This window comes from Chitinophaga lutea (assembly GCF_003813775.1).
Taxonomy (GTDB): domain Bacteria; phylum Bacteroidota; class Bacteroidia; order Chitinophagales; family Chitinophagaceae; genus Chitinophaga; species Chitinophaga lutea.
In genome coordinates this window covers 1,557,127-1,787,812 of record NZ_RPDH01000001.1, presented here as the reverse complement: position 1 = coordinate 1,787,812, position 230,686 = coordinate 1,557,127, and the positions used below count along the sequence as shown (strand labels likewise).

197 protein-coding genes, 2 tRNA genes and 1 riboswitch (2 of these 200 running past the window's edge) are annotated in these 230,686 nt (G+C 51.0%); of the genes, 83 read left to right on the top strand and 116 right to left on the bottom strand.

Going from position 1 to position 230,686, the window contains the following annotated elements; genetic code table 11:
• The 6 genes from EGT74_RS07080 to EGT74_RS07055 all read left to right on the top strand — a co-directional run.
• On the top strand, positions 1-1,292 hold the 3' portion of the coding sequence (locus EGT74_RS07080) for an ArnT family glycosyltransferase (protein ID WP_123845818.1). It extends 382 nt beyond the left edge of the window; only the last 1,292 of its 1,674 coding nucleotides appear in the window; its start codon lies beyond the left edge, outside the window; its stop codon occupies positions 1,290-1,292.
• Positions 1,293-1,636: 344 nt separating this feature from the next.
• Positions 1,637-2,017, top strand: coding sequence for a response regulator transcription factor (locus tag EGT74_RS07075; protein WP_123845817.1), 381 nt, complete (start codon positions 1,637-1,639; stop codon positions 2,015-2,017).
• 18 nt (positions 2,018-2,035) lie between these two features.
• Positions 2,036-3,181: a HEAT repeat domain-containing protein gene (locus EGT74_RS07070; protein WP_123845816.1), complete on the top strand. Its 1,146-nt coding sequence runs from the start codon at positions 2,036-2,038 to the stop codon at positions 3,179-3,181.
• Positions 3,181-4,626, top strand: coding sequence for a glycosyltransferase family 2 protein (locus EGT74_RS07065; RefSeq protein WP_123845815.1), 1,446 nt, complete (start codon positions 3,181-3,183; stop codon positions 4,624-4,626). Before EGT74_RS07070 ends, EGT74_RS07065 begins: the two co-directional genes overlap by 1 nt.
• Before the next feature lie 20 nt (positions 4,627-4,646).
• Complete coding sequence (locus tag EGT74_RS07060; protein ID WP_158618044.1) at positions 4,647-7,190, top strand: tetratricopeptide repeat protein; 2,544 nt, start codon at positions 4,647-4,649, stop codon at positions 7,188-7,190.
• 3 nt (positions 7,191-7,193) lie between these two features.
• Positions 7,194-9,407, top strand: a complete 2,214-nt coding sequence (locus EGT74_RS07055; protein ID WP_123845813.1) for a DUF4838 domain-containing protein — start codon at positions 7,194-7,196, stop codon at positions 9,405-9,407.
• Between the two features lie 3 nt (positions 9,408-9,410).
• Here the strand turns inward: EGT74_RS07055 and thiL are convergent, their stop codons facing one another.
• Together thiL and EGT74_RS07045 are read right to left on the bottom strand one after the other, a co-directional pair.
• Positions 9,411-10,439 carry a thiamine-phosphate kinase gene (gene thiL / locus EGT74_RS07050; RefSeq protein WP_123845812.1) on the bottom strand — a complete coding sequence of 343 codons (1,029 nt, stop codon included), beginning with the start codon at positions 10,437-10,439 and terminating at the stop codon, positions 9,411-9,413.
• A 6-nt stretch (positions 10,440-10,445) separates the two neighbouring features.
• Positions 10,446-11,216, bottom strand: a complete 771-nt coding sequence (locus EGT74_RS07045) for an inositol monophosphatase family protein (RefSeq protein ID WP_123845811.1) — start codon at positions 11,214-11,216, stop codon at positions 10,446-10,448.
• Positions 11,217-11,302: 86 nt separating this feature from the next.
• Between EGT74_RS07045 and EGT74_RS07040 the strand changes: the two genes are divergently transcribed.
• Complete coding sequence (locus tag EGT74_RS07040; RefSeq protein ID WP_123845810.1) at positions 11,303-12,844, top strand: GH3 family domain-containing protein; 1,542 nt, start codon at positions 11,303-11,305, stop codon at positions 12,842-12,844.
• Between the two features lie 15 nt (positions 12,845-12,859).
• Positions 12,860-13,498 carry a LysE family translocator gene (locus EGT74_RS07035; RefSeq protein ID WP_123845809.1) on the top strand — a complete coding sequence of 213 codons (639 nt, stop codon included), beginning with the start codon at positions 12,860-12,862 and terminating at the stop codon, positions 13,496-13,498.
• A gap of 184 nt (positions 13,499-13,682) precedes the next feature.
• Here EGT74_RS07035 and EGT74_RS07030 read toward each other — a convergent pair whose 3' ends face one another.
• The 3 genes from EGT74_RS07030 to EGT74_RS07020 all read right to left on the bottom strand — a co-directional run bounded on the left by EGT74_RS07030 (position 13,683) and on the right by EGT74_RS07020 (position 18,907).
• Positions 13,683-14,720 carry a 2-oxoacid:ferredoxin oxidoreductase subunit beta gene (locus EGT74_RS07030; protein WP_123845808.1) on the bottom strand — a complete coding sequence of 346 codons (1,038 nt, stop codon included), beginning with the start codon at positions 14,718-14,720 and terminating at the stop codon, positions 13,683-13,685.
• 463 nt (positions 14,721-15,183) lie between these two features.
• Positions 15,184-16,944 carry an N-acetylmuramoyl-L-alanine amidase gene (locus EGT74_RS07025; protein WP_123845807.1) on the bottom strand — a complete coding sequence of 587 codons (1,761 nt, stop codon included), beginning with the start codon at positions 16,942-16,944 and terminating at the stop codon, positions 15,184-15,186.
• Positions 16,945-17,110: 166 nt separating this feature from the next.
• The gene (locus EGT74_RS07020) at positions 17,111-18,907 is read right to left on the bottom strand and encodes an acyl-CoA dehydrogenase family protein (RefSeq protein WP_123845806.1); all 1,797 of its coding nucleotides are present in this window, start codon (positions 18,905-18,907) and stop codon (positions 17,111-17,113) included.
• Between the two features lie 88 nt (positions 18,908-18,995).
• On the opposite strand from EGT74_RS07020, the gene EGT74_RS07015 reads away from it, so the two are divergent.
• Both EGT74_RS07015 and EGT74_RS07010 read left to right on the top strand, forming a co-directional pair.
• Positions 18,996-19,799 (top strand): alpha/beta fold hydrolase, encoded by an 804-nt coding sequence (locus EGT74_RS07015; RefSeq protein ID WP_123845805.1) that lies wholly within the window; start codon positions 18,996-18,998, stop codon positions 19,797-19,799.
• Between the two features lie 61 nt (positions 19,800-19,860).
• Positions 19,861-20,952, top strand: coding sequence for a glycosyltransferase (locus EGT74_RS07010; protein WP_158618043.1), 1,092 nt, complete (start codon positions 19,861-19,863; stop codon positions 20,950-20,952).
• 21 nt (positions 20,953-20,973) lie between these two features.
• Here the strand turns inward: EGT74_RS07010 and EGT74_RS07005 are convergent, their stop codons facing one another.
• The gene (locus EGT74_RS07005) at positions 20,974-21,966 is read right to left on the bottom strand and encodes a terpene synthase family protein (RefSeq protein WP_123845803.1); all 993 of its coding nucleotides are present in this window, start codon (positions 21,964-21,966) and stop codon (positions 20,974-20,976) included.
• 217 nt (positions 21,967-22,183) lie between these two features.
• Between EGT74_RS07005 and EGT74_RS07000 the strand changes: the two genes are divergently transcribed.
• From EGT74_RS07000 to EGT74_RS06895, 22 genes are all read left to right on the top strand, one after another.
• On the top strand, positions 22,184-23,326 hold the full coding sequence (locus EGT74_RS07000; RefSeq protein WP_123845802.1) for an ABC transporter permease: 1,143 nt from the start codon (positions 22,184-22,186) through the stop codon (positions 23,324-23,326).
• A gap of 60 nt (positions 23,327-23,386) precedes the next feature.
• Entirely contained in the window at positions 23,387-23,824 is a 438-nt protein-coding gene (locus EGT74_RS06995) for a hypothetical protein (RefSeq protein WP_123845801.1), read from the top strand.
• Between the two features lie 104 nt (positions 23,825-23,928).
• Entirely contained in the window at positions 23,929-24,996 is a 1,068-nt protein-coding gene (locus tag EGT74_RS06990) for a glycosyltransferase (RefSeq protein WP_123845800.1), read from the top strand.
• A gap of 53 nt (positions 24,997-25,049) precedes the next feature.
• Positions 25,050-25,397, top strand: coding sequence for a gliding motility protein GldC (gldC, locus tag EGT74_RS06985; RefSeq protein WP_123845799.1), 348 nt, complete (start codon positions 25,050-25,052; stop codon positions 25,395-25,397).
• A gap of 1 nt (position 25,398) precedes the next feature.
• Positions 25,399-25,851 (top strand): GatB/YqeY domain-containing protein, encoded by a 453-nt coding sequence (locus EGT74_RS06980; RefSeq protein WP_123845798.1) that lies wholly within the window; start codon positions 25,399-25,401, stop codon positions 25,849-25,851.
• Positions 25,852-25,863: 12 nt separating this feature from the next.
• Positions 25,864-26,403, top strand: a complete 540-nt coding sequence (locus EGT74_RS06975) for a CvpA family protein (RefSeq protein ID WP_123845797.1) — start codon at positions 25,864-25,866, stop codon at positions 26,401-26,403.
• Between the two features lie 71 nt (positions 26,404-26,474).
• Positions 26,475-27,260 carry an alpha/beta fold hydrolase gene (locus EGT74_RS06970; RefSeq protein ID WP_123845796.1) on the top strand — a complete coding sequence of 262 codons (786 nt, stop codon included), beginning with the start codon at positions 26,475-26,477 and terminating at the stop codon, positions 27,258-27,260.
• A 110-nt stretch (positions 27,261-27,370) separates the two neighbouring features.
• Entirely contained in the window at positions 27,371-28,033 is a 663-nt protein-coding gene (locus tag EGT74_RS06965; RefSeq protein ID WP_158618042.1) for a CBS domain-containing protein, read from the top strand.
• 44 nt (positions 28,034-28,077) lie between these two features.
• Complete coding sequence (locus tag EGT74_RS06960; RefSeq protein WP_123845794.1) at positions 28,078-29,553, top strand: POTRA domain-containing protein; 1,476 nt, start codon at positions 28,078-28,080, stop codon at positions 29,551-29,553.
• The gene (locus EGT74_RS06955; protein ID WP_123845793.1) at positions 29,554-30,444 is read left to right on the top strand and encodes an NAD kinase; all 891 of its coding nucleotides are present in this window, start codon (positions 29,554-29,556) and stop codon (positions 30,442-30,444) included.
• Positions 30,445-30,635: 191 nt separating this feature from the next.
• Positions 30,636-31,499 carry a type IX secretion system protein PorG gene (porG, locus tag EGT74_RS06950; RefSeq protein ID WP_123845792.1) on the top strand — a complete coding sequence of 288 codons (864 nt, stop codon included), beginning with the start codon at positions 30,636-30,638 and terminating at the stop codon, positions 31,497-31,499.
• Between the two features lie 141 nt (positions 31,500-31,640).
• Positions 31,641-32,402, top strand: a complete 762-nt coding sequence (locus tag EGT74_RS06945; RefSeq protein WP_123845791.1) for an isoprenyl transferase — start codon at positions 31,641-31,643, stop codon at positions 32,400-32,402.
• On the top strand, positions 32,383-35,127 hold the full coding sequence (locus EGT74_RS06940; RefSeq protein WP_123845790.1) for a BamA/OMP85 family outer membrane protein: 2,745 nt from the start codon (positions 32,383-32,385) through the stop codon (positions 35,125-35,127). The genes EGT74_RS06945 and EGT74_RS06940 overlap by 20 nt, the downstream gene beginning before the upstream one ends.
• Positions 35,128-35,196: 69 nt before the next feature.
• The gene (locus EGT74_RS06935; protein ID WP_123845789.1) at positions 35,197-35,712 is read left to right on the top strand and encodes an OmpH family outer membrane protein; all 516 of its coding nucleotides are present in this window, start codon (positions 35,197-35,199) and stop codon (positions 35,710-35,712) included.
• Positions 35,713-35,771: 59 nt separating this feature from the next.
• Positions 35,772-36,317: an OmpH family outer membrane protein gene (locus EGT74_RS06930; RefSeq protein ID WP_123845788.1), complete on the top strand. Its 546-nt coding sequence runs from the start codon at positions 35,772-35,774 to the stop codon at positions 36,315-36,317.
• Positions 36,318-36,913: 596 nt separating this feature from the next.
• A complete protein-coding gene (gene rpmH / locus EGT74_RS06925) occupies positions 36,914-37,069 on the top strand; it encodes a 50S ribosomal protein L34 (protein WP_012788729.1) in 156 nt (51 codons plus the stop codon).
• Positions 37,070-37,085: 16 nt separating this feature from the next.
• Positions 37,086-37,502, top strand: a complete 417-nt coding sequence (locus EGT74_RS06920; RefSeq protein ID WP_317126713.1) for a ribonuclease P protein component — start codon at positions 37,086-37,088, stop codon at positions 37,500-37,502.
• A 26-nt stretch (positions 37,503-37,528) separates the two neighbouring features.
• On the top strand, positions 37,529-37,804 hold the full coding sequence (gene yidD / locus EGT74_RS06915) for a membrane protein insertion efficiency factor YidD (protein ID WP_123845786.1): 276 nt from the start codon (positions 37,529-37,531) through the stop codon (positions 37,802-37,804).
• Positions 37,805-37,836: 32 nt separating this feature from the next.
• Complete coding sequence (locus tag EGT74_RS06910; protein WP_123845785.1) at positions 37,837-39,495, top strand: S41 family peptidase; 1,659 nt, start codon at positions 37,837-37,839, stop codon at positions 39,493-39,495.
• Positions 39,496-39,594: 99 nt separating this feature from the next.
• The gene (locus EGT74_RS06905; protein WP_123845784.1) at positions 39,595-40,389 is read left to right on the top strand and encodes an endonuclease/exonuclease/phosphatase family protein; all 795 of its coding nucleotides are present in this window, start codon (positions 39,595-39,597) and stop codon (positions 40,387-40,389) included.
• Positions 40,390-40,460: 71 nt separating this feature from the next.
• Positions 40,461-41,849 carry a Gfo/Idh/MocA family protein gene (locus tag EGT74_RS06900; protein ID WP_123845783.1) on the top strand — a complete coding sequence of 463 codons (1,389 nt, stop codon included), beginning with the start codon at positions 40,461-40,463 and terminating at the stop codon, positions 41,847-41,849.
• Positions 41,850-41,862: 13 nt separating this feature from the next.
• Entirely contained in the window at positions 41,863-42,645 is a 783-nt protein-coding gene (locus tag EGT74_RS06895) for a 3-keto-disaccharide hydrolase (protein WP_123845782.1), read from the top strand.
• A 72-nt stretch (positions 42,646-42,717) separates the two neighbouring features.
• Here the strand turns inward: EGT74_RS06895 and EGT74_RS06890 are convergent, their stop codons facing one another.
• Complete coding sequence (locus tag EGT74_RS06890) at positions 42,718-43,314, bottom strand: superoxide dismutase (protein WP_123845781.1); 597 nt, start codon at positions 43,312-43,314, stop codon at positions 42,718-42,720.
• Between the two features lie 258 nt (positions 43,315-43,572).
• On the opposite strand from EGT74_RS06890, the gene EGT74_RS06885 reads away from it, so the two are divergent.
• Positions 43,573-44,265: a LuxR C-terminal-related transcriptional regulator gene (locus EGT74_RS06885; protein ID WP_158618041.1), complete on the top strand. Its 693-nt coding sequence runs from the start codon at positions 43,573-43,575 to the stop codon at positions 44,263-44,265.
• A gap of 600 nt (positions 44,266-44,865) precedes the next feature.
• Entirely contained in the window at positions 44,866-45,801 is a 936-nt protein-coding gene (locus EGT74_RS06880; RefSeq protein WP_123845779.1) for an SPFH domain-containing protein, read from the top strand.
• A 115-nt stretch (positions 45,802-45,916) separates the two neighbouring features.
• Here the strand turns inward: EGT74_RS06880 and EGT74_RS06875 are convergent, their stop codons facing one another.
• Complete coding sequence (locus EGT74_RS06875) at positions 45,917-46,357, bottom strand: nucleoside deaminase (RefSeq protein WP_123845778.1); 441 nt, start codon at positions 46,355-46,357, stop codon at positions 45,917-45,919.
• Entirely contained in the window at positions 46,354-48,456 is a 2,103-nt protein-coding gene (ligA, locus tag EGT74_RS06870; protein WP_123845777.1) for an NAD-dependent DNA ligase LigA, read from the bottom strand. Before ligA ends, EGT74_RS06875 begins: the two co-directional genes overlap by 4 nt.
• 105 nt (positions 48,457-48,561) lie before the next feature.
• Here ligA and EGT74_RS06865 point away from each other — a divergent pair, with 105 nt between their 5' ends.
• From EGT74_RS06865 to EGT74_RS06815, 11 genes are all read left to right on the top strand, one after another.
• Complete coding sequence (locus EGT74_RS06865) at positions 48,562-50,199, top strand: amidohydrolase (protein WP_123845776.1); 1,638 nt, start codon at positions 48,562-48,564, stop codon at positions 50,197-50,199.
• 33 nt (positions 50,200-50,232) lie between these two features.
• Positions 50,233-50,937 (top strand): NUDIX hydrolase, encoded by a 705-nt coding sequence (locus EGT74_RS06860; protein WP_123845775.1) that lies wholly within the window; start codon positions 50,233-50,235, stop codon positions 50,935-50,937.
• Between the two features lie 937 nt (positions 50,938-51,874).
• Complete coding sequence (locus EGT74_RS06855; protein ID WP_123845774.1) at positions 51,875-55,219, top strand: methylmalonyl-CoA mutase family protein; 3,345 nt, start codon at positions 51,875-51,877, stop codon at positions 55,217-55,219.
• Between the two features lie 78 nt (positions 55,220-55,297).
• Entirely contained in the window at positions 55,298-57,076 is a 1,779-nt protein-coding gene (locus tag EGT74_RS06850) for a MutS-related protein (protein ID WP_123845773.1), read from the top strand.
• Positions 57,077-57,227: 151 nt separating this feature from the next.
• Positions 57,228-58,304, top strand: coding sequence for a PA0069 family radical SAM protein (locus tag EGT74_RS06845; RefSeq protein ID WP_123845772.1), 1,077 nt, complete (start codon positions 57,228-57,230; stop codon positions 58,302-58,304).
• Positions 58,305-58,829: 525 nt separating this feature from the next.
• Complete coding sequence (locus EGT74_RS06840; protein WP_123845771.1) at positions 58,830-60,713, top strand: transglutaminase-like domain-containing protein; 1,884 nt, start codon at positions 58,830-58,832, stop codon at positions 60,711-60,713.
• A 9-nt stretch (positions 60,714-60,722) separates the two neighbouring features.
• A complete protein-coding gene (locus EGT74_RS06835) occupies positions 60,723-62,951 on the top strand; it encodes a DUF3857 domain-containing protein (protein ID WP_123845770.1) in 2,229 nt (742 codons plus the stop codon).
• 591 nt (positions 62,952-63,542) lie between these two features.
• On the top strand, positions 63,543-64,109 hold the full coding sequence (locus tag EGT74_RS06830; protein ID WP_123845769.1) for a DinB family protein: 567 nt from the start codon (positions 63,543-63,545) through the stop codon (positions 64,107-64,109).
• 169 nt (positions 64,110-64,278) lie between these two features.
• On the top strand, positions 64,279-65,007 hold the full coding sequence (locus EGT74_RS06825; protein WP_123845768.1) for a hypothetical protein: 729 nt from the start codon (positions 64,279-64,281) through the stop codon (positions 65,005-65,007).
• Positions 65,008-65,258: 251 nt separating this feature from the next.
• Positions 65,259-66,329, top strand: coding sequence for an AAA family ATPase (locus EGT74_RS06820; protein WP_123845767.1), 1,071 nt, complete (start codon positions 65,259-65,261; stop codon positions 66,327-66,329).
• A 6-nt stretch (positions 66,330-66,335) separates the two neighbouring features.
• On the top strand, positions 66,336-67,742 hold the full coding sequence (locus EGT74_RS06815; RefSeq protein WP_123845766.1) for an RtcB family protein: 1,407 nt from the start codon (positions 66,336-66,338) through the stop codon (positions 67,740-67,742).
• Between the two features lie 200 nt (positions 67,743-67,942).
• Here EGT74_RS06815 and fcl read toward each other — a convergent pair whose 3' ends face one another.
• From fcl to EGT74_RS06685, 26 genes are all read right to left on the bottom strand, one after another.
• On the bottom strand, positions 67,943-68,860 hold the full coding sequence (gene fcl, locus EGT74_RS06810) for a GDP-L-fucose synthase (RefSeq protein ID WP_123845765.1): 918 nt from the start codon (positions 68,858-68,860) through the stop codon (positions 67,943-67,945).
• Between the two features lie 5 nt (positions 68,861-68,865).
• Entirely contained in the window at positions 68,866-69,978 is a 1,113-nt protein-coding gene (gmd, locus tag EGT74_RS06805) for a GDP-mannose 4,6-dehydratase (RefSeq protein WP_123845764.1), read from the bottom strand.
• A gap of 179 nt (positions 69,979-70,157) precedes the next feature.
• Entirely contained in the window at positions 70,158-71,285 is a 1,128-nt protein-coding gene (locus EGT74_RS06800) for an acyltransferase family protein (RefSeq protein WP_123845763.1), read from the bottom strand.
• A gap of 313 nt (positions 71,286-71,598) precedes the next feature.
• Positions 71,599-73,485 (bottom strand): ABC-F family ATP-binding cassette domain-containing protein, encoded by a 1,887-nt coding sequence (locus EGT74_RS06795; RefSeq protein ID WP_123845762.1) that lies wholly within the window; start codon positions 73,483-73,485, stop codon positions 71,599-71,601.
• A gap of 368 nt (positions 73,486-73,853) precedes the next feature.
• Positions 73,854-75,437 (bottom strand): hypothetical protein, encoded by a 1,584-nt coding sequence (locus EGT74_RS06790; protein ID WP_123845761.1) that lies wholly within the window; start codon positions 75,435-75,437, stop codon positions 73,854-73,856.
• An 89-nt stretch (positions 75,438-75,526) separates the two neighbouring features.
• A complete protein-coding gene (locus EGT74_RS06785; RefSeq protein ID WP_123845760.1) occupies positions 75,527-76,486 on the bottom strand; it encodes an NAD-dependent epimerase/dehydratase family protein in 960 nt (319 codons plus the stop codon).
• On the bottom strand, positions 76,483-77,607 hold the full coding sequence (locus EGT74_RS06780) for a glycosyltransferase (RefSeq protein ID WP_158618040.1): 1,125 nt from the start codon (positions 77,605-77,607) through the stop codon (positions 76,483-76,485). Before EGT74_RS06780 ends, EGT74_RS06785 begins: the two co-directional genes overlap by 4 nt.
• 271 nt (positions 77,608-77,878) lie before the next feature.
• Positions 77,879-78,949, bottom strand: coding sequence for a glycosyltransferase family 4 protein (locus EGT74_RS06775; RefSeq protein WP_123845758.1), 1,071 nt, complete (start codon positions 78,947-78,949; stop codon positions 77,879-77,881).
• A gap of 10 nt (positions 78,950-78,959) precedes the next feature.
• Positions 78,960-80,069, bottom strand: a complete 1,110-nt coding sequence (locus tag EGT74_RS06770) for a hypothetical protein (protein WP_123845757.1) — start codon at positions 80,067-80,069, stop codon at positions 78,960-78,962.
• Between the two features lie 17 nt (positions 80,070-80,086).
• Entirely contained in the window at positions 80,087-81,358 is a 1,272-nt protein-coding gene (locus EGT74_RS06765; RefSeq protein WP_123845756.1) for a glycosyltransferase family protein, read from the bottom strand.
• A 40-nt stretch (positions 81,359-81,398) separates the two neighbouring features.
• Positions 81,399-82,445 (bottom strand): non-hydrolyzing UDP-N-acetylglucosamine 2-epimerase, encoded by a 1,047-nt coding sequence (gene wecB / locus EGT74_RS06760; protein WP_123845755.1) that lies wholly within the window; start codon positions 82,443-82,445, stop codon positions 81,399-81,401.
• 21 nt (positions 82,446-82,466) lie between these two features.
• Positions 82,467-84,344, bottom strand: a complete 1,878-nt coding sequence (gene asnB / locus EGT74_RS06755) for an asparagine synthase (glutamine-hydrolyzing) (RefSeq protein ID WP_123845754.1) — start codon at positions 84,342-84,344, stop codon at positions 82,467-82,469.
• Positions 84,345-84,356: 12 nt separating this feature from the next.
• Positions 84,357-85,817 (bottom strand): lipopolysaccharide biosynthesis protein, encoded by a 1,461-nt coding sequence (locus tag EGT74_RS06750; RefSeq protein WP_123845753.1) that lies wholly within the window; start codon positions 85,815-85,817, stop codon positions 84,357-84,359.
• 1 nt (position 85,818) lies between these two features.
• Complete coding sequence (locus EGT74_RS06745) at positions 85,819-86,892, bottom strand: glycosyltransferase (RefSeq protein ID WP_123845752.1); 1,074 nt, start codon at positions 86,890-86,892, stop codon at positions 85,819-85,821.
• Complete coding sequence (locus EGT74_RS06740) at positions 86,893-88,077, bottom strand: class I SAM-dependent methyltransferase (protein WP_158618039.1); 1,185 nt, start codon at positions 88,075-88,077, stop codon at positions 86,893-86,895. It abuts the gene before it with no gap.
• Between the two features lie 8 nt (positions 88,078-88,085).
• Complete coding sequence (locus tag EGT74_RS06735) at positions 88,086-89,147, bottom strand: ATP-grasp domain-containing protein (RefSeq protein ID WP_123845750.1); 1,062 nt, start codon at positions 89,145-89,147, stop codon at positions 88,086-88,088.
• The gene (locus EGT74_RS06730) at positions 89,144-89,815 is read right to left on the bottom strand and encodes a metallophosphoesterase family protein (protein ID WP_123845749.1); all 672 of its coding nucleotides are present in this window, start codon (positions 89,813-89,815) and stop codon (positions 89,144-89,146) included. The genes EGT74_RS06735 and EGT74_RS06730 overlap by 4 nt, the downstream gene beginning before the upstream one ends.
• Positions 89,812-90,696, bottom strand: coding sequence for an NAD-dependent epimerase/dehydratase family protein (locus EGT74_RS06725; protein WP_123845748.1), 885 nt, complete (start codon positions 90,694-90,696; stop codon positions 89,812-89,814). Before EGT74_RS06725 ends, EGT74_RS06730 begins: the two co-directional genes overlap by 4 nt.
• Before the next feature lie 29 nt (positions 90,697-90,725).
• A complete protein-coding gene (locus EGT74_RS06720; RefSeq protein WP_123845747.1) occupies positions 90,726-91,832 on the bottom strand; it encodes a DegT/DnrJ/EryC1/StrS family aminotransferase in 1,107 nt (368 codons plus the stop codon).
• Positions 91,832-92,785, bottom strand: a complete 954-nt coding sequence (locus EGT74_RS06715) for an NAD-dependent epimerase/dehydratase family protein (protein ID WP_123845746.1) — start codon at positions 92,783-92,785, stop codon at positions 91,832-91,834. The genes EGT74_RS06720 and EGT74_RS06715 overlap by 1 nt, the downstream gene beginning before the upstream one ends.
• A gap of 6 nt (positions 92,786-92,791) precedes the next feature.
• Complete coding sequence (locus tag EGT74_RS06710) at positions 92,792-93,823, bottom strand: Gfo/Idh/MocA family protein (RefSeq protein ID WP_123845745.1); 1,032 nt, start codon at positions 93,821-93,823, stop codon at positions 92,792-92,794.
• A 1-nt stretch (position 93,824) separates the two neighbouring features.
• Complete coding sequence (locus tag EGT74_RS06705; RefSeq protein WP_123845744.1) at positions 93,825-94,397, bottom strand: acyltransferase; 573 nt, start codon at positions 94,395-94,397, stop codon at positions 93,825-93,827.
• A gap of 1 nt (position 94,398) precedes the next feature.
• A complete protein-coding gene (locus EGT74_RS06700; protein ID WP_123845743.1) occupies positions 94,399-95,532 on the bottom strand; it encodes a DegT/DnrJ/EryC1/StrS family aminotransferase in 1,134 nt (377 codons plus the stop codon).
• Positions 95,533-95,534: 2 nt separating this feature from the next.
• Positions 95,535-96,821: a nucleotide sugar dehydrogenase gene (locus EGT74_RS06695; RefSeq protein WP_123845742.1), complete on the bottom strand. Its 1,287-nt coding sequence runs from the start codon at positions 96,819-96,821 to the stop codon at positions 95,535-95,537.
• A gap of 28 nt (positions 96,822-96,849) precedes the next feature.
• Complete coding sequence (locus tag EGT74_RS06690; protein ID WP_123845741.1) at positions 96,850-97,917, bottom strand: GumC domain-containing protein; 1,068 nt, start codon at positions 97,915-97,917, stop codon at positions 96,850-96,852.
• A 23-nt stretch (positions 97,918-97,940) separates the two neighbouring features.
• The gene (locus EGT74_RS06685; RefSeq protein ID WP_123845740.1) at positions 97,941-100,520 is read right to left on the bottom strand and encodes an SLBB domain-containing protein; all 2,580 of its coding nucleotides are present in this window, start codon (positions 100,518-100,520) and stop codon (positions 97,941-97,943) included.
• 171 nt (positions 100,521-100,691) lie between these two features.
• Between EGT74_RS06685 and EGT74_RS27290 the strand changes: the two genes are divergently transcribed.
• Entirely contained in the window at positions 100,692-100,826 is a 135-nt protein-coding gene (locus EGT74_RS27290) for a hypothetical protein (RefSeq protein ID WP_317126705.1), read from the top strand.
• 54 nt (positions 100,827-100,880) lie between these two features.
• Here the strand turns inward: EGT74_RS27290 and EGT74_RS06680 are convergent, their stop codons facing one another.
• The gene (locus EGT74_RS06680) at positions 100,881-102,011 is read right to left on the bottom strand and encodes a nucleotide sugar dehydrogenase (RefSeq protein WP_317126704.1); all 1,131 of its coding nucleotides are present in this window, start codon (positions 102,009-102,011) and stop codon (positions 100,881-100,883) included.
• A 561-nt stretch (positions 102,012-102,572) separates the two neighbouring features.
• On the opposite strand from EGT74_RS06680, the gene EGT74_RS06675 reads away from it, so the two are divergent.
• From EGT74_RS06675 to EGT74_RS06665, 3 genes are all read left to right on the top strand, one after another.
• Positions 102,573-103,073: an RNA polymerase sigma factor gene (locus EGT74_RS06675; protein ID WP_123845739.1), complete on the top strand. Its 501-nt coding sequence runs from the start codon at positions 102,573-102,575 to the stop codon at positions 103,071-103,073.
• 489 nt (positions 103,074-103,562) lie between these two features.
• On the top strand, positions 103,563-104,090 hold the full coding sequence (gene idi, locus EGT74_RS06670; RefSeq protein WP_123846841.1) for an isopentenyl-diphosphate Delta-isomerase: 528 nt from the start codon (positions 103,563-103,565) through the stop codon (positions 104,088-104,090).
• Positions 104,091-104,228: 138 nt separating this feature from the next.
• Positions 104,229-107,390 (top strand): GDSL-type esterase/lipase family protein, encoded by a 3,162-nt coding sequence (locus tag EGT74_RS06665; protein WP_123845738.1) that lies wholly within the window; start codon positions 104,229-104,231, stop codon positions 107,388-107,390.
• Positions 107,391-107,426: 36 nt separating this feature from the next.
• Here EGT74_RS06665 and EGT74_RS06660 read toward each other — a convergent pair whose 3' ends face one another.
• The gene (locus EGT74_RS06660) at positions 107,427-107,939 is read right to left on the bottom strand and encodes a YdeI/OmpD-associated family protein (protein ID WP_123845737.1); all 513 of its coding nucleotides are present in this window, start codon (positions 107,937-107,939) and stop codon (positions 107,427-107,429) included.
• 111 nt (positions 107,940-108,050) lie between these two features.
• Between EGT74_RS06660 and EGT74_RS06655 the strand changes: the two genes are divergently transcribed.
• Positions 108,051-108,380, top strand: a complete 330-nt coding sequence (locus EGT74_RS06655) for an ArsR/SmtB family transcription factor (protein ID WP_123845736.1) — start codon at positions 108,051-108,053, stop codon at positions 108,378-108,380.
• A 28-nt stretch (positions 108,381-108,408) separates the two neighbouring features.
• A complete protein-coding gene (locus EGT74_RS06650; RefSeq protein WP_158618038.1) occupies positions 108,409-108,855 on the top strand; it encodes a nuclear transport factor 2 family protein in 447 nt (148 codons plus the stop codon).
• A gap of 37 nt (positions 108,856-108,892) precedes the next feature.
• Here EGT74_RS06650 and EGT74_RS06645 read toward each other — a convergent pair whose 3' ends face one another.
• From EGT74_RS06645 to EGT74_RS06625, 5 genes are all read right to left on the bottom strand, one after another.
• The gene (locus EGT74_RS06645) at positions 108,893-109,597 is read right to left on the bottom strand and encodes a DUF2846 domain-containing protein (RefSeq protein WP_123845734.1); all 705 of its coding nucleotides are present in this window, start codon (positions 109,595-109,597) and stop codon (positions 108,893-108,895) included.
• A gap of 728 nt (positions 109,598-110,325) precedes the next feature.
• Positions 110,326-111,255 carry a 2-dehydro-3-deoxygalactonokinase gene (locus tag EGT74_RS06640; protein WP_158618037.1) on the bottom strand — a complete coding sequence of 310 codons (930 nt, stop codon included), beginning with the start codon at positions 111,253-111,255 and terminating at the stop codon, positions 110,326-110,328.
• Between the two features lie 271 nt (positions 111,256-111,526).
• Entirely contained in the window at positions 111,527-112,816 is a 1,290-nt protein-coding gene (locus EGT74_RS06635; RefSeq protein WP_123845732.1) for an MFS transporter, read from the bottom strand.
• Between the two features lie 17 nt (positions 112,817-112,833).
• A complete protein-coding gene (gene dgoD, locus EGT74_RS06630; protein WP_123845731.1) occupies positions 112,834-113,982 on the bottom strand; it encodes a galactonate dehydratase in 1,149 nt (382 codons plus the stop codon).
• 16 nt (positions 113,983-113,998) lie between these two features.
• The gene (locus EGT74_RS06625) at positions 113,999-114,622 is read right to left on the bottom strand and encodes a bifunctional 4-hydroxy-2-oxoglutarate aldolase/2-dehydro-3-deoxy-phosphogluconate aldolase (RefSeq protein ID WP_123845730.1); all 624 of its coding nucleotides are present in this window, start codon (positions 114,620-114,622) and stop codon (positions 113,999-114,001) included.
• Between the two features lie 279 nt (positions 114,623-114,901).
• On the opposite strand from EGT74_RS06625, the gene EGT74_RS06620 reads away from it, so the two are divergent.
• Both EGT74_RS06620 and EGT74_RS06615 read left to right on the top strand, forming a co-directional pair.
• Positions 114,902-115,330, top strand: a complete 429-nt coding sequence (locus tag EGT74_RS06620) for a hypothetical protein (protein WP_123845729.1) — start codon at positions 114,902-114,904, stop codon at positions 115,328-115,330.
• Position 115,331: 1 nt separating this feature from the next.
• Positions 115,332-115,652 (top strand): hypothetical protein, encoded by a 321-nt coding sequence (locus EGT74_RS06615; RefSeq protein WP_123845728.1) that lies wholly within the window; start codon positions 115,332-115,334, stop codon positions 115,650-115,652.
• A gap of 136 nt (positions 115,653-115,788) precedes the next feature.
• On the opposite strand, the gene EGT74_RS26860 is transcribed toward EGT74_RS06615, so the two are convergent.
• From EGT74_RS26860 to EGT74_RS06590, 5 genes are all read right to left on the bottom strand, one after another.
• Positions 115,789-115,956: a hypothetical protein gene (locus tag EGT74_RS26860; protein ID WP_158618036.1), complete on the bottom strand. Its 168-nt coding sequence runs from the start codon at positions 115,954-115,956 to the stop codon at positions 115,789-115,791.
• 389 nt (positions 115,957-116,345) lie between these two features.
• Positions 116,346-117,215 (bottom strand): MBL fold metallo-hydrolase, encoded by an 870-nt coding sequence (locus EGT74_RS06605; RefSeq protein WP_123845727.1) that lies wholly within the window; start codon positions 117,213-117,215, stop codon positions 116,346-116,348.
• Positions 117,216-117,722: 507 nt separating this feature from the next.
• Positions 117,723-118,943 (bottom strand): PIN domain-containing protein, encoded by a 1,221-nt coding sequence (locus tag EGT74_RS06600; protein ID WP_123845726.1) that lies wholly within the window; start codon positions 118,941-118,943, stop codon positions 117,723-117,725.
• 178 nt (positions 118,944-119,121) lie between these two features.
• Entirely contained in the window at positions 119,122-119,640 is a 519-nt protein-coding gene (locus EGT74_RS06595; RefSeq protein ID WP_123845725.1) for a hypothetical protein, read from the bottom strand.
• A gap of 66 nt (positions 119,641-119,706) precedes the next feature.
• Positions 119,707-121,191 carry a hypothetical protein gene (locus EGT74_RS06590; RefSeq protein ID WP_123845724.1) on the bottom strand — a complete coding sequence of 495 codons (1,485 nt, stop codon included), beginning with the start codon at positions 121,189-121,191 and terminating at the stop codon, positions 119,707-119,709.
• A gap of 618 nt (positions 121,192-121,809) precedes the next feature.
• Between EGT74_RS06590 and EGT74_RS06585 the strand changes: the two genes are divergently transcribed.
• The gene (locus tag EGT74_RS06585) at positions 121,810-122,784 is read left to right on the top strand and encodes a terpene synthase family protein (protein WP_123845723.1); all 975 of its coding nucleotides are present in this window, start codon (positions 121,810-121,812) and stop codon (positions 122,782-122,784) included.
• Here the strand turns inward: EGT74_RS06585 and EGT74_RS06580 are convergent.
• Positions 122,771-124,423, bottom strand: a complete 1,653-nt coding sequence (locus tag EGT74_RS06580) for an ATP-binding response regulator (protein WP_123845722.1) — start codon at positions 124,421-124,423, stop codon at positions 122,771-122,773. The two genes, EGT74_RS06585 and EGT74_RS06580, sit on opposite strands and share 14 nt — an antisense overlap.
• Before the next feature lie 618 nt (positions 124,424-125,041).
• Positions 125,042-125,458 (bottom strand): hypothetical protein, encoded by a 417-nt coding sequence (locus tag EGT74_RS06575; RefSeq protein ID WP_123845721.1) that lies wholly within the window; start codon positions 125,456-125,458, stop codon positions 125,042-125,044.
• A gap of 185 nt (positions 125,459-125,643) precedes the next feature.
• Here EGT74_RS06575 and EGT74_RS06570 point away from each other — a divergent pair, with 185 nt between their 5' ends.
• Both EGT74_RS06570 and EGT74_RS06565 read left to right on the top strand, forming a co-directional pair.
• Entirely contained in the window at positions 125,644-126,390 is a 747-nt protein-coding gene (locus tag EGT74_RS06570) for a hypothetical protein (protein ID WP_123845720.1), read from the top strand.
• A gap of 91 nt (positions 126,391-126,481) precedes the next feature.
• Positions 126,482-126,781, top strand: a complete 300-nt coding sequence (locus tag EGT74_RS06565; RefSeq protein ID WP_123845719.1) for a hypothetical protein — start codon at positions 126,482-126,484, stop codon at positions 126,779-126,781.
• 44 nt (positions 126,782-126,825) lie between these two features.
• Here the strand turns inward: EGT74_RS06565 and EGT74_RS06560 are convergent, their stop codons facing one another.
• The 33 genes from EGT74_RS06560 to EGT74_RS06400 all read right to left on the bottom strand — a co-directional run bounded on the left by EGT74_RS06560 (position 126,826) and on the right by EGT74_RS06400 (position 154,801).
• Positions 126,826-128,172, bottom strand: coding sequence for a hypothetical protein (locus EGT74_RS06560; RefSeq protein WP_123845718.1), 1,347 nt, complete (start codon positions 128,170-128,172; stop codon positions 126,826-126,828).
• A gap of 201 nt (positions 128,173-128,373) precedes the next feature.
• Positions 128,374-128,448 (bottom strand) — tRNA-Arg (locus EGT74_RS06555).
• Positions 128,449-128,560: 112 nt separating this feature from the next.
• A complete protein-coding gene (locus tag EGT74_RS06550) occupies positions 128,561-129,040 on the bottom strand; it encodes a hypothetical protein (RefSeq protein ID WP_123845717.1) in 480 nt (159 codons plus the stop codon).
• A gap of 10 nt (positions 129,041-129,050) precedes the next feature.
• The gene (locus tag EGT74_RS06545; RefSeq protein WP_123845716.1) at positions 129,051-129,518 is read right to left on the bottom strand and encodes a hypothetical protein; all 468 of its coding nucleotides are present in this window, start codon (positions 129,516-129,518) and stop codon (positions 129,051-129,053) included.
• 69 nt (positions 129,519-129,587) lie between these two features.
• Positions 129,588-130,031, bottom strand: a complete 444-nt coding sequence (locus tag EGT74_RS06540) for a hypothetical protein (RefSeq protein WP_123845715.1) — start codon at positions 130,029-130,031, stop codon at positions 129,588-129,590.
• 150 nt (positions 130,032-130,181) lie between these two features.
• Positions 130,182-130,619 (bottom strand): hypothetical protein, encoded by a 438-nt coding sequence (locus EGT74_RS06535; RefSeq protein ID WP_123845714.1) that lies wholly within the window; start codon positions 130,617-130,619, stop codon positions 130,182-130,184.
• A gap of 28 nt (positions 130,620-130,647) precedes the next feature.
• Positions 130,648-131,016, bottom strand: a complete 369-nt coding sequence (locus EGT74_RS06530) for a hypothetical protein (protein ID WP_123845713.1) — start codon at positions 131,014-131,016, stop codon at positions 130,648-130,650.
• Complete coding sequence (locus EGT74_RS06525) at positions 131,013-131,504, bottom strand: hypothetical protein (RefSeq protein WP_123845712.1); 492 nt, start codon at positions 131,502-131,504, stop codon at positions 131,013-131,015. The genes EGT74_RS06530 and EGT74_RS06525 overlap by 4 nt, the downstream gene beginning before the upstream one ends.
• A 91-nt stretch (positions 131,505-131,595) precedes the next feature.
• Positions 131,596-132,984: a DNA cytosine methyltransferase gene (locus tag EGT74_RS06520; protein ID WP_158618035.1), complete on the bottom strand. Its 1,389-nt coding sequence runs from the start codon at positions 132,982-132,984 to the stop codon at positions 131,596-131,598.
• A complete protein-coding gene (locus EGT74_RS06515) occupies positions 132,956-133,225 on the bottom strand; it encodes a hypothetical protein (RefSeq protein ID WP_123845710.1) in 270 nt (89 codons plus the stop codon). Before EGT74_RS06515 ends, EGT74_RS06520 begins: the two co-directional genes overlap by 29 nt.
• A 50-nt stretch (positions 133,226-133,275) precedes the next feature.
• On the bottom strand, positions 133,276-134,049 hold the full coding sequence (locus EGT74_RS06510; protein ID WP_123845709.1) for a DUF3560 domain-containing protein: 774 nt from the start codon (positions 134,047-134,049) through the stop codon (positions 133,276-133,278).
• Positions 134,050-134,109: 60 nt separating this feature from the next.
• Positions 134,110-134,394 (bottom strand): hypothetical protein, encoded by a 285-nt coding sequence (locus EGT74_RS06505; RefSeq protein ID WP_123845708.1) that lies wholly within the window; start codon positions 134,392-134,394, stop codon positions 134,110-134,112.
• Between the two features lie 59 nt (positions 134,395-134,453).
• Positions 134,454-135,392, bottom strand: coding sequence for an ArdC family protein (locus EGT74_RS06500; protein WP_123845707.1), 939 nt, complete (start codon positions 135,390-135,392; stop codon positions 134,454-134,456).
• 29 nt (positions 135,393-135,421) lie between these two features.
• A complete protein-coding gene (locus EGT74_RS27335; RefSeq protein ID WP_394338023.1) occupies positions 135,422-135,835 on the bottom strand; it encodes a DUF6943 family protein in 414 nt (137 codons plus the stop codon).
• 695 nt (positions 135,836-136,530) lie between these two features.
• Positions 136,531-137,625: a PDDEXK nuclease domain-containing protein gene (locus tag EGT74_RS06490; protein ID WP_123845705.1), complete on the bottom strand. Its 1,095-nt coding sequence runs from the start codon at positions 137,623-137,625 to the stop codon at positions 136,531-136,533.
• Positions 137,626-137,666: 41 nt separating this feature from the next.
• Positions 137,667-138,845: a hypothetical protein gene (locus EGT74_RS06485; RefSeq protein ID WP_123845704.1), complete on the bottom strand. Its 1,179-nt coding sequence runs from the start codon at positions 138,843-138,845 to the stop codon at positions 137,667-137,669.
• Between the two features lie 5 nt (positions 138,846-138,850).
• Positions 138,851-139,696 (bottom strand): conjugative transposon protein TraN, encoded by an 846-nt coding sequence (gene traN, locus EGT74_RS06480; protein WP_123845703.1) that lies wholly within the window; start codon positions 139,694-139,696, stop codon positions 138,851-138,853.
• A 32-nt stretch (positions 139,697-139,728) separates the two neighbouring features.
• Positions 139,729-140,949: a conjugative transposon protein TraM gene (gene traM / locus EGT74_RS06475; RefSeq protein ID WP_158618034.1), complete on the bottom strand. Its 1,221-nt coding sequence runs from the start codon at positions 140,947-140,949 to the stop codon at positions 139,729-139,731.
• Positions 140,950-140,955: 6 nt separating this feature from the next.
• Positions 140,956-141,306: a hypothetical protein gene (locus EGT74_RS06470; RefSeq protein WP_123845701.1), complete on the bottom strand. Its 351-nt coding sequence runs from the start codon at positions 141,304-141,306 to the stop codon at positions 140,956-140,958.
• A gap of 2 nt (positions 141,307-141,308) precedes the next feature.
• Positions 141,309-141,932 (bottom strand): conjugative transposon protein TraK, encoded by a 624-nt coding sequence (gene traK, locus EGT74_RS06465; RefSeq protein ID WP_246008132.1) that lies wholly within the window; start codon positions 141,930-141,932, stop codon positions 141,309-141,311.
• 19 nt (positions 141,933-141,951) lie between these two features.
• Positions 141,952-143,136: a conjugative transposon protein TraJ gene (locus tag EGT74_RS06460; protein WP_123845700.1), complete on the bottom strand. Its 1,185-nt coding sequence runs from the start codon at positions 143,134-143,136 to the stop codon at positions 141,952-141,954.
• Entirely contained in the window at positions 143,123-143,758 is a 636-nt protein-coding gene (locus EGT74_RS06455) for a TerB family tellurite resistance protein (protein WP_123845699.1), read from the bottom strand. Before EGT74_RS06455 ends, EGT74_RS06460 begins: the two co-directional genes overlap by 14 nt.
• A gap of 11 nt (positions 143,759-143,769) precedes the next feature.
• Positions 143,770-144,426 (bottom strand): hypothetical protein, encoded by a 657-nt coding sequence (locus EGT74_RS06450; protein ID WP_123845698.1) that lies wholly within the window; start codon positions 144,424-144,426, stop codon positions 143,770-143,772.
• Between the two features lie 30 nt (positions 144,427-144,456).
• Entirely contained in the window at positions 144,457-145,155 is a 699-nt protein-coding gene (locus tag EGT74_RS06445) for a conjugal transfer protein TraI (RefSeq protein WP_123845697.1), read from the bottom strand.
• Positions 145,156-145,166: 11 nt separating this feature from the next.
• Positions 145,167-147,635: a TraG family conjugative transposon ATPase gene (locus tag EGT74_RS06440; protein ID WP_123845696.1), complete on the bottom strand. Its 2,469-nt coding sequence runs from the start codon at positions 147,633-147,635 to the stop codon at positions 145,167-145,169.
• Entirely contained in the window at positions 147,632-147,958 is a 327-nt protein-coding gene (locus EGT74_RS06435) for a DUF4133 domain-containing protein (RefSeq protein ID WP_123845695.1), read from the bottom strand. Before EGT74_RS06435 ends, EGT74_RS06440 begins: the two co-directional genes overlap by 4 nt.
• 7 nt (positions 147,959-147,965) lie before the next feature.
• Positions 147,966-148,292 (bottom strand): DUF4134 domain-containing protein, encoded by a 327-nt coding sequence (locus EGT74_RS06430; RefSeq protein ID WP_123845694.1) that lies wholly within the window; start codon positions 148,290-148,292, stop codon positions 147,966-147,968.
• A 117-nt stretch (positions 148,293-148,409) separates the two neighbouring features.
• Entirely contained in the window at positions 148,410-148,901 is a 492-nt protein-coding gene (locus tag EGT74_RS06425; protein WP_123845693.1) for a hypothetical protein, read from the bottom strand.
• 115 nt (positions 148,902-149,016) lie between these two features.
• Entirely contained in the window at positions 149,017-149,895 is an 879-nt protein-coding gene (locus EGT74_RS06420; RefSeq protein WP_123845692.1) for an RteC domain-containing protein, read from the bottom strand.
• Positions 149,896-149,952: 57 nt separating this feature from the next.
• Entirely contained in the window at positions 149,953-151,158 is a 1,206-nt protein-coding gene (locus tag EGT74_RS06415) for a hypothetical protein (RefSeq protein WP_123845691.1), read from the bottom strand.
• Between the two features lie 312 nt (positions 151,159-151,470).
• Positions 151,471-153,336 carry a histidine kinase gene (locus EGT74_RS06410; RefSeq protein ID WP_123845690.1) on the bottom strand — a complete coding sequence of 622 codons (1,866 nt, stop codon included), beginning with the start codon at positions 153,334-153,336 and terminating at the stop codon, positions 151,471-151,473.
• Between the two features lie 12 nt (positions 153,337-153,348).
• A complete protein-coding gene (locus tag EGT74_RS06405; RefSeq protein ID WP_123845689.1) occupies positions 153,349-154,086 on the bottom strand; it encodes a LytR/AlgR family response regulator transcription factor in 738 nt (245 codons plus the stop codon).
• Positions 154,087-154,198: 112 nt separating this feature from the next.
• On the bottom strand, positions 154,199-154,801 hold the full coding sequence (locus EGT74_RS06400) for a hypothetical protein (RefSeq protein ID WP_123845688.1): 603 nt from the start codon (positions 154,799-154,801) through the stop codon (positions 154,199-154,201).
• 549 nt (positions 154,802-155,350) lie between these two features.
• Here EGT74_RS06400 and EGT74_RS06395 point away from each other — a divergent pair.
• From EGT74_RS06395 to EGT74_RS06375, 5 genes are all read left to right on the top strand, one after another.
• Complete coding sequence (locus tag EGT74_RS06395) at positions 155,351-155,836, top strand: peroxiredoxin family protein (RefSeq protein WP_158618033.1); 486 nt, start codon at positions 155,351-155,353, stop codon at positions 155,834-155,836.
• A gap of 3 nt (positions 155,837-155,839) precedes the next feature.
• The gene (locus tag EGT74_RS06390; protein ID WP_123845686.1) at positions 155,840-158,518 is read left to right on the top strand and encodes a class III lanthionine synthetase LanKC N-terminal domain-containing protein; all 2,679 of its coding nucleotides are present in this window, start codon (positions 155,840-155,842) and stop codon (positions 158,516-158,518) included.
• A gap of 428 nt (positions 158,519-158,946) precedes the next feature.
• Entirely contained in the window at positions 158,947-159,219 is a 273-nt protein-coding gene (locus tag EGT74_RS06385; RefSeq protein WP_123845685.1) for a hypothetical protein, read from the top strand.
• Positions 159,220-159,284: 65 nt separating this feature from the next.
• On the top strand, positions 159,285-159,575 hold the full coding sequence (locus EGT74_RS06380) for a hypothetical protein (RefSeq protein ID WP_123845684.1): 291 nt from the start codon (positions 159,285-159,287) through the stop codon (positions 159,573-159,575).
• Between the two features lie 149 nt (positions 159,576-159,724).
• Positions 159,725-159,988, top strand: a complete 264-nt coding sequence (locus EGT74_RS06375; protein ID WP_123845683.1) for a hypothetical protein — start codon at positions 159,725-159,727, stop codon at positions 159,986-159,988.
• A 51-nt stretch (positions 159,989-160,039) separates the two neighbouring features.
• Here the strand turns inward: EGT74_RS06375 and EGT74_RS06370 are convergent, their stop codons facing one another.
• The 4 genes from EGT74_RS06370 to EGT74_RS06355 form a co-directional block, all read right to left on the bottom strand.
• Positions 160,040-161,491 (bottom strand): RagB/SusD family nutrient uptake outer membrane protein, encoded by a 1,452-nt coding sequence (locus EGT74_RS06370; RefSeq protein ID WP_158618032.1) that lies wholly within the window; start codon positions 161,489-161,491, stop codon positions 160,040-160,042.
• 14 nt (positions 161,492-161,505) lie between these two features.
• Positions 161,506-164,811, bottom strand: a complete 3,306-nt coding sequence (locus EGT74_RS06365; RefSeq protein ID WP_123845681.1) for a SusC/RagA family TonB-linked outer membrane protein — start codon at positions 164,809-164,811, stop codon at positions 161,506-161,508.
• Positions 164,812-165,174: 363 nt separating this feature from the next.
• Entirely contained in the window at positions 165,175-166,383 is a 1,209-nt protein-coding gene (locus tag EGT74_RS06360) for a FecR family protein (RefSeq protein ID WP_123845680.1), read from the bottom strand.
• 123 nt (positions 166,384-166,506) lie between these two features.
• Entirely contained in the window at positions 166,507-167,112 is a 606-nt protein-coding gene (locus tag EGT74_RS06355; RefSeq protein WP_123845679.1) for an RNA polymerase sigma factor, read from the bottom strand.
• A gap of 494 nt (positions 167,113-167,606) precedes the next feature.
• On the opposite strand from EGT74_RS06355, the gene EGT74_RS06350 reads away from it, so the two are divergent.
• Entirely contained in the window at positions 167,607-168,254 is a 648-nt protein-coding gene (locus EGT74_RS06350; protein ID WP_123845678.1) for a hypothetical protein, read from the top strand.
• 733 nt (positions 168,255-168,987) lie between these two features.
• Positions 168,988-169,275, top strand: coding sequence for a hypothetical protein (locus EGT74_RS06345; RefSeq protein WP_123845677.1), 288 nt, complete (start codon positions 168,988-168,990; stop codon positions 169,273-169,275).
• Positions 169,276-169,371: 96 nt separating this feature from the next.
• Here EGT74_RS06345 and EGT74_RS06340 read toward each other — a convergent pair whose 3' ends face one another.
• The 9 genes from EGT74_RS06340 to EGT74_RS06300 form a co-directional block, all read right to left on the bottom strand.
• Positions 169,372-170,562, bottom strand: coding sequence for a hypothetical protein (locus tag EGT74_RS06340; protein ID WP_123845676.1), 1,191 nt, complete (start codon positions 170,560-170,562; stop codon positions 169,372-169,374).
• Between the two features lie 24 nt (positions 170,563-170,586).
• Positions 170,587-172,587, bottom strand: coding sequence for a conjugal transfer protein MobC (gene mobC, locus EGT74_RS06335; protein ID WP_123845675.1), 2,001 nt, complete (start codon positions 172,585-172,587; stop codon positions 170,587-170,589).
• Between the two features lie 38 nt (positions 172,588-172,625).
• A complete protein-coding gene (locus tag EGT74_RS06330; protein ID WP_123845674.1) occupies positions 172,626-173,774 on the bottom strand; it encodes a relaxase/mobilization nuclease domain-containing protein in 1,149 nt (382 codons plus the stop codon).
• 8 nt (positions 173,775-173,782) lie between these two features.
• Positions 173,783-174,193 (bottom strand): plasmid mobilization protein, encoded by a 411-nt coding sequence (locus EGT74_RS06325; RefSeq protein ID WP_123845673.1) that lies wholly within the window; start codon positions 174,191-174,193, stop codon positions 173,783-173,785.
• Positions 174,194-174,340: 147 nt separating this feature from the next.
• Positions 174,341-174,787, bottom strand: a complete 447-nt coding sequence (locus EGT74_RS06320; protein ID WP_123845672.1) for a hypothetical protein — start codon at positions 174,785-174,787, stop codon at positions 174,341-174,343.
• Between the two features lie 18 nt (positions 174,788-174,805).
• Positions 174,806-175,315, bottom strand: coding sequence for a hypothetical protein (locus EGT74_RS06315; protein WP_123845671.1), 510 nt, complete (start codon positions 175,313-175,315; stop codon positions 174,806-174,808).
• A 32-nt stretch (positions 175,316-175,347) separates the two neighbouring features.
• Positions 175,348-175,593 (bottom strand): hypothetical protein, encoded by a 246-nt coding sequence (locus EGT74_RS06310; protein WP_123845670.1) that lies wholly within the window; start codon positions 175,591-175,593, stop codon positions 175,348-175,350.
• Positions 175,594-175,612: 19 nt separating this feature from the next.
• The gene (locus EGT74_RS06305; protein ID WP_123845669.1) at positions 175,613-175,849 is read right to left on the bottom strand and encodes a hypothetical protein; all 237 of its coding nucleotides are present in this window, start codon (positions 175,847-175,849) and stop codon (positions 175,613-175,615) included.
• Positions 175,850-175,854: 5 nt separating this feature from the next.
• A complete protein-coding gene (locus EGT74_RS06300) occupies positions 175,855-176,205 on the bottom strand; it encodes a helix-turn-helix domain-containing protein (protein ID WP_220392820.1) in 351 nt (116 codons plus the stop codon).
• A gap of 253 nt (positions 176,206-176,458) precedes the next feature.
• Between EGT74_RS06300 and EGT74_RS06295 the strand changes: the two genes are divergently transcribed.
• The 3 genes from EGT74_RS06295 (at position 176,459) to EGT74_RS06285 (ending at position 178,375) form a co-directional block, all read left to right on the top strand.
• Complete coding sequence (locus EGT74_RS06295; RefSeq protein WP_220392819.1) at positions 176,459-176,983, top strand: hypothetical protein; 525 nt, start codon at positions 176,459-176,461, stop codon at positions 176,981-176,983.
• Between the two features lie 298 nt (positions 176,984-177,281).
• On the top strand, positions 177,282-177,599 hold the full coding sequence (locus EGT74_RS06290; RefSeq protein ID WP_123845668.1) for a hypothetical protein: 318 nt from the start codon (positions 177,282-177,284) through the stop codon (positions 177,597-177,599).
• Positions 177,600-177,667: 68 nt separating this feature from the next.
• The gene (locus tag EGT74_RS06285; RefSeq protein ID WP_158618030.1) at positions 177,668-178,375 is read left to right on the top strand and encodes a Crp/Fnr family transcriptional regulator; all 708 of its coding nucleotides are present in this window, start codon (positions 177,668-177,670) and stop codon (positions 178,373-178,375) included.
• 324 nt (positions 178,376-178,699) lie between these two features.
• Here EGT74_RS06285 and EGT74_RS06280 read toward each other — a convergent pair whose 3' ends face one another.
• Positions 178,700-179,473: a hypothetical protein gene (locus tag EGT74_RS06280; protein ID WP_123845666.1), complete on the bottom strand. Its 774-nt coding sequence runs from the start codon at positions 179,471-179,473 to the stop codon at positions 178,700-178,702.
• Between the two features lie 105 nt (positions 179,474-179,578).
• Positions 179,579-181,015 (bottom strand): hypothetical protein, encoded by a 1,437-nt coding sequence (locus tag EGT74_RS06275; protein WP_123845665.1) that lies wholly within the window; start codon positions 181,013-181,015, stop codon positions 179,579-179,581.
• Positions 181,016-181,237: 222 nt separating this feature from the next.
• Here EGT74_RS06275 and EGT74_RS06270 point away from each other — a divergent pair, with 222 nt between their 5' ends.
• Positions 181,238-181,480, top strand: coding sequence for a hypothetical protein (locus EGT74_RS06270; RefSeq protein WP_123845664.1), 243 nt, complete (start codon positions 181,238-181,240; stop codon positions 181,478-181,480).
• Positions 181,481-181,602: 122 nt separating this feature from the next.
• On the opposite strand, the gene EGT74_RS06265 is transcribed toward EGT74_RS06270, so the two are convergent.
• From EGT74_RS06265 to EGT74_RS06255, 3 genes are all read right to left on the bottom strand, one after another.
• Entirely contained in the window at positions 181,603-183,279 is a 1,677-nt protein-coding gene (locus tag EGT74_RS06265; protein WP_123845663.1) for a phage integrase SAM-like domain-containing protein, read from the bottom strand.
• A 343-nt stretch (positions 183,280-183,622) separates the two neighbouring features.
• Positions 183,623-183,694 (bottom strand) — tRNA-Arg (locus tag EGT74_RS06260).
• A 48-nt stretch (positions 183,695-183,742) separates the two neighbouring features.
• A complete protein-coding gene (locus EGT74_RS06255) occupies positions 183,743-184,312 on the bottom strand; it encodes a MarC family protein (protein WP_123845662.1) in 570 nt (189 codons plus the stop codon).
• Positions 184,313-184,397: 85 nt separating this feature from the next.
• Between EGT74_RS06255 and EGT74_RS06250 the strand changes: the two genes are divergently transcribed.
• From EGT74_RS06250 to phnY, 3 genes are all read left to right on the top strand, one after another.
• Complete coding sequence (locus EGT74_RS06250; protein WP_123845661.1) at positions 184,398-184,982, top strand: helix-turn-helix domain-containing protein; 585 nt, start codon at positions 184,398-184,400, stop codon at positions 184,980-184,982.
• Between the two features lie 197 nt (positions 184,983-185,179).
• Entirely contained in the window at positions 185,180-186,424 is a 1,245-nt protein-coding gene (gene phnA / locus EGT74_RS06245) for a phosphonoacetate hydrolase (protein ID WP_123845660.1), read from the top strand.
• An 8-nt stretch (positions 186,425-186,432) separates the two neighbouring features.
• Positions 186,433-187,875 (top strand): phosphonoacetaldehyde dehydrogenase, encoded by a 1,443-nt coding sequence (phnY, locus tag EGT74_RS06240; RefSeq protein WP_123845659.1) that lies wholly within the window; start codon positions 186,433-186,435, stop codon positions 187,873-187,875.
• 74 nt (positions 187,876-187,949) lie between these two features.
• Here phnY and EGT74_RS06235 read toward each other — a convergent pair whose 3' ends face one another.
• Both EGT74_RS06235 and EGT74_RS06230 read right to left on the bottom strand, forming a co-directional pair.
• Positions 187,950-189,062: a 2-aminoethylphosphonate--pyruvate transaminase gene (locus tag EGT74_RS06235; RefSeq protein WP_123845658.1), complete on the bottom strand. Its 1,113-nt coding sequence runs from the start codon at positions 189,060-189,062 to the stop codon at positions 187,950-187,952.
• Between the two features lie 5 nt (positions 189,063-189,067).
• Positions 189,068-190,405: a DUF5690 family protein gene (locus EGT74_RS06230; RefSeq protein ID WP_181954733.1), complete on the bottom strand. Its 1,338-nt coding sequence runs from the start codon at positions 190,403-190,405 to the stop codon at positions 189,068-189,070.
• A gap of 327 nt (positions 190,406-190,732) precedes the next feature.
• Between EGT74_RS06230 and EGT74_RS06225 the strand changes: the two genes are divergently transcribed.
• Together EGT74_RS06225 and EGT74_RS06220 are read left to right on the top strand one after the other, a co-directional pair.
• Positions 190,733-193,861, top strand: coding sequence for a SusC/RagA family TonB-linked outer membrane protein (locus EGT74_RS06225; protein ID WP_158618029.1), 3,129 nt, complete (start codon positions 190,733-190,735; stop codon positions 193,859-193,861).
• 19 nt (positions 193,862-193,880) lie between these two features.
• Positions 193,881-195,389: a SusD/RagB family nutrient-binding outer membrane lipoprotein gene (locus tag EGT74_RS06220; RefSeq protein ID WP_123845656.1), complete on the top strand. Its 1,509-nt coding sequence runs from the start codon at positions 193,881-193,883 to the stop codon at positions 195,387-195,389.
• Positions 195,390-195,477: 88 nt separating this feature from the next.
• Here the strand turns inward: EGT74_RS06220 and cobC are convergent, their stop codons facing one another.
• From cobC to EGT74_RS06200, 4 genes are read right to left on the bottom strand one after another with little or no spacing between them, the layout of a single operon-like run.
• A complete protein-coding gene (gene cobC / locus EGT74_RS06215) occupies positions 195,478-196,035 on the bottom strand; it encodes an alpha-ribazole phosphatase family protein (protein ID WP_123845655.1) in 558 nt (185 codons plus the stop codon).
• Between the two features lie 35 nt (positions 196,036-196,070).
• Positions 196,071-197,006, bottom strand: a complete 936-nt coding sequence (locus tag EGT74_RS06210; protein ID WP_123845654.1) for an ABC transporter substrate-binding protein — start codon at positions 197,004-197,006, stop codon at positions 196,071-196,073.
• Positions 197,007-197,065: 59 nt separating this feature from the next.
• On the bottom strand, positions 197,066-197,665 hold the full coding sequence (locus EGT74_RS06205) for a DUF6580 family putative transport protein (RefSeq protein WP_123845653.1): 600 nt from the start codon (positions 197,663-197,665) through the stop codon (positions 197,066-197,068).
• 17 nt (positions 197,666-197,682) lie between these two features.
• On the bottom strand, positions 197,683-199,596 hold the full coding sequence (locus tag EGT74_RS06200) for a TonB-dependent receptor plug domain-containing protein (RefSeq protein WP_123845652.1): 1,914 nt from the start codon (positions 199,594-199,596) through the stop codon (positions 197,683-197,685).
• 103 nt (positions 199,597-199,699) lie between these two features.
• A riboswitch (cobalamin riboswitch) is annotated at positions 199,700-199,926 on the bottom strand.
• Between the two features lie 39 nt (positions 199,927-199,965).
• On the opposite strand from EGT74_RS06200, the gene EGT74_RS06195 reads away from it, so the two are divergent.
• Together EGT74_RS06195 and EGT74_RS06190 are read left to right on the top strand one after the other, a co-directional pair.
• Positions 199,966-201,303 carry an APC family permease gene (locus EGT74_RS06195; RefSeq protein ID WP_123845651.1) on the top strand — a complete coding sequence of 446 codons (1,338 nt, stop codon included), beginning with the start codon at positions 199,966-199,968 and terminating at the stop codon, positions 201,301-201,303.
• A gap of 63 nt (positions 201,304-201,366) precedes the next feature.
• Positions 201,367-202,536, top strand: coding sequence for a trans-sulfuration enzyme family protein (locus EGT74_RS06190; protein ID WP_123845650.1), 1,170 nt, complete (start codon positions 201,367-201,369; stop codon positions 202,534-202,536).
• A gap of 479 nt (positions 202,537-203,015) precedes the next feature.
• Here the strand turns inward: EGT74_RS06190 and EGT74_RS06185 are convergent, their stop codons facing one another.
• The 5 genes from EGT74_RS06185 to EGT74_RS06165 form a co-directional block, all read right to left on the bottom strand.
• Positions 203,016-203,666 (bottom strand): tetratricopeptide repeat protein, encoded by a 651-nt coding sequence (locus EGT74_RS06185; RefSeq protein ID WP_123845649.1) that lies wholly within the window; start codon positions 203,664-203,666, stop codon positions 203,016-203,018.
• A 102-nt stretch (positions 203,667-203,768) separates the two neighbouring features.
• The gene (locus EGT74_RS06180; protein ID WP_123845648.1) at positions 203,769-204,275 is read right to left on the bottom strand and encodes a hypothetical protein; all 507 of its coding nucleotides are present in this window, start codon (positions 204,273-204,275) and stop codon (positions 203,769-203,771) included.
• A gap of 135 nt (positions 204,276-204,410) precedes the next feature.
• Entirely contained in the window at positions 204,411-205,193 is a 783-nt protein-coding gene (locus tag EGT74_RS06175) for a hypothetical protein (protein WP_123845647.1), read from the bottom strand.
• 160 nt (positions 205,194-205,353) lie between these two features.
• Complete coding sequence (locus EGT74_RS06170) at positions 205,354-205,986, bottom strand: response regulator (RefSeq protein WP_123845646.1); 633 nt, start codon at positions 205,984-205,986, stop codon at positions 205,354-205,356.
• A gap of 60 nt (positions 205,987-206,046) precedes the next feature.
• Entirely contained in the window at positions 206,047-209,103 is a 3,057-nt protein-coding gene (locus EGT74_RS06165; RefSeq protein ID WP_158618028.1) for a sensor histidine kinase, read from the bottom strand.
• Between the two features lie 507 nt (positions 209,104-209,610).
• Between EGT74_RS06165 and EGT74_RS06160 the strand changes: the two genes are divergently transcribed.
• The 5 genes from EGT74_RS06160 to EGT74_RS06140 all read left to right on the top strand — a co-directional run bounded on the left by EGT74_RS06160 (position 209,611) and on the right by EGT74_RS06140 (position 217,756).
• Positions 209,611-210,954 carry a PepSY-associated TM helix domain-containing protein gene (locus tag EGT74_RS06160; protein ID WP_158618027.1) on the top strand — a complete coding sequence of 448 codons (1,344 nt, stop codon included), beginning with the start codon at positions 209,611-209,613 and terminating at the stop codon, positions 210,952-210,954.
• Between the two features lie 58 nt (positions 210,955-211,012).
• Positions 211,013-211,612, top strand: a complete 600-nt coding sequence (locus EGT74_RS06155) for an RNA polymerase sigma factor (protein WP_123845643.1) — start codon at positions 211,013-211,015, stop codon at positions 211,610-211,612.
• Positions 211,613-211,677: 65 nt separating this feature from the next.
• The gene (locus EGT74_RS06150; protein WP_123845642.1) at positions 211,678-212,571 is read left to right on the top strand and encodes a FecR family protein; all 894 of its coding nucleotides are present in this window, start codon (positions 211,678-211,680) and stop codon (positions 212,569-212,571) included.
• 117 nt (positions 212,572-212,688) lie between these two features.
• Positions 212,689-216,201, top strand: coding sequence for a SusC/RagA family TonB-linked outer membrane protein (locus tag EGT74_RS06145; RefSeq protein WP_220392818.1), 3,513 nt, complete (start codon positions 212,689-212,691; stop codon positions 216,199-216,201).
• 19 nt (positions 216,202-216,220) lie between these two features.
• Complete coding sequence (locus tag EGT74_RS06140) at positions 216,221-217,756, top strand: RagB/SusD family nutrient uptake outer membrane protein (protein ID WP_123845641.1); 1,536 nt, start codon at positions 216,221-216,223, stop codon at positions 217,754-217,756.
• A gap of 110 nt (positions 217,757-217,866) precedes the next feature.
• Here EGT74_RS06140 and EGT74_RS06135 read toward each other — a convergent pair whose 3' ends face one another.
• Positions 217,867-218,145 carry a hypothetical protein gene (locus tag EGT74_RS06135; protein WP_123845640.1) on the bottom strand — a complete coding sequence of 93 codons (279 nt, stop codon included), beginning with the start codon at positions 218,143-218,145 and terminating at the stop codon, positions 217,867-217,869.
• 1,390 nt (positions 218,146-219,535) lie between these two features.
• Here EGT74_RS06135 and EGT74_RS06130 point away from each other — a divergent pair.
• The 4 genes from EGT74_RS06130 to EGT74_RS06115 are packed head-to-tail and all read left to right on the top strand — an operon-like array spanning position 219,536 to position 226,094.
• Positions 219,536-222,226 (top strand): DUF1553 domain-containing protein, encoded by a 2,691-nt coding sequence (locus EGT74_RS06130; protein WP_123845639.1) that lies wholly within the window; start codon positions 219,536-219,538, stop codon positions 222,224-222,226.
• A 5-nt stretch (positions 222,227-222,231) separates the two neighbouring features.
• On the top strand, positions 222,232-223,719 hold the full coding sequence (locus tag EGT74_RS06125; protein ID WP_123845638.1) for a DUF1501 domain-containing protein: 1,488 nt from the start codon (positions 222,232-222,234) through the stop codon (positions 223,717-223,719).
• Positions 223,720-223,764: 45 nt separating this feature from the next.
• Positions 223,765-224,676, top strand: a complete 912-nt coding sequence (locus tag EGT74_RS06120) for a sugar phosphate isomerase/epimerase family protein (protein WP_246008130.1) — start codon at positions 223,765-223,767, stop codon at positions 224,674-224,676.
• Complete coding sequence (locus EGT74_RS06115; RefSeq protein WP_123845636.1) at positions 224,673-226,094, top strand: c-type cytochrome domain-containing protein; 1,422 nt, start codon at positions 224,673-224,675, stop codon at positions 226,092-226,094. Before EGT74_RS06120 ends, EGT74_RS06115 begins: the two co-directional genes overlap by 4 nt.
• On the opposite strand, the gene EGT74_RS06110 is transcribed toward EGT74_RS06115, so the two are convergent.
• The 4 genes in view from EGT74_RS06110 to EGT74_RS06095 are tightly spaced (at most 3 nt apart) and all read right to left on the bottom strand, a layout consistent with a single transcriptional unit that may run on beyond the window.
• The gene (locus EGT74_RS06110) at positions 226,089-228,635 is read right to left on the bottom strand and encodes a polynucleotide kinase-phosphatase (protein WP_123845635.1); all 2,547 of its coding nucleotides are present in this window, start codon (positions 228,633-228,635) and stop codon (positions 226,089-226,091) included. The genes EGT74_RS06115 and EGT74_RS06110 overlap by 6 nt on opposite strands.
• Positions 228,622-229,671: a DNA polymerase beta superfamily protein gene (locus EGT74_RS06105; RefSeq protein WP_123845634.1), complete on the bottom strand. Its 1,050-nt coding sequence runs from the start codon at positions 229,669-229,671 to the stop codon at positions 228,622-228,624. Before EGT74_RS06105 ends, EGT74_RS06110 begins: the two co-directional genes overlap by 14 nt.
• On the bottom strand, positions 229,668-230,423 hold the full coding sequence (locus EGT74_RS06100) for a nucleotidyltransferase domain-containing protein (RefSeq protein WP_123845633.1): 756 nt from the start codon (positions 230,421-230,423) through the stop codon (positions 229,668-229,670). The genes EGT74_RS06105 and EGT74_RS06100 overlap by 4 nt, the downstream gene beginning before the upstream one ends.
• A 3-nt stretch (positions 230,424-230,426) precedes the next feature.
• Positions 230,427-230,686 carry the end of a 3' terminal RNA ribose 2'-O-methyltransferase Hen1 gene (locus tag EGT74_RS06095; RefSeq protein ID WP_123845632.1) on the bottom strand. 1,120 nt of this gene lie beyond the right edge of the window, so the window shows 260 of its 1,380 coding nt (coding positions 1,121-1,380); its start codon lies beyond the right edge, outside the window; it ends in the stop codon at positions 230,427-230,429.

Below are 230,686 nucleotides of genomic sequence, written 5' to 3'. Positions count from 1 at the left end.
CGCTGTATTTTTATCTCTACCGCAATTTCCTGGCGTCGCAGAGCTGGAAAAATACCCTGTTGCTCGCGGTCAGCATGGCGCTGATGTTTTACAGCAAATACCACGGCGTGCTGCTGGTGTTTTTTACGGTGCTGTCGAACCTGCACCTGCTGAGGCTGTACCGCTTTTATGTGGCGGTAGTGGTCACCTCCCTGCTGTTCTTCCCGCACCTGTACTGGCAGTACACGCATAACTTCCCTTCCCTGCAATATCACCTGGTGGAACGCAATGCATCGGCCTACGACATCAGTTTTTCGCTCGATTATATTGCCGGCCAGATATTGCTCTTCGGTCCTCTGGTGGGCTGGCTGCTGCTGTATTATGCGTTCCGCGCGCAGGTGCAGAACAGTTTTGAGCGGGCGCTGAAATTCAGCCTCGTGGGCGTGCTGGCTTTTTTCCTGCTCAGCACTTTCAAAGGCCGCGTGGAAGCCAACTGGACCGTGATGATATTCGCCCCGTTGATGGTGCTCGCGCACCAGGGTATTGTACGACAGGGTTTTTCCGCGAAGGTGCTGCAAAAAACCTGGTGGCTATCGTTATTGTTGGTGCTGGTGGTGCGGGTGTACATGGTGTGGGACTTTGCGCCCGGCGTGGAGATCCGCCCAGAAATACATCACAACAAAACCTGGACGGCCGAGCTCGCGCAGCAAGCCGCCGGAAGGCCCGTGGTGTTTGTGAGCAGCTACCAATCCCCTTCCAAATACATGTTCTACGCCGGCGGCGTTTCGTATAGCATCAACAGTGTTTTCGCCCGCAGGAGCCAGTACAACTACTGGCATACCGAAGAATCGCTCTGGGGCAAAAACATCCTGCTGGTGTCGAACCACCGGCCGTACATTCCCGAAGGCGACAGCCTGCAACGTACCCAGGGCCTCCTGTTTTACCGGACCGATTCGCCGTATTACTCCTACCAGCTCATCCAGTTCGAGCCCGTGCATACCCGATTAACCGGACGGGGTGGTGATACGCTTTTTCTGAAACTGGGTGTGAAAAACGGATATGATGCGCCGGTGCAGATAGGGCCTGCCAATATGCCCCCTACGGTGGGGTATATGCTCTGGAACGGAAAAAGCGGCAATGAAACCGTTCGGGGAACGCTTCCGCTGGCCGAAGCGCTGCAGCGAGACAGCGTGGTGATACCGGTGAAGGTACCGGTGGAAAAGGGCGATTATATGCTGAAAATCACATTGCCCGCACCGGCCGGCCTGGAACCCACGCACAACAGTCCGCTCATCAAACTGAAAGCCGAATAGCACAGCGGATAAATTATTGAACGGAAGCGGCCTTGCCAGTATCAATGTGGCAAGGCCGCTTCTTTTTTTGTTGCAACACCTTTCAATGTATAAAAATTTCACATATACATTCCGGTTATAATGACTGCCACTGCAATATTTTGGCATGAATTTAGTAAGTTAGGGGACAGGCTGGCCCGAAAGTACTTTTCTACTCAATAATTTTAACCACATCCTGCAACCGGGTATCAGGGAACGCTGATATCTCCTCTTTGTACCATCCTTTTAAATCCTGCTCTGTTTTGCAGTGAACGAACGCAGAGAAATTTGACCTATTAACATTTCATTAGCCTAAACCACTAAGTATGCCTAGAATACTGGTTATTGAGGATGACGTTCTCATGTGCCGCGCGCTTACATTAATGTTGAGCAAGCAGGGGCACACGATTACGATTGCGCAGAACGGAAAAGACGCGCTTAAATTTTTGCAGGAAACACAATTCGACCTGATTATCACCGACCTGATGCTGCCATTTGCGAGCGGCATGGAACTGATCAGCCGACTGAAGATGAACGAGTTGCAGGGGAATACCCCGGTGATGGTCGTGTCGTCGGTGGCGCATGAAAAAACCATCCAGGATGCCTTCAACCTGGGTGCGGACGATTATCTGAAAAAGCCGGTGACGCCCAGCGAGCTGATTTCGCGGGTGAACAGGCTGCTACTCAAAAAACAGGGGATTCAATAATTCTGCTTATTTCTTTTTATGGTGTCAATCTTTCAGTGGGTGCAAGCCTGGTTGCTGGAGGTAAGGGAAGATTTTGCCTATCTGCCGCTTTTCATCCAGTCTGCCATTATCGTTTCTCTGATCGCCATTGCCGGCACCCTGCTGGCTTACCTGGGGCTGATGCTGTCCAGGGGCTTGAAATATTACAGGGACCGCCGGAATAAACCGGTATCGGTACAGATAGATGCGCTGATACTGGAATATATGATGCAGTGCATTCTCGCAACGGAGCCCCCGGAGTTGCCGGTAGCGGCTTTCCGGCAGTTACCCCTCCACCGGGCCTGGGCCCGGAAGCTGGTGGTGCAGAAAATACTGCACTACCGCCGTAATTTCTCCGGCGTGTCTGCCGCCGCGTTCCGCCAGCTGTACGAAGCGCTGGGGCTGCACGAGCAAGCGCTGCAAAAGCTCCGGAGCGGCCATCCGCCGCTGGTGGTGGAAGCCCTCAGCGAATTGTTCAATATGGAAATCATCGTGGACGAAGCCGTCGTTTTGCCCATGACCACCAGCAGCCACCGCTATGTACGCGAAATGGCCCGCTGTTACCTGGCGAAATGTTCCGCGCAGCATCCGCTCGACTTCTTTTCAAATATCGACACACCATTGCTGCCCTGGGAACAGTTTGAACTGTTCCGGGTGATTTCACAACGGAAGGACCTGCCCGCCCCTTCCTTCGCGCAATGGATCCAACCGGCCTTCCATCCAACTGTTATCTCGTTTTCTCTCAAAATGGCGGCGCACTTTCAACAATACGAAGCAATACCGGCCATCAGCCGCCTGTTGCCGTCGGACGACGTGCAATTGCGCGCCCTTGCCATCAACAGCCTGGGCAAGCTGATGGCCGAAGAAACGGAAGAAGCGCTGGTGGCTATGTACCCCACCCAGCCCCAGTCCTGCAAAAGTGAGATCCTAAAAGCCCTCGGCCGCATCGGCTCGGGCAAACAACTGGGATTCCTGAAACAGGAATTTCTGCACGCGCAGGACTTCGACCTGAAAAAGCAGGCCGCCCGTTCAATCGTCCACCACGATGTACTGGCGCAGCCCATGCTGTGGGACCTGCAGGCCGAAAGCGTGGGCATGCAGCATGTCATTCTCCAGCACAGTCTCAACCCTTCAATCAAATTCTGATGCAGCATACCATCTGGGAGCATATCGTGAGATTTTATGAGCACTCGGTGTTCTTTTACTGCGTATGCCTCTTTGCATTTTATACCTTACTCTCAACGCTCTCGCTGATCGCCATCCGGCGGTACGCCTGGAAAAACAGGATCAGGGAAACCATCACCCTGGTGGAGTCTCCGCTTACACCGGGCATTTCCGTAGTGGCGCCCGCGTATAACGAAGGCGTTACCATCATCTCGAACGTACGTTCCCTGCTTGCCCTGAACTATCCGCGCTTTGAGGTGATCATCGTTAACGACGGCAGTACCGACGATACGCTCGAAAAACTTATCCGCGAGTTCGACCTCTCGGAAATCGACTATGCCTATCATCCGCAGTTGTTTTCGCAACCGGTGAAACGTTTCTTCAAATCCGCCAATCCCGCTTACGCCAAATTGCTGGTGCTCGACAAAGAGAACGGTAAAAGCAAGGCGGACGCGGCCAACGCCGGCATCAACGCTGCGGCTTTCGGTTATATCCTCAATACGGACGTGGACTGTATCCTCAACCGCGATACCCTGCTGAAACTGATACGCCCGTTTATGGACGAAGAAAAAAGAGTGATCGCCACCGGCGCCCCGCTGCGCATGGCCAATTCCTGCGAAACGGATGCCGGCATGCTCACGGCCGTACACCCGCCGGAAGACCTGCTGCCGCGGTTCCAGGAAATGGAATACGTGCGCTCTTTCGTGCTCGGGAAAATGGGCTGGACGTTCATCAACGCCGTACCGAACGTATCCGGCGGGCTGGGATTGTTCGACAAGGAAATCCTCATTAAAACCGGCGGATATGATCCCGCTTCCATGGGCGAGGATATGGACATGGTGATACGCATGTGCAAATACATGTGCGAACAAAAGCAGGAATACGCGGTGCGGTATATTCCCGAAACATTGTGCTGGACGGAAGGCCCGTCGACCCTGAAAGTATTCGGCCGCCAGCGCACGCGCTGGGCCCGTGGCCTCATGCAAATATTCGGCAAACACCGGCACGTGCTCTTCAACCCGAAATACAAAAGGCTGGGGCTCGTGGTGTTCCCGTACAATTTCCTCTTCGAACTGCTGGCGCCGGTGATTGAATTCACCGGGATCCTGTATTATATCTACATCATCGTTTTTAACATCATCAACTGGGATTTTGCGGTGATCCTGCTGTTGTTCATCTACACCTTCTCGGTGCTGATATCGTCTTTGGCGGTGCTGTGGGACCAATTCACCTTCCAGTACTACCGCAGCTGGAAAGACGTGGCGGGCCTTTGCCTGATGGCCTTCCTGGAACCGCTGATCTATCATCCACTGGTGTTGTTCTTTTCGATCAAAGGATATTTCTACCAGCTCACAGGTAAAAAACACGGCTGGGGAAACATGCAGCGAAAAGGATTCAAACAACAGGTAAAACCCGCGTGTAAATAATCATGAAAACGTGTAGTGCGATGAACCACAGAATGATCTACGTCTTTTGTTTAGGGCTGATGCTGACGGCCGCGGATGTGTCCGCGCAGCGGAAAGGGCTGCTGTCGTCCGATCAGCTGCTGACGATGGCGCTGGAAGAAACCAATGAACACCACAATTACGAAAAGGCGATCTCCTTATGCCGCAAGGCGCTGGAGCAGTCGCCTGGATACCCTGATGTAAAACTGCTGCTGGGAAGGCTGTACCTGCTCACCCGCCAGCCCGCGGCGGCAAGGCTGGAATGGCTGGAGGTGCTGAAAAAACAGCCGCCCAACACGGAAGCGCTCGCTTACCTCATTAACCTTGAAAACAGCCTCGGGCGCGGAAAAGAGGCCATCTGTTACATCGATATGGCGCTGGAACAGGATCCGCTGAACAAGGAACTGCTCTTTAAAAAACACGGCCTGCTCACGGAGTTCCATCAAACCAACGCCGCAGACGAGGTGCTGACGATACTGAACAGCCATTACGGCAACGACGCGAAGGTGCGCGCGATGCGGGAAGCGGCGGCACAGGAAAAGGAACGCCTGGCCCGCGCGGCCCTGCAGCCTGAAGAAAAACCGGCGCCCCCGCCGGACCCGAAACTTGTGGTGCTCGACCGGCTGGAAACCGCACTGGTTGCCGCACGCAAAAGAAACAATCATCACGAAACAAGGGCGGTGGCGGAGAAAATACTGGCAGAAGCGCCGGGCAATAGAGATGCCTTCCTCGCCATCATCAACAGTTATCACCAGCAGCAGCAATACGAACCGGCGCTCCGCTGGCTCAACAAAGCGCTCTCGCGTTTCGGCAGCGACGAAGACCTGCTTCGCCGGAAAACCGGTCTGCTGCAGGAGTTGCACCGGTACGACGAAGCGGCCGTTACAGCCCGCCAGCTTTTACAGAAAAACGCGAACAGCCGCAACCTGCAGGCCTTCCGCGACATCCAGCTGCAACGCGCGGCGGCATACGACCGTGCGGGCGATTACGCCGCGGCCGGCGCCCTGATCGATACACTGCTGCAATACGCACCGGCAGATACGATGCTGCTGTTCAAAAAGGCCGGCCTGCTCGAAGCGGGACAGCGGTACGAAGAAGCGGCCGCGATCACAAGGCAACTGCTGCAATCGGCGCCTGCCCATCAACGCTATCAACAGGCTTATGCGGAACAGCTGCTCGCCACCGCGCGGCAACAACTGCGGAACAATGCGCCGGATAAAGCGAAACCGCTGCTCGAAACATCACTGCGCTACGCGCCAGCCAATCCGGAAGCATGGACCAGTCTCATCAACCTCGAAAACAGCACCGGCAACGTAACAAACGCCATTGCGCTGTGCGACAGTGCCCTGGCGGTGTTGGGCCCCAACGACGATATTCGCATGAAAAAATCCGCGCTGCTGCAGGCGGCGAACCGCCTGCCGGAAGCGTACGCGATTTCGGGGGAACTGCTGAAAGCCGCACCAGGCAACCACGAACTGCAACAGATGTATGCCGAACAGCTGGCCGCCCATGGCCGCCAACTGCAGCAGGCGCAGGCGTGGGACAGTGCGCTGATTGCCTACCGTAAGGCGTACGCTTATCAGCCCGGCGATACATTGCTGGTACAGCAGATCGTCAATAGTTTCCTCGCTTTACATCAATACGACAGCGCGATAGCTTATGCCGACAGGGGACTGCAATTACAGCCCGCACATGAAACGCTGCTCATGAAAAAAGCAGCCGCCCTCGAAGCGCAGCAGAATTATAAAGCCGCTGCCGCAACGGTAGCGATGCAACTCGAAGCGCGGCCCGGAGACAAATACCTGCGCGATTATTACAACCGCCTGCGCGGTAAAACCTACCGCAACCAGGCGGGCATCATTCACCTGCAAAGTATCTACGATAACGGTAGCCGGCCCGCCAATGTCACGGCTTTGCAATACCTTCGTTTTCATGAAAAGGGCAGTATCGGCGGCCGGGTGAGTTATGCGGACCGCGCGGCCGGCAGCGGTGTGCAGCTGGAGGCCGAAACGTATTATACCCACAATAAAAAGTACTATTCTTACGGTATTCTCGGCTGGTCGCCGAGCGACGTGTTCCCGAAATTCAGAGCGGGTTATTCGTTGTTCCATAATCTGGGCCGCGAATGGGAAGCAGAGCTGGGTGCGCGTTACCTGAAAACCGACAGCGCGTCGAACTACGCCGCCGTATGGTCTGCCGCCAAAACATGGGGCGCGTACTGGGCCAATCTGAGGGGATATGTGATCACGGAAGACGGCAACTGGTATCATGCATATGTACTGACGAACAGGTTTTACATGAACGAACAGCAGGACTTCATCGCCCTTACCTTGTCGCTCGGCAACACGCCCGACGACAGGAGCCGCAACTACCAGTTCAACCAGCAGGCCACATTCCTGGCGGGAGGCGCGGGCATCGGGTTCCAGAAAACATTTGCTTACCGCACCACCATGGGCGTGTTCGGCAACTGGACGTACCAGCGCCTCACCAACGACCGGCATTACAATCAATTCGATATTTACCTGACGCTGCTGCGCAAATTTTAAATCATGAAACCGCTATTGTCCATCTGCTGCCTGCTTGCGGCATCGTTTCCCGGCCACTGCGGCGACATCACGCTGGTAGCGGGCGGGCGCAGCGATTACCACATCAGTCTCGCGCCTGACGCAGGTGCGCACGGGAAAAAAGCGGCGGCTGTTTTGATGCGGTATGTGGAAGCCGTGTCCGGCGTAAAACTGGCGGTGAAAGAAGAAGCGGCGGCAGGTGAAAAATCATTGCGCGTTACGTACGATAAAAATATGCAGCCGGAGCGTTTCCGGATCAACGTGGAAGGAACATCGCTGGTCATCACGGGTGGGCCAGGAAAAGGCGTCCTTTACGGTGCTTACGCTTTCGTTGAGCAATTGCTCGGCTGCCGCAAATGGGATGGCGGGCCCGCTTATACGCCTTCGAAGAACACGGTCGTTGTGCCGGGGAATGTTCGGGTTAATGAGGCGCCGGCATTCCGCTACCGCGAAGTGTACATGCCGGCGGCCTGCACGGATGCAGAGTACCTCGACTGGCACCGTCTTCACCGGTTCGAAGACCTCTGGGGGCTCTGGGGACATTCCTTCAACAAACTGGTGCCGGCGGGTACTTATTTCAAACAGCATCCTGAATATTTTTCGCTGGTGAACGGTACGCGCAAAGCCACACAGTTGTGTCTGAGTAACGAGGCCGTTTTCGATATCACCGTGGCCGCTTTGAAACAGCGGATGACGGAGCAGCCCGATGCATTATACTGGTCCATCAGCCCTAACGACGACGTGGGCTATTGCGAGTGCGACCGGTGTGCCGCTGTGGATAAACGCGAAGGCGGCCCGCAAGGCTCACTGGTGCAGTTCGTCAATAAAGTGGCGGCACGCTTTCCGGATAAGATATTCACCACGCTGGCCTACACTTACTCTGCGCAACCCACCCTGCATTTACGGCCCGCGCCGAATGTGTATGTGATGTTGAGCAACATCGAAGTATACCGCAGCCGCCCACTTGACCGTGAAAGCTCCGCAGCGGCTTTCCGCAGCCGCCTCAATGGCTGGTACGCTAAAACCCCCAACATTTTTATCTGGGACTATTGCACCCAGTTCACGAACTATCTCACCATCTTCCCGAATATCGCCACGCTGCAGCCCAACATGCAGTTCCTGAAAAAACAGCAGGTGGCAGGTGTGTTCGAACAGGGCAGCGGCTATACGTACAGCGAACTCGCGGAACTGAAAGGGCATCTCGCAGCCCGGCTGCTATGGAGCCCGGATGCAGACGTAGAGCAATTGAAATCGGAATTCCTGACAGGTTACTACGGCCGTGCCGCCGGTCCGATAATAGAATACCTGGCGCTGCTGGATCAGGCCGCCGCGCTGCAACCGAAGCTGGACATTTACGGCAACCCCGTCAACGAATACAACACTTTCCTCTCTCCCATGCACATGGACAAATACAGCCAGCTGCTCGACAAAGCGGAAGCTGCCGTGGAAGGGAACGCCACGCTTCATGAACGCGTGGAGCGCATCCGCCTGACGCAGGAATATGTGTACCTGCAGCAGGCCCGTTTTTACGGCATCGAACAGCATGGCATTTTTGAACGGCAGGGAAACGGGTGGATAGTGAGGCCCGGACTGGCGGACAGGATACGCCGATTCACCGCCAACAGTAAAGCAGCCGGCGTGAAAGAACTGTCTGAAGGCGGCCCGTCGCCGGACGCGTATGCAAAGGAATGGGAGAAAATACTGGCAGACGGCGTGCGGAGCAACAAAGCCCTGCGCGCCACCGTGCACCTTCAGTCGGCACCGGCGCCCGAATATCCCGCGAAAGGGCCGCAGACCTTGACAGACGGCAATCCCGGCTATACGGATTTCAGTTATAACTGGCTCTGTTTTTATGGAGAGCCTTTATCGGCTGTGGTGGATCTGGGAAAGCCCGTTGCATTTACGAACGTTTCGCTGACTTTCCTGGAAGATGCGCGGCACTGGATATTCCGGCCGTCAAAGATGCAGGTATGGGTGTCTGACGACGGCAAAAATTACCGCTCGCTCGGTGTGGTGAATAATGTAATGCCGGAGGAGGATTATACGGTGCAGCGGCTGCAATACCGTTTTGATCACAAAGGCGGCGGAAGCGCCCGGTACCTGAAACTGACGGCGGATAACTGGCCGCAGTTACCGGAGTGGCGCTTCCGTGCTCATAAAAAAGCGATGATCGCCTGTGATGAGGTGTGGGTGGAATAGCGCTTACTTAAAAGCGTTCCAGCCCTGCGCAGTGATGGTATGTTTGTTGCCGCTGCGGGTGATGATATGGGAACCAGCTTCCGGTTCGGTCATATAGCCGATCACGGCAATTTCTTCATTGAGTGTTATTTTATCGTAGTCTTCCTGCTTCATGGTGAAGATCAGCTCATAGTCTTCCCCGCCGCTCAAAGCACAGGCCGTGGGGTCGAGGCCGAGTTGCATGGCCAGCTGGCGGCTGTCGTCGGCCACGGGAATCTTTTCTTCATACAGCACACAGCCTAATTTGCTTTGCTGGCAGATGTGCAGTATTTCGGAGCTGAGGCCGTCACTGACGTCCATCATGGAGGTGGGCGTGATTTCCTTCGCCGCCAGGAAAGAGATGATATCGTGGCGGGCTTCGGGTTTCAGCTGCCGGCCGATCACGTAGGTCTGGTTCTCCAGGTCCGGCTGTACCTGCGGGTTTTCCAGGAATATTTTCTTTTCCCTTTCCAGCAGGGTAAGGCCGAGGAAGGCCGCGCCCAGGTCGCCGGACACGCAGAGCAGGTCGCCTTTCTGCGCGGTGGAGCGTTTCACGAATTTATCGGGCGCTACCTCGCCGATGGCGGTTACGCTGATCACGAAGCCTTTTTGGGAGGTGGAGGTATCGCCCCCGATGAGGTCTATCTTATATTTTTCGCAGGCCGCGTACACGCCTTCGTAAAATTCGTTGAGCGCTTCCAGTGAAAAACGGTTGGAGAAGGCCAGGCTCATGGTGATGTGAGTGGGCGTGGCATTCATGGCGTAGATGTCCGACAGGTTCACGATCACCGATTTGTAGCCCAGGTGTTTCAGGGGAGTATACATCAGGTCGAAGTGAATGCCTTCCACCAGCATGTCGGTAGAAATCACCGTCTGTTTGCCGAAGTGGTCGATTACGGCGGCATCGTCGCCCACACCCAGGATGGTGCTGGCGTTGTATATTTCAATGTTCCGGGTGAGGTAGTCGATCAGCCCGAACTCTCCCAGGTCGTTTATTTCAGTTCTTTCTTCCATATGTCGTTATCTGTTGATCTCTTTCAGCAGGTCGTTATGCAGGTGGCCGTTGGTGGCCAGTATTTGTTTCTGGTAGGGGGAATAGGTGTTGCCTTTGAAGTCCGTCACCTTACCGCCGGCTTCCTGTACGATGAGGTACCCTGCGGCGGAGTCCCAGGCGTTGAGGTGGTGTTCCCAGAAGGCGTCGAAACGCCCGCAGGCCACCCAGCAAAGGTCGATAGCGGCTGAGCCCAGGCGGCGTACCGGCAGGCCCTGCTTCAGGAAGCGCTCCAGGGTCACCAGGGCATGGTTCGGCTGCTCCTCTTCCCAGAGGTAAGGGAAACCGGTCACCATAAAGGCGTTGGAAACATTGGTTTTGGAGGAAACGCTGATGCGGCGGTCGTTCAGCGTGGCGCCGAAGCCCTTCTGAGCAAAGAACAGCTCGTTCATCAGCGGGTTGTATACCGCGCCGAGTATCATTTCTCCATCCTGCTCCACCCCGATGCTCACGCAGCAGAGGGGAACGCCATGGGCGAAATTCACCGTCCCGTCGATCGGGTCGATGATCCATTTGATCGAAGAGTCCATTTTTATTTCCCCGGCTTCTTCGCTGAGGATCTGGTGGTCAGGGTAATCTTCCCGGATAACATTGATAATGGCAGTTTCCGCGGCTTTATCGGCCTCCGTAACCAGGTCGTTTACCGTAGATTTATGGGAAACTGTGAAAGTACCGTTAAAATATTCCTGTAAAACCTTTGCACCGGCTTGCGTAGCTTTGAGTAAGGTAGTTTTCAACATGGCGCAAAGGTACGAAGCTTAGCCAACTTCCCCCCAATTCCAAACGAATTAACTATTTTTGCTTTTTAAAACCAGAAACGCAATTAATGGCCATCATTGGTAACCTGATTTCCAGATCCCTTCGCATCCGAAAACAGTTCACGTTTAAGTTAGGGACGCCACGCCAATACCAGTTGCAGGTATTGCGCCGGCTCATGGAAAAAGCGAAGCATACGCAGTTTGGTGAACATTATGAGTATGAGAAGATGTTGAACAGCCCCAACTGGGTGAGCCAGTTCCGGCAGAAGGTACCCGTGCATAACTACAATAAAATGCACAAAGAGTGGTGGTACAAGTGCCTGGAAGGAGTGCCCAATGTGAGCTGGCCCGAGAAGGTGAAGTACTTCGCCCTCAGCTCCGGCACCTCCGAATCAGCCAGCAAACACATCCCTGTTACCCGCGACATGCTGAAAACCGTGAAAAAAGTAGGGGTTAAACAGCTGTACTCCATGGCGAACTTCAACGTTCCCCCCAAATCCTTTGAAAAAGGCATCCTCATGCTGGGGGGCACCACCTCCCTGTTCGAGAAAGGGGACTACTACGAAGGCGACATGAGCGGCATCCAGGCCAAAAATATCCCGAAATGGTTCCGCCGCTTCTATAAACCGGGCGGCAACATCTCCCGCAAGCCCAACTGGGAACAGCGCATCAAGCTGATCGTACGCAAGGCCCCCCAGTGGGACGTGGGCACCGTATGCGGCGTGCCCGCCTGGGTACAGATCGTGCTCGAAGAAATTATCAAGTACCATAATGTAAAGCATATCCATGAGATATGGCCCAACCTGGCCATTTACATTCATGGCGGGGTGAGCTTTGAGCCTTACCGCGAAAGTTTCCAGAAACTGCTGGGCAAACCCATCACTTTCATTGAAACCTACATGGCCTCCGAAGGGTCCTTCGGCTTCCAGGCCCGGCCGGGCGTGAAAGGCATCAAACTGGTGCTGAACGCCGGCATATTTTATGAGTTCATTCCGTTTAACGAAGAAAACTTCGACGCGGACGGGGAGGTGAAACCCAACCCGAAATCCTACATGATCCACGAAGTGGTGGAGGATGTGGAATATGCCGTGATGCTCTCCACCTGTGCCGGCGCCTGGCGTTATCTCATCGGCGACGTGGTGAAGTTCACCTCCGTGAAGGAGCACGAAATCACCATCGTGGGCCGTACCAAACAGTTTCTCAGCCTTGCCGGCGAGCATATGAGCGTCGACAATATGAACAAGGCCATCGATATGGTGCAGAAGAAGCTGGGCATCACCATCCGGGAATTTACCGTGGCCGGCTTCGGGTACGAAAACCTGTTTGCCCACCGTTGGTATATCGGTACCGAGGCGCTCAACGTGGATGCCGACAAGGTACGGGCCATCATCGATCAGACCCTCAGCGAGGTGAACGACGACTACGCTGTGGAGCGTACCTCTGCACTGAAAGAAATTTTTGTAGAGATATTACCTAACCAGGTTTTCATCGATTACCTGCGTTGCAAAGGAAAAGAAGGGGCCATGAACAAGTTCCCCCGCGTGCTGAAGGGCGAGAAGCTGAAAGACTGGGAACAATTCGTAGCCACGAAAGTAGGTGTGAAAGCATAACAAGTAATTGATCACATGATTGCCGCCATCATCGCCGGACTGGGTTTAGGAGTGTTTTTGTCGGTATCTGTAGGCCCCGTTATTTTCGCTATCATCAAATATAGCATCAGCAACGGTTTCCGGGCAGGTATCAGTTTTGCGCTGGGCGTTTCGTTCAGTGATATCATGTTCGTATTACTCGGCAACCTGGCCTCTTCCTTCGTGGGTTACCTGGGGAACTACACCACCGCCATCGGTATCGGCGGCGGCATCCTTCTGATCGCGATGGGCGTGTATGGCCTGTTCTTCAAAAAGGTCAGGATTACCTCCGGCGACGAGCCCCCTGAGATGTTCAGCACCCGCGATTACGCCAAAATATGGCTGGGCGGCTACCTGATGAACACTCTCAACCCCGGCGTGATCCTTTTCTGGCTGGGTGTGTGTGTGGCTTATGCGCCCACCGCCGTTTCCTACCGGGTAACCATGTACAGCGTGTGCCTGCTGTTCGTACTGGCGGCCGACATCCTGAAGGTATTCGTCTCCGATAAAATCCGTCACAAACTGACCCTCACCAACGTGGAATGGCTGAACCGCATCGCCGGTGTGTGTATGATTATTTTCGGGCTGGCCCTGCTGTACCAGGTGTTTTTCGGCGACGGCACGTTTTCGCATTAAAGGGGCGTCCGGATGGGCACCCTGCTCTCCAGGCCTGAAAAAAGGCCATCCCAACTGGGCGCTTTGGGGAGAAAAACAGCTGTTTGACGCTTTCGCTCCGGCGATTCGAATTACCAGGCTTTCATGATACAAAAGAAAAAGCCCATCGTTGACGCGATGGGCTTTTTTTATACAGTGAAGTTGTTTACGAAATGGTCCAGGTTTCATTCCCTGCCAGCAGTTTATCCAGGTTGCCGGGGCCGCGTTTGGCGGTAGCTTCCTGCAGCTGGGCGCTCATGATCTCTTCATAAGTGGGCCTGAAAATCTGGTAGAACACCCCGAACGGGCGGGGCAGGTGGCCGGCGATGCGCGGATCGTCGAACATCCGGGTGAGTATCTGGGCCTTGCCGAAATCCTGTTCATCGTGAATCCAGAGGTCGGATGCGCTGAACTGGCCTTCGTTAAGGTCCACCACCACGGGGCGGTGCCCGTCCAGGCGGACGCCTTTATTTTTCTGGGCCCCGAAAATGAGGGGCTGGCCGTGCTCTACGAAAATGGCTTCTTCCGGTTTGCTGGCTTTTTCGGTGAATACCTCAAATGCGCCATCGTTGAAGATGTTACAGTTCTGGTATATTTCGAGGAAAGAAGCGCCTTTGTGGGCATGGCTTCTTTTCAGCATTTCCTGCAGGTGCTTGGGATCACGGTCCATACTGCGCGCCAGGAAGGTGGCGTCTGCCCCCATGGCCAGGGCCATCGGGTTGAACGGATGGTCGATGCTGCCGAAGGGCGTGCTTTTGGTCACTTTGTTTTCCTCCGAAGTGGGGGAATACTGCCCTTTGGTGAGGCCGTAAATCTGGTTGTTGAACAGCATCAGGTTCACGTCGAAGTTACGGCGCAGCAGGTGGATGGTATGGTTACCGCCGATCGACAGCCCGTCGCCGTCGCCCGTCACGATCCATACGCTCAGCTCGGGGCGGGTCGCCTTCAGGCCGGAAGCGATGGCCGTGGCGCGGCCGTGGATCGAGTGCATGCCGTAGGTGTTCATGTAATACGGAAACCGCGATGAACAGCCGATACCCGATACAATCACAATATTTTCACGGGGGATACCTAACCCCGGCATAATCGTCTGAACCTGTTTTAATATGGAGTAATCCCCGCAACCCGGGCACCAGCGTACTTCCTGGTCCGTTGCAAAGTCCTTGGCCGTGAGTGGCTGCGGAGGGATAGTGGTAGTTGACATTATATTTATATAGATGGTTTGAGTTCAAAGTTACGAATTCAGCAGTTCATCCCAATTACAACGGCGGGCCGGTGGCAGAAATGCTTCATAATTGCGTATTTATCAACGTTTAGCGTTAAAGATACGAATAAAACAACTGCTGATTGCGCTGGCAAAGATAGACATTAATCTACTAATATGGTAGGATATTGTTAGGGCAGGGGGAAGAAAGAAAAATACCCATTAATGAGTATTGCGCGGGTTGTCAGGAATTTACAATTTTACAGCACTGCCAGATGGCGGGGCAATCCCCGGCCGACCCCAGCAAAAGACATGAACCACCACAACGTTTAAAAGACCTTCAAAATATTATTAAAGAGTCGTTCTGGATATGGAAATGCCGTAAACGGTTTTACTGTCACGGTTATTTTACATGGCTCCCTCTGCGGGAGCCATTTCTTTTAAGCTGTTTATGCAATACCGGTCATTCCCCCGGTTTCGCGTAAGATGCCGCTACAAAATCCTTAATCCCCAACACGATTTTATCGGCCATGTTTTTCCGGAACCCTGCGTCGAGGATTTTCATTTCGTCTTCAGGATTGCTGAGAAACAGGGTTTCCACCAGTACGTTCGGGTATTCTGTAGGACTGTTCAGCGCAAAGTTGAAGTTGCCGACGTTGCCGAATTCACTCAGCCCCAGTTCCAGCATATGTTTATAGATATACTGGCTCAGCGGCCGGAAGCCGATGTGTTTATAGTACGTGCTGGTGCCTTTGACACGGATGGGGTCGAAGGCGGAATTGAGGTGGATGCTCACCAGCAGGTCGGGGTCTTTGTCACGGTAAGAAAGGATGCGGTAGTTATTGTCGACATATGAATCGTTCACCCGCGTCATCAGCACCTGTGCGCCTTCGGCGCGGAGGGCCTGCTGCAGTGCGATGGCAACGGCCAGGCACATTTCTTTTTCATACACGCCGGTAGGCCCGCGGGCGCCGGCATTGCTGCCGCCATGGCCGGCATCTACGGCAATGGTGAGATTGCCGAGGCCGGGTTTGGTGGGTGGCCGTTTGACTTTAATGGTAAGGGTGTTGCCGTTGTAGTACACCTGGTGGCCCCAGTGCTGGGGGTGTTTCAGCTCGATGGTGACCCGGAGGATGTCGTCTTCCACCTGGTCGTAGTACACGTTTTTGATCTCGCGGGTATTTTCCAGCTGGGAGATCCAGTTGGTGTTGGCGGTGGCGCCGTATATGTCGATAATGATCTTCGACGGTTCGGTTTGCTGGGTGGAGCGGTAGGGCAGTTTCTGTGTGAGGCCGACCGTCACGTAGTCAAACTTCTCGTCGCCCCAAACCCGCCAGGAGCCTGTAAGAGACGAGGGCGGGAACGCGCCTGGGGGTAGCAGTTTTACCATTTCCTGCGGGATGTAGGCCGTGAAATTCTTCGCCAGTTTCACCCGGTAGTCGGAGCCTACTTTGCCGGTAAGGTGGAGATATACGCCCGGGTCGAGGTAACCGGCTTTGGTGCCGCCGAGGCGGTCATCGCCAAGGCCGAATTTCAGGAAGGGCGCATCGCCGGTGGTCACGGCTACCTGCGGTTGCTGCTGCGGGTCGCGCAGGGTGAAACTGTGAACGGTGTTGCGCTGCACCTGCTGGCTGCCGTCGCTCAGCGTCACCGGCAGCGGCCGGCCGTTGATCAGCGGATCGTTGCATTGCACCGTGTAAGTGCCCTGGTAAATGCCGGGCATGGTCTGGCTGCCGCTTACGGGCAGTTCGGCTAAGGGAAAGCTGCTCCCTACCGTGACCGTTGCGCCGGGGATGGCTTTCACGCGTATCTTGATGAGATCGCCCGGGGCTACGATGAGGTTGCCTTCGGGGAACGTCTGTATGTAACCGATGTTGAACGTGTTGATGGGTTTCGGGGCTTGCGGAACGTTATAGGAGAAAGAAACGATCCTGACACTGGAATCGCCGCCAGGCCCGACGGATTTGATCTCGAATTCGTTATCGCCTTCCTCGAGCTCCACTTCTATCGCAAATGCGCCGGTAGGGTAAACCTTCTGCGGCTCGTCGTTCACAAACACCCTGCAGCTGGTGCAGGTGCTGCCCACCAGGAACTGGCGGGTGGCGGTAACAGGGTTGTTCTGTTTGCCGGGTTGGGTAAGGCGTAAAAAACTCTTGTCCTGCGCATGTACCTGCAATGCGAGTGCAGCCGCCAGCAGCAGGCTTCCTCCTGTCCTTTTCATCATAGACGCTCTGTATTAATCCTAAAAAAGAGGGAACAGGGTAAGCCCTGTTCCCTGCAGTTATATCGTATAACTTTCGGTTGTAAAGATCGCAATTTGCAGCTAATCGCAATGCCCGTTCATCATTTGAACAAATTGTCCGATGTGTTTTGCGCAGCCATGCCGCTTATCACGAAAACGTATACCGGTTGTCCGCGATCAGTTTGGCTGCGATGCGACGGCGTGCTTCCTTGCTGTTGAAAGGCTCCGTTTTGGTGAAACGTTTCAGCCCCAGCAGCATCATGCGCTGTTCGTCGCCTTCCGCGAAGCCGTTGATGGCGTCTTTGCCGGATTTGTTGACGCGGTCGGCCGCGTCGTTGAGATAGGTGCGCACCATATCCGCCTGCAGCGATACGGCATCGGCCCCTTTTTGTTCCGTGAGTTTGATGAGGCGCAGCAGGGCGCTTTCGCACACGAAGGTTTCGATGGCCATGTCTGCGATGTTCATCAGTATTTCCTGCTCGGTGTCGAGCTTCATCATCAGTTTCTGTACGGCGCCGCCGGCAGCCATGAGGATGGCCTTTTTCATATTGGCGACGAGTTTCTTTTCCTTGGCGAAAGCATCTTCATCGTCGCTGCCGAAGTCGGGAATGCTCATCAGTTCCTTCATTACGTTGGTGGCCGGCGTCATCAGGTCGAGGCGGCCCTTCATGGCGCGCTTGAGCGTCATGTCGAGCGTCAGCAGGCGGTTGATTTCGTTGGTGCCTTCGAAGATGCGGTTGATGCGGGAATCGCGGTAGGCTTTCGAAATCACGTATTCGTCGCTGAACCCGTTGCCGCCATGTATCTGCACGCCTTCATCCACTACATAATCCAGCACTTCGGAACCGTTTACTTTCAGCATGGCGCATTCCACGGCGTATTCTTCCGCGGCGCCGAGGGAGGCTTCGCCGAAGGATTTGCCTTCCGCCAGCAGCTCATGTTCTTTCTGGTCGATCAGCTGCGCGGTGCGGTAAAGGGCGGATTCGCATACCCAGATGCGGATAGCCATTTCCGCCAGTTTATGCTGGATGGCGCCGAATTTGGCGATGGGCTGTTTGAACTGTTCGCGGGTATTGGCGTACTGGATGGTGATGTCCAGGCTGCCTTTGGCGCCGCCCTGCGCCGCGGCGCAGAGTTTCAGGCGGCCGATGTTGAGGATGTTGAACGCAATAAGGTGACCTTTGCCGATTTCTCCCAGTACATTTTCCACGGGCACCTTCGCGTCCTGGAAATAGATCTGGCGGGTGGAGGAGCCTTTGATGCCCATTTTATGTTCTTCCACGCCCAGCGTAAAGCCCGGCGTGCCTTTATCGACGATGAAGGCGGTGAATTTATCGCCGTCTATTTTCGCGAAAACGGTGAACACGTCGGCGAAGCCGGAGTTGGTGATCCATATTTTCTGCCCGTTGAGCAGGTAGTGTTTCCCGTCTTCCGTGAGCCTGGCGGTGGTTTTGGCGCTCAGGGCGTCGGAGCCGGAGTTGGGCTCCGTAAGGGCGTAAGCGCCTTTCATTTCGCCGGTGGCCAGTTTGGGAATATATTTTTCCTTCTGTGCGTCGGTACCGAAATAAAGGATGGGCAGCGAGCCGATGCCGGTATGCGCGGCCATGGCCACGGAAAAGGAATGCCCTGCGCCGAGCGCTTCATTGATGAGGGTGGCGGTGATAAAGTCTTTGCCGAGACCGCCGTACGCTTCCGGAAAAGCAGCACCCAGCAGGCCCTGTTCGCCGGCCTTCTCCAGCAGGGAAGGCATCAGGCCCTCCTCCAGCTTATCGAGCCGCTCCAGCACGGGCGTTACTTCTTTGGCAACAAATTGTTCGGCCATTTCACGGATCATAGCCTGCTCTTCCGAAAAATCTTCCGGGATAAAAATGTCGGCAGGCGAACTCTCTTTCACGAGGAACTCTGCACCTTTGAGGGCAGCTTTGCTGTTTACTGCGGTTTCCATCTTGCGTATTTTAGTCTACTCGTAATTTACCGAGATTATAGCAATTGGCAAAAGTTGTTTAAAATTGTTCCCCCGTTGAGGGACAGATATGGAATTTTTACTCTCATACCAGCAAAGCGAGTTTTCCGGGAGCGTTACCGGATCGGGGGAGGAATTGCTGATCTGCTTCCACGGTTTCGGTGAGCGGGCATCGCACTTTCGTTGTATGGAGGCGGGTTTGGGCAATATATTCACTATCGTTGCGTTAGATATGCCCTTTCACGGAAACACCGTCTGGAGGGAAAACCGGCCGCTGGAGAAAACAGACCTGACGGCGCTGACGGAAAAAATATTGGAAAAATTCGGCAAACAAACTTTCTCCCTTATGGGTTATAGTATGGGAGGAAGACTGGCTTTGTGTATCATTGAACAGCTGGCTTCGCGGGTAAAGCACCTCGTACTGGTTGCGCCGGACGGTCTCAAGAACAACCCCTGGCATATGTTCGCTACCCAAACCAGATTGGGGAACCGGATCTTTTCGTACAATACCCACCACCCGGCTGTGTTTTTCCGGTTGCTTACCTTATGGCGGCGTTGGGGGTTCCTGAATGAAAGTGTGTACAAATTCGCTTACCACAGAATGGATAAGCCGGAAAAACGGCTGCTCGTCTACAACGTATGGACCATCATGCGAAGGATGATGCCCCGGGTGAAACACTGCAAAAAGCTGATGGCACAGTATGGGATCGATACGGTACTGGCGTTCGGCAGGTACGACCGGGTGATTCCTCCCGTGATCGGAGAACGGTTTGCAGACGGTTCGTTCCCCTGCAAAATACTGGTACTGGAGAAAGGGCATCAATTATTATCGGAAGAATTAGGATTTATCATCAGAAAAAACATCAGGAGCTAGTAAGCGCATGAATGCTTTATTGATCATCACTTTAGGACTCGCTTTTTTATACGGGATATTGATGCTGTCTTACAGCTACGGCTGGAGACGGCTGAAAACATTCAACCCCGCTGCCCATGCTTATACCTTCAGCACCAAAGTTTCTGTCATTATCCCCGCCCGCGATGAGGAAAAGAACCTGCCGCCCCTGCTCGAAGCCCTGCAACAGCAGAGCTACCCGGCCAACCTTTTTGAAGTGATCGTGGTGGATGATTTTTCTGACGACGGTACGCCGGACTTCGTGAAATATTTCCCGGCCAGCAACGTGCGCCTCATCCGCATGAGCGATCACATCAGCAAAACGCAACGGCTCAATTCGTACAAGAAAAAAGCCATCGAACTGGCCATCAGCCAGGCTTCCGGCCACCTCATCGTAACAACGGACGCAGATTGTGTGATGGGCCCCAAATGGCTGGAAACCATCGTCAAGTTTTACGAAACATATCATCCCCGCTTCATCGCCGCGCCGGTAGCCTATCATCACGAGGATGACTTTTTCAAGAAGCTGCAGTCGCTCGACTTTATGACCATGCAGGGCATCACCGGCTCGGTGGCCTACCTGCAAACGGGCACCATGTGCAACGGCGCCAACCTCGCCTACGAAAAAACGGCCTTCGAAGAAGTAGGCGGTTTTACGGGCATCGATATGATTGCTTCCGGCGACGATATGCTGCTCATGTATAAAATCTATCACGCTTACCCGGACGGGGTGATGTACCTGAAAAGCCGCGACGCCATCGTGCGCACGCTGCCGGTAGATACGGTGTCGGGCTTCATGCAGCAGCGCATCCGCTGGTCGTCCAAGGCGGACAAGTATGAAGACAAAAGGATCACCCGTGTACTGGTGCTCGTGTACATCTGGAACGTGATTCTCGTGCTGCTGGCGCTGGTGGCGATCTTCAACCCGCTGCTCTGGCCCTGGCTGCTGGGCATCCTGGTATACAAAGTTGTGCTCGAGCTCTTTTTCCTGGCCCCCGTGGCGGCCTTCTTCAATAAGCTGAACCTGCTGGCCTGGTTCGTACCGGGACAACCGTTCCACATCGTCTACGTAGTAGCGGCGGGATGGTTGGGCAAGTTTGGATCGTATGAATGGAAGGGACGCCAGGTAAAATAGCGCCCCTTCCGGCCGGTTTCTTTACAGGCGTGAAATCGCCCAGTTACCGCTGGCAGTTTCAGTGATGTTCATCCGGTAACGTGCGGTGTCGCCGAAGCTCCAGTCAAGATTTGCTCTCATCCATGCTTTCAGAACGGTAATGTAGCGCTGCAGCTCGTCGTTCGTTTCTTCGCCGAAGGCGGGCAGCGATTCGCTGAGGGAAATAAAGCGCCGCACTTCCGCATCGTGCATGCGGGCGGCCTCGTTGATGGCGGCTTCCAGCGTCAGCCCCCTTTCTTCTTTTAAAACCACTACCAGGTTGTGCACGTCGCCCTGGCGGCGTTCCTTGTCAAACGAAAACAGGTCGTTGGCCCAGCATACCACGTTGTTGCAGGCGAGCGACAGCTGCACCACGGTTTCGTGGGTGCGTACTTCGTCCGGCAGATAGATGCTTTCCAGTACTTCGATGAGCTCAATGTCTGCAAAGAGGGCGCCCGTGTAAGGGCGTTTCTCGATGTAGTCCGCTACGGCCGGTGCTTTGTGCTGGATGCGGTTTTCCACTTCCCAAAGGCACGCGTCGAGGTAGTCCGTCATGCTTTTGACGAAACGTTTTTGCCAGGCGGCGCTGCCGATGCGTTTCATGCGTTTCCACAGATCGGCGAAACTGTTGGCCAGCGGCATGCCTTCGTCGGGCGCCACCACCACGTTGTTCTGCAGGATCATGGTCACGAACGAATGCACCATTTGGAGGTAATCCAGCTTTCCGAACATCGATTCGTCGTTTTTGTCGTCGAGCAAAAACAACCAGGTGTTGAATTCCGCTGCGATGCAAAGCTCGAACCGGCCTGCCGTGGGGAAGGCCCTGGCGGACAGCATGGCGAATTTAGCCCGGCGGAAACGCTCCCAGGCTTTTTCAGATTTAACCAACTCAAAGCGGCTTACCCAGTCGGCGGTGTGTTTTTCAGCTTCTTTGGCGAAGGGATTGAGCATAGAAGGGAACGGGCAGTAGATCTGCGGGAGTTGAAGGGATAGCATAAACTGTGTGTTTAATGGTTAATATATAATGGTTACAATCTTGTCCTTAAGCGTTACTGTGTCTCTCGCTATAAATTACGCTATTTTGCATTCATAGAAATACTGCATTTTCGCTGCAGCGTTGAGATTCGTGTGATATGAAAGGTTGCTAACGGACACGGATAAATGAACCTCCGCGCAGGGAAAATTCGCCCGATTGCTTTAACTTGTAGGCCTCATGAGCAGTTCCGCATCATCTTTTCAACAGCAGGCATGGAAGCGCTTACGGCGTAACAAAGGTGCTATGGCCGGTTTGGTGGTGATTGCGCTGGCCCTGCTGGCCGGCATCTTTGCCTACTTCATCGCCCCGGATCATACGCCTTACGCCAACGGCATGGTGCTCGAAATCAGCGGGCAGAAACCCGGTTTCAAAATCGACATGCTGGCGTTGCGGAAGGCGCAGGAACCTCCGCGGCGCAGCTGGTTTCACCGCCTCGTGTACGGGCAGGAAGCCGCCGTCACCGTCATTCCGCTGAAAGGCTGGGCCTTCGCCGGCGACTCGATCCGCGTGGAGCAATACGTGGATGAAGCCACCACGCTGACCCAAAGTTACGCACTGGCGCAGGTGCTGTACGGAAAAGACAGCGTTATCACCGACCTGCCCGCCGCGCAGCAAACCGTGCGCGAAGAACATCTGCAAACGCGCCGTTACTGGCTGGGCACAGACAAATTCGGCCGCGACATTCTCAGCCGCCTGCTCGTTGGCACGCGCGTAAGTCTCAGCGTAGGCAGCATCGCCGTGATCATTTCCCTCACCATCGGTATTTTCCTCGGCGCCGTGGCCGGCTACTTCCGGGGCGTAACGGACGATGCGGTGATGTGGCTCATCAACGTGATCTGGAGCGTGCCCACGCTGCTGCTGGTTTTCGCCATCACGCTGGCGCTCGGCAAAGGTTTCTGGCAGGTGTTCGTGGCCGTTGGCCTCACCATGTGGGTGAGCGTGGCCCGTATTATCCGCGGCCAGGTGCTGGGCCTGCGCGAGCTGCAATTCGTGGAAGCCACCAGGGCGCTCGGGTACGGCCATGTGCGCACCATCTCCCGTCACATTTTGCCCAACATCCTCGGCCCCGTTATGGTCGTGGCCGCCGGCAATTTCGCCACCGCCATCGTGGTGGAGGCCGGCCTCAGCTTCCTCGGCGTGGGCGTACAGCCCCCGCAGCCGTCGTGGGGGCTGATGATCAAAGAAAACTACAACTTCATCATCACCCACAATCCCCTGCTGGCACTCGCGCCCGGCTTCGCCATCATGCTCCTGGTACTGGCGTTCAACCTGTTGGGGAACGGCCTGAGAGACGCGATGGACGTGAAGGGCCGCATATAAGAAATAATTTGAATAGAAGCGTTATTTGTTATAATTTCGGGATACTGAACCATATCGTCTATGCCCTGTAAACAATATTTGCTGGTTTTCTTCGCTGCCTGCCTGCTGGTGGCTGCGGGCTGTAAAAAGAAAAAGAAAGACGTGCCCGATCCCGTCGATCCCCCCGCCCAGGAAGCTGAACTGGTGGCCACGATACCCGATATTTACCTGAATGAAGACCGGAACGCCGCACAGGGCGCCACACTGGCTATCAAGGTGAAAATCACCTCCACGCCGGCGCCGCCGTCCGGGGTGACCATCACCGTTACCGCACTGGACCCCGCGGGGCAGCCCATCCCACAGAACCCGGCGTTCGTCAGCACCACGCCCGAAACGACTGTGACGCTCATCAACCTGCCCAGCCTGAAAGTGGCCAGCATCGTGGTGACCGTTACGTCCAAAACCAAACCTTCCAATAGCAAACAATTCCGCTTCGGCGTGCTGAACAAAGCGCCCTGAACGGCATGAAAAATATGACCGGCCTGTTTCCTGCCACCGCGGAGAACAGGCCTTTCTTTTCCATATTTTCCATAGGTTTGTGATCTTTCGAACCGGATCTGAACATGAGAATAGCCATCAATGCCGTACCCCTGCTGCAAGACAGACTTGCAGACACCGGGAATGTGCGGACCGAAATATTATACAACCTGTGCCGGCTGCACCCCGATGTGGAGTTCGTGCTGATCAATAACCGCCCCCTGCCGCCGCAGCGCCCTTTGCCTGCCAACGCACGGATAGTGGAACTGAAGCCGCTGGCAGGCGGAAAGCTCGGGCGTTACCTCTGGCGGGAAATGCAGTGGCCGCGTCAGCTGAAAAAACTCAGGGCAGACAAAATACTGTGCATCGACGATGTGCTGCCCGTGCCGGAAGGCATGCCCGCCCACCTGCTGCTGACCCGGGATGCCGCGGTGCTCGATACCGTATCCGCTTCCAAAAACATCCGCCGGTACACCGGTATCGCGTTGTTTTCCGCGTTCATGCGCGAGCAGCTCAACCAGCGGTTCGGCGGGCTCGACGGGCGCACCCTGCAACTGCAGCCCGGTGTGGCGGACGTGTTCAAACCCGTCAACTGGGAAGAAAGGGAAGACATCAAACGCGAGTTTGCCAGCGGCATGGAGTACTTCATTGCGCTGGGCAGCATCGACCCTTCCAATAACATCATTCCGCTTCTGAAAGCTTTTTCCATGCTGAAGAAGCGGCTGCTGTCGAGCGTAAAGCTCGTGCTGGCCGGGCAGATGACCGATGCCGGGGAAGACATCGCCGAAGCGCTGCACTCCTATAAGTTCCGCGACGACGTGATATGGGTGCAGGAGCCCGACGATGAAACGCTGGCCCGGCTGGTGGCCGCCTCTTATGCCCTGGTGCATACCGCCGGGGCCGATGGTCTCGCTGTACCCGTGTATGCGGCACAGCGGTGCGACGTACCGGTAGTGGCGCTGTATGCCGGCGCCGCGCCCGAAGCCGGCGGAGACGCCGCGCTTAACGCCCTCCCGGCCGATATTACCGACCTTTCCGAGAAGATGGGCGCGTTGTACAAAGACGAACTGCTCCGGGGCCGGTTACTCGCCCATATCACCCGGGTGCCGGGCTGGGAAGAAGCCGCAAAGGCCCTCGGTGGCAGCATTATCTGAACATGCCCGCACAAAAGCTTATTTTTGCCCTCTCAAATCATTTATAAAAAAGTATGACAAAGAAATCTACCATACAGATCCAGGTGGGGCTCGACGAACAAAGAGTGCCTGAATCGATCGAATGGACGGCTACAGACAGCACGCAGGATAAAATGAATAAAGCCAAGGCCATGATGGTGGCTTTCTGGGACGGGGCAGACAAAACCGCGCTGCGCATCGACCTGTGGACGAAAGAAATGATGGTGGACGAAATGGCCGATTTCTTTTACCAGACCATGATGACCATGGCCGACACCTACCAGCGCGCCACGCCCTGGGCCGATCAGGCGAACGACCTGCGGGCTTTTGCCGCAGATTTTTACAAAAAATTCGAAGAAAAACTCAAAAAGGAGAACCCGTAATATGTCATTAGAACAAAACATCAACGGCGCCATCAAAACCGCCATGCTGGCGAAGGCAGAAGCTGAATTGCGTGCGCTCCGCGCCATCAAGGCAGCAATATTGCTGGCCAAAACTTCCGAAGGCAGCACTGGCGAACTGACGGAGGCCGACGAGCTGAAGCTGCTGCAGAAACTGGCGAAACAACGGAAAGATTCCCTTGAAATTTTCACCCAGCAGAACCGGGCCGACCTGGCGAAGAAAGAAGAAGAAGAACTGGCCGTGATTGAGCGGTACCTCCCCCAGCAAATGGACGAGGCCGCCCTGCGCGCGGAACTGACGGCTATCATCGCTTCGGTGGGCGCTGCTTCTCCCGCAGATATGGGTAAAGTGATGGGGGCAGCCACCAAACAGCTGGCCGGCAAGGCCGACGGGAAGGCGATTTCCGCGATGGTAAAAGAATTACTGACCAAATAACGCGTTGCGGCCTTGGCCATCGACATTATTTTTGCCATTATACTGGCATTTGCCGTTTACCGGGGTTTTACGCGCGGCCTGATCGTGGCCGTGTTCTCCCTGGTGGCATTTGTATTGGGGATGGCCGCGGCGCTCAAATTGTCGGCCGTACTGGCTGCATACCTCGCCCAGTCGGGCATGCAGGGGCGCTGGTGGCCGGTGATCTGTTTTATCGTGATATTCCTGGCGGTGGTGATACTGGTTCGCCTTGGCGCCGCCGCCATCGAAAAAGTGGTGCAGTGGAGCATGCTGGGATGGGTTAACAGGCTGGGCGGCATCCTGCTCTATACCGCCGTGTTCATGGTGGGGTACAGCGTACTGCTCTGGCTGGCCAACCAGTTGTACTGGCTTAGTCCCGAAGTGAAGCTCCAGAGCGTCGTATATCCCTATATCGAGCACCTGGGCCCGAAGGTAATGGAACAAATGGGACGCATTTTGCCGGTTTTCAGGGACGTTTTTGCCGAACTGGAAGCTTTCTTCGAAAATGCAGCCCGCGAAATGCCGGTTCAATAGCGCCGTTTTAGAAATTATTTGAATTAAGAAAAAGAATTATTTTAGCGCAAAATTGACTTCAAGCTTAGGTAATGAATTACGAAATCAAAACACAGGGCAAATTTAAATACATCGAAGAAGGAGAAGGGGAACCGGTGATTTTGCTGCATGGCCTTTTCGGTGCCCTCAGTAATTTCAGCGGCCTCCTGGAGTACTTCAAACAATACAATAAGGTTGTCATCCCGATGTTGCCCTTGTTTGACCTGAATATCCTGGAAACCTCCGTAGGCGGCCTGGCCAAATACGTTCACAAATTCATCGAAACCCGCGGTTATACCAATTTTCACCTCATGGGCAACTCCCTGGGAGGGCACGTGGCACTGGTGTATATCCTCAAACACCCGGAAAACGTAAAATCGCTCATCCTCACCGGCAGCTCCGGCCTGTTCGAAAACGGGATGGGTGAAACCTATCCCAAACGAGGCGACTATGAATATATCCGCAAAAAAACCGAACTCACCTTCTTTGATCCGGCAATGGCTACGAAAGAACTGGTAGACGAAGTGTTCGAGATCACCAGCAACCGGCTGAAAGTGATCAAAATCATCACCCTGGCCAAATCCGCCATCCGTCATAACCTGGGCGACGAGCTGAAAACCATACAAACACCCACCCTCCTCATCTGGGGGAATAACGATACCGTAACGCCGCCCATGGTAGGGGAAGAGTTTCACAAGCTCATCCCCAACTCGGAACTGCATTTTATCGATAAATGCGGCCACGCTCCCATGATGGAAGTGCCCGACGAATTCAACGTCATCATGCACGACTTCATGAAAAGGCTCAACGCCGGGGCGGTGAAGCCGAAAGCCGTATAACCGCTCATCCATACTGCATTGCCATTGCTCCGCGATTCTGTAATTTTTACCTGCAGTTTCGCGGTATTGGAATATTCTTTGTTATTATTGTAGGAGAAACACGATCTATTATGTTGGCACAGGAACTCATTTCTACCGTGGTGCCGGTGCTTCATCCCATGGATACCGGTGCAAAAGCATTACGACTGATGAATGAATTTCATTTGACGCAATTGCCGATGGTAGTGGATAATAAGTACCTGGGGCTTGTGGAGGAAGACCAGGTGCTGGATTGGGAAGATCCGGACCTTTTACTGGAAACGCTGAACGGAAACGCTTTTAAACCCGCCATTACCGAAGGCGCCCACTTTTACGAAGCGCTCAAATTATTTTACGACCAGAAACTGTCGGCCCTGCCCGTGGTATCGCGCGAGAACGATTACCTCGGCATGATCACGAAGGACAACCTGCTGGCCATCCTCGCCCAGTACAACGGCGTCAAGGAACCGGGCGGCCTGCTGGTGCTCGAAGTGGAACCGCGCGATTACAGCCTCAGCGAGATCGCCCGCATCGCCGAAAGCAACGAAGTCACCTTGCTCAGCGTCAATACCATCACCAACCCGAACTCCGCCAAACTCGAAGTGCTCCTCAAAACCAACCGGCAGGAGCTCCAGGGCCTCGTGGCCACCTTCGAGCGGTTTAATTACACCATCAAATACATGTTCAGTGAAGAGCTGGAAGAAGATCTGCTGAAAAAGAACTACGACCTGCTGATGAACTACATCAGCATGTAGTTGCCGTAAAAGCCTTATTTTTAAAGCAGAACCTACAATCCTGCATGCGCACTGTATTCTTTTATATACGTACCCGGCGGTACGGATGCTTTTTCTGCTGGGCCGTATGGGCACTGTTGCTGGGCATCGCCATGCCCACAGCCGCGCAGGTGCCGGACACGACCGTCACTCCCTCCGCTCAGCCGCTGGCCGTAGTACAGGATTCGGGTTATGTGATCGTACGCAACGTCGCCGTCAGCGGCAACAAAAAAACACGCACGTCCATCATCCTCCGCGAATTACCCATCAAACCGGGCGATACGGTATATCTCCGCACGCTGGCCGAAACGCTCGAAGCGGGCCGCAAGCAGCTGCTCAATACCTCGTTGTTCCTCAACGTGTCTGCCAACGTAAAAAACTGGGAAGGACAGCAGGCCGATTTTGTATATGAAGTATGGGAAAGATGGTACCTCTTCGCATTCCCCATCTTCAAACTGGCCGACCGTAACTTCAACCAGTGGTGGGTGGAGCAGAAACGCAGCCTGAACCGCGTCAATATCGGCGTCAAGGCGTTCCAGGACAACCTTACCGGCCGTAACGACGATATCTATGCGGATGTGACGGTGGGCTACACGCAGAAGTTCCTGCTCGGCTACAACCTGCCGTACATCGACCGCAAGCTCAGGCAGGGCCTGGGATTTGTGGTGTCCTACAGCCGTAACCGGGAGATCAATTACATATCCGATTTCAACAAGCAGCAGTTTTTCCGGCAGGATGATTTTTTACGGCGCCAGTTCGCACTGGGCCTGAACTACACTTACCGGAAGGCCATTTCCACCCGCCACCAGGTGGCCCTGAATTATTACCACGAGTCCGTGAACGATTCTGTAGCCCTCAAAAACCCCGATTACCTCGGCGGCGGGCGCACGGAAATGGGCTACCTCGAATTGTCGTATCGCCTCAATTACATCAAGGCCGATAGCTGGCAATATCCGCTGGTAGGGCAGTCGCTCTACGCCGAGGCCACGCGTACGGGATTCGGGCCGCTCAGCGGGCTGGAATATTTTAAATTCCGCGTCAAAGGCGCGAAATACTGGGAGCTGGCCCGCAAAACCTACGGCGCCCTCAGCGTGCTGGGGCAGGCCAAATTCTCCGACAAACAGCCCTACATCGGCATGCGGGCCATGGGATACGGAGACGACTATCTCCGCGGGCTGGAATACTACGTGGTGGACGCTACGAGTTATTTTATCTTTAAATCCACCCTGCGCCGCGAGCTCCTGAACTTCAAGGTGCACCTTCCCATCGTACCCAAAAAATTCAGCAACCTGCCCATCCGCGTACTGGCAAAAGCGTACGGCGACATGGGTTACGGCTATGCCCGCCGTGTGCGTAACGGCATGCTCAACAACCGCATGTTGTACACCACCGGTGTGGGGCTCGACGTGGTTTCTTTCTACGATACCTGTATCCGCTTTGAATATAGCATCAACCAATTGGGAGAAAAAGGACTATTTTTACACGCTAAACTGGATATGTAAATGCATGTAGCCCTTTACAGCCGCGGTTTTGTCAAGGAAGATCTGGAGGATATAAGACTATTGCTGGATGAACTGAGCCGTCAGGAAATTACCCCCGTGGTGTACGAGCCCTTTTTTAAAGAGCTCCGGCCGCATGTACAATTCCCCGCCGATACCGATACTTTTTCCAAAGCAGCCGACCTCGACGGCCGCATCGAGTTCCTGGTGAGCCTGGGTGGAGACGGTACCCTGCTCGATACCGTTACGTATATCCGCGACAAAAATATTCCCGTGATGGGGGTCAACTTCGGCCGCCTGGGCTTTCTGGCCAGCATCGGGCGCGAAGAGATCCACGAAGTGGTCAATTCCCTGGTAAGCCGCAGTTACGTGGTAGACCGGCGGACGCTCATCCATCTCGATGCCAGTTCCCCGCTGTTCGGGGAGGTGCCCTATGCCCTCAATGAATTTACCATCCACAAAAAGGACACCTCCGCGATGGTGAAGATCCATACCTACCTGAACGGGGAATTCCTCAATACCTATTGGGCCGACGGGCTGATTGTGGCCACACCCACCGGTTCCACGGGATATTCCCTGAGCTGCGGCGGGCCCATCGTATTTCCCGAGGCCGGCAGTTTCGTGATCACCCCCGTTGCCCCGCACAACCTGAATGTACGGCCCATCGTGGTGCCAGACGATCATGTGATTTCATTCGAAGTGGAAGGCCGCAGCGACCAGTTCATCTGTACCCTCGATTCCCGGATGGAAGTGATCGACAACCGGGTGCAGCTGGCCGTCAAAAAAGAAGACTTTTCCATCAACCTGCTGCGGCTTAACGAAGGCAATTTCCTGCACACCCTGCGAAACAAACTGCTTTGGGGCATCGATACCCGTAATGCAGGAAGAAAATAAGTTATACGAAGCGGGCCATGCGAAACGTTTATACCGCATGCGAGGCGTTGAAAGCGGGTATTGACGGAAGGAAGTGCGCACGATAAACGATTCTCCCACAAGCTGTTGTGAATACGAAGCGGTGCCCGGCCTTTGAAAATTCAGGGGCCGACAGATGAAAAAGGCTTATTTTACGTTTTTACTGGTACCTTATGCTGTATACGCGTATTCATTGGAAGGTTTTGCTGACGGCCTCACTCTGGCTGGCGGTTTTGCCATTTAACAAAGTTTCGGCCCAGAACGAGGAAAGTTACGTCGGCGAGCTGGGTTTCACGGCCGGCGGAGCCCATTACTTCGGCGACCTCAACACCCATATGGGCCTGCAGGCCACCAAACCCACCGTGGGCATCTATTACCGCAAATATTTCAACGGCTATGTGGGCGCCAGGGCGCATTTCCGCTTTATGCAGCTGGGTTATTCCGATGTGTACAACGCCAACAGCTTCCAGAAACGCCGCAACCTGAGTTTTAACACCGAACTGTATGAGCTGGCGGTTCAGGGGGACTTCAACTTCTTCCGCTTCGAGCCGGGCAGCGACGCCTACCGGTTTTCGCCGTACCTCACCCTGGGCGCATCGTTTTTCCACTTCAATCCCTACGCATATTATCAAAATAGGAAATATTTCCTGCAGCCCCTCCGTACCGAAGGGCAGGGAACCAGCCGCTTCCCCGACCGGAAGCCCTACCAGCTGTACTCATACGCCTACCTGATCGGCGGCGGCGTTAAATACAGCCTCAACCGCCGCCTCAACCTCGGCGTGGAATGCCTGTTCAGATTCACCCAAACCGACTATCTCGACGACGTCAGCACCACCTATGCCGGAATAGACGCCTTCGCCACCAAGCCCGACGGCAGCAGCACCATCGCCGCCATTTTGCAGGACAGAAGCGGGGTTACCGGGGCGCCCATCGGGGAAATGGGACGGCAGCGCGGCAACAGCCGGGATAAAGACCAGTTTGCCACCATCGAGGTCACCCTTGGCATCCTCTTCACCTCTTACCGCTGTAAGTTTTAAGCCCTAAAATGCGCTCCCAGCCGTGTTTCCCGTTAAAACTACGTTAAAACCACCCCGTCCCCTTTGCCGGAAAGGGCATAAAGTTATTTTTGTATCTTTGCACACTTTTAGTAATTCTGTTTTAACACGACCTGAATAGTCATGAGTTTGAAGGATCAATTAGACCTGCAACGACTGCCCCGCCATATTGCCATTATTATGGACGGTAATGGCCGGTGGGCCAAAGAACGGGGGCAGGACCGCCTTTACGGTCATCATCAGGGAGTGGAAAGTGTGCGTGATATCGTGGAGGGCTGTGCCGAACTGGGCATCGAATACCTGACACTGTACGCCTTTTCTACAGAGAACTGGGACAGGCCCGTATATGAGGTGAACGGCATCATGGAGTTGCTCGTGACCACCATCCGCAAGGAGGTGGAAACACTGAATAAAAATAATATACGTCTCCACGTGATAGGGGACATGACCATGCTGCCCGCGCATTGCCAACAGGAATTGCAGGAAGCCATGGATATCACCGCGCCAAACACCGGGCTCAACCTCGTGATGGCACTGAGCTACAGCGCACGCTGGGAAATTCTGCAGGCCGCCCGCAACATCGCCAGGGATGCCAAGGCAGGCAAAATCAATCCCGACGAGCTGACGCCCGAAATGTGGGAAAAATACCTATGCACCGCCAAACTGCCCGATCCTGAACTCATGATACGGACCAGCGGCGAACACCGTATAAGCAATTTCTTATTGTACCAGCTGGCCTACGCAGAACTGTATTTCACCAATACACGCTGGCCTGACTTCCGCAAGGAAAATCTGTACGAAGCCATCTTAAATTATCAAACCAGAGAACGTCGATTCGGCAAAACAAGCGAACAAATACAGCAGAATGAAGAAATCGTTTCCTAAAAGCCTCCTGGCCGTAGTTTTATGTTGCAGCGCGGGCGTATCTGCGCGTGCCCAACAAAGGGATACTGTTCCCGTACCGGTCACCATGCCGGCGGATATCAGCCCTTTTTCCCTGGGCAACCCGCAGCAATTTGAAATCGCCGATATTGCCGTAACCGGTACAGAATTCCTTGATAAATCATTACTGCTCTCCCTCTCAGGCCTCGCCGTAGGCGACAAGGTAGTGATGCCCGGCGACCACTTCGCCAAAGCCATCCAGGGCCTGTGGGGACAACGCCTGTTTTCCAACATCGCTATCTACATCACTAAAATAGAAGGCAACAAAATATGGCTGGAAATCGCCCTCGTGGAGAAACCCCGTATGTCTTCCTTCGTTTTCAAAGGGGTTAAAAAATCCGATGCGGACGAACTGACCACCAAAGCCGCCCTCCGCAAAGGCAGCGTGGTGACTGAAGCCCTCCAGCAAAACACCCTCGCCGTGGTGCGCAAGTTCTACGCCGAAAAAGGATTCCGCAACGTGACCGTACGCATGGAAGAAAGGAAAGACCCGCCGCCGGCCATCAACTCCGCTTCCGTGATATTCTGGGTAGATAAAGGCAACAAGGTAAAAGTGAACGATATCAACATCGTTGGCAACTACAACGTGTCCGATAACGCGCTCAAGAAAAAAATGAAGGGCACCAAGGAAGTTTCCCGCTTCACCCTCTATCCTGAAATGGCCAACGCCTGGACTGACAGCATGGCTACTTCAGACGATTACTGGAAAGAAATGGGTTTCCTCTCCGCCACCCGCACCCTGCAGAAAATCGACCCCTACTTCCGCTTCCACCTCTTTTCCTCTGCCAAGTTCAACGACATTAAATACACCGAAGACAAGGAAAAACTCATCGCTGTATATAACTCGAAAGGTTTCCGCGACGCGCAGATCGTGAAAGATACCACGTACAACTCCGCCAAAGGCAACCTCAACGTGGAAATCAAGCTCGAAGAAGGTAAAAAATATTATTTCGGTAACATTACCTGGAGAGGTAATACCGTATACAACGATACCATCCTGTCACGCGGCCTCGGCATCAAAAAAGGCGACGTGTACAACCTGGAACTGCTGGGCAAACGCCTGGGCAACCCTCCCGGTCCTGAAGGCGGCGACATCGGCAGCCTTTACATGGACGATGGTTACCTGTTCTTCCAGGTAGACCCGGTGGAAATCGGTATCCGTGGAGACACCATCGATTACGAGATCCGCATCCAGGAAGGTCCGCAGGCTACGATCAAGGATATACGCATCGCCGGTAACGAAAAAACCAACGAGCACGTTATCCGCCGTGAACTGCGCACCCTGCCCGGCGAGAAATTCAGCCGCCAGAACCTGATGCGCTCACAGCGTGAAATTTCACAGCTCGGGTTCTTCAACCCCGAAACCATCGGTATCAACCCCGTGCCTAACGTACAGGAAGGTACCGTGGACATCGACTACAAAGTGGAAGAAAGGGCCAACGACCAGCTGGAGCTGTCTGCGGGCTGGGGCGGTTACATCGGTCTTACCGGTACCCTCGGCGTAACCTTCAACAACTTTTCCCTGCGTAACATCTTCAAAAAAGAAACCTGGGATCCCTTGCCCAGCGGCGACGGCCAGAAGCTGAGCGTGAGGGTATCGTCCAATGGTAAAGCATACCGTTCTTACAACTTCTCTTTCACAGAGCCCTGGCTGGGTGGTAAAAAACGGAACCCCTTCTCCGTAAGCTTCTACAGCAGCCACCAGAGCCCGTACGCCATGGCCAAATATTACGGCCAGACGGTGGAAAACGAAAACGCCTACCTGAAAGTAATGGGTGGATCCATTTCTCTCGGCAAACAGCTCCGCTGGCCCGACGACTGGTTCTCGCTCATGTACTCCATCCAGTACCAGCGTTATAAACTGTGGGACTACAACTACTTCGGCATGCCCGGTTTTGAAACCGGTACTTCCAATAACCTGAGCTTCCGTATCACGCTGGCGCGTTCTTCCGTGGATCAGCAGATCTTCCCGCGCAGTGGTTCCAGCTTCATGGTGTATGGCCAGTTTACGCCGCCGTACTCTGCGTTTAACCGCGACAAGGACTATAAAGCAGAGCCCATTGCAGAACAGTTCAAATTCATCGAATACCAGAAGTACCGTATGAGCGCCGAGTGGTATGTGCCGCTGAGCCGCCCCCGCGGTACCGACAATAAATCGCTGGTGCTGAAAGTGGCCGCCAAATTCGGTTACCTCGGCCGCTACAACAACCGCACAACGCTTTCGCCCTTCGGCCGCTTCGAGCTGGGTGGCGACGGTTTGAGCAACTTCGCCGTGTACGACAGGGACATCATTTCCCAGCGCGGTTACCCGGTATATTATACCTCCAATCCGAAACTGAACCCGGATGGCGGCGGTGTGCCGGCAGGTTACTCAGGTTTCACCATGTTTAATAAATACGTGATGGAACTGCGTTATCCGTTCAGCCTCAACCCGAGCTCCACCATCTTCGGCCTGATATTCCTGGAAGCCGCCAACGGTTACCGCGACTTCAAAGAATACGATCCGTTCCGTCTCCGCCGCTCTGTGGGCGTGGGTGCGCGCTTCTACCTGCCGATGTTCGGCCTGCTCGGTTTCGACTATGGCATAGGATTGGATAGGTTAAGGCCGGGCGCAGGAATGAAGGATGCCGCTAAATTTACCTTCATGCTGGGCTTTGAACCGGAATAAAATATTTATTATATATTGCGAAACCTCCTGAAACGGAGGCGGCAGTATAACCCAACAAACCTTATTCACATGAAAAGATTTTTCGTCACTGCGTTTTTAGTAATAGGCTCCGTTATGGGAGCGCTGGCACAGAAGTATTGTGTGATCGACACCAAATACATTCTCGAAAGCATCCCCGATTACAAGGATTCGCAGAAAAAACTCGATGCCATCGCAGAGCAGTGGCAGAAAGAAATTGACGCCAAGTTCCAGGAAGTAGACAAGATGTATAAATCTTACCAGGCCGAGCAGGTGATGCTCACCGACGACCTGAAGCGCAAGCGGGAAGATGAGATCATCGCAAGGGAAAAAGACGCCAAGGAGCTGCAGAAGAAACGTTTCGGATACGAAGGCGATCTGTTCAAGAAAAGAGAGGAACTGGTAAAACCCATTCAGGATAAAATTTACAATGCCGTGCAGAAGCTGGCCGCCAGCCGGATGTACGACTTTGTGCTGGACAAGTCGGGCGGTGTGACCGTGATTTTTTCGGATCCTAAACTGGACAAGAGCGAAGAAATATTAAAATCCCTGGGCGTTAAAAAATAACGAGTCATTTCTTTACCTATAACTTTTTTAATTTCTTTTAAACACAAGACAACATCATCATGAAGAAGTATGTAATTATTGCATTTGTTGCATTCACCGGTTTATGCAGTGTGAAGGCCACCGCACAGTCCAAAATCGCGCATATCAATGCTCAGGCTCTGATCGAGGCCATGCCGGAAACCAAAAAAGCGCAGACAGAAATAGAAACATTTGCACAATCACTGGAAAAAGAGAGCAAATCACTGATCGACGAATATAACAGGAAAATGAAGGCTTTCGACGACGAACTGGCCAAAACGCCCAACATGAGTGAAACCATGAAGGAAGTAAAAGCCAAAGAAATCCAGGAAGCGCAGAAACGTATCCAGGACTTCCAGCAGCTGGCCCAGGAAAAAATCGGCCAGAAACAGAACGAACTGCTGAAACCCGTATACGATAAAGCCCGCAAAGGCATCGAAGACGTAGCGAAAGAAAAAGGGTACGCTTATGTACTGGACAGCTCTCAGGGCTCCCTGCTGGTTTCTCCCGCAGGCGACGACATCCTGTCTGCCGTTAAGACCAAACTGGGTGTGCCTGCCACAGCAGCGCCCGCACCCGCTAAATAAGCGATAGTAATACGAATTTGACCGGGAAACCATGCAGATGGTTTCCCGGTTTTTTATGGGTGATAAGGTGGGAAATGGGATGGGAGAAGACGCACAGGCGCTCTTAACAACGGCAAACCACCTGAATACACCCTGATTTGGCCGCTTACGGGCTTAGCAAGCGGCAACCGGAGTAAGGAGAGGCAACGGATTGCCGGAAACAGAAAAGGATAGCTGTGAGGAACGGGGAATGGTAAGGCAAACCGGAGGAACCGATACACGGACGCTGCCGCAAACGGAAGATCCGCGTTAGACGGCCCCCCACAGCGGCTGCCGGGGAAATGGGCCAGCCGGATATGGTCACAGTATGATTCGTAACCGGTTAATTATCAATAAATTGGCGGTTGAGCCGACTTTTTCCTTTTTTATTTCCCCTCTCTCTTTTGATTTTAAATATTTTACCCTACCTTTGCCTTCCGTTTTAAACGGGGCTGATCACAGTCCGCCCACCGGAAAACGGGATGGGTATTAAGTTTTAAGTACAAGGAAAAACAAAAAACAAGATGAAACCGAGCGTGCGAGGTTCCATCTGACAACTGCAAAAACAAATTTTAAAGATGAAACGTACTTTTCAACCGCATAACAGACGCAGAAAGAGCGTACACGGTTTCAGAAAGAGAATGGAAACTGCCAACGGCCGTAAAGTATTGGCATCCCGCAGGGCTAAAGGCAGAAAAAAACTGACTGTATCTGACGAGCGCAAGCTGAAATAATCCGTCATAAACTCATATTGCCATAAAAACTTATTCTTTTAACAAGGAAGAGAAGTTAAAAAGCAGGAAAATGATTGAAACGCTTTTTCGGGACGGAAAAGCGTTTTCTGTTTTCCCTTACCGGGTGATTTTTATGCCGGCCAGGCTCACCACGGAGAAATACCCTGTTCAGGCCGGCTTCAGCGTATCGTCACGCCGGTTCCCCAATGCCGTAGACCGTAACCGCATCAAACGCCTCGGGCGAGAATGTTACCGCCTCGAAAAACAGGCCCTGTACGACGCATTGCAGGCCCAATCCACCCAAATGGCCGTTTTTTTTATCTATACCGATAAAAAAATCGCCGATTTCCCCACGCTGCGCCATAAATTTTCGGTAATTTTAGAGAAGCTGGTAAAAGAATTAAACAAGTGGCCGGCGGATAGTGTGCAATGAACAGAGATTCATCTACCGGAAATCCAATGAAACAGGAAGTTCCCACGGAACAAATAAAGAAGAACAGCCCGCAGCTGAAACTGCTGCAAATACTCAGCATCCCTTTCATTATCCTTATCAAGATTTACCAGTGGTGCCTGAGCCCTCTGCTCGGTTCCCGCTGCAGATATACACCTACCTGCTCACAATATGGATTGGAAGCATTCAAAAAGCACGGTATCTTTAAAGGCTTCTGGCTGACCACCCGGCGTATCCTCCGGTGCAACCCATGGGGCGGCCACGGTTACGACCCGGTACCTTAACCGGGCTTCAATCATCTTACAAACGTTACAGCATGCGGATTTCAAAAAAGAAAATCATCCTGTTCTCGCTGCTCGGCCTCTGCCTGGTCTTTGCCGCATTCCGCAACAGCGATAAATACTTCCTGATTGCCAAAAACCTCGACATCTTCGCGGCCTTCTACCGCGAACTGAATACCTACTACGTGGAAGACCTGCCGCCCGAAAAACTCATGCACAAAGGCATCGAAGCCATGCTCGAGGAAACGGATCCTTACACGGACTTCGTGCCCGAAGAGGAGCTCGACGAACTGCGCTTCATGGCCACCGGTAAATACGGCGGCGTAGGCACCTCCATCTATACCGAAGGGGAATGGACCACCATCACCGATGTGTACGAAGGCAGCCCCATGGCCCGCGCGGGCGTTAAAGCCGGCGACATCATCGTGTCGCTCGACGGCAAAAGCGCCAAAAACATGGAACAGGAAGAAGTAAGCCGCTTCCTGAAAGGCAACGCCGGCACGGTGCTCAATATCGTGCTCCGCCACCCCATCACCCAGAAAGAAACACCGTATAAGATCGTTCGTGAAGACATCAACGTGAAACCCGTGAGTTTCGCCGGCGTGGTGCGCAACGAGATCGGCTATATCAAAATGACCCAGTTCACCGAAAGCAGCGGCATACTGGTACAGGATGCTTTCCTCAAACTGAAAAAGGAAAACCCGGGCCTCAAAGGTGTTATCCTCGACCTGCGCGGCAACCCGGGCGGTTTGCTGGAAGAAGCGGTGACCCTCTCCAACATCTTCATCGACAAAAACAAACTCATCGTATCCACCAAAGGCAAGGTGAAAAGCTGGGACCGCGAGTATAAAACCGCCCAGCCGGCCATCGACCTGGCTATTCCGCTGGTGGTGCTCACCAGCCGTTCTTCCGCCTCCGCCGCCGAAATCGTGGCCGGTGCGGTACAGGACCTCGACCGCGGCCTCGTGGTAGGCCAGCGCTCCTACGGCAAGGGCCTCGTGCAAACCACGCGCCCGCTGCCCTATAACGCCAAACTCAAAGTGACCACCGCGCGCTATTACACGCCCAGCGGCCGCTGCATCCAGGCCATCGACTACTCTTCCCGCAACGAGGAAGGAGAAGCCGACTATGTGCCAGATTCCCTGCGCCGCTCGTTCGTAACGGCCGCCGGCCGCCCTGTGAAAGACGGCGGCGGTATTGAGCCGGACGCCAAAGTGGACAACATGGTGCTCAGCCAGGTGGCCATCACCCTGCTGCGCAAACAGTATATCTTCGACTACGCCACCCAGTACTATTACAGCCACCAGCAGGCAAAACCCGCTTCCAGCTTCAGTTTGACGGAAGCCGAATTCGACGATTTCGTGAAATTCCTCGATGGCCGCGATTACAGCTATAAAACCCGCAGCGAAGAAGCCCTCGAAAGTTTCCGCACCACCGCCGAACGCGAAAAGTATTACGGGGGCCTCGCCAAAGAATTCGAAGCGCTGCAGCAGAAAATGAAGCACGATAAAAAACAGGATTTGCTGCGCAACAAAACCGAGATCAAACACCTGCTCGAAGAAGAGATCATGAACCGCTATTATCCGCAGCAGGGCCGCATCGAAAAGGGCCTCAGCTGGGATAAGGACGTAGACCAGGCCGTTGCCCTGCTCGGCAATCCCGCCCGCTACCAGGAACTGCTCCGCAAAAAATAACGACATCCTCCCCGCATATCATTACAATTTAACCATGCATGCATTGCATGGTTAAATTGTTTTTTGTTTTTTTATGGTTTCATCTCATCAATTCACACCATGAAAAACAGGTTACTACTCTTACTGGCCGTAATGTCGGCAGGCTGTACCGCTTCCCGCCAGGCAACCGCGCAGGCAGACCAGGTGAACATATTGTGCTACAATATCCACCACGCCAATCCTCCCTCCGTGAAAGACAGGATAGACATACCCGCCATCGCGAAAGTGATTGCCGGCACGGCGCCCGCCATCGTGGCCCTGCAGGAAGTGGATGTGCATACGGACCGTTCCGGGAAGGAACTGCACCAGGCCGAAGCGCTCGCCAAACAATTCGGGATGCAGTACTTTTTCGCCAAAGGCATCGACTATGGCGGCGGTGAATACGGGGTGGCCATTCTTTCGAAATATCCCATCCTGGAAACCAAACGCTACCCGCTCACCACGCTGCCCGGCACTAACGGCGAACCGCGTGTGCTGGCCACGGCGCTGCTGCAGCTGCCGAACAATAAACGGATACTGATGGCCTGCACCCACCTCGATGCGCAGCGCAGCGACTCCAACCGCCTCGTGCAGATCAAAGAGATCATGGACATCCTGAAAGAACAGCGGTACCCGGTGATACTGGCCGGCGACCTGAATGCGCCCAACGGCACGCCCGTGATCGATGCGCTGGACCGCCAGTTTACCCGCACCTGCGGCGACTGCGCGCCCACTATTCCCGTTGAGAATCCGCGCCGCTGCATCGATTTCGTGGCCTTTACGCCCGGCAGGTTCGAGGTGCTGAAACATGCCGTGATACCGGAAACCTACGCTTCCGACCACCTGCCCGTGAATGCCGTTTTGCGTTTGCGGTAAATTGTTTTTATATTAACACTTTCCACCGAACCGCGTCAATACGTCAACTAACTATAAAAAGGAAAAATAGCATGACAGAACATTCCAACGGAAACTCCCGCCGGGGCTTTATCACAAAACTGGCGAAAGGTGTGGTGGGTGCCTCGCTCGTCCCCAACATCATCACCGCGGCCGACCGCAAAAGAAACCTCGAGCAGCTGGCCCGCGATAAAAACCGCTTCAGCGCCAACGACCAGATACAGGTGGCCCTGATCGGCGCCGGCGGCATGGGCACAGCCGATGCCAATACGGCCATCCAGGTGCCCGGCGTGAAACTGATCGCCGCCTGCGACCTGTACGACGGCCGCCTCGCCGACGCGAAGAAAAAATGGGGCAACGATATTTACACCACCCGCGACTATAAAGAAATACTCGAAAGAAAAGATGTGGATGCGGTGATCATCGCCACACCCGACAGCTGGCACAAGGATATCTCCGTAGCGGCCATGAACAAAGGCAAAAGCGTGTACTGCGAAAAACCGATGGTGCACGACGTAGCCGAAGGCCATGCCGTGGTGGAAGCGCAGAACAAAAACAAAGGCGTGGTGTACGAAGTGGGCAGCCAGGGCGTAAGCTCGCTGGGTAACGAAAAAGCCCGACAGCTGCTGAAAGACGGCGCCATCGGCAAACTCAACTATGCCGAAGGTTTCTGGGCCCGTATGTCGCCCTTCGGTGCATGGCAGTACCCCATCCCCGAAGATGCATCGCCCGCTACCGTAGGCTGGGACGCGTTCCTCGCCAACAACAACAAAAGAGCATTTGATCCCCTGCGTTTCTTCCGCTGGAGGAACTATAAAGATTACGGCACCGGCGTTTCCGGCGACCTGTTCGTGCACCTGTTTTCAAGCCTGCACCTGGTAACCGGCTCCATCGGCCCCAACAAGATCATGGCTACCGGCGGCCTCCGTTACTGGAAAGACGGCCGTGAAGTGCCGGACGTGATGCTGGGCATGTTCGATTATCCCGAAACGGAGATCCATCCCGCTTTCAACCTCTCGCTCCGCGTGAACTTCGTGGACGGCACCGGCGGCACCAACTACCTGCGCATGGTGGGCAGCGAAGGCTCCATGACCGTAGAGTGGGACAAGGTGACCCTCTACCGCAACAAGGCCTACGCCGCATCTGACGATCCGCTGCTGCAGACCAAAACCCAGAAAGACACCGGCCGCCAGTACGTATACGACCGCAAAGACATGTTGCCTCCCGATAAAATGGAATACGTTGCGGAAGAAGGGTACAAAGGCGCGCACTTCGATCACTTCTACAACCTGTTCAACGCCATGCGCACCAAAGGCAAGGTGAGTGAAGACGCCCTGTTCGGCTTCCGCGCCGCCGCGCCCGCGCTGCTTTGCAACGACAGCTACTTCCAGAACAAAATCATGTACTGGGACCCGAAGAATCTGAAAACCGTTAACAAATAAAATAACTGACAGCATGAAAAGACTTGTGATTCCTGCGTTTTGCGCAGCCGCCCTGGCGGTGGCCTCGTGCAACACCGCGCAGCCGAAAGAAGAAGCCAAACAGGATTCCGTGACGGCCGGCAGCGAAAACATGGCTACCGCCGAAGCGCCTGCCAACGTGCTCTCCGATGCCGAAAAAGCAGAAGGCTGGAGCCTGCTGTTCAACGGCACCAGCCTCGACGGCTGGCGCGTTTACAAAGGCAAACAGTCCAACACCTGGGGCGCGCAGAACGGCCTGTTGCACTGCACCGGCAGTACTACAGACAAAAGCGACATGCGCGGCGACCTGATCACCAACAACCAGTATGAGAACTTCGAACTGGAAGCCGACTGGAAAATCGCCCCGCAGGGTAACAGCGGCATCCTCTACCTGGTAACGGAAGAGTTCGAGGCCCCTTACATGAGCGGCCCCGAGTACCAGCTGATCGATGATGAGAATTTCCCCGAGAAGCTGGAAGACTGGCAGAAATCAGGCGCTAACTACGCCATGAACCCGCCGGCCAAGCTGGCTGCGAAGCCTGTCGGCGAGTGGAACCATACCCGCATTGTGCTGAACAAGGGGAAACTGGAACACTGGCTCAACGGCGAAAAAGTGGTGGATACCGAAATGTGGACAGACGAGTGGCAGAAGAACAAAACCACCGGCAAGTGGAAAGACTACAAAGGGTACGGCGTGGCGAAGAAAGGCCACATCTGCCTGCAGGACCATGGCAGCGAAGTGTGGTTCAAAAACATGAAGATCAGGGAGCTGAAATAAGCGGCTTTTCCCGATAAAAAGAGGGTGTATCATCAACTGATACACCCTCTTTGTTTTAGTAATAAGCTGTGCTTATGCGAAGCGTTTGCTCACCGCATCCCAGTTTACCACGTTCCAGAACGCAGCCAGGTACTCGGCCCTGCGGTTCTGGTACTTCAGGTAATAGGCGTGTTCCCACACGTCAACACCCAGCAGCGGCGTGCCTTTTGATTCGGCCACGTCCATCAGGGGATTGTCCTGGTTGGGGGTAGAAGTGATTTCCAGCTTGCCGTCCTTCACGATCAGCCAGGCCCAGCCTGAACCGAAGCGGGAAACGCCGGCGGCGTTGAATTTTTCTTTGAACGCATCGAAAGAACCGAAGGTGCTGTTGATGGCATCGGCCAGTTTGCCGCTCGGAGCGCCGCCCGCGTTGGGGGCCAGGCTCAGCCAGAAAAAGCTGTGGTTCCAGTGGCCACCGCCGTTATTTCTTACAGCCGGGCTGATGGCGCCTGCCTTGGCCACCAGTTCTTCCAGTGTTTTGTTCTCATGCTCGGTACCGGCTATAGCCTTGTTCAGGTTGTCTACATAAGCCTGGTGGTGCTTGCCGTGATGGATTTCCATCGTAAGCTTGTCGAAATGCGGCTCCAGCGCATCGTGAGCGTACGGCAAAGCAGGAAGTGTAAATGCCATAATTCAATTTTTATGGGTTATAAAATTCTGTTAGTTAGTAAAGAGGATCAAATTTACAGCCTAATGCCGTAATTGTCAAACCCTTTCTCCGGACGGTTGTTATACACCTGTACAGGTGTTAATAACGTTTGGATATATGGCTTTTTCTTTTATATTTACATAAAGGTGTTATGACGGTTGTTTCACATTTAATTATATTCGTATAGTATTCATCGTTAGTTTTCACTATTGTTTGTTTAAAACATAAATATGCAGGACATGGGCACAGAAAACCGCGATTCTCAGGATGCGCTGATATCGGAGAATGCACAATTGCGGAGCCGGCTCGAAAGATTGGAAGCCATTATAGACCAGGTACCGGCAATGCTTTATACGTCCAACAACTCCAGGAAAGCTGTTAACTGGTGTAACAGGCGGCTTACAGACACATTAGGGTACTCGGAGGAAGAGATACTCTCACTCGGCACAGAGTTTTTCAGGCAGATACTTCACCCGGACGATACCAGCATTCTGGCGATCTCCCAACAATCCTTCCAGGAAAAGAAATCCATGTACGGCGGCGTGCTGCGCGTGCGCAGGCGTAACAGCCCGGACTGGTTCTGGGTGGTGGGCCTGGGCATCCCCTTTACTTTCGATAAGCAGGGTAACGTGATAGACGTGATCTGCGTATTCCTCGATTTTACCAATGCCATCGACACCGGCAACCAGATCAGCGAAGCCCTCCGCGAGGTGCTGCGCCGCCGCAACGAAGACGTGCTCAACAAGCTCACCGCCCGCGAAATGGACATTTTTACGCTCGCCGCGCGTGGGCATAACAATAAGGAAATTGCGGAAAAATTAAACCTGAGCCGCTATACCATTGAAACACACCGCAAAAACATACGGCTGAAATTAAAGGTCAGGAATACCCCTGAACTCGTTGCCCTGGCCAAACAAATCGGCATGCAATAACTCCCGCTGCCGGACAGTTGATAATCAGTTTACATATTTACATTTTTAATCTGTAAATCCGCTACAACGCACGTGTGATCGAAGGTTTGGGTGAAAAATACCCAAGCTTGGGTATTTTCCGGCGTCCCAAACTCCACTAATTTAGTAGCCTGAATTAGAACGGAGTTCATTTGGATAGTTTTTAGAGGTAATACTTATCACTATGATAACCGAAGACAAGGCGTATGATATCCTGGCATTAGATCAGTCCGCTACACCCGAAGAAATAGTTCGCAGGTATCAGACATTAAAAGACCAGTACAAAAAAATCAAGGAAGAGACAGATGATCTTAAAACCCGGTTGGCCTATCAATTAAAACAAATTGAATTGGACGACGTATTCATCTACTTCCGGAAATGCCAAAAGATATAGCTAAACTGTTTATTCTTTCATGCACTGTTTCGTGTTAACCCGCGCACGAGCCGTTCATTCATTGTTTGTTATTTTTCCCCATCCGCCATGCAATCCGGTCTTTACATCCGCGCGTTTGGGAACCCCTGCCGCCGTAGTGAGGGATTTTAACTACATTTGGTATCAAATCCTTAAAATCCACTTACACTATGGATAATTACGTATGGTATATCGTGTTGGGCATTGCGGGCCTTATCCTCCTGTCTTCTTTCGTTACCGTGCAGCAGGGCACTATCGGGGTTACGACTATTTTCGGCAAGTACAACCGCATTTTGTTCCCCGGCCTTAACTTCAAGATACCCCTCATCGAAAAAGTATTCAAACGCATTTCCATCCAGAACCGCTCCGTGGAGCTGGAGTTCCAGGCCATCACCATCGACCAGGCGAATGTGTATTTTAAAGCGATGCTGTTGTATTCCGTGCTGAACCAGCAGGAAGAGACCATCAAAAACGTGGCGTTCAAATTCATGGACGAGCGCAGCTTCATGCAGGCGCTGATACGCACCATCGAAGGCTCCATCCGCGGTTTTGTGGCCACCAAAAGGCAGGCGGAAGTGCTGGCCCTCCGGAAAGACATTACCGAGCACGTAAAGGAACAGATCGACCTGACACTGGAGCAATGGGGTTTTCACCTGCAGGACCTCCAGCTGAACGATATCACTTTCGACGATGCCATCATGCGGTCGATGGCCCAGGTAGTGGCCTCCAACAACCTGAAGGCGGCTGCCGAAAACGAAGGCCAGGCATTGCTCATTACCAAAACCAAAGCGGCCGAAGCGGATGGTAACGCCATCAAAATCGCCGCAGAGGCCGAACGCCAGGCAGCCCAGCTGCGCGGCCAGGGCGTGGCCCTCTTCCGCGAAGAAGTGGCAAAGGGTATGACCATGGCCGCCAAAGAAATGCAGCAGGCCAACCTCGATACCTCCGTGATACTTTTCTCCATGTGGGTGGAAGGCATCAAACACTTCTCCGAAAACTCGAAAGGCAACGTGATCTTCCTCGACGGCTCGTCCGAAGGCATGGAAAAAAGCATGAAACAGCTCATGAGCCTCAACCAGCTGATGGATGTGAAGAAAGAAAAATAACTGCATGACGGTATGATGCACAAAGCCTGAAGACGATCGTCTTCAGGCTTTGTTATTTTGAATGGTCATATGCTGGAATGATGGCTGGTGACCGTTTTGCAGTGGCGCCGAAACATTACTTTCTTCTTGCCGCGAAAAAAGCCTTCACCAGCTGCAGGCTCTCTTCCCCGCGTATCCCGCTTTCCACTTTGGTTTTCGGATGGAAGGGCGTTTTATCGCCCGTTACGCGGCGGTAGCCGTTCTTTTCATCCGCCGCCGCATACACGATGCGCCCGATCTTGCTCCAGTACAGGGCGCCGGCGCACATCACGCAGGGCTCCAGCGTTACGTACAACGTAGCGTCCGGAAGGTACTTGGCGCCCATGTAGTTGAACGCCGCGGTAAGCGCGATCATTTCCGCATGCGCGGTACAGTCGGTGAGCATTTCCACCTGGTTGTGGCCGCGGCCGATGATCAGCCCGTTCTGCACCACTACCGCCCCGATGGGCACTTCGCCCTTGTCTAATGCCTTGCGGGCCTCGCCCAGCGCCTGCTGCATAAAATGCTCATCGGTCATTGCACCATGTTTATGAATTCATCTTCCGAAAGGATCTTGATGGTATTGATCTTTTTCGCTTTTTCGAGTTTGCTGCCTGCGTCTTCGCCTACGATGAGGTAGTTCAGTTTGCTGCTCACGCCACTCAGTATTTTACCGCCATGCTGTTCCACCATTTCTTCGGCCTCGCTGCGCTTCAGTTTGTTGAGCGTGCCGGTGAACAGGAAGGTTTGCCCGCTGAGGGTGCCTTCGGCGGATAAAGCGCCTTTGGTGCTGTTGAGGTTGAGGCCCAGTTCTTCCAGCCTTTTCAGCATATGCAGGTTGTCTTCATTAAGGAAGAACTGCCGCACGGAACCTGCTACTTTCGGGCCGATGTCTTCCAGCGCCAGCAGCTCTTCTTCGGTGAAGCGGCTGAGGTCGAGCAGGTGATCCACCGCGTTGGCCAGCGTTTTGGCCGTGGTTTCGCCCACGTACCGGATGCCCAGCCCGAAAATGAGGCGGTGCAGCGGCTGGCTGCGGCTGGCGTCGATGGCGGTGCGGAGGTTGGTGATCGACTTGGCGCCGAAGCCTTCCAGTTTGGAGAGGGCGTCGAAGTCGAGGGTATAAATGCCGGGCACATCTTTCAGCAGGCCCATCGTATAAAACTTGCGCACGTTGCTTTCGCCGAGGCTGCGGATGTCCATGGCGTCTTTGCTCACGAAGTGGATCATCCTTTCCACCACCTGCGCTTCGCAGTTGATGTTCACGCAGCGCCATACACTTTCTCCTTCGGGGCGCACCAGCTTGTCTTTACACACGGGGCATTCCGTGGGGAACACGATGTCGCGCTCGGCTCCGTCGCGGATGTCGGCCATGGATTTGACGATGTAGGGGATCACGTCGCCGGCTCTTTCCACCAGCACGGTATCGCCGATCTTGAGATCCTTTTCTTTGATCACATCTTCATTGAACAGCGAAATGGAACCGACCATCACGCCGCCGATGGGCACGGGATCGATCTTCGCCACGGGGGTGATGGAGCCCGTTCTGCCCACCTGGAACTCCACGTTACGGAGTTTGCTGGTAGCCTGGCGGGCCTTGAATTTATAGGCCATGGCCCAGCGGGGATGGTGGGTGGTCATCCCCATCTTATCCTGCAGGGCGTAGTCGTTCACTTTGATCACCATGCCGTCGATCTCATACGGGAGATCGTCGCGCTTCGCCTCGAATTCCATACAGTAATCGATCACCGCCTGTATGCCGCGCACCACTTTCTTTTCTTTGTTGGGGCTCCTGAAACCCAGGTCCCACAACATCTGCAGGGTATTGCTGTGCGTTTGCAGCGCATCGGGCTCCGTTGCGCCGTTCTGCATGGTGTGGTAGCTCATGTTGTATAAAAAAGCTTCCAGTCCGCGTTTGGCCACTTCATTCGGGTCTACGATGCGCAGGGAACCGGAGGCCGCATTCCTTGGATTGGCCAGCGGGGGAAGGTTTTCGGATACCCGCTGTTCGTTCAGTTTGGCGAAAGTGGTTTTGTTGATGAGCACTTCACCGCGCAGTTCGATCTGCTGGATGCCGTATGCGGAAAAGTTGGCGGACAGCGGGATGGTGCGTATCTGCCGGATGTTGACGGTGATCTCGTCGCCCTGCACCCCGTCTCCGCGGGTAGCGCCGCGGGTGAGCACATCGTTTTCATAGATGAGGGAGATGCTGGCGCCGTCGAACTTGGGCTCGATGCAGTATTCTATTTCGGGCAGCTTCGCCAGCTCGCGGGCCTTGCGGTCCCAGTCCACCAGGTCGTCCGCATTATAAGAGTTTTCGAGGCTCAGCATGGGCACCAGGTGCTGCACCGTGGGAAAAATCTTCGTGAGCCCGGACGCGATGCGCTGGGTGGGGGAATCCGGCGATACGAGCTCGGGGTTGTCTTTTTCCAGCTGTTTGAGCCAGGCGAACAGCTGGTCGTATTCCTGGTCGCTGAGCACGGGGTCGTCCTGGATGTAGTAACGCCAGTCGCTGTAACGGATCACCTGTTTCAGCGAATCCGCCAGGTCGCCGGCAGCTTCTTTGGACGGTTTTGCGGCCTGTGCCAGCAGGGTTTTACCCAAACGCGCCAGGGTTATTTCTGTTTCTTTTGTGTACATGATGAACTTGATAAGTCAAAAACTCTGGCGTAAATTTAAACTTTACCCTGCAATTAATTCCGGGCCGCCGCACATTCCGCCGGCCGGGATAAAAAGTTAACGATTATGCTGACGCGCTACTCCTTCCCCGCCTTGTTGCTCCTGCTCCTGGCCGCCTGCGACCGGCGGGAAAAAGCAGACCTGATCGTTCACCACGCCCGCATCTATACCATGGATTCCGCCAATACCGTCGCCGCCGCCATGGCCATCCGCAACGGGGAAATACTGGCCGTGGGCACGAATGAATTTATCCTGGAAAGATATGAGGCCGCCGACCAGCAAGACGCCGGCGGGAAGGCCGTGTACCCCGGCTTTAACGACGCGCACGCACACTTTGCGGGATACGCCGCATCACTCCGCACGGTGGACCTGCGGGGCACGAAAAGCTGGGCCGAAGTGCTGGAAAGAACAAAAACCTTTGCAGCCGCCAACCCCTCCGGATGGGTGCTGGGTGGGGGCTGGGACCAGAACGACTGGGACAATAAATCCTTTCCCGATAAAGCCGGCCTAGACAGCCTTTTCCCCAACACACCCGTATTGCTCCGGCGGATAGACGGGCATGCCGCCATGGCCAACCAGGCCGCGCTGGACGCTGCGGGCGTGCAGCCTGGGCAAAGCCTTGCCGGCGGTACTTTCGAAACGAAAAACGGCCGGCTGACCGGCCTGCTGGTCGATAACGCCATCGGCAGGGTGAGCGACAAGGTGCCGCCACCGGAGTTGCCCGCGCTGATCGCCTCGCTGCGGAAAGCGGAAGCCGATTTGCTGGCGGCAGGCGTTACCAGCCTCACCGATTGCGGCCTCTCCATCCCGGAGATGCGCCTGCTCGACAGCCTGCTGCAAAAAGACCAGCTGCACCTGGGGCTGAACATCATGCTGAGCGATAGCGAAGAAAACATCAGCTGGCTGGTGAAAAACGGCCCTTATAAAAACGGCCGGCTGCAGGTAAGGAGCGTCAAGTTTTATGGCGACGGCGCCCTCGGTTCGCGCGGCGCCTGCCTGCTGCACGATTATTCCGACAAACCAGGGTGGAAAGGATTCCTGCTGAAAGACCCCGCGTATTTCGCGAAACAGGCCGCCCTGCTGGCTGGCACCGACATCCAGATGTGCACACATGCCATCGGCGATTCCGCCAACCGCGAAATACTTCGTATATACGCGTCCGTACTGAAAGGGGAAAACGATAAACGCTGGCGGATCGAACATGCGCAGGTGATCGATTCGGCGGACTTCGGCCGCTTCGGTGAAAACAACATCGTGCCCTCCGTGCAGCCCACCCATGCCACGTCGGACATGTACTGGGCCGGCGACCGCCTCGGCGCGCAGCGCGTGAAATACGCCTATGCCTTCCGCCGCCTGCTGGACCAGAACGGCTGGATACCTCTCGGCACCGACTTCCCCGTAGAGAACATCAATCCCCTGTATACCTTTTATGCGGCCGTTGCGCGGAAAGACACCAGCGGTTACCCCAAAGGCGGCTTCCAGCCGGAGAACGCCCTGAGCCGCGAAGACGCCCTGCGGGGCATGACCATCTGGCCCGCCCGCGCCGCTTTTGAAGAAGATAAAAAAGGCAGCCTCGAGCCCGGGAAGACCGCCGACTTCGTCATTACCAGCGACGACCTGATGACCGTTCCCGAAGAGAAAATTCCCGCAATTCAAATTTTAGCTGCTTATATTTACGGAAAGGCACGCTACTCATTAAAATAGTCCGTATTTATTGACGTTCCACGATTATGTAATATGTACACCAAAAACATTAACACCCATCTCATCGAGATCCAGGATTATTTTAAAGCAGCGATATCGGTCGACTGTGTGATATTCGGCTTTGATGAAAACGAACTGAAAGTACTGCTCATAGAATCCGATCTCAAAGAATTCAAAGGCAAATGGTCGCTGCTCGGCGATATCATGCATCCCGACGAAGACATCGAAACCGCCGCCTACCGCGTGCTCCGCGAGCGTACCGGCCTCGACGGCGTGTATATGGAACAGGTGCAGGCCTTCGGCGGCATCAACCGCCATCCCGCCGGCCGCGTGATCACCATCGCCTATTATTCGCTGGTGAACATCCAGCATGTGGAATTGAAAACCCACTCCAACGAGCTGCACTGGCACGCGGTGAAAGACATCCGGCAGATGGCCTTCGACCACAAGGAGATACTCGGCACCTGCCTGGAGCGGCTGCAGCACAAGGTGATCGAACAGCCGGTAGGGTTCAACCTGCTGCCGAAAAAATTCTCTTTACGCGAACTGCAGAACCTCTACGAGGCCATCCTCGATGTGAAGCTCGACCGGCGCAATTTCCGGAAGAAGTTTTTTGCGATGGACTACCTGATAGACCTCAACGAAGAAGAGCAGGAAGTGCGCCACCGGCCCGCAAAACTGTACAAGTTCAACCAGGAGAAATTCGACAAGCAGCACAAGAAAAGTCTGGGTTTTTGATATTATTTTAACCTTCCGCTAAAATTTAATTTCCCGCTTAATCCCTTTCGGAATAATGTTTCGCCATGCCAGCATGTGGCGGAGTGGGAGTATATTTTCAGCCAGTACGGGGCAAAAATTGTTTTTTAACAAAATTTTAATTAAGATTGTGTAGAATATACACACTAGCACATTTCCGTATATTTTCAGTAGCCAGAGAGACCAATTCTAAATCGATCAGTAAAAGCATTTAAAAACCGGGAAAACCCAATACTGACGCACTTCAGCCAGCGATGGCCTTTCATATTTTTCGTATCGCATTTTATCAATTCCACGTTATGACTCTCAACTAGATAGATCACCTTTTGAGAAAATGGGGTGGGTCGGGACTTTTTCCGGCCGCCCCATTTTCCGTTTCGGGACGGTCCGGGTAGGGGCAGCCACCATAAAAGACGAACCTACAACGAAGCTACAACGAACCTACAACGAACCTTCCCTTTGGGGCGTAGGTTCGTTATTCCCCTAGTGTAGGTTCGTTGTAGCTTCGTCTTTTGCCCTCAGAATCTCCACTCAGATCAAATTTTTGTCCATTCGCGTACAATTTCCGGCCGGGAGCGGGCCTTCGGGATAACATGACGAACCCGGGGCGATTTTTGCCCGGATTCTGCACTCATGCACATTTTTTCTGCACTCATGCACATTTTTCGCCCTGGCCGGGGTGGGCTTGCCGGTTCCATTTCACCCTGCCGCAGGCATCTCCCCGAAAACCCGGAACTTTGTGGGATAGCCGCGCAAGCAGGTATGCCGCATGGGGCGGTAACGCCGGGTTTATTATAGGTTTTTTACCGGGGCGGAAAGATCGTTGAAGAATTTCAAAGGAAATATCCGTCTGTTTCAATCCATACTAATTCTCCGCCGGAACGTGCTGCCACCGCTATTTTCGTAAATTGCATGCCTTATGTCATATACACCACAACACAAGGTCCGTATCGTTACGGCAGCCGCATTATTTGACGGGCACGATGCTGCCATCAACATCATGCGCAGGATTATGCAAAGCACGGGAGCGGAAGTGATACACCTCGGCCACAACCGTTCCGCCGCGGAAATAGTGGATTGCGCCATCCAGGAAGATGCGCAGGGCATCGCCGTGACCTCCTACCAGGGCGGGCACATCGAGTTTTTCAAATACATGTACGACCTGCTGAAGGAAAAGGGCTGTGGCCACATCCGCATCTTCGGCGGCGGGGGCGGCACCATCCTGCCTTCCGAAATAGAAGAATTGCATGCATATGGCATTACCCGCATCTATTCCCCGGACGACGGCCGTAAATTCGGGCTCGGCGGTATGATCGAGGATGTTATCCGCCAATGTGATTTTGAGACCGTAAAACAGGGCGAATGGGCGCTGAGCAGCGATAAACTGCAGCGCAACGACGCCCCTGAAATAGCCAAGGCGATCACCTACGCCGAAAACTTCGCCATGAACGGGCAGCTGGAAAGCCTGCAAAAGCTGGCCGCCCGCAAAACACCCGTGCTCGGCATCACCGGCACCGGTGGCGCCGGCAAAAGCAGTGTGACGGACGAGCTGGTGCGGCGCTTCCTGCACGAATACGGCAACCGCACCGTTGCGGTGATCTCCGTGGATCCCTCCAAGAAAAAAACCGGCGGCGCCCTGCTCGGCGACCGCATCCGGATGAATAGCATCCACCACCCCCGCGCTTACATGCGCTCGCTGGCCACCCGCGAAAGCGACAAGGCCATCAGCCTGCACATCCAGGAAGCGATCGACATCTGCAAGGCGGCGGGTTTCGATTTCATCATCCTCGAAACGTCCGGCATCGGGCAGAGCGATACGGCGATCGTGGATTATTGCGACGTGTCGCTCTACGTAATGACGCCGGAATACGGCGCGGCTTCGCAGCTGGAAAAGATCAACATGCTCGATTATGCAGACGTGATCGCCATCAACAAATTCGACAAAGCCGGCGCGCTCGATGCCCTGCACGACGTGCGCAAACAATATAAACGCAACAACGGCCTCTGGGAAGCGAAAGACGATGAACTGCCGGTAGTGGGCACCATCGCCTCGCAGTTCAATGACCCCGGGGTGAACCAGCTCTTCGGCCGCATCATGCACCGCATCGTGGAAAAAACGGATGTGCATTTCGGGGAAGACCGCCCGGACAAACCCGTGCAGGCCACCTCCACCAAATCGCAGATCATCCCGCCCGCCCGCGTGCGCTACCTGGCGGAGATCGTCAGCTCCATCGGGGAATACGGCGCCTGGGTGAACGAACAATGCGCCCTCGCCACACAGTGGTACCAGCTGGAAGGGGTGCTGAAAACACCGGGACTGAAACACGCCGGAGAACTGCAGGAGATCAGCACGCACGTGCAATCGCAGCTGCATCCGGATTGTAAACAACTCATCACCGCATGGCCCGCCCTGCAGGAAAAATACAAAGCGGACCACTATGCGTTCCACGTAAGGGATAAAGAGATCAAACTGCCGCTGGTGTCTGAAAGTCTTTCCCATTCCCGCATCCGGAAGGTGAGCCTGCCGCAGTACAAAGACTGGGGCGATATCCTCCGCTGGCAGCTGACGGAAAACCTGCCAGGAGAATTCCCCTACGCCGCCGGCGTGTTCCCGCTGAAAAGGGAAGGCGAGGACCCTACCCGTATGTTTGCCGGGGAAGGCGGGCCCGAGCGTACCAACAAACGGTTTCACTATGTGTCCGTCGACCAGCCGGCCAAGCGCCTGTCCACCGCGTTCGACAGCGTAACGCTGTACGGTGAAGACCCTGCGTACCGCCCGGATATTTACGGCAAGATCGGCAACTCCGGGGTGAGCATCGCCACGGTAGACGATGCCAAAAAACTCTACAGCGGGTTTGATCTCTGTGATCCGAAAACCTCCGTGTCGATGACCATCAACGGCCCCGCGCCCATTCTGCTGGCGTTTTTCATGAACGCCGCCATCGACCAGGAATGTGAAAAGTATATCGCCAGACATGGGCTCTCGGAGCAGGTGAAAAAAACGATCGAAAAGAAGTTTTCCAACCACCCGCTGCCCCACTATAATGGCAGCCTTCCTCACGGCAACAGCGGCCTCGGCCTGGAGCTGCTGGGCATTTCCGGCAGCGACGTGCTGGAGCCGGAGGTATACAACAAAATCAAAGCTCATGCCCTCAGTACCGTGCGCGGTACGGTGCAGGCCGATATCCTGAAAGAAGACCAGGCGCAGAACACCTGCATCTTCTCCACGGAATTTGCGCTGAAACTGATGGGCGATGTGCAGGAATATTTTATCACGGAGAAAGTGAGGAATTTTTATTCCGTGAGCATTTCCGGTTATCACATCGCCGAAGCCGGCGCCAATCCCATCACCCAGCTGGCCTTTACGCTGGCCAACGGGTTTACGTACGTGGAGTATTACCTCAGCCGGGGCATGCACATCGACGACTTCGCGCCCAACCTGTCGTTTTTCTTCAGCAACGGCATGGACCCCGAATATGCCGTGATCGGCCGTGTGGCCCGCCGCATCTGGGCCAAGGCCATCCGCAACAAATACAAGGGGAACGACCGTTCGCAGAAACTGAAATATCATATCCAGACGTCCGGGCGCAGCCTGCATGCGCAGGAAATCGACTTCAACGATATCCGCACCACGCTGCAGGCGCTGTATGCGATTTACGACAACTGCAATTCGCTGCACACCAACGCCTACGACGAGGCCATCACCACGCCCACCGAAGAAAGCGTGCGCCGCGCCATGGCCATCCAGCTCATCATCAACCGCGAACTGGGCACCGCCAAAAACGAAAACCCCAACCAGGGCAGCTTCTTCATCGAAGAACTGACGGACCTGGTGGAAGAGGCCGTGCTGGCGGAGTTCAACCGCATTACCGAACGCGGCGGCGTGCTGGGCGCCATGGAAAGGATGTACCAGCGGAACAAGATCCAGGAAGAAAGCCTGTATTACGAATCGCTCAAACATTCCGGCGAATTCCCGATCATCGGCGTGAATACTTTCCTGAACAAAAATGGTTCACCCACCATTATTCCCGCGGAAGTAATTCGTTCCACCCAGGAAGAAAAAGAATTCCAGATCAACGCCCTCGCCGCGTTCCAGGAAAGGCACGCGGATCTCAGCACTGCCAAACTGAAACAATTGCAGGCGGTGGCCGTACAAAACGGCAACCTGTTCGCGGAACTGATGGAAACGGTGAAGTACTGCTCGCTCGGGCAGATCACCCATGCGCTGTACGAAGTAGGCGGACAGTACCGCAGGAACATGTAAAATTATCATGGCCGGCGCTGCAGCTGACCCGTGCAGCGCCGGCTTTTATTACCTTCATTTTTCCCTTATCTTGCCGGTATGCAACCCGCAACCATTTACCAGCAACGCATCGGCGACTTCAAAACCCGTCTGGCGCAAACCGCCGCCCGTCTGAAAAGCCTCAGTATGGCGCGTTTGGCCTGTTTCATCGTTATCCTGTATTTCGGCTACCAGTATTTTTCCAGTTCATTCGCCGGCGTATGGCTGCTGCTGGCAGCCGCGGGCGTAGCGGGCTTCGTGGTGTCGCTCGTGTATTACCAGCGGGCCAAAGATGAGCAGGCATGGCTGGAAGCGATGCTCACGCTCAATGAGCGGGAGTTGAAAGTGGTGACGGAGCATGTATCGGAATTCGAGAACGGTGAGGAGTTTATCAACGACCAGCACGATTTTTCCGGCGACCTCGATGTGTTCGGGCCGTCGTCTTTATTCCAGTATCTGAACCGTACCGGTACGCGCTCCGGCAAACAGCACCTCGCTAAATCGCTGATGGAACCGATGCAGGACACGGCAGCCATCCGTGATATGCAGGCGGCCGTGCGAACGCTCGGCGGACAGATCGAATTCAGGCAGAACTACGCCGCGCATGCGCAGCTGTCCAAAGAAGGACCGAAAGACGTCAAAGAACTCGGGCTCTGGCTGGACGCGCCGATGGACTTCCTGCACCGCCGCGCGCTGGCCGTGGCCGTGTGGGTATTGCCCGCGTTTGTCATCGCGGCACTGGTGTATTACGCGATCAGCGGGAATTACATCCCCATGATGCTGTTGCTGTTTGTCAACTGGGGCGTACTGCTGGGCAATGTAAAAAGAGTGAACGCGCAGCATATCCTGTTATCGAACAAAGAAAAACTGCTGCACAAATTCGCGGCGCTGCTCCACCTCATCCGGCAGGGCGACTGGAAAGGCGCGGCATGGCTGGAAGCCCGGCAGGCCAAGGCTGCGGAGGCAGACAGGGATCTGAAAAAACTGGCCCGTATCAGTAACGTGCTCGACCAGCGGCTGAACCTGCTGGTGGGGCTGGTGCTCAACTCATTCATCCTGTATGACCTGCATTGTATGTTGTCGCTCGAAAAATGGAAGGCGCGGCATAAAAAAGACGTGTGGGACTGGCTGGAAGTGATAGCGCAGATGGAAACCGTTAACAGTCTCGCTACATTCGCCTATAACCATCCCGCCTATACGTATCCAGAGCTCCGCGATACACCCGGCATGACGGGCGCGGCCATCGGCCACCCCCTCATTCCCGCGGCGGAATGTGTGGTTAACGACGGCAGCATCGGCGAGCGGGAGCAGTTTCTGATCATCACGGGGTCGAACATGTCCGGCAAAAGCACCTTCCTCCGCAGTGTAGGTGTTAACTGGCTGCTGGCATTGACCGGCGCGCCGGTATGCGCTACCCGTTTCAGTTGCCATCCCGTACGCATCATGACGTCGATGCGCATCAAAGATTCCATCGCGCGGCATACATCCTATTTCCAGGCTGAATTGCAGCGCCTGCAGCACATCATCGAAGTGCTGAAAAGCGGGCAGCAGGTATTTATCATCCTCGACGAAATCCTGAAAGGCACTAACTCCGAAGATAAACTCACCGGCTCCCGGGAGCTTATCCGCAATTTTCTCCGGTTCCGCTGTACGGGCATGATCGCCACGCACGATTTGGAGCTGGGTGCGCTGGAAGGCGAGTACCCCAACCAGATACGCAATTATTGTTTCGAAAGCAGTCTCAGTAACGGGCAACTGCATTTCGATTACCGCATGCGGCCCGGCATAGCGCGGAACAAGAATGCGACCTTCCTGATGAAACAGATGGAGATTATTTAGTTACCTCTCAACCCTGGCGGCGTACATACGGTTCCGCTTTAAACAGAAACGGATTCAACTTCATCAGCATAAAAAACAGCCGTAACGCATCCCCAAAAACAATTTTGATTGCTAATATAATTAGTATAACTTTACTAAAATTATTAGCGTTATGACGCTTCCATTCGATACACCAGAGAACCCTTACTATAAAGGCCGGGGAGCACAGGTCAATCCCAAGAACCGGTTCCTGGAGCAGGAGTATGCCCAGGAACATGCGGAAGGCATCGATGAATGGTGGCAGGCGGATGTACCTACCCAGATATTCGAGGAGCATGCGAAAACGCTCGTGAATAAGGTGGATAGTCCCGATGTGGGGATGTGGTATTCCATGAACCCTTACCAGGGCTGCGAGCACGGCTGTATTTATTGTTATGCCCGCAATTCGCATCAGTACTGGGGTTTCAGCGCCGGTCTCGATTTCGAGCGGAAGATTGTGGCGAAGCGCAACGCACCGGAGCTGCTGAAAAAGTTCCTCAGCAATAAAAACTGGGTACCCAAACCGATCTCGCTGTCGGGTAACACCGATTGTTACCAGCCGCTGGAACGGAAGTACTGGCTCACGCGGCAGTTGCTCGAAGTAGCCTGGGAATACCGGCAGCCGGTGGGCATTATCACCAAAAACTCGCTGGTGCTGCGGGACAAATACATCCTGCAGAAAATGGCGGAGCATAACCTGGTGTGCGTGTTCGTATCGCTCACCACTTTGCAGGAAGAGCTGCGGCAGAAGATGGAGCCGCGTACGGCCACTGCCGCGCAGCGCCTCAAAGTGATCCGCGAACTGTCTGAGCTCGGCATCCCGGTGGGTGTGATGACGGCTCCGCTCATTCCGGGGCTCAATGATTTCGAAGTGCCGCGTTTGCTGGAGGAAGCGTCCAACAACGGGGCGAAATATGCCGGCTACACGGTGGTGCGGCTCAACGATGCGGTGAAGATCATCTTCAACGACTGGCTGTATAAAAACTTCCCCGACAGGGCCGACAAAGTATGGCACCAGATCGAAGGCCTGCACGGTGGCCAGGTGAACGACAGCGATTTCGGCCGGCGCATGCGTGGCGACGGCAACCTGGCGGATATCATCCGGCAGCAGTTCCGGGTACAGACCAAACGCCTCGGTATGAACCAGGAGAAGTTCGAGTTTAACACATCGCTGTTCCAGCGTCCTAACAGCCAGCTGAGCCTGTTCTGAGAATCTTAGCGGATGTTCCGGAGCGGGCCGGCTGGAATTTGATGTGGGCAGCGGTGGCATTGGTTGAGGCTCCGTGAGGTATAATGGGATATTTTCTGAACCCTTCCATGGGATACAGTGGTTGATTTATCTGCACTTGCCGAAACCCCATTCGGTATAAAGGGATATTTTCTGAATCCTTTCATGGGATACAGTGGTTGATTTATCTGTACTTGCCGAAACCCCCATTCGGTATAAAGGGATATTTTCTGAATCCTTTCATGGATACTGTGATTGATCTATCTGCACTCACCGAAACCTCCATTCGGTATAAAGGGATATTTTCTGAATCCTTTCATGGATACTGTGATTGATCTATCTGCACTTGCCGGAACCCCCATTCGGTATAAAGGGATATTTTCTGAATCCTTCCATGGGATACTGTGATTGATCTATCTGCACTCACCGGAACCTCCATTCGGTATAAAGGGATATTTTATATATTAAAATATTTTGTATTTTTATATCCCTTATACCTATACCTTTATGCGAACTTTGTGTAAATGTCTGTACTTCAGCATTTTACTACTCCATCTCCTGCCCGCGCATGCCTTCCCGGCGGCAGACGATAAAAACATTGTGATCAAAGAACGGAAGGAGCGCTATGAATTCACCCGTGGCGACGCCAAAAATCCCGTATGGATCAACCAGCTGTTTTCCACCACCTACCGCTGCAACGAATTCCGGGGCACCATTCCCTACACCGAATTTTACGACGATTACAGCCGCATCGGCGAAGTGAAAGCCTACGTGAACGGCGACCGCGTGAAGGGGCTGCGCCCGCAGCACGGATACCACTCGATTGAAGGTTTCTTTTATTCAGACGCCCGTGTGTGCGGATTTATGCTCGATCTGGAGAAAAAAGGCACGGAAAGCCGCGTGGAACTGGAAAAGACGGTGCTCGATCCCCGCTACTTTACCTCCATCTATTTCCACGAAGACTTTTTCGTGGAGCAAAAGGAAATCACGCTGGTAGTGCCGCGCTGGATGCACCTCGACATCAAAGAAATGAACTTCGCAGGTGCCGGTATCACGAAAAACAAGTCGTTCGACGAAAAGAACAATGCCGACATTTATACCTACACCATCTCCGGCCAGAAAGCGGCTAAAAAGGAACCGCTCGCGCCGGGCCCTTCTTATGTGTACCCGCACCTGGTGGTATGCAGTCACTATGCGGAAACGGAAAACGGGCGCATCGGTTATTTCAGCAATGTGCAGGATCTGTATGACTGGTACCGCAGACTTGTAAAAGACATCGGCAACGATCCGGAAGCGGTGAAAACCACCGCCCTGCAGGTGGCCAAAGATGCGGGAAACGACCTCGCCAAAGTAAAAGCCGTGTACACCTGGGTGCAGGAAAACATCCGCTACATCGCATTTGAAGACGGCATCGCCGGGTTCAGGCCGGCAAAGGCGCAGGACGTACTGCAGAAGAAGTACGGCGACTGTAAAGGCATGGCTAACCTGCTGAAGGAAATGCTCGTATCGCTGGGTTTCGACGCGCGCCTTTGCTGGATCGGCACCAGGCATATCGCGTACGACTATTCCATGCCCACTTTGTCGGTCGACAATCACATGATCTGCGCCGTCTACCTCCAGGGCAGACAATATTTTCTCGATGCCACCGAAACCTACATCGGCTTCGACCAGTACGCCGAGCGCATCCAGGGCCGGCAGGTGCTGATCGAGAATGGCGACCAGTACAATCTTGCCCGCGTTCCATCGCGCACCTGCGAACAGAACCGCCAGGAAGAGAAACGGTCGCTCCGCATCGAGGGCAACCACCTCACCGGCGCCACCGGTCACCGGTACACCGGCGAATGCACGGAATTTCTGCTTACGCAGGCGCATGCCACCAAAAAGGAAAATCTCGGGGAGGCCCTGCAACAATATCTCACCAACGACAACCGCTTGTACGGCATCTCCAACGTGGAAACCTCCGATCTCCACAACTGGAGCACCGACCTCACCATCCGGTACGACCTCCTGCACAAAGACGCGGTGAACAGCTTCGGCGATGAAATGTACATCGACCTGGATTTCCGGAAAGAAATGGACGACGCGGACATCGACACCACCACCCGGGTACACGATCTCTGGCTGAGTTTCAAACGGCAGCTGCTGCAGGAAACGTCGCTCGCCATCCCGGCAGGCTTCCGGGTGAAGACCTTGCCCGAACCGCTTTCCATCGATCATCCCAAATACGCGTTTAAAGCCGGTTACGAAGTGAAAGGCAACCAGGTGATCTACCGGAAGGAAATCACCATCAAAGACACCCGCCTGCTGAAAAGTGAATTCAGTCGCTGGAACAGCGACATCCGCAAGTTGCGGCAAACCTATCTCGAACAACTTACCCTGACTAAAAAATAATACCTATCCATGAGAACCTTTATAATCGTTTTTATCAGCCTGTTGCTGCTGGTGATGGGCATGGTGGCGCAGGATAAAAAGCCGGCGGAGGCCTGGGACGTCAAGGCCGAAGTGAAATACAAAAAGCGGCTGGCGGAAGTGAAAGAGGAAATATGGGGCTGGAACAAGGCCGGGTTCAAGAACCGCACCGTGCCTGCCGAATACGCCAACGAATCGGCCGTGATCCTGGCCAAGCACCACGAACTGACCACCCCCGACAAAGACCGCGAGCTGCACCAGACCACGCGCCAGCTGGTAAAGATCAACGACAGGGCGGCGCTGGAAGAATATTCCGAATTCGCCTTCAACCAGTACGAACTGCGCAGCAGCGGCGCCTGGAACGTGCTCGACCCGTTCGGGAAAAACACCTGGACCACCTACATGGGCGTGAAGGTGTACAAGCAGGACGGCAGCGTCAAGGAGATCTATTCGGACGAAGCGGTGGTGACGGACGTGAACCGCTTTCGGCATAAAGCCCGTAAACTGGCTATCCCCGGTTTGCAGGTGGGCGATTTTATCGACTATTTCATCCGCACGGAAAGAGACATCAACCACGTCAATGCCTATACGGAGGAAGTGTTTGTGCTGGGCGACGAGCCGCCCATCCTGGAATATTCCATTCACGTAGGCGCCTGGGAAGAGGTGTTTGTGCTGGAATACCGCTCCATGAACGGCGCGCCCAACTTCAAGGAAAAGATCGCCAACCGCATGATGGAGCTGGACATGCTGGTGCGTAACGTGCCGCCGCAGCCCGTGAAGCTCTGGATGAACCCTTACCGGCAGATTCCCCTGGTGCGGCTGCACCTGCGCATCGGCGGCCGCCGGGAAGGACTGGGCCGGCGGAAGGAAGGCACCATCTACAGTAATCCCAACGCATTGAAGACCCGCGACGAAAGTGTGGCCGAACTGGCGGCCCTCCGCGACCTGACCTCCAAACAGAACCTGCCCTTCCTCGGCGAGGTATGGGAGCATGTCAAACGTTTCAAACGCACCAACCGCGATGCTGCCGATGACGAAGTGGCCGCCTATATCTACTACCTGATCCGCTATATGGCCCTCTACCGCGTGCGGCCCGACGATCAGATCGTGGTGGACCAAAGGCGTAACACCGGGGGCCTCAGTGAACATAATTTCCTCCGCTACCTCAACTACATGCTGGTCAAAAACGATATCGACGCCGATTTCGTACTGGTCACCCCACGTTACGGCCCCGCCCAGAACGAGGTGTTTGAAACGGACGACTACCGCCTGATGCTGAAAACCAACGGGAAAAAGCCGGTGTATTTCAGCGCCGACGGTATTTTCTCCAACGCGCATTACGTGCCCAGCTCCTACGAGGGGCAGAAGGCGCCGGTAGTGTCCGGCTACAAGGGAAGCGTCATCAACGGGCAGGTGGAAGTGCCGCAGAGCGCGGCAGGGCAGAATAAGCAGGTGGAGCGCCTGCAGCTGAGCTTCGGGGAAGGGAATATGCAGCGACTGAATATCGCCCGCACCACGGCCGTAACCGGCCACTTCAAGCGCGCCCAGCAGCAGCAGCTCCTGCTTTTCGAAGATTATTACGAATCAGAGCGGAAGGCCCTGGGCATTCCCCAGTCGTTTATGGAGGAGTTCGCGGACAGTCGCCGCAATAAAGTACTCGCGGAAGAATACCGCAGTGCCTTTGAAAAGGCCCGGCAGGGGCAGAAAGAACATTTCCTCGCCGAGATCAAAGAGCAGTTTGAAACAGCCCCGGAATCGCTGGATGCATTCGATGTGCGGCAGATGGGCCTCCGCCATACGGAACCGGAAATGGTCTACACCACCCGCTTCAAAATTGACGGCTACCTCAAAAAGGCCGGTAATAACTACATCCTGGACGCCGGCCGCCTCATCGGGTCGCAGATGGCCATCAAGCCCTCCCAGCGCGAACGGAAAGCGGATGTGTACATGTCGTTCGCCCGTTCGTTCGAGTATGAAATGGAATTCAGCATTCCTGCGGGTTACACGGTGGAAGGGGCCGATAAACTGGCCCGGAGCATTGATAATGAATGCGGGAGCTTCATCGTCACCACGGAATCGGCCCCCGGCAAGCTCACGGTACAGGTCAGGAAAGTGTACAAAAACGCCTTTGCCCCTGCCGCCAAATGGCCGCTGCTGCTGCAAATGATGGATGCCGCTGAAGAATTCCGGCAGCAGAAATTGCTTTTGAAAAAAGCATAAGTCAAAATATGTTGAATGTGATTCCTCCTGAAAACCTTTGCCAGGGCTTGTTTCGGGCCCCATTTAAGAAAAATTCCTGAACGAAACAATTTTTTAACAACAGGAAGGATAAAAAATAAAAAATAAAATTTACCTTTGCTTTCGTAAACAAATCAAAAAACAGTGTCACGCAATTGTACATATAAGATAAAGGTCGCAGGACGCATGCAGAAGCAGGCGGACGGGGCCATGCGGGCGTGTTATAGCTGGTATTAACAGAAAAAGTTATCCAACAAAGATATAACAAGAGGGTCCCGCAGAGAATTGCGGGGCCCTTTTTTTATAAGTGATGAAGAAAGATTTGATCATTACACTGTCTGTAGAGCCGTGCCTGCGAAAGGCGCCGGAGGTGTTGTATGCCATACAATACCGGCGGGAAAGGTGTGTTAAAATGTAAACGGAAAAAAACGGAACATTCTTAATAGCCCGGACCGCTGAAACGCGGTCCGGGCTTATTTTTTACAGGCCATATGGAAAATGAAACCAATGAACATCTATATATAACAAGGTAAACGCTTTTGTGAAAAAGTGATTGCCCCAAAAACAAGAGCAATGAGAAACGTAGTACAATTCGTAAGAGAGGCCCTGATCAACAATTTCCGGGAACTGGACAATTGGTTCCAAAAGGATGAAGCATTGCTGGATTATAAACCCTCCGACAACCAGTGGAATATCCGCGAAGTGCTGGAGCACATTAGTCTGACCAATTATTTCCTTTTACTCACCATCAATAAAAGTACCCGCAGGGCGCTGGAGCGCAAGCTCGATGGCCTGATCATCATGCCCCCGCATGATTATGAGGAAAAATTCCGGCAGATCGAAATCGTAAGCAGCAAGTCGTTCGGATGGGTAAACCCCGATCACCTGGAACCCGCCGGAGACCGCGATCTGCACGAAGTGAGGATGTTGCTCAAACAACAGTTTGCACAATGCATGTATAACCTCAGTCTTCTCAAAAACGGGGAAGGCAGGCTGGTTAAAACCATGATGACCGTCAACAACCTGGGGAAGCTGGATATATACCAGTATATCTTCTTCCTCACCAAACATATAGAACGTCACCAGGCACAGATGCTGGAACTGCGCGAACAGTATGAAGACAGCGCGGTGGCGGTATAAACGAGTTACGCAAAAAAGTAAAGAGTCAACCCGGCTCCCGCTTTTGGCGGGAGCTTTTTTTATCCCATTTTTTAAAACATGTCAACAATGAGAAAAAGTAATACGTCCACATACAACACCAACAGAAACATCCGTCTGGCGGTATTATCACTGAACTACAACATCAGGTATGATGGACTATACGACGACAACGGAGGAAGGCTACTCCTTGCTCTCCTTCCGCATACGGCCGGCCCGGGCGAAGAAACGCGCGGTAAAGACCGGCCGGGAAAAACAATTACGCAAACTTGACCGCGAATCCACCGAATTGTGGCGGCAACAACGCGACCTTGGTTTTGTGGCCCTTGACCCGCCCCTGATGAGAGGATGGAAGCGTACGTTCGTGCTGCGCGAAGACGTGGCCTGGAGCCGGTATGCAGACTTCTACCGGCAGGTGCTGGAGAAGATCAATACCGTGCAGACGCACCACGACCGGAAATTCCTCGTGAAAAAAAGAATGAAGGGCCGGAAAAAGCAGGTGCCCCGAAAGCAGCACCTCCGCACCTTTTCCGCCATGGCATTCAAACGCATGGAGCTTACCGGATGGGAACTGCGCAAGTTCCATACCGTTGAGCACTGGAACGGGCACACCAAACGCTTCGAAACGGAATACGTGTTTTCCGACGCCTGGTGCTTCCAGCTGCGGCCGAACATGATCCACCGCGTACGCCGCGAAAGCGTGCTGCTGGAACAGCGGATGAAGGAAATCGACAATTACCTCGACGGATATGCCCTGCGCGGCACCCTGAGCCGCCTCCGGGGACGCAGTTATACATGGCGCCATCACACCAAACGCGATGTGCCGCGCCTGCGGCGTACCCCGGTGCAATGGCGGGAGCTTGAAGAGGGGGATACGTGACTCAACCCCGATGGAAAGTGAACAAGCTACAGGCTACGGTCGATATCTCGTGTCTTTCACAAACGCACGTACCCCGGCGGGAATGTGAGCAAGCTGGCGGCTATGGCTGTTGTCCCGGGCTTCACAAACGCCGGTGTCCCGCAGGCAAAGGGATCGTGTTTCTCTGGAAACCGGATTCACAAAAACAAACTACGATGGGTTCGTGCCCGCGGGAAAAGCCCGGGGCCGGATCCATCCTTAAATTCCTCAGCATGGAAAACAAAGATCTACAACAAATCGTGGCACATGCGAACCTGTGCGACGGCTTTTATACCGACACCAAGGCACTGTATTTGCAGTCTTTTGGTAAGCCCGCGAACGTGTGCAGCATTTACCAGCTCAACTTCCGCAAGGCCTTTGAACAGCTGAAAACAGCGTTCGCCGGCTGCATCGAGGATATCTATACCTACCGGGATTACAACCGTAAAACCCGGCGGTACGACTACGACCGGATGATCGTCATCATGCGGGATGCGCCGGTGATGATCGAGTTCGATGAACATTACGCGGAAATCCTGCACGGCGCCGAAGATGAGGCGCTGGTACAGGAACTGACCGCTTTCCTCGCCCCGTTTAAAATGCGGAACAAAAAAGAACCGCATGAGATCAACCTGGTGGTGAGCGACGGCGGCGCCCTCCGGCTGAAAAGCATGGAGATCAAACGCGCAAAGCTCAACCTCGACCTGTATTACGATGCGGACTTCCGCGCCATCGACGAACTGGTGCATCAGCGGCTGAATAAACGGAAAGACAAAGGACTGGTGCTGCTGCATGGCAAACCGGGTACGGGCAAAACCACCTACCTGCGGCACCTGATCGGCAAGCTGAAAAAAAGGGTGCTGTTCCTGTCGCCCCTGGTGGCGGAACAGCTCACCAGCCCTTCGTTTATCGAATTGCTGATGAGCTACCCGGACAGTGTGGTGGTGATCGAAGATGCGGAGAACATCCTGGCCGACCGCGGCCTGAGCCAGAACTCATCCGTGTCGAACCTGTTGAACCTGACCGATGGGTTGCTGGCCGACTGTCTGAATGTGCAGGTTATTTGTACATTTAACAGCGTCCTGTCCGCCATCGACAGCGCATTGCTGCGCAAAGGCAGGCTGATAGCCCAATACGAGTTCAAAGCATTACCTGCAGACCGCGCACAGCGCCTGTCGGCCCAGCTGGGTTTCGATACCGTTATCACAAGGGCTATGACCCTTGCGGAAATCGCGAACCAGCATGAAAAATCATTTGAGATCCCAAAAGTGCAGATCGGTTTCCGGGCTGCACTGCAAGTGTAAAACAACATGGCAAAATTAAAATTACGGGGGAAAGACCTCCGCAACATAGGATACCCCGAAGGGCCGGTGATCAGCGTGGCCATTACCGTGATGGAGCAGCATTACAAGCACCACAAACAGGAAGCCGCGCTGGAACTGTTGCAGCAGGTGCTGCAGCACCCCGAAGCGTACAAAGAAGAAGAACATCTCGGCCGCATTGCCGAAAAGCTGATCGTGGAAGAGCCCATCGAAATTCCGATCAATGCAACGCCGCTGCCGTACAGCGTTTACGGCCGCGAATTCATCGACGAAGGGGCCGTTCGCCAGATGGATTATGCCATGCGCCTGCCCGTGACCGCCGCCGGCGCCCTGATGCCCGACGCGCACCAGGGGTACGGACTGCCCATCGGGGGCGTACTGGCCACCAAAAATGCCGTTATCCCGTACGGGGTGGGGGTAGACATCGGCTGCCGGATGTGCCTGAGCATCCTGGACATCCCGGCCCCCCTGCTGGAAAAGAATGCATCGGTATTCAAGCGCGAGCTGATCGCCGGTACCGTATTCGGCGCCGGTGAAGAATGGAAACCGCGGCTGGAAGATGCCGTGCTGGAAAACCCGCTCTTTGACGAGATCGGGCTGTTAAAGCACCTGCATAACAAAGCCGCCGCCCAGCTGAGCACGTCCGGATCCGGCAACCACTTCGTGGAATGGGGGCTGGTAGATATCGCCGAGCCATGGCAAGGCCTGGAGCCCGGCCGATACCTGGGCTTGCTGAGCCACTCCGGTTCCCGCGGCCTGGGAGCGCAGATTGCGGGGCACTACACCAAACTCGCCCGCGAGATCTGCCAGCTGCCGCGCGAAGTGCAGTACCTGGCCTGGCTGGACCTGGATACCGAAGAAGGGCAGGAATACTGGCAGGCGATGAACCTCGCCGGCGACTACGCTTCCGCCTGTCATCACCAGATCCATAAACGCCTGATCAAAGCCGTGGGCGGACAGTTGCTGGCGCGGGTGGAAAACCACCACAACTTCGCCTGGAAGGAAGTGCACAACGGCGAAGAACTGATCGTTCACCGCAAAGGCGCTACGCCGGCCGGTAAAGGTGTGATGGGCGTGATTCCCGGCTCCATGACGGCGCCCGGGTACATTGTGCGTGGGCGGGGCGAAGCGGCTTCGCTGCATTCGGCCAGTCACGGTGCGGGACGGCAGATGAGCCGTTCCAAAGCCACGCAGTCGTTCACCGGGCACGAGCTTGCTAAACTACTGGCGGCGCATAAAGTGAAACTGATCGGCGGTGGCCTGGACGAAGCGCCCGGCGCTTATAAGGACATCGAGGAAGTGATGGCCGCGCAAACCGCGCTGGTGGATGTGGTGGGTAAATTTTACCCGAAGATCGTGCGGATGGCGGATGGAAGCGGGCCCAGGGAGGATTAGGGGTTTTGAAGTAGTTGATAGACAATGGTTTAGTAGAGCCCCTCCAAAGCCCCTCCGGGGATGCGCCGTAGATGAAGCACAGCCCCAGTATAGATGAAGCGTAGATACCCACAGGTGCAATTATGTTGCAAATTCGGGATAGGATATTCAAAAAATAAAGGGCAGACCTCCACGGTCTGCCCTTTTTAGTATGTTGTTACTCAGAACTTTTCTTTGTACACGCTGCAAATCCCGTCTTCGAGGTGGATGGAAGCCTTCCATCCCAGCGCCGTCAGTTTGGAAACGTCCATCAGTTTCCGTGGGGTGCCGTCGGGTTTGGAGGTATCGAATTTCAGTTCCCCTTCGTACCCGGTGATTTTCTGTATCATGCGCGCCAGGTCGGCGATGCTGAGGTCTTCCCCAATGCCGATATTGATGGGCCCCGGTTCGGAATAATGCTGCATGAGGAAATAACAGGCGTCCGCCATATCATCCGCGTGCAGAAATTCGCGCAGGGGTGTGCCGGTGCCCCAGATGGTCACCGCCGGTTCCCCGTTGGCCTTTGCATCGTGGAACTTCCGTAGCAGGGCAGGCAGCACGTGCGAGTTCTGCAGGTCGTAATTGTCGTTCGGGCCATAGAGGTTGGTCGGCATCACTGAAATAAAATCGGCGCCGTACTGCGCACGGTAGGCGTCGCAGAGTTTGATGCCGGCTATTTTCGCGATGGCGTAAGGCTCGTTGGTAGGTTCCAGCAGGCCGGTGAGGAAGTATTCCTCCTTCAGGGGCTGTGGCGCCAGCTTGGGATAGATGCAGGACGAGCCGAGGAACATCAGTTTCTTTACACCGTTGACATAGGCATGATGGATCACGTTGTTCTGGATCATCAGGTTGTCGTAGATGAACTCGGCCCGGTAGGTATTGTTCGCGACGATGCCGCCTACTTTGGCCGCCGCCAGGAATACATAATCCGGTTTTTCTTCTTTGAAAAAGGCCGCTACGGCCGCCTGATCACGCAAATCCAGTTCGGAAGAGGTGCGGGTCACGAAGTTGGTGAAGCCCGCTTTCTCCAGCCGTCTTTTGATAGCGGAGCCTACCATGCCGCGGTGGCCGGCGATATATATTTTTTCGTGTGTTTGCATGGAGATTATTCAAACTGGTTTAAGACTTTGAAACCGGCGTCTTTCAGGATCTTTTCGCGCTGGAAGAGCTCGATGTCGGCCGCCACCATTTCTTTCACCAGGCTCTGCAGGTCGTATTCCGGTTGCCAGTTCAGCTGTTTATTGGCTTTCGTAGGGTCGCCGATCAGCAGGTCCACTTCCGTAGGCCTGAAATATCGCGGGTCGATGGCTACCACTTCCTGGCCCGGTTGCAGCGGGTAAGCAGGATTGGTGCTGGTTTTTACGATACCTTTTTCGGCTGCGCCGCTGCCTGTAAATTCCAGTTCCACACCGATTTCCGCAAAGCTGAGGCGGATGAAATCACGCACCGTATTGGTGATGCCGGTGGCGATCACATAATCTTCCGGTGTATCCTGCTGGAGGATGAGCCACATCGCTTTCACGTAATCTTTGGCGTGGCCCCAGTCGCGTTTCGCATCCAGGTTGCCCATGTACAGTTTATCCTGCATGCCCAGTGCTATTTTGGCAACGCCGCGGGTGATCTTGCGGGTCACGAAGGTTTCACCGCGCAGAGGGCTTTCGTGGTTAAAGAGGATGCCGTTGCAGGCGAACATATTGTAAGCCTCCCGGTAGTTCACCGTTATCCAGTAAGCGTACATTTTGGCGACCGCGTATGGTGAGCGGGGATAAAATGGTGTTTTCTCGGATTGGGGCACTTCCTGCACCAGGCCATACAGCTCGGAGGTGGATGCCTGGTAGATGCGGGTTTTTTGCGCCAGCCCCAGCAGGCGCACTGCTTCCAGGATACGCAGGGTGCCGATGCCATCTACATCGGCTGTGTATTCCGGTGTTTCGAAGCTCACCTGTACATGGCTCATGGCCCCGAGGTTATAAATCTCATCAGGCTGCACTTCCTGGATGATGCGGATAATATTGGTGGAATCCGCCAGGTCGCCGTAGTGCAGCGTCATCTGCACATTTTTCTCATGAGGGTCCTGGTACAGATGATCGATCCTGTCTGTATTAAAAAGCGAGGTACGGCGCTTGATACCGTGCACTTCGTAGTTTTTCTTCAGCAGTAATTCTGTGAGATATGCACCGTCCTGGCCCGTAATACCTGTGATTAATGCTTTTTTCATGTACGCTGACAATTTAGCCGCGACAAAAATAGCATTTATAACCATGCTTCCAACGCCGTCCTTTACCGGCAAACCACTGATCCCGGGTGAATAGGGTACCCTGCTTGACGTACCGGCAATTTTCAAAGAAAAGGGGCCGGAATGTACATCCCGGCCCCTTTTTCCCTTATATCGAACGCTTATACGCGGACATAGATTCTCTTCTTATCCATCCACCATCCCAGCAGCCAGAGCAGCAGCACGTGGAAGATGCCGAACAGTAGCGAGCCGGGATAGTCCCCGAAAACGGGCTGGAACACATGATTGTACAGCCAGCTGTAAAGATTCTCGTTCTTTTCGCCGATGCGGAAGAGGAAATACAGCTTGACTACCACGCCGCTCATCACGTAAATGAACAGGGGGTTTTTACCGAACACCTCAAAAAAGTAGGTGCCGCGCCGCCAGCCTCTCATCTCGACCAGGTAAATCAGGATGGAGAGCAGCAGGGTGGCGATGCCTACGGTGTAGAGGGTATAGGAACTGGTCCAGATTTTTTTGTTGATGGGGAATACCGTGCCCCAGAGGATGCCCAGTACGATGAGGATGCTGCCGGCCATCACGAGCTTCAGCAGCATGCCTTTGGCGTGCCGGTTTTGCTGCACGTATTGTCCCACGAGGAAGCCGAACACCACGTTGCCGACGGAGGGCAGCGTGCTAAGGAGGCCTTCCGGTTCGAAGGGCAATCCTTCCCCACGGTACATATGGCTCTCGCCAAGTATCGCCAGGTCGACCTGCAGGCCTATGTGTCCTTCGAGGCTATACGGGTCGTTGCCGCCCAGGAACCACAGGATAGCCCAGTAGCCCAGCAGGAAGATGCAGGTGACGATCAGGGCGCCTTTGGGTTTCAGAAAATGGATCAGCAGGGCGCCGATGCCGTAACAAAGGGCGATGCGCTGCAATACACCCATGATCCGCAGGGTTTCCAGGCTTTTCAGCACGAAATTCCCCTCGCTGTCGTATTTCACGAAGGGGAACCAGTTCAAAAACAGGCCAATCGCAAAAATGAGGGCGGTGCGTTTGAGGATTTTTCCCACCACGGCGCCGTTGCTCATGGTGTTGAACTTCTTCATGGCAAAACTCATCGCATTGCCTACCGCGAACAGGAAAAAGGGAAACACCAGGTCGGTGGGCGTACAGCCGTGCCATTTGGCATGGAGCAGCGGTCCGTATACTTTGGCCCAGCTGCCGGGGGTATTGACGAGTATCATACAGGCCACAGTGAGGCCGCGGAATACATCGAGGGAAAGAAATCGCTGATTTTGGTTCATAGTCAGGTAACGGTTTAACAGATAAAACTAATATAAAATCTGAGATTCCCTAAACGGCAAAGCTGCCGGTGGTGCCGGCAGCTTTTATATGAAGTTGTATGTCAGGATTATTGAACGGAAATGCTTCCCGGTTCCTGGTGGACATTTAAGGCCCTTGCCTGTGCATCTTACCGAGGTGAGGATGACCTTATTTGTCCAGGCAGTTCGTGCCAGCTCTGGACTCATGACGAAGACTTTTATCGGGTAACGGCGCCGTTCCGGTATTTACCGGAGGCCCTTTCGTAATGGACAATGTTGCCGATACTGCATGTTCTTATGCGGATAGCTCACTCAATTCCAGCCAGCGCATCCCTTTTTCATCGAGCAGCTGTATAACTTCGCCAATCCGGAGCGAGGCCTGGTTCAACTGGTCAAAGGGCAGGTTGCCGGCAGCCAGTTGATCGTCCAGTTTCTTCTTTTCCTGCTCCAGCGCCTCGATTTCTTTTTCAAGCAGTTCCAGTTCCCGCTTTTCCTTGAACGACATTTTGCGGGCTTTGGATTCCTGCGCGGTTTGCGCCGCTGCTTCGGCCGGTTTCGGCTGCTCGGTCTTTATTTTTTCCTGGTCTTTTTCCCATTCGCGGTACTGGGTGTAGTTGCCCGGGAAGTCGCGCACCTCGCCGTTCCCTTCGAACACAAACAGGTGGTCGACCAGTTTGTCCATAAAATACCGGTCGTGGCTCACGATCACTATGCAGCCCTGGTAGTTCTGGAGAAAATCTTCCAGGATACTGAGGGTCGGCAGGTCGAGGTCGTTGGTCGGTTCATCGAGCACGAGGAAGTTCGGATTCCTGAACAGGATCGACAGCAGGTGGAGCCGGCGTTTTTCCCCGCCGCTCAGTTTTGAGATATAGGTGTATTGTTTTTCCGGGGGGAACAGGAAGAGGTTGAGGAATTGCGCCGCGCTCACTTTGGTGCCGTCGGCCAGGGGGAAGTTTTCCGCGATGTTTTTGACGAACTCGATCAGCCGCATGTCTTCCTTCACGATGAGCCCTTCCTGGGAATAGTTGCCGAAAACAACCGTGTCGCCCACGTTGATCTTGCCGGAATCGGACTTTTCGGTGCCGAGGAGCATGTTGATGAAGGTGGACTTGCCCACCCCGTTTTTGCCCACTACGCCAACGCGCTCGCCCTTTTTGAAGGTATAGTCAAACCCCTTGAGTATCTGGAGGTTGCCGTAAGCCTTGTACACTTTTTTGAGCTCGAGTACTTTACCGCCCAGGCGGGTCATTTTTACGTTCAGTTCCAGTTGCTGCTGCTCGATGCGTTTGGCGGCGCGCTCCTGTACTTCGTAAAACGCGTCCTGCCGCGACTTCGATTTGGTGGTGCGGGCTTTCGGCTGCCGGCGCATCCATTCCAGTTCCTTGCGGTAAGTATTTCGGGCTTTCTCCACGCTGGCCTTTTCGGATTCTTCACGGGCGGCCTTCTTTTCGAGGTAGTTTTCGTAATCACCCTTGTAGATGTAGAGCTCGCTGTTGTCGATCTCCATGATCTCGTTGCACACGCTGTCGAGGAAGTACCGGTCGTGGGTAACGAGCAGGAGGGTCACATTTTCCTGATCGAGGTAGTTTTCCAGCCATTCGATCATGCTCACGTCGAGGTGGTTGGTAGGCTCGTCCATGATCAGGAGGGTATGTTTGTGCTCAAAGCCTATGTCTATCAACACTTTAGCCAACGCCACCCTTTTCTGCTGACCGCCCGAGAGGGTGCCCACCGGCTGATCGAGGTGGTGGATATTGAGTTTGCCGAGGATTTGTTTCACTTTAGCGTCGAAGTGCCAGGCATTGAGCTCGTCCATTTTGGCGATGGCGGTGGTGAGGGCATGGGCGTCAGGCTCCCCTTCCTGGTCAGTAAGGTGCTCATATTCCTTGATGGCGTTGAGAATGGGATGGTCGTGGTCGAAGATGTTTTCCAGTACCGATTGATTTTCACGGAAGTTGGAGGTTTGTTCCAGCATCACCACTGTTACACCTTTGTGGATCCAGACTTTGCCTTCGTCCGGGTGTTCCTGGCCGGTGAGGATCTTCAGGAGGGTGGATTTTCCCGAACCGTTGAGCGCCACCAGGGCGATTTTGTCGCCTTCTTCAATATGGAAAGAAATATTCTGAAAAAGGGGCTTTTCCCCGTAGGATTTGGAAAGCCCTTCCACCGTTACGTAATGCATGCTGCGAAGTTAATTGTGTTTTTTCAGATTTATTTCGTATATTCATAAAGGAGAATATATGAACGGCCATAGCTAAAGGGAACCTTATTTTAAAATCCAGCGAACTTTTACGAATCAGCAAAACGTGACGGAGCTTACGTGTATGCTTCCTGTGAACATGACCAAGCCGGGGAGAGCGGGAGGATGCATTTCATTCAATGTGGATGCCCCAGTGAAACAACGGCCTTTTTCCATGTAAGATGGTATCTTTTGTTTGTCTCCCCTGGTTACGAAAGATAAAACGCCCCGGATGTGCTCCGGGGCGTTTGGTATTTAAGCCCATCGAACCAACTAGCGTTTCCAGTGTGCGCCGCCTGGATACGTGAGGATCAGAAATCGTAATAAAATTGACGGAATGAGGTTTTAAGACCCACGGAAAAGATAAACTCTTTATTATGGAAAAGTACGTTTTTTTCGCTTCGCGAAGCTGCCATGGCTTCTATTCTGAGATTATATTTCGGGTTCAGTACAAATGCGATGGAGCCATTAGCGTAGAAGAAATCAGTTTTAACACCTTGGGTGATGCGATTGTCATATTCTTTTGCACGGGTGTCGTAAGACTTGAAAATGTCACCTCCATAATTGGTCGCTTCTCCGGGATCCAGGCCATACTGCGCAAATGTAAGCTGTCCTTTGAGAAACCAGCGTTTGTAACGGTAGGAAGCGATACCGAGGACTTCCCGGAAGTTGGCTCCCATCGGGTGTGCGAGTGATTGATTGTAATGAGCATAGTTGGCGAACGTATTCCTGAATGAGTAAGTATACGGTCGCACGGCATTAAATTCTCCTTGAAGATCCAGGTTGTTCACCTTGAAAAGATCGAACGCGCGGAACCCGATTTGTGAAGCCCATTTGTTGGCCCACCATCCATCGCGGTTTATTATTTCGCTGAGTTTGAATTCGTCCAATACAAACTGGCCGTATACCATGGTTTTCGGCAACAGTTTAAATTTGGCGTTCATGCCCACCATGGCATTGTCAGAGGAGCCGGCGGAGTATTCTGCGGGGCGGAGGAAGATGATGGGATTCATATATGTCCAGTCGAATCCCCGTTTTCTGCCGGAAGAGTCGGTATTTGGCCAGATAACGGCATCAAACAGCCCGATAGTGAGTTTTTTGCTGGCATTCCAATCCAGGAAATGAAATACGCCCCATTTTTTACTATAGCCCAGATCATTGTACGCCTGCCCGAACGATTTGCTAGCAAGATCCATAAACTGTGCCCACATTGAGGTGTATTGGAACTGGCCTAAAGTGCCTGTGATCTTCAGGTAGGGGTAGCTGAAACTGATGTCCGAGAGAATGAGGGAGCGATAACCATCGCCGATGGAATTTGTACCGTATCCCATTGTAAAAGCCAGGTACCTGGAGGGGGTGTATCTAATAAGTGAATTCACATAAGCGTAGTCATAGGACTTGCCAATGTTGGTGATTTTCGGCTCTCCTTGTCCGGGTATTACTCTTCGTCTCGCAACAAAGCTATCGATGTATACAGGGAACATACCCTGATTCTCATAAAATGAACTTTCAAAATAAAATTTCGGACTGATATTGCCCATTACACGAATACCCCTTGTATTCAGCCAAAGAGTTTTGCTGCGACTGCTTTTTCCCAATTGAAAGTCGCCTTCCAGGTCTATAAACAAATTGAAATCCGGTTTACGGAACTCAAAAAGATGTTCATTAAAAATCTTTCGGTGAAACCAGCTTTGCTTTGTGGTATCCTGTTGGATATACAATGCGTTGGTATCCTCATGTAAAATCTTTCTTAATGCGGTATGATGATTTACAGTATCGATATATAATTCCCTTATATTTTCTGCATGATAAGGGGCAATCACTGGTAGTTTCTGCTGACCGACAGCGGGAACAGTGAGTGTTAAAACGGTTAATATCAGGGCAAGCTGCTTCATTCATGATGATTTGATTTCAACAGATGTCAAAAATTATGCCTTTATGTTTGAGGACATAGGCCCGCAAATACGATTTTTGCACGAATCTATTATGTACGTTTAAGAATACTTAAAATAGTTTTGTTCAGACCTTCATCTAAGCTAAATGGGGCTTTGAAACCTGATTGCCTCACTTTCTCGGCAGAGAACTGAGTGGTTGCACAGAATTTTTTTATTCTTACGGCACTTATCGAAAACTTCATCCGAAGGACTTTGGCAATAATATCCAAACTTAAACCGCCTATATAGCCAATAAAATACGGAATTCTTAAACGTAATATTTTCCTGTCCAGGGATTTTTCTGCCTGGGATACGAGTTCATTGGTTGTCATGTCGGGTTTGTCGGCATAATTAAAGAGGTGATATCCGGTCATATCAGAGACTATGCAGAATTTGATGAAAGCTGTGATATTTTCAACAAAGGCCATTGACTTTTTGTTGTTGCCGTCGCCGATCATCAAAAATTTCCCGCTGGAAATCTGATTGAGGAGGTTATAAACGTTCCCTTTATTCCCTGGTCCGAATACAACTGTTGGCCGTATGATTATAAGAGTTCTTTCTTCCGGGGCCTCGCGGTACCATGTTCTCAGTACTTCTTCTGCTTCCCATTTACTTTTGCCGTAATGGTTAAATGGATCAACCTCCTGATATTCGTCCGGGTTATCTTTATTTAAACCATACACGGCGACTGAACTGGTAAAGATGATCTTTTTTATTCCAGCTCTGTTCATTGCTTTTAACACATTTGCAGTGCCTTCCACATTTACTTTGTAGTATAAAGAAATTGGACTTACGTCGTCTCGGTGTTCTGCAGCCAATAAGATAACCCAATCCGCCAGACGCATATTGTTTTGAATTTCATTGTTGTTGCAAATATCTACCTTTACGGTAAGATGATCATATTTAGAAGATAGGGCTTTGTCCAAGTTTAAAATAGTCCAATCATTAATCATAGCATCAGTGAGGTTTGTCCCAATGAACCCAGAGCCTCCAATAATATTAATTTTCATGATATTGTATTTGCGTTTATTGTATCTTCAATTTCTTTAATTAGGATGTTTTCGTGATTTTGCCAAGAGAAATTACTGCTGACCAATTTGCGTGCATTTTCCCCAATAATGACGTATTGCGCGGGGTGAAGGGATATTTGGTTAATCAGGTCGCCCATTTTTGACGGTTCATCTTCTATTATTAGATGCTTGTTATGCTGGGCGCCAATTATAGGTCTGGCTGCCAATGAGGTGCAGACTACTATTTTACTCAACGACATTCCTTCGAGGATTTTATTTTGTATACCAGATCCGGTTTGCATGGGAGCAATAATCGCTAAGGCATGCTTCATAATTGCATATGGATTTTCAATAAATCCGGTAACTATTATGCGAGCTTCTTTAGAAGCCATTTTTAATAAGTCGATCTTGGGAGAAGTACCCAATATTACTAGGGAAATGTCTTTGTTCAAGTAGGGGAAAACTCGCTGAATGAACCAGTTGATTGCATCGATATTTGGCTGATAATCCATCTTGCCAAGGAATGCAATGAATTTTCCACCATACTTATTTGATTCAATGGCTAGGCTTTCAGAGTGATTTGGGATTGTTACTCCGTTAGGATTCCAAATAGTGGGACCAGCGTTCTTCCAATAGTCGGCTTCAAATTTATTGACAAAAAAAGTTTTTTCAGTGTTTTTGATTATTGCCTGCTCAAATCTTTTGAGTCTTCCAGCTTCAATTTTGTAAATGACTTTGTATATTAACGAGTTGGTTTTTCTGTAGGCGTCATCGTATGATAGAGCATACGAATCAACAATATCAAAAAATACAGGCTTTTTCATTGTCTGTAGATATGTTGCAGTTCTAACCATATTGCAAATAGCAAAATCGATTTCATTTTTCAATGTGTTTATGTAACGCTGTACTTGCCTCATGTAGAAATACGATACCTGCAAGGGGTGGCCGTTAAGCAGGGCACGCCATGTGTTGAGGACGGCGCTGAGTTTACCAAGCCTAAATATCTTATATGATGTAGAATGATCAGTAATAAATTCGACGGAATTAGAATCTACTTTTTCAGCAGTGATAATTACTAGGTGAAGCTCATAATGTCTGTGTAGAATCTTCACTAATTCCATACATCGCAATGCTCCCCCAGAGTAAGGAGGGAAGGGCATCCTTGGAAGAATCAATAAGCATTTTTTTCTAGAAGTAGGACTAATCATTGCTATTGAATAACGTTGTTTTTTTAAGATTATGTATTGCTATTTTATGACATTTTTCTTTTGGGTGTCTTTTTCTTTCCCTTTGTTTTAATTGAAAGAAGGTATTGAGCAGGCAATATGCGACTCTAGAGACTAAATATAAAAATTTGCTAAGTAGATGCCAATCTCTCTTACGAAGTATGTGTTAGTTTTCGATAATGTCAATCCATTCCTGCACAATCACGGCGGGTTCATACCGTATGCGCTCTACCGCCGCATTCTCAGAGAATTGGCATCGAAGTTGTTCTTGTGCTAGCAAGTCGTTTAGTCTCGAAACATATTCCTGCTTTTGACCGTTTGGTATTATATAACCAGAGATACCGTGATTTATGATCTCCCTAGGCCCTGTTTCACAGTCATAGCTAATTAAAGCACATCCAAAACACAATGCTTCGATCATTACCATGGGTAGACCTTCAAGTCGGGAGGTGGAGGCCAGTATCTGTGATCTAGCATAGAGGTCGCTGATATTTTTGGATGGTGGGATAATTTCACAATTATTGATACTCATACCGTAGTCTTTTATTTGGGATTGTAGATTATCCTTTTCTTCGCCATCGCCGACAATTAATAGCTTCCATGAAGGATATCGCATATAAAGCAATGCCCAGATTTCCAGCAGTCGTTCAAACCCCTTGTCGTAAGTAAGACTCCCTATTGCAATGATCCACTTATTTCTAGTCAGTAATGGTGGAAACGAAGGAGGAAATATGGGAGAAAAATTGCTGATTCTAACTGCATTGCTTACTCCTTTTTTGTTGAGCAGGTGCAGATCGTGATTGGTCAAAACGCAGACTGTATCAAAGCGCTTATACAGGGGAATTTTTAGCAACCGCATGATTCTACCTGCATTGTTAAAGCTTGTATGCTCGTGAATTATGAATTTTACCGGCACTTTGACGCGGTATGTTAAGTATGCGCAAAAGAAAGTCATTAGATTCATGGCTTCCCCGATTACATAATCCCAGTGTCCTTTATTGATCATTTCAATTAAATAGGACGCCTTTCTTACCTTGGATTTGTGGCCATACTGTTTTTCAAGATGACAAACTTTAACCTGTTCGTCTAGGGGGAAGTAACTTTCGCATCCATATAAAGTGGCAATTGTTATTTCGTATCTGGAATGCCTACATAACTCGTTAGCAAGTGTAGTTGTAACCCTTTCCGTGCCCCTTGGATTTTCTAATGAATAAATTATAAACAATAGCCGTTTCATCCGAGTACTTTTAGATATTAGCCTGTTTTTCCTTAGCTCTAATCAGGCACAATAATGCAAACACAACGTAAAGATAATGAAGACCATGGCCGACTGCAGAAAGAGCCGCAATCAAAAAGGGAATATATACATATAACGAGTATCCTTTAGATTTATATATTATGCTAATAATCAGTAGTATATAAGCGATGCAGCCAATAATACCTAATTCCAGGAAATATAACAATAGTATATTATGCGCATAAAGCCCTTCCAATACGGTCTCCGTTTGCCCGATACCGTTTCCGAAGAGAATGCGCACTGAAGATAATCCGCCGCTGTTTTCGTAAAGGCCGAGAATGTATAATTTACTTCGGAAACTGGGATCCTCCATTGCCTGTCCTATAATGTAGGGAAGTACGACTAATACCAATCCGAGAACTACTGCTAAACGGCTAAGTATCTGTGGAATAATATTGCTTAGCTTTACTTGAAAAAAAAGAATATGTGTTAGCATAAGAGCAAGCATCGCAGCTCGTGAAAAAGACAGAAAAACGAGAATAAAAAGTATTGTTGTATAAAATTTTAGGTTAATCTTGAAACGCTTGGATAGGAAGTATGCATAGAAATAGACAGCGAGGATCAATGCTCCGGCAAAATTCGTATCCTGGAACATAAAACTATGGAACTTAAATCGATAGAAATCAGGGCTTGTTGGAAATAAGTTTGCAAGTATAAAGCGGATGACAAATTCCGCAGATAGCATGAATGTACTGAAACGAATAAACTTTTTACTTATGTCAATGATGCCCTCAAGCGAAAATTTTTTTAGCAACTCATAGGTAATTGGGAACGCAAGAACCGATGTTAGAAAGTTAATTTCACTTTTGAGTTTCGCGCCCACTAAGAGCTGAACTAGCGCAAAAAGCAGTGCAATGACTGTAATATTAAAAGATGTTCGGTTAAAATATGCATGAACGGACTTTTCCATGAAAAGATAAACCGCGCTCACTACAAACATTAAATGGGGAAATCCAAGTGGAAGCCCAACCATATATATACCAGACGTAACTACCAGCCATTTGCTGACATTCTTTCTGAAGGAAAGCGCATTGATCTTATCTTTTGATAAAGGATTCATGTGATATATCCAACATATTAATGGCCTATTTTTTTTAATACCGCCAGGAGTTCCTCAGCCTGAACTTTTCTCGAGTATTTGCGCATAAAGTTTTCATTTAAACTATACGTATGGTTAGAGGAGAGTACAGAGGTAAGGAGTGCATTTTTTATTGTTGCAATGTTGTTTCCTAGGGCGAGTCCTGTATTGCTTTCGATAATTAGTTCACCGGCGGACGTCGACGGATCAATTCCTATGCCGAGAATAGGAGTACGGCTCATTATGTATTCAAAAAGCTTGCCAGGCAGAACACCTGCGGCTTCTCTGCGGGATGATTCAAGGAATAAAAGCCAATCGCAGTCTCTTTGTATCCGTAAGGATTCACTATAATCTACCTGACCTACAACCTCTACCCACTGGGTTACGTTATACTTGGCAATTAGGGCCTCGAGGTTCCCCATAAACTTTCCGTAGAATTGTATCAGCAGCGATCCAGATTCGAGCTTATCGGCTAACTCAAGTTCACGGATTGCCTGGAAAAGAGGACTGGGATCCCTAAAGCCAGGGTATATTCTCCCCAGATAGGCGATTTTTATAGGTGTTTGCCTTTTTTTAGCCCTTGCTTGAGTGATTGTTGAAGGAAAATCCGCTGGATCGAAGCCATTGTATATTGTCATCACCTGCTTGTCGGAATGAAGATTTAATAAGGCAATGCGAAGCGGTTCTGAAACGGTTGTGATAAGCTTGGCCCGCCTAAGTACCTTCCTTTCAATAGCCTTCTCAATGAGGTTAAAAATTCCTTTGGTGGAATAGATGTGATTTTGAGACCAGAGATCCCGATAATCTGCTACCCATATTGCGGTATTGCTTATTTTGCTGATAATGCGTGATGCAATTACGTGGCTTTGAGACGGACCAAATGAAGAGAAAATATGCGTGATATTTTCTTCTTGAGAGATTTGGATTCCCTTTTCAGCAGCTACTTTAACCCAGTTGTGGTGTTCTATTTGACTTAGTCCCAGGCCGTAATAAATATGGCGCCCAACTCGTTTCAGCAGTGCGCGCCAAGATGTCTTCGGCCGCAATTCGACCGACGATAGGGGGGAAGTCTTTTTTTCTGAGGCGATGTTCAGAAATCTGAACTTTCTCCGATATTCTAGTTCGTATATTGCGATACTTGGACTAATATCTTTTTGATAACTGAGATCGGCAGGTGCACTTTTTTTGGTCGTGAGTACCGATACTCGAACCCCATTTTGCTCCCAATATTTTGCAAAACAAAAAAGCCTAATAGATGCGATTTCGTTCAACGGTGGGAAATAATGGGTGATTATTAGGATATGCATATTGTTAGATGAGGAAATCATAAATGGTTTGTACTATTTCATTCGAATTGGTATAAGACCCATACAACATGTCATTATTTGGCCCTGGGACTTCCATAAAGAGTGAATCCTGTATTTTTTCCAAGTCATCATAAATCAAATGATTCCATCCATGCTCCAACGTTTCAATCCATTCCGTTTCTTTTCTGATTGTTAGACACTTTTTTCGGAGCCAATAGGCTTCTTTTTGCATTCCACCTGAATCAGTGATTACCCCGTTGGAATGGCGTTGATACGAGAGCGAGTCGAAGTAGCCAACCGGTGGAATCGAGACTATATTTGGATAGCTGTTTATATCAAGATTGAACTCTGTAATTCGGCCGGTAGTTCTCGGATGTACAGGGAAAATTACCGGGGCCTTGAGATTTTGAAATGCCTCGAGGAGTGCCTTCATCCTAGTTGGATTGTCTGTATTATATGGACGATGAATTGTGGCAAAATAATATGGCTTTCCCGGCAAATGATTTTTCAGAAAAGGCTCTGCGATTTTTATCATATCCTTCATAACATCGCCACATAAATGTACGTTTTGGGTGACCCCTTCGACACGTAGATTAGTCATAGCAGTTTCGGAGGGGCAGAATAAGAGATCGGAGACATGGTCCGTTAATACCCGATTGATTTCTTCTGGCATTTCTCTGTTAAAGCTTCTCAGGCCTGCTTCAATATGTATCAACCGAATTTGCAGCTTTGCAGCAGCGAGAGCTCCGGCTAATGTGGAATTTGTGTCGCCATATACGAGTACTGCTTCTGGTTGTTCGTTTAACAATATTTTTTCAATTTGAACCATCATCTCAGCAGTTTGTTCAGCATGACTCTTCCCCTTTAATTTAAACTTGTAGTCTGGAGGGTTCATTTTCAATTCTTTAAAGAAAATGTCGCTCATGTTTTCGTCAAAATGTTGGCCGGTATGGATTGTTCTGGAAATTGCAACCCGCTCCAATGCTAATTGGATTGGGGCATGTTTTATGAACTGTGGGCGAGCGCCAATAATTGAGATAATCTTTTTCACTTACTTAATTTTACTTACTATTTACTGCAAAATCATTCCGGCCATTAAGATTTGCCATGCACGGCTGTTTTTGACCGAGCCAGTTTCTTTTCTGGCATCCGAGCTCAGTACGTTTTTATGAAGAATTCGAAGGTCTACAAGTTTCGATTTGTGTTGTTCTAGCAGTTCTGTTATTGTTGGGGACGATAGCCATTCTTGCTGGGGTGGCTCATATCCAATTTTGTCTTTTCGCCAAGCTATATCAGTTGGAATGATATGCTCAAAGGATGAGCGTAACAAATATTTTGTCCAACCATTCTTTATTTTCTGCTCGGCGGGAAGCTTAAATACAAATTCAACGAGGTCATGAAAAAGAAACGGGAGACGTACTTCACGAGAATGAGCCATAGAATTTCGGTCGGCATATCGGAGTAATTCCTGAAGCCCGGGCCCTGTGGTGCTGTTATATAAAGCATGGTTTAGTCCATCAAATTTAGTATTTAAACCTGTTATAACGTCTTTGTGAGCATTAAAGAAATCTGTGTTGAGAAAGGGCGATCTTATTTGCCTGAAATGATGCATTTTTTTCCTAAGGCTACTTTTCCAAGCGCTGTTGAGATTTTCTTTTGCCCAAGCGGTAATACCTGGCTTGTAAGCCAAAGAATTAATCCGGTTATCTTGATGGAGTTGCTGATATTGTGTTAACTGTTCAACATAAATACTCCGGTTACGCTTTTTTAATTCATTAAAAAGTGTTGGATAGAAGGAGTGATATCCTGCAAAAATTTCATCTGCACCCTGGCCGTCTAAAAGCACGGTTACATTGTTTAACTTTGCTAATTGCATGACATCATACTGAACAAACACACTGGCAGACGAAAAAGGTTCTTCTTGGTGCCAGCTTAGTTTCTCCAAATGGCTGATCAATTTTGTATAATCGGGAAATGTAAAATGAGCAACTACATTTGTTTGATCGAGGACTTTTTGAATGTGAACACCTTCATCTTTTACGAACCCAGGAAATCGAGCTGAAAATGTATTTTGCTGAATAGTAGAGTTGAAAACATGATCTATGGCGCAAACAATGATAGAACTATCAAGTCCCCCTGAAAGACTTGATCCAATAGGTACATCTGACCGCATTCTTCTGTTGATTGATGTGAACATCAGTTCGCGTAGATCATTCTCCGCTCTTTTTTCCGAAATTCCATAGTCTATATTTTGATAGTCAATATCCCAATATCGCTCAACTGTAAATTGCAGTTCGGATAGTTTGAGCTTACCGTAGTGGCCCGCTGGCAGCCTGAAAACATTTTTAAAAAAAGTTTGGGACGGATCATTAGCGTTCTGCACATCTCGGTTAATAAGATATCGGTATAACATATCGTAACTCACTTCTTTAGGGAGCCCGTAGCTCCATAGCTCCTTCATTTCAGATCCGAATACAAAGAGTTCTCTAGGTACGTATGCGTAGTGAAAGGGCTTCTCTCCAAAGCGATCTCTGGCAACGAATAACTCTTTTTCCTCTTCATCCCATATCGCGAACGCAAACATGCCATCAAGATACTGCAAGCATTTTTCTTTATGACGATCATACAACGCAAGTAATACCTCGGTGTCAGAAGAAGACTGAAAGGCATAGCCATATTTTTGCAATTGCTCCCTTAGTTCGACAAAGTTGTATATTTCCCCATTGAATGTTATTGTATATCTCCCATTGCGATAATGCATTGGCTGGTGGCCCATATCGCTAAGGTCAATGATTGAAAGCCTTCGGTGGCCAAATCCAACACAACCGTCATCCGAAATCCAGAACCCCTCGCCATCTGGACCTCTATGAGCAATCACATCAGTCATTGCTTGCAATTTATCTCTAGATACATTTGCTTCATTTGTTACGATTCCTGCAATACCACACATAGATTTATAACGCTATTTTGACAAGTTGAATTTGGCAATCAGTTGTAAAATTATCCTTCTATTGAGAATAAAAATCAGACCTAGATATAAAATTACTGTTATAACCTTGAAAATAAAACTTATTGTATTAACCTCCTGTATAAAATACTGTGAGCATATTCCTATAGATATTGATAATGAAATTGTCATGTATATGTTAAAAAAATTATATGGAATGAAGTATGCTTTTTGCGACTTGTAGAATAAATAGGATGTTACTAGTGCTTGACCGACTAAAACCGCTGTAGCTGCACCTTGAATACCAAAATTTGGGATTAGTGTTAAAAATAGCAGCAATGTAGTGATAGCACCGCTGATGACAGCTATTGCATAAGGGTAGGTTGTTTTTACTATCGTTATACCAAGAGTCGCTACATAGGACAGGCCAATGAATATCACGTTGAAACTGAGAATACCAGCTACCCAAGTTGCAGGTAGATAGGCAGGTGTTGTAAAGATTAATATAATTTCAGGGCTAAATAAGATCACTAGTAAGCCAAGTACAGACATGATGGTGGTATACAATATGCCCGCGTTTGCATAGGTATTCTTGGCATCTGGCTGATTAACAATTGAATAGGCGAAGGGGCCCCAAGCTTGCTGGAAGGCCCCCGTAAAAATAGCTACACCGGAAGCAATATTTACACCCATGTTGTAAAGGCCTACGGTGGATTTGTTCGTGTAGAAGTTTAAAAAGTAGCTTGCGGAGGAAGTGATGCACCAAAATGCAATGGATGCTGGCACTAACGGCATGGCAAACCTCAACATGTTCTTGAGCACCATTAACTTGAAGTATCTGATGCTGATGACATCTTTGACGATAATAGCCGCAATAATAGAAAAAATAATATTTGTAATTACGACACCCGCTAAGGTACCAGTGATTCCCATTTTAAAGTACACAACAAGAAGCATGCTCAGCAGTACTGTTGTAATGCCGAGGCTACAGCTAAAGATAGTGGTTGTTTTAGCTTTTCTCTGAACTCGTAACCAGTTCGTAGCGATATTGGGCAGTATATTGCAAGTAAGGCCGATGGATGGTATAATTATATTAATCTTATTATCTGTATCGCCTGTCAACAGTTGACTAACCTTTGTTGAAGTAGCAAGAAAGATAGACATAACAATCAATGCTACGACTGTTTGAAACCAAAACCATCCAGCAAAGGCTTGCTTTTGGTTATTGGGATTCGCGGAATCGTAAAACCATCGGGCTGATGCGCTGTCTAACGAAAAAACTAAAAAAATAGAAGTCAGAAGGAATGTAGCGTTGATAAGATTAATCACGCCGTATTCGGCTGGAGTAAAGTAACGCGCGTATATTGGTATTAGAAAGAACCCTGCAAATTTTGTTACAACATTTGCAAGCCCATATATTACACTATCAGAAGTTAAGGTTTTTAAATTTCTCCCTACTGCACTTGATGAGCCCATCCTATTTCTGTTTCTTTAGTGAACTAAAAATCTCTATTATCTGGCGAGCTATTTTCTCGCCATCGTGGTATTTTTCTGCATATTGACGGCTCTTCATACCTATTTCATGCCGAAGCTTTGCGTTTTGTAGGAGGGGAACCAGTTTGTTATATAGGCTTTTCGGACTGGCGTTTATTATAGGGCAGTCCTGGGGTAACACCTCAAGCATTAGGTCCATCAGGAAGCAAACTACTGGTTTGCCCATTGCCATTGCTTCAGATGCTGCCAAACCATAATTTCCGAAAATTATCTGGTCAATGAAGATATCCGACGTCGCGGTAATCTTTAGTACTTCTTCCCGAGGAACATCAGTGATTTCAATATATTCAAGTTCGTATGTTTCCTTCAGCTTCGAAACGGTTTCCCGTATGTGCTTTGTGCCCTTTGCAGAATGAGAGGAAGGAGTGTGTACTAATACCGCCTTTTGTTTGTTTGGTAATGGATACGCAAGCGGAAGTGCACTGAAATCTATCCTTTGCATTACACTGAATGTTTGTTTAAATAAACCTGGTAATAAGTAGAGCATCATTTCCGGGGAAAGTGCTGGTACCGCATTGGCAGCGGCAAATTTCTTCTGAATACGGTAGCTTTTCTCTTGGGATTCATCCTTATAAGGATAGTCTTCTTGCCAAGCTTTTTTATAAAACTCGTTGTGTCGGAAAATTAGTTCTGGAATTCGGATGTCGCTTCCCATCCATTCAACTAGGAGCGGCTTTTTGAGCAGCTTAATAAGTTTTAAGTCCAGTTGGAAGGGGAGGGCAGAATCCCACACCCAGTAAACGTAATCCGCCCAAAGAATATATTTTATGATAAAAAACACCTTGACGCTGTCGTAGTAGAGCTTCAGGAAAGGGTTCTTCCATCGATTTTTATAGGTTTTTAGAACCTTTGTATGCTGATTGTGTGTCCAATATTTATTATCACTAATCGACAGCGCTCTCGCGTCGGCAAGGCCTAACCTATTAATGACGCCAGCGGTTGTTGCAGGGAGCGTGGCGATGTTGTCCGGCAAAAATGCAACTCTTTTCCTTCTCATCTATTTTACATTTTTTGACGAATAGATCTCGCTCCAGGTAATGATTTTTGTTTGTCCACTAAGGCTCGCCTCTAGTTCGCGTTTTATTTTTTCTCCAAATGTACGCGACATGATTAACAGGGTGTCTAGCGGTTTGTGGATTAGGTTCTTTCTTGATTCGATGGGGATATTCAAACAAGGGAAATACTTGTTTTCATATTTTGGGTTGTCATCAAAAAAGCGAAGGTTATCTATTGGCTGTGATAGCATTATTTGCGGTAGGATATTCATTATCCGAGGCGCAACGAAAATTCCAATCGATTGGTTGAGGCGTTCTTTAAGTAGCTTCTTGAGTATATTAATGCCCTCCTCAGCTTTATACTTGAATCCCTCAGCTGCTTGAATAGACTGCTCTATGCAGAGGTGGTCTACTTCGGCAGATTGATTAGAAAATGTACAGCAAGCATATACGTCACCGCCGAATTTCGCCAATCCAGTAATGACATTATCAGCGCCGGCACGTTTTAAGGTGTTGATAAGTGTATGTGTTGTAAAATAACTCCAATGCTCATGTATAAAAATGGAGATATCTCCGGCCTTGATAAAGGGTTCGCAATCCGGCACACCAATAATTAGTCTTCCTCCCGGGGCAAGAGCTAATTTGATCTTTTCCAAGAAGTTCAACGGGTCCAAAATGTGCTCAAGCACATTATAGGCTATTATAATATCGAATTGTTCTGTTACTTTTTCGGATGGGAAAAAGTCATGGATTATTGGAACGTTGTATTTGAACGCTCCTTCTTGACAATGAACTCCGGGCTCGATTCCTAATACATTTGCGCCTTCATGCTGAAGCCGAGATAGCAGGTAGCCGCTTCCGCAACCTATTTCTAGTATTTTGGCCCCTTGTAACTTTTCCTTATTATCAAGGATTTGGCAGATATATGCCAAAAAATCATCGGCATAGCGTTTACCAATACCTTCATCTTCCATCATACCAGATATTTGCGACCCAAGTTTGTAGGCTTCGGTAAGCGCTATCTCTGTTTGGGCGTTATACAACTGGTAGAGCCTTCCGGATTCTACTTCGACTGAGATGCTGAAAGGGAGGCTATCAGGCAATCCAAATCCGTTGTGAGGTGCAGTGAGCGGCCCCCAGTAAAAAGGTAATTCGCCGGCATGCCATATGAATTGTTTATTGTTCATATTCATTTTCATTTGTCTTTTTTCGGGAGATATTCCTCATCTAAGCCTCTAATCACGTAGCCCTCGTCGTATTCGAAGTTTCTTTTTATGGGTTCGTTGAGGTAATGGTGCCTAATCATTAGATCTGGTTCATTAAATCCTACCATTGCTCTCATAGAACTTGTGCCAGAGTACCTTGGATTTATTTCAAAGATATACACCTTACCATTTACAAGCCTGCACTGAATATTAAGGGGCCCTGTAGACCCAATTTTTTGGGCAATCTCTTCACATTGCTTAGTGACAAGAGGGAATCTTCCTATCTCGCCTTGCGAAATTCCACTACTGATTATAAGATGCTCACCCAGTTCTGAGCGCCCACTCGTATTTTTGACTTTTATTCTGTTGCCGAGGCCGCTGGAAATAAAACGATTGATAGCAATCGAATTGATCAGTTTCCCGTTCATATCACTAAGCACACCTACGGTGTACTCGCTTTCCGGATCACCCACGTATTCCTGTGCTACAAACTCGTTGTAAAAACCGAGCAGATATTTTACAAATGCAAAGAGTTCATCTTTGGATTGAACTATCATCGTGTTGGCTGAACCGCCAGCACCGGTATTTGGCTTTAAAACCAACGGAAAGGTACCAATCTGGTCAATGTCAGAAAGGCAGGTAATTTTATATGTTTTTGGATATGGGATATTGTTTTCACGGAAAAACTCGGCTGTTTTGAATTTATCGAGACAGGTAGCTATTACTTTGTCATTGTTAATAGGAAAGAATATCCCAGCATCGATGATTTGTTGGCGATGTTTTGAAAGCTTTTTCAGTTCCGCTTCTGATCCACAAAACAGCACATTGACTTTTTCCGCTGCGCATATGGAAAGAACTTCGTTGATGTAGTTGCTACTGCTAGCGGGAGGTACGATAAAAGCACGCTTGACTTGAGAAAGCCCTTTGCTTATAGGAGTTACGTCCGCGGCAATTATATCTAGCGGTAGCTTTGAAAGTTTTAATGCTTTTAATGTTTGTTCGCCTAATCCTCCTCCTCCAACTCCAGTAACTAACACTTTAATTTGATTCATTTTTTTCTTTTTAGACAATTAATTACATCGAGGTGAATCTGATCCTTGTATCTGGCAATGATGGCATCTTCATTAAATGGTACTTTAATTTGTTGCACCGCTCTCGTTTCCGTATCAAAAACGGTCACACATGCGTTGTTGCCAATATCCCTTGGCAGGCCGCAGGAACCTACGTTAACTAACGTGATGTTAGGGCGGGTGAGTAAAAATGGGCGATGGGTATGCGCCATAAATAATATATCGTAAGGGAGCTTATCAAATCTTTCGTCCACATCATTCTCATAGACATAGCCCTGGAGGTGGTCCCATGGGCTACCATGTACTAATCCCACAAAGGTGCCATTTTCCGTCAATGAAAACTGTGTTGGTAGTGAACAAATGAACCGGAGCTGGGCGTCAGATAAGTTCTTTTTTTGTGAAGTAAGTCGATATATTTCTTCTTTCTTGGAATCAATGGGAAGCAACCCAGCCACCATTGCATCATGATTGCCAAGAACCATATCTATCCCTTTTTTAATAATGATGTCCAGAATTTCATTCCCTTCTGGCATATATCCAAATGCATCTCCAAGGAACATGAGTTTGTCGCAACGTCGATCAAGGAATGAAAGACATTTCTCGAAAACTAATAGATTTCCGTGTGCATCCGATAACAGCCCTATAGTCATATCAGTTTTCTGTTTTGTATCAAATCACTTAATCCTTGGTAAAGGCTGATCTGAGGGTTCCACCCTAAAATTTTCTTGGCCTTGCTAATATCGTATGATGCTTTATACGCTTCTTGAGGATCGGGCGAGCCCGAGGGTATAATCCTACTCTTACAATTTTCAACTTGATGCACGATGAGACTAGCTAATTTTTTCATCGTGACTGGCGCCCCGCTACTGATATTAAAAACTCCCGAAGTGAAAGTTCGAGTTTTTATTAGGCTCCTTATCCACCTCCCAATATCTTCCACATTGGTAAAGTCTTGCATCCTTTCGCCGTTTCCATGATAGAAGAGATCTTCATTATTAATGGCTCTATCTGCAAAAATATTCATTACTGATCGTTGTCTCATGTACCGACCGTACGGTGCATTAACGCGCAGAATCAGGTGTTGCGGAATATGCGTTGCTATCAATCCCTCGCTTTCTAGTTTTTGTTTGGCGTATAAGGAAGGGGTTTTCGTAGGATGGTTTTCGCTGATTCCCATTTCGTTGCCCTGATAGCCATATACAATCGTACTGGAGAAGTAGATCAACGCAGAATTCGTTGTTTTGCATAACGAAATAACATTTTCATCGATTCTGCAATTCAGTGAGTATATTTCGTCGTCTGTGTTTGCGCCTGAAGGGATATTGGCTGCGCAGTGAATGACAACATCCGGTCGAATATTTTTGTAGGTCTCAATAAATTTGGGCAAAGACAAATCTGCTTGAATAAATCGTATATTTTCAGAAGTGAGAGGTACTGTCCTTACTATACTCGATAAGTTACAATCATTACTGATGCAATTTGAAATGGCGGCGCCGATCAGTCCAGTCCCTCCTGTAATTAATACATTCATCTTTGCTTGGTTTTATCTCTTAAATTTAATTAAGTGCTCTTTATCAAGGTGTTTACACATACGTGGATATCTTGCGGCGTTAACCCTTCGTAAAGAGGTAATGCAAGTCCCTGGAGGTAAGCTTTTAGGGCGTTCGGAAAATGCCTGTGGCAGTCCAAGTTGTACTTTCGGCGAAACGAGTTCATAAATGGCATGCACTGAGCACCATAGTTTGTTCCGATGCCGTATGACCGCATTTTTTCTATTACATTCCCGCGATCAATGTAGTCAGGAATTAGGATATGAAATGTTTGCCATGTGTGATTTTTCCCTGGAGGTACGGACGGCAATTTAAATTGAGGGTACGCCTTTAGCTCTGAAAGGTAAATAGCAGCAAGTTTTTGCCTTGTTTCAATAATTTGCGGAAGTCGTGCAAATTGGCTATTAAACAAGGCCGCCTGGAAATCCGTCAGGCGGTAGTTGTATCCAAAATCACTGAAATCTATCTCGCCGTCCTTCATTTGTATACCATGATTGCGAAGTATCTGAACAGTCTTATGCAGATCCGGCTTATTGGTTAACAAAGCCCCTCCTTCGCCGGTAGTAATGGCCTTACGAGGATGAAACGAAAAAGAACCAAAATCGCCAAAAGTACCAACGTGCCTGCCATTTTCAGTAGCTCCCAAGGCACACGCAGCGTCCTCAATCACGTGAAGGCTATATTTTGCAGCGATATTCATAATTTCTCCAATTTCTGCAGATAGGCCAAATTCGTGGACGGGTATAATAGCCCTAGTTCGAGTGGTAATGGCTGCTTCTATTAGTGTAGGATCGATGTTGAAAGTATCTATGTCGATATCTACAAAAACCGGCGTGGCGCCTATGAGTTCAACGACATTGGCGGTTGCCATAAACGAGAAGGCGGGGACGATCACCTCGTCCCCAGGGCCTATGCCGAGTACTTTTAGTGCTAAATGCAAAGTTGCGGTTCCATTGCTAAGAGCTGATGCAAATTTGCCTTGAAATGTTTGAATCAGTCGGTTTTCAAGTTGTTCTACGTGCTTGCCCTGAACTAGCATGCCAGATCGGAGGACTTCGCAGACTGTTTTTATGTCGTCCTCCGTAATATTTGGACGCATTAATGGAATAAAGCTCATTACAGTGATTTAAAGTACTCAGCAGTTTTCAGAATTCCTTCTTCAAGATCAACCTTGGCCTGGAATCCAAGCAGCTTACTTGTTTTTTCAACGCTAGGAATTCTAAGTTCAATGTCAGCCGACAGTGCGGGTTTAAATTCGATTTTTGAGGTGGAGCCAAGTATTCTGCAAACGGTTTGGGCAAGGCCTAAGGTTGTGATAACTGCACGGGCATTGCCGAGGTTGAAACTTTCACCGATGGCAGCCGGGTTTTCAAGACATTCGAGCAGGCAATCAACAAAATCATCAACATAGCACCAAGCTCTGATCTGACTACCATCTCCATATATGGAAATATTTTCGCCTCTAAGGGCTTTTTTAATGAATATCTGGATGGCTCCTTCACCCGTTTGTCCGGGACCGTAAACATTAAATGGACGGACCGTAACAACCGGTAAGTTAAATTGCTTATAGTAGGCGTGAGCTAGGTGTTCGCCGGCGAGTTTACTTACGGCATATACCCAGCGAGCCTCACCGGCACTGCCAGCAACAGTCGTACTGTCCTCAGTGGATTTGAATGCAAAAGAACCAAAAACTTCTGAGGTGGAGAAATCTATAAAGCGATCTTTCACGTTATTCCGCTTCGCTGCTTCGAGCGCATTGGCAGTTCCAATCATGTTGACACGCATAGTGCGCACGGGATCCTTGACAACAGTGTCAATGCCGGCTATGCCGGCAGCATGCACAACTATTTCGGTCCCTTTCATTGCTTCTGTAAGTAGTTCAAGATCCAGTACATCTCCTTTCACGATTGTAATATTAGGGTGGCTTGCATATGCACTACCCGAAAGGGTATCTCTATGGAAGTTGTCGTACACTGTAATTTTATTACGGTCAACAAGTTGACTAATTAGGGTATTGGCAATGAACCCTGCGCCGCCCGTAATAAAGATGTTTTTACCGTTAATAGCCATTTTTGATTATTTTTTTATATTATTTTCCGAATAAATTCTTTCTATCATTTCAACTACTTTGAGCCCTTCCAGGGCGTTGGTAGTAATGGATGCCCTACCCTTTAGAACGTCTACTACGTTTTCGATAACATAGTGGTGATTTTGAGCAGAGCCTTTATAGGCGCCATAGTCGTTGCCGGGATTGGTGGGGGCCAGTTTGGGCATATCATAGTCTTTTACGTTGCAGATCTCTACTTTATCCATATATTGACCGCCTATTTTTATTGATCCATTTTCCGAAATGATCGTCATTGAACTCTCCAAGTTCTGATTCCAGACAGAAGTGGAGAAATTTAAGGCTCCAATACCACCATTAACAAAGTCGAAGCTTACAAAGCCTGAATCTTCGAAATCGGTCAGTTCTTTGTGATTAAAGTCATTGAATCGAGCTTTAATGTTTTCTATATCTCCAAAGAGCCAGTACATGATATCGATAAAATGGCTGAATTGGGTAAATAGCGTACCGCCATCTAAATCTTTTTTTCCATGCCAGCTGTCTTTTTTATAATATCTGTCATCGCGATTCCAATAGCAGTTGAGCTGTACTAGGAAAATTTTGCCGAGTTTGCCAGATTCAATAATTTCTTTTATCCACACGGACGGAGGAGAGTATCGATTTTGCATTACCGCGAAAACGTGCTTGTGCACATGTAGTGCTTTAAATATCACCTTTTCTGCATCTTGTTTCGTAAGCGCCATCGGTTTTTCTACAACTATGTGTTTTTTTGCTGAGAGACATAGCATTGCATGTTCAGCATGATATCCGTTTGGTGTGGCAATGTTTATAACATCCACTTCAATACCTGATGCCAAAAATTCTTCCAGACTTCTGAAAAAAGGGATATTTAACTCCTGAATCTTTAAATGATTCGGATCTCGGACATCGATAATGGCGACTAATTCAGACTCATTGTTGCGTAAGATCATTTCAATGTGCCTTTTGCCGATGTGTCCACAGCCAACAACTGCGAATTTTATTTTGGTTTCTTCTTCTGCCATTTTATTTAATTCTTTTTACCTGGTTGTTTTCAAATAGATATTCTTGTTCGCTTTCCGGACATATCGCAGTTTTTTCCGCAGTAAAAAGAAGGCGATGACCAAACTCGCTCATCCAGCCTATTTGCTTGGCGGGATTACCTACAACCAAAGCATATGCGGGAATACTTCTCGTAACTACAGCCCCTGCTCCAACGAATGCATATTCTCCTATGTTGTGGCCACAAACAATAGTTGCATTAGCTCCAATTGATGCGCCTTTTCCTACATGAGTTTTTTCGTACATTCCTCTCCGATTAACTGCACTTCGCGGATTAATAACATTGGTAAATACGCATGAAGGCCCCAAAAAAACGTCATCATCACACGTCACTCCGGAATATATCGAAACATTATTTTGCACCTTTACGTTGTCACCTAATATTACCCCAGGAGAGATTACTACATTTTGACCTATGTTACAGGTTTTGCCAATTTTGCAGGCGGTCATTATGTGAGAAAAATGCCAGATTTTTGTTCCTTCTCCAATTTCAGCTCCGTTATCGACCACTGCAGTAGGGTGTGAGAAATAGCTCATTTTAAATTTTTTTATAAAAAGATTTTATTGCATTAACGATGCGATGCTGCTGTTTTTCAGTCAGTTCGGTGTGAATTGGTAGCGATAGCACACTACTACAAAGATATTCGGTCGCTGCTAGACTCCCGGATATAGAGCTAATAGATGTGTATGCTTCCTGTTTATAGAGGGGGATCGGGTAGTATACCATTGCAGGAATGCCTTCAGCTTCCAAGTGTTCTTTTAAAGAGTTCCTAAGATCGTTTTTTACCTTTAACGTATATTGGTGATAGACATGCGTACTGTAGGGAACGAGTGTGGGTGTTATGATTTCTTTCACATCAGCTAACATTTCATTATAACGAAATGCAGCTATTTGACGCGCGCTGGTATAAGCGTCGAGATAGCTCAGTTTTATTTCTAATATTGCCGCTTGTATTGAGTCAAGTCTGGAGTTGACCCCAATGTACTTATGTACATATTTTTTTGTCTGCCCGTGGTTGGCAATCACGTTTATTTTGTTCGCAAGCGCGGTATTTTTTGTGTAAATGGCACCTCCGTCACCATAGCATCCAAGGTTCTTGGAGGGGAAAAAAGATGTACAGCCAATATCACCAATTGTACCGGCTTTAGCCGTTTTCCCATCAGGAAACGTGTAAATCGCTCCAATTGCCTGAGCTGTGTCTTCAATCACATAAAGATTATACTTACGTGCCACTTTCATGATGGCATCCATATCCGCACATTGGCCAAATAGATGAACGGGGACCACGGCTTTGGTTTTTGGGGTAATTGCTTGTTCAATGAGATCCGCTGTAATATTAAAGGTTTCCGGGTCTACGTCAACCATTACCGGAGTCAATCTCAGCAGCCCAATCACTTCGGCAGTAGCAACATAAGTGAATGAAGGAACAATGACTTCATCTCCCGGCTGAAGGTCTAATGCCATCATGGCGATCTGTAATGCATCTGTGCCATTTGCGCAAGGGACTACGCTAGCGCCGTCGAGATATGCTTCTAGAGCCCTTGTGAAGCTCTTGACATGCGGGCCATTGATAAAATTGGCAGAAGCAATACATTCGATTACAGCATTGTCTATATGTGCCTTTATTTTTTCGTATTGACCTTTGAGGTCCACCATTTGAATGTTTTCCATAGTTATAGTCTTGCGTCTACGAGATTTCTATTAATAAACGATTTTGTGTCAAAGACGACCGCATTATTACCATTGCAGAGCTTTTCAAAATCAATTGAAAGAAATTCTTCATGGGATACGGCTAGGATAACGGCGTCATAATGATCTTCGATCTTGTTGATAAGTTCGATTCCGTATTCATCCATAACTGCATTAGCCTCTGCGTGAGGATCGAATACATCGACTGATAAGCCAAATTGTACAAGTTCCTTATAGATGTCTACTACCCGAGAGTTTCTGATATCCGGACAATTTTCCTTAAACGTAACTCCCAGTATCAGTGCTTTCGATCCATTTATTTTATGATTTTTTTTGATCATTAGCTTTATGACCTTATTTGCAACAAACATTCCCATATTGTCATTGACTCGGCGCCCGGAGAGAATTACTTGAGGATGGTATCCTAAAGATTCCGCCTTATGCGCAAGATAGTAGGGGTCAACGCCTATGCAATGTCCCCCAACCAATCCCGGTTTATATTTAAGGAAATTCCATTTACTGCCAGCAGCCTCAATAACATCTGTCGTATCAATACCTATTCTGTCAAATATGAGTGCTAGCTCGTTCACGAAACTGATGTTTACATCTCGCTGTGCGTTTTCGATCGCTTTTGAGGCTTCAGCTACTTTTATACTCGGGGCTTTGTGCGTTCCCGCACTAATAATGCTTTTATAAAGGTTATCTACAACAGTTGCTATATTTGGGTTGGAGCCAGAGGTTACCTTTTTGATTTTCGTGAGTGTATTCACTTTGTCTCCGGGATTGATTCTTTCAGGGGAATAGCCGCAATAGAAATCACTATTGAACTTAAGGCCGGAAACTTTTTCAAGCATTGGTACACAATCTTCTTCTGTGCAACCTGGATAAACAGTCGACTCGTATATGACGATGTCTCCCTTTTTTAGCACGTTCCCAATCATTTCAGAAGCTTTAAGTAGAGGTTTCAGATCGGGAGCCTTAAACTGATCAATAGGGGTAGGAACTGTTACAATATAAATGTTGTATTCCTTAAGGTCGTCTTTAATACTTGAAAATGAAAGACCACGTGAACCATTTCTACCACCTTGAATCACTTGTTTGAGGTCATCGGTATTGGCCTCTTTAGTATGATCAACCCCCTTTTTCAACTCATTCACACGTTGTGCATTAATATCGAATCCCAGTACCTGATATTTTTTGCCAAATTCAATGGCTAGGGGCAGGCCTACATACCCTAATCCAATAACAGCGATTTTGTAAGGTTTATCCATTTGGGTTTTATTAGTATTTAGTTTAACATTATTCCATTATCTCCTTGAGGATTCGTCGAATCAATAGAAAAACTATAGTTATAAATCCTCCGGCGGCTCCGCCTAAAACGATACCTTTTATCCATCCGAATTTCACTTTCTGGAGAGGAAGAATAGGGGCATCAATGATTTGTATCACTGGCGTTTCCTGCATCATAGTCATCCGAGCCATTTCAAGATTCTTGATAACTTCTGCATACATAACTTGCAATAGGCCTTTCTCGCGCATCGCAACCTCAGTACCTACTGATGCTACGTTCCTTGCAGGGTTCTTATTAATGTCCAAAAGAGCAGCTGTTGAATACGTTCTTTTGTTCAGTAAGGATTCAATAGAATCTGCCGTTTGTTGAAGTTTTTCAAGATTCGATCTCGAACGACGCGTTTTGGTGTTTACATAAAAATCAGTGGCTTCCTTTAGTAGTCTTTCAACAAACATTTTTGAGAAACCCTCATTTGTTGACCAACATTTTATCGAAATAAAGCTTGTTTTCTTGTCAGGCTTGGTTACCTGCAGATGATCTCTAATTAAAGATAGAGATAAGATATTTAATATGCTGTCCTGCGTTAAGGAAAACTGTCTCCTATCTGCGTTTACGGGAAACTGAATTACTTTTAACTCAGGTTTCCAGCGTTCTCTAAGTTTATTGAATTTAATGTAGTAGTCAGCTAAAGTAGTTTTACTGTCATCTTCAAGCGGAGAAAGCAATGCTTTTTCGACAATGAAGCGGGATTTCAAAAACCCAATAATGTTGTCTTCCGTAAATAAACCAGAGGATGACCCACCACCTAATTCAAGTCCGAACTGACTAGCCAAGTTGGCGTAGTTGCCAAGACCTCCAGATTTCGTTTCTTCAAGTATGAATGTTAATTCTCCTTTGTATCTAGTTTCCCTCGTTTGCGCGTAGAAAAGTCCCAATGCAGCACCTCCTAAACTGATAACTAAAATTAGCTTCCATTTATCTAGCAAAAAGCGGCACCATTCTCCAATCTTTAAAAGGAGGAACTTAAGTGATATTTCGTCATCAGAATAATTCTGATTTGCCGTAGACTGCTTCATAGAATTTTATATTTTCCGTAATATCACTTGATTTTGTCTAAAACTGTAACAATGATTAGTGCTAGTGATGCAATCCCTGTTGTAATGCCAATTGCTTCTTGTCCGCTGAGCCCTTTGCTATCTTTCTTGGAAGGGACATAAATTTCAGCTCCGGGGCGAACTTTTGGATAGCGGTTGAAAAATAAGACCTTGCTGGTACTCTTTACATCTCCATTTGCGTAAACAACGTAGCTCCGCCTTTTTAAAGCGCTATTTGTAAATCCGCCGGCGCCACGAATGTAGCCACGGAATGTCGTATTTTTTTCAAAACGAACCTTCTTAGGGAAATATATTTCGCCCAAAAGCTGCACCGTTTGCAATTTTTTGGGAATCTTGATTATATCTCCTTTTTCTAGCCGCAGATCGTACTTCGAACCCGGAGATGCCATTATTGAAGGTAAATTGATACCAAGCAGTTGTTCCTTCTGTGTTACCGTATTTTCCATCTTGCGGATCGCGGAGCTGTCTGCAAGCTTAGCGAAGAAAACTTGAAGTTTGGAATTCAACAATGCACTATCGGAAGCGTTAACAAATGTTTTTCGTAGCAGTACGGCTCCTTCAGCATAGGCTCCGGGCCGAAGTCCTCCTGCTCGTCTTATAAGATCGGAAATTTTTTCGGTCTTTGTATTAATTGTATATAGGCCAGGATAAACAACTTCGCCATCGATAGAAACAGCAGCCTGTTCGGAATAGGTGGGAGATTTTCGTACTACGACTTCATCAAAAGGTTGCAGGGCAAAACCGTTTAGAGAACTCAGGTCATCCTTCAAATCAAACTGAGCAACAATAGCCGTAATGCTATCAGCCGGGCTATATTCCTTTCCGCGAATACGCCGTGAAACTTCAATTCTTTTCAATGATGCCGCATCGCGCAAGCCATCCGCCATAAGAATCAAATCCCCCACCTGAAGGCTGTCTGAATAATTAAAATACCCAGGTTTATTTACTTCCCCGGAAATTTTCACCTGATATTCCTCCCGAAGGGCTAGTTTAGAATAGATAACAACACTGTCTTCCCGCTGCAAGAGTACCTTTTGACGTCCGGAAACAATGTCCTGAACATCGAAACTCAGCGTAGAGGGGGTAAAATCCTCTTTCAGCCTAAAGATCACGGCCCTGGCAAGTGATGCGTCTTCCTTGACACCGTCAGCGCGGCTAATCAGATCTGCCACCGTCATGTTATTCTCCAGCGCATATTCCCCGGGATGAAATACCGCACCAGTAATGGTAATCCGGTTAGTAAAACGGCTCAACACAGAGTCCACGGTAAATTTATCGCCCGAGCGGAGCTTAAAAACAGCAATGTCATTAAATGGAATATTCACGACCTCACGTTCCTTGTTGTTAATGCGGCTGGCCCTTATAACATCCCGATATGCGATGTCTGTAAATCCGCCAGCATAATCCAGCACCTGCTGCAACGTTTCGGATTCCTTTACCTCAAAGATAGCCGGCCGCTTCACCTGCCCAACCAATTCAACACGGGTTTTGTAAGCATTTACGCGCACAATGTCCTGATCCTGCAGTACAATATTGTTGGTGAGGTCACCATTGGTCAGGAAGTCATAAAGATCAAAACGCACCAGTGGTTGTCCATTGCGAATGACCTGGATATCCCGGAAAGAGCCATTAAGATTAGGTCCACCAGATACGTAAAGGGCGTTAGCTACAGTGGCTAACGACAGGAGGGTATAGGTTCCTGGTTGTTCAACCTCTCCAATCAACAATACCTTAATGCTGCGGATTGAGCCCAGGGAAACCTGCACAAACGTATTGCCTGATTTTATTCCGCCGTAAATGGTGGATAATTGCTGGGAAATACGCTTGGTTGCTTCATCCATCGTCAAACCATTCACATACACAGGGCCGAGGTACGGGATGCGAACAAAGCCTTCAGGAGAAACTTTCAGCTTATGCTGCACTTCGGAATAACCATACACGTCAATCACCACTTCATCTCCAGCCGCCAGTTTATAATTGGGGGGCGTTGCTATACGGAGATTGGGCTCAAAAGTGAGGTTTTTATTACTGAACAGATCTGCTCCAAATATTTTTCTACGCCGTTCCTCGTAGGCGCGCTCTGCAGCGGTCATCGGTTTTTTATCCCTGGCGGATTGATAAGTCATATTATCATCGATACCGCGGTCGGTTTGAGCATCGCCCGTCTGTGAGGATTGAGACGGCGAGATCAGTTCTCTATCTAGATTTAAAGCGCGTATCCGGTCCTTCAATTTAGACGCTTCCGCAGGAGGAATACCTTTCTGCTGTGCGTATGTGTCCAACTGGTCCAAACCAACCTTATTTCGCTTCATCTCAGCCACCAACTGCCGAATTTGTTCATCCGACAAATCTTCCGCTTTCATCTGCTGGGCCTGTTTTTGCGAAATCGAAGGCACCTGGGCAAATGCACACAAGCCAATCATCAGGAATATCTGGACCAAAAATATTTTCTTCATGCGGTGTTTAGATATAAAAAAACTTCTCAAAATCGTTCCGCTTTCTGCAAACACCCTGCCATTAAAGGGTTTGCAAAAAATGATCGGCAAATTTATTAAAAATAACATATAAATGTTAGCGGATTGAAAATCAGTCAAAACCACAATACAGGAATTCCTCAAAACTACAAAACCATTAGATTATAAGTAACTCCTTAAATTTTTGAATCCGACCTATATCAAAACAGGAATGAGTTTTATTTTGAAAATCAATGGTTTAAACCACCAAACTGCTTGGGTATGCAACTGCAAACCAGCAGTAATGCCTACAACCGCGCATCCACCATCCCCCGCTCCAAAAACGCCTTCGTATCAAAAATCACCGACTGCTTTCCATTCTTCAACACCTTGAAATCCAACTTATTAAACTCCTGATGGGCTACTGCCAGAATCATCGCGTCATAGTGCCTGTCCGGTTTCTCGATGAGATCAATACCGTATTCCTCCTTTACCTCTTCTTTTCCCGGCATGTGGGTCGTACACGTCCACATTCACCCCGAATTGCCGTTGCTCGCGGTAAATGTCAATCACCCGGGAATTCCGGATGTCGGGGCAGTTTTCCTTGAAGGTGATGCCCAGGATGAGAGTATTGGCCCCATCGATCTTAAACCCGTTGCGGATCATGAGTTTAATGACTTTATTGGCCACGAACATCCCCATATTGTCATTCACCCTACGGCCCGAAAGGATTACCTGGGGGTGATAACCGAGGGACTCCGCTTTGTGGGCGAGGTAATACGGGTCTACGCCGATACAGTGCCCGCCAACGAGCCCCGGCCTATATTTAAGAAAATTCCACTTTGTACCTGCTGCATCCAGGACGTCATTTGTGTCAATGCCCATGCGGTCGAATATGAGCGCCAGCTCATTGACGAAACTGATATTTACGTCTCTCTGGGCATTTTCGATGGCTTTGGAGGCTTCGGCCACTTTAATGCTGGGCGCCTTGTGGGTGCCGGCGGTTATGATGCTTTTATACAGGTCGTCCACTGCCGTGGCAATTTCAGGGGTGGAACCGGATGTTACTTTTTTGATCCTGGTAAGGGTGTTCACCTTGTCGCCGGGGTTGATTCTCTCGGGGGAGTACCCGCAAAAAAAGTCTTTGTTGAAGGTGAGACCGGAGAATTTTTCCAGTACAGGTACACAGTCTTCCTCGGTACAGCCCCGATAAACCGTCGATTCGTAAACGACGATATCCCCCTTCCGGAGGTACCGGCCCAGCATCTCGGAGGCCTTCAGCAGGGGTTTCAGGTCTGGCGCTTTGAATTGATCGATAGGCGTGGGAACGGTTACGATGTAAATATTACAGGATTCCAGGTCTTTTTCGTCGGAGGAAACAGTCAGCCCTGCGCCCACTCCGGCCTTGCCAGCCTCCATCACCTCCCGGAGACTTGAAAGGTCCGCCTCATTGGTATGGTCTTCCCCACCGATCAGCTCCCTTACGCGGACGGTATTGATATCAAAGCCCAATACGGGGTATTTTTGGGCGAACGCAATGGCTAGAGGTAAACCAACATAACCCAATCCCACAATGGCAATTTTATGATCGTTAGCGGTCATTTTTCTGATTTGCTAGCAATGTTAATGTTATTTCCTGGAGTTATATATTATAAAATGCCGGTTTGTACTGTTGTCTGTTTTAATAATATCTCAGGTGAACGGGAAGGCCACTGAGCCTATGAACCGTTCATTCCTGCCATCCCTGGAACATACAAGAGAACGTTTCCCCCCCTCAAAAAACAAGGTTCGGCAAAGTTATCTCAAATCAACCTTTTAAACTGTCAACCCGCAGAAACCGATACCCAAAGTGAGCAAACTTTTTTCAGAATTACAAAACCATCCGCCATCTTTTTGCGTACATACTCCTGAACACGTGGACTATTCGTGTTATATGATTGCCTGCTAACATTTGTTTAATTATTCATGCATAAATACCCAGGCCTTTGTAACCCGGTTAACCAGTAATAAAAAGAGGATATCAGCAATTCCTGTGCTTCACTAGAGCTTGATTATGAAATTGTTAATCATTGAAAACTTGTATTGCCAACGTGAAAAAATCGCAGAAATTGTTTGGAGTAATGCTTTTTTTTGTTTAAATTAGAACAACAAAAATTAAACAATATGTCATCCGCTGAATTTAACACCCTATTGCTCAGCAATGCTGACTTTCTAAAACCCTTTGCCATTACCTTGACAAAGGATGCCGAATCCGCCAAGGATCTTTATCAGGAAACCATGTTCAGAGCCCTTTCCAACCAGGAGAAGTACCTTGCCGGTACCAACATCAGAGCCTGGCTGTACACCATCATGAGGAACATCTTCATTAACAATTACCGGCGAAAATCAAAACAACACCTCTGCTTCGACAATTCCACCAACGACTTTCTGCTAAACACCCAACAGGTCATTATCGGCAACCAGGCAGAAAGTGGATTGAGAATCAAGGATATACAGTTGAGTGTGCACAACCTGCCCGTCATTTTCAAGAAACCCTTCATTTTGTACCTCGACGGATTTAAGTATTTCGAAATCGCCGACATTCTGGAAGAACCCTTAGGAACCATCAAGAGCCGTATCCATTTCGCCCGTAAAATGCTGAAAGCCCAGGTAACCCGTTTCTGACCCGTTTTTATCATATCCGCCCTCCCCGGATATACTCCAAGACAAAATATCCCTTCAGACTTTTTACTGCTACCGGAACTTACCCGCCCGGATAGGTATACTTTTTTGCTTTACCCAGCGGTACTGTCAAGCTTTCCCGTACATGCAGTGAGGCCTTTTGTTCCCAAGCGCTATGGCGTAGAAAAAATTCATGCTGTATGCGTTGAATGCGATAATCCCGGGAAAAAGAGCACATAAGGAAGGGATTCCATAGCCGTACCGCCAATCAAAGAACATTGGCCTATAGTGCCCATGGGCTTACCTGGTCAGGCGAACTTTGCCTTTAGCGCCAATGTGGGCACCATGATAAGATGAGGGCAGGGGTTTGGACTGGTGCAAGTGCGACAGGTTTGCAGTGAACAGGACGGATGTACCCCCCTTTTGTGCCCGCTGCTGTAAAATGCGCCTAACTTGCCCTATATTTATAGCCGAACCATTTCCGACTTAGCAATGTTACTGCCGCCCGTTATACTCGTTAATGAACACGACGAACCTGTTGGTACCATGGAAAAAATGGAGGCCCACCAAAAAGGATTGCTGCATCGCGCTTTCTCCGTTTTTGTCGTCAATTCCAAAGGAGAGATGTTGCTGCAGCAGCGGGCGCTGAATAAATACCACTCGGGTGGCCTGTGGACAAATACCTGCTGCAGTCACCCCCTGCCGGGGGAAGACACCTCTTCTGCCGCACATCGCCGGCTGATGGAGGAAATGGGGTTCGACTGCCCGCTCCGGGAAATCTTCACTTTCACCTACCGCGCGGCTCTGGACAACGACCTTACAGAATATGAATTCGACCATGTGTTGCTCGGGGTGTACGATGGAGCGGTACAGGCAGATGCCGCCGAAGTGCTCTCGCACCGGTTTCAACCGGTCGGGGATATTTACCGCCAACTGAAGGAAACGCCGGACACGTTTACCCACTGGTTCCACATCGCCTTCCCGAAAGTAGCCGACTATATGGAATTGCATAAATTGTAGCCCCCAACTTTTCACTCCAAAATGGGACATCTTCGTATTGATTTCCACTGTACCTTTGTGCCAGTGAACCAATTCCTGTTCTAACCGCATACACCCCGCTGAATCCCTGATCAGAATTTTCTACCCCAAACGTACAACATGAAAAAATTCCTGTTATGCTGTGTGCTGTGCCATCTAGGGCTGGCTGGTTTTGCGCAAACGAATTATCCCGTGGTCATTTCGGTTGTGGGCTCTTCCACCGCCGCGGGAACCGGTCCCCTGGATCCGCAGAATGCGTTCGTAAACCGGTACCGCACCTATCTGAAATCGCTCAACAGCGCCAGCGAGGTATTTAATATTGCGGTGGGCGGCAGCACCACCTATCATTGCAGCCCGGTTTGGTACAATCCTGGCCCTACCCGCCCCGCACCCATCTTCGCGCGTTCCGTCAGCAGGGCCGTTGCGCCTGACAACGGATTCCGGAAACCGGATGCCATCATCATCAGCCTGCCCACGAACGACGGGGCCTCCGCCTATACCCTGGCTGAAACGCAGGCCAATTTTGAACGGATGGTCGCCACGGCAGACTCGCTGCACGTTCCGGTGTGGGTGACCACCTCCCAACCCCGCAACGACCTGCCGCAATCGCAGATTAACCTGCTGCTGGGACTCCGCGATTGGGCGCTGCCGCGCTTCGGCACGAAAGCGATCAACTTCTGGGCAGACATCGCCGGGCCCGACAATCTCATTAAACCGGCGTTGCGCGGCGGAGACCTGATCCACCTTAACGATTCGGCGCACGGCATATTATTCAATAAGGTACTCACCGCGGCCATCCTCGACACGATCGCCAAAGGCCCCGTCCGCTTCGGCGCATTTACGGCCGCCCTGCAGGGACAGCAAGTGCTGCTGCAATGGGAAAGCCACCGCGAGCGTTATATGCAGCGCTATATCGTGGAACGTAGTGCGGATTCGATCAACTGGACTGCGGTTAACACCGTTAATGCCAGCGGCACCACCATCACGCCGCACCAATACAGCAGTACAGACGCCGCTCCTTCGGGCGCTGTGTATTATCGTTTATGCATGGAGGATGTTTACGCGCGTAAATTCTATACCGCCGGTAAAAAAGTTGGCAGCGGTCCCCCGCCCCAGCCCCCGGCGGGTAATCCGGCAGTAGTGATCGCCGTGGTGGGCTCATCTACCGCGGCGGGCGACGGTGTCATGGATCCGCAGAAGGCGTTCGTGAACCGTTATCGTACTTATCTCAAGTCTCAAAACACCGCCAGCGATGTTTACAACATCGCCATGGGCGGCACCAACACGTATTATTGCAACCCCCTCTGGTATAACCCGGGTTCGTCTAAACCCGCACCCATTCCGGCCCGTAGCATCAGCCGCGCGCTGAACCCGGATAATGGTATGCGCAAGCCGGATGCCATCATTGTCAGCATGTCCACCAACGACGCCGCTTCCGGTTTTACGCTGGCGGAAACCCAGGCCAACTTCGAGCGGATAGTGGCTACGGCGGATTCGCTGCACATTCCCGTATGGGTGGCCACTTCACAGCCGCGTAACGATCTGTTCGGCGGACAACCCGCCGCGGCCATCGGCCTGCGTGACTGGGTGCTGCAACGCTTTGGCCCCAAGGGAGTTGATTTCTGGACAGACATTGCCGGCCCGGACAACCTGATCAAACCTGTGTTCCGCACGGGAGATATGGACAATGTGAATGATTCGGCTCACAGCATCTTATTTAACAGGATAGTGAATGCCCGCATCCTGGACAGCATTGCCTTGGGCCCTGTGCGCTTCGGCGCTTTCTCGGCAAGCCGTCAGGGGCAGGACGTGTTAGTGCAGTGGCAAAGCCACCGGGAGCGCTATATGCAACAATATGTGGTGGAGCGCAGCACGGATTCCCTGAACTGGGCGGCCATCGGTACTGTGGCAGCCAACGGGTCCACCATCGTTCCCCGTCAATACAGCAATACAGACGCTGCAGCTCCTGCCGGCATCCTGTATTACCGTTTGCGCATGGAAGATATTTATGCCCGCAAATTCTATACAGCGGGTAAAAAGGTGGGCACTACGCCGCCGCCGCAACCGCCGCAAACACCTGTCGTGAACCAGGCCATTGTTGTGGCGTTGATCGGTTCGTCTACCGCGCAGGGACAGGGGCCGGTTGATCCGCAGAAAGCTTTTGCGAACCGTTACCGTACCTACCTCAAAACGCTCCATACCGCCAGCGAGGTGTATAATATAGCTCTGGGCGGCACTAACAGTTACCACTGCAATCCCGTCTGGTACAACCCCGGACCATCCAAGGCGGCGCCCATTCTGGCCCGCAGCATCACCCGTGCGCTTAATCCGGATAACGGCATGCGCAAGCCGGACGCTGTCATTGTCAGCATGGCCACCAACGATGCCGCTTCCGGTTTCACGCTGGCGGAGACCCAGGCCAACTTCGAGCGGATAGTGGCCACTGCCGATTCTCTGCACATCCCGGTGTGGGTCACCACGTCCCAGCCCCGTAACGATCTGTTCGGTGGGCAACCTGCGGCAGCTATTGGTCTGCGCGACTGGGTGCTGCAACGCTTCGGGCCCAAAGGAGTCGATTTCTGGACAGACATTGCCGGGCCGGATAATCTCATTAAGCCGGCGCTCCGTGCTGGCGACCCATGGAATCTCAACGATTCTGCGCATGGCATTTTACACGCCCGGTTGTTGAACGCCCGTATTGTGGACACCATTGCAAAAGGACCTGTCCGTTTCGCAACCTTTGGTGTGATTGCCGAAGGACAGGGAGCGCGCGTCCAGTGGGAAAGCCATCGCGAGCGCTATATGCAGCAATATATAGTGGAACGAAGTATCGATTCCATCAGCTGGACGGCCATCGGTACGGTGGCTGCCAATGGCTCCAGCATCGTGCCGCGCCAATACAGCAGCGTGGACGGAACATTGCTCGCCGGCCCGGTGTATTACAGGTTGTGTATGGAAGATATCTATGCCAGGAAGTTTTACACCCATGGTGTCAGGTTCACCCCTTCAGGCTCCTTTAGACGAATGCAGCCGGCGGTAGGAGCCGTGGCGCAGAACGAAAGCCGGCTGTTAGCTTATCCTAATCCGGCCGGTCATAGCTTCCGCGTCAGGGCATTGACGCCGGGCAGGCATACATTACAGGTGTTTAACAATATCGGCCAACAGGTGTTTGAAGACCGTGCTTACGAAAATGAAAAAGAAGTAAGCCAAAACTGGAGGAGCGGAGTGTATTACCTGGTGATTGACGGCGGAAAGTATTCCATTACCCTGTTGCGTATGTAAAATTACAGGCAGCATGCCCGTCCATGAACGGGCATGCTACTTGTCTTTATCTGCTTTGAGGTTGCGTATCATTGCGCCGTAATCCTGTTTTTTTGCAAGACCGTTGATGGATTGGGCAATGCGCTTTGCACGGGTCTCGTCTGTTTTGGCGCTGTCTATCCACTTCGAAAAATAGCGTTGACGGCTGGGAGCCAGGGAGTTGAAAAAATCTTCTGCAGCAGGTTCTTCACGAAGGCAGGCCACAAAATCATCATTCAGCTGATATTCCTCTTTGTCTTCCGCCAGCTGCACGTTCACTGCAGCGCCCTGCCGTTTGCCGATGGCTTTGCGCATGGCGGCGTTAACGGGCAGTATGTAATCGCCTTCGCCCATGGGCACCAGCGCAACCTGCTGAATGGGATATGCATCGAGCAGGCCTTTTACACGGAAAGCCTTTTTGGTACCGGGTTTGATTTTGCCGGCGATTTCGGCGGAAACGTCGAGGTAGGTCCAGCCGGTTTTTTCTCCCTGGGCGTCAAATTTTTTGAGGATGGCGGTAAACTTGATCATAACTACTGCAAATTAAATAAAAAACGGTGGTGCGATGATACGTTCCGGGTCCGCAAACCAGCAATGTGTGTAACCATTGGGTTTCGTATATTTGATGCAGAAAGAATCACCATGAGAAGAGATGTTTTTCAGGCTATCGCCGATCCTACCCGGCGCGAGATTATCCATTTGCTGGCGCGGCGGCCGCTCAACCTGAACACGGTAGCAGAACATTTCGACATCAGCCGCCCGGCGGTATCGAAACATATCCGCATACTGACGGAGTGCGGGCTGGTGGTGATCAAACAGCAGGGCCGCGAAAGGCATTGCTTCGCCGACCTCGGCCGGCTGAAAGATGTGGCTGAATGGGCGGAGCAGTACCGCACCTTCTGGAACAAAAAACTCGATGCCCTGGATGCCTTCCTGGCGAAAGAGCACAAACCTTCCAAAAACAAAAAATAGCGTTTATTTTTCTGCCAAAAGACAATACATGGAAACCCGTTTGATGATTGAAGCTGTACTGGATATTTTTATCGGCGCCGACGAAAGGGATTGGGACCGCTGTCTGCGGGCCTTTGCTCCCACAGTACACCTCGATTATACCTCCATGGCCGGCGGTCAACCGGCTGATTTGCCGGCCGCGGCAATTGTAGATGCATGGAAGGGATTTCTGCCCCGGTTTAAGGCCACCCATCACCAGCTTGGTAATTTTACCGTGAGCGTGAAAGGTGAAGAAGCGATAGTGTTCTTCTACGGTACGGCTACCCATTATTTCCCTGCAGGGACGGGCGGGAACGTGTGGACGGTGGTGGGCACCTACGATGCGAAGCTGATACAGCAGGACGGGCGGTGGAAAGTGTCTATGCTGCGTCTCAACCTGAAATACCAGGACGGGAACCTGGCATTGCCGGAGCTAGCTGGTGCGGCTGCGTCCTGAAAGCGCCTGTCTTGAACAAGAAAACAAAAGCCGCCTTTTACCGGGCCATCGCCCCGAATTCCTGCATGCCCGTCTGTTCATCCACCAGCTTCAGTTTCGGCCGGCCAACGAACGCTCCCATGACCGCACTGCAGCGCACAAAATAAATACGCCCCGGCTGCACGTTAGCGGTTACCTCCATCTTCGATTCCGTGCGGGCCCAAATCTTCGTTTGGCCGGTGTTGTACATTTTGATGAGATATTTTTCGCCGTTTTTTACCCGGCATACGGTGGAGTCGTTGACGTGCAGGTTGTATTCCAGCGTCCAGGCGATGCCTGATTTCGGCCGGTATACGCACAGCAGTGCATACGATGCGGAGTCAGGCATCAGGGCTTTTATTTCGGACTCGGCGGCTTCTCTCTTTTGGGATACCAGCCCGGTGACGTCTTCGAAATAAAAAATATCACCCTTCAGGCGGTAGCAGGTGCTCCAGGCATCCGGGGGCTTGAGGGAAGTTATTTTGATGACATTGGCCCCCTGTGCTCTTGCTTTCTGGCGGGCTTCCTCCATGGTGCGTTCATAGCCGCAATTCACTTTAAAGCCGCCATCCGCTATTTTGATCTCGCCGAGGGGCTTCGCTTTCCCGATCAGGGGTTCATTTTCCTGCAATATCACCACCATCGTACTGTCGGGCAGAGCCTGGGCTGCGGCCGCGCCTGACAGCAGCAGCGTAGCCAGCAGGGAGAAAAGGAAATGTTTCATAGCTGTTTGTATAAGGGAGACGAGATCAAATTACGAAAGCTGATTCAATGCTGCAAACAGGCTCTTTGTATACTTTTCTTGTATCTGTTGCCTGTTTGGGAGTACCAGTGTTTTCACTTTTCCAGAAATGGTAGTTGCTGTCGCGGCTTTTCGTGTATTCTGTTGTCCACGAAAACGCTTTCCGATTTGTAGTTCCTGCTGTGAACTTTTAATATACCGTTCTTTTATTGTTGCATCTGATCGTTCCTGTTGTAACCTCTTCTGTATTTTGATTTCCTTTTGAACCTGAGAGCCTTTTCTGTTGTATGTTCTTCGCTAGGCACGTAGGGCCGATCCGGGTATAGCTGTAAATCCTTTCAGTTGTCACACTTTACCGTTCCCGATGTACCCTTTCTGTATCTTGATTTCCTTTTGAGACTGAGTGCCTTCTTGGTTGTATCTTCTTCGCGAGCCGCATAGGCTGTTATCCAATTATAGCTGCAAGCCCTTTCAGTTATAACACTTGATCGTTCCCGTTGCAACTTTTTCTCTGTCTTAATTTTATTTGAGACTGAGAGTCTTTGTAGTTGTATATTCGCTGCTAGTCATAGAGGCTGTTATCCGGTTATAGCTGCAGATCATTTTAGTTCTGCCTCTTTGTTCCCGCTTTAAATTTGAATCTTCGTTCACGCCGTGAGTGTTGAGGATAATGCCCCTTCGCTGATTCTTCAATACTATCGGTGAGCAACTCATCGCTGCAAATGCGTCCACACTATATGCTGCCCGCGCACCAGCGCCTCGTCTGCATCTATCCGGCCTTCCACGGCGATGTGCAGCGTTTCACAGGCAGCAGTGTATAATGGAAGGTGCTGCGGGCCGCCGGCCAGGTAAACAGGCGCACCGGCCTGCGCTTCACGAAGTTCCGCGCCGATCAGCAACCCGCTCAGGTAAAAATAATTCTCCTGCGGCGGCATTTTTTTCAGCACGTCGTTGGTGCGCACCAGAAAAGCCGCGTGCAGTAAATTCACCGACCCGCCTGCCTCTACACCGGCTTCAAACGCCCTGCGGGAAGCCTGCTCATTAAAATTGCCATCTCCCTTCACCGACGCAGTCAAAACACTCCGCGCGGATAACAGTTCGAAAAATTCCCCGGTCATAAATGTCCGGAAATCCTTTGCTTGCCCGCCCCGGATGGTAACATGTTTGGCATGTGTGCCGGGCAGGATGAGCAACTGCTCGCGGTGCGTATCCGGTAACAGTGCGGCGCAGCCAACGATCTTTGTTTCTTCTCCCCGCATCACATCCTGCCCGGTAGTGGCGCCGGAAATGATGATCATGTTGCCGGCTGTTTGTACGGAGAGATCGGAACCGTCGAGCTGAAAAGGCAGCGTTTTGTATGGCAGCTCCTTCATGCCGATGCTTGACGAAGCCATGCCGGACAGTATAACAGGAATTTTAGCGAGAGAGATATTGAGTTGTGTTTCCATTGCCGCCACGTGCCGGTTGATCACGGCTGCATAAAACTGTTCGCGAGAGGAGGCTGTTTGCTGCCACTGCTGGAAGGTTTCTGCAATACCGGTTGAAGATTTTTCTTCCGCTATCACGCGCAGGCTGTCAGCATCCACCAGGCGGAGCCTGAAAGAGCTGGTACCCCAATCGCAACTTAGAAACCTGTCCATTTTCGTAGTGCTTTTTGTTATTGCCATTTGACTATCAGGCGGCGACTGCCGCCGCATGTGCTGAGTTCGACTGATTTTCGGATGCGCATCACTGTGCCTGTTGTCAGTACTGCCGGTATCCGTTCTGTATGGAGCGCTTCGTTTGTTTAAACTCCGTCGCCCATACCTGGGAATGCTATTCTTTCTGATACGTTTGAATCCGCCCCGCATCGCGCTGAATCAGCATTTTGAGCCCGTGCCGCATTGCCCGAACTCAATACTCCCGAAAGTCTCATTCCTCCGCATGCGTCCTGATCCTTTCCACATTCCCCACCAGGAAAATATAAGAGCAGGCGCCGAGTATTCCCAGCGCGGCCACAAATACGAGCGCCGGCGCAAAATTGCCGCCGCTGGCGAGGAAGCCGATGGCGATGGGCACTATGATGCCAGCCAGTTGCCCGATGAAATTAAACACGCCGCCGGTGATGTTGATCAGATGTTTGGGCGCCAGCGTGGAAACGAATATCCAGGTAATCGAGGCGAAGCCCACCCCGAAAAATGAAATCGACATAAACAGGATAATCAGCCCGGGTGTGTCCACATAATTCGCGCCCAGGATAAATGCGGATACCAGCAAACCGATGATGATAGGCCGTTTCCGGGCCTTGGCGGCCGAAACGCCTCTTTTTACCAGGTAATCCGATAAAAAGCCGGAGCACAGGATACCCGCGAAAGCGGCGAGGTATGGTATGGAAGCCCAGTAACCGGATTTGATGAAATCAAGACCGCGGTAGTCTACCAGGTATTTGGGAAACCAGGTGAGAAAAAACCAGAGGGTGGCGTTCACGGCAAACTGGCCGATGTAGATGCCCCACAGTTTGCGATACGACAAGACCGCTTTCAGGTCGGCCCACTGAAAGGCCTTCTTTTGTGCAGCCTGTTGTTTGTCGAGCAGCCCGCCGCCTTTTTCAATGTACTGCAGCTCGGCATCGTTGACGCTCTTATGATGCTGTGGGTCGCGGTAAAAAATATACCATACGATGCCCCATACTATCCCTACGAGGCCGGTGACCACAAAGAGGCCTTTCCAACCCACTTCCAACTGTATAGTAGACAGTACAGGCATTAAGAACGCCAGCCCCAGGAACTGCCCCGAGGTGTACACGGCAATGGCGGAGGCGCGTTCCTGATCGGGAAACCAGTTGCTGACCACACGGTTGTTGATCGGGAATGCCGGCGCCTCGAATACACCGGTAGCCATGCGCAAACCGAACAATGTGGCGAATCCCCTGGCAAAACCCTGCATTACCGTGGCGAGCGACCAGGTGATGAGGCTGAAAGCGTATAGGATGCGCGGACTGAAACGGTTCACCAGGATGCCGCCGGGAATCTGGAAGGCCAGGTAAGTCCAGCTGAACGCCGAGAAAATGAGGCCGAGCTGTACGGGCGTGAAATGAAATTCCTTGTCTATTTCCGAGGCCGCTACGGCCAGGTTGCTCCGGTCCATGTAATTGATGACCACGTTCACGAAAATCAGGAACAGCACCTGGTAGCGCACTTTGGAGGGTTTGGGTGTTTTCATCGGGAGTTTTGCGGTGTTTACCATTCTGCCACACTGCCGTCTGTATGTCGCCAGACGGGGTTACGCCAGTTATGCCCTTCTTCGGCCATTTTTCGCACATGCGCTTCGTTGATATCGATGCCCAGGCCCGGTTTATCGGGAATGTTCACGTAGCCGTTTTCGTAATGGAACACGGTTTTGTCGGTCAGGTAGTCGAGCAGGTCGCTGCCCTGGTTGTAGTGGATGCCCAGGCTTTGTTCCTGGATGAACGCATTATGGCAGGTAGCGTCTACCTGCAGGCAGGCGGCCAGTGCAATGGGACCCAGCGGGCAATGCGGCGCGGCGGCTACGTCGAAGGCCTCCGCCATGGAAATGATTTTTTTGCATTCGGTGATGCCGCCGGCGTGTGATACATCGGGTTGTATGATGTCTGCATATCCTTCCTTCAGGAGCGTTTTAAACTGCCATTTGGAAAACATGCGCTCGCCGGTGGCAATCGGGATGGCCACGTGGCGGGCGATTTCCCGGAGGTCTTCATTGTTCTCCGGCAGTACCGGTTCTTCGATGAACATGGGACGGAATGGTTCCAGTTCCTTTGCCAGTATTTTAGCCATCGGTTTATGCACACGGCCGTGGAAGTCGATGCCGATGCCAAGGCCCGGCCCGCCGGCTTCCCTTACCGCGGCGATGCGCTGAATGGCGGCATCAATTTTTTCATAACTGTCGATGTACTGCAGCTCTTCGGTGGCGTTCATCTTCACCGCCAGGAAACCCTGCTCCGCCATTTTTTTGGCGGCCAGGCCTACTTCAGCGGGACGGTCGCCTCCGATCCACGAATACACTTTCATTTTATCGCGCGCCAGGCCACCGAGCAGCTGGTGGACGGGAGCGTTGTAATATTTCCCTTTGATATCCCACAGCGCCTGGTCGATACCCGCGATGGCGCTCATCAGGATGGGGCCGCCGCGATAAAAGCCAGCGCGGTACATCACGTTCCAGTGATCTTCGATGTGCATGGGATCTTTGCCGAGGAGGTATTCCATTAGTTCGTCCACCGCCGTTTTTACCGTGGCGGCTTTTCCCTCGATCACGGGCTCCCCCCAGCCGGTGATGCCGGCATCGGTTTCTATTTTCAGGAACAGCCAGCGCGGAGGCACCTGGAAGAGTTCGTAGCTTTTTATTTTCATAACGGGCGTTGCTTTTTCAGGATTGAAGGGCTTGTATGAACCGTTGCGATTGCCGGGTGAGCTGTTGCAGGTAATCCGGCGTAACGGCCGCTTTGGCGTTCACCAACGCGCTGCCGATACCGAACCCAGCGGCGCCGGCCCGCTGAAAATCCTTGATGTTTTCCGGCGTGATGCCACCGGTGGGCAGCAGGTGCATTTTGGGCAGCGGTGCGGAAATGTCTTTGATGTATGCCGCTGAAGTAGCGGGAAATACTTTGATCATATCCGCTCCCTGTTTATAGGCCGCGTAAATCTCCGTGGCCGTATAAGCGCCGGGGATGCAGACGATGCCCAGGTCCCTGGCGGTTTTGATCACGTCGGTATCGAGGATAGGTGACAGGATGAAACGCGCTCCCGCAGCAGCCGCGGCACGGGCAGTGGCGGCATCCAGCACGGTGCCGGCGCCGATGATCATTTTGTCGCCCATTTTGGCCGATACTTCACGGATGACTTCCAGCGGTTCAGCGGAGTTCATCGTTACTTCCAGTAATCTGATGCCGCCGGCGTACATGGCCTCGGCCAGGTACAGCACGTCGGCCGGTTGAACGCCTCTTACGATGGCGATGATTTTATGCTCGAGGATATGGTCGAGTGTTGACATGGATTACGTTTAGGTGATATGGTAAGGTAGAAAATATACGGGAAGAATTATAGTGCTCCGGAACCGGAGGGATTCCCGCTACGGCCGCGCTTGTATGACCGAAAATGTGGGGGGGCGGTAAGATCAAACAAATGTGCTATTGCGTGGGCTGTAAAATATTGGTTAATTCAATGTAGCTTAAGATAGTGATGTGTTAGCCTTATTGTAAACTCCCCGGCCCCGAGCCATTGAACCGGTACCATGTTTTTTTTAAAATTCCATAAACCAAAAACAAATGTTATGAAAATTCAAAGCAAAAAGCTCCTTTGTCTGTTGGCGTTGCTGGCCACTTTCCAGTTTTCAGCAATGGCCGTTGAAAAAAAGCCCGGTGACAAAAAAGTGTTGAAATCAGGCATCGTACAGGTGGGCGAAAACAAAAGAATGGGCTGGAACCTCGTGGTAACTTACGAGGGGGAATACTCAGACACGTTCATGTACATCGAATATCATTCCTATGAAGTGGTGTTCGACGACGAGCTGGTCAATGGCGGCTCCATCGATTACACCGCCGTGCAATACTCACGGCAGGAAGATCTCAGCTGGAGGCAGGAAGATGAGCTGTCACCCGGTAGTACCGGCTACAGCTTCGGTGTTGTTGAAACGTATTACGACGATGCTTATGTAACCTGGTGGAAAGATTATGTCGTTCACAACGTAAATGAATATTAGTATGAGAAAACTGACGACCCTGCTGCTGTTCATGGCGCTGTGCATGGCCGGCCGCGCGCAGTCCTTGGCAGACCGGCTAACCACTGAACTGAAGGTGAGCCGTACGGTGGCAGACAGTGTGCTGGGGCTGATTGATCAGTCCAGAACTGACCTGGGCGTGGTATTCCGCGATAAAACGCTCACGCCCGAAGAACGAAAGCAGGAAATGAAGCAGATCAGTGAAAAAAGGGATAAGAAGATCAGTCAGATGCTGACACCACAACAGATGGAACGGCTAAAGGAGATCATCAAACCGAAAAAGAAACCTGCAGCACAGTCCTGATAACAGAAGGGAGCTGTATCACTTTTGATACAGCTCCTTTTTATTCGGGCGCCTGATGAAAACAGGCAATCACTTAAGCAATTCCCGGCGCCTTTTGTTTTGGGTGCAGCTGCTTTTTTATGAAGCGGAGTGTGTATTACGCAAAAAATTCTTTCACCACAGGTGCCATGGCCTCAGCTGCAGCCTGGTGGGGCTGGTCTTTGAGCGTTTTCCGTGAGGCGACTGGGATAATTTTCCCCAGCATGTCGGCTGTTGCATGCACGAAATAAAAGCTCTTCCCGCCATCCATGACAAGCGTTGGCATGGCGATCTTTTTTGCGGTGTCGGTGGGGATTGTCCCATCTCCCAAACTTCAGGATCATATTCGAGTGTGTGGCCTACCCGTTCCATTTCCTTCCATTGAGGTGATTTTTCATGTCTTCCATCGCCTCAGGCGGAGTGCCCCTGCTTTCCATGAAAACGGTTACGGCATCACCCGGCCTACGGGCTCCTATGAGCTCGTTGACCTTCCTTTTCTCTTCGGGAAACCTCACAACCCCGGAGCCGTAGGGCGGTTCATACAACGCCAGTTTGGTTATTTTCCCGGGGCCGAGTTTCGCGGCAGCGAGCAGCGCGAGCGCGGCGCCGGAAGAAGAGCCATATAGACAAAATGCCGGCCCAGGCGGACCGGCATTTTATGGTAAGGCAGTGTTGTTATAGCGAAACGATTTTTCCTTCTTTCACCTTCACTATCCGTTTTTTAAACGGTGTCTGGTGCACGGCATTATACAAAACGGAAACCGGCTCCACATAATGAGTAAAAGTAGTGTGGTGCACGGGTATGATCAGGGAAGGTTGCAAGAGGCGGATGATTTGCAGGGTTTCCGCTGTATTGAGCCCCCGGCGCCCGATGTGCCCGTCCGCACCTACGGCGCCCATGTGGGGAATGAACAGGTCGATGCGGCCGTACTGCAGGAGGTTTTGCATATCATCGAACCAGACGGTGTCGCCGGACCAGTATATGCGGTAGCTGCTGCGGCCGGATTTATATTCGAGCACATAACCGTTTACCTCGCCGAGTTCCGAGTTGAGTGGTTCTTTCGCCGCATGCCTGGCTTTTATGGCGATGATGCGGAGGGTTTCGGCGCCTTTGGCGAGCAGGACGGTGTCGGTCCATGGCAGGCCGCGGGTATTGTGAAAGCCCCATTGGACGAGCATGTCGCGGTTGGATGCCGGCGCTATCACCGGCAGCTGTTTTTGGAGGAATGACTTGGCGGTGGCATCAAAATGATCTGCATGCAGGTGACTGATCAGCAACAGGTCGATGCGGGAAGTATCTAACGGGGCCGGCGGGGCAAGGCGTTTGATCGGGGCGTTCAGTTGGCCGGTAGAAGGATGTTTTTTTATCATGAAGCCGGTATCGGATACAGGTCCCAGCATCGGGTCCGTCAGTATTTTGAAACTGCCCAGGTGTAAAACGAAGGTAGGCCCGCCAATCCATTGCAGTGATTTACGGGTTTGTGAAGAAGCGACCTGTGCCGTCAGCAGCAGGGCCAGCAGGATGATGTTAATTGCCGTTCTCATATTCTTATGTTTATCTGATGGAACACGAAATTACAATATTATACTGTTTGGTCAAAAATAAGTTTCAACGCAATAAAAAATGCCCGTCTTCGATGAAACGAAAACGGGCATTTGAAGGATTTTTGGTAGCCCCGCCAGGAATCGAACCTGTTCATCTGAAAGTCTGGAAATCAAATAGAAAGAAGTTGGTAAACTTGATGGGTACCCGATTAGGTACCGGAGGCTATTTTTTTCCAAAGTATTCAAGTTCCATCAGGAATCGAACCTCGCGGTGTTATAGGCTCATTGTCAGTCAACAAAATAGCGTATAAACAGTGAGGTACCCGGACAGGTACCCGCGTATTTTATACCAATTTAGTCCGGCATAGATCAAAAAATTTTCATTCATTGAACCCTGCCACTGGCAACTATTTTAAAAGAACTTTTACCATACAAAGTTACGAAAATTTCCAACTAACAGGAAATGTACTGTGATGTTGCACCCCTTAAAAGAGGATGATTGTTAGACTAAAGAGAGGGGGCGTCCTGGTTGTCAGCAGCACCATTTTCCTCATGGTTTCGGTCATTTGTGCTATTGTCTTTTGAGTTGTTTTTCGATTCTTCATTCAGATTATTGTCAATGTTAAAACCGTCGTGAAGTGAATCTATACTAAAATAGATTTTAGGTAATTCTGTTTTTTGGGACATTGCGTGTAGGTAATCATGAAAAAATGACACCATTTGAGCATTCTTGGTGAAATCCTTAAAATCTTGGCTATTTATTGTATTGTTGAATTTATTGAATGTATTAAATTCTTTACTCAGAAGGAGGGTTACAATTTTTTCATAAACTGAACGATTCAAACGATCGTTCTCATTTTCAGGAGCCTTACTGGGCAAACTACCTACCGACCTAACTTCCTCAATAACGGCTTCCTCGACCTTTGCATGACCTTTCGTAGATTCTGAATAGCGATCTAAAAATCTGTCGGACGTATAGAGGATAAGTATCTGGCCGCTAAATTCGAAAAGTTCCTGTTGCAGTTCAGGTCTTGGAGATATGGACTGTCCGCGGGATCGAAGCCACCAATCATCTTTTATGTCGTCACTGATAAAGATAAAGGGTTGGGCAGTTTCTTTTGAACGAGCTATCAATTGTTTCCAGATGAATAAATCTCCGAATTTGTTAGTTTGCTTTGCTGCGTCCTCATATCCAGGTGGGACTTTGTTTTTGTATCTTTCTTCTCCTTCCTTTTCAATTAATTTGATTTCCTCTGCGTTCATAGGTTTACCGACTTTGCCATCAAATAGCTCCGTTATTTCGCTGAGGATGGCATCTTCATGTAATAACTTGTTATAAAAATCCCGTTTGGCTCCCAAATCTTCAACACAGGCTTTAAAATTATTCTTAAATGCCTCAACTATACTATCGCTCAAATGAGGGGAACGCTTGTTTTGAAGTATCGATTTTTCCAATTCAGAAAAATTCTTTATGGCATCTTCATAAGTCTTAACCTCGCCTGCAATGACCTCAATCCGCCCTTTGTGAAATTCTTGTGCTACGTTGTAAGGTAGCCAAAGTTGATTTCCAAAGGTTTTAAGTACGCGAAATATCTCAATGCGTGTATTTTCAGAGTATCTGTAAAAATTGAAAAGGACGTTTGTGTCCAGCGAAATAAACCCTTTTTTCCATACTTCGTTTATTTCCTCAGAAGTTAATTTATAGTATCCCCTAAAAAGACTCTTCATTTTAGAATTTTGTGCTCAAAGTGTTTGTCTTGCTTTCAGCGGTCAACACATGCGAAAGATAATCGTATGAGTACCTTAAATATCCAAATTATTTCAGGAAATGCATTATAAAGCAGATATTTTCTCACTTTGTTTAACCTGCTGCCCATCAACGCGACACTGGTATATTTCTGGTCGCCTACTGTACCACCCGTTCACGTAATATACGTGAGGTTTTTGCGGGTAACCATACAATCTTCATATTTTCCTTGACACCCAAATACATGTCTTCAAAAGTTAAAGCAGCGGTAACCTTGTCAGATACCTGGTCCACTGTGAAAATCCTCTTGTCAGTTTCCTCAAATCGCACGAGCACCGGTTGAATAAAGCAGGTATTGTTTCGGATGTCATTTTTTTTGCAATATTCCTTCCAGTACGTGTCCAATGGTGTAAGGTGAACGTAAGCTGCATTTAATCGCCGTACTATATCATCTTTGACAGATGCCGGTGTTCCAGCTGAAAACGTTAGGGATTGTCGTTTGCCGTCGGCTGACAATACGAGTGCAACGGTATATATATCTACCGAATCGGCGTGCGCCGTAAATTTGGGGGTGATAGCATTTGAAATTGATTTAATTAAATCTGCCGGCAGCTTTTGTGCATATCCTTGAAGATAGCCAATAGTCAATATCATGATCAGAAATATTGCTTTTTTCATAAGATCTATCGTTTTGTTTAATCTTGTAGCTATAATTTAAAGTAGTACTTTTTTGCTAAAATAGGTTCAGTCGCATTTTGTACCCTTCGCACCGGTTCGATATTCAATAAAAAGTAGCCGAGCTGCCTCATACCTTTCTGGAAAAGCCTGCAATAGAGTTGCTCCCAAAATAGTGTTGCCCAGTCCCGTAAGATTTAGCAATTCAGCGTCTGACTTGCTCATGCCAAACATATCCATCATAAAGGCGTTCATTTCCTCATAATAATTTTTTGCCATCAACTGATGTTCGTAAGTTTCTGTATAATCTCCTTCATCCGCCAGTATAGCGTGTACTAACTCGTGGAGAAAAACTTGCATGAGTGCCTCTTTCGAAGCGTCGGCAAATTTGGGAGAATTTAAATAAATTGTCACATTCATTTTGTCACCAACGTGTTTAGTGCCGGTTGCTCCGTTCCATGAATTTTGCCATGTTGTACTGGGGTAGTCGATGGCAAATTGCTCTTTATCCTGAAATGTTAAGTTGACTTTACGGGAGACTCCAAAAATCCGCTGGGCTTTTTCAACAATATCACTCATCATCCGGTAATTCATCATGTCAATGGCCGTTTCCTTATGGCACGGATTTTTCAACTTCACGTCGACGGTTTCCACGCCGTAACCTTCTGGTAGTGTCGGGTCGGGTATATACGGTTCAGGCTCCGGGTCGTTGTCAGGAATGTCATCAATCCAAACATCTTCGCAGATCACCGTTGTAGTGGTGTTTGTTTGTTCCCAAACACCGCAACTCCAAGACACAGAGGGATTCGCACTAAACGCGGAAAGGTGGGGGTCTTCTGAAGGCGAAAAGCAGCTGTATTCATCGCGTACGGTTGCGAACGCTACAAAAACGTGAAACCCATCTGAGGTCATGCCAGAGCATTGCGACTGATATTCGCATTCCAAATATTCCTTGCATGTATATTCATACCGAGCATTAGGATCGAATTTTCTTTTTCGAGTGGTATTAGCCGGTGTGATTTGTTTGCACTTTTCGCCGTTTTCGTATATAAAACCGACTTGATAATCTCCCGTCCAGGTGAACATTTTTACCTCCCCATCGAATCCGGATGGCTCAAATGTAGATTTGGCAGGCACCGCCTGCATAACCAGCATTTGCATGGTTCGCGTTGAATCCTGGTATATAAGAAGCCAGGGGCTGGGCAAAAAAATATCTTTTGGCTTCTGTCCATTCCTGAACTCGGTTAGACGCCGAAGCGTTATTTTTTTACTGTTGAGGGGGACTTTCCAGAATAAAATATTATTGTCCCCTTTTTCGAGTTTGGCGTTCTGCCAGTCGGGAATATTATGGTATTTGGTAGGGGCGTTCCCAATGATGGAAGCATTATCGACGGATTTTATGTAATCCTCGAAATAGGACTTCGCGTTGTCTAAGGAGAAATCTCCTTGTTGTTCCTGCGGGGTGGGTTTCTCTGTTGCGTTATTCTTTGAGCAACCATAGAATAACAGACCGGCAGTGACGGCAATTAAAGTTAACGATAAGCACTTTTTCATATTATGGGATTGGATTAACGAGGGTGTTTTCCATCGGGCAAATCATAGAGCAATCATTTCCCTGTTTATATGGAATAATGAACAAAGAATATCATAATACAGTTGGGAAAATAAAGCGCAACCAAGATGATCTCTGCTGAGCGAATTTGTTGCTACATGGGAGTAATCGGTGCTTTTCTATTTAACCGCTCGGCCTTTTGCCATTTAAAAGATACATAAAATAGTGAATTCCATAAATATTCTTTTTTTATATTCTTATGAATTTAAATGTATGCTGCAGTTTCAAATGTAAGGGCTTTAGAATATCGTTTATTGCTTTCCGTTTCAAAGAACGAATTCCTTTTTTAAAATAGAATCGCGGCATTGAAAAAGGCCACGTATGTATTGAATCCTTCGCTTCAATTATCCTTTTCCACTTTCTATAGGTTCGTTCTGGGAGCAGTGCATTTAAATTGCCTGATACAAATGTTTGGGCAAGGTAAACAGATGAAACAAACGCTTTCACTGCGCTATTTCTGCACCCCACATTAACAATCTTCTATCCGCGCAATTAACATCTTCCATGATTTATAATAGTTATATTATAATAGATTAATAACCATTATAAAAGCGCAGATTATGGTACACGTAAAGCTGCTTTCCCCATTCCCGGGAAAGCTAAACCCATTTTTACAATTAGCTGAAGATTCCACTGCTTTGTGGATGTCCCGCTATGGATTGTTGCCGACTGATAGAGAGCGCCGGATGAACGGTGAAGGGAATTTCACCTGGATGGTCGCGCGAATGTTCCCTCATGCCGACTTGGAGCGGCTATGTGTTGCCTCCGATTTTAATGCCCTACTATTTTTACTGGACGACGATTTTGATGGCCATCAGACTAAAGGTATGAAAAGCCGGATGTTCAAAGGCATGGTCAATAGCATGATCTCTATCATGGAAAATACCGCGGCTCCGGTAGATAGTGCTGTACTGACTGGCTTTGCTGATATTTGGCATAGGTTGATGGCCATCAGTACGCAGGTATGGCAACACAGATTTAAAGCAAGTTTAAAAGCTGCACTGCAGGCCAATCTTTGGCGTATGGAAATTGTGGACAGGGATGTATCGCCTGATCTTAGTGAGTATTTGAAATTTCGTCCCATGATCGGCGGAGCCAACTTTTTCGCCTATCTGCTGCTGGTCATGGAACAAATAGATCTTCCAGATTATGTTTATGAGAATTGCACGATGCAAAGGCTCATGCACTTGGCTGCATCCACCATCTGCTGGGCAAATGATATCTTTTCGTTTAGGAAAGAATTGGCTGAAGGCGACGAACTGAACCTGGTGATGTTATTGCGGCGGGAAAGGGGGGGCAGTATTAAAGAAGCAGTTCATGCTGCTGTGCGTTTTCATGATAAATGGGTGAAGGAATTTATTCAGTTGGGGTGGAATCCTCCGGTATTTGGCGATACGCTGGTAGATGCCGAAGTGGTGCGCTTTACGCAAGGGCTGGGTGTGATGATGAATGCAAATATTGTTTGGTCAACTGTAGATACGCAACGGTATCGTTTTGTGCCGCTGCTGAACAGGCCGGTTGTCAGGATTCGATAGCCGCATTTTTAGGAAACAGATCACGCATAAAAATTAACACATCACTGTAGGGTAATGGCTTTGAAAAGCACTTGGCGGCTCCCGCATTTGTTGCCTGAGCAAGCGTTTCCTTCATCGTGGCACCCGTTAACACGATGATAGGTACCTTCTGCAAGGGAACGTACGATTTGAACATGCGTATGGCAGCCGGACCGGAAATCTTATCGCTTGTTTCGAGATCCAGAATAATAGCATCCGGTATATGTCGTTGGGCAAGCTCATATCCAACAAGTGCGTCCCGTGCTAACAACGTCGCTGCCCCCGCTTGCTCCATAAACCGGCCAGTCAGGGTGAGCATCATTTCGTTGTCTTCTATGATCAGCACGGTTTTGCCTCCCAATGGTTGCCGGTCCCATATAGGGCTATGCGCGTTTGGCGGGGTGCCAATTTTCAGGGGTAAAATAATGGTCGCTTTTGTTCCTCCGTCAAAAGGGGTCAGGCTGATGCTGCCTCTTAATTGCCGTACCAGTTTGCGGGTAATAAAGAGTCCTAAGCCCGTCCCTTCGAGGCTCCCCCCTTTTGACACATACGGCGCATAGATTTTGGGCAGCAGGGTTTGGTCAATCCCTGGACCCTGGTCGGTTACGTTGATTTGCCACCTTTCTTCTGAATAGAAAATCTGTACTGAAACGGTAGAGCCGATGGGGGTGAATTTGATGGCGTTGCTCAACAGATTGTTCACGATTTTAATAATAGCTGGTTGGTCGGTCAGAATGTAGGTGGGCATTTTGCAACTGTAGTCGATGGTCACGTTTTTGTCGGCAGCCAGAAAACGGTTCTGTGCAACGATACTATCCAAAAATGGTTTGATTTCAACCGAATGAAGTGTAATCTGGTCCTCCTGGCCGGCTTCTATTTTGGCGGTGTCAAGTTCTGAGGTAACAAGCTGTCGAACAAATAACGCCGAACGATAGATCTCATCCATTTGCGGTGAATTGTGGCCGTCCCGGCGCTCTTTTTCAATGATGCTAAGAATTAGCTGGAAAGCATTCCGCAATTCATGCGAAGATTCTGCGAATTTTTGTGTTCTGCTTTTGAGCTGCCGCCAAATAATATAAATGTGCAGTGAGATCATCAGTATGTCCAGTATCAGTATAAATGGAATTGCCAGCCAGCGGGTGGCAAAAAGGTGGTCACGGCTTATCTCGATTGGATGTACCCATTCAAGATAGTAAGTTACCTCACAACAAATCCACGCAAACGCCGTAATAGATACGGAGATGGCACAGTGTGTAATATTATCCCGGAAGAGGTAAAAGGCCAATCCAACATAAAAAATGACGAGTAAATGCACCTCCACGATACTACCCAGTAAGGCACTATAGTACACGATGGTTAAATTACTGACCAGTACCGTTAAATGGGCAGCCATAAAGTGTAGCCGAAATTGGTTAATTGTAGCAATTATTATAAACAGGAGTGCTTCTATCAGGTTCGGGACCAGTCCACGGAGGTCATGGGTGTACAGATAAAAACCCGTACCATATAAAGTGGTCATGAAGGCCAGCAAGAGATTAATCCGGGTCAAAAACTGCCAGCGCATAGAATCGGATGTCAGAAGATTGGCGATTTCCGTTAATAGTAGGGTTATCTTCTTCATCTTTACGACAATTCGGTTGTGGGTGGGGTGGAGGTTAAGATTTGGATTGGTTTGGTTTGCTCCGTTTTGGGTCGTTATGCCACGCTGGTATATATTATGAGTGTATTTTTATCAATCTGGGGTGAAGTTTGGGGAAAAGTTTTTCAATTTCAGAAATTTTCACAAACAGGTTTGCGAGATGTGGCGACTGCCGAACTTTCTTGTATTCACACTTAAGGTGCAGTCTATAACACGTTTGTGTTATTGGTAATTTGGTGAGGTAATCGCACGTTTGTTCCAGCATTCATGAAAAAAGAAAATTGTTTATCCAAAATCTTGACGCACCCGATTATAATAGTGTTTGGCCCGTTACAATGGTTTTCATTGTTACTCGTTTGTTGGAATTGTAGAAAATTATCTTCTCAAATAATCAGTTGTATAGCTACTTCTGTCCTATAATGGATTGTTTTCAAGTGTGCTTTTCTGATCGTTTTTTGTTTGTTATTACTTTTTGCATCTTCAAACCAATCAAATTTATAACCCTCAATTAATATCTATGAGAGCAATTTATTTCGTAGCAATGTTATACCATTTCATAGTTGTATTACCAGTATTTGAATAGAATTTTGGAAGGATTGATTACTTTGCTAATACCCGCGATAGCGAATCGTAGATTTTTTTAGAGAACGCATTCTGCTCTGTAAAGTGCGGAACAGTGAGTACATAATAGTAAACCGTAGTAAAGGCCAGGTTGATATCGAACGGTTCAAAGTCAGACTTTCCTTCAAATTCCAACAATCGGGCGATGCCATGCAATTTCGTCTTTTTTGCTTCTATGTGAAAGCAGCCCTCAACTGCAAGTTCTGTATTGTACCCTTTTTCATAGTGCAACAGGAGCAAGTTTTCATCTTTGGAGAAAAGCATATTATCATACTCGTCAAATGCGTCAAGTTGGAAAACATATTGTATGCTTTCTGCTACTTTTTTTAGCTCGTCAAAAACGACTGACATTTCTTTGTTGGAGTAAAATCCGTATAACACCCCGGAGAGGTCCATATTTTTCGATTTACAATTCAATAAAAAAAAGATTGCCTTTTCTATAGCGCGACCAACAGTGCCGCACTTTTTTAAGGATATCGTTTTCAATGATTTGATGGGTAAAATGCGAACATAAACGTCATATTGTAGTCGTGTTTTCTAACACGGAAGTCGTTTGCTGTTTGTCATCAAAAACCCTATATATGAAATGTGTTTTGTTTTGTTTGTGCTGTGTCGTTTGCTATGCTTGTCGTACTGGTGCCGGTATTGCTTTTACCCCGTTAACCTTTAAGGAACGATTGGTGGTTGCAGCTTCAATGTACCCTACGGCTGAATGGGTAGCCGTTACGGACCACACTACAGGAAAAATAACATTGCTTTTTAAGTATCCATTTGCAGGCCCGGTTCCACCGGGAGAAGACAAAAAAATGTGGGAACGTGCGCGGGGCCAGGCGCAGCTTGTATACGATTTTGTTTTTGCTGATTCCTCGAATGTGGCTGAGAATGTGCTGTTTTGTTTTCTGATAGATGGAAAAAGGGAAAATAGTTATTGTGATAAGGCAATACCTGCTAATTTGCTTGACCAACCGCCTACTTTTTGCAATAATACCCAACAACGATTAAACCGTATTGCTGCGGCGTTGCCGCGGAGCAGTACGATTAGTTTGGATAGTATTGCTGGCGTAATTGCGGTTAGATTAAATGGAAAAATTTACAACCTGCCTACCATTCAGGATTATAATAATACGGCAGACTACTACGCAGTGCTGATATACTCCTACATTTTTCTACGGGATCAACATATAAACGATTTACGCATCAGTTTTGTAGATGCGCCAATGGATTATGCGGGCCAATCTGGTTCCTATTATTACAATAGAAAGGATTCATTATTTCAGGGACTTCAGCGGCGACTGCTGCCAGACCTTGAACAGATACAGCTTCGGTAGTTTTGACGGTCGCCGGCCCGTGAAAAAACGGTGGATTTCCCGTGCTTTTCATGATGGGGGCAATGGTATCTTTATAGAAAGCCCTGCACCTATGACTGAAAAAGAACGGCTCTTAAAAGAGATTTCCGAAGAACTCGCCGCGACGGCGCGGCTAAACGGTTCATTATTAGTGATCACCGGCATGGATGCCATCAGTGAAAAAAGGCTGGAGCTTTGGGTACAGGAAATGCACCATAACCTGAGCGCGGGGAAGTCAATCCTTTTCAACGCCATATTTTCTGACCGAATGACCCGCCTGGTCAAACGATGGGCAAAAATGGACAGTCATTGTGGTGCGGTCAATGATTACCGAAACAGCCCCCCCGTTAATTACTTTCAACCTCCCAACTGATGAAGTTCATGTAAAAATGGGTACCGTTGTGGTACCCATTGATATTACTGGCAACTGCCGGTATCTGGTAGGCATTGCCCGCTTTGTCCAATGGCACCCGTCTGTTTGCGAAGATCTTCCCCTAAATTACCGGGATTTAGGCCACTTCCGGTATACCACCAGCCGCGGGTACGTGGCAGCACAATGCCGCCCGGGCCTGCCACATCAAGGACAAAGTTGACGCAATTGTAATCATCCATGTGGTATGCTTCGGGATATCCTTTGACGGCCACCAGCATGGCTTCCAGCTGCGCCCCCGAAACCTCGATGGTCAGTTTTACATCATATGTACGCCCGGCATCATTACCTAAGATTGCTGCACTGGATTTGTGCCGGAAGGGGTCAACGCCGTCTGCGGCATAGAACCCAATCGTCCGGCGGATCAGCTGGTCGTCTGCCTGTTGTTCAAAGGACAGGTAAGCATGTCCGATGCCGCCCAGTATGGACACCGGTTCTGTGCTACCGGGTACTGGTTGATCCACGTAGATGGTGACTTTGGCCGGCAGCTGACTGGTAAAGCAGTCCAGGTATTGCTGCAGGTTGTCGATGGGCGTTTGGGGCGGCGGCATGGGTGCTGGAGGTGTACCGCTGGGGCCGCCGGGATGGCTGGGGTCCGGTGGCTGGACGCCACCATCACCCATGCCGGGTTCATCGTAGGGGTAACCGGGGGGTGGGTTGCTCGTGTCGATCCAGTAGGTGATGGTGATACATTCCGAAAAGTAGTAGGTTTCACCAATACAGTTGCCGTAACCGTCACCGATGCAGGTAGACCAATTATAGCAACTCTCTACCGGCAGGAAAATGTCGTCTTCCTGTAACTGGCTGTCGGCAGGCCGTTTGACCTGATCCAACCGGTGAAGGTCGGCAGCCGATAACCCTGCCGTCGAATAGACTTTTTTTCCGAATCCCCGGTGGTTGAGCGCGTTGAGCGCGTGATTGATCTCAAATTTTTCCGGAGCGGACGCAAAAGCTGGCGGCATACTGCCGGGGTCTTTAGTGTCAAAGGCGGAAAAGTGAATGAGGCTGTCGGCTTCCAGTGCGATAAAGCCCGTGAACAGGCTGTCCTGGCTGGTCTTAAACGGAATGAGGGTGACAAAGGTCTGCTGGCGCGTTCCCGTTAACGCGAACTGCCAGTACGGGACGGCGTTTGGCGGCAGTGCGGCCAACAGGTGGCGGGTTGCTGGTGCGGAGGCTTGCAGGCTGGCCATTACGCGGCGTAACCGGGGATCGAGTGTTGAAGTCGCCGTAGCCGGGAAGATATTGGCTGGTGAGGGTGCTGCCGGGCTGGGGCCAATTTTCCTGCAGGAAATGAAACACACCGCTGATAACAAAACAATGGCTAAAATTTTCATACTCATTTTTTTGGTTGGTAATGATGGTGGATGATAGGCGGGTACGGGGTTGCAACCATACAAAAATGAGGCGGAGGCCAGCTGCCTTTGCAGAGTGGCAGGGGCATACTCCTGATGTTTATAAATTTTAATGGTGTTAATCTACCAAAGCAAAAACGGCATCAACTGATGCCGTTTTTTGAACAAGTATACACCGGGTTTTGGTGACCCCGACTGGAATCGAACCAGTATCAAGAGCTTCGGAAACTCCTATACTATCCATTGTACTACAGGGCCGGGGCTGCAAAAATAGGGGAATCGCCGGGTTCCGCCGTAAAATTTTCGCGCAAGGTGCAATGAAAAAATGCAGCGATCATTATAATAAATTAATGGTCGGCTGAACCGGCGATCAGTCTACAAAGTCGTCCGGAAGGTTATCATACACATCTATGTCGTAAATGCCGGTTACATCGGCGGTGCCTTGTAGCAAGGCGTCTAAGAGCAGGTCTTTCAGCCATTGAAAAGCCTCTTTTTCCTTTTGACTTTCCGGATCGGTGTCGTCTTCGGTGAACCCTTGCCAATGATAGTTGCTGTAGAGTTGGTGTAGCCACCTGATGAACGTGAAGGTATCCATGAGCGGATAACGGGCGGGCAGGTCTATCTTGTCATATTCCAAATGGATATCCTCGGCGGAAAAGTCTTGCGCAAATAGTTTTGCGCTGAGGGTGTTGACTTTATGCCAACAGCGCACGTATTCCACCATCTGTGAGCGGGTCTTATTATAGCAAGCCTTGTTGAAATCGGCACTGCCGTGGCTTTGCCGACCGGCATCGCGCATTTTTTCGATGAGTTCCGGATAGATTTGTACCGGAAGTTGTTCTATGTACATAGTTTGTATTTTACAAGATGAATGTTGTGGTGTTTCCTGTTGTGGTGCCGTTACTCGCAGTGGTGTAGGCGGGCAGGCTGCTGATGACGCACCACATCGCTTCGTACAGTATGTCGTCCAAATAAGTGACAAATCGAACTTCGTCGTTCGTGGTGTACCGCCTGCTGTCGATCAGGTCAATGTCCAGGCATTCCTTTAGGTGCCGCAGCCATTTGACGAACTGAATAGTACTGGGTGGCGGGCCGTTGGTGATCAGGCTGGTGGGGGTGATGGTTACGTCAATGGTAACATTGCTAATGATGCAGTAGGTTTCAACGTGCAGGCGGTACCATGTATGAACGGCAGCAGCTATCATAGCATCATTCACGAAATGGCAGCCATGCCTGAATACAATATCGGTGTCGTCACTTTCTGGTGAAGGCCGCATTTTCCGGTAGATGGCTGGTAAAATATCGCGGCTGATGAGGTTTACGTTCATAAAATTTTTTTAGGATGAAAAAATGTGCGCCCCTTGTTAGCCGGCGGCGCGCCCGGCTGTGGGCCGGGCTTACGATAGCAGGTCGTCGCTGGCGGCCTCATAACGGGAGTGGGTGCTGACTACTTCCCACAAAACTGCATTGATGATACTATCCAGATAGTCAACGGCTGCCGCTTCGGTGTCAATAAATGTCCGCTCACGGTCTAATAATTCAATATCCACCCCATTCCTTATATGCCGTAGCCATTTTAGAAACTGAAGTGTATTAGGTGGGTTGTCGTTGTTAATAAGCGCACTTGCGTCCGTCAGAAAGTCAATCACTTTGTCTTCCTCGATGTTGTAGGTCTCAAGGTGGAGATTGTACCATGTTAGCACCAATTCTGCGATGGTGGTAGCGTCCAAATAGTGGCAAGTATGCGTGAAATCAATGTCGCCCTCATCCCTTTTTGCATGCGGACGGAGTTTCCTGTAAATCTGCGGCAGTACGGTCTTGTTGATGAGTTTATTATTCATGTTAGACTATGTTTAAATGGAAGTTTAGAAAATGATAATGGTGATCGTCGGAATGTCGCCGTCACTATCGTTGTCATTTTTTTGCTGCTGTGATTTGTTGGTGTTTGCGCCCCTTGTTTAACCGGCGGCGCTCCCGGTCACCTTTACACGTTATACCCCTGTTTGGGCAACGATATACTCCGGTAGGGACCGGAGGATGACGCGCTGTACATCTTCCAGAATTTTCACCAACCCTTTAAAGGCTTTCATTTCCTTTGTTGTCAGTGGTCGGTCGTTAATAATGGCTTCCAGTTCAATGTTGTCATAAATGGCGTGCAGCCATTTGCACAACTGCACCGGGCTGACAGGTGTGCCGGGTATTGTCATTTTCAGGATGTCTAACGAGCGCGACACTTTATCTTCGCTTCTTCCGTTGTAACTATCCAAATTCAGCTGGTGCCAGTCGTACACCATTTCGATGATGGTAGCCTCACTGATGGCAAAGCAATGGGGTATGTGCCGGGCGTCGCCCGGCTGGTAGCCAGTGGCATGTAACAGTGTGCGGCAAATCGCCGGGAAAATCACAATATCTAAAAGTTGTGGTGACATACTCAAAAGTTTTGATGATGAAATATGATTAACTACCGAATAGCATTTTAATGCACAGGGAGACCTTGACAGGACAGGCGTCCCATAAAGCGAACTGCCGCAGATAGTGACAGGCAAATGATATGCGGTACCCGCTAAATATTTCCTGTAGCTTGCCTTGTTGTGTGCCCTTGCCCGCGGCGATACGCCGTATATCGTTGGCTATGGTCAGCCAGTGGGCGCGGGTGGGTATGGCGGTCATCCGCTCCGGTAGTTCCGATTTACAGGCGGCGGCATTTTTTGCCGCCATACTGATATAGGTCAGCATGTCGGCAGCGGCACAGGGGAACAGGTCACAGAGTAGCCGGATTTTTTCGGCGGCACTCATGACGGCATAGGCTTTTGCTGCTGGTTTCATGCGACGGATGTTTTTTGTGTAATCAATTGCGCTATTTTTTCGCGGGTGAACTGATGCACCAGATCGGCCCAAAAGCTGGCATTATAGGGGTTGGGTGGGCAGTCAATGTCCTGCTCCGGCCCGGATAGTTGCAAGGGGAAACGCCGGTAAAATTCGGAGGCCCATGTTGTGGCCGTCCGGAAAATATCGGTATACTCTTGCCCACATAGGCCGTCCGCTAATGCGTCGCCGTGTTCAAACATCGTAGCGGTCACGCACGAAATAATAATCGGAAAGCTATCCGGATAGGCTACCGGGTGTTTATCGAGCAGGGCGATTAATTCGTCATGATCAAGTTGATTGCCATCCTCGTAACTAAAAATTGCCAAGCGTTCACCTTCGGTCAGAGGTCGCCGTAACAGTGGCCCGGCATCCTGTATAGTGACGGCGGAAGCAAAAGCAATCGTTTCGTCGTTTCTTACTAATGAAAATGAAATCGTGGTTTCCATGTTTAGCATAATTGTATTTTTTAAAGTGAGTAAATGCGTGTTGCAAAAGGCAGCTACTGGACAGTAGCCGCCGTTAGCGTCTCTCTCTTCGTCATGCAGCCAGCTGTAATACAGCGGCTGCAAGGGCTTGTGTCCAGCGGGTGATCACCACCGGTACCACGGCATTGCCGATATGTTTTGTTTGCCGTGTTCTTCCGCCTGTTAACTGGTAATCGCGTGGAAAGCCTTGTATCGCCAGCAGTTCGGGGATGGAAAGCAGCCGCCATTTGATATCGGTGATGCCGTACCGTCTCATCAGCTCCTTTAGTTCGGCGGTGGCCGGGCTGTCGGTCGGATAGGTCAGCAGCGGGCGGCTGGCGGTCATGCTGATCAGGTGGAGCGGGGCTTTGTCTTGCCGGGCCATGACGACCGGGCAGGGGCGGCCTACCCCGACAAAATGCCCGCCCCAAGATGGGTTATAGATCGTGTGCGTGTGCTGCGGTCTGACCAGCGTCACAAGGCTGATTCTGTCTCTGGTGGGAACAACAGGTGATGGTCTGGATAGTGACGCATAGGTGCCGCCCCCGCTGTAGTACAGGGAAAAAAATTGATCTTCATTTAAAGCCACGGTCTTTTTTACCCCGACGATCATGCGGCGGAGGGTGTTTTCACACAGTGGCTTTTTGCGGGAAAAGATGCTGGGGCCAGTGTCGGACAGATTGAGTATTTCCCGGACAGGTTTCCACGGCAGCAGATCACCGAACAGCCCGCCATTGGTGGGCATTTCGCTGTGAGTAGCCTGTGGGAATACGATGGGCAGGCCGGGGCGGGCAAAGATGCCGAACAGACGGGTACGGTGGGTATGTGCGCCATAGTCAGCCGCGCAGAGTTTACGCCACTGGTCCCGGTAGCCCAGTGCGCAAATTTCCTTTCGCCAGCGTAACCAGTCCTCCCCGTTGCGGCGGCGGATGGGCCTGCCTTTTTTGTCCAGTGGCCCCCACGCCATAAATTCCTCTACGTTTTCCATTTGCACATAGTCGGGCTGTAGTATTTGCAGGTAGCTGTCACCTGGCTGGTAGGTCTTTGTCAGCGGGTCATAGACTTTGTGCAGGATCTCCGGCATTGAGCGGCTGTCCGGGTCGCGGGGCTTGCCACCTGCGGCATCGGAATAATGGGTACAGTCTGCCGATATCCATAAGATGAGTTTGGCATGTGGATAGATCAACCGGTATTTGTCTACGTGTGTTTTCAGTTTGCGTATGTCAAAGGTGCGGGCGTCCTCACTATAATGGGCGGCGTACGGGTGATTGCGCCGGTGGCTGCGGATGGCAACGGCATCATGATTGACGCAGGCGATCACCAGTGCCAGACCGCCTGCATTGTTAAAGCCGGTGGCGTCTCCACCCGCACCGCAAAACAGGTCTACCACAATAAAGAGGGGTGCCCGTTCCTGTTGGCCGGGTTGCCGCCTGTTAGCTTTCGGATGTATTTTCCTTTGCATGGTTTGCATGGGCGATTTTTTGTGTGTAATAGTATTTGGTTAGTACCCATTCTACCGATCGGGCAAGGTCGGTACCGGAATAGATGAGCGTACCAGTGGTATCGCGGAAATGATACCGGGAGCCTTTGGCACTGACAATGCAAACCCTTGCTCCCGCGCGGTTGTATAATTCACAAGTGGCGGCGACTTGCTGCACTGTCCAGCCATAAGCGGCGGCGATAGCGGTAATGGTGTCTTTCATGATGTGTGTTTGTATGAAGTGTAGCCGCTTACCGCGGCTACTGATCTTTGTTAGTATGCCCGTGCGAAATCCATCGCGGCCCGAATGCTGCGGTGGTTCAATTGCCGTTGGTAGGCATTTTCCGAACGGCAGAAAACAAACCCCAGCTTTCGCAGCTGTTTATGAACCGCCAAATCGGTTCTGGTGGGGAATATTATTTGTATCCGACCGATCTGTGGGTTTTGCCGCAGAGTGATGCCCTTGTAGACCACTTCGGCGAAGGGGATGGCGGCGGCTTTTTCCAGATCAGCAATCCGGTCTTTCAGTCGGCGGATATTGGCGTTGTTGTTCGTTAGTTTAGAGTGCGCAAATCCTTTATGGCCGACCACATTGGGCGAATTGACTTTTTCCCACAATTCTTCGCTGGTGCCCTCCATTCGCAGGAAGCGGGCTTTGTCCTGGCTCCTGATACATTGGTTGGTTTCTTTCATGAAGGCTTGCCGTGCCTCGCATCCGGCAAGTTCTGCCCGCAGTTTTTCCAGTGCGTTCGGGTCGTCGCTGCTGATGGCCGTGTTTTGTTCAATGGTGACGGCCTTTTGGTCGTAGTACTCCGCTTTTTTGTCCGCCTCGATAGAGGCGCGCATGTTGTTGTTAATTTTTTCCAAGTCGCGGCGGTGGCGGTTACGGCTGTAATGGTCTACTAAAATCGGTTGACCGGGTGATATACAACTGGCTATTTGATGGGCGGCGTTGTGTCGCTGTTCGGAAATTTGTCTTTGCTTTTCTGCCTGACGGCGGGCGTTGTCAATCCTACTTTTCTTGTGTTCTTCATAATTGTGTTTCATGATGTGAGTTTTTGCAGTGAGGAAATTGGCAGCCGGGTAACCGGCTGCGTTAGGAATCAGTTAGGGTATGGGTGGGCTGGCAATGGATGAGGGTACCACTAAACTGCTTAGTTTGGATTTCACCTGTTGGGCAGTGTCTCCCGTCCAATTGCGGGCGAAGGCCAGAAAGTGGATAACGATATGGCTGCCGGTGTTCATCCCCACCTTATCGCCGATTGAATGAAGTGCGTACATGGCCTGTAGATAAGGCTTTGCATTGGGGTCAACGTTTTCCCAATCGCGGGCAATAATGCGGGCCAGTTGTGCCGGGCTGTCTGGCAAGGGTTGTTGCGTCGTGTTGTCCATTGTAATTTGTATTGATGGTGAATGAATGCAGATAGGGGAAAGCAATTGCCACCATGCGGCTATGCTTCTACCAGTTCGGCGGTTTCGGTTACGGGATGGGGTTGTAGCTGATAAAGAAAGTCTACCGCTTTGGAGGCTTCGGAGGCAGCGGTGAAAATGGCGTATTTGCTATCCTTTAGTTTTGGCAGCCATGACTGAATGTAGGCGGCATGTTGGCCGTTATCGAGCCGGTTAATGCCAAAGCCTGCACACAGGAATGCGGCCCCCAGCTCGGCCACCAGTTCTTCGTCGGCATAGTTTCTATCGCCGTGTGTTTTACCCATATTCCGCGCCATCCGGTGGGGTGCGCCCGTCCAGTGGGTGAGTTCATGCAGGAGCGTGGAATAGTACCCTTCGGTCGCAGAGCAACCGGGCGTATCAATAAACAGGGGTGGCGGCGGCATGTGTATGCTGTCGTCTGCATGGCGGTAAAAGGCCCGGTTACCGCCATCATGCAATACCGTTGCGCCGGTGTGGGTGACAAACTCGTCGGCTGCTGCGATACGATCTACCAAATCCACTGCGGGCGTACTGTCGGTTACGCCGGGGTCGTAGCTGTCCAGCTGGCAGCGGTTGAATACATAGGAGAATCTGATAAATGGGATTTTTTCGATCTCGCCATCCTTTTCGACTTCCCGCGTATTATAATACACGATCATGGTCGCTTTTTCCCCTTTGCGTACCTGCTGGCCTGTTGCGCCCCATTGTTTATAGGAGGCCCACTGCGGGGAGGTGTAGCCGTTAGAAAAGAAGGTACCCCACAACATCAGGATGTTGATACCCCGGTACCGGCTGCCGGTGGTGCCGTTTTCCGGCAGGGTCACCGTGATTTCCTGCATCTTTTTAGACCTGTCCCACGGCTTGCGCCATGGGATGGTGCCGGTTTCCAGTTGTCGGATAATGATATCCGTTACCTCTTGGTGAATGTCGCGGCGGGCGGTGGTGGCTTGCTTCATCATAAACTGTTTTTAAGTGTGTAATGATGTGGTTAGGCAATGTGGTCGATCAGGTCGGCCAGCAGGACAGTGCGCATACGGGCCACCCTGTCCAGCTCACGGATGAGGCGCATTTCAGATTGCAGGGTTTTTTGAAGTTGTTGTACGGGTTCCAACTCATGGGCGTAGCGGCGAACGGCCCGCGCAATCAGGTGGCGCATGTGGCCTACCCGGATGTAAGGGGTGCGGGTGCCTTGCAGGTTACGCCGGAAGTGGCCGGACTTCCAAAGCGCATACACCAGCCAGTAAGTCACGGACAAGTCTTGTTCCTGACAGGCAATGACATAGCAATTACGCCGGGGAGCGTAGGAAGGCCGCCCCGTGTTGCGTCCGCGGGACTGCACGAAAAAAGCGGAGGGCTGCGCGGCCCTGTCGGGAAGGTGCGATTTGAGCGAGAATGTTTGCATACAACATTTTTTTTGTGATATTTTTTTGCCCTGAAACATTTTCCCGGAGGGCAGCAAGGCAAAAAGAAAGGCCGGCTTTACGACCCGTCCGCCAAACAATTCCAAGTGCCCAAAGAGGGCCAGCGGGCAGGAAAAAAAATGCCCGCAGCCAGGCACTGGCGCGGGCCGGGGCATTTTTTTTATCGCGCAAGCCTGCAGCGCGGCGGGACAGGGGCAGCGGCGACCTTTTCAGGCCCGCCGCCGCTGCCCCTGTCCTGTGTTGGTACTTGGAATTTTTTGGCAGGGTTGTAGCTTTGCCGGCCTTTTTGCCTTGCTGGGCTCCGGGAAATGGAATAGGCAAACGGTGGGATATGGAGGCGGATAATGGCCTGATATTGGCGGTAAAGGCGTGGTAAAACTGGTGGACACCATTGGGGCAACATTTACGGTTATACCTTGGTGTAAGGTATCGCCACGACAGACAACGGCGGCTTGACCCGTCAGGGTGGCTGCTATCCGGTAGCGGCTGGCCGGAGCGTACCTACCGCCCGGCCCTGCACGGCAGCTGCGCATAGCCGTGACTGTAGCGGAAATCCCGCAGCGAAGCGCGGGGCTGTGGGCGGCTGCGAGGAATTGCAGCGGAAGGCGCGCGCCTGTCGCCCGGCTCTGCACGGGCGTCGCTGCTCCCCCTTCTTAACACTGCCGCCGCGCTCGTCTCAGTCCTGCCGCTGGTGCCGGTGCGCCGAAAGCCCGCGCTCAATTTCAGCGATCAGTTCGCTCTCAGAGGGCATGTATAATTGATAACGGGCGGCAAAAAGCCGGGGATTATCTGCCAATACGGAGTAGCGCACCACCGTTTCGTCTTTATCGGTGCAAAGGATGACGCCCAATGTAAACGCATCTCCCTCGCCACGTTTCAGCTCGTCAAACAACCGCACGTACATATCCATCTGCCCTACGTCGGCATGGGACAGCCTTCCCAGCTTCAAGTCGAACAGCACGAAACATTTGAGCAGGTAGTTGTAAAAGACAAGATCCACGTAGTAATCTGCCGTTTCGGTCGGTACTCGCACCTGCCTGCCCACGAAAGCAAACCCTTTTCCCAGTTCGAGCAGGAAATGTTGCAAGTGCGCTATCAGCGTAGTTTCCAAATCCCGTTCGCTGCCGCTAAAGGGTTGGGCCACGTTCAGGAACTCGAACACATAGGGGTCTTTAAAAAAACTGTCGGCGGGCGGAGCCGGGTTTGTGGGTGGTGTACCTGGTGGTGTATTGGTGGAAACTGGGGTTGGGTTGTTGGAAACCGGGGGAATAGTGGGGGGAATATTTTCGGCACTGGTAGGTGAAAGATCGGTACCAGCAGCTGCACGGCGCAGGCGTTCATAATACAGGGTCTGAATATTGCGATCCAGCTGGCGTACCGTCCAGTTTTGCTGCGCGGCTTCGCGCAGGTAATAGTTGCGACTATTGGTGTCCGTGACCCGCATGATCAGCCGGTAGTGGCTCCATGAGAGTGCGGAGGGCAACTGCCCGGTGGCGCCCAGCGCGGGGAAGGTCAAATAAAACTGCCTAAACGATTTAAGGCTGGCCACCGAAAAGCCGCTACCGAACTGGCCGGAGAGTTGCCGGGAGAGGGTCTTTATCAACGCCTCGCCGTAGGCCGCGCGTTTACCATTTTGTTCCTGTTCGGCGATGCGCTGGCCGACCAGCCAGTAGGCCCGGATCATGGCGGTATTGACCGCGGCAGCGGCACGGCTGCGGGCCGCTTCCAAAATGGCGGTTACGTCTTGTAATAGCTGCCGTTCAACATTCATTATCAGTCGGTTGTAAAAAGCTACACAGCGTGTAGCTTTTGTTATCTACTCCGGCCCGCCCGGTTGCGGATGATCTGGTCAATATCCGGCCCCTGTGGCAGTTCCGGTTTGTATTTCTGTTGGGTGGTCACGTCCTGGCGGGTATGGCCCTGCTGGTGTTGAAGGTTGACGGGACTTACGGTAGTTTGATTAAAACTGAACGGATGGGTTTTTCCCTCAGCATCCGTCAACTGAAGTGTCTGACGGGTAATGTCTACGGCGATAGTGATTTTCTGAATCTGCCCGTCGATGAGTAAGGCCACCGTTTTTGACTGTCCCTGCCGCAACGCTTCCCGCAGGGCAGGTAACTGGTTGGATTTACCGTTGGCCAATGGCAACTGCTGCAGGTAGGCGTCCAGGTCATAGGCATGTTGGGTGAAGGGAAATTTGGTGCCGACCTTACCGGTGTCCAGTGTCAGCCACTTGTCCTGCTGGTTGATGTGCAGGCATACGGGGCGTCCGTCCAGTAAGGCTGCTGCCTGCGTGGCGGAGATTTGTACGTTATCAAGACAGGAAAAATGTAAGCGCGGGCCTTGACCGCCGCCGGCCAACAGGCTTTGTACGCTGGATTTGGCAATGGCCTCGAAACTGGAAAAGTAATATAGGGTGGTACCCGGTATTTTATCAAAATGCAACAGGAACGTAGCGCGTTTGTGGTTGTCATCGGAGTAGGGTAACTGAAAGCTGTCCAGCCCCTGGCTGATCATTTTTTTTAGCGGCCCTTCCATGCTGGCAGCAAACCCCTGTCCGGCTAATGCACCAGACAGGGTTTGCAGGTTATGGTTTTGGATGATGTCAGTTTTGACGGCATTGATCTTATTATAATGATAGTTATAAAGGTCAGTTCTGCGGCTGGCCCATATCCGTAGGGTGGCTACCAGCGGCGAGTACCAGAACCGGCGCAATGCTCCCCCGCTTCGTTGCGCCTGTATGCGGTTGATTTCAAATGTGACAAATTTGAGGGTGTCCTTCTCCGTTTTTGTCGCTGGCTGCCGTCGGATGTGGTGATAAATCTGCTGGTAGCGTTCCAGCTCAATTTGCAGCAAGTCTTTGCCCGGCAATCCATGCGGATGATGTATGTATAACTGGGCGTTTTGCACGGCCATCTCGTAGAGCAAAAAGGCCGCGCGATCCTGCGGTTGGGCCGGTGGTGGCGGCTGGAAGAAATGAACGTTATCCATGACGGTTACAGTGTTCTGGCTTTTAAGAGATGGCGGTTTTTTATCCGTAAGGAAAGATGACGCCCGCCGTTTTTTTCAAACAGTTCAAAATAAAACTCCTTGTTATCGGGAATGGTCGTACGGGGGATGGCCATTACGTACCGGATAGTCTGGTTGCCGCCGATCAGCGTTTGGGCGTCGCTGTAATCGGGCTGCAAAGCCGTTTGTTGGGTGGAGGAGGATTTTACACGCCGGGCATCTTTCATGTAAAAACGGGCAAAGTCAATTTCATAGGGGATATTGGAAGTGTTGGACAGTTCCCAGTCAAAGAGCAAGTGATCGCCAAACAGATAAATACCCTGCAGGCGGCACCCCATGCCGAAGCGGTGATCTGCCAGCTGTAGGAAGGGTAGCCGGAATTTCACCAGTTCGCAGACGGTAGCCAACTGGTAGGCGCTGGCCTTCGGGCTACTGCCGGCAGCAGGCAGGTTTTTTAAACTGCTTTCCAGCTGGCTCAGGTCGTAGGTGGTGCAGCTGGGCTTTTCGGCATAGACCAGTTCAAAGGCATACACCCGGTTATCGTGCGTATACACATGCAGGCTGGTGGGTGAAAAATTTCTTTCTCCTGCTTTGAGTTTTAAAATATTGGAGGTAGACGGTTCGATTTGGGCAATGACCTGTTGGGTACCCCTGTCGGACGGATAGATGGGAGATGGAAACCGCAACACGGTCGTAAAATCGTAGCCCACCTCTAATCTAAAGGGGGGCACCTCGGTCTGGCCGGGCAGTGGCCGGGTGGATTGGGCGGAGGCGACCGAATCAAATAAAAATAGATAGTTCAGCAACAGCAACAAAAAAATAATGGTACGCATATAAAAGAATTAAAAGGGTGAATGAAGCAGTGTTAAGGTTGTTCGAATTTTAGCAGCAGTTGATGGCCGGCTTTGAGGGCTACGGGCTTGCGCTTTATTTTTTTGTTCATCAGGCCCCGGATGGCCTGCAACCCGGTGTTGGCAGCCTGCTGGCCAATGGAGGGGTCCAGGCTGGCCAGTTGCAGTTGTGAAACGGCGTCGGTCATGGATTCTTTGGATGATTCATTGCCGATGGTGCGCTCGATGCGTACGCCCTCCATTCCGTCCACTCCATCAAATAAGGTGACTTTGACCGGGTAGATGACCTGGTTGAAATTGACGGTGGTAACTTCTATCATCAGCCGGTCAGCCTGCGGGGTGGCTTTGCCAAAAATGAAACTGTTGCGGGGGATGCGGTCGGCCCCGATAAAAATGTCCTGCAAAGTGCGCAGTTTGACGGTGGCCCGTTCCAGTACAGATTGGTTGTCGTGGATGACGGCGGCAACAAAGGTGGCTGCCGGATCGGTGGCGGTGGTCATCGAATAGGTGACCGGATAGAAGCGGTTGCCAGCAGGGGCCAGCGCGGTAACCGGTCGCTGTTCACTACTATCAGTATCCATTGGCGAAAGGCGCACAGCGACCGGTTTCGGCCTGGCGGCGGAAGCCTGTGCTGATAGCCAGTTTTTCACCCGCTGCGGGTATTGCAGGTCAAGGGCACTTTCGAGGACAGATTTTAACTGTGCCATTTCCGGATCATCACCGCTTTGCTGCTGGAGCATTTGCATCATTTGTTCCAGCTGTGCGGTGGGGGCTTCTGCTTCCGTGCGGGCTGGTATTGGTGGCGGGACAGAGCCACCGCTATCGGCTGGGGAGGGCTGTAGTGCTTTGTAGAGGTCAGCCAGTCGCTGCTCCATTTGTTGTTCCCGGTCTTGGGAGCCGGGGCGGGCTGGTGCTATGCGTGGATAGGTCATGTGCTGGTCGGGCAGCGGGTCTATCACCACTGGGTCGGTGGCCGCATAAGGGTCGCCGGCCAGTGCCTGGCTTTTTTTGACAGAATCGGCTTGTGCGGCGAGGTAGGCTTCCAGTTTGTTTTTCGGCTGTGGCTGCTGGTTAGCGGCAGGCACTTTACTATTGAACGCACTTTTGCCGGATGGTTCGGACTCCTGCTGACCGCAGTGCTTGGCAGACAGGCTGATCGCAATCAGTGTGATGGGCACGGCCAGCAGCGGCAAAAACAGCAGCGGCAGCTTTTTTTTGTTGACGTTTGGTTTCATGTTCATTTATTTTTTGTGAGTGTTGACGGCCGTGGTGTCGCGGTAGTGGTGGTAGCTCTGCGGGTTGTGGGCCGGTTGGCGGCCAGGCGACGGTAATGGCTCAGGGGAAGCAAATCCCGGAATGCCGGGGGCGGCGGTAGCTGGCGGACTGCTCAATACCTGCCATAAGACGGTTGAATAATAGGCGGTGCCTGCCAGCAAAAACAGGATGAGCATATTTTTTTTCTGGACAAGGGAAAACCGGTGCTGTCGCTGGCCCAGCCAGTCGGCCAGCCCGTCCAGTTGATGGCGCATCCACGGGTTGGGTGATACTTTTTGCGCCGGTTCGGTTTTTTTACTGCGGGAAAGTAGTCGCATGGTTATCGTTTTTCAATTTGGAGGTCTTTGTTTTCCAGTACCTGCCAGCGTTCGATCAGAAAGCCGTGCGGGTTGTTATCCGATGCCTCTGTTGGTCGCAGGTAGCCCTGCGTCACCAATGACCGGGTAACGATACTGGTGGCGCGGATGAGGACGAGCTTACCATAATAGCGGAAATGCCAGGGTGTGGTACGGCGGTCCAGGTAGATGCTATCGGGCGGGGGTACCTGTTGGCTGATGTTACCGGCGATGATTGACGTATAATAGCCGCTTTCGCGGAGATTGTCGGCTTCGGCTTTGGCCGAACCGTCTGCGAGGTAAAAGGCTTTGAGCAGGTTGCGCTCAATCACTTTTTCGTCGGGTTCCAGTGAATAGAAGGACTGATGAAACATGGTCACATGGTGGCGCAGTTCTACCGGTAGTTTCTCGCTGCGGTTTTCGGCTACGGCTTCCAGTAGTTTATCATGGGCGATCACGTATACTTTGGCCGATAGCCGTGTTACGGTGCGGTCTGCGTAATAGAGTACAGCCCCGCAGACCAGGCAATTGGCCAGCGTAAGGGCCAGCGCAAACAGCCGCATGTGGCGGATGGCGGTGTCGATGTTACGGAATGACTGAAAGATCATGACAGGTGTTTTTAGAAAATTATTTCCCGGCTATCTGGCTGACTTGATAGGCGTCTTTGTGGTAGGGTTCGGAGTTTTTGGCATCGGCCATATTGCCGTGCTGTTGATCCGGGCCGGGCTTGTCTGCCGTCATGCTACCAGCAGCAGCTCCCCCTGCGGGGCCACCGAAGGCTGTACCCGCCGCTTTGAAAGTGGAGTGTACCATACTGTTCATTTTTTGGGTGAGTGCGGCCCCTCCGCTGGCGTGAACAATGAAGTTGGCAATGGATGGCACAGAAAAATATGCGTAGATAGCGACGAACAGAAAGATCAGGTAGGTGATATCGGTAGGAGAATGTTTGAGTGTCCATCCTTGGTCTGCGTCCATGAACAGTACGCCGGCGTAGATGCGATTGGTCAGGGCGGCGATCAGGTTACAGATAGGCAGCCAGAGGAACACATTAATATAACGACCTATCCAGATCACCAGCGTATGGGCAAAGCCGTCATAGATGGAGATGGCCAGTACCAGCGGGCCGATGATGCCCAATATGACCAAATAGAATGTTCTGAGGACGTTGATACATAAGGCGGCGGCCAGGTATACCAGCTGTAAGGCCCAAGAGAAAAATGCTTTGATGACCCACATGATCGAATCGCCGATCATGCCCAGTGAAAACTGCATGCCTTCGCTGACCTGACCATCCTCACCTTCTTTTTTTTCATATTGGTACCAGTCTTTGATATCTCCCTGGTTCATGCCCCCGCTCAGTTCGCCGTAGTCGGGGTTAAATATGGCTTCGATCTGCTTGTCCATCATATCATTGATATCCCCGCGGGATTTTTTAACGATGGCATCGGTGGCTATTACGGTAGGTTCCAATAGTGCGTTGAGCGTATCTAACGCTAATGGATAGATGCCGATGAGTATGGACAAAAAAAATGGCCGCAGCAAAGGGAAAAAGTCGATAGCTTCGGCGGCGGCCAGGTGTTTGTAGACCCGGTAACCGATATACCATAATGCTCCGAAGCCGCCCAGTGCGCGGGCCGTGTTGATCAGGTCTTTGCAGAGCGGCTGCATGACCTTGACGAGCTGGCGAAATTCTGCACTCATCTTATCGCCTACCCCGGCGACAAATTCGGCGGAGGCCAGCATGGGCACCAGCAGGCAGAGGGCCAATAGGGAGAAAAAGGGCAGCAATGCCCGGGGGTTAATGGCTTTCATGACGGTAGTGTTTTTTGAGTTGGAGATATTGGTCTTGTTTGGCCTGTCGTTGGGCGGCGGCCAGTTTAAAATGATCGGAGAACTGGCGGGTGGCGTCGAGGTTACGGCGGGTAGCGGTAAACACCCGGTCGATGGCGGCGATCCTTTCGGCGTCGCTCATGCGCAGTTTACCGGCAGTGGTGACCATCAGCAGGTCTTCGAGGTGGCGCAGGGACTGGTCGAGCAGCGTACTGTATACCCCCATGCAGTAGTCGATATCGCCGGCACTGAATACCGACAGGGTGCGCAGCCGCTGGCGGTCGCGGCTGTAAGTCTGCCATATCTGCTGCTGCATGGTGATAATGGCGGCGATCTTATGGTAGCGGCGCACGGTGGGGCTGACGGCCAGCAGGCCATCGAGAAAAAGCCGGTGCATGGAAAAATTGCCCTCGGAAATATCTTTCACGGTCGTATACCCACGGGAAATGATCTGGTAACCCCGGTACATATTATTGAGGATGCTGCGCAGCTGGGCGAGTTTTTCAATGTTGAGGGCCAGTTGTTGCAACTCGGTGGACTGGGCGCGGGCCGAACTGCTGGCACAGAGCAACAGGGGAAGACAATATATGAATAGCTGTTTCATGATAATGGTGGTTACTGCCCCGGCGGGCTGGTGGAAGAAATGGTTTGCTGCAGGCGGGGCCGCTGGGCGTCCAGCTGGCCCCGATACCGGGCGGCTTGCAGGGTTTGGTCGCAGAACTGTTGCAGGTTTGCCTGGTGGCGGATGGCTTGGGTGTAGAGGTGATCAATGGCGCTGATACGTTCGGCGTCTGTCATGGCCAGCTGGCCGTCCTGCAGGATCATGAGCAGGTCAGCGGTGAGCAGTGCGGCGTCATCGAGTAGCTGACCGGTGAGGCGGTAGTAATAATCAACCTGCCGGGCATTGGCAACCGGGTGACGGGCCAGCTCGGTACGCCAGCGGCGATAGCGGTCTGTCATTGCGGCGTACAGGGCCACGATGGCCGCAGCTTTTGCATGTTTTTTAACCAGCGGGCTGACGCGCAGGCGTTTGTCCAGAAAAATGCGGTGGATGGTAAAGTCACCGTTTTTGATATCGCCGATGACGGCGAGGCCATCGCGTAGCGTCTTATAGCCTTTTTTTACTTTCTGCAAATGCGTTTGCAGCAGGACGATTTGGTCCAGCAGGTATTTGCGTTGCGTTTTACCTTGCCGAAACCATTCGTTCCACGTTTGGGCGCGAAGGGTGCCGGTACAGCAGGCATAGATCAATATCAACAGGATCGCTTTCATAAAAAGAGCGGCAACGGGTGAGAAAATCGGTTATGGCAGTGGGTGAGGCGATTGCTGGTAGAGCTGGCGCAGGCGGCTGGCTTGCTCATCCGTTTTGGCGCGGGAGATGGACACCGCAATATTGCGGTCGGTAAACCGGCGCATGTCTACATAGTATTGGTCGATTTCGGACTGATAAGTTTCCAGCAGTTGGAGCCGCTGGGCGTCTGTCATTTGCAGGCTGAAGGAAGTGACCAGCTGCACGATCTGTTCGGCAGATTGCAGGCTGCGCCCAATGATGGCGGTATACACCTCATACATGTAGCGGATTTCAGCGGCGGAGAAGTGTTTGTCCTGGCGCAGCAGGGAAAAGGCCCGTTTATATTCTTCTACCATGTCCTTTTGCCGGTCGATGGCGCGCAGGATCTTTTGGTAATAGGCGATCACGGCCTTTACCCGCCATAGTTCCTCGAAATAGTGGCTGTACTGCTGTTTTTGCCGCTCAGACCAGTCGGAGATTTCATCGAGGCGGAGTTTGGAAAAAACGTTTTCCAGTTCCTTCTGGATATTTTGTAAAACGATGGTGCGGTTCTGGATGCGTTGCACTTGCAGGTCGATGGCGCGGATGACCTTTTTGGCAGCTGTTTTGAGCAGATCGAGGACGAACACCTGTGCGCGGGCGGGCGGTGGTGCCGTCACGCCGGCCAGCAGCAGTATCATGAGCGCGAGAAAAAAAGTTTTCGACAGCATGGAGGTTAGATTTAAAGTGAACCGCCCGCGCGAATGTGGGCGGCCAGCATGGCGACGCCTTTTGCCATGCTGCCGTATTTTTCCGCGTAGGCTTGTACTTGAATTTTTTCTTTTTCTTCGGTGGTGTATGTCAGGTATTCTTCCAGTGATACTTCGGTGCGGTAGACTTTGGTGACGTGTTGGCCGAGCATGAATGTGACATGCTTATACCTATCACCGGGGGCAATACCTTTGTTCATCGAAAGGATTAATGTCTTGTCTTTATCGGTCAGGCCCAGTAGGTCTTGTATTTGGGAGAATTTGTTTTGGTATTTGCTTTGGTCAAGGAGGATTTTTATATCCGAATTATTAATGATGGCATCTTTAATGATGGGGCTTTTTACCGTATCGTCGATCTCTTGGGTCACCACGCCCAGCGAACCAAAATATTTGCGGACAGTTTTAACCAGGTAGAGTACATATTCGGCCATGCCTTCCCGCATGATGGCTTTCCATGCTTCTTCAATGATCAGGGCTTTGTGGACGCCTTTGAGCCGGCGCATCTTGGTGATGAATACCTGCATCACCGTGAGGATAGCGACAATATATAAGATCGGATGATCTTTGATCGCGTCCAGCTCATAGACTAAGAAGGACTGATCCAGCACATCTAAATTCTCCGTGGCGTTGAGCAGGTAATCAAATTCACCGCCTTTGTAGAAAGACCGCAACACGTACATGAAATTTTCCACGTCGAAGATGTTGGCAGTGATGCCTTGCGCGCGCAGCTCCGGGATGAACTGGTCGTTTAAGAAATCGTAAAAGGAATTAAAGCATGGAAATATGTCCGGGTGTGCATCGAGGTATTTGTAATAGGACTGCAGGGCGTTGGACAGGGCAATGTACTCTGCACGGGTAAAGCCCTGGTTATCCCTTTTCCAAAGGGCCAGCAGCAGGGTTTTGATACTTTCTTTTTTTTCGGTGTCCAGTTCGCCTTCGATGATGAAAGGGTTGAACCGGATGGGGTTTGCCTCGGTGTAGGTGTAATAATAGCCGCCGAGCATATCACAGAGACCTTTGTAGCTGTGCCCTACATCTATGATGATCAGGTGCGAGCCGGTGGCGTGCAGGCTGCGCAGCAGGTGCGCCATCAGGAAAGATTTACCCGATCCGGATGGGCCAACGATGAAAAAATTGCGATTTTGGCACCAGCCGCGTTTCATGGGTTCGGAGATGAGGTCCAGTTTTACGGGAACCCCGGAAAGGCGATCCCCGAAGCGGATGCCGGTAGGAGAAAGAGAGGTACGGTAGTTGGTTTCGTTGGCGAAAAAGCAGGCGGCCTGCTCGGCGAAGGTGTCGAAGGTTTCATGTGTTGGCAACCCAGCGGCGGCACCCGGCACCCCTGCCCAAAACAGGGTGGCGGTCGAGATGGTTTCCTGTTTACAGCGGGCATCGAGTTGGGACAGGGCGGCGGCCACCTGATTTTTGACGGCCTTTGCGTCCGCTTCGCTCTCATGCCATGTCAGTATGCTGAAATGAGCTTTGAGGGCCATGCGCTGGTCGCCAATGGCTTCATTGAGAAATTCATTGGTCGCCTCTTTTGCGAGGAAATTTTCGCGGGAGTAGGCGGAAAGGGATTGCAGCCGGAGGCGTTTTTTTTCCAGTTCCTGTAAGGTGGCGGCGGGGTCGGCAATGACTACGTATTGGTTATAGATATGATTGCAGTCCAGCAGCAGCCCTAACGGTGCGGCAAAACCGACGCTGAACTTTGTTTTTTCCGACGAGTATTTGTCGTGGTTGATGCGCGGGCCGCATAGGGCGGGCAGGTCTTCGGTATCGGCGAGGGTAAAGAGCTGGCAGCGGCGCTGACCGATATGCAAGTCTTTTTTCAGGCGGATATCCTGTACCACGGGTTGGTCGGTGTCCAGCAGGTAGCAATAGCGTTCCAACAGGCCCGCCCGGTCGGTGGTGCTGACCAGTTCGTCGGTGGTCAGCCGCTGAGTGGTGATCAGCCCGGAATCCGACAGGATTTTAATAAACTGGCCCACTTTGTCGAAAAACTGTTCTGTGGCGGTGTGGGATAGCGGCAGATGCGGCAGTACGGAAACTGATTTACGCGGGTCGAGCAAGCCCATACGGGAACGGGTGGTGGTGGCAGTCTTGGTCAGGTACAGGTACCCCTGGTGATCCAGCCATGGCCTTTCGTGAAAATGCCTTTCGTTACAATGCGACAGGAAGGAGGTGTCCTGGCTTTCAAATTGGCCCTGGTAGTGGGCTTGGGTAAACCAGTCCTGTTTGTGCAAGACAGTTTGGTTGGGTAGTACGCGGATGGCTTTTACCCACGCCGCGTGCAGTTGCAGGTAGTCATCGGTAGAGAGGGTAAATATTTCGGGCAGGTGTAACCGAAAGGCGACGGTCACGTCTCCCTGTTTGGACACGATACAGTCCTGTTCTACCTTATAGATGGGCATGATATCGTCCAGTGGATGGCGGTGGTTCATGGGTGGCTACGTTTAAGCTGGGTGAAGACTTTGCGGGAACGGGAGTAGATGGTCTCCGGCAGCTGGTGTTGTTGCAGGCGTTTGGTGAGGCCGTGGGCACCATATTTTTTGCTCAGGTGCTGGGTGAGGGCGATCAACCCCGCCCCGGCAGGCAGGGTGATGCCCACACAGAGGTACATATTGATGCCCAGTGCGTACAGGCCGAAGAACACCAGTAGCAGCAGTAACATGCCTGCGGCCAGGTAGTAGAGGAACTGGGCTTTGATGCCCCGAAACTCTATAGACTTACCGATTCCTTTGTTGATGCGGAAAACGCTGCTCATGGCTGGATTAATTAAGACCGAAGAAACTTTTGAGTACTGTGGCCACTACGACCAGGAAGATGCAGGCGGAAAACCACGCAGCGGCGGTTTTGGTGGTGTCGTTGTCGCCGTGTGACCATTTGCTGTATACCTTGATGGCACCGATCAGGCCGATCACGCCACCGATGGCGTAGAGCAGTGTTTGTGCTGTTTCAAAGTATCTTTTCAGTTTGGTGGTTGCTTCCCGGATGCCTGCCTCGCCATCTTGCGCAAGGGCGGCATCGGTGAGCAAAAGGCAAAGCAGTAGCAGGGATAACCCAACGGTGGGGGTTATCCGAATGGATCGGATACGCATGTGTTTGATTTTAGGAGCGGGTGAAAGAAGAAGACAGGAAAAAGTAGCATGGCCCGGCGGCCAATACCGGAGGCTGTCAGCCAGCCGGACGCATGCTTATGGAAGCCCTACCACTTGTCAGATGGGTTGCCAGAGCGATTCTATTTCAGCTTTGGTCAGGCGCAGATCGAGATCACGCTCTACGCTGACGCTGATGTAGGTATTGATCGCTTCGTAATAATCGGTATGATGGAATATGCTGTATTTAACGAGTATCGCACGGATTTTCGAGTGTACTTCTTCCGGGTTGGGTGGGTCAGAGGCGATATGGTTGATCTGCTCCTGAATTTTTTCTACGACATTTTCGGCTGCTTTTAACAGGTAGTCCCCTGTTGTGTCTGCGGGTTCCAGTACATCTTCACCATCTTCATCTTCCGCCGTCGTGTCGGTAAAATTTGGGGGTCCCTGCGGTGCCCGCGGGATATCAACGAGGGAGTGGGTCGCGGCGGGATGGGCGGTTTCGCTAAATTCGATAATGATTGGTTTAGCCGGTTGCCGCCAGTACATGAACGAGTAAAAAAGGACGGGGATGGCCGATACGCAAATAGCTATTATAAAAGCGGTGTCCATACAAGTAAAATTTTTTAGCGTGAACTGATGAAGCAAAAGTGCGATGGCGGGAAGGCGGTTTTACGGAGTGGTGGGCGACCGCTGTGCGAAGTTTTTTTTTACGTGCCCGTACAGGCTATCTTTTGCGCAGATTTTTTTCCTCCATTTTTTCTATTCGCTGACGGAGTTTGCCGGTGAGTAGTTCTAAGAAATTAGTATCACCACTTTTGCGCCCCAGTATTTCCTGAAAAATGCGGGAGGCATTGCCCAGTTTAACATTAAAAGCCACTTCCAGTCCATCCTGAATGGTTTTCAGGTCTACGTTGCCGTTATTAAATGCGGCGGCTTCGTGGAGGGCATAGGTCAGCTCGATCAGTCCCCTTTTTGCTCCTGTCCATGTTAAGGCGGTGGCCGGCACTGCAGGCGTGGTGTTGGGCGGTGGCGGATGCAGCAGCCAATGGGTCAGATCCTGCAGGAATTGTAAAACACGCCCGGAGGCATCCAGTGCGGCTTTCAGGTAATCGTACCCAGTCGTAAACTGCGCGTCGGTGTCGATGGCAAAGAGCAGATCAGGTTTGGGGCTGGCTCCCCGGATGAACAGTTTGTCGTCCAGGTGCCGCTGGTTGCTGTTAAAATATTGGAAATAGAACAGGTGTCGCTCAATAAACTGCTGTTGGGCGTGGGTTTGTGCTTGCAGGTAGGCGGTGGCGCGCTCCCGGTCGGCAATCGGCAGGTTGTGAACGATGCGCAGAATGTCGGTGTAGTAGACCAGGTGAACCGAAAGGGAGGGCTTTACCTCGCGGAAGAAATGGATTTCGTCGGCGGGTGTGGGACTGGTTTGGACAAAAGAATGGCGTAACGCCAGCAGTGCGTCACTGACGAGGGCGATATTGTAATGGAGGGCCGAAAGTTGGGAGGCGGTGTCCTGGCCGGGGACGACAGGGCGAAGTTTAGCGGTGGTCTGGGCCAGCAGTTGCGCGAAGGTGGTGGACATGGCATCTGTTTTTGATGCCACCAAATTCGCGGTTAATGATAGGCGTAAGTTTTCCTGTCTTTCCGGAAAACTTTCCTATTAGGCCAGCAAAAACAGTGGGGACAAGGGAATGAGACCGTGAAAAATTTTGCGGGCAGTTTGGTGCAGGTGGGCAAAAACGCCGATGACGGCTTTGCCGGTAGAGAGTTCAATATTGTTATACAAGGTGCGCAGGCTGCTATAAGATATAGGCTGGTTCTTTTTGGTGGTAAACACCCTGGCCGCGGTGCGCAGTACTTCTTCCTTGACGCGGTTGCTGTAGCCGCCTGCTTCCATTTGCACCTTCAGGTAACCGGCCAGTACCGATAGTGACCAGTTGGTCTGTATTTTTTCCCCTGCCGGTTCGGGGCTGCCGGCGACGGCCCCCACGGATTGCATCATTGCGCTGACGGTGCGCAGATAGTCGATTTCTTCGGCAATGAAGGCGATCACGTACTGGCTGGCCACCGGCTGATTGTCATAGAGCCGGTAGCCCGGCCTGACTTGAATCTGTTTGATCTGTTTGGCGCGCAGGGCCAGCAGTTGCAGTTTATCGTCGGTACTCTCCTGGGCGGCGAGTTCTTCCGACAGTATTTCGGTCATGTATTGCAGAAAGGCCGGACTATTGAAGCCGATATTACCCAGTACGGTACGCAGGTGACAGTTGATATCGGCGGTGGCGGGAATATCGGCCAGCTGGCCGGCCAGCATTTGCAGGTATTCGCATTTGCGGTAGGTGGGCACGGCTGCGGCCTCGTCGGTGGCCTGCTCGATGGGCTGGATGGCAATAGACAATAGTTGTACGGTGCCGGTGGACAACAACCGGAGGCGGATTTCGCGGAGCCGGTCGCAGAGCCACTGCCGGGCGGCTGCCCACTCGATTTTGGGCATGGGCAGTTCGGGTAAGATCATGGCGGCAAAGAACTGCTGGACAAATTGCCAGACCTCCAGTACAATCACCAGCGAACGGTCGATTAACCGCAATTTTTGCGGATCGGCGGTACTGGGCTGGCCGGTCAGCTGCTGGCGCTCGTCATAAAGGGTGTCCAGCAGGGTGAGCAGGGTATATTGTTGGCTATGGACAAAAACGGTGAGACTTTCGGGTGTACCGGTTTGCAGGGGTTGGGTTTGCAGGGCGGCAATAAGGTGTTGCTGTTCTGCGCGCAGTATATCCAGAAAGGCGGAGACGGTGGGTGCTGATAGGTTTGCCTGGCGGGAGGTAGTTTGTAATTTTTCCCGGATCAGGATGTCAAGCATATTGATCATAGGAGGTTCTTTTAACGTTTGCGGTTGTGGGTGCCAGTGAGCTGCTATCAGGGCCGGTTTATTTCTCCCGCAAAATCCGTGGGAGAAATTTCCTGCCGCCTCATGAAATTTTTCAATTAAGGGTTTTTCCCCGTTTGGCTAAGTGGTTCCCTGTAGGTGACTGGCTATTGTGAAGGTGGGTATTTTATACAGCGCAGCAGGGCAAATGGGGACTTTTTTGACAGCCGGCCCGTGGGCGGTGATGGCAGGCAGGGTACACCGGGAAGCGCGGGTAATTTACCCGGATTCGTTTTTGGGGGCCGGTGCCGGGGGCTACTGGAAGGGAATCACCAGGGTCACTATTACGCCGCTCTGGCCTATCGTGGACTTATCGACGACCGATAGGGTGGCTTTGGTGCGGCTCATCCGGCTGAGAATTTCCAGCCGCTGGGCGGTGATGTTGGTGGATTGGGAAGGTTTCTCATCTGACTGCCCTGCCGCCTTTGCTGCCGGTCCCCTGCCGTTATCCTCAATGATACAGTGCAGGGTATGCTGCTGGCGAGTGATGGTCACCGTAATCAGGCCACGGCGATCTTGCAGGTAGCGAACACCGTGCTGGATGGCATTTTCGACAAAGGGTTGCAGCAGCATCGGTGGAATGTGCAGATCATCGTCCTGGTAGCCCTCGTAAATATCCAGCTGGTAGTCAAAGGTGTCGGACTGCATTTGCTGCATAGACAGATAACTGTCCAGTGCCGACACTTCATCTGCCAGCGGTACGTAATTTTTCCGGGCGTTGAGCAGGGTAATTTTGAGGAGGCGGGACAACCGGGACAAGTACCAGCTGGCATCCTCGTTGCGGGCACGCGCGATCTGGTGTTGCAGGACAGAAAGGGCATTAAAAAGGAAGTGCGGTTCCATTTGGGTACGCAGCAAGCTGAGTTCAAGATGTGCTTGTCGTACCTTGTTCTGCAGCTGGCGGCGGCGAAAAAGCAGTAAGATAATACCCAGTAGTAGCAGGCTACCTACGATCACCACCACAAGGATGATCTTTCGTTGCTGGCTGATTTGCAGGTTGGCTTTATTGCTGGCATCGAGGGCGGCAATTTTTCGTTCGTTGACCTGCCGGTTCAGGTTGGCATCGGCTTGGTCAGCATCTAATAAAGCCTGCTGGTCATTATACCGGCTGGCGTGGATAGTTGCCGAATCCTGCCAGACAGTGGCGGCCTGGTGGTTGCCGCGTAGTTTCATGTTGTCTGCCCGTTGCAGAAATACACGGCCCAGCTCTTGTTGGGGCAGGAGGCTGTCACGGAGCATCGCTTCGGCTGTGTCCAGATAGCGGTCGGACTGGTCCAGCCTGCCGGTTTTGCTGGTGGCATAGGCCAAATCGCGGTAGATGGTGGCAGTAACAAACGGGGTGTTACGGCTCAGGTACAGGCTTTGCAGTAGGTAGGTTTCAAATTTTTGAACGTTACCGCGAACCGCGTACAAATTACCGATATGATACAAAAGGGCAGCCTGTGCGAAGGGTTTTCGCGGCATTTTCAGGTTTTTTGGTTGCTCATAGAACCGGATGGCTGAATCAATTTGATCAGGAGGGAAACCGTATTCTGCGCCCATTGCCGACCTGCGGATTACGTCGGCCAGTGCTGGTGTGATGGCATTGGTCAAGGCTTCGAGCATGTACCGCCTGCTGGCATCCATTTGCCCCAGTCTAAAAAGGGTTTCGGCCATACGCAGGCATACGACGGACAGCTGGGTGGTGTCCACTCGTTTTGCCAGATTGTAGACGTTGCCGGCAACAGCAAGGGCACTGATATAGTCGTTTTTGGTGGTCAGTAAAGTCACTTCCTGGCTCATGGCATCCAGTAGCTGGAGATTGGTGTCGCTGATTTGACGGGCGTATCGTTGCGCTTCTTTAATATGATATTGGCTGCTGTCGTAATTTTCCATCTTCATCAAGTAAACACTTTTGATACGGTGCCAGGCTGCAGGTACGGCGGCGTTGCTTGCACGGTGAACAAGATCAGTCAGACTGTCCAGTCGCAGGTTCGCTTCTGTGCCGCGGCCTTCTTCGTTGAGCAGGTACAGTATTTCATCGAGGGTTCTTAACATTGCGTTGTCTGTTTGCTCAACTACCGGCGCGGGCCGGTGGTTGCAGGCGAACAGCAGGAAAATAAAACCGAGGTAATATTTCATAGCAAATACGGTTTAGCCATTGAGGTAATCGCGGATGTGATCTTGTTTGCGAACCGAAACGGGAACGCGGTGGGTATTTTTAAGGATTAGGTGACCGGCACTGTGGTACTGGGTGACGTGCCGCCTGTTGACAAGATAAGATTGGTGTGGCCGGAAAAAGTCGGCTGCCGGCAGCAGATCCTCGTAATCCCGGATCGTCTTGTGGACGGGTATCTGGCGACCATCCTGCAAATGAAACAGGAGTAGCCCCCCGCTGGTGGCGTCCAAATACATGATATCGGCGACATTTACCAGATGATAAATATGGTTCTCGCGCAGCAGCAACTGTGCCGGGGCGGTATGGCCGTTATGGCGGGTTGCCATCGTGATTTGTTGGGCGGCAGGTGGCGGGTCTATTTGGGCTTTCTGCAGGGCGGCGCTTAGTTCGAGTTCATCCACCGGCTTTAAAATGTAGTCCAGCGCCCCCACCTTAATCGCTTTTATTGCGTGTTCATGAAATGCGGTAATGAAGATTACGCGGAAGGACAGCGGTAGCAAAGGTCGCAGGATATCCCACGCGGTGCCGTCCGGAAAGGCGATATCCAGTAGTAGCAGGTCTGGCTCGGTGGCGGGAATAACGATCAGTGCATCCTGCACGGTGGCGCAGGAAGCGACTACATAAAAATCAGGGTGGCCCGCCAGAAACGTTGAGAGTGTATGGGTAATGGCAGGCTCGTCGTCTACGATAACGACGCGAATAGGGTGGCGCATGGTTCAGGTGACTATCCAAAGTAATTACAAAAGCTGCTATGCCGTTCGTTAGGTCTATTATATACCGGGTATCTATAGCCGATTTCCTACTGTTAATTTAACGAAAAAAGGATCATTTGCAAACTTCGGTATGGATATACAGGTGGCCTGGCGAAAGGAGTTTAGCACGGGCACTGGGTTTGAGCAGGGCAGACGGAACGGGTGAAAAATGGAGGGCGCAGGCCAGCTGGTGGGCCTGGTCGTCGGCTTCGGGTATATGCCAGAGCAGGACGGCTGCTTCCGGGAAAGTGTGCAGAAAGGCTACGACCCTTTCCATTGCGGCGGTGATAGTTGCGGGAAATGGAGCCGGGATCTCTACATCGAGGTAAATAGCGTTAGCAGGGGGATGCAGTAGCGACAGGCCGGTATTTATGCCGGGCAGGGAGAGGCATACGGTGAAATTGAACTGCCCGTTTTGGCGGACGATCAGGAACTGGGTGCAGTCCAGCTTGCGGGCGTCTTTCACCCACTCGGTGTACATGGCCCTGGTGTCGCGCGCGCCGAATACTGCCGTCTCCCGGCTGGCGAGGTCGTCAATGTCGTTGTCGGATGCGACATGAATGGTTAAGGCAGCTTGCTGGTCGTCATGCTTATACAGCGGTGGGTATTCCGCAGAGGAAACCAGTGGTTCGCAGACGTGGGAAAGGCGAAAGGTTTGCTGGGCAATCATTGACAAAGATTTGGATGAAGGTTTGAAAGGGAACGGATTATACAGGGCGGCAGGTACGGGTACTGTCTGGTTGGGGGTTAGGTAGGCAAAGCAAAGAAAAATTGTTAAGTCCAAAAATTAAAATTGAGCGTAACGGTTATCATAAACCGTGTTCTGACTTGAAAATTCGGTGTATTACATGGTTGGTGAGCAAATCGCTACAGAAAAACCCTTAAAAGTTCAGATTACGGTAACTATTTTTTGGTATGGGCTTAACGGTAGGCTATATTTGTATCACTATTTTTTCCCATCTGCAAATTTCATTTTTTCTCTGATCGACATTCTCTACAGACCACACACGCGCGACCATGTGTTGGTGACTGTGTTACCCTATTAATCACGGAATTTTCGAAAAAGGTTAACATTCTACATTAAAGTTTAATAGTTCGGCGCTGATTAGTGTTTGTGGCTCCGTGATCATCTTCCCTGATGGCGGATAACTTTTCCCTTTTCAGCAATGACATTAGGAAAGGTGGTCTTGGTAGCCGCAAACCGCGTCGTCTAAATACCTTGCTCATGCGTATTCTTATTATTGTCACGATTGTTTTGTCCATTATATTATTCGGTTGTAGCACACCGAAAGTGTCTCCTATCGAAAAGCTCCCCTCCATACGGCTGACTGCTTTGGATGGTAAATCCACCTTTTTAACTGATAGTCTTACGGAACAACAGCCAGTAGTATTGCTATGGTTTGATCCTGAGTGTCCGAACTGCGATGCGGAAATCCGCAGCATCATAAATAACATGGATTCTTTAAGGCATGTACAATTTGTGTTCCTAAGTCTGGTGTCCGTTGAGCAGATTAGGGGGTTTGTAAAGCATCATCAGTTAAATACGTATGCCAATATTAAAGTGGGGCAAGACACAAAGTTCGAATTTCCAAAACTTTTCGACGTTAGTTCCGTGCCGGTGACAGCGGTGTACGGGAAGAATAAGGCGTTGCGCCAAGTGTTTTTGGGTAGTGCCACTTATAGCAATATCCTGCAAGAAATAAAATTGTAACGCATGGATCAAGTATTCAGCCAGGGTGTTTCGACAACATTGGTGCCCGATAACCAAATAGTTGACTATGGTAATTTACTCGCCAAACGCGGGATTGCCTTTACGAACTGGGATTATTATTACCAGGTGGGGCAGGTTGATCTGGTGCAAGGATGGGTACTGTATGTGTCGGTGGTTCGCTCCCAGCTATGGGCCGCTCTTGAAACGGTTTTGCCTATGCTGATAGATCATGGTGTTGGGTTTCGGGTAGTCCAAAATATTGAAGCCGCAAGATTGGTGTTAGACGGCCATGCTGGCATGGTTCAGGTTGGAAAGGTGATAATCGTATATCCCGAAAATGATGCACAGGCCGTTAGCGTGGCTTCAGCCCTGGTGGCTTTGTCTAAGGCGTTTAAGGGGCCGGACGTGCCCACGGCGGCATTTCTCGGTGGTTGTGTATATGCTCGTTATGGTGCGATTGCAGGAGTACGGGCGACCAATGCGGGTGGCACGTACGAGACCTACATATATGATCCAGCGGGGAATTTGATTAAAGATATTGAAGAAGTTCCTTTTCGGTTGCCCCACGGTGTAAGTTGGCCGTTTGGCACTATCCGGGAATTTTCATCAGCCCCTATATATAAATTGATAGCTGGGCGATACAAGCCTTTACTGGCATTACAATTCCAACCGAAAGGGGTTGTATTGAAAGCTATCCGGATAAAAGGGTTATTCAGGTTTCTAACTTGTGTTTTAAAGCAAGGTAGTGCCTATGCGTGGTCTGACGATCACGGGCGGGATATAAAGGATAGATTACTTTGGCAACAGCAGGTGTATGAATCGTTGAAAGGGATTGTCCGTATGCCGCAAGTATATGAGTTCTTTGAGTGGAATGGCTCATCGTATTTATCAATGGAATTTGTCAGGGGCAGGACATTGCAGGCGGAAATCAATGCACTCAACCCGCAGTCGGCCAGCTGGTCGTCGCTCGATGCTGCAATACAACGTAAAATAGTAGGTTACCTTTTGCAGATGGTAGAATTTGTGGAAAGTATTCATCGCGCCGGTTTCGTACACCGGGATATTACGCCTTTCAATTTTATGGTGGACAAGAAGGGCCGCTTATGGCTCATTGATTGTGAAATGGCATATTCATTAAAAGCGGCGACCCCTGATCCTCCTTACGGGTTGGGGACGGCAGGGTTCATGTCGGCAGAACAGCTTCGTTATGACCGCCCCACTGTACAGGAGGATATATATGCCGTTGGGGCTACGATGTTATCGGTTTTCACCGGGTTGCTTCCGGGATTTCTTTGCCCGATGCCCGCGGCTGAATTGAAAAGCAGGTTGCTATTTTTTACCAGTTCGACCCTATTGGCAGACCTGATTGGAGATTGCCTGCAAGAGCAACCAGAAAAACGACCCACTATCGGGGGGATTCGACAGCTCCTACAGAATTATGAGAAGAGTAAAGCTGTAGCGTATCGTAATGGCCTATCTGCCGGTGCTGGGCAAATAAATGAAGTCCTGGCGTCTGCTCTTCGTGGCCTGGTTCGCCCGCCTACCCCTATGATGAATAACCTGTGGATGGTGAAAGAAGAAGGGGTTACTGGTCCTTCTGGTCCTGCACAGGCGACCTACGCTGCCTATGGCGGGCTGGTGGGAATCGGCGGGGTCATGTATGTGATCAGCAGAGCGGCTGAAGCGGGTTATGCAGTGAAAGACTGCGAACCGGCGTACGAATCAGGATGGCGATTTATTCAGCAGAATATGCTGGAGATCCCGGACAGGGTTGCACCCGGATTGTACGGAGGGTTAGCAGGGGTGGCTCTAACCGTCATCAGCGGTATAAAATCGGGATTACTGAAGAAACGGGAGGGGGTTGAGGCGATGGCAAAGTGTTTTTCCGACCGGTATGCGGGTTTGAATATCGCCAATGGGTGTGCTGGCATGGGTTTGTCGTTATTGCAATGCACGGACTTTCTGCGGGAGAAGCGAGAGGATGCACTGCTACAAGAGTATGAGGAAGTGTTGCTAAAAAGCTATGACGAAATACTATGCCAGTCATTGCAGCAAAATGGCCATTGGATTATGGAGGTTTCGTCAGCGGGTAAGCCAGTAGCTGATATGCGATGGGATAGTGGGGACACTGGAATAATATGGTACCTATTACACCGCGCGGGCTGTTGTCATGTTCCTAATTTGTCGCGTATCGCTGACCGGCTGTTGCCGTCGATTCTCAAACAGGCCGATCAGTACAGACAGCTATTTAGTAGAAAGGGATATACCGCGGTGTTAGAGCCTGCATCGAGCGAAGGCAACAGGCTGTTGGAGTTTTGCCGGGTGCTGTTGAAGGCATACCAAAACGATCAACGACCAGAATACCATAGAGCCGTAACCGAACTGTTGGAAACACTTCCGGGATGTATTGTGCATACGAATTTTTCACAATATAATGGGCTGGCTGGAATCGGAGAATTGTATTTGGAGGCCCACGGTGTTTTAGGAGACGAACGATGGCGGCAGCAGGCGGCATGGATAGCGGATTTGTTCTGTAATACCCGCAAACAGGTCGAAGATTATTGCTTTTGGTCTACCGGGGATGGCAGGAACGTTTCAGCTGGATTTTTCACTGGCAACAGCGGAATCATTCATTTCCTTTTGCGATATGCTCGTCCAGGTATCAAATTTCCATTTACTTAAACCTGATCAACATGAAATCTTTAGAAAATACGAAGGATTGCTATTTTGGCAATCATAACATTAGGCTTTTTCTCGGTTGAAAAAAAGCCAATGGCCGTTGCTGACCAACGAGCTTTTGTTGTTTGTGGAGGAGTATGCAAGGCACTTAATACGGTATTGAACCCGCTTCTTTCAGAAAATGGTTTTGGGTCACAGGCTGCAATTGTAAGTGTCGGCGGTACTCTGCACTTATCATATCGCAACAATACTTGTACTCAACCGGTGTATTTCAAGTGTTAGCCCTAAATGCAACTTAATCATTTCGAACAATTATTCTAAAAAGTATAATGATAGCGAATGAAGTTAATGGTAGTAAGATAGGACTATTCTTGGGTTCATGAACATGTGTGCAAACGAGTTCATTATGCATCACTTAAAACCAATTTATTATGAAATCGTTCGATGCTACCAAAATCGTTTTATTAACCCTCTTCGTATTGGGATCTTTTGCCAATAACAAAAACTCGGAATTGAAAGCTGATCAGAGAGCATATATGAAGTGTGGAGCTGCTTGTTTTGCCCTAAATACCGTTGTGAACGCACTGTTTTCTGAGAATCCTGGTTCTGGAGTGCAAGCAAAGATTATAGATGAGTGGGGAGTAGTTCATTATTTGTATCGCGATGCCAGTTGTACGTTGCCAGTGTATTTACGGGCGTGTTGAGTTTCGAATGTTTTTATTTATTGGTAAGTCAATTTTTCAGTTTTATCACCAAAAATGTTTTGAGTATGAAAAAGAAATTTATGGCGATAGCAACCGGATTGGCTCTTTTCATTTTAGGAGCAAGTTTCATTTTCAGTAAAAGCAAGGCGAGTAAATTTACCAACTCTGATGCATATATTATTTGTGGTGGGCTGTGCATCAAAGTAACCTGTGGGCCAACTTTGCTTTTCTCTACAAATGGGTCAATGCAAGCGCAAATTAAAGACAATACTGGTACAATGATAAACCTATGGAGAAATAGCACTTGTACCTTGCCAGTATATCTAACGTGTTCAGGGTTGGCTCCCAATAGATAGACATTCTGAAAATGCGATTGTGTCAATAATACTAATACATAATTGTGCTGTAGCTACCACAAGCCGGTTCATCCACAGCCGGAATTGAGTGTGGATAGGGGAAGCTGAAAACCTAACAAGAGTAAGCATTAATTTTAAATGATTATTTTATGAAAAAAGTATTAATTGCTGCTGGCGCACTCGTACTGACTGCTGCCGCTGTTTTCGCGGGAAGGGAATCAACAAAGTTTACTGATCAGAGAGCATATGTAAAACAAGGTGCTGCTTGTACCGCCATCAACACAATTGTAAATCCTCTGTTTTCTGAGAGTGCTGGTTCTGGCTTCCAAGCCAAGATTCTTTCCGATGCTGGAACACAACACTTGCTGTATCGTGATGCTTCTTGCAGCTTGCCCGTTTATTTCAAGCCTTAAAAGTTCAAGTAATGGTAGCATCGCAATTGATGCTACCATTCTTTATGTTTTTTAGTACCCTGGGTTTTGTCTGAGGAACGGGTTTTTTCGTAATTCGGCGATTGGGATAGGATATAATGCGGCGGTTGTTTTCCAGGTTGCTCCTTTGGCTTGGGAAATGATTTGCATTTGTTCGTTGAAACTATCTGATCTTTTCAAGTCAAACCACCGATGGCCCCATTCAGCAAATAGTTCGCAACGTCTCTCTTGCCTGACAGCTATTACAGCATCGTTTTGGGTTTGAAATGATAACTCTTCTAAGCCGCTCCTTCGGCGTATTTTGTTGATATCAGTCCGGCTCTCCGTGATATTATTAAGATTTGCGTTTGCTTCTGCGCGAATCAGTAAAATTTCTGCAAGTCGGAATACTGTATAGTATTCCGTTGGTGGAATGCCCGGTCTTGATTCCGCTGGGCCAACTTTGTATTTGAAGGGAAAGAAATATGTTTTGGCCTCATAAGTAGTCGATTTGGTCCAAGTGTTTTTTCGGTTATCATTGGGCTGAAATGCACCCAATAGAGATTCGCTTAAATGATAAAAAGGAGGCTGTGTTTCACTGTATGGAACAAATGTTGCCCCTTCAATAGTGGCATTATGTGGTGCATAATTCGGATGTCCGAACCATTGTAAAATTGATTCTTTACTGTTTTTTTTGAATACATCATTTAGGTTTTCTTCGAGGTCAAATATATTGGTTTGATTTATGATCTTATTGGCTGCTTGCACTGCATCTGTCCATTTCCTTTGAAATAAATAAACTCTTGTCAGTAGTGCATAGGCTGCATATCGTGTTGCACGCACTTTTTCATTATTATACATCTGATAGTCGTCCGGTAATCCCTGTATAGATTCTTGTAAATCCCTTAATATGTGAATGTATACCTCCGACTGACTTATGTTTGGAATCGACTGAGAAACCCGCCAGTCTCCTGTGGCGATATATGGGATGCTCCCAAATAGATTAGTTAGGTAGAAATAGCAGAATGCTCTGAGGAATTTACATTCAGAAATAAGCTTGTTTTTTTGAGTTACGGATAGTTGCGCTGCGGCGTTTAATGCCTCCAGGCTACTATTTATTTGGTAAATGTATTGATAGGGCCATTTCCAGAGATGAATAAAGATTATGTCATTATCTGCAAGCAAGCGATTACTATAGAATTGTCTGAATGTTTCTGAGTTATAGAAGTAAATCAGTTCGTCTGAGTATAGTCCAGTGGTGGTTGTGATTGTTCCCGTAGCGAAGCTGGCATTTCCGTTTGAATTGCCGATTGCACTGTAGATGCCTGATATTGCCGATTCTGCTGAGGCACTGTCTATGAATGCCTGTTCTGTTGTTATCGTATTTACAGGGTGCGGTGCTTCGACAAGTTTATTGCACGATAAAGCAACACAACAATACAATATTGCAATTCTTGTAAAGAATTTGTGTGTTGGATCGCAAATATATTTATTAAGAAGTTGCATAAATATCATTTTAGTTAGAAATTGATTTGAATACCGCCAACGATAACTTTGGGAGTCGGCGGAGAACCGAACGCTTGTGATTCGGGGTCGAGGCCGTTGTAGTCAGTAATGAGAATCAAGTTTTGTCCTTGCAGAAATATCTTTCCTGAAGCAGTTCCTATCCGTTTTGCCCAAGCAGTCGGTAGGTCAAAGCTGAGGGTAGCATTTTGCATTCGGATAAACGAGGCGTCCGTCATTATTCCGGTTGAAGCTGCAAACTGGGTAACGTTTACCGGCATTGTAGTAAATTTGGGGAATCGTGCTATGTCGCCAGGCTTTTGCCAACGGTTCATCACTTCAATAGGGACATTGCCATTTATTGCACCAGGATATTGGGTAGTGAAGTATATGCTTTTGCCCATTTGTTTATAGTAGGAAAAAAAGGTTGTGAGGCTGATCCTCTTAAATGAAATGTCGAGTCCAAACCCTCCAAAGTATTTTGGTGTAAAGTCATAGAAATACAGATCGTCCAGATTGTCATTTAGTTCGGCGCGGTAATCTACCTGTCCGTTCTTGTTTTTATCTTCAAAAGTATATTCTCCCGATTTTGCATCAACACCGGTATAATGTAACAGTTTTTTCACATTTAAGGGTTTGCCAACGGAAAAAAAGTATGCGTAGGGAGTGTTTTCGATACCAGGGTATTTGAGGAGCTTGTTTCTATTTATAGAGATATTAATTGAGGCACTCGCTTTGAACTCTTTTTTGTTGAGGAATTTACCAGCAACTAATATTTCCATCCCTTTGTTTTGTACCAAAGCTGGTAGGTTGGCGACAACCGATGAAAAGCCTGTCGCATCCGGCAGATTGTAATTTAATAGTTGATTTCCACATCTATTTTCATATAGACTGAAATCTACATTTAGTTTTTCCTGTAAGAATCCAAGCTGTATACCCATTTCCATTTTTCGATCTTGCTGCCACTTATAATCTGGATTGGCATGTTGCTGTGGTATAAACGATTGTACGTTATTGTATGGCATTATCGCAAGGGCGCCCCATCGTGTCAGGTATTGATAGTCTCCAATTGCATCACTGCCCGTAATCCCGTAAGATGCTCGTAGCTTTGCAAATGAAACTATTGATGCCAATCCTCTATACCAAGACTCTTCGCTTATTATCCATGCTCCTCCTACTGCGCCGAAGTTGCCGTATTGATTGCCCGTCCCAAAGCGTGAACTGCCATCTCTTCGAGCTGAAAGGTTCAGAACATACTTTTCCTTCCATTTCCAGTTTATCCTGGCGAATATTGCGGCATACTTATAAACTAAATTATTATCCGTTGTAATTACAGTAGGTGCATTGCCTGCTGAGTGGACTAAATTATCATTTGCATAACCCGAAGCAGAGATCATCGAACCATCTTGTATAATATTTTGCAATGAACTTCCCAGAATAATATCCAGGTGTCCTTTTCCTATTATTTTTTTGAAGTCAACTTTGGGTTCAATTATCCAGTTTTTTCCATCATTACTGCCGAAAACTGCTGTACCTGTTGGATTGTATAAAGGGTCTTTTGAGATGATTGGTGCGATTCGCTTTTGTGTATTTCGCGTGGTTGATAGACCACCGTCGATATTAATGTTTAAGCCTGGTATGATCTCATATGCAATACCCAATCTATTATTTAGAAATTGTGTCTTCGATACATAGGGTTGTAAAAGGCTTTCAAAAGGAAATGTACCAGAGATACGATATTCCGAGAAATTAAATTTCCCATCCTCGTTGAATATTGAAGGCGCGGTTGGTGCGAGCAATGTGTTTCCAGGAACAGCTGTCAGATCGGACTGAGCATAGGAGTAGAAGTTAACAAGTGAGATTTTTAGTTTCTGATTTTTACTTTTATGAGAAAAGTTGAAATTGAGACTGCCTCGTTGGTCACTTCCTGATATAGTCATTACATTTGTTTCTCGCTTATACCCAATACTAATTCTGAATGTTGTCCGCTCGTCACCACCTGATAAGGCAGTTTGTATCGAAGTTTGACGACCGATACTACCAAACATAATTTTTTGCCAGTTTGTGTATCGCGTTGTGTCCCATTTTGTAAGATCATATGCATTCCCGTCGTCAAGTGGAAGGTTGTCATTTAGAAGAGCCTCCCTTCGCATCGCTACGTATTGCTCGGTATTTAGCATATTGTAGAAGCGGGATATGTAGCTAATGCCGTTGTATATCGTTATATCGAACTTCGATTTACCCGGTCGGCCACGCTTTGTATTAATGAGGATTACACCGTTGGCTCCTCTTGATCCATAAATGGCGGTTGCGTCGGCGTCTTTTAAAACGGTTATTGATTCAATATCGGAGGGGTTTAGGCTGAATAATGGACTTTGGCCATTTGTACCATCGAGTATGAAGCCATTTTGTGCAACACCGCGGGAACCAGTTTCATAGTTACTGCTACCAGACTCAAGTACAGTAAGTGGAACTCCGTCGATAATGTATAGTGGATCTGAGGTCATTCGCTCGTTGATTGTTTTACGCCCGCGCAGCTCCACTTTTACGGGTGAGCTGGCATAACCAGAGGTAGCCTGCACGTTTAGACCCGTGACACGTCCTTGCAGAGTTTGCAGAGGATTCATTACCGGCTGACGGCCGATTTCTTCGGCGTTGACGGTAGAAATACTACCGGTCGTATATCGTTGGGATGTTGCACCATAACCCTGTATTACTACTTTGTCAAGTTCTTTTGCTGCGGGGGTGAGTGAAAAATTTATGTAATTCCGATCACCTTTTGTAACCTCTTCCGTTTGATAGCCCAGGTAGCTGACTGTTAGAATATCGTCCGGTAATACGTTGCGTATCGTATAGAGTCCCGCTGCATTTGATTGCGTACCTTCTTCTGTTCGCTTATTGATGACTGTTGCGGCAGGTAAAGGCTCATCGTTATCATTGGTAATTTTTCCAATTACCGTTAAAGAAGGATTTGCCAGCTTTGCGCTTTTCTCGGTGTTGTCCGATTTTGCAGGTATAATGATAATCTGTTTACCTACAATTTCGAAATGAAATGGTTGGCCTTCCAGCACTGTTTTTAGAGCGTCTTTAACTACGGAATTGGTGAATTTTGCCGTTACCTTTCTGGCATTTTTCATCCACTCTTTTTTATAAAAGATGTTGTAGCCAGATTGGGTAGAAATATCTTGTAGTGCTTTGTCGAGCGTGACGTTTTCGAATTGGATGGATACTGTCTGAGCAGCTGAATTTTTCGCAATGGTTAGTGCGAAAAACAATGCCAGCAAATATAGCAGGCGTTTGCTGCGTTCCTTTTTTTGTTGCATATATGACTTGTTTGAGTTTTAGAAACTTTCTCGCAGGGATATACATTCGGACAATGCCGGAAGTATTCTACCCATTATTTAAACAAGGAATAAGGCAACAATAAAGGTTAATGTTGCTGGAAAGTATTATTTGCTACTAATTCCTCATCAGAGTTCCCTGTTTGCTTTTCAATATGCCGGTGGAAGCGGCGATATTGGATTTATTATTGCATGGCATCACCTTTCGGTTGCATGTCCAATGATTTTGCTTTTGGAAAGAGGAAGATTTTCACTTCCTCATGTTATTACAGTCACATGGCCGTTGTAGACACAACGGGCCTTATCAACATCTAAATCTGATACTTTGGATAGTGGTGTTAATTGTTAAGGAAATACAGTTATTTTTCCTTTGCTATACTCTATGTTTGCACCTCCTGCGCGGAGAAGCGTTATTACTTCTGACAGTTCGGTATTGCGGTTGATCCTGCCGAAAAATTCGTCGTTGGTAAGTCTGCCTTTAAATTCTACCTCAACATTGTACCAGCGGGAAATTTTGGTTAAAACACTCTTTATGTTTTCTCTGAAAACGTAGGTACCTGTTGTCCAGCTGGTGATGGCTTCTATGTCCGCTGCGGTGTTTACTTCAATACCATTTTCATCATGTCTAATGATTGACTGCTGACCGGGGGATAATTTTTTGCTGTTAGTGCCTTCCGTTTCAACTTTTACAGCTCCTTCTACGAGGGTAGTGGTGATGGCTTGTTCATCGGGGTAGGCTGTGATGTTAAATTTGGTGCCTAATACGGTAATTTTCGCGGGTTTATTGCTGTTAGCAGTAGTTACGACAAATGGTTTTTGTGATTTGGTAACTTCGAAAAAGACTTCGCCGCTGATTTCTACGTCACGTATATCAGCGGAATACGTAGTTGGAAAACGGAGTTTGGACGCGGCGTTCAGATATGCTACGGACTGGTCCGGCAGGATGACTTTGTAAAAGCCTCCCCGTGGAGTAGTTACCGTATTATATAATGGTGTTTCGGGCATTGGTTGGCCCGGATCGGGTGAGTAAGCCAGTACCCCGGCAGCGGGCTGTGTGACCTGGGTTGATCCCTGCAGTGGTATGACAGTCCCTGGCTGAGACAAAGGAATCACCCGCCCGTTGGCAAGAGCAAGGGTTGCAGACCCTTTGGGATGAATAGGCGGGATGGACACGGCCTGCGTGCCGGGTACTGGTTTTTCATCGGTGAAGCGGTTCTTGTAAACGGCAATGATACCCAGCCCGATGAGGATGGTTAGACTGGCGGCGATTGAAATTATCTTGAAAGATTTATTGAACGTGTTTTTGCGGTGATGTGCAGGATAGAGATGCTGCAGGAGTGCCTGCTTGCTATCGTTTTTGGCAAGAGCAAGTTCTTCCACCGCGGCACTGAATCCCTTCGCAGTGAGGAGATTATTGTAGAAGTCCCTATTAGAGCGGTCGGCCTGTAACCACTCATCGACGACCTGCTTTTTAACCGGATCGAGCGGAACGCCTGTATAATGGGCGTTCAGCGATTCAATGAGAATGTTGATTATCAATTTGTTATCAGACATCTGTGCGTATGTTTCACTGGAGATCCCCTGGCTTGGCAGTGGGAATTACTGTTAATACGCGCAGGGTGTCAAATTCTTGCCGAAAAAAATGGGAAATTTTTAAGGATTTTTTTTGAGGCCAGTTTAGACCTGGTTTTGGGAAATTATGGTCATCAATTGATCCATTCCTAATAGCATCATTCCTAATGATAATTCGCCGTTGTTGAGCAGCTGTTGTCTTACTTCATGATGTAGGCGGGATTTTCCCTCCGTAACAGACTTTTTGCTGATATTGAGAATATCGGCGATTTGGTCATCTGACCATTGCCTTTTATATGCGAGGTCAAATATTTTTTGGTATCTGGCAGGTAATCTGGTGACAGCGGCTTCTATTTTCTGCAACAATTCCGATTGAATTTCAATATGATATATATGAGCGTTTGCTTCTTCGTTGTTGGCATCAAGCAGCTTTTTTCTCGCTATACTCAACCTTGTTTCCGCTCTTAGGATGGAAATACAGATATTCCGGATGGTGGTAATGAGCCAGAATTTGATATGATCCACTGTCTTTAAGCCTTCCCTGTTTTCCCAAAGACTAATAAAGGCTGTTTGTACAGCATCTTTTGCCTGTTCAGGCCCAACGTAGGATTTGGCTATGCCATACGTTAAGGGGAAGAATTTGTGGTGGATTTCCTCGAAGGCGGATTTATCGCCTCGATGGAATCGCGTTATTACGTCATTCGGTGCCATAAGCTGCCCCTGCTGGGTGGTTTGGATGGGTAAAAGGTTTTGTCTTGCCGGACGAGAGAGGGGCGCTCTGGTGAGCGGTTAACAAATTAGAACAAGGGAGGAAAGGTTAGGTAAATATATACTACAGATAAAATCAATCGCACAATTGTACTCCCGATTTTTCATAAGACCTGGAGACAATCTTCTCTCGAAACGAAAGTAGAAAAAAATAGTGTTAAAAAGTGTCTTTCAAAATTTTTCGAAAGGTGATAAATAACGACAAAATTATTTTGGGAAAAACCGTATAAAAAGTTAAGTTTCCGGTAGGCAAGTGTTAGCTCCTATCTCCCTTTATTATGTTTTATTATAATAAATAGACCTTCCGGTTTGCGACGGGTGTCGCCCCGGTCATCAACGATATGATAAATAGTGAAACCGAAAAGGGGTTCCTTCGTGAACTCAATATGCATAACAGGCAAGTTCTGTTCCTGCTGTATTTATTATTATATGACAGGATGTATGACGAGAATATTAGGAGCGAAATAGACGAGCCGACGGCAGAGCTGTTAACCCTAAATGCTTTTTGTGCAGTGTTGGCTCTAAAACCTAATGTGAGTATTGCTAACATCGAGCAGGCGGTGCGAACCAGCTGCTCGGGTGAACGAGTTGCGTACTTAGAGCTTTTGCACCGCGCACAGATCAAACCCGTTCGTTCATTTAGAAAGCTAAGAGAGCAAAAAGAAATACCCGTCGATGGCCCTGTTGATGATTTTTTGGCTCTGTTTTCTGATGTGCGTTCGTTTCTGCTGTCAAGGTTGCATGAGGGTGGAGATATCAAAGATATCGCCAAAAAGATTGCCGGGTTTGTGACCATCCACCAGATTACCGAAATGCGACACCGGCTTTCAGATCATTTGAAAAAAGTACCTCATGAGGATTTGCAAATATTTCTCAAAAGCTATATAGCAGCTGTTCCTATTGTAACCCAAGTTGATGCGGGTAATGTAACGATGGAAGAAATATTTTCGAAACGTGCTGTGGTATATATGGAACTCCGGGATGCCATGTCTGTTGAACATTTCTCATTTTACCTGCTTTGTTTTCGCCTACACTATTCGGGGTATAACCATCAATCTGCCATAGGAGACGATTTTCTTTTGTAATTGTTACATGAATGAATGGTTAATTTTTTCTCATTTTCGTTTTAATACTATCGCATGAACTACTGCCCCCGACTGTTTTCATTTGGGGAATGTTATGGTTGTTCAATTTGAAGTAGTACAGCCTTGAAAATGTCAACAAGGAGCGTTGACTAAGTTTGAATGTATGCCTCCCAAAGTGTGTAGGGAGGCATTTTTGTACGATTAAATCTTTATAATTAATCGACAATATGGAGTGTGATTGATTGACCAATGAATGGTTACTTTGGCGAGGTGCGCGTTATATTATTGTTATCAGGCACAACATTGTGCCCGTGAATAAATAACATCGTCTTCCTATTTCTATAGGAAGATTTTTTGCTGCGCGTGAAATATAAACTCGCTATATATCAACAGCAATGTTGTAAACAGCCCTTCCCTATGCCTCTCATAGGGGTTGTATTCATTTGGACAGGTTTTCGTCCATTAATTTGACTTGAATGCACCCAACAATTCTTTGTAGGGTGCAAAGTGTCCTGTAGAGTGCAGGATTGCTATCTTATCAAGGGGTTTTATCAGTTTCCCAAAAAAAACTGATGTATGGCTTTTTTTGGTTTTAAACATGAGTATTTACGACGACAGCATCGGAAATGTTATTGTGTTTAAACAAGTGGGGCTATGTTTATAGCCCCACTCGTTTTTCTAAAAAAAAAGTTCACGGCAGTCTAACAAGTTTTGTGTCGCATTCGTTTTAAGTATGGTAGAAGCAGAACATAATCCGGAAAATATTATAGTGTCATCGGTCATAAACTATCCGACATTTCAAATTGAAATCGTCCATGATAAAATTGAATATCTATTGATTGCTGTAGTTACAGCATGCCGCCGCATACTGGCGATGTTGTCGATGGCCGCCTTTGAAGGTTATAATGTGGTTAATATTACTATAGTAGCAAAGGAACCACCTATTGGGAAGATAAAAATCATTGTTGTGGACATTGAAGCGAATATTGTCGCCTCAAAAGTTATAGAAGTTATTAATTAGAGCCATTACCATTAAACCATCCTTGAGGCTTATACCCGAAAAAGCCATGTAGCAAAAATGAAAGTCGCCGTGTTTTCGGCGACTTTCTGTATTTACCTATTTTCCTTTTCCTGTTCTTTTAGGGTTTTTGTTATCTGGTCCCTGGCTAACCATGTCCGCTAAATCTGTTCCCTTTCGATGCTTGTTTTGCTGGTTGTCAGCCTGTTCGGGTTTTACGCTGTTGCTCACACTATTTTTACCAGCTTCGATATTTTCATTTTTACCAACCGACTCTTGGTTTTGGCCGTTCGATACGTGGGAGGTTTGTTCAGTCACGGGGGGCGGGATCTGTACAGAGGGTTCAGCCACTGTGCCGATAGTGCTGCCGTTTAGGTTGTTTTCTCCTGGTACGGGATACTGGTCAAGGATCACGTCAGGGTCGAATGGTAGTTCATCGAAACCTTGTTCGTCTCCTGGATGGGAATTATCCGCGCCGACGGAATTTTGCGCTGCGAGGGGTTGTTGTTGGTTGCTTTGTTCAGCAGCAATGGCGTCTTCCAACCAGTTTTTATTGTCGATGATAGAAAGTTCATCAATCATCACTTTACGCTCTTTGCCATCTTTGTCGATGCCAATGATCCTTTCTTCTTCGTTTGGGGTCGCCAGCAGATAGACCCCGACGCTTTCCCTTTTGCCGGTTTCGAGGTTGTCAATCCAAACATAAGTGAAAGGATTATTACCATTGGCAACATCACGCATCAATGCTTCCTTCTCAGCCTGGCTCTTATTTCCTAATGGTATGCGACTGAAATCTGCTGCATAATCTATTTTTTTCTGCGATTCAAATATTCGCTCGATCTCAAAACCAGTTTTCTGATCGTTTAGTTTATTAAAGTCTAACCGCATCCAGTAGGGTAAAAGTTTACCGGTCTTTTGGCTTTTCCAAAGTTTACGCACCCAGCGACCTTTCAATAAGTTTTCCATTTGCGTGCGGTTATAGCTGTACCGGTTATATATGTCAAATATATGCGTGGATTTTTTACCGTCCTGCATTTCAAGTGTTGAAGCTATCCGCTGAACATAAAAGTCACTTTTGTCGTTTTTACGCTCAAACGTGATGATATGCGTGACAGGCTCTTTGTCGGTGCTTTTACACGCCATTGAAAATGCCCGTAGCCCATTCTCGAATGCCGCGGGTAGCCTTTCAACCAGTTGTTTATCGAATACATTTTTGAAACCGAGGTCTGGCAGTGTGTTCTGCGTTAATTGGTTTAAATTTTTTTTGTTTTGTTCGATAATTGTTTCCATGTTATTAATGTTTAAAATGAATGATTACAAGCTGACAGGTTTTTTTTCTTCTGTTGGCGGTGGCTCAGGTGTTGGGTTTTCGCTTTCAATACGTTTCATTTCGTTATTTATTAAATCCTGTATGTCATATTTGACCTGGTTGAAGTTTTTCATGACTTCATCCTCTGTGATGTTTCGGATGACGGGAAAGTCTTCATATTGTTTTTCTTCATTTGCAACCGCATCGAAGTCTACCAGCAGTTCGCAGTGAAATGCCTTTTGGGCGATTTTTTGCTGCGGGGTGTCGGCGACTGCTCCGACGAACTCGCCACTGGACAAATTGGCGATTTTCGCCGGTTGGATGGCGACTTCTAACTGGGTGGATTTGCTGACTGATGTGTCCGAACTGCTAATGCTGGTTGATTCTTTTTCCTGATTGATTTTTCCGATGCGGTCGCTGATGAGTTTGGCCGTATCGCCTAATACCTGGCCGCTAATGATATTGCCGCATGTATTGACTATTACATCTGCCTGCTCTTTTCCATAGTCGCGCCGTAGTTGGGAGAGATCCTGCAGTCCGATACAAGTTGCACACAGCCGCCCGCGGGCGGTGGCAATATGTTGGTCGATGTTGTTGACAGTGAGGCTGGCAAATTCATCGAGAACCAGCGCCGAATGTAACTGCCCTGGTTTATTAATCATTTTCAACATTCGCTCCACAAATAGTGAGAGTACTGGGCCGTAGACCTGTTGGCGCATGGGGTTGCTGCCTGCGCAAATGATCTTCGGGGCGGTGGGATTATTGATATCCAACGTGAAATCGTTGCCGGTCAACACCCAGTAGATGGATGGGGATGCCAACCGTGCCAGCGCAATTTTTGTCGAACCAATTTGTCCCTCTAATTGTTCGTTTGCGCCGCGTGCCCAAGCAGAGATAAAAACATTGATGAGGGTTTGTATTTCTGATTCTTCAATGAGAACTTTAAATAGTTTTTTGTAATCAATTTGCGCCAGCTCTATTGCATGGGGAATGGTGCAGAACCTGCCGCCGTCATATTTTTTCAGATACCATAGCAATGCCGTAAAAAACGTAATGCTACTTTCGGCCCAAAAGTCCCCGGTTTTCTTGATCCAGTCTCTGTTGAGCGACAACATCAGGGTGCGGCTGCTTTCGGCGGCGTCGGTCATATCGGAAAATGTTTGCGGCTGGATGGGGTTGGCACGGTGAGAGCGGCTTAGGTCGTCGAAGTTGATTACGTAGAACTTTAACGGATGCGCGTACTTATCGAGGTTACGTTTGGCATGATGAAAGATAATTTTAGTTAAGTCAGGGTATTTATAGTCGAACACGAATAGCGTGTACCCTTTGGCTGCTGCTTGTTGTAGGATTTCCCGGAAAACGTAGAATGTTTTACCGGAACCGGGTGTGCCCATTACCGTTAGCGCACGAAAGGGCGAAATGACCGAAATATGGGATTTGCGCAGCTGGCCGCGGTACCGGTATTGTGCAGCGAAATTGAAGGAGTATTTGTTTTCGAGCCGGGTTTCTTCCTGGGGGAAAGATTCATTCAGGGTATTGAAAATGTCGTCTTTGTGCTTGAGGTGGAGTAAACGGCTGAATTTGGTGCCCGTCTCTAAAATAGTCAGGTAACCGCAAGCAGTAACCGCCATATATATTATATATAGATGATCCTGCGGTGCCATCTTTAGCAATAATGTGGATAGGTAGAACGCGCAAATGCCAAACAGGAGAAAGCCAACCAGCGGCCGTGCTTTCAGGTTTTCGTCTTTTCTGCCTTTTGCTGCAGCCAGGGTGATCAGTAGCAGAAGCAATGCAATGGATTTTTCACCAGTGGCAGTATCGAAAAATGGAAGATCGCGGGAAAGATTGCTGAACAGGCGGTCGGCCAATGGATGGGTGAGCTGCCAGCTGAGTAGCAACGGATGGCATTGGATATAGAAATGGATCAACAACACGATTGCACTGCCAAATCTTACAAAGTCGATGATCTTGCGGAGCGCGGTGATATCTTCGCCGGTTTGCATGTTTTTGATATTTTAGGAAAGTGGAGTAAACCAGTAGACTATCTTCCTTTTTGCCGCTTTTTCTTCTTTTTCTGAAACTGTGCGTATTGGTCAACTGTTGCTGTAGGCCGAAGTAGTTCGTCGAGAATGGTGTATGTCAGCGTAGCCGTTGTAGATGATTGATCGGGCAGTCTGTGGTCGAGAAACCGGTGATGTGGTTTGTTTTCACGGTTGCTTTGGGTGGCGATGTTGGTGGCAGGAATGACGGCATTATTTTGCCCGTCGATAAAAAATGTTTCTGCGGTCTTGCTGTCGGAGACAGCGTAGATTTTTGCGGCGCGAAAGGCTGCCGCTATTTCCTGTGGAGGCCGATGGGTGTCCAATATTTCGTTGATTTTTGAAACCAGCCGTTGATTGCGCCGGGAAGCGGTCACGGCATTTTTGGCGCATTGCTTCAAAATGTGGGGCAGCGTGGGGCTGGTGGCAATATTACTGGCTGCGACCGGCACACCTATTTTGCACCCGGATTCGTCAATGGCGTGATAAGTAAGGCCGCCCGCAAGTGCCTGCCTACTGCCGTGGTTACCCGTAAATGCCATGATGCCGTGGATGCGGAGAACAGCATTAAACTCCTGGAGACTGGTAAACCGGTAGGCGGACAGTACATAGCGCACCCTTTTTGAAATTTCCTGCATGGTGGGCGTTTTGCCATATTGATAGCGAAAGTTTAAGGGTTTTAGTTCTTCCGGGGCCAGCTGACGGCTCTTTTCTGCCGGGATCAGGTGAAATGCCGCTTCGATCTGTTTTCTGGCCGGGGCTGATAGGCGCTTGCCGATATTGTGGCAGTTGATGGTTCGGCCAGTTACCAATATCGGGGTCGTCACAATGTGCAGGTGCGGGTTGGCGGTGTCAGTGTGGGTGTATACCAGGTATGGTTGACCCCCGAAACCGATCTGCTCCATATAACTTTGGGCAATCGAGGCGAGCCGCTCGTCCGTCAGGAGACTCTTTTCGTTGCTATGGAAGCTCAAAAAGATGTGGGCAGTGTTATTGGAGATATTGGGGGCGCGGTCGTTCAGGAGGGTAAAACGGCGCAGCTTTTCCCCGAATGACAACTCTTCTACGTTAGCAGCGAAGCGATAGGCCATGATGAGCCGTGCCTGTCCCTTCGAAACTTTGTTTTCATTGTATGCCAGTGCGTCATTCATGTTTTTTATCAATTTGAATTTTGCAACCACTTTTTGGCGAGTTTTGAAATAATGGCGAGAAGCTGGTCGGTTTTTGCTTCCATGTTGGTGTAGCTGGAGAGTGCCTCTTTTGCTGACCACACCCTTTCGTGGAGTTCCGGATGCCCGTTGAAATGCCGAGTGATCTGGTTAATGTTGTGACCGATGGCCTTAATTTCGGCGCGGATGGCAGCCAGTTCTTCCATCGTGGCGTGCATGGATTCTTCTTCGACATAGATCCTGATCTGCTGCCGCTGGAGGATTTTGCGGATCAGGCTGCTGAGGGTTTCGCCTTTGGTGCCATCCAACACCCTTTGCAGCCGGGTGTATTGTTTTTCCGTGAGCCGTGTCCAGACCAGTTTTGTCAATCCTGCCTCGCCTTTTGTTTGGCCTTTTCTCATTTTGTGCCCGTATTAATCGCCCGCAGGGCGGTATTGTGTCAACAACACTACATCTTGCCCCGGGAGTTAGTCCCGGATTTTCCTCGATCACGTCGTTGTTGTAGTGATGAACGCCGCTCCGGCAGACTGGGATTTATTTTGAAATCGTCAATGCCGCATCCGCCTTTTTGAGGGCGGTGATTCCTCTCTGATGGGCATATTTTTGATAATTTGTGCAGCGCGTAACTTAATCCTGGCCTCATCTATTATCTCTGCCCGTGTGGGGATTCGGTTGTCTTTCTTTAAATCGTAGGTTTTGAAATGAGTATACGAAGGCGTTTTATGCCTGTACGGCAGGCCAGCCGGGACGAATCCGGTTACGATGGAATTGACAACCGGCGTTGATGATTCTTTTATGATAATGTGGATGGATACGGATATGCGGGGCTGTTCCGGAATATGTTTGATATCAACGTCTATGAGTTCACGATACATTACGTGTTGCGTGTGGCTAATGGCATCCGCTTCGGTGGAAACATATTCGATGTTTTGTAGATCGAATCCCAGTACCTTTAGCTCACGGGCAATTGACTTCTCAAATGTTGTCATAATCATGTTCGTTTGATTGGATGGTTAGAATTTGCGGAAACCACGCCCGCGATCCTGCCGCTCTACCGGTTCCTGTTTCAGCCCCTGCAACAGTTCAATACGCCGTTGCAGCCTTTCATCTTTGACCGCCTGTATACGGCGGGCCAGTTCCAATTCATGCAGCCGTTTGATCATCTCCGATTTCGGAATAAAACCCGTGCTGTGGTCATACCGTAACTGTACACCTGTCCGGGTTCGGTCGCCGCCCTTTTGTATTTGCAGCGTGATGCTGAAAAGGCGGGAATGTTGATCCGGGTCAGCCACCGTGAAGAAGGCAAAACCAATGGTATCATTGACGCTAAACGCATCGTAAGGCTCCTGCATGGTAATGATCGTTACGCCGGGCAGGTGCTGAATACGCAAATCATCATCACCTTTTGCAAAGCCGATTGCCTGCATGGTTTTAATAATATGCTCGGGTAGCCCGGCTTTTTCGCCTACTGCATCCCCGCGACCGGTGGTGGTATATTCATTGTCGTTTTGAATCGGTTCCATAAGCGTGTAGGCTTTTTAGCGGATTTATTGTTTTAGTTGCGCGGTGGGGTACTCAGTTGCATTGTAGGTTTTGCGACAGGCTTTTCAGCGATGGGAAGGCCCATCAGTTTGTTGGGCGAAATTGGAGAAACCTGCAGTGCAGTGAGAATTTTGCCGTTATTGAGTGCCGGAAAGATTTTTTTGAGCAGGTCAGTTTCGGCGGCATCGAGGGTCCGGCTGCTGGAATGATCTACGTCATACAACGACCATGTTTCGGAAAATTTCAGGATAAAATACATGGGAGCGGTTTTTTTTGAGTTAATGGATATCTTTTCTGAACAACCAGGGATTTTCGGCGATGCAGCCCTGAATCCACTGATAGGCGATATTTTTCCAGTTGCGGCGGATACGACCTTTTCGGTTCGTCCATGCTTTACCGTCATGAAACAGGAAAAACTGGGTGGCTTCAGTTTCTGAGATGCCTTTTTGCGAAAAATAGATTTTCACGTCATTAAAGGCTGGCGGCATCCCCGGTGGGAAGGTGGGCTGATCCATATATCTTATTGTTTTTGTGTACGGTTTGCTTTGGTAGGCTGGTAGCAGCGGTTTTGTTGCCGTTCAGCCAAAATCTTGTCTAATTCATACTGATCATAGTAGATCAGGTTCCCGATGCGGGCGTACGGCAGTGAGCCATTGGCCCGCATCGTTTGCAGCGTACCGTGGGAAATACCCAGCAACTGCTTTACCTGATAGGATTTTAACCATTTTTTGGGCGCAGGGGCCGCCATTTCAAAAAGTGTCCGGATTTCGGTCAGTAGTTCCTTTTTGAAAGCATTTAGGTCGGCCACTGTTACCGGCTGATCCGGCGTGGATGGCATCGTTGCCTGCTGTAGCTGGAATGATGGTGACATTACATTGGTTTGTGTTTAGCAAATGTGGGGGCGGCGGAAGGGCATTTTGCAGAGTGGTAGGTGACCACTCCTTACATTTTTTTGATTTCAGTAGATACAGGGATAAATAGGTTGAGCAATGCGGATGGAAACCAGTTCGGGTGTGGATTGGTGTTAATTGTTAATGGCTCGGTTCGTTTGGCGGTAATATTATAATTTGGAGAGAGAGATTGCCGGCCTGTGCATTTCGATGAGGTTAAAAAAAACTGAAACCATGCAAACAATACATCAAGCCATCGAGGCAGTGATTATGGAGCTGTCCGACGATAGCGTTATGGGTAGACCCGTGCCACCCTCAAAGGGTATTCCGACATTAAAAAGCGGCTTCTATCAAAAAGCATCACCCATGCTGACCGCAAGATTTGAGCGCATAGGCGGATGGCAAGATGCGACACATGGGGATTGGTTAGCGATAGATGAAATGGAGCTGCTCTGGCGTGACGGTGGCAATGATGAGCGGATAGCGGCCATAGTAAATAATATCGGGTCGGCGATGGGAAACTGGGCCAATGATGCGGGAAGTCTGTTTCGACAGGATCGGCTGACCGTTTTTGCGGCCAGCCGTGACACGTTTGAGCGGATTTATCTGGTGTGGTTCGATGAAGTCGTAGAACCTGAATTATGGGTGTATGATTCAAACGGGGAATCCCGGTACAAAAATCTACTGGACTACCTTATTGCATATATTGATGACGACCTTTCGGCTTCCACAAAAAGATGGCGATTGGGCGACTTATAGCGATTGACGTAAAATTTCCGGGTGGCCAAACAATGACCTTCTCCAGCGTTGCACAAAAAAAGGGATGCGGTACCTGCACCCCCTTTCACGATCGTAGAATCAACCTATTTCTACGGTGTCAGGTCAAGTGGTTAATGAATGCTTCAAAAATGGCTACAGGTCAACGTAGCATGTGAAAGTTCCGAAACTTTGGTTGTAATAAAAAGAAATTATCAGATGGTTAATTTCTGAGCCTGCGCGTGTTATTATATATGTCTCTGGCAAGAGCATAAATCATTCTTCGCTAATTATTTAATTTATGGAAAATCTTTTACGTCGTCTGGACGTGGCGCTTGCCGCGGCCGATGACAGTGACATTGGTGCCATGTGGCTCCAAAGCTACGCTGACTGTCTGGCGGAAACGGGCTATGGGTTGCCCGCGGAAGTTTGCCTGTACTGGAACGGTCAGTTTCAGATCGGGACGGAAAAGGATTTAGGCGACGATGACCAAAACCTTTTCATTGCCAGGCTGACCTTTAAAATGGCGGGTACTACAAGCCTAAAGGATTTGGTGGGTGAAAGGGTAATGGAAATTCGCAACAGCATACTGGGGCAGGCGAAGGCAGTGGGCAGGTGATGATGAAGTTACCGCGCTTTGAGCACGGTGCATCGAGACGGGCCATTTTATACAAAAAAATTTTGCGGATGGATTTTTCTTCAAAGGGGCACCCGGATGAAAAAGGCGTGCCGGAACCGGCATTACCGGTCGCCGGGGTAGATCCTTCGGGGATGGGCAGTGAACAGAAAATGATACTGCTACGGCAATATTGTTTAAGTCTTCCGTCCCGTACGGGCCAACCCTTGATGGTCCCCGAGGCAGAACTGAGTGTCTTAGCGGACTGCATGGCGTTTCGGATGTTTGATAAAGGCACTCAAATATTGGCGGCGGGCGATACCGAAGAGTGGCTGCATCTGGTGGTTGCTGGCATCGTGCGCCGGTATTTTATCAGGAGGGGTGATCAGGTGACGGCGCAATTTGCGATGGAAGGCCAGTTGGCCGGCTCTGAGGTCTCCTTCTACAGCGACAGCCTATCCAACTACTTTTTGGAAGCGGTTACCAAAACCACGATGCTGTCACTGCCCAGAACCCGGTTTCTGGAATTGAGGGCCGGCAGTCATTTTATCAGCCGTTTGGTGAGAATGATGATGATTTCCTTTTTGATTGAACGTGCGAGGGTAGATGCCTGGCTGCGACTGGACGTGCGAACGCAAATGAAGGCGTTGTTGGATAGCCACCCGGAATATTTCATACGCATTCAGCACAAGCTACTGGCAACCTATCTGGACGTATCGCCCGAAACTTTTAGCCGGGTGAAAAATGAGGTGGTGGGCCAGCTGGTGAAAGATGTGTGAACCGATGTTTACCCGCATGCGGCATATAAAACGTCCGCTGAACGTATAGCACAGGAGGCAATCAAGGCAAGGGGACTTTCTATTGCACTGGGCGATTGACTTGGCAGGTGTAGCCTTTTCAGCCATCGTCTTGCGCTTCTATAAAAAAAACTTCAGGCAAAGGCTCGCTGGTAGCAATCAAACACACTCTTCATGAGTGTGTTTTTTGTTTTCTTGCCCTGCGGCAGCAGCGGAGTGCTTCATTTGTTTGGCAGGCTATGAACAAAAATGTTGAAAAACTAATTAAATATTTTCACCGCTAAGACCTGTGTGACCTTACCGTTGTTACGCTGCCGGTTCGGTGGGGTCTTCTTCATAAATTATCACTTCTGGGCCGTCTTCGTCATCCTGGTCGCCGAATTTGTCTGCGTATAGATCGTAAACCCTTTTGGAATAGGTTGGGTCTTGCAGCAATTCATGTAACCGATCGTGCATTCTGGCAATTACTTCAATAAAGTAATTCAGCCGGGGCATCAGGATGGTGGTGTTTTGATCGGCAGCGTCCCATTGTAATTGATCCAGTCTTATTTGATTTGCCGTGGGTTTGGCACCAAAATCCTCGAACTCTGTTGTGAGGTGATGATTGCATACGTGCAGATTGTTCCTTTCGGTTTTGTGTTTACCTACGGAATTGATAAAATTTGAAAGATTCCGGGTCTCGTCTGCGGCAAATGCACCCTTTTCAAAATCCCTGCTTGCGTCTGATTTTTCTTTGGTGTTGTTGACCCGCCTGTGAAGGTGCAGAAAATCCTCTACTACTTCGGAGACAAGCAACATTATTTTCGTATAAAAGCGAAATATTACCTCATGGTCTTCGTCGCTTAGGTTGTCCCACCTTTCGTCATATAGAATGTCAGATATGTTGTTGAGCCAGTCCCCCAGACTGCAATAGAAGCTGCAATGTTTGTTGCAGGCTTTTCCGCAGTCTGATTGCCATGTGCATAGAAGGCTTGCGCTATAATCGTCTGTGAGATCGCCTTCCTGCCTGGTTCTGTTGAGGGATTTTGTCCAAAGTTCAACTGCGGCATTTCTAATTTCTCCAAATGTTTGTGTTGCCATGATGTTTTCGTGGGGGTGAAAGTTGAAGATGAAATCGAATAGAGTTTACCAGAATCCTGCCCGGCACGGTATGGTACAGTGCCGGGCATTTTTCCGATATTGGGTTTACGACCATGTAATAAATGGTGCGGAGATTTGTTGAAACTGCTTACTATATACAGTCGATGCCGATTTTTCAATATTGGCAATAAGGTATTCCAAGCCTTCCTTTTGGCGGCCATTGATGACCGTGGAATGAAGGTGAGTAAGCATTTCTTTGCAGGCTGTTAAGGCTATGCTGGATTTTTGCAGCTTTCGCTGTGCGTCAGGTTGTGTAAGTTCAAACATGACAAGATCGGCATAGCGCGGGCCAATAATTTTCATGAACATATTGTAATACGGTTTGGCGCGTTGCGACACACCGTTGTTATAAGGAATCCCTCGACCAATTCTGCATAAGGTAATTGTTTTTACCAGGTTGTGAACAACCTGTTGCGGGATATCGTCAGGCTTTTCAATGAAGGTCATGATCTCCTCGATAATGGGCGGCTCATTCATGAAGTTATCCCAGCCAAAGTGCGCATTTTTTAGCCGGCTGGCTAAATTATCCAGTGCAACAGTTCTTTCATTGATTGTTCGGTGGTTGTTACCCTTTACGAATCCGAAAAATTCTATGCCTTTGGTGTGTTTGTCTTTGTGTAAATTATTATTGTATCCGGCAAGTATGAACCCTAACCTGTCTTTTTCGTCAGTAGATGTGAGTGGCCAGACTACCGGGGCTAATACGGAGATGTTTTTTGCCAGTGTTGGCCCGGTTTCTTTTGAAACGTATACGCCAAACAGTGTTCGGATTATACTATCGCAGTGATGGGTGGGGAGAGCCTTTAGTTTGGGGGTGACCTGATCGATCCATGCCTGATCAACCAGATCAGCGTATTCCTTAAAATTGGTGATCAACGACTTGACCTGAATGGCATCCGGTGACGGTTGATCCTGTAATACCTCTTTGATGCAGGTTTCAACCCACCCCATTAGCTCAAAAGCGTTGATGTTGGCATTGGTGGGATGTGAGATACCGATATCATTGCGCATATCTAAGATGTGCGCTAACTTTTTGTAAGTGGATTCGGAGATGAGTTCCAGTTTTTTGCAGGTGTCCAGCAGCACGATGTCTTTAAGCATCCCCAAATCATCTTCGTCCTTGAAGTTACCCCGGCTGGCAGCTCCCACTGCCTTATCGAAAAATATATCCAGTCCGTAGGTAATGGCAATTTTCCGAAGGGCCAGTACAACTTCGTTCCAAATCGAATTTAAGGCGTAGTCAAATAGCCCGAAGCCTGCCCCTACTACTACTTTGGAAAGGTATCTTGCCCCGGTTTTTACTTCAGCGGGCAAATTGTAAATCAGGTCTGGCAGGTTCTTCCCGATTTTTTCGCGCTGATCCAACGGAGCAATGATGTTGTCGGAGGGTAAGCCCATTTCGTTTAAAAAGTCCGTGATGCGCTGTACTTGTTTTTCGATCACGGGTGTTTGGTCTGGTAATTTTTGTAATTCATTATCCATATAGTATTTTTTACGGTTTAGTGTCCCTGCTTATTATCAATCTCGTTGACTGTTCACCGGTAGGATGGCTGGCGGGGCATGTGTGGCAGACAAAATCCGGGCCGCCAACTTGTTTGTGTGAAAATCACCGTAGTGGCGGGCCGTTTGGGACAGATTTTACTTAAGTGTAACAGTGTGTGCTGCTAAATTGGCATTGCAATGGGTTGCAACACATGGAAGTTAATGCCAGAATCACATCTTGGCTGGCAGGCTATGAACGAACAGGGCAAATCCTGCGAGGATCAGCCCCCATGCGATAATTTTTGCAAGGCGTTCCCCGAACTGGGTGCCCAACTGCTGGCCGTAGCCACGGAACTGCTCTACGCCCGCAGCGTTTCGACGGTTAAAGCGCGCCCGGCCTACCCGGTAGTGAATGAGGATGCCCAAACCGGCCAGCAGCAAAGCGACAACGCGATAGATGATTAATGTGTTCATGTGTAAAATGATTAGATGGTTTAATAATGCGCTCGGTGGCAGGGGGCTGGTAAAGTTAATCCATTGCCGGGGCGGTGGCGCGGTTGCCGGTCACCGGTGCCTGACCGATTGCTTCAGGTCGTCAATTTGCTGAACCCGCTGTTTAAAGCCGGCATCTGTATCACCTTTGCCCCACCGTCCACTATGCTGTTATCCGGCTCTTTTGGTGCGAGTGGCCCGCTGCCTTCGTACAACGCTTTCTGTATCTGATCCATCCCGCGGGCAATATGTTTCTTTTTCGGTTTGATATAGGTGTTAATCGTTTTACCATCCCGCTGCCCCATCATCTTGCCGATCAGCTGCCGGTCGGGAACAATTTCATAGGCTACCTCGTTGGCAAAAAAGTATCGGGCCTGATGGCTTTGTTTCAGGCAGGGGATGCCAACGATCTCGCCAATTTCCTTGAGGCATCGATTGTAGTACTGGCCGGTGGGTACGGGCAGCATCTTGCCGGTGCGGATGCAGCGGGGGTGATTTTTGTATTTTTCTAAAATTTCTACGCAGATCGGCAGCAGGGGGATCGTTTCTTCGGATTGAGTTTTGCGACGATCCTGATCGGCCCACAGTTTTCCGTCAATGCCGGTGATCAGCTGCTCCCGGCTCAGTCGGTGCAGTTCAGAATAGGCCGGGGCTGCAAAACTTTGGTATACGAATATATCCCGCACCACTTCCAAATGACTCCCCCGGAAGTCATGTTTGATCAGTTTCACCATTTCCTCCATCGTGGGCCATTCTTTGCGCTCCGGTTCGCGGTAGGTAAACTTGTAGCCGACAAATGGACTGACAACAATCCATTTGTTGAGGATGGCCCTTGCAATGACGGCTTTTGTCACCGACACATATTTCCAGATCGTGTTATGCTGGTTCTGATAAATGTTTTGTTCATTGAGTACAAAGGCATCGAGTATTTTGGATTCCAGCAAATTAAAGTGCATATCGCTAACGTTATACCGGGTATTGAGAAATTCGCTCCACCGGTTTTTGGTATTCCACTTTTTTTTCAGGGTATTATAGGAACCGTTACCATTGATGACCTGTTGCAAAAAGTGGATCAAACTTTCGTCCATTGCGAGCATAAAGGTTTTTGTCCAGCTCTTGTCGTCGAATAGCTTGTTGGCTTTTTTGATCAAGGCCGGTAACTGCTGCTGCAGCACGGTCTTTAGCTGTTCCAGTTCTTTTTGGATGTGTTCCATGTTGTGCCCGAGGCGGCGGTTTTCGGCCCGTTCCTGTAGGGTAAAATATTGGATCACCTGCGGCAAAACGCGGTCTACCTCCGCCGACAGGGCCGCATTGGCCTGTTTTTCCTCCCGCATTTTTGCGCCATTCACCGGCGTCTGATAGGATTCAATGACCTGGCCGGGGAGCGCAACGCCGTTTTTGGCGACGACCAAATCAAAATGCCGTTCCAGGTCGGTGACGAGTTGCCGGAGCCGTTTGTTGTGGGCTTTATACTCAGGATGGGTGGGACGGACTACTTTATCGTCCTTGTCCCAGTCGTCCAGCTGCACCTTGATGCCGGATGACAGCACATCTTCCATCCCGTCAATGGTGACTTTACAATAAATAGGCGCGCAGCCGTCCTTGTCGGTTTTCGAAGCCCGGCGATAAAGCCGGAGTGATAATTTTTGTAGCACTTGCATAACGAATGTTTTTAATGTCGTTTGCAAGTGGCAGGGCGTTGAAAAAAATTCGGGTACCTCAAATATAGGTACCCGAATAGGTACCCGAATCAGTGCCCGGATTGGATGCATCCGGTTAGACTAAATTGAACTGAAAAATCTTTTGAAACGTGGGCCGGACGGGGATTTGCATAAAAAAAGGCGTTCGTTTGAACGCCTTTGAATCGTGACTTAGTAGCCTCGCCTGGAATCGAAAAGATCGCTCCCTTCGATGTGAAAAACAGACAAGTAAATATGATAAATTTTATTGGGTACCTGCGTAGGTACCCGATGAAATTTTACCGCTTATCTGGTTCTGACAGGAATCGAACTTGCCGATATGGAAGGATGGAAATCAATTGAAAAGATTCAGCTGAAGTCAATGGGTACCCGAAGAGGTACCTGTGATTGATGTTCCAAACTACCATATTTTTCGTAGCCCCGCCAGGAATCGAACCTGGATCCTCAGCTTCGGAGACTAATGTACTATCCATTGTACGACGGAGCCAAAAAAGGTCTGCAAAACTAAACTAATTTACCAATTTCCGAAAGATTTTTATAAAGTACCGATATTGCTCTTGAAAATACGCACCGCAATAGCCAGCAGAATCACCCCGAAAAACTTGCGCACCACCATCAGTCCCGCCTTTCCGAGGATGCGCTCTATCCAGCTCAGGGAGCGCAGTACGGCGTAGATAATGATCAGGTTCACCAGGATGCCCGCCAGGATATTATAATCGCCGAAATCGGCCTTTAACGACATAATAGTGGTGAGTGTACCGGAGCCGGCGATCAGGGGGAAGGCGATGGGTACGAGGCTCCCGGTCTTGGTGTCCTGGTCGCTTTTGAAAAACTCAATGCCCAGTATCATCTCCAGCCCGATGATGAAGATCACGATGGAGCCCGCCACCGCAAAGGACTGCAAGTCTACGCTCATGAGCTTCAGGAAGGCTTCTCCCACCAGCAGAAACACCACCATCAGCACGCCCGAAGCCAGCGTGGCCTTTACGGCATTGATCTCGCCGATCTTTTCCTTCAGCGACAGCAGGATGGGGATCGACCCCAGGATGTCGATCACGGCAAACAGGGTAAATCCAACGGTGATGATCTGGTCTAAACTGAACATATGATGGAATTTTGGCAAAAGTAGCGTATTCTTTTCGCCCTATATGCGCTAAAATATCTAATTTGTCCCATTATACGGAAATGGTATGCAAGAAGATATTATCATCCAGATCAGTAACAAGATCAAGGAGAAACGTAAGGCAAAAGGGATTACCGTTCAGGAACTGGCGGATAAAGCGGACGTGAGCAAAGGGCTGATCTCCCAGATCGAAAATAACCGTACGGTGCCGTCGCTACTGGTGCTGGTCAATATCATCCGCGCCCTGAACCTGGACATGAACGAGTTTTTCATGGACATCAACCAGCACAAGCAGGCCGCCAAAGTGCTGATCAAACGAAAAGACGAATACCAGGCTTTCGAAAAGGAAAGCGCCAAAGGTTTCCAGTATAAACGCATCCTTACCCGCAGCATCAAGGGCGGCCCCACCGACTTCGTACTGCTGGAACTTAAACAGGGCGCCCGTCGCAACCAGATCGTCAAAACGGACGCCTACGAATACAAATACGTGATCAGGGGTACCGTGGAATACCTCATCAACGGCGAAACCCACATCCTCCACAGCGGCGACTCCATCTTTTTCGACGGCCGCCTCGGCCATAAACCTTCCAACGTCGGGGACGACGATGCCTTGCTGCTGGTTATTTACTTCTTCCAGGAAACGGAGAAATAGGGTGAATTCCTGTGGGGCAGCCGTTCGCCTATATACCAAACGATTTGTCAGCGCCCCGGCGGGGATTGACTCATTTCCCTGTCTTGCGGACCAATCCCGGTTACAAAATCCCTCCTCCGTAAGAAAAATTTAATACCACACTTTGTAAATAATGTTTACTTTTGCTAATCAAATATTAGCATTTATAAACATTACCCATGTCTATTTCCACCACTTCATTCACCGTCAATAACAAAACTTACAGCCCTCCGGCCCGCCCGGTAGTGGTGATTTGCCTCGATGGGTCGGCAGATGAGTATCTCGACGCCACGATGGCCCGCGATCGCATGCCGAACCTCAAAAAGATGACCCAGGCCGGCTACCGCGGCATGGTCAGAGGGGCGCTGCCGTCGTTCACCAACGTCAACAACTCTTCGATCGTAACGGGCGTCACCCCGGCAGTACACGGTATCTGCGGGAACTTTTTCTTCGATACCCGCCGCGGTGAAGAAGTGATGATGAATTCCAGCGAATACCTGCGGGCGGAAACCATCCTGGCCGCCGCAGCCAACGCCGGCCGCAAGGTGGCGGTGGTTACGGCCAAAGAAAAGCTCCGCGACATCCTCAGCCATAAAATGAACGGCATCGCCTTTTCCGCCGAAAAAGCCAATCAGGCCCAGGTGGCCACGCATGGCATCGGCAATGTGGAAGAAGTGCTGGGCCTCCCCACGCCGGCCATTTACAGCGCCGACGCGAGCCTGTTCGTACTGCGGGCAGGGGTAGCGATGATCGAAAAAGGCATGGCCGATTTCCTGTACCTCTCACTCACCGATTATATGCAGCATACCTATGCGCCCGAAGACGAGCCTTCACTGGCGTTCTACGAGGCTATAGACCATGAGCTGGGCCGCCTGCTGGCCCAGGGCACAGTGGTAGGCGCTACGGCGGACCATGGCATGAACGCCAAACAGAAAGCAGACGGCTCCCCCAATGTGCTTTTCATCGAAACCATGCTTACCGCACAGTTCGGCGAAGGGTTCCGGGTAATCTGCCCCATCACCGATCCTTATGTGAAACACCACGGTGCACTGGGTTCCTATGTGGCGGTGCATTTGCCGGAAGGGGCCGATGAGGCTGATGTGGCGGCCTGGCTGCAGCAACAGCCTGGCATCACGGAAGTGCACAATAAAGCCATGGCGGTACATCTGCTGGAGCAGCCGGAAGACCGCATCGGCGACCTGGTGGTACTCAGCGCGCGCGACGTGGTAGTGGGCCGTACTCCGGCGCACCACGACCTTTCCGCGCTCGACAGCGGCCTTCGCTCTCACGGCGGCCGTTACGAAGAAATGGTGCCCCTGCTGATTTCGCACCCGTTGCGCGCCGAATATAAAGGCAAAGCCGCCGGCGACCCGCGCAACTTCGACGTATTTGATTTCACCGTGAATGGTACATACTTTAACTGAGTTGTTTTATGATAGAAACGCTTGTTTCCGGCAGCGCCCTGGCGCTCACCGGGTATATCGCCGGCGAACCGGTCCAGTCCGGGGAAAAGCTGGTTGTTAAAAGTCCCTATGATGACCGTGTGGCCGGTACCGTTACCCTTGCCGGCCGGGAGCATACTGAAGCGGCCATTACTGCGGCGCTCAAAGGCGGCGCGAAACTGTCGAGGTACGACCGCTTTGCTATCCTCGACAAGACCCGGCAACTGCTCGAGGCCCGCAAGGAAGAATTTGCGCAGCTGATCACTGCAGAGTCCGGCCTGTGCCTGCGCGAAACCCGCTACGAGGTGGGGCGTGCAAGGGACGTGCTGCACTTTGCCGCGCTGGAAGCGCTCAAGGACGATGGGCAGATTTTTTCGTGCGACATCTCCCCGCAGGGAAAAGCACGAAAAATATTCACGCTCCGTGAGCCCCTGCAACTCGCCGTGGCCATCACGCCGTTCAATCATCCACTTAACCAGGTGGCGCATAAAATCGCACCGGCTATTGCTTCCGGCACGCCGGTGATTTTAAAACCGTCCGAAAAAACACCGCTCACGGCTATCCGCCTGGCGGAACTGCTCTACGAAGCGGGCCTGCCGCATTACATGCTGAGCGTGCTGCTCGGCCCAACGAAAGAAGTGGCCGAAGTGCTCGTGAAAGATCCGCGCGTGGAACTGGTGTCGTTTACCGGCAGTGTGGCGGTGGGCAAGCACATCGCGCAAGAGGCGGGATACAAAAAAGTGATACTGGAACTGGGTGGCAACGATCCGCTGATCATCCTCGAAGATGCGGATATGGAGCTGGCGGTTACACTCGCTGCCGAAGGCGCTTACCGGAACTCCGGCCAGCGCTGCACCGCGGTGAAGCGCATCCTGGTGCAGGAAAGCATACACGACGAATTTGTGCAACGCCTCGTGGAGCGCACCAAAGAATATGTGTGCGGCGACCCGGCGCATGCCGATACGCGGGTAGGTACGGTGATCGATGAACCGGCTGCGATCTATCTGGAAGACGTGGTAAAAAAAGCCGTAGCCGCAGGCGCCCGCGTATTGCAGGGCGGCCGGCGCGAAGGGGCGCTGCTGGAGCCGACCGTGATCGTGGATGTGCCGCGCGACGCGCAGATGGTGGTGCAGGAGTCATTCGGACCGCTGGCGCCCGTAATGAAAGTGAAAGATCTGGAAGATGCGATACAGCTTGCTAATAGCACGGCTTTCGGGCTGTCGTCGGGGATTGTGACGCGCGATATGGAAAAGGCGATTTATGCCGTGAAGCATTTGCGGATGGGTACCGTGAACATCAACGAGGTGCCCGGTTACCGCATTGAGAATTCTCCGTTCGGGGGGGTTAAAGATTCCGGTTTAGGTATAAAAGAAGGGGTGATTGAGGCGATGAAATGTTTTACCTACGTGAAAACATTCTCCCTGCCCTGGTAGGCGCTACTCTTTGTGATAAAAAACGGGCCGGCAATGAAAATTGCCGGCCTTGTTGTTTTGTTATGAATGTGTTGTTATGGTTGAACGGGGGGTGTCGTTTCCTGCATGATCTCGCCGATGGCTTTTACCAGTGCCTTCACATCGTCCGGGAAAATCTGGCCGATGTTCCCTATCCGGAAAGCATTGGTTTTGCTGAGTTTGCCGGGATAGATCACGAAGTTGCGGTCGCTGAGCTTCTGGTAAAATTGCCCAAAATCAAAGGCCGGGTCATCGGGGTACAAAAATGAAGTGATGATATGCCCCTGGATGTCCGGGCGGAGGTATTGCCGGAAACCGAGCGCGGCCATCCCGCTGTCGAGTAGTGCCTTGTTGGTTTTGTAGCGCTGCTCCCGGGCTTTGATGCCGCCTTCTTCCTGCAATTCACGCAGCGCCTGCTGGAAGGCCATCATGCTCAGAGTAGGTGGTGTGAACCGGAACTGGCCGCTCGTTTCCAGGCCATGCCATTGTTCGTACAGGTCGAGGCTGAGGGTACGTGCCTGCCCTTTTGTTCGTTCCAGCGCCCGGCGCTCGGCGATCACGAATGCGAAGCCTGGTATGCCTTCGATGCACTTGTTGGACGATGAAACGAGGTATTGGATGTGACAGTTTTTGATGTGGATGTCGACTCCGCCGAAACTGCTCATGGCATCCACGATGAATGTTTTGCCGTGTGCGGCGCAAATGGCCCCAATGTCCTCGATGGGATTAAAGAGCCCGGTAGTGGTTTCGCTGTGGATGCAGGCCACGTGCGTAATGCCGGGGTGCTGTTGTAAAAACGCTTCCACCGCGGCAGGTGCTGTGATGGTGTCTTCGTCAAACCGGATCACATCGTGCGCCAGGCGGTGCACGGCGGCCATTTTTACGATGCGCTCTCCATAAGCGCCATTGCTGAGGATGAGCAGGCGGTCGTTTTCGCCGATGGCGCTGCTGATCACGCTTTCCACCCCGAAGGTGCCCGAGCCCTGTATGATCACGGTTTCATAGCCTTCGGCTTTCGAAACGTGGCCGAGTTGCAGCAGCTCTTCCCGGATGTAACGGATGGTGCTGATAAATGCTTCATCGCGTGAGCCCATGTCTTCCAGCGCGGCTTCTTTGACCGTGCGGGATGTGGAGAGCGGGCCGGGTGTAAATAATAACTTCTTCATCATTTTATTCAATATGCGGTAATGTTTTGCAATCCTGCCGGAGGGGTGGGCTGCTGTTGATGCTGAAGGCGCCGCAGGATACCCTGTTTGCGGTTAAAGAAGATCACGGACAGCAGCAGCAGTCCCAGGCTGGCGAAGCAAAGCACATAGCTGAACTGCATCAGCACTTTGCTCCAGCGCAGGTCTTTCATGAAAAATTCACGGTACAGCATCAGTCCCACGCTGCCCAGGTAGCCTGTGGCATCGCAGGCATATACAAAAAAGCCGGCGTTGGCTTTCATTTTGAAGAGGGCGATGAGCCTTTCGAAAATGGCCATCTGGATGGGGATGTAGGCAAGGAACAATCCTGTGCCCAGCGTCAGCATCCAGGTGTAGGGGCCGATCACCTGCTGGCTGAACAGTAGCGAACTGCCGCCGGTGAGCAGCAGGCCGCCCGCCATCAGCGCCTGCGTGGCCCGCAGGCCACGGATGTTGTTGCGGATGAGGGAGAGGGACCCCACGCACACGATTACGATGACGGTGCTGATCAGTTCCGTTTGCGCCAGCACATTCTTATGCCAGTGTTTGCCGGATATTTCATTCCATATTTCCACGGAAAAATTGTCGCGGAAGTCGCGCATGGTGGTCAGCAGGCAATAGATCAGCACGATGCACAGCAGCCCCGGCCCATACTGACGGATGATGGTCGTTTTATCGGCAGGCGTCATCGGCACCCGTTCCGCCCGCAGTAATACGTCCGTTTCGGACGGTGCGGGTATTACGGACAGCATCCAGATAAAAAGAAAGAACAGCGGAAGGAAAAGCAGTCCGATGCTGAAAGGCATCCAGAATTCGGTGATAAAGGGCAACATGCCTTGTACTTCGAAGTAGATGGTTTTTAAAATACCGGAAGCGGCGATGATGCTGATGCTAAGGCCCATGCCGAGCAGTTCGGTAAACCGCCGGCCTTCGAGGAAACTGAAGATCACGCCCCATACCATTCCCAGCGGCAGGCCGTTGAAAAACAGGAAAACGAAGTTGTAGGGAAAGGGTACCAGGCCGAACCCCAGCAGCGCTAGCTCTGAGAAAACGATCAGGCCCGCGATCAGCGGGATTCTTTGCGAGGGTTTCAGTTCGGAGATGACTTTAATACCGGCAAACTTGGACACCATGTAACCCAGCACCTGGGCAATGAGCAGGATGGTTTTGTAGCCGAGTCCCCATAAATAGAGGTCGGCATACAGTCCCGTGTTAAATGGCTTGCGGAAGGCGTACATGCAAAAATACGTGCCGAAGGAGGCGGTCAGGCACCAGGCAATAAAGAATAACCCCGAAGGCTGCTGCAATTTTTTCGTAATAAATCTCACTGACGCGGTGTTTAGTATTACAAACCTGGTTGACTAATATTGTTTAATATTTGTAAATTATAAAATTCTTTTAACTTATCTGCTTTTGAGCGGGAAAAGTTCGGAAAAAACTCATAAATTCAATACTGTAGGCAACCTTTTATTGTTTGTACGAAGATCGCTGCTTTATTTTCATGAAACTTTCTGGCAATGTTAAGGAATTATTATTTTAATATTTATATACTGTTAATTTAGTAAGACTTAACATTTTGGTCGTATTAGGACAATATGTTTGCACCGGATTGGCTATCAAATCTGTCAAAATACATCAACCTAACAACGTTCCTTATGCAACACATTTTACAACCACCCCGGAAGGCGGCGCTGATGCTACTGCTGGCTTTCCTGTTCCCCTGCCTGCATGCGCTGGCCCAGCGGCAGCTTTCAGGTAAAGTTCTGACTGAAGATCAGCAGCCGGTACCCGGCGCCACCATCAAAGTAAAAGGAGCTGCCACCGGTACGGCCACCGACGGTAAAGGGGGCTTCTCCCTCTCTGTGCCCACCGGCGCGGTTTTGCAGATCTCCTCGCTGGGATTTGTTCCCCAGGAACTGACCACGGACGGCCGCCAGGAATTCACCATCATACTGGCGCAGGATAAAAAAGCGCTCAACGAGGTGGTGGTTACCGCACTCGGTATCAAAAAAGAGAAGAAAGCCGTGGGTTATTCGGTGCAGGAAGTAAAAGGCGCGGAACTGGTGAAAGCCAGGGAGCCGAATGCCATCAATTCGCTTTCCGGCAAGGTATCGGGCCTGCTCATCGCCAGTTCGCCGAACCTTTTCGGTAACCCGGTGATCCGCCTCCGTGGCGTGGAACCGCTGATCGTGGTGGACGGGGTACCCATCAGTTCCGATTCATGGAACCTGAGCCCCGACGATATCGAATCGTACAGCGTACTGAAAGGCCCCACCGCTTCAGCATTGTACGGCTCCAGGGGTAAGAACGGCGCCATCCAGATCTCCACCAAACGCGGCACCACCGGTACCCGCATCGAGTTCAACGCCAGCAACCAGCTGCAAACGGGCTACAACGCCATCCCCGAAACACAGAACGATTACGGCCCGGGTGACTATGGCGCCTATGCATTCGTCGACGGTAAAGGCGGTGGAGTGAACGATGTGGACTACAACCAGTGGGGGCCGAAATTCAATGTGAAAGATCCGACCACCAAAAGCGGATGGAAAGAACTCCCGCAATTCGACAGCCCGGTAGATCCTTCCTCTGGCAAGTCTATCCCCACTCCCTGGCTGCGCCGCGGCCCCAACAACCTCAAGAATTTCCTGCGGAACGGATTTTTGTCCACCACCAACGTGGCCGTTTCTTCCCGCAACGAAAAAACGGATATCCGTTTCTCCGCTTCCCACACCTATCAGCGCGGGCAGGTGCCGAATACGCATGTCAACATCACGAACTTCAACGTGACGGGCGGTATCAACTTTACGGACAAACTCCGGCTCGAAGCCAATGTGAACTATAACAAACAATACACCCCCAACTATCCGAACGTTGAATATGGTCCGAATAGTTTCATCTATTATCTCACCCTCTGGGGCGGGGCGGACTTCGATGTGAGGGACCTCAAAAATTACTGGCAGAAAGGAAAGGAGGGCATCCAGCAATACAACTTCGAGTACTTCCGTTATAATAACCCATGGTTTGTAGCCAACGAATGGCTGCGCGGATATTATAAAGACGATGTGTACGGTTATGCCTCCCTGAACTACAAACCACTCAAGAACATGAACGTGATGCTGCGCACGCACATCAATACCAGTAACCTGTTCCAGAACAACAAGCTGCCTTACTCCGCCGGAGCCTATGAAGCCAGTCTGAAAGGAAAATATCGTGAGTGGTACTACTATAACTTCGAAAACAATACGGACCTCCTGTTGACCTACGACAAAGACCTGGGCCGCCACCTGGAGCTGTCTGTCAACGCCGGCGCCAATCTCCGTTCGCTCAATTACCGCAACATGTACGGGGAAACCGGAGATCTGCTGATTCCCATGTGGTATAACTTCGAGAACACCAGCGAACCGAAGAGGCCGTCCAACTTCACTGCCACCCGGCAGGTGGGCAGCGTGTACGGAGCAGTGGACCTCGCTTTCCGCCAGTACCTCTTTTTAGGGCTCACGGGACGTATGGACAAATCTTCCACCCTGCCGCTGAAAAACAACGCTTATTTCTATCCCTCGGTTTCGCTCAGCGCCATCATTTCTGAAATGGTGGACCTGCCGAAGGCGATTACCTTCTGGAAAGTGCGCGGCTCTTATGCGCGCGTGGGCGGCGACCTGGAGGTATACAGCAACGTGGCGAACTATACACTGGGCACACGCTGGAACGGCATGCCGTCGGCAACCTATACGGACAAGATCTTTAATGAAGACATCAAACCGGCATTCAGCAGTTCCGCTGAAATCGGTACAGATATCCGCCTGCTCAACAACCGCCTGGGCATCGACGCGGCATGGTTCCGCAGTCTCGACGGCCCGCTGGTGTTCGACAACCCGGTGTCAGAATCATCAGGCTACAACGCCAAAAAACTCAACGGACTGAAATATGAAAGGAAAGGTTTTGAAGTGACGGTATCGGCCACCCCGGTAAAAACACAACGGTTTAAATGGGAAGTACAGGCCAACTGGTCAACGTACAAACCCATCCTGAAAGAAATCTACGGCAGCCAGCAAAAACTCGGCAATATCAAAATCGGGGAACGGTCAGATGCTTATTATACCACCGACTTCCAGCGTTCACCCGATGGCCAGATCATATACGGCAAGAACGGCGTACCGCCGAAAGATCCGCTGCCCAAGCGTGTGGGGTACTTTACGCCGGACTGGTTTGGCGGTATCTCCAATATGTTCAGTTACGGCAATTTCAGGCTGTCGGTGATGTTTGACGGGCGCTACGGCGGCAAAACGCTCAACTATGTGAACCAGAAACTCTGGCAGGGCGGCCGCCATCCGGACGCTGCGCCTCCTGAAAGAGAGAAAGACGCGATTACCGGGCCCGACGGAAAAACCATCCCCCACTGGATCGGCGAAGGCGTTGTGATCACGAAAGGAGAACTGAAGCGCGACGGTGACGGTAATGTGATTTCCGATACGAGGGAGTTCGCCAAAAACACGAACAAAACCACGTTCCAGGACTGGGCTAACAATGTGATGGGCGCCGAAATATCCAATATCATCGACCAGACTTTCATGAAGCTGCGCGACCTGTCGATCACCTACACAATCCCGGCCCGCTCCCTCGAGCGCACACCGTTCAAGTCGGCCAACGTATCGCTGGTAGGGCGCAACCTGCTGTATTTCTCCAAACATAAAAACATCGACCTCGATCAGTTCGTGGACGGGGCCAGTGCGCTGCAAACGCCTTCTGTTAAGAGCTTCGGCCTGAACGTCAACATCGTATTCTGATCCGTTTAAAACCACTATCATGAAATTCATTTCTTTGCTTATCATATGCGCAGGCATCGTATGCATGATGCCGGCCTGTAAAAAATACAGCGACCTGCAGGGCAACCCCAACAAACCGACCACGTCGCCGCCGGCGCTGTTGCTCACGGGCATCCTGATCGATCTGAAAGAAAATCCCTGGGACCAGGCACAACGGGAAAACCAGTTCTGGGTGTCGAACTTCGATTATTATGCATCGCAGGGTTACAACTGGTCGTCGACCGGGATGCGCTACGGCGTGCTGCGCAACATCCAGAAAATGGAAGAAGAGGCCAGAAGGCTGGGCGGCGATGAAAACGAGCCGTACCTGATCCTCGCCCGCTTCCTGAAAGTGTGGTGCTATATGGACATGACCATGAAGTTCGGCGACGTGCCGCTGCAGGAAGCCATGAATGCCGGCAACAACAACTTCACGCCGAAGTACGATGCACAGAAAGAGATCTTCGTGAACTGCCTCAAACAGCTGGATACCACGGCGCTGAACATGAACACTTTTTTAGGTGCGGCGGTGCGTAATAAAGTCAGCGGCGACTTCATGTTCGACGGCGATCTGAATAAATGGCGCAAGCTGATCAACGCCTTCCGGCTTCGTGTGCTGATCAACATGAGTAAAAAAGCGGGGGAAATCGATCTGAAAGTGAAAGAGCAATTCGCCGCCATCGTAGGCGCTCCGGCCACTTACCCGCTGCCGGAAAGCAATGCGGACAACTACAGCGTGGTGTTCAACGGGAATATACAGGAGAACCGTTATCCCACCGGCCCATACAACCGCGGCTTCGACAGGGCGCGCAACAACATGGGCGCTACCTATCTCGATTCGCTGACCGCCTACCGCGACCCGCGCACGTTTGAAGTGGCGGAACCGGTAGACACGGCCAAAACCAATAATGTTCCCGGTTTCGAAAAGCGTTTTTCATCATACAAAGGCGGCCGTACCGGCGATGTACTGAGCAACCTGTCCTCGCAAAACGCCAAAGGTTATTTATCTTACGGCAATGAAAAACGTTACTGGGCAACCGGCAACGGCGAGCCCTGCATTCAGCTTGGGTACGCTGAAGTATGCTTTACCATTGCGGAAGCCGTTAACCGTGGTTGGATAGCGGGTGATGCGGACAGTTGGTATAAAAAAGGCATCAAGGCATCGATGAATTTCTACGGTATTGCCGATGATGTGTTCACCAGCTGGCTGGCAGCCACACCGGCAGCACAATACAAGGGGAACAATGCGGAAGGGCTGAAACAGATCCTGCTGCAGAAATACCTGGCCTTTTTCATGAACTCGGGGCGGCAGGCCTATTACCAGTACCGCCGCACCGGTCATCCCGTTTTCGATATCGGCCCCAGTAACGCCAATGGCGACCGTATCCCGAAACGCTGGCTGTACCCTCAACGGGAATACCAGACGAATAACGAGCAGGTGAAAGCCGCGCTGCAAAGGCAGTTCGGCGGAACAGACGATGTCAATGGCGAGATGTGGCTGATCAAATAAAAAAAGAAGAGGCTGTATCTTACTTTGATACAGCCTCTTCTTTTTTATGCGGATGCCTGATAAAGGCAGGCGTTCAGGTGATATTTCTTTATAAGTTGACGCCCTTTACGTCCAGACCGTTGCCGTTGAGGTGAAGGTGTACCGCCCGGCCGTATTCCACGCGCAGGTCGTACGACTGCTCGATGGGCGTGCCGGTGGCGTATGCCAGCACAGAGCGGATAACGCCGCCGTGGGTCACCAGCGCGGTGTCTTTCCCGGACGCGGTCAGTTCTTTAAAGGCCGCAATGCTGCGGTTGTAGAGCTGGGTGTAACTTTCCCCGTTGGGCACCGGCTCGTGCAGGTAGTCGGCCATCCAGGTTTTGGCGGTGGTCACGGCGATGTCGTCCCATGTTTTCATTTCCCAGTCCCCAAAGTTAACTTCTTTCAAACGCTCGTCTGTCCGGAAGGTTTGGCCGAAAAGGAATGCGGCCAGTTTACTGCAGCGCTGCAGCGGGCTGGCGTATACCGTAAAGTTTTTATCGGGCAGAATTCCCTGCACGCGGCCCGCTTCTTCAGCGAAGGTCGATGCAAGGTCCAGGTCGGCAAATCCGTAACAGGTTCCGTAAGTCACAGCAGGCGTGGTATGCCTGATCAGAAAAATGTCCATATCAGGCCGCAAATATACGACTATTCTCCCAGCCTTTACCGGGCGGCAGTAATGGTTTCCACGGGCCTGAACTTATGCGCCAGGGCTTCGGGGGCGCCGAATATCTGCGGGTGGAACAGGTGGGCGAGCACTTCCACGCCGTCTACCAGCGTACTGGCGCTGGGTTGTGTGAACAGGTCGTAATCGGCCAGGTGCACTTCGTTGTTGCGTACTGCCTGCAGCTGATCCCAGCCGGGCGCCCGGGTGAGCAGGTGCAGTTCTTCGGCCGAACGGCCGGTCAGAAAGCCGCAGGGCGCTATCACCAGCACTTCTGGATCGTACCGGAGGATCTTTTCCCAGGGCGTCACAATGGAGTCGCCGGCGGGATTGGACAGCATGTCTACGCCCCCGGCATAGGCCACCTGGTATGGGATCCAGTGGCCGCAATTGTATACGGGGGCCATCCATTCCATGATCATCACGCGGCGAAGGGGGGCGCGGTGGGCGCGCAATGTATCCACCACGGCATCGAGGCGGCCCTGTAACCCGGCGAGGTAGCGGTAAGCGGCTGCTTCTTCGCCCAGCGCCTTGCCAATGGTGATGGCGCAGTTAAAAACATCTTCGAGATTGTTGGGGCTGAGGCTGATCAGCTCCGGCTGTTTAGGCAGTTTGTAAACGGCCTGCTGCGTACAGTGCGTATCGATCTGGCACACTTCGCATACGTCCTGCGTAAAGATCACGTCCGGCGCAATGGCGGCCAGCACCTCGTCGTCCGTATAGTACAGGCTTTTGCCCTGTGCTTTGGAGGCGGAAAAAATCCGGTCGATCTCCTCGCTGCTGTATTGTTTTCCTTCCAGCACGCACCGCACCACTTTTTGTTTTTCCGCCAGTGCGGCGGGCGGACACTCGAAGGTGATCCCGTCGAGCAGGTGCTGCAGGCCCATATCATAGATCATTTGCGTGGCTGCGGGAAGAAAGGAAGATGCGATCATGGTGGTAACAATTTATAAAAGAAAACGGCGCACCGATTCCGATGCGCCGCATTTTCCGGTTATTTTGAAACGGCCAGCGCCGGTATTTTGTGTTGCATAAACTCGAACAGCCCGAAGAAAATGCCGCTGTAAACGAGGTTGCTGATCAGGGTGTTTTTGATGTAGGGCGCGCCCATGGCGTAACACTTCATCAGGCCCTGCCAGTTTTTCGTATATGGCAGCCCGGTAGTGAGGTCGATGTTGGTCGGGTTCATCCAGGTGCCGAAATCGGCGATCAGCCAATACACGATGGCGCCGGCCACGGAAGCGGCGATGATATTCACCACGCGTACCTTTTTGATCAGCAACTGGCCGATGAGCACCACAGCCGCAAACGCGATGTAGTTCCAGTACCATCCGTCGAACATAAAACCGGCGGCATATTGTTTGTAAATCGTCTGCATCAGGATAACGTCGCTCACAAACAGCGCTGCGAGCGGGAATACGTAGCTCTTCCACTTATCCGCAAAATAGGCGCCGCCAAACAGCGCCATGGCGCCCAGCGGAGAGAAGTTGGAAAAAGGTGTAAGGTGCCCCGCCGCCGTTACGCGCAACACGCCCGCCACCACGATGAAAAGCAGCAATACGAAAAAGCGGGGTTGTAAGTTTTTAACAGACATACCAATGATTTAAAACGTTAAAGTTGAAATGCGATACCGGCCTGCATGGTGAAGCCCTGCACCGAATATCCGTAAATTTCCCAGTATTTCCTGTTGTTGGTGATGTTGTTGGCATTCACGAACACGCGGCCGGCATTGTTGAAACGGAACTCCGCATACATGTCCCAGATGGTGTAAGCCTTGAGCGGATGCGGTACGCCGGAGAACGAGCCGGGCGCATAATAAATATCGTCGCGGTCGCCGGTGTGGCGGATATTGGTGCCCACATAAAATTTGGAGAAGCGGTAACCCACATTCAGGCTGCCGGTATGTGCGGGCCGGCGCGCGAGGTTGTTGTACGAGGTGTCTTTACCGGGAACGGATGCCTGCGTGGTCACTGCGCCGTCCACATACGTGTAGAACGCTTTGATTTCAAGGCCTTTCACGGGACGGGCGGTTACTTCCACTTCCACACCTTTATCGTTCTGTTTATTATAGTTCACGTATTTGTAGTTGATGTAGGAAATCACATCCTTGATGTCCCGTTTGAAACCGGTCACCCGCAGGTCGAGCTTGTCACCCAGCAGCGAGGTTTGCGCACCGGCCTCATAGCTGGTCGCTTTTTCGGGCTTCAGCAGCGGGTTGCCCCACCTGCTGTACAGGGAAGTCAATGTGGGCGCTTTGAACCCGGAAGCGATGCTGGCGAAAACTTTCACTTTGTCCGCGACCAGGTACGAGGGATTGAGGGTGTAGGTAAAGTGATTGCCGAACTGGGAATGCAGGGTGTAACGGCCACCTGCTTCAAAGCTGAAACCACGGAGGTTTTTGATGAACAGGGAGGCATACGGGCTGGTGTTGTACTGGCTGCCGATACCGAATGTGCGGGTGCCGGTCAGCGTGGTGTCCATCAGTTCCGTTTTGCGGTATTCCACCCCCACGAGCGCCTGCAGCCAGCTGTTGATGTCGTAGTGGCCGTACAGGTCGCCGAAGTAGGCGCGCCCGTCGAGGTCGGTGGTGCCCCAGGCCGATTCATCGTGCCGCGTCACTTTCTGGTACCCGAAATTCGCATACAATTTGCCTTTGCCGAGGTCGTACAGGCTGCGGATGCCGGTGTGCACCATGTTGGATTTGTTGTTGTTGGTCAGGTTGTCCTGGAACGACCCGCCGTCGTACGCGCTTTTATAATCCGAGAAAAGGATGTAAGGCGTGAAGCGGAGCTGTTCGGTAGCCTGGATGCCTACGTTGGCCATGAAGCTGTTCTGCTTGTACCCGTCGCGATCGAACTTCGGGTTGGCCACCGTGTCGAAAGGCGCAGCTTCGGAGATGCCGTCTGTTTCAAAATGCGTGAAGGCTATATTGTAGTCTACATTTTCGTGTTTGCCCTGCAGGCCGGCCGTACCTTTCAGGCTACGGTTGCTGCCCCAGGAGAGGTTACCGAAACCACCCACGGGTTTGTTGCCGCCTTTTTTGGTGATGATGTTGATGATGCCGGCGATGGCGTCGGCGCCGTAGAGGGTCGACTGTGTGCCGCGGAGTATTTCGATGCGTTCCACCGCGTCGATGGGCAGCAGGCGGAGGTCGATCGCGCCGCCGGTGAGGCCGGTGGCATCAGCTACCGGGATGCCGTCAAGCAGAATGGGGGTGTATTGCGAAGTGGCGCCCCGGAAGTAGAGCTCCTTGTTTTTACCGGGATTGGAACCGGCGCCGTTGATAACGATACCGGCCTGTTCGTTGAGCACATCGGTAACGGTGCGGCCCACATTCCTTTCGATTTGTTCACGGGTGATCACCGTCAGCACTTTACCGGTTTCACTTTGTTTTTTAGCGAACTTGGTGGCGGTCACCACTACCGTGTTGAGCTGGGAAACGCCTGCGGAATCCTGTTCCTGGGCGAAAGCCGGTGCGGCGGTCATGAGTGCGATGGCCAGCAACGGGAAGTTGGTTGTTTTCATGTAAATGAAAGGTTGACAGATTTTAGGCTTGCAGGGGGAAATTGAAAAGTATCACATGCGCGTCGGTGCACGACACCCTCCGCTTTTCACCCGAAAGCGCGGATTGAATAAAAGGCAGGCGGCAGGTCTTCTGGCTTTCCCGCTTTCCGGTGGTACCTTCCCATCCTGCCGTCAGACAGAACAGTGGTTGCAGATACCGGAAAACGTTCCCTTCAAATGCAGGGAGCGGGATTACAGCTACGGGGATAGCTCCGGATTTTCACCGGATTCCCTATTAATGCCCTGGAGGCGATGTTATCGCCCTGGACAACCGTTTACCGGGGGCAAACCTACGGATATTTTATCTAAATAATCGGTTATCTTGTAAGTATGAGCATTAAACCGAAGCTGGGTCCCTTCGACCTTACCATGATAGTGGTTGGACTGGTGATTGGAATGGGAATTTTCAGAACGCCCATCAGCGTTGCCCGCGAAACGGGGACGCCTGTTCTGTTTTACACGGTGTGGGTACTGGGTGGACTGGTCACCCTTTGCGGCGCGCTCACCTACGCCGAGATCGGTTCGCGCTTCCCCGTGGCCGGCGGTTTTTACAAAGTACTATCCTACGGCTTCCATCCCGCCTATTCCTTCATGATCAACTGGACGCTCGTGATTTCAAACGCCGCGTCCGTGGCGGCGGTATGCCTTGTAGGCGCGGAATACATCGGTCCCGTGCTGCTGCCGGAAACGCTGCAGCATGAAGGCGGGCGCAAGGGCATCGCCATCGGCGCGATCGTTCTGCTGTACATCATCAATATGCTCGGCATCCGCATGAGCGCCAGCTGGCAGAACGTGCTCACGGTGTTCAAGATCACGCTCGTGCTGATGCTGTGCCTGGCTGCATTTACCAATCATATTGCGCCCGCGCCGCTGCAGGCGGCGGCGCCCGTCACGCATGGCTGGGCCTACATCTTCGGTGCGGCGCTCGTGCCCGTGTTCTTTACTTACGGCGGTTACCAGCAAACCATCAACTTCGGCAGCGATGTGCGGGAGCCGTCGAAGAACATGCCGAAAGCCATCTTCCTCGGCATCACCATCATTTTGCTGCTGTACATCACCGTGAATTATTCCTACGTGAAAGTGATGGGCTTCGAGCAGCTGAAACAAACCGATGCGCTGGCGGCCCGCATGGCCGGCGTTTTCTTCGGCGAATACGGGTTCAAGATCACTTCCGTGCTGCTCTTCCTTTCCGTGCTGGGCTATGCCAATGTGAACCTGATGAGCAACCCGCGCATGTATTACGCGATGGCGGAAGACGGTGTGTTGCCCGCGGTATTCAAACGGGTGAACGGAAAAACGCAGGTGCAGGAAACGGCGCTCACCGTGTTCGTGGTGCTGATCGTGGGCATGCTGTATTTCCTGAGCAACTTCGATAACATCATCCGGTATGTGATGCTGTTCGACTCCATCGGCCTTGCTTCCGCAGCCGCTACCATCTTCATCCTGCGCAAAAAAACAAAACACCTCGACGGCACGGGCATTTACAAACTGAAGCTGTACCCGCTGGTGCCGGTGTTTTTTATTACGGTATACCTCTTCGTGACGGTGAACATCTTCATCAAAGACCCCGGCCAGGCTTTCAGCGGCATGTTCTGGTTCGTGGCGGGCCTTCCCATCTACTTTTTCATGAAACGGGCGGTGCGGCCGGTTGGTGGCGTAAAAGAGTAGTTTCGTCACACGATGCTGCTGTTACGGTGATTGTTGTGTACTTTGCGGGGAGTTTCTATGCATATGGATTTATCTTATATAATTAATGAGCTGGGTGAAGAACGGGACCTCTATTTCAATGCGATCGCGCCCCCGATTGTGCAAAGCAGCAATTTTGCTTTCGACACGGTAGCGGCGCTCCGGGAGCTGCTGCTCGACGAGTACAATGGTTTTCTTTATTCCCGGGGCAACAACCCCACGATAGACATCCTCCGCCAGAAGCTGGCCGCGCTCGACGGCGCGGAAGACGCACTGGTGTTCGGCAGCGGGGCTGCGGCCATTTTCACGACCGTGCTGTCCCAGCTGAAAAAAGGCGACCATGTGGTGTGCGTGCGCGACCCCTACAGCTGGGCCAGGCGACTGTTTGAAAACATTTTACCCCGCTTCGGCGTAGACACCACTTTTGTAGACGGCACGGCCACCGCGCATTTCGAAGCCGCCCTGCAACCGAATACCGCGCTGATTTACCTGGAGTCGCCGAACTCGCTCACCTTTGAGCTACAGGACGTGGCCGCCATCGCGCAGCTGGCCCGCAGCCGGGGCATCACCACCATTATCGACAACAGTTACTGCACACCGCTATACCAGCAGGCGCATGTAATGGGCATCGACCTCTGCCTGCAGTCCGCCACCAAATTCATCAGCGGCCACAGCGACACCATGGCCGGTGTGGTGACCGGCACCCGGGAGAAGATCCGCCGCATTTTTGCGTCCGAATTCCTGAACATCGGCAGCGGCATCGCGCCTTTTAATGCCTGGCTGCTGCTGCGGGGCCTGCGCACCCTCGAAATCCGCCTGCAGCGCAGCGCCGCCAGCACCGCGAAGGTGGTGGAACGGCTAAAGCGGCATCCCCTTATCGAAAAAATATTCTTCCCCCTCGACCCGGACTTCCCGCAGTACGAACTGGCCACCCGCCAGATGAAAGGAGCGGCCGGCCTGCTCACCATCCAGCTGAAAGCGGATAACCGCGACCAGGTGGAACTGTTCTGCAATTCTCTTCAGCACTTCCTCATGGCGGTTTCCTGGGGCGGGCACGAATCGCTGGCCTTCCCCGCCTGCGCCTCCCTCAAAGCCGAAGATTTCAATGTGAACGAGCCGAAGCACCGGATGGTACGCCTGTACATCGGGCTCGAAGACCCCGGGTACCTGATAGCCGACCTGGAACAGGCGCTGGAAAAGATAGGGAAAGCATAAACTTCGTGGGCCGAAACCGGCATATCCTGGGTAAAGACAGGCTTATCCCCGGGCAATCCCGTTTGTGCGGGTTGGGGCGGACGCTCGCGGTACCATACTGGAGATAATTCATTACCAGGACTAGACCGGATCAATAAACAACCCTGTAAACCCCGTTTAGGACAGCGAACCAAACGGGACAACCGATAACAGGATTTTCTAACCAAAGGTGTAAACCTGTATCAGGACTAGACCCCAGGTTAATTTTCCATTACAAAACAGTGAGCTGCTCCAAAGCCTCTCCGTAGCAAGAGCGTAGATGAAGCATAGCAGAAGCATAGATGAAGCGTAGATACCCTAACATGCAAAGTTGTTTGCGGGGCCGACGGGGGTGTGAAAAAGTGCTGAAACCGGCCATGGGCCTGCATCGAGTGTTGCTCAAAAAAAATATCCCGGTCACGCAGATGGCCGGGATATTTTTTTGGTATGATACTATTTTATCAACCAGGCATGCGGCTGATGTATTTTTCCATTTCCTTGATCTGCCCCACGATCTGCTGTGTGGTGGGCTTCTGCGCTTTGGCGCGGCGGAAGTAGTCTTTGGCGGTTTTGAAGTCCCGGCGGCTCATGGCGATGGAGCAGAGCGTGAGCAGGGCGGCGGCGGTGTTTTCCTTGTCGGGCAGGCCCAGGCGCAGGGCCTTTTTCAGGTTGACGTCCGCTGTTTTGATGTCGTTTTTCTGGTAGGCGATAGTGCCCAGCTGGAAAAACTGCATGCCCTCGTATTCTTTCATCGGGCTGCCGGATTTGATGCTTTGTTTCACGGCGGCTTCCGCTTTGTCGAGGTCCTGGTTGTACATGGCCAGGTTGCTTTGCATGAAATAGTATACGGAGCGGATGGGTTTATAGAGCAGTTTCGGGAATTTGATCTGGTTCATGATGCGCATGGCGTTTTCCACATCGCCGGCTTCCACGGCTTCCTGCACCAGCCGCATCGGGCCGAAAAGGAAATGGGTCACGATACATATAACGGCCAGAATGAGCACAATGGCGGCTTCCCACCATCCAAACGCGATACCGAGGGCAATACCGGCGGCCAGCAGCACGATGCCTAACGGCAGGCGGTATTTGATAAATAAGTTAAATGCTTTCATAATTATTCGAAACGAAGGGCAAAGATACAATAACTAAAAAGGAAAAAACCGGCCAAATTTGGCCGGTTTTTTCCTTTTTAACAATAAAATGAGGGTTTACCCTTAATTCCGGTTGAAAGTGTACACGATGTACGCCGTTTTACCGTCAACAGTCACCGGCGCCCGCCATACCATGGAGGTGTTGTCTACAGACGACAGCTGTACGCCGTAACCGTCGGTGGTGTTTTTGGCTTTCACACCTTCCAGCAGTTCCTTGAACTTGAACATGATCACGCCGCCTTCATTACGGGTAGACCACATAATGTTCTGCGTGGTGGCTGTGCAGCCGGCACCGGTGGAGGTGATGGAATAGGAACCGTATCCGTTTTCGGGGAGGTTCCACTGGCTGCCTTCCAGGCATTTAGGCGGAATGTTGGAAAATACGGTACTGATCCTGGAAGTGGAGGGCATGCCTTCATAACTCACACTGTTCAACGTCCATTTGCCTTTGGCGGCCCTGTGGGTGCTGTTGGCGGTGGGGGCACTGGCTCCCTGCTGGGATGCGCATGCGCTCAGCAGCATGGCTGCTGCGCCGAAAACAGTAAACAGGCGGATCAATTGCTTTGTCATTGTTTGGATGTTTTTGATGATGGATAACAAATTTCCGGCCAAAAGTGTTGCACCCCCTCCCAAAAAGAAGGGGCGCACCGGTGGCGCGCCCTTTTGGGGAACAATGGAGTGCTCGTATGGAAATGAATTTTGGGGTTAATGATGGTATGCAAACTTTACATCCGAACGGCGCAATACCTGCCGGTCCGGGTTATATGATGTCATTTTTCTGCTGACGGGGTAACCCTGGCCGTCGAAACTATAACTGAATTCAGTGGTCCATTCTTCAAAGCCGTTTTCGTCGCGGTGGATTTCTTTCTGCCAGAGGCGTGGACTGAACTTCCTGCCCAACGCGAACTTCTTTTCGAACAGCGCCGTCAGCGGATCGGGGTGATCGGTGTAATCCAGGTATTCGGTGACCGACCGCTTTTTTACGCCGTTGCCATCCTCATCCACATAATATGTTTTTGTCAGCCGGTTGCCCTGCGCATCATACGTATATTCGCTCCTGTTGTGCAATGCGTCGCCCCTGTAAGCCCGTTCTTCCGCCAGCCGGCCGCTGCTGTAGCGGTAGGTACGGTAACCTGTGGCTACCTGCTCCTTGCTGAACTCATTCATCCGTACCAGGGTGTCGCCGCTGTATTCCATGGTCATGTACCGGCCGTTCCACAGGGTGACCTTCTGCTGGCGGCCAGCGCTGTATTCGATCAGCTGCCACGACGTATCCCGGCCAAAGCCGGGATAGTAGATGTATTTCACCACCTGGTCGCCGGCATATTCAAACCGTTCGTGATTCATGTCTCCATCCGAGACTTTCATCAGCAGCCGCTCTCCGGCGGGGTGTTCTGCCTTGTCTTCTTTCTTTTTACGGCAGCCTGCGGCCAGCAAAAGCAAACTGCACGCGCACAGCACAATAGTATGGGGTTTAAAAGCAAACATGATCAGTGATTGAATTGTGGTTTCCGTTTTGTTTTCATTTACTATGCAAAGTTGCGATACCCCGCTTACCGATACAACCACATAACGATGTGGTTTGCATCCGCGCAAATGGGGACGACCGGTACGGAAAACGGGTGAGCGGCGGGAACTGGATGAGGTATCAGAGCAGTTTGTCGCGGAAAGCCTTGGCCACGGCTTCCGACTTGGAATTCACGTGCAGCTTTTCATAAATCTTTTTGATGTGGGAACGCACCGTATCGATGGAAATGAAAATTTCCGCGGCGATCATTTTATAACTGTAACCGTTCACCAGCAATTGCAATACCTCCCTTTCCCGCTCGGATAATTTGTAGTCGTCGTTCCTGTCGGGGGCAGGCCGGGCAAAGAGCTGCAGCACCTGCCGGGCGATGGAAGAGGTCATGGGGGCGCCGCCTTCGTACACTTCGCGGATGTATTCGAGCAGTTTTTCAGGGGGTGTTTTTTTGAGAAGATAACCGTCTGCCCCGGCCTTGATGGCTTCGAACACGTGCTGGTTGTCGTCGAATACTGTCAGCATGAGGATGGGCAGGAGGGGATGCTGGCTGCGCACGATACGCAGGCCTTCAATGCCGTTGGTGCCTGGCATGTCGATGTCCATCAGTATGACGTCGGGAAGCAGCTCGGCAGTCTGCTGCAGAATGTGGTCGCAGTTTTTGAACGCGCCGCATACCACGTATTCCTGTGCTCCGTCTATCAACAATGTTAAGTTCTCCCGCAGTTTGGTGTTATCCTCGTATAACACGATTCGGATCATAGCCTGAATATTGCTCTTTTGTAAAGGTAGTGCCCGGCGGCCATTCCGTCAACCACATGCTTATGTGGTGGGGAACATCAGCACCACCACGGTGCCTTTGCCGAGCTGCGACTGGATGCTGAGCTGCCCGTTCATCCGGTAGGCCCGCCGCTGCATGTTCTGTAGCCCGTCGCCCTCGCCGGCCTCGCTGATATTGAAGCCCACGCCGTTGTCCTGCACCCGCAGTACCAGCTGTCCCTTGCGGAGCTGCACGCGGATGTCGGTAAAGGTGCATTGGGCATATTTGGCGATGTTGGTGATGGCTTCCTTGTAGATCATAAAAAAGTCGTGGCGGCTTTCAAGGCGCAGCTTGCGGGTAAAAATCTTTTCATCCACCAGGAAAGAAAACCCGATCTGCCGGGCTTCCAGTACGCCGGTGGTGAACTCGCGCATGCGGGCGATGACGCGTTGGGTGTTGTCGTTGAGCGGATTGATGCTCCATACGATGTCGTCCATGCTTTCCATCATCTGGGTAGTGCTTTCGCCGATCTTCACGAGGAATTCCAGCGTTTTGGAGAGGTCGTTCCTGTCCGCATTGCGCCGCGCCATGGAGCTCATGATGTTGATGGATGTGAGCGTGGATCCCATATCGTCGTGCAGGTCGCGCGCGATGCGCCGCCTTACCTGCTCCGTGGCCATGATACGGTTCACGCGCAGGCTGTGCACGAGGAATACCGCGCCGGCGATCAGCAACACGATGGCGGCATAGAACCATCCTTTCCGCCACAGCGGTTTGGCGATGCTCACGGCCATGCTGGTGATGCTTCTGGTGGCAAGGCCCTCGCCGTTTTCGCAATACACATGAAACACATAATCCCCGGGCGCCAGGTTGCTGTAGTTCACATACTGCCGCTGCCCCGCATTGACCCACCCGGCGTCGATGCCTTCGAGGCGGTAATAATACGTGAGGTTGTCCTGCTCGAGGTATGCCAGCGAGGTGTACCCGATCGTAAAAGTGTTGCTGGTATGATCGAGTGTGATGCGCGCGCCGCCGGCCTGCATGGGCTGGTAGGGCGATTTGACGTCGCCGCCTGTTTTAAAATAGTGAATGCGCACGTCGGGCGGGCGCTGCGGCTCGCGCAGGCTGTCCGGCTGAAAAGACAGGATGTTTTTCGTAGCGCCGAACACGATGCGCCCGTCGCGAAGCCTCATGCTGGCGGGCAACTGGAACGATTCGTCCGCCACACCGTATTTGCGCCCGAAGTGCACCACCTTCCGGGCTTGCAGGTTGACTTTCCCCGCGCTGAAATTGGAGGTGAAAAATACCTGCTGGGCGCTGATGGGCACTAGGTTGGTGATCACATTCCCGGGCAGGCCCTGCTCCTCGGTGAGCGTGTTGATGACGATGTTATGCTGCATGTCTATCACGGCGATGCCGCCGGCGCCCACCAACAGCAGGTTGTTGCCCGCGGGCTGCAGCTGGCGCACGTTATCACCGGGCAGTGTATGGCGCTTTTCGTCCGTGGCGAAACGCTGTACGATGTTGCCGGCAGTGTCCAGTTTCAGCAGCCCGTAATTGGCCGTGCCGGCCCAGATGTGGCCGTCGGAGCCGGCATGGATGTCCTGGACGTGGTTCCATAAAAAGAGCTCTTTCCGGTACAGGCTGTCGCGGAAAACGCGGATGTTGTCGCGGCGGTAATCCCATTTGGCGATGAGGCCCCGTTGCGTGCCTATCCATACATTTCCTCCGGCATCGAGCGTCATGCAGCGGATGGTGCGGTTATCGAGTCCGGATAATACGCGGTACTCCACGGCCCACGTGCGCGGGTCGATCGTGAGCAGGTTGGCATGCTGCGCGCCTGCCAGCACGCGGCCATCGGGAAGGGGCTGCAGGCACCAGAGCATGTTTCGCTGGTAATCCGTGGGATGCAGGAGATGTTTTTTGAGCAGCGTCAGCGTGCTGTCGTACACCAGCAAACCCTGTCCCCAGCTGGCGACCCATACGTCGCCGTTCGGGTGCTGCCAGATGTCCGCGGCCTCCAGCAACGGGGAGGGACCGGCAACACCGGCCGGCTTGAATGCCGTGGTCTGAAACTGCTGACGGGTATGGTTGAAAATGAACAGCCCGTTGCTGGTGCCTATCCAGATGTTCTGCATGTTATCTTCTTCGAGGCAGAACATATCCGTGTAGTCGAGACCGTAGCGGGCGAACTGATCGCGCTGAAATTCCTGCTGCAGGTTGCCGTCGGACGAGAACAGGAGCAGTTTGTCGCCGGCCGACCATACCATGCCCTTGCGGTCTTCGAGCAGTTGCGCCATGGCGCCCATCCGCTGCGGGGCGCCCAGCCGGCGGGTTTTCGGGTTGTAGTGAAAAAACGACGGCAGTTCTTCCAGCCGGCCCCAGGTATTGATAAAAAGCCCGCCGCGGCTGTCACCATACAGGCGGGTGATGGTGCGCTGCATGGCCGGTTCCGCCAGCAGGGGGATGCGGTGCGGGTTCCATGCCGGCGTGTAACAATGTTTGTTCCGGTAGTCGAGCAGGCACAGGCCGATGCTGGTGCCCAGCCAGTAATCATGCGTGAGCGGGTCTTCCGCCACGTTGAATATCCTGAACGCCGTGTCGCCGAAAAATCGTGAGAAGGGCACGAAAGCTTTGGCCACCCGGTCGTATAAAAAAGTGCCGTGGGTGGAGGTGCAGAGCCAGATGAGGCCGCGGCTGTCGGTAAACAGCTGGGTGGCCTGGAAACTTTTTTCGTGCGACTGGTATTGCACCGGCACGAGTGCGGCTTTTTCTCTCACATAGTCGTAGGTCACCACGCAGGTGTTGTAGGCGATCCAGAGGGTGTTGCCGTTGGTTTCGATGATGTGCTGCACACCCTGGCGGGCCACGCCGGGGAACTGGGGAAAGGGAAAATATTCGAACTGCCGCCCGTCGTACCGCTGGAGACCGCCCTGGCTGCCTACCCACATAAAGCCGCTTTTGTCCTGCATAACGGCATGCACGTAATTGCTGCGCAATCCGTCTTCCGCCGTGAGGCGGGAAAAGATGTGGGACTGGGGCATGGCGGCCGCTGCGAGGCGTAGCAGCAGGAGCGCGGTGATCAGGAAGAGGGGCCTGGCCTTAAGGGATACATGCATAGTGAATCGAATCCCCCAAAAATAATCGCTTTGGCGCATTAAAATAACAACCTGGTGGCCATTCCCGCTAATTCACATATTTATGTGGTTGGCGGCAAAAAGCGACTGCCTACCTTTGTATGCAGGAAACATTGCCTGTAAACAACCCCATGTATGAGCCCCGAATGGACAGATGCTGCGGATATACATAAAAGTTTACATATAAAATCTGAGATGAATTTGAATAACCTCCCATGACGGCACACCCGTTTGCGGATGCCAAGGCAGCGTATCGCGCTGGTACGCTGTTGCGGCATCCGTGAGGAGGGCATAAAAACGCCTTATAGGAATATGCTGCTAATAAAACGGGCGCAGGCTTCTGCTTGTGCCTTTTCCTTTTTGGACTGCTTTTCCCCTGTTTTTCCCGATTGGCTTAAAAAATTTCCCGATTGCGTAAGCGCCCCGGGTCGTAAAGCCGTTATTTTGCAGGCCGGGCCTGGTCTGCCCGATATGATAAAGAAGCAAACCATGAAAGTATTTTTCCGCAGTATACACCTGTACCTCAGCCTGGCAGCCGGTCTGGTCATTATGGTCACCTGTTTCACCGGCGCTGTGCTGGTTTTTGAAGAGGAACTGAACCATGCATTCAACCACGACCGGTATTATGTAAAGCCAGCCGGTGAAAAACTTCCCGTTTCCACCCTGATCGCGAATCTTGAGGCGAAGCAGCCCGGCGCGAAAGTGTCCGGCATCCGCCTGTACGGTGACCCGGAGCGTTCCGTGGAACTGACGTTCACACCGGGCAAGAAAGGCGAGGGCAGGAAAAAAGACGGTGGGGCCGCTACCGGTGAGAAAGCCGGCGATGCGGTTGCAACACCTCTGAAAGGCGATACAGGGGCGGTGAACGCCCAAAACGGCGATGCCGCAGTTGCAGCACTACAGGCGAAAGGTAAAAAAGCGGAAAAGAACGGACAGGAAAAAACGGCCGGAGACAAAGGCGGTAAAGCCCCCGCAGGCAAAGGCGGCGGTAAAAAAGCCTTCATGAACCCATACACCGGCGAGCTCATTGAAGTATACGTGTACCAGGATACCTTTTTCTACACCATGTTCGCCCTGCACCGCTGGATGCTCGGCGGGGCCGTGGGCAAAGTCATCGTGGGCGTTTCCACCCTCGTGTTCCTGTTCATCCTGCTCACCGGCATCATTCTCTGGTGGCCCAAAACCAAAAATATCCTCATCCAGCGCGTCAAAGTAAAATGGACGGCGGGCTGGAAGCGCCTCAACCACGACCTGCACATCGTGCTGGGCTTTTATACGGCCATCTTCCTGTTCATTTTTGCGTTCACGGGCCTGGCCTGGTCGTTCGAATGGTTTAATAACGGCATTTACAAAGTGACCGGTTCCGACCCGAAAGGCACGCCGCCACCTTCTTCTCAATACACCGAAAACACACCCCGGATCAGTTTCGATTCCGCTTACCAGCTGGCGGCCACTGCTGCGCCCGGCGCTTATTATTACAACCTGTCGGCGCCGAAAGATTCCGCCGCCGCTTTTGTGGTGAACCTGCTGCCCGCCGATGCCGCACATGAGTCAGCCACCACCAACGTATTTATCGACCAGTACGCCGCGAAGGTGCTTAAAGTGCAGCCTTTCAGCGAAAGAAACCTGGGGCAGCGCGTCAGGAGCTCGTTCAAGCCCATTCACGTCAGTTCCATCTACGGCATTCCTTCCAAAATTATCGGCTTCATCGTTTGCCTGCTGGGCGTCACGTTCCCCGTAACGGGCATCATCATGTGGATCCAGCGGCTGAAGAAAAAAGCTAAAGCGCGGAAAAACAGGGAGAAACGCGAGCCCGTCGAAATGGCCGCATAAAAACTATTCTTTTCGTCGTTATTGCTTATTTTACAGCAGACCAAATCTATTTCCGCTCATGCCGGATACCTATGATCAGGCCGGTGATCTTACGGGCTATTGGACTGCGGTGAGAGCAGGCGATTCACGGGCATATGCGCACATCCACAGCCAATTGCATCCGGTTTTATACCGGTACGCCTTTGCCATGCTGGGCGACGACGCGCTGGCGGAAGACGTGGTGCAGGAGCTGTTCGTGAGGATTTGGTTCAAAAAAGATACGATCGGGGAGTTGCGCAACGTGCGCGCCTTCTTTTTCACTTCGCTCCGCCGCAGCGCCCTCAACCAGCTACGCGGGCTGCGTTCCCTGCAGATACTCACGCCCGGAGAGCCGGACATAGAATTTTCGCCGGAAGACATCCTCATCGGCGAAGAAGAACAATCCGCCCTGCGCGTGCGCATGAGCCAGTACCTCAACCAGTTGCCGAAAAGGCAGAAAGAAGTGATCTTCCTCCGTTTTTATGAAGAGCTGCCCTATAGTGAGGTGGCCGTCATCATGAAAGTCAATTACCAGTCGGTCATCAACCTGGCCCATAAAGCCATCACGCAGCTGCGTGCCATGATGGGAAAAACGCCACTCTGGTGGCTGTTCCTGTACGTTTTTCAATATTTTTTCTAAAAAAGATGCCGGAAAAAGAGTATCCCCGAACGGATATGGTGTCTTTCTATTAAACCGCGGATGTTATGGACGATCAATTTTCGACGCAGGACCCGGGTAACCCGCCCTTCCGGTTCAGGCGAAAGCCGGTGCCGAAGGAAAAAACGGCCGCCAGCTGGCAGCAGGTAGCATCCCGCATAGCCGGGAAAAAATCCGGCGCGGGGAAACGCCGCGTGTGGATGGCTTTGTCTGCCGTAGTGCTGCTGCCCCTGATCGCCTATGCTTCGTACAACATCTATTGCAATATCGTAGGCGGCGGGATGAAAGAATACCGCACCGCGTACGGGGAAATCAGGCAGGTGATGCTGCCGGACAGTTCCGTGGTATTCCTCAATGCCAATTCCACCCTGCGCATCGCGGAGGAATGGAATCCTTCGGAAAGCCGCGGGGTGTGGCTCGACGGGGAAGCCTATTTTGAGATCACCAAAAAGCCCGGCGCCGGCAATGCCCAGTTCGTAGTGCATACGCCGGATATCGATGTGGCCGTGTTAGGCACCAAGTTCAACGTTAACATGCTGGGCGCCCGCACCACCGTTTCACTCAAGGAAGGCAAGGTGCAGCTCACCGCCAAAGCGCCCATCACCGAAGGAAAAAACGTGATCATGATGAAACCCGGCGACGAGGTGCTGGTGGAAAAAAATTATTCGCGGCTGAAGGAAGCCATCAATATAGACCTGATAGCAGACTGGCGCAATCACCGGTATCATTTCGAGAATACTTCCATGGCTGATATCTCAGCCCTGATACGGTCCAAATTCGGATACGAAGTAGTGATACTGACGCCTGAAATAAAACAACGCAAGATCAGCGGGGATCTTTACGCAGAAGACATTACACAGTTGTCCCGCGCATTGTCTATAACAATGAACATTCAGATTGAAACAAAAGATGAACAGCTGCTGTTTTCGGTGAAAGATTAGAAAACGGCGCAACCAAAATCAGATCGGATTTTAACTGACAGTTTCCACAGCGAAGACTGATTACCTGCGGCATGTCAACCGGAAAAGCCAAATTGTTTAACCTTACAATTCCATATTATGAATTCATCATTATTGCTGCGCGGCGCCTTGCTGTTCGCGGTTTCAACAGCCACTTCCGTGGGCGCGCTTGCCGGCCCCCTGCAGGAAGTGGCGGTGAACCGCCGGCCGGCCACCTGGCAGCAAGCTTCCGCCAATTCCCTTCAGCAGAAAACCCTTGTCCAGCTTTTAAAAGAAATCCACAAAGAATACAAAATCGACCTGCTGTACGAGGCAAAAAATCTCCCTAAAGTAAAAGTCAGCTTTACGCCTTCCGCTTACGAAAATGTAGAAGCGATGCTCAGGGCGCTGCTGATGCCGTACGGCTTGCAGGCACAGGCGGTACAACCCAACACCTGGGCGATCGTTCCGCTGAAAGACGAGCCCAACAGCAAAAACAAACCTTCCGTACCTTCCCGGCAACAGGCCGGTGAGGAGGCGCCCGCCAATCCTTCCCTGCTGAAACTCAACGGCGCTGCGGGCGGTATCGGGCAGAGCAATGCGGCCGACACCGTGAAAAAAGTAAAGATCTCCGGCCGTATCACCGACGGTGAAAACGGTACGCCGCTGCCCGGGGTGGCGGTACTGGTGAAAGGTGAGCTGCGCGGCGCACAAACCGACGGTGAAGGCAGGTACACCCTGGAAGCCGCTTCGGGCAAAACGCTGGTGTTTAACCTGCTCGGGTACGAATCCAAAGAAGTAACGATTGCGGCGCAGCGTAATATCGATGTGACCCTGGCCGTGAGCAACCGAGCCCTGAACGAAGTGGTGGTAGTGGGTTACGGCAGCCAGCGCAAAAGCCTCGTAACGGGGGCCATCTCATCCGTGAAGGGTGCAGACATTGCCACGGTATCGTCCAGCCGTGTTGAACAGGCGCTGCAAGGCCGCACCGCCGGCGTAACCGTGCTGCCTGTTTCGGGCTCTCCCGGCAGCGGTATGCGCGTACGCATCCGTGGCACAGGCTCCAACGGCTCCTCTGATCCATTGTACATAATCGACGGCATGCGCGCCGGCAACATGGAGTACCTCGACCCGTCGGAAATCGCTTCCGTGGAAGTGCTGAAAGACGCTGCATCGGCGGCAATCTACGGCGCGGAAGGCGCCAACGGCGTAGTGATCATCACCACCAAATCAGGCCACCGCGACGCTACGCCCCGCGTGGAATACAACATGCAATATGCCCGGCAGTCCATCAAAAACGCCATGAAAATGATGAACGCCGAACAATACACACAATACCTCACCGACGCGAAAACGTCCGGCGACATCCCCAACCCCGCCGATTGGAAAGGTAAAACGGGCACCATGTGGATGGATGAAATCACGCAGACCGCGCCCATGATGCGCCACTCCCTCAACTTCAGCGGCGGTACGGAAAAATCGACATACCTGCTCGGCGGTTCCGTATTCCGCCAGGACGGGGTGATCGGCGGCGACAAAGCACGCTTCGACCGTTACACGGTTCGCCTCAACTCCGATCATGAAATCAAACCATGGCTCTCCGTGGGCAACCGCCTCTCTTACGCCTATTTTAAAAGGAACGGCGTAGTGGAAGATTCCGAATTCGGCGCCGTGATCAACAACGCCATCATGATGGACCCCACCATGCCGGTGGTGTACACCGACGGTCTCTCGCCCCGCGCGCAGAAAGCGCTCGACGACGGGTATACACTGATCAAAGACAAACACGGCCGTTATTACGGCATCTCTGATTATGTGTTCGGTGAAGGCGGCAACCCGCTGGCGCAGATGGACATCACGCACAATACCACCACACAGAATAAAGTGGTCGGCAACGTGTATGCGGAAATCAGGCCGCTGGCCGGGCTGAAAGTAACGTCGCGCTTCGGTCTCGATGCGATGTTCCTCCGTCAGCACGCCTGGCTGCCCACCTTTTTCTACAACGCGAACCGTCTCAATACGGTGCCCAGCACGGCGGATAACAACGAAAACTGGAGCACCTGGCAGTGGGAAAACTTCGCCACCTACAACCGCAAATTCAACCAGCACGATATTACCCTGATGGCCGGGATGAGCGCCCTGCGGCGGAACTACAACCGCCTGAACGGGACTGCTTCAGGGATGTTCAGGGAAGAAGAGGCGTTCGGCTACCCGGACTACCTGCCCGACGACCAGGACCGCATTGCCGGCGTGGCCAGCAGCACTTCCATGGTGTCATATTATGGCCGTATCCAATACGATTACCAAGGAAAATATCTCCTGAATGCTACCCTGCGCCGCGACGGTTCTTCGCTGCTGCCACCGCAGAACACCTGGGGCACCTTCCCCTCCGTGTCCGCCGGGTGGATCGTTACCAACGAATCGTTTTTCCCGCAGAGCGTGCTCAACTACCTGAAAGTGCGCGCCAGCTGGGGACAGAACGGCAGCATCTCCAATATCAACATCGGCGACTGGAAATCGCTTATCACCACGCAGGGCATCTCGTTTCCTGACGGCACCGGCAACTTCCATGTGGGCGCTGAACCGGCAGGACTGGAAAACCCGTACCTGAAATGGGAAGCAAGCGAGCAGCTCGATTTCGGGGCCGACATGGGTTTCCTCGACAACCGTCTGAGCTTTACCGTCGACTATTACAACAAAACCACCAAGGGCCTGCTCACACCCGGCACCGTGCCGAGTTTCGTGGGCAACATCCTGCCGATCGTGAACGGCGGCGATGTGAGGAATAAAGGATGGGAATTTGAACTGTCGTACCGCAACGCCAATACGCATGCGTTCACGTTTGAAGTGGGTGTGAACATGACCACCATCAGCAATGAGGTGATTCGGCTGAATGAATTCGTGGACCGCCTTCCCGGCTCTACTGTGGGTACGGGCTGGGGCGCCACCTGGTTCGAAAAGGGATATCCTATCTGGTATTTCCGCGGGTATAAAACCGACGGTATTTTCCAGAACCAGCGCCAGGTAGATGAATACAGCAGCAAGATCACGATGACGGTAGCGCCCAAACCCGGCGACCCGATCATCGTGGATATCGACGGCGACGGCACCATCTCCAACAGCGACCATACGTTTATCGGCAGCCCGCATCCCGATGTGGTGTACGGCGGCAGCCTGCGCATGGCGTACAAAGGTTTCGACGTCATTGCCGTAGTGCAGGGCCAGGTGGGGAACGACGTGCTGATGGGCTTCAACCGTGTGGACCGACCTACCGGCAACCGCCCCGAGTTTTTCTACAAAGACCGCTGGACGGGTGAAGGCAGCACCAACAAATGGTTTGCGCCCAACACCGGCAGCGAGTTCGTGTACAACAGCGATATGATGCTGGCCAACGGATCGTATACCCGTATCCGTATGTTGCAGCTGGGTTACACCTTCCCGCAACAGCTGCTGAAGCGCATCCATTTCCGCAACGCGAGGATTTACGGTTCGCTCGACAACTTCTTTACGTTCACCAAATACAAGGGCATGGACCCTGAAGCGGGCAGTAATGACAATAACAGCCTGGGCATCGACAGGGGCGTGTATCCCATTCCCCGGTCAGCAGTAGTCGGCCTTTCCTTTAGTTTTTAACCTGCAATTCGCTTAAACTATGAAACGTTCCATCATACAATATTCCATATTAGGCCTCACCACGCTGCTGGCTGCGGCAGGGTGCTCCAAGAGTTTCCTCGACCAGGGTATTCCCGGCCGGGCGCCGCTGGATGGGTATTACAAAACAGACAACGACGCACTCACCGCCACGTACGCCGCCTACGACTTTCTGCAGGCGGAATATAACTGGGGCTGGGGCAGCCCGCTCATGGTGAAAACGCTGCCTTCCGATGAAAGCAACGCAGGCGGCAACGGTCCCGCCGACCAGCCGCATTACCAGGCGCTCGACAAATTCACGTTCGAGTCGCAGAACCAGGGCGTGCTGTGGGTTTGGCGGGTGAACTACTTCGGGATCTACCGCGCGAACATGGTGATCAACCGGGTAAAGGGCGAAACGGAGGTGCAGAAGCGGCTGATCGCCGAATGCAAAGCATTGCGCGCGCACTTTTATTTCGAGCTGGCGTCGTTGTGGGGCGATGTGCCGCTGATATTAAGGGAACTGAAAACGGAGGAGTACAACGCCACCCCGCGCACCAAACGCGCCGATGTATATGCACAGCTGGAAAAAGACCTGCTGGAAGCTATCCCGTTGCTGCCGCTGAAGAGCGCACAGTCGCGGGCCGACCGGTTCCGCATCTCCAAAGGCGCCGCCCAGGCGCTGCTGGGCAAAATATACCTGTACCAGGAGAAATGGCCGCAGGCCGCCGCCCAGTTCAACGAGGTGATCGTATCCGGCCAGTACGACCTGGAAGCGCAGTTTAAGGACGCTTTCGCCAAAGAAACGGAGTTTGGTGTGGAAAGCGTGTTTGAAGTGCCCTTTTCGGAGGAAAAGGCGTATAACTGGGACAACTTTCCCTGGGGAACGTTCCGGCAGATCGAAAGCAATATCCACGTGCAGCTGATGGGCCCGCGCGAGGATTATTACACCAAAGCCACCGCCGATTCCCTGAAGTCCGGCTGGGGATTCAATATGCCCAAACCCAAATTATACAATGCCTATACTGCCGCGGGCGACGTGGTGCGCAGAAAACAGACCGTGATGTCGGAAGCCGAACTGGTGGCCGGCGGCGGTAAATGGACCGCGCCTACCGCCTGGGATTATGAAGGCTACCTGCAACGGAAATACGGCTCTTTTTCTACCTATACCCGCGACGATAAAGGCGCCGTGGCGGAACTGAATTACGGCACCAATTACAAGCTGATACGGTACGCGGATGTGCTGCTGATGGCGGCGGAAGCGTATTACCGCGCCGGGAATGAAGGCCGTGCCCGCGCCGAGCTGAAAAAGGTACGGCTGCGCGCGGGACTGCCGGAAGTAACGGCCGGCGGGGCCGCCCTATTTACGGCGATCGTGAACGAGCGTTTCCTGGAACTGGCTTTTGAAGGTTTCCGTTACCTCGACCTGGTACGCTGGGGACTGGCCGCACAGGAGCTGGGCCCGCTGGGCTTCAAAACGAAAAAACACGAGCTGCTGCCGATTCCCAATGAAGATGTGCGGGTAGGCAACCTGCAGCAAAATGAAGGGTATAATTAAAGTTTTTGATAAAAGCGATATATTAAAGTAGATGTTAGGTAAAAGGGCCGCCTGTCCAGGCAGCCCTTTTTAATAGGGGGGAACATCGGACACATGATGTGGTTTTTGAATTACGTTGCAGGCTGGGCGATGGCCCAGTCGGCCTCCTGTTGCGGCATTTTGTCCGGGTCCAGCATTTCTCCATCACCTGTCAGGAGCCAGCGGATGTTCAGTTCCTCGAACTGCTGGGCAATGTCCTTGATGATGTCTACGCTGGGCTTGGCCCCCTGAATCCTGAAAAGCCGCGCTACTTTCTCGCAGCTGTTGTAGTTCAGACGGCGGCTGAACGCCGAAGCCGTCATGTTTTTATGCTGTAAAAAACAGCTCAGTCTTTTAGCAATCGGTTCCATAATAAAAACAGATCTTTCTCTTTAGAGTGGCAAAATGCCAAAAGAGGGTGAAGCCTGCGGGCAAAAAAAATATTTTTTCTTTCCCCATTCACCCCACCCACCCCCAAAATCACTCTATATAATATATGGGGGTACCTCAGCGCTCAAAGGAACGCACCGGTTTGTGAATAACGGGCCGGAAACGAGGGATACTCCGATTTGCGGAATAAAAGCCGTAAAGGCTAGTCCGGCCAAGCGTCACTGAATTGGCATTTTCAGACGGTGCTGCCCGTTAGGGGTGGAGGAGCTGTTTTTGCCGGCCCGGCCTTTCATCGTTCCATACCCCAATACCGGACTATGGCCAACGTGTGCAGCCTTTTGAGGCAGCATTTTTATTTTTTTAAGATAGTCTCATGTCTAATGTATGCATATACCGGGGGGTGAATTCTTTCACCCTTCTAACATTATGAAACGGGATTTGCATTGGGGCGCTCTGTGCCCTGTGTAAACTCCGTAAAGGCCCCCTGTTTCCCCAGGGGGCCTTGTTTTATGGGTGGATGGGTGAAAATAGTATCGGTGTAATCGGCCCGAGGGGACGGAGCATCACGGGGGACGGTTGCCCGTTGGGAGCTACTGCTATTTATAGAGAAGGTGCCGGCTTTCTGGCCGGGAATGGCCGATGAAAACGACCCGTAGCGTTGCAGCTTTATAAAATAAGGTTTGGTATTCAGACAGAGGCGGTTGGGAATGGGACGCAGCATCGCAGTTCCCGGAAATGGAGGGTGTATTCAGTCGAAGGCGGTTGGGAATGGGTTACCGCATTGCAGTCCCCGGAAATGAAGTATTCAGCTGGCGGCGGTTGGGGATGGGACGCAGCATCGCAGTTCCCGAAATTGAGGGTAGTACCCAGTTGCAGCAATTGGGAAATGGTTGTAGGGGGCTATCCAGTTATAACGCAGCGCAATAATGCATGGGATATTGATCAGTCAAGAACGGGGCGGAACAACTGTAATATACAGATCAGACCCGCGGCCGGCATATGCCCCATATTAACCGGATGACTGGCATAAGGCAGTACTGCCAGAACAATTCATTGAGAACAACTGCACCAAACCGAAAAAATACAAAAGGTCCCGTAAAGGGACCCTTTGCTTATGCGGTCGTTCAGAGGAGTTAAATGGTAATACCTAAAAATAACAAACGGCACCATAGATGTCGCCTCCCGCCAGATATATTTGTTGCAATAAAGTATCGGAAAATTCGAATTATAAGAAAATCGACTATTTTTTAATTGTTGGAACTATACGGGTTTTTTGTACATTTATTGAAATTCCGCCGGAAAAACTACAGTAGCGAAAGACACAGACGAATGATGGGCGGTGATGCGAAACTCATTTATTTTAGATAAGCAATGTATCAATTCTCCACGTACCGTGCAGCGCTGGGCGCCTGTGCTATCGCGTTTGGTGCCGCCTTCGCGTCGGGTTGCGGCAGCGGCAAGCGCGTCGACTACAGCACCGAAGTAAAACCCATTCTCAACAAACATTGTATCAGTTGCCACGGCGGCGTTAAACAAAGCGGCGGCTTCAGTGTGTTATTCCGTGAAGAAGCACTGGGCCCCACCAAAAGCGGCCACCCCGCCATTATCCCGGGCGATGCCGACCGCAGCGAATTTATCCGCCGCCTTCACAGCAAGGATCCGAAAGAGCGCATGCCCTACAAAAGCGCGCCGCTCAGTAAGGAAGAAATCAGCATCCTCACCCGCTGGGTGGAACAGGGCGCTGAATGGGGCGAACATTGGGCATACGTGTCTCCCGCCGCACCTGCCGAAAAAGAAGCCGGCATCGATCACTTCATCAATGAAAAACTCGACGAAGAAAACCTCGAGGCCGCACCTGAAGCCGACAAAAGCACACTGCTCCGCCGGGTAAGCCTGGATATCACGGGCCTGCCGCCAACGGATAAAATGATGGCGGCTTTTCTGGCTGATAATACACCGGGCGCGTATGAAAAAATGGTGGACACACTCCTCGCCTCGCCACACTACGGCGAACGCTGGGCGTCGATGTGGCTCGACCTCGCCCGGTTCGCAGATTCCAAAGGCTATGAAAAAGATTCGAAAAGGGAATTCTGGCGGTACCGCGACTGGGTGATCAACGCCTTTAATAATGATATGCCCTACGATCGTTTCACCGTGGAGCAACTGGCCGGCGATCTGCTGCCGGAACCCACAGACGATCAGCTGGTGGCTACCGCTTTCCATCGCAACACCATGAACAACGACGAAGGCGGTACGCAGGACGAGGAGTTCAGGACCGCCGCGGTGATAGACCGGGTGAACACCACCATGGAAGTATTCCAGGGCACTACCATCGCCTGTGTGCAATGCCACAGTCATCCCTACGATCCCTTCCGCTTCGAAGACTATTATAAACTGATGGCCTTCCTCAATAACACCCGCGATGAAGACACGCCCGGCGAATACCCGAAAATCAGGTTGTACGACAGCATCGGGCGGCGGCAGGTAGACACGGTGGCCAATTGGGTGCGGCAGCATGCAGGCACCAAAGAGGAGAAGGAATTGCGTGATTTCCTGCGCACCCTCGAACCGAAGATTCACGCGCACGACCACGACTCATTTATCAACGGCGAACTCGCCGATACCAAATACATCAGCATCCGCAACGGCGGCAGCTGCCGCCTGAAAAACGCGCCGGTCAACGGCCGCGGCAACCTGCTCATGCATTACTGGACGGGGCAGGACGGCGGCTCCATGGAAATACGGGCCGATAGTTTAACCGGTCCCGTTATTGCGCGGCAACCGCTGCCCAAAGGCAACCGTGTGCTGAATGTGCCCATCCAGCCGCTGCAGGGGCGTCACCATCTCTTTTTTATCTTCCGCAACAGCAGCCTCGAGCCCATGCAATCCGTTTGCGGGGTGGAGTGGATGGCCTTCCGCGGCGATCTGCCTGCCAAAGGCGCGCCGGGCTACAAGCCGGTTGAAACGGCTTTTATGAACCTGGTGAACGCATCTCCCGAAGGTGTGCCGGTGATGGTGGAAAATCCCGAAGAGATGTTCCGGCCCACCCATACTTTCGAAAGAGGTAACTGGCTGGTGAAAGGACAGCTGGTGAAACCCGATGTGCCGGCTTCGCTTAATCCTTTCCCCGCGAAAGCGCCGCGCAACAGGCTGGGGCTTGCGCAATGGCTGGCCAGCAAAGAAAACCCGCTGACCGCCCGTGTAATGGTGAATCGCTTCTGGGAGCAGCTGTTCGGGACGGGAATCGTGGAAACGCAGGAAGACTTCGGTACGCAGGGTTTCCTGCCCTCGCATCCGGCCCTGCTCGATTATCTCGCGTACCGTTTTATGAATACGCATCAGTGGAGCATGAAGGCCCTGCTGAAAGAAATCGTACTGTCCGCCGCCTACCGCCGCGATTCGCGCAGTTCACCGGAGCTGCAGGAAAAAGATCCGGCCAACCGCTTATTGGCCCGCGGGCCGCGTTTCAGGCTGACGGCGGAGCAGGTGCGTGACCAGGCGCTGGCTGTGAGTGGCCTGCTCAGCGAGCACATGTATGGTGCGAGTGTGATGCCTTATCAACCGGAAGGCATCTGGCAGGCGGTGTACAGCGGCGAGTCGTGGAAAACCAGCGAAAACGGCAACCAGTACCGTCGCGCCGTGTACACGTACATTCGCCGTACCAGCCCGTATCCTTCCATCGTTACGTTCGACGGGTCGAGCCGGGAAGTGTGCTTGCAACGCAGGATACGCACCAATACGCCTTTGCAGGCGCTGGTAACCCTTAACGATCCCGTATTCGTGGAGGCGGCCAGGAACCTGGCAAAAAATATGAAAACAAAAGGCGGCAACGACCAGAAAGCGTGTATCCGTTCAGGTTATAAAGCCGCGATGTTGAAAGACATCGATACCGCCAAACTGGCGATCCTCGAAAAATTATATGCACAGGCTGCGGCCAAATACCGGAAAGACGCCAAAGCAGCCGCTGCTTTGGTACAGGCAGATGCGGACGCGCACCTGGCCGCATTGACCGTTGTTGCCAACGCTATTCTCAACCTGGATGAGTTTTTGTCCAAATCATAAGTATCATGGCAGAGAAACTGATAAAAGAAGCAAACGAACAGGCCGCCCGGTATTTTTCCCGCCGGCATTTTCTGCAGAACTGTGTAACGGGCCTTGGCGCTACGGCGCTCACTTCCCTGCTGGGAAGCTGTAACCTGTTTTCTTCCAAAAGCGGCGGCATGGCGCAAAGCCTCAATCCGCTCGAACCGCGCGCTCCTCATTTTGCCGCCCGCGCCCGCAGCGTGATTTACCTGCATATGGCCGGCGCGCCGTCGCAGCTCGAAATGTTCGACTATAAACCGGAGCTGCAGAAGCTGCACAACCAGCTTTGCCCGCAATCGATATTGGAAGGGAAGAAGTTCGCTTTCATCCGCGGCGTGCCCAAGATGCTCGGGCCGCAGGCGAATTTTAAACAGTACGGCGAATCGGGTGCCTGGGTATCTGATTATATGCCGCACTTTTCCGGGATGGTAGACGACGTGAGTTTCCTGAAAGCGGTGCAAACCGATCAGTTCAACCACGGTCCCGCGCAGCTCTTTATGCATACCGGCAGCGCCCGCCTGGGGCGGCCGAGCATCGGGGCCTGGGTAACGTACGGCCTCGGTTCCGAGAACAGCAACCTGCCCGGGTTTGTGGTGCTGACCTCGGGCGGTAAAACGCCCGATGCCGGTAAAAGCGTGTGGGGCAGCGGTTTCCTGCCTTCCGTTTACCAGGGCGTGCAATGCCGCTCAAAAGGCGATCCGGTGCTCTATATCACCGATCCGGAGGGAATGGACCGCGACCTTCGCTACCAATCCATCCAGGCCATCAATGAAGTGAATAAGCTGGAATATGAGGCGTTTTCCGATGCGGAAACCCTTTCCCGTATATCGCAATACGAACTGGCGTATAAAATGCAGATTTCGGTTCCGGGTGTGATGGATATCAGCGACGAACCTACGTATATCCACGAACTGTACGGCACGCAGCCCGGCAAGGAATCCTTCGCCAACAACTGCCTGCTCGCCCGCAAGCTCGTGGAAAAAGGCGTGCGCTTCGTGCAGTTGTTCGACTGGGGATGGGATGCACACGGCACCGACGAAAATACGGCGGTCGACATCGGCATGCGCAACAAATGCCGCGAAATCGACAAACCCATCACGGCCCTGCTGCTCGACCTGCAGCAACGCGGCCTGCTCGATGAAACGCTGGTGGTATGGGGCGGCGAATTCGGCCGTACACCCATGCAGGAAAACCGCGAAGGCAAAGAAATGCCGTTCATGGGCCGCGATCACCATGCCGAAGCATTCACGATGTGGATGGCCGGCGGCGGTATCCGCAAAGGCTTTACCTATGGCGAAACCGATGAGATCGGCTTCAGCGCTGTCAAAGGCCAGGTAGCGGTGCACGACATACATGCCACCATCCTGCAGCAACTCGGTTTCGATCACGAAAAACTCACCTATCATTTCCAGGGCAGGCCATTCAGGCTCACAGACGTGGGCGGGCATGTCATAAAAGACATTATCAGCTAATCTATGCAACTGAACAGGAGAAATTTTCTCAAACAATCCGCTACAATGAGCGCTACCGCATTTCTGCCTTCCCTGCCTGCTTTCAGCTACAGTCCCGATACTGCACCGGCGTCCGCGCCTGCGCCGGCTGCGGCAGACGGTTTCCGGCTGGTGGTGCTGGCCACCAACTGGGGTTTCTCCGGCACACACGACGAATTCCTCAAACGCGCCAAAGATGCCGGCTACGACGGCATGGAAGTTTGGTGGCCCGGTGATGCCGCCGGCCAGGATGCATTGTTCAACGCGCTGGCGAAACACAAGATGGAAGTGGGCTTCCTTTGCGGCAGCGGCAGCAGCGATTTCGCCAAACACGCGGAACAATTTGAAGCGGCTGTGAAAGCCGCCGCCACACAGCAACGGCAGCGCCCGCTCTATATTAACTGTCACTCCGGCAAAGATTATTTTACGTTTGAGCAGAATACAAAGCTGATCGAGATGACCACACGCATTTCGCAACAAAGCGGAGTGATGGTGTGTCATGAAACGCACCGGTCGCGCATGATGTTCGCAGCGCACGTCACCCGCCGCTTCATCGAAACACAGCCCGCGCTGCGGCTCACGCTGGATATTTCGCACTGGTGCAACGTGCATGAATCGCTGTTGCAGGATCAGCAGGAAACGGTTGCCATGGCGCTTGCCCGCGCAGGTCACATCCACGCCCGCATCGGCCATCCTGAAGGCCCGCAGGTAAACGACCCGCGCGCGCCGGAATGGGAATCCACTGTGAAGGCGCACTTTGCCTGGTGGGACGAGATCGCCCGGCAGAAGAAGGCCAAAGGGGAGGTGATGACCGTGCTCACGGAATTCGGGCCGGTGGACTATATGCCCGCATTGCCCTATACCCGCCAGCCGGTGGCCAACCAATGGGATATTAATGTACATATGATGAAACTCTTAAAAGCGCGGTACGGCAAATGATTTGTTCACTGGAAGTTTCGCAGGCAGGCTGGGGACTGTTTATCGGACGTTTTCACCCCCTGCTGGTGCATCTGCCCATCGGTATGCTGATGGTGGCGTTTATACTGGAAATACTCAGCAAAAACAGGCGGCTGGCCGTGCTCGGTGCGGCGGTGCTGCCTGTATTGATATTCGGCGCCCTCTCCGCCATCGCCGCCTGCGTGGCTGGATGGCTGCTCTCCGCTTCCGGCGGGTACGATGAAAAGGCGCTCGACCTCCACATGTGGATGGGCATAGGCGTAGCCGTTATATCGGTACTGCTGTGCGTATTAAGAAAATACTCGCTACTGAAGAAAGCATGGCTGCCGGTATCGGCACTGATGATCGTGCTGCTCTCCGCCGCCGGCCACTACGGCGGCTCGCTGACGCACGGCGACGACTATCTCACCGCCGCCATGCCCATCGGCAAAAAGAAAGTTGCTGCAACGGCCTTCGCAGGTAAGCCGGAAGACATGAAAGTGTATGAGCACCTGGTGCAGCCTATCCTCGAACAGAAATGTTATGGCTGTCATAACGAACAAAAACTAAAAGGCGGCCTGCGGCTGGACGGGATGAAACACATCGAGGCCGGCGGTGAAAACGGGCCGGTGGTGAAAGACAGTCTGCCCGAAATGAGCGAACTGTACAAACGCCTCGTGCTGTCGGAAGACGATGACAAGCGCATGCCGCCCAAAGGTAAACCGCAACTGAACCCGCAGCAGCTCGAAATCATTTACTGGTGGATAGCGGAAGGCGCTTCCGCCACCGCCACGGTAAAGGAACTGCACAAATCCCCGCGCATACAGCTGGTGCTGGAATCGCTACAACCCTCGCACGGCGGCGAAAGCAACCCATTCATACCGGAAGAAGAAACCAGTCCCCCGTCGGCCCAGGCCGTGCAGGCGCTGGAAGCGATTGGCGTGAAAGTGATGCCCGTAGCGGCGCAGAGCGGTTATGTGATGATCAACGCCATCAATGCCACGCAATTCGGTGACAAGGAAGCGGAGTTACTGCTGCCCCTGAAATCGCAGATCGCCTGGTTGAAATTATCCAATACACAAATCAGCGATACCGCCCTGAAAGCGATCGCCCAATTGCCCCGCCTGACACGCCTCCAGCTGGAAAACACCCGGGTGAGCGACGGCGGAATGCAAACGCTGGCAGGCAGCAAAACACTGATGTACCTGAACCTCGTGGGCACCAAGGTAACCGCCAAAGGCGTACAGGCCCTTCAGAAAAACAAAACGCTGCGGGAGCTGTATTTGTACAAAAGCGCGGTAACGCCGGCGGAAGCGCTGGCATTGCAAAAGAGCATGCCGCACGCGCGTATCGATACCGGCGGGTATCACTTGCCGGTGCTGGCCACGGATACGATGGTGTACAGGAAAATCAAATCATAAACGAGGATCTACCGGTTCGCTTTCCAAAGCGAGCACGCCAAACACACATTCGTGAACGCGCCGCAGCGGCTCGTTGGCGGTAAACCTTTCCAGCCCTTCCGCACCCAGCGCAAACTCACGCAGGGCGAGCGAACGTTTGAGCGACAACCCGCGTGCCTTCAGGCGCTGCAGGTGTTCGGGTGTGGTATATTCGGGACCGTAAATGATGCGCAGGTATTCCCTTCCCCTGATTTTTATGGCCGGCTGGGCAATGCCCCGGTTATGCTGATGAATAAAATCAAAGGGTTTTACCACCATGCCTTCGCCCCCTTTTTCCGTCAATGCAGTCCACCAGTCAATAGCCTCCTGAACATCGGCAGGGTCGTTCAGATGCACGGTTTTAGCAGTAGTGGCCAGTAATATGCCGGGGTCGGCGGCAGCCACTGCCGCGATGTGCTCCATATGCCATTCATGGTGCTGCGACAGCCAGTTTTTACCGGCCGTGGCCAGTATGTGGAACGGGGCCAGTTTGTAATCTTCCAGCGCATTAACCGGCCAGCAGTATTGCCGGTAAGCATCGATGAATTGATGTGCCTGCTGCTGCCGTAGCGTATATTTTTCTAGCAGCCGGGCAGTTTCGCTGTTTTGTTGCAGTGCGGCAGTGGCAGCCGCCAGTGCATGGGAAGCGGCGGCTCCGGTGGCGCCGTATTGCGTTTCGAGCAGCGTTCGCGCTTTTGCATTCCAGGGCATCAGTTCACAGTCAAAGCATGCCCAGTCCGTATCGAATTTCTCATAAAAGCCGGATGTATGCAGCGCCTCATTCAACCGCTGGAGCAATGCCTGCTCCGTGGGTTTATCAGTAAAGTAACTTCTGCCGGTGCGGGTATATATCACGCCGATTCCTTCGTTGCGGATACCGAAGGTTGATTCAACGGTTTTTTCACCTTTCGCCACAATCACCACAGCGCGGGAGCCCATGTGTTTTTCTTCACACACCACTTTTGTTACGCCTACACCGCGGAAATAGTCAAACGCCTCGGATGGATACTCGAGGTAATCCGGCAGTTTGCTGGTTTCTGCGGGGCTCATGGTGGGCGGCAGATAGATCAGCCACTTGGGATTAATGGCGAACCGGCTCATCAGTTCAATGGCGGCAATGGCGTTTTCTTCGCGGATGGTGACGTTATGCCCGAACCGGGTTTCGATATGCAGTTTGCCGGAATAGTCTGCGATGTCCAGTACATCATCATGCTGTTGCTGAAGGTTCAGCTGCGGCTCAGGAGGCAGCAGCGGCCGCACCGGTTCGCAGTAGACCTGCAGCGCGGGCACTTGCACCAGTTCCTTTTCGGGATAGCGGAGCGCGGTAAGGCTGCCGCCGAATACACAGCCGGTATCGATATCGATCGTGCGGTTTAGCCATTGGGGCGCAGGCACAGGCGTGTGCCCGTATACGACCATGGCTTTGCCCTTGTATTCGGATGCCCAGTTGTACCGGACGGGTAAGCCGAACTCATCTATTTCGCCGGTTGTTTCTCCATAGTAACAAAACTCGCGCACCTTGCCGGAGCCGCGGCCATGCATCTCTTCTTTCAGGCCGGCGTGCGCTACCACCAGGTTGCCGTCGTCGAGCACATAGTGACTGATCAGTCCGTCAATAAACCTTTTTACTTCTTCGTGGAAAGCGGCAGGCTGTTCTGCAAGCTGCGCCACTGTTTGCTGAAGCCCGTGGTTGATCTGCACCTGCTTGCCGTTCAGCCAGCGAAGCAATTTGACGTCGTGGTTACCGGGCACACATAATGCAAGACCTGACTGCACGAGATCCATGACGAGGCGCAGAACTGCCGGGCTGTCTGGCCCGCGGTCCACAAGGTCGCCGAGAAACACGGGTTTCCGGCCTTCCGGGTGCTGCCAGCGCCCTTCGGCGTTTGGTGCATAGCCGAGCTTTTGCAGGAGGAGCACCAGTTCGGTATAACAGCCGTGAATATCGCCGATGATGTCGAAGGGGCCGGTTTCGTGTTTGCGGTTGTTGTAAAGCGGGTCGCGTACGATGGCTGTCACCTGTTCCACGTCTTCGGGCCTTTTGAATTCATGCACCTGCCGGAAGCCTTCCAGCTTCAAACGGCGGAGGCTTCTTTTCAGCTGCACGATCTGCCGGGGGATCACATGGCCGGCAAAACTCCGGTCTGTACGGGCGGCGTGGCGTTCCGTACAGATTTTTTCGGACAGGTTAAATGCGATAGCAACGGGTAATACATGGTATTGCCGGGCCAGCTGCACCCATTCTTTCCGGGCTTCTTCCTGCACATTCGTGGCATCGATCACCGTTGTGAGACCGTTTTTAAGGCGCTTGCCCACGATAAACCGCGCCAGCTCAAAAGCGTCGGTAGATGCAGCCAGCGAGTTTTCATCGTTGCTGACCATAGCGCGGCAGGCGTCTGAGGATACGACTTCCGACGGCAGGAAATGTTTTTTGGCGAATGAGGATTTCCCGGAGCTGGAGGCGCCTATCAGCAGTACCAGGCTCATGTCGGGTATATGTAAAGTGTGGTTATCTGTTCTCATAAAATGTTGTACGTATTTGTCTCAGGATTTTTTCGGCGTGTTGCTCATCGGGTGCCGCCTGCAGCGGCGATGCGGCAAACGCACGGTCGATCTGTTCGGTTTTTTCTTCTACCATGGCCATCAGCGCTTCATATTCAAATTCTCCACTGCGAACCCGTAGCAAAAAGTCGCGGTCGGGCCGCCGCACGATCACCTCCCCGCGGGTGGCGATCTCCAGTGCCATATTCAACAACCGGAAGGTATGCATCATGTTTTTAGCGTCGTACTGTTTACCGTGCGCCAGCGCCTGCTCATAGCGGAGGTCGTTCCGCTCGTCCATCCACTGCCAGTATTCGCGATACTCGCGGCAGTACACGGAATACCCGTCTTTATTGAAATGCATGACAGCCAGTGGCGGCTCGCCTTTGGAAATCGGACTGAGGGATACGTCGTTGGCTGCATCGCTGCTGACGATACCGTTGCCGGCGGCATAAACGAGATAGCCGTCGCGGAAGTGGGACAGTTGTGTAAGGCCGCATTTTTCCTGCCGCAGGCCTTTTTTGTCCAACCACTCCTGCAGGGGAAGAGTGCCTGTTCCTTCCTGCACAAAACAAAAATCAAGCACAGATTTGCGTGCTTTCCCGATGGGCCGGTTGATTTTTTTGTTCAGCCCCCGCGCCTTTTTGATTTGTGTTTTGGCGTAACCGGCAAAACTATCGAGGCAAAGCTTCGATAAAAAATCTTCCGGTCGGATCAGGTCCATCAACGGATGCCGGAACAATACTGCATCTGTATCCGTACTAAGCAGTTCCAGGATATTGGGATTGTTTTTGCAGAGCAGTTCAACAAACCGTCCTACTTCATAGTACACCTCGTCGTTGCTTTCATTCGACACCTGGGGTGTGTAATGCATGCCGTACAATTCCTGCCGTGGCAGCACAAACACGCCCTTGTAGTCGATGTCGGACCCGGGAATGTTGAGATTGTACGCATTGCTGCCGCTGATGCATTTCAGCAGCAGGTGCTGCGGTGCCTGCATGAGTTGTTCGTACGTCATGGTGCGATGAATTTTCTGAACATATTATCCAGCGGTTCGTATTGTTCCCTGTGCGGCTGGAGGTGCATGGCCTTTGCCCTGCAATAATCCAGTGTCGATTGCAACCACTGGTGCAGCAGGGGATGCGACGGTACCATTGTTTTTTCGTTGGACTGAATCTTAAGCGCCAGCAACGCATCCACTGCATCCTGCCATGGCTCATCGTCTACCTGTGTTCTCAGCAGGCGGAACTCCATCGGGGGAAGCGTTTCATTATTGACAATCCACAACGCCGCGAGGGCGGGCCGGAGGGCGTAAAAGTATTTTTTCAGGCGCACTTCACCGCCGTGCAGATCATTTTCGAATGTATTGGCAGCCATTGACAGATAATGGTGACAGCCTGCGCGATTGGAAAAATAATCCGGCATCAGTTGCAGTATCTTGGCGGCGAAGTCATCATGCTGCCGGTAACAAACAGGCGATTGCAGCCATTCGTACAGCGGTGCATTACTTTTCAGGAACAGGCGCAATGTTTTGCGGAGGTCCCAGCCGCTGATGTCGAGCACTTCGTTTACCGGCACTTCTATCACGTCCCGTTGCTCGCGGATGCTGAGATAATCGTCGCGGTGCGCGGCATAGATGAAGCGTACGTCAAAGTCGCTGTCGGACGATGCGAAGCCCCAGGCACGGCTGCCCGATTCGCAGGCGTACAGGATGCGGACGTTCATTTCTTTTTCTATCCCGGAGAGTTTCTCCCTGATGATGTTTTCCATAGGTCAGCTGGATTTTGTAAAGATGGCCATTTGGCTGATTGCGCCCACCTCGGGGTCCTCGTCGCCGATGGGCCGGTAAACGGCGCTATAGCCATAAAGACTGGCCACACGGCTCCCCCAGTTTTCAAATTCAGCGCGCGTCCATTCAAAACGATGGTCGTTATGCCGCATCCGGCCATTGCCCTGCGGGCCGAGTTTTACATTGTATTCGGCATTGGGCGTGGTGATGATCACGGTACCGGGACTGGCAAATTCGAAGAGCA

Excerpts from the sequence above, each read along its gene's own strand:
- EGT74_RS07075 (WP_123845817.1), top strand. The coding sequence starts at position 1,637 with ATGCCTAGAATACTGGTTATTGAGGATGACGTTCTCATGTGCCGCGCG.
- EGT74_RS07070 (WP_123845816.1), top strand. The coding sequence starts at position 2,036 with ATGGTGTCAATCTTTCAGTGGGTGCAAGCCTGGTTGCTGGAGGTAAGG.
- EGT74_RS07065 (WP_123845815.1), top strand. The coding sequence starts at position 3,181 with ATGCAGCATACCATCTGGGAGCATATCGTGAGATTTTATGAGCACTCG.
- EGT74_RS07060 (WP_158618044.1), top strand. The coding sequence starts at position 4,647 with ATGAACCACAGAATGATCTACGTCTTTTGTTTAGGGCTGATGCTGACG.
- EGT74_RS07055 (WP_123845813.1), top strand. The coding sequence starts at position 7,194 with ATGAAACCGCTATTGTCCATCTGCTGCCTGCTTGCGGCATCGTTTCCC.
- thiL (WP_123845812.1), bottom strand. The coding sequence starts at position 10,439 with ATGGAAGAAAGAACTGAAATAAACGACCTGGGAGAGTTCGGGCTGATC.
- EGT74_RS07045 (WP_123845811.1), bottom strand. The coding sequence starts at position 11,216 with ATGTTGAAAACTACCTTACTCAAAGCTACGCAAGCCGGTGCAAAGGTT.
- EGT74_RS07040 (WP_123845810.1), top strand. The coding sequence starts at position 11,303 with ATGGCCATCATTGGTAACCTGATTTCCAGATCCCTTCGCATCCGAAAA.
- EGT74_RS07035 (WP_123845809.1), top strand. The coding sequence starts at position 12,860 with ATGATTGCCGCCATCATCGCCGGACTGGGTTTAGGAGTGTTTTTGTCG.
- EGT74_RS07030 (WP_123845808.1), bottom strand. The coding sequence starts at position 14,720 with ATGTCAACTACCACTATCCCTCCGCAGCCACTCACGGCCAAGGACTTT.
- EGT74_RS07025 (WP_123845807.1), bottom strand. The coding sequence starts at position 16,944 with ATGATGAAAAGGACAGGAGGAAGCCTGCTGCTGGCGGCTGCACTCGCA.
- EGT74_RS07020 (WP_123845806.1), bottom strand. The coding sequence starts at position 18,907 with ATGGAAACCGCAGTAAACAGCAAAGCTGCCCTCAAAGGTGCAGAGTTC.
- EGT74_RS07015 (WP_123845805.1), top strand. The coding sequence starts at position 18,996 with ATGGAATTTTTACTCTCATACCAGCAAAGCGAGTTTTCCGGGAGCGTT.
- EGT74_RS07010 (WP_158618043.1), top strand. The coding sequence starts at position 19,861 with ATGCTGTCTTACAGCTACGGCTGGAGACGGCTGAAAACATTCAACCCC.
- EGT74_RS07005 (WP_123845803.1), bottom strand. The coding sequence starts at position 21,966 with ATGCTATCCCTTCAACTCCCGCAGATCTACTGCCCGTTCCCTTCTATG.
- EGT74_RS07000 (WP_123845802.1), top strand. The coding sequence starts at position 22,184 with ATGAGCAGTTCCGCATCATCTTTTCAACAGCAGGCATGGAAGCGCTTA.
- EGT74_RS06995 (WP_123845801.1), top strand. The coding sequence starts at position 23,387 with ATGCCCTGTAAACAATATTTGCTGGTTTTCTTCGCTGCCTGCCTGCTG.
- EGT74_RS06990 (WP_123845800.1), top strand. The coding sequence starts at position 23,929 with ATGAGAATAGCCATCAATGCCGTACCCCTGCTGCAAGACAGACTTGCA.
- gldC (WP_123845799.1), top strand. The coding sequence starts at position 25,050 with ATGACAAAGAAATCTACCATACAGATCCAGGTGGGGCTCGACGAACAA.
- EGT74_RS06980 (WP_123845798.1), top strand. The coding sequence starts at position 25,399 with ATGTCATTAGAACAAAACATCAACGGCGCCATCAAAACCGCCATGCTG.
- EGT74_RS06970 (WP_123845796.1), top strand. The coding sequence starts at position 26,475 with ATGAATTACGAAATCAAAACACAGGGCAAATTTAAATACATCGAAGAA.
- EGT74_RS06965 (WP_158618042.1), top strand. The coding sequence starts at position 27,371 with ATGTTGGCACAGGAACTCATTTCTACCGTGGTGCCGGTGCTTCATCCC.
- EGT74_RS06960 (WP_123845794.1), top strand. The coding sequence starts at position 28,078 with ATGCGCACTGTATTCTTTTATATACGTACCCGGCGGTACGGATGCTTT.
- EGT74_RS06955 (WP_123845793.1), top strand. The coding sequence starts at position 29,554 with ATGCATGTAGCCCTTTACAGCCGCGGTTTTGTCAAGGAAGATCTGGAG.
- porG (WP_123845792.1), top strand. The coding sequence starts at position 30,636 with ATGCTGTATACGCGTATTCATTGGAAGGTTTTGCTGACGGCCTCACTC.
- EGT74_RS06945 (WP_123845791.1), top strand. The coding sequence starts at position 31,641 with ATGAGTTTGAAGGATCAATTAGACCTGCAACGACTGCCCCGCCATATT.
- EGT74_RS06940 (WP_123845790.1), top strand. The coding sequence starts at position 32,383 with ATGAAGAAATCGTTTCCTAAAAGCCTCCTGGCCGTAGTTTTATGTTGC.
- EGT74_RS06935 (WP_123845789.1), top strand. The coding sequence starts at position 35,197 with ATGAAAAGATTTTTCGTCACTGCGTTTTTAGTAATAGGCTCCGTTATG.
- EGT74_RS06930 (WP_123845788.1), top strand. The coding sequence starts at position 35,772 with ATGAAGAAGTATGTAATTATTGCATTTGTTGCATTCACCGGTTTATGC.
- rpmH (WP_012788729.1), top strand. The coding sequence starts at position 36,914 with ATGAAACGTACTTTTCAACCGCATAACAGACGCAGAAAGAGCGTACAC.
- yidD (WP_123845786.1), top strand. The coding sequence starts at position 37,529 with ATGAAACAGGAAGTTCCCACGGAACAAATAAAGAAGAACAGCCCGCAG.
- EGT74_RS06910 (WP_123845785.1), top strand. The coding sequence starts at position 37,837 with ATGCGGATTTCAAAAAAGAAAATCATCCTGTTCTCGCTGCTCGGCCTC.
- EGT74_RS06905 (WP_123845784.1), top strand. The coding sequence starts at position 39,595 with ATGAAAAACAGGTTACTACTCTTACTGGCCGTAATGTCGGCAGGCTGT.
- EGT74_RS06900 (WP_123845783.1), top strand. The coding sequence starts at position 40,461 with ATGACAGAACATTCCAACGGAAACTCCCGCCGGGGCTTTATCACAAAA.
- EGT74_RS06895 (WP_123845782.1), top strand. The coding sequence starts at position 41,863 with ATGAAAAGACTTGTGATTCCTGCGTTTTGCGCAGCCGCCCTGGCGGTG.
- EGT74_RS06890 (WP_123845781.1), bottom strand. The coding sequence starts at position 43,314 with ATGGCATTTACACTTCCTGCTTTGCCGTACGCTCACGATGCGCTGGAG.
- EGT74_RS06885 (WP_158618041.1), top strand. The coding sequence starts at position 43,573 with ATGGGCACAGAAAACCGCGATTCTCAGGATGCGCTGATATCGGAGAAT.
- EGT74_RS06880 (WP_123845779.1), top strand. The coding sequence starts at position 44,866 with ATGGATAATTACGTATGGTATATCGTGTTGGGCATTGCGGGCCTTATC.
- EGT74_RS06875 (WP_123845778.1), bottom strand. The coding sequence starts at position 46,357 with ATGACCGATGAGCATTTTATGCAGCAGGCGCTGGGCGAGGCCCGCAAG.
- ligA (WP_123845777.1), bottom strand. The coding sequence starts at position 48,456 with ATGTACACAAAAGAAACAGAAATAACCCTGGCGCGTTTGGGTAAAACC.
- EGT74_RS06865 (WP_123845776.1), top strand. The coding sequence starts at position 48,562 with ATGCTGACGCGCTACTCCTTCCCCGCCTTGTTGCTCCTGCTCCTGGCC.
- EGT74_RS06860 (WP_123845775.1), top strand. The coding sequence starts at position 50,233 with ATGTACACCAAAAACATTAACACCCATCTCATCGAGATCCAGGATTAT.
- EGT74_RS06855 (WP_123845774.1), top strand. The coding sequence starts at position 51,875 with ATGTCATATACACCACAACACAAGGTCCGTATCGTTACGGCAGCCGCA.
- EGT74_RS06850 (WP_123845773.1), top strand. The coding sequence starts at position 55,298 with ATGCAACCCGCAACCATTTACCAGCAACGCATCGGCGACTTCAAAACC.
- EGT74_RS06845 (WP_123845772.1), top strand. The coding sequence starts at position 57,228 with ATGACGCTTCCATTCGATACACCAGAGAACCCTTACTATAAAGGCCGG.
- EGT74_RS06840 (WP_123845771.1), top strand. The coding sequence starts at position 58,830 with ATGCGAACTTTGTGTAAATGTCTGTACTTCAGCATTTTACTACTCCAT.
- EGT74_RS06835 (WP_123845770.1), top strand. The coding sequence starts at position 60,723 with ATGAGAACCTTTATAATCGTTTTTATCAGCCTGTTGCTGCTGGTGATG.
- EGT74_RS06830 (WP_123845769.1), top strand. The coding sequence starts at position 63,543 with ATGAGAAACGTAGTACAATTCGTAAGAGAGGCCCTGATCAACAATTTC.
- EGT74_RS06825 (WP_123845768.1), top strand. The coding sequence starts at position 64,279 with ATGATGGACTATACGACGACAACGGAGGAAGGCTACTCCTTGCTCTCC.
- EGT74_RS06820 (WP_123845767.1), top strand. The coding sequence starts at position 65,259 with ATGGAAAACAAAGATCTACAACAAATCGTGGCACATGCGAACCTGTGC.
- EGT74_RS06815 (WP_123845766.1), top strand. The coding sequence starts at position 66,336 with ATGGCAAAATTAAAATTACGGGGGAAAGACCTCCGCAACATAGGATAC.
- fcl (WP_123845765.1), bottom strand. The coding sequence starts at position 68,860 with ATGCAAACACACGAAAAAATATATATCGCCGGCCACCGCGGCATGGTA.
- gmd (WP_123845764.1), bottom strand. The coding sequence starts at position 69,978 with ATGAAAAAAGCATTAATCACAGGTATTACGGGCCAGGACGGTGCATAT.
- EGT74_RS06800 (WP_123845763.1), bottom strand. The coding sequence starts at position 71,285 with ATGAACCAAAATCAGCGATTTCTTTCCCTCGATGTATTCCGCGGCCTC.
- EGT74_RS06795 (WP_123845762.1), bottom strand. The coding sequence starts at position 73,485 with ATGCATTACGTAACGGTGGAAGGGCTTTCCAAATCCTACGGGGAAAAG.
- EGT74_RS06790 (WP_123845761.1), bottom strand. The coding sequence starts at position 75,437 with ATGAAGCAGCTTGCCCTGATATTAACCGTTTTAACACTCACTGTTCCC.
- EGT74_RS06785 (WP_123845760.1), bottom strand. The coding sequence starts at position 76,486 with ATGAAAATTAATATTATTGGAGGCTCTGGGTTCATTGGGACAAACCTC.
- EGT74_RS06780 (WP_158618040.1), bottom strand. The coding sequence starts at position 77,607 with ATGGAATTAGTGAAGATTCTACACAGACATTATGAGCTTCACCTAGTA.
- EGT74_RS06775 (WP_123845758.1), bottom strand. The coding sequence starts at position 78,949 with ATGAAACGGCTATTGTTTATAATTTATTCATTAGAAAATCCAAGGGGC.
- EGT74_RS06770 (WP_123845757.1), bottom strand. The coding sequence starts at position 80,069 with ATGAATCCTTTATCAAAAGATAAGATCAATGCGCTTTCCTTCAGAAAG.
- asnB (WP_123845754.1), bottom strand. The coding sequence starts at position 84,344 with ATGTGTGGTATTGCAGGAATCGTAACAAATGAAGCAAATGTATCTAGA.
- EGT74_RS06750 (WP_123845753.1), bottom strand. The coding sequence starts at position 85,817 with ATGGGCTCATCAAGTGCAGTAGGGAGAAATTTAAAAACCTTAACTTCT.
- EGT74_RS06745 (WP_123845752.1), bottom strand. The coding sequence starts at position 86,892 with ATGAGAAGGAAAAGAGTTGCATTTTTGCCGGACAACATCGCCACGCTC.
- EGT74_RS06740 (WP_158618039.1), bottom strand. The coding sequence starts at position 88,077 with ATGAACAATAAACAATTCATATGGCATGCCGGCGAATTACCTTTTTAC.
- EGT74_RS06735 (WP_123845750.1), bottom strand. The coding sequence starts at position 89,147 with ATGAATCAAATTAAAGTGTTAGTTACTGGAGTTGGAGGAGGAGGATTA.
- EGT74_RS06730 (WP_123845749.1), bottom strand. The coding sequence starts at position 89,815 with ATGACTATAGGGCTGTTATCGGATGCACACGGAAATCTATTAGTTTTC.
- EGT74_RS06725 (WP_123845748.1), bottom strand. The coding sequence starts at position 90,696 with ATGAATGTATTAATTACAGGAGGGACTGGACTGATCGGCGCCGCCATT.
- EGT74_RS06720 (WP_123845747.1), bottom strand. The coding sequence starts at position 91,832 with ATGAGCTTTATTCCATTAATGCGTCCAAATATTACGGAGGACGACATA.
- EGT74_RS06715 (WP_123845746.1), bottom strand. The coding sequence starts at position 92,785 with ATGGCTATTAACGGTAAAAACATCTTTATTACGGGCGGCGCAGGGTTC.
- EGT74_RS06710 (WP_123845745.1), bottom strand. The coding sequence starts at position 93,823 with ATGGCAGAAGAAGAAACCAAAATAAAATTCGCAGTTGTTGGCTGTGGA.
- EGT74_RS06705 (WP_123845744.1), bottom strand. The coding sequence starts at position 94,397 with ATGAGCTATTTCTCACACCCTACTGCAGTGGTCGATAACGGAGCTGAA.
- EGT74_RS06700 (WP_123845743.1), bottom strand. The coding sequence starts at position 95,532 with ATGGAAAACATTCAAATGGTGGACCTCAAAGGTCAATACGAAAAAATA.
- EGT74_RS06695 (WP_123845742.1), bottom strand. The coding sequence starts at position 96,821 with ATGGATAAACCTTACAAAATCGCTGTTATTGGATTAGGGTATGTAGGC.
- EGT74_RS06690 (WP_123845741.1), bottom strand. The coding sequence starts at position 97,917 with ATGAAGCAGTCTACGGCAAATCAGAATTATTCTGATGACGAAATATCA.
- EGT74_RS06685 (WP_123845740.1), bottom strand. The coding sequence starts at position 100,520 with ATGTTATTTTTAATAAATTTGCCGATCATTTTTTGCAAACCCTTTAAT.
- EGT74_RS27290 (WP_317126705.1), top strand. The coding sequence starts at position 100,692 with ATGCAACTGCAAACCAGCAGTAATGCCTACAACCGCGCATCCACCATC.
- EGT74_RS06680 (WP_317126704.1), bottom strand. The coding sequence starts at position 102,011 with ATGACCGCTAACGATCATAAAATTGCCATTGTGGGATTGGGTTATGTT.
- EGT74_RS06675 (WP_123845739.1), top strand. The coding sequence starts at position 102,573 with ATGTCATCCGCTGAATTTAACACCCTATTGCTCAGCAATGCTGACTTT.
- idi (WP_123846841.1), top strand. The coding sequence starts at position 103,563 with ATGTTACTGCCGCCCGTTATACTCGTTAATGAACACGACGAACCTGTT.
- EGT74_RS06665 (WP_123845738.1), top strand. The coding sequence starts at position 104,229 with ATGAAAAAATTCCTGTTATGCTGTGTGCTGTGCCATCTAGGGCTGGCT.
- EGT74_RS06660 (WP_123845737.1), bottom strand. The coding sequence starts at position 107,939 with ATGATCAAGTTTACCGCCATCCTCAAAAAATTTGACGCCCAGGGAGAA.
- EGT74_RS06655 (WP_123845736.1), top strand. The coding sequence starts at position 108,051 with ATGAGAAGAGATGTTTTTCAGGCTATCGCCGATCCTACCCGGCGCGAG.
- EGT74_RS06650 (WP_158618038.1), top strand. The coding sequence starts at position 108,409 with ATGGAAACCCGTTTGATGATTGAAGCTGTACTGGATATTTTTATCGGC.
- EGT74_RS06645 (WP_123845734.1), bottom strand. The coding sequence starts at position 109,597 with ATGAAACATTTCCTTTTCTCCCTGCTGGCTACGCTGCTGCTGTCAGGC.
- EGT74_RS06640 (WP_158618037.1), bottom strand. The coding sequence starts at position 111,255 with ATGGACAGGTTTCTAAGTTGCGATTGGGGTACCAGCTCTTTCAGGCTC.
- EGT74_RS06635 (WP_123845732.1), bottom strand. The coding sequence starts at position 112,816 with ATGAAAACACCCAAACCCTCCAAAGTGCGCTACCAGGTGCTGTTCCTG.
- dgoD (WP_123845731.1), bottom strand. The coding sequence starts at position 113,982 with ATGAAAATAAAAAGCTACGAACTCTTCCAGGTGCCTCCGCGCTGGCTG.
- EGT74_RS06625 (WP_123845730.1), bottom strand. The coding sequence starts at position 114,622 with ATGTCAACACTCGACCATATCCTCGAGCATAAAATCATCGCCATCGTA.
- EGT74_RS06620 (WP_123845729.1), top strand. The coding sequence starts at position 114,902 with ATGAAAATTCAAAGCAAAAAGCTCCTTTGTCTGTTGGCGTTGCTGGCC.
- EGT74_RS06615 (WP_123845728.1), top strand. The coding sequence starts at position 115,332 with ATGAGAAAACTGACGACCCTGCTGCTGTTCATGGCGCTGTGCATGGCC.
- EGT74_RS26860 (WP_158618036.1), bottom strand. The coding sequence starts at position 115,956 with ATGCCAACGCTTGTCATGGATGGCGGGAAGAGCTTTTATTTCGTGCAT.
- EGT74_RS06605 (WP_123845727.1), bottom strand. The coding sequence starts at position 117,215 with ATGAGAACGGCAATTAACATCATCCTGCTGGCCCTGCTGCTGACGGCA.
- EGT74_RS06600 (WP_123845726.1), bottom strand. The coding sequence starts at position 118,943 with ATGAAGAGTCTTTTTAGGGGATACTATAAATTAACTTCTGAGGAAATA.
- EGT74_RS06595 (WP_123845725.1), bottom strand. The coding sequence starts at position 119,640 with ATGAAAAAAGCAATATTTCTGATCATGATATTGACTATTGGCTATCTT.
- EGT74_RS06590 (WP_123845724.1), bottom strand. The coding sequence starts at position 121,191 with ATGAAAAAGTGCTTATCGTTAACTTTAATTGCCGTCACTGCCGGTCTG.
- EGT74_RS06585 (WP_123845723.1), top strand. The coding sequence starts at position 121,810 with ATGGTACACGTAAAGCTGCTTTCCCCATTCCCGGGAAAGCTAAACCCA.
- EGT74_RS06580 (WP_123845722.1), bottom strand. The coding sequence starts at position 124,423 with ATGAAGAAGATAACCCTACTATTAACGGAAATCGCCAATCTTCTGACA.
- EGT74_RS06575 (WP_123845721.1), bottom strand. The coding sequence starts at position 125,458 with ATGGACCTCTCCGGGGTGTTATACGGATTTTACTCCAACAAAGAAATG.
- EGT74_RS06570 (WP_123845720.1), top strand. The coding sequence starts at position 125,644 with ATGAAATGTGTTTTGTTTTGTTTGTGCTGTGTCGTTTGCTATGCTTGT.
- EGT74_RS06565 (WP_123845719.1), top strand. The coding sequence starts at position 126,482 with ATGACTGAAAAAGAACGGCTCTTAAAAGAGATTTCCGAAGAACTCGCC.
- EGT74_RS06560 (WP_123845718.1), bottom strand. The coding sequence starts at position 128,172 with ATGAAAATTTTAGCCATTGTTTTGTTATCAGCGGTGTGTTTCATTTCC.
- EGT74_RS06550 (WP_123845717.1), bottom strand. The coding sequence starts at position 129,040 with ATGTACATAGAACAACTTCCGGTACAAATCTATCCGGAACTCATCGAA.
- EGT74_RS06545 (WP_123845716.1), bottom strand. The coding sequence starts at position 129,518 with ATGAACGTAAACCTCATCAGCCGCGATATTTTACCAGCCATCTACCGG.
- EGT74_RS06540 (WP_123845715.1), bottom strand. The coding sequence starts at position 130,031 with ATGAATAATAAACTCATCAACAAGACCGTACTGCCGCAGATTTACAGG.
- EGT74_RS06535 (WP_123845714.1), bottom strand. The coding sequence starts at position 130,619 with ATGTCACCACAACTTTTAGATATTGTGATTTTCCCGGCGATTTGCCGC.
- EGT74_RS06530 (WP_123845713.1), bottom strand. The coding sequence starts at position 131,016 with ATGAAACCAGCAGCAAAAGCCTATGCCGTCATGAGTGCCGCCGAAAAA.
- EGT74_RS06525 (WP_123845712.1), bottom strand. The coding sequence starts at position 131,504 with ATGGAAACCACGATTTCATTTTCATTAGTAAGAAACGACGAAACGATT.
- EGT74_RS06520 (WP_158618035.1), bottom strand. The coding sequence starts at position 132,984 with ATGCAAAGGAAAATACATCCGAAAGCTAACAGGCGGCAACCCGGCCAA.
- EGT74_RS06515 (WP_123845710.1), bottom strand. The coding sequence starts at position 133,225 with ATGAAAGACACCATTACCGCTATCGCCGCCGCTTATGGCTGGACAGTG.
- EGT74_RS06510 (WP_123845709.1), bottom strand. The coding sequence starts at position 134,049 with ATGAAACACAATTATGAAGAACACAAGAAAAGTAGGATTGACAACGCC.
- EGT74_RS06505 (WP_123845708.1), bottom strand. The coding sequence starts at position 134,394 with ATGGACAACACGACGCAACAACCCTTGCCAGACAGCCCGGCACAACTG.
- EGT74_RS06500 (WP_123845707.1), bottom strand. The coding sequence starts at position 135,392 with ATGATGAAGCAAGCCACCACCGCCCGCCGCGACATTCACCAAGAGGTA.
- EGT74_RS27335 (WP_394338023.1), bottom strand. The coding sequence starts at position 135,835 with ATGCAAACATTCTCGCTCAAATCGCACCTTCCCGACAGGGCCGCGCAG.
- EGT74_RS06490 (WP_123845705.1), bottom strand. The coding sequence starts at position 137,625 with ATGAATGTTGAACGGCAGCTATTACAAGACGTAACCGCCATTTTGGAA.
- EGT74_RS06485 (WP_123845704.1), bottom strand. The coding sequence starts at position 138,845 with ATGGATAACGTTCATTTCTTCCAGCCGCCACCACCGGCCCAACCGCAG.
- traN (WP_123845703.1), bottom strand. The coding sequence starts at position 139,696 with ATGCGTACCATTATTTTTTTGTTGCTGTTGCTGAACTATCTATTTTTA.
- traM (WP_158618034.1), bottom strand. The coding sequence starts at position 140,949 with ATGAAACCAAACGTCAACAAAAAAAAGCTGCCGCTGCTGTTTTTGCCG.
- EGT74_RS06470 (WP_123845701.1), bottom strand. The coding sequence starts at position 141,306 with ATGCGACTACTTTCCCGCAGTAAAAAAACCGAACCGGCGCAAAAAGTA.
- traK (WP_246008132.1), bottom strand. The coding sequence starts at position 141,932 with ATGATCTTTCAGTCATTCCGTAACATCGACACCGCCATCCGCCACATG.
- EGT74_RS06460 (WP_123845700.1), bottom strand. The coding sequence starts at position 143,136 with ATGAAAGCCATTAACCCCCGGGCATTGCTGCCCTTTTTCTCCCTATTG.
- EGT74_RS06455 (WP_123845699.1), bottom strand. The coding sequence starts at position 143,758 with ATGAAACAGCTATTCATATATTGTCTTCCCCTGTTGCTCTGTGCCAGC.
- EGT74_RS06450 (WP_123845698.1), bottom strand. The coding sequence starts at position 144,426 with ATGAAAGCGATCCTGTTGATATTGATCTATGCCTGCTGTACCGGCACC.
- EGT74_RS06445 (WP_123845697.1), bottom strand. The coding sequence starts at position 145,155 with ATGCTGTCGAAAACTTTTTTTCTCGCGCTCATGATACTGCTGCTGGCC.
- EGT74_RS06440 (WP_123845696.1), bottom strand. The coding sequence starts at position 147,635 with ATGAACCACCGCCATCCACTGGACGATATCATGCCCATCTATAAGGTA.
- EGT74_RS06435 (WP_123845695.1), bottom strand. The coding sequence starts at position 147,958 with ATGAGCAGCGTTTTCCGCATCAACAAAGGAATCGGTAAGTCTATAGAG.
- EGT74_RS06430 (WP_123845694.1), bottom strand. The coding sequence starts at position 148,292 with ATGCGTATCCGATCCATTCGGATAACCCCCACCGTTGGGTTATCCCTG.
- EGT74_RS06425 (WP_123845693.1), bottom strand. The coding sequence starts at position 148,901 with ATGGACACCGCTTTTATAATAGCTATTTGCGTATCGGCCATCCCCGTC.
- EGT74_RS06415 (WP_123845691.1), bottom strand. The coding sequence starts at position 151,158 with ATGATCAATATGCTTGACATCCTGATCCGGGAAAAATTACAAACTACC.
- EGT74_RS06410 (WP_123845690.1), bottom strand. The coding sequence starts at position 153,336 with ATGAAATATTACCTCGGTTTTATTTTCCTGCTGTTCGCCTGCAACCAC.
- EGT74_RS06405 (WP_123845689.1), bottom strand. The coding sequence starts at position 154,086 with ATGCGCCACCCTATTCGCGTCGTTATCGTAGACGACGAGCCTGCCATT.
- EGT74_RS06395 (WP_158618033.1), top strand. The coding sequence starts at position 155,351 with ATGCGTATTCTTATTATTGTCACGATTGTTTTGTCCATTATATTATTC.
- EGT74_RS06390 (WP_123845686.1), top strand. The coding sequence starts at position 155,840 with ATGGATCAAGTATTCAGCCAGGGTGTTTCGACAACATTGGTGCCCGAT.
- EGT74_RS06385 (WP_123845685.1), top strand. The coding sequence starts at position 158,947 with ATGAAATCGTTCGATGCTACCAAAATCGTTTTATTAACCCTCTTCGTA.
- EGT74_RS06380 (WP_123845684.1), top strand. The coding sequence starts at position 159,285 with ATGAAAAAGAAATTTATGGCGATAGCAACCGGATTGGCTCTTTTCATT.
- EGT74_RS06375 (WP_123845683.1), top strand. The coding sequence starts at position 159,725 with ATGAAAAAAGTATTAATTGCTGCTGGCGCACTCGTACTGACTGCTGCC.
- EGT74_RS06370 (WP_158618032.1), bottom strand. The coding sequence starts at position 161,491 with ATGCAACTTCTTAATAAATATATTTGCGATCCAACACACAAATTCTTT.
- EGT74_RS06365 (WP_123845681.1), bottom strand. The coding sequence starts at position 164,811 with ATGCAACAAAAAAAGGAACGCAGCAAACGCCTGCTATATTTGCTGGCA.
- EGT74_RS06360 (WP_123845680.1), bottom strand. The coding sequence starts at position 166,383 with ATGTCTGATAACAAATTGATAATCAACATTCTCATTGAATCGCTGAAC.
- EGT74_RS06355 (WP_123845679.1), bottom strand. The coding sequence starts at position 167,112 with ATGGCACCGAATGACGTAATAACGCGATTCCATCGAGGCGATAAATCC.
- EGT74_RS06350 (WP_123845678.1), top strand. The coding sequence starts at position 167,607 with ATGTATGACGAGAATATTAGGAGCGAAATAGACGAGCCGACGGCAGAG.
- EGT74_RS06345 (WP_123845677.1), top strand. The coding sequence starts at position 168,988 with ATGGTAGAAGCAGAACATAATCCGGAAAATATTATAGTGTCATCGGTC.
- EGT74_RS06340 (WP_123845676.1), bottom strand. The coding sequence starts at position 170,562 with ATGGAAACAATTATCGAACAAAACAAAAAAAATTTAAACCAATTAACG.
- mobC (WP_123845675.1), bottom strand. The coding sequence starts at position 172,587 with ATGCAAACCGGCGAAGATATCACCGCGCTCCGCAAGATCATCGACTTT.
- EGT74_RS06330 (WP_123845674.1), bottom strand. The coding sequence starts at position 173,774 with ATGAATGACGCACTGGCATACAATGAAAACAAAGTTTCGAAGGGACAG.
- EGT74_RS06325 (WP_123845673.1), bottom strand. The coding sequence starts at position 174,193 with ATGAGAAAAGGCCAAACAAAAGGCGAGGCAGGATTGACAAAACTGGTC.
- EGT74_RS06320 (WP_123845672.1), bottom strand. The coding sequence starts at position 174,787 with ATGATTATGACAACATTTGAGAAGTCAATTGCCCGTGAGCTAAAGGTA.
- EGT74_RS06315 (WP_123845671.1), bottom strand. The coding sequence starts at position 175,315 with ATGGAACCGATTCAAAACGACAATGAATATACCACCACCGGTCGCGGG.
- EGT74_RS06310 (WP_123845670.1), bottom strand. The coding sequence starts at position 175,593 with ATGTATTTTATCCTGAAATTTTCCGAAACATGGTCGTTGTATGACGTA.
- EGT74_RS06305 (WP_123845669.1), bottom strand. The coding sequence starts at position 175,849 with ATGGATCAGCCCACCTTCCCACCGGGGATGCCGCCAGCCTTTAATGAC.
- EGT74_RS06300 (WP_220392820.1), bottom strand. The coding sequence starts at position 176,205 with ATGTCACCATCATTCCAGCTACAGCAGGCAACGATGCCATCCACGCCG.
- EGT74_RS06295 (WP_220392819.1), top strand. The coding sequence starts at position 176,459 with ATGCAAACAATACATCAAGCCATCGAGGCAGTGATTATGGAGCTGTCC.
- EGT74_RS06290 (WP_123845668.1), top strand. The coding sequence starts at position 177,282 with ATGGAAAATCTTTTACGTCGTCTGGACGTGGCGCTTGCCGCGGCCGAT.
- EGT74_RS06285 (WP_158618030.1), top strand. The coding sequence starts at position 177,668 with ATGGATTTTTCTTCAAAGGGGCACCCGGATGAAAAAGGCGTGCCGGAA.
- EGT74_RS06280 (WP_123845666.1), bottom strand. The coding sequence starts at position 179,473 with ATGGCAACACAAACATTTGGAGAAATTAGAAATGCCGCAGTTGAACTT.
- EGT74_RS06275 (WP_123845665.1), bottom strand. The coding sequence starts at position 181,015 with ATGGATAATGAATTACAAAAATTACCAGACCAAACACCCGTGATCGAA.
- EGT74_RS06270 (WP_123845664.1), top strand. The coding sequence starts at position 181,238 with ATGCCAGAATCACATCTTGGCTGGCAGGCTATGAACGAACAGGGCAAA.
- EGT74_RS06265 (WP_123845663.1), bottom strand. The coding sequence starts at position 183,279 with ATGCATCCAATCCGGGCACTGATTCGGGTACCTATTCGGGTACCTATA.
- EGT74_RS06255 (WP_123845662.1), bottom strand. The coding sequence starts at position 184,312 with ATGTTCAGTTTAGACCAGATCATCACCGTTGGATTTACCCTGTTTGCC.
- EGT74_RS06250 (WP_123845661.1), top strand. The coding sequence starts at position 184,398 with ATGCAAGAAGATATTATCATCCAGATCAGTAACAAGATCAAGGAGAAA.
- phnA (WP_123845660.1), top strand. The coding sequence starts at position 185,180 with ATGTCTATTTCCACCACTTCATTCACCGTCAATAACAAAACTTACAGC.
- phnY (WP_123845659.1), top strand. The coding sequence starts at position 186,433 with ATGATAGAAACGCTTGTTTCCGGCAGCGCCCTGGCGCTCACCGGGTAT.
- EGT74_RS06235 (WP_123845658.1), bottom strand. The coding sequence starts at position 189,062 with ATGATGAAGAAGTTATTATTTACACCCGGCCCGCTCTCCACATCCCGC.
- EGT74_RS06225 (WP_158618029.1), top strand. The coding sequence starts at position 190,733 with ATGCAACACATTTTACAACCACCCCGGAAGGCGGCGCTGATGCTACTG.
- EGT74_RS06220 (WP_123845656.1), top strand. The coding sequence starts at position 193,881 with ATGAAATTCATTTCTTTGCTTATCATATGCGCAGGCATCGTATGCATG.
- cobC (WP_123845655.1), bottom strand. The coding sequence starts at position 196,035 with ATGGACATTTTTCTGATCAGGCATACCACGCCTGCTGTGACTTACGGA.
- EGT74_RS06210 (WP_123845654.1), bottom strand. The coding sequence starts at position 197,006 with ATGATCGCATCTTCCTTTCTTCCCGCAGCCACGCAAATGATCTATGAT.
- EGT74_RS06205 (WP_123845653.1), bottom strand. The coding sequence starts at position 197,665 with ATGTCTGTTAAAAACTTACAACCCCGCTTTTTCGTATTGCTGCTTTTC.
- EGT74_RS06200 (WP_123845652.1), bottom strand. The coding sequence starts at position 199,596 with ATGAAAACAACCAACTTCCCGTTGCTGGCCATCGCACTCATGACCGCC.
- EGT74_RS06195 (WP_123845651.1), top strand. The coding sequence starts at position 199,966 with ATGAGCATTAAACCGAAGCTGGGTCCCTTCGACCTTACCATGATAGTG.
- EGT74_RS06190 (WP_123845650.1), top strand. The coding sequence starts at position 201,367 with ATGGATTTATCTTATATAATTAATGAGCTGGGTGAAGAACGGGACCTC.
- EGT74_RS06185 (WP_123845649.1), bottom strand. The coding sequence starts at position 203,666 with ATGAAAGCATTTAACTTATTTATCAAATACCGCCTGCCGTTAGGCATC.
- EGT74_RS06180 (WP_123845648.1), bottom strand. The coding sequence starts at position 204,275 with ATGACAAAGCAATTGATCCGCCTGTTTACTGTTTTCGGCGCAGCAGCC.
- EGT74_RS06175 (WP_123845647.1), bottom strand. The coding sequence starts at position 205,193 with ATGTTTGCTTTTAAACCCCATACTATTGTGCTGTGCGCGTGCAGTTTG.
- EGT74_RS06170 (WP_123845646.1), bottom strand. The coding sequence starts at position 205,986 with ATGATCCGAATCGTGTTATACGAGGATAACACCAAACTGCGGGAGAAC.
- EGT74_RS06165 (WP_158618028.1), bottom strand. The coding sequence starts at position 209,103 with ATGCATGTATCCCTTAAGGCCAGGCCCCTCTTCCTGATCACCGCGCTC.
- EGT74_RS06160 (WP_158618027.1), top strand. The coding sequence starts at position 209,611 with ATGAAAGTATTTTTCCGCAGTATACACCTGTACCTCAGCCTGGCAGCC.
- EGT74_RS06155 (WP_123845643.1), top strand. The coding sequence starts at position 211,013 with ATGCCGGATACCTATGATCAGGCCGGTGATCTTACGGGCTATTGGACT.
- EGT74_RS06150 (WP_123845642.1), top strand. The coding sequence starts at position 211,678 with ATGGACGATCAATTTTCGACGCAGGACCCGGGTAACCCGCCCTTCCGG.
- EGT74_RS06145 (WP_220392818.1), top strand. The coding sequence starts at position 212,689 with ATGAATTCATCATTATTGCTGCGCGGCGCCTTGCTGTTCGCGGTTTCA.
- EGT74_RS06140 (WP_123845641.1), top strand. The coding sequence starts at position 216,221 with ATGAAACGTTCCATCATACAATATTCCATATTAGGCCTCACCACGCTG.
- EGT74_RS06135 (WP_123845640.1), bottom strand. The coding sequence starts at position 218,145 with ATGGAACCGATTGCTAAAAGACTGAGCTGTTTTTTACAGCATAAAAAC.
- EGT74_RS06130 (WP_123845639.1), top strand. The coding sequence starts at position 219,536 with ATGTATCAATTCTCCACGTACCGTGCAGCGCTGGGCGCCTGTGCTATC.
- EGT74_RS06125 (WP_123845638.1), top strand. The coding sequence starts at position 222,232 with ATGGCAGAGAAACTGATAAAAGAAGCAAACGAACAGGCCGCCCGGTAT.
- EGT74_RS06120 (WP_246008130.1), top strand. The coding sequence starts at position 223,765 with ATGAGCGCTACCGCATTTCTGCCTTCCCTGCCTGCTTTCAGCTACAGT.
- EGT74_RS06115 (WP_123845636.1), top strand. The coding sequence starts at position 224,673 with ATGATTTGTTCACTGGAAGTTTCGCAGGCAGGCTGGGGACTGTTTATC.
- EGT74_RS06110 (WP_123845635.1), bottom strand. The coding sequence starts at position 228,635 with ATGAGAACAGATAACCACACTTTACATATACCCGACATGAGCCTGGTA.
- EGT74_RS06105 (WP_123845634.1), bottom strand. The coding sequence starts at position 229,671 with ATGACGTACGAACAACTCATGCAGGCACCGCAGCACCTGCTGCTGAAA.
- EGT74_RS06100 (WP_123845633.1), bottom strand. The coding sequence starts at position 230,423 with ATGGAAAACATCATCAGGGAGAAACTCTCCGGGATAGAAAAAGAAATG.